The organism is Massilia niabensis (genome assembly GCF_042655085.1).
GTDB classification, from domain to species: Bacteria; Pseudomonadota; Gammaproteobacteria; order Burkholderiales; family Burkholderiaceae_D; genus Telluria; species Telluria niabensis.
The window spans coordinates 1-225,653 of sequence record NZ_JBHSMU010000004.1; the positions used below are offsets into that span (position 1 = coordinate 1).

Annotated in this window: 200 protein-coding genes, 4 tRNA genes and 1 pseudogene (1 of these 205 running past the window's edge); 81 read left to right on the top strand and 124 right to left on the bottom strand. The window is 66.1% G+C overall.

Features of this window, described 5'->3' with window-relative positions:
- Nucleotides 1-176: 176 nt before the first annotated feature.
- The 4 genes from ACFPN5_RS02615 (at nt 177) to ACFPN5_RS02630 (ending at nt 6,564) form a co-directional block, all read left to right on the top strand.
- Nucleotides 177-1,622 carry an aldehyde dehydrogenase gene (locus ACFPN5_RS02615; RefSeq protein ID WP_379779817.1) on the top strand — a complete coding sequence of 482 codons (1,446 nt, stop codon included), beginning with the start codon at nt 177-179 and terminating at the stop codon, nt 1,620-1,622.
- A 12-nt stretch (nt 1,623-1,634) separates the two neighbouring features.
- Nucleotides 1,635-3,497 carry a feruloyl-CoA synthase gene (locus ACFPN5_RS02620; protein ID WP_379779819.1) on the top strand — a complete coding sequence of 621 codons (1,863 nt, stop codon included), beginning with the start codon at nt 1,635-1,637 and terminating at the stop codon, nt 3,495-3,497.
- Between the two features lie 38 nt (nt 3,498-3,535).
- On the top strand, nt 3,536-4,702 hold the full coding sequence (locus ACFPN5_RS02625) for an ABC transporter substrate-binding protein (RefSeq protein WP_379779821.1): 1,167 nt from the start codon (nt 3,536-3,538) through the stop codon (nt 4,700-4,702).
- 122 nt (nt 4,703-4,824) lie between these two features.
- The gene (locus tag ACFPN5_RS02630) at nt 4,825-6,564 is read left to right on the top strand and encodes a tannase/feruloyl esterase family alpha/beta hydrolase (protein WP_379779823.1); all 1,740 of its coding nucleotides are present in this window, start codon (nt 4,825-4,827) and stop codon (nt 6,562-6,564) included.
- A gap of 95 nt (nt 6,565-6,659) precedes the next feature.
- On the opposite strand, the gene ACFPN5_RS02635 is transcribed toward ACFPN5_RS02630, so the two are convergent.
- Together ACFPN5_RS02635 and ACFPN5_RS02640 are read right to left on the bottom strand one after the other, a co-directional pair.
- The gene (locus ACFPN5_RS02635; protein WP_379779825.1) at nt 6,660-7,076 is read right to left on the bottom strand and encodes an FUSC family protein; all 417 of its coding nucleotides are present in this window, start codon (nt 7,074-7,076) and stop codon (nt 6,660-6,662) included.
- Nucleotides 7,077-7,544: a MarR family winged helix-turn-helix transcriptional regulator gene (locus tag ACFPN5_RS02640; RefSeq protein ID WP_379779827.1), complete on the bottom strand. Its 468-nt coding sequence runs from the start codon at nt 7,542-7,544 to the stop codon at nt 7,077-7,079.
- Nucleotides 7,545-7,579: 35 nt separating this feature from the next.
- On the opposite strand from ACFPN5_RS02640, the gene ACFPN5_RS02645 reads away from it, so the two are divergent.
- Nucleotides 7,580-8,311 carry a siderophore-interacting protein gene (locus ACFPN5_RS02645; RefSeq protein ID WP_379779829.1) on the top strand — a complete coding sequence of 244 codons (732 nt, stop codon included), beginning with the start codon at nt 7,580-7,582 and terminating at the stop codon, nt 8,309-8,311.
- A 327-nt stretch (nt 8,312-8,638) separates the two neighbouring features.
- Here ACFPN5_RS02645 and ACFPN5_RS02650 read toward each other — a convergent pair whose 3' ends face one another.
- The 12 genes from ACFPN5_RS02650 to ACFPN5_RS02705 all read right to left on the bottom strand — a co-directional run bounded on the left by ACFPN5_RS02650 (nt 8,639) and on the right by ACFPN5_RS02705 (nt 19,754).
- Nucleotides 8,639-9,277, bottom strand: coding sequence for a CoA transferase subunit B (locus ACFPN5_RS02650; protein WP_379779831.1), 639 nt, complete (start codon nt 9,275-9,277; stop codon nt 8,639-8,641).
- Nucleotides 9,274-9,939: a 3-oxoacid CoA-transferase subunit A gene (locus ACFPN5_RS02655; protein ID WP_379779833.1), complete on the bottom strand. Its 666-nt coding sequence runs from the start codon at nt 9,937-9,939 to the stop codon at nt 9,274-9,276. Before ACFPN5_RS02655 ends, ACFPN5_RS02650 begins: the two co-directional genes overlap by 4 nt.
- A gap of 100 nt (nt 9,940-10,039) precedes the next feature.
- The gene (locus ACFPN5_RS02660) at nt 10,040-11,389 is read right to left on the bottom strand and encodes an MFS transporter (RefSeq protein WP_379779835.1); all 1,350 of its coding nucleotides are present in this window, start codon (nt 11,387-11,389) and stop codon (nt 10,040-10,042) included.
- Between the two features lie 70 nt (nt 11,390-11,459).
- Nucleotides 11,460-12,746 (bottom strand): benzoate/H(+) symporter BenE family transporter, encoded by a 1,287-nt coding sequence (locus ACFPN5_RS02665; protein ID WP_379779837.1) that lies wholly within the window; start codon nt 12,744-12,746, stop codon nt 11,460-11,462.
- A gap of 24 nt (nt 12,747-12,770) precedes the next feature.
- Nucleotides 12,771-13,562 (bottom strand): 3-oxoadipate enol-lactonase, encoded by a 792-nt coding sequence (gene pcaD, locus ACFPN5_RS02670; protein ID WP_379779839.1) that lies wholly within the window; start codon nt 13,560-13,562, stop codon nt 12,771-12,773.
- Between the two features lie 2 nt (nt 13,563-13,564).
- On the bottom strand, nt 13,565-14,362 hold the full coding sequence (locus ACFPN5_RS02675; protein WP_379779841.1) for a 1,6-dihydroxycyclohexa-2,4-diene-1-carboxylate dehydrogenase: 798 nt from the start codon (nt 14,360-14,362) through the stop codon (nt 13,565-13,567).
- Nucleotides 14,359-15,396 carry a benzoate 1,2-dioxygenase electron transfer component BenC gene (gene benC / locus ACFPN5_RS02680; RefSeq protein ID WP_379779843.1) on the bottom strand — a complete coding sequence of 346 codons (1,038 nt, stop codon included), beginning with the start codon at nt 15,394-15,396 and terminating at the stop codon, nt 14,359-14,361. Before benC ends, ACFPN5_RS02675 begins: the two co-directional genes overlap by 4 nt.
- Nucleotides 15,397-15,436: 40 nt before the next feature.
- A complete protein-coding gene (gene benB / locus ACFPN5_RS02685) occupies nt 15,437-15,937 on the bottom strand; it encodes a benzoate 1,2-dioxygenase small subunit (protein ID WP_379779845.1) in 501 nt (166 codons plus the stop codon).
- Nucleotides 15,934-17,361: a benzoate 1,2-dioxygenase large subunit gene (gene benA, locus ACFPN5_RS02690; RefSeq protein WP_379779847.1), complete on the bottom strand. Its 1,428-nt coding sequence runs from the start codon at nt 17,359-17,361 to the stop codon at nt 15,934-15,936. Before benA ends, benB begins: the two co-directional genes overlap by 4 nt.
- A 22-nt stretch (nt 17,362-17,383) precedes the next feature.
- The gene (gene catA, locus ACFPN5_RS02695) at nt 17,384-18,304 is read right to left on the bottom strand and encodes a catechol 1,2-dioxygenase (protein ID WP_379779849.1); all 921 of its coding nucleotides are present in this window, start codon (nt 18,302-18,304) and stop codon (nt 17,384-17,386) included.
- Between the two features lie 30 nt (nt 18,305-18,334).
- Entirely contained in the window at nt 18,335-18,625 is a 291-nt protein-coding gene (gene catC, locus ACFPN5_RS02700) for a muconolactone Delta-isomerase (protein WP_379779851.1), read from the bottom strand.
- Nucleotides 18,626-18,644: 19 nt separating this feature from the next.
- Nucleotides 18,645-19,754, bottom strand: a complete 1,110-nt coding sequence (locus ACFPN5_RS02705; protein WP_379779853.1) for a muconate/chloromuconate family cycloisomerase — start codon at nt 19,752-19,754, stop codon at nt 18,645-18,647.
- A gap of 102 nt (nt 19,755-19,856) precedes the next feature.
- On the opposite strand from ACFPN5_RS02705, the gene ACFPN5_RS02710 reads away from it, so the two are divergent.
- Nucleotides 19,857-20,771 (top strand): LysR family transcriptional regulator, encoded by a 915-nt coding sequence (locus ACFPN5_RS02710; RefSeq protein WP_379779855.1) that lies wholly within the window; start codon nt 19,857-19,859, stop codon nt 20,769-20,771.
- Nucleotides 20,772-21,023: 252 nt separating this feature from the next.
- Here ACFPN5_RS02710 and ACFPN5_RS02715 read toward each other — a convergent pair whose 3' ends face one another.
- Together ACFPN5_RS02715 and ACFPN5_RS02720 are read right to left on the bottom strand one after the other, a co-directional pair.
- Nucleotides 21,024-22,523 carry a TonB-dependent receptor gene (locus ACFPN5_RS02715; protein ID WP_379779857.1) on the bottom strand — a complete coding sequence of 500 codons (1,500 nt, stop codon included), beginning with the start codon at nt 22,521-22,523 and terminating at the stop codon, nt 21,024-21,026.
- Nucleotides 22,520-23,332: a TonB-dependent receptor gene (locus ACFPN5_RS02720; protein ID WP_379779859.1), complete on the bottom strand. Its 813-nt coding sequence runs from the start codon at nt 23,330-23,332 to the stop codon at nt 22,520-22,522. The genes ACFPN5_RS02715 and ACFPN5_RS02720 overlap by 4 nt, the downstream gene beginning before the upstream one ends.
- A 238-nt stretch (nt 23,333-23,570) precedes the next feature.
- On the opposite strand from ACFPN5_RS02720, the gene ACFPN5_RS02725 reads away from it, so the two are divergent.
- Complete coding sequence (locus tag ACFPN5_RS02725; protein ID WP_379779861.1) at nt 23,571-23,996, top strand: substrate-binding domain-containing protein; 426 nt, start codon at nt 23,571-23,573, stop codon at nt 23,994-23,996.
- A 610-nt stretch (nt 23,997-24,606) separates the two neighbouring features.
- On the opposite strand, the gene ACFPN5_RS02730 is transcribed toward ACFPN5_RS02725, so the two are convergent.
- Nucleotides 24,607-25,797: a hypothetical protein gene (locus tag ACFPN5_RS02730; RefSeq protein WP_379779863.1), complete on the bottom strand. Its 1,191-nt coding sequence runs from the start codon at nt 25,795-25,797 to the stop codon at nt 24,607-24,609.
- Nucleotides 25,798-25,839: 42 nt separating this feature from the next.
- Between ACFPN5_RS02730 and ACFPN5_RS02735 the strand changes: the two genes are divergently transcribed.
- Complete coding sequence (locus ACFPN5_RS02735; RefSeq protein ID WP_379779865.1) at nt 25,840-26,271, top strand: MarR family winged helix-turn-helix transcriptional regulator; 432 nt, start codon at nt 25,840-25,842, stop codon at nt 26,269-26,271.
- A 3-nt stretch (nt 26,272-26,274) separates the two neighbouring features.
- Nucleotides 26,275-27,942 (top strand): MDR family MFS transporter, encoded by a 1,668-nt coding sequence (locus tag ACFPN5_RS02740; RefSeq protein ID WP_379779867.1) that lies wholly within the window; start codon nt 26,275-26,277, stop codon nt 27,940-27,942.
- Between the two features lie 88 nt (nt 27,943-28,030).
- On the opposite strand, the gene ACFPN5_RS02745 is transcribed toward ACFPN5_RS02740, so the two are convergent.
- Genes ACFPN5_RS02745 through ACFPN5_RS02755 form a run of 3 tightly spaced genes read right to left on the bottom strand, consistent with a single transcriptional unit; the run spans nt 28,031 to nt 30,745 of the window.
- A complete protein-coding gene (locus tag ACFPN5_RS02745; RefSeq protein WP_379779869.1) occupies nt 28,031-29,014 on the bottom strand; it encodes an LLM class flavin-dependent oxidoreductase in 984 nt (327 codons plus the stop codon).
- The gene (locus ACFPN5_RS02750) at nt 29,011-30,108 is read right to left on the bottom strand and encodes a Gfo/Idh/MocA family protein (protein ID WP_379779871.1); all 1,098 of its coding nucleotides are present in this window, start codon (nt 30,106-30,108) and stop codon (nt 29,011-29,013) included. Before ACFPN5_RS02750 ends, ACFPN5_RS02745 begins: the two co-directional genes overlap by 4 nt.
- Nucleotides 30,101-30,745, bottom strand: coding sequence for a TetR/AcrR family transcriptional regulator (locus ACFPN5_RS02755; protein WP_379779873.1), 645 nt, complete (start codon nt 30,743-30,745; stop codon nt 30,101-30,103). Before ACFPN5_RS02755 ends, ACFPN5_RS02750 begins: the two co-directional genes overlap by 8 nt.
- Nucleotides 30,746-30,982: 237 nt before the next feature.
- On the opposite strand from ACFPN5_RS02755, the gene ACFPN5_RS02760 reads away from it, so the two are divergent.
- Both ACFPN5_RS02760 and ACFPN5_RS02765 read left to right on the top strand, forming a co-directional pair.
- The gene (locus ACFPN5_RS02760) at nt 30,983-31,408 is read left to right on the top strand and encodes an organic hydroperoxide resistance protein (protein ID WP_379779875.1); all 426 of its coding nucleotides are present in this window, start codon (nt 30,983-30,985) and stop codon (nt 31,406-31,408) included.
- A gap of 11 nt (nt 31,409-31,419) precedes the next feature.
- Nucleotides 31,420-31,860, top strand: coding sequence for a MarR family winged helix-turn-helix transcriptional regulator (locus tag ACFPN5_RS02765; protein WP_379779877.1), 441 nt, complete (start codon nt 31,420-31,422; stop codon nt 31,858-31,860).
- Nucleotides 31,861-31,952: 92 nt separating this feature from the next.
- Here ACFPN5_RS02765 and ACFPN5_RS02770 read toward each other — a convergent pair whose 3' ends face one another.
- From ACFPN5_RS02770 to ACFPN5_RS02790, 5 genes are all read right to left on the bottom strand, one after another.
- Complete coding sequence (locus tag ACFPN5_RS02770) at nt 31,953-32,867, bottom strand: NmrA family NAD(P)-binding protein (protein ID WP_379779879.1); 915 nt, start codon at nt 32,865-32,867, stop codon at nt 31,953-31,955.
- A gap of 54 nt (nt 32,868-32,921) precedes the next feature.
- Nucleotides 32,922-34,250, bottom strand: coding sequence for an NtaA/DmoA family FMN-dependent monooxygenase (locus tag ACFPN5_RS02775; RefSeq protein WP_379779881.1), 1,329 nt, complete (start codon nt 34,248-34,250; stop codon nt 32,922-32,924).
- Nucleotides 34,251-34,275: 25 nt separating this feature from the next.
- Nucleotides 34,276-35,022, bottom strand: coding sequence for an NADPH-dependent F420 reductase (locus ACFPN5_RS02780; protein ID WP_379779883.1), 747 nt, complete (start codon nt 35,020-35,022; stop codon nt 34,276-34,278).
- 539 nt (nt 35,023-35,561) lie between these two features.
- Complete coding sequence (locus ACFPN5_RS02785) at nt 35,562-35,957, bottom strand: hypothetical protein (RefSeq protein WP_379780908.1); 396 nt, start codon at nt 35,955-35,957, stop codon at nt 35,562-35,564.
- 203 nt (nt 35,958-36,160) lie between these two features.
- On the bottom strand, nt 36,161-37,057 hold the full coding sequence (locus ACFPN5_RS02790; RefSeq protein WP_379779885.1) for a LysR family transcriptional regulator: 897 nt from the start codon (nt 37,055-37,057) through the stop codon (nt 36,161-36,163).
- A 110-nt stretch (nt 37,058-37,167) separates the two neighbouring features.
- Here ACFPN5_RS02790 and ACFPN5_RS02795 point away from each other — a divergent pair, with 110 nt between their 5' ends.
- Genes ACFPN5_RS02795 through maiA form a run of 4 tightly spaced genes read left to right on the top strand, consistent with a single transcriptional unit; the run spans nt 37,168 to nt 40,822 of the window.
- Nucleotides 37,168-38,373, top strand: coding sequence for a 3-hydroxybenzoate 6-monooxygenase (locus ACFPN5_RS02795; protein WP_379779887.1), 1,206 nt, complete (start codon nt 37,168-37,170; stop codon nt 38,371-38,373).
- 17 nt (nt 38,374-38,390) lie between these two features.
- The gene (gtdA, locus tag ACFPN5_RS02800; RefSeq protein WP_379779889.1) at nt 38,391-39,443 is read left to right on the top strand and encodes a gentisate 1,2-dioxygenase; all 1,053 of its coding nucleotides are present in this window, start codon (nt 38,391-38,393) and stop codon (nt 39,441-39,443) included.
- A gap of 21 nt (nt 39,444-39,464) precedes the next feature.
- Nucleotides 39,465-40,175, top strand: coding sequence for a fumarylacetoacetate hydrolase family protein (locus tag ACFPN5_RS02805; protein WP_379779891.1), 711 nt, complete (start codon nt 39,465-39,467; stop codon nt 40,173-40,175).
- Nucleotides 40,176-40,177: 2 nt separating this feature from the next.
- On the top strand, nt 40,178-40,822 hold the full coding sequence (gene maiA, locus ACFPN5_RS02810) for a maleylacetoacetate isomerase (protein WP_379779893.1): 645 nt from the start codon (nt 40,178-40,180) through the stop codon (nt 40,820-40,822).
- 9 nt (nt 40,823-40,831) lie between these two features.
- Here maiA and ACFPN5_RS02815 read toward each other — a convergent pair whose 3' ends face one another.
- The 6 genes from ACFPN5_RS02815 to ACFPN5_RS02840 all read right to left on the bottom strand — a co-directional run bounded on the left by ACFPN5_RS02815 (nt 40,832) and on the right by ACFPN5_RS02840 (nt 46,910).
- Nucleotides 40,832-41,962 (bottom strand): MFS transporter, encoded by a 1,131-nt coding sequence (locus ACFPN5_RS02815; RefSeq protein WP_379779895.1) that lies wholly within the window; start codon nt 41,960-41,962, stop codon nt 40,832-40,834.
- A 9-nt stretch (nt 41,963-41,971) separates the two neighbouring features.
- Entirely contained in the window at nt 41,972-42,856 is an 885-nt protein-coding gene (nadC, locus tag ACFPN5_RS02820) for a carboxylating nicotinate-nucleotide diphosphorylase (protein WP_379779897.1), read from the bottom strand.
- Between the two features lie 8 nt (nt 42,857-42,864).
- Nucleotides 42,865-44,028, bottom strand: coding sequence for an acyl-CoA dehydrogenase family protein (locus tag ACFPN5_RS02825; RefSeq protein WP_379779899.1), 1,164 nt, complete (start codon nt 44,026-44,028; stop codon nt 42,865-42,867).
- 60 nt (nt 44,029-44,088) lie between these two features.
- Nucleotides 44,089-45,003, bottom strand: coding sequence for a VOC family protein (locus ACFPN5_RS02830; protein ID WP_379779901.1), 915 nt, complete (start codon nt 45,001-45,003; stop codon nt 44,089-44,091).
- A gap of 86 nt (nt 45,004-45,089) precedes the next feature.
- Entirely contained in the window at nt 45,090-45,950 is an 861-nt protein-coding gene (locus ACFPN5_RS02835) for an alpha/beta fold hydrolase (RefSeq protein ID WP_379779903.1), read from the bottom strand.
- Between the two features lie 246 nt (nt 45,951-46,196).
- Nucleotides 46,197-46,910, bottom strand: coding sequence for a TetR/AcrR family transcriptional regulator (locus ACFPN5_RS02840; protein WP_379779905.1), 714 nt, complete (start codon nt 46,908-46,910; stop codon nt 46,197-46,199).
- A 262-nt stretch (nt 46,911-47,172) separates the two neighbouring features.
- Between ACFPN5_RS02840 and ACFPN5_RS02845 the strand changes: the two genes are divergently transcribed.
- From ACFPN5_RS02845 to ACFPN5_RS02860, 4 genes are read left to right on the top strand one after another with little or no spacing between them, the layout of a single operon-like run.
- Nucleotides 47,173-48,159 carry a substrate-binding domain-containing protein gene (locus tag ACFPN5_RS02845; RefSeq protein WP_379779907.1) on the top strand — a complete coding sequence of 329 codons (987 nt, stop codon included), beginning with the start codon at nt 47,173-47,175 and terminating at the stop codon, nt 48,157-48,159.
- A gap of 9 nt (nt 48,160-48,168) precedes the next feature.
- On the top strand, nt 48,169-49,179 hold the full coding sequence (locus tag ACFPN5_RS02850; RefSeq protein ID WP_379779909.1) for a cupin domain-containing protein: 1,011 nt from the start codon (nt 48,169-48,171) through the stop codon (nt 49,177-49,179).
- A gap of 13 nt (nt 49,180-49,192) precedes the next feature.
- The gene (locus ACFPN5_RS02855) at nt 49,193-50,065 is read left to right on the top strand and encodes a fumarylacetoacetate hydrolase family protein (RefSeq protein WP_379779911.1); all 873 of its coding nucleotides are present in this window, start codon (nt 49,193-49,195) and stop codon (nt 50,063-50,065) included.
- Nucleotides 50,062-51,003 carry a PDR/VanB family oxidoreductase gene (locus tag ACFPN5_RS02860; RefSeq protein ID WP_379779913.1) on the top strand — a complete coding sequence of 314 codons (942 nt, stop codon included), beginning with the start codon at nt 50,062-50,064 and terminating at the stop codon, nt 51,001-51,003. The genes ACFPN5_RS02855 and ACFPN5_RS02860 overlap by 4 nt, the downstream gene beginning before the upstream one ends.
- A gap of 300 nt (nt 51,004-51,303) precedes the next feature.
- Here ACFPN5_RS02860 and ACFPN5_RS02865 read toward each other — a convergent pair whose 3' ends face one another.
- From ACFPN5_RS02865 to ACFPN5_RS02935, 15 genes are all read right to left on the bottom strand, one after another.
- The gene (locus tag ACFPN5_RS02865; RefSeq protein ID WP_379779915.1) at nt 51,304-52,707 is read right to left on the bottom strand and encodes an MFS transporter; all 1,404 of its coding nucleotides are present in this window, start codon (nt 52,705-52,707) and stop codon (nt 51,304-51,306) included.
- Between the two features lie 55 nt (nt 52,708-52,762).
- A complete protein-coding gene (locus ACFPN5_RS02870; RefSeq protein WP_379779917.1) occupies nt 52,763-53,317 on the bottom strand; it encodes a DoxX family protein in 555 nt (184 codons plus the stop codon).
- Nucleotides 53,318-53,374: 57 nt separating this feature from the next.
- A complete protein-coding gene (locus ACFPN5_RS02875; RefSeq protein ID WP_379779919.1) occupies nt 53,375-53,866 on the bottom strand; it encodes a hypothetical protein in 492 nt (163 codons plus the stop codon).
- Nucleotides 53,867-54,002: 136 nt separating this feature from the next.
- Nucleotides 54,003-55,067, bottom strand: a complete 1,065-nt coding sequence (locus ACFPN5_RS02880) for a DctP family TRAP transporter solute-binding subunit (protein WP_379779921.1) — start codon at nt 55,065-55,067, stop codon at nt 54,003-54,005.
- Nucleotides 55,068-55,189: 122 nt separating this feature from the next.
- Entirely contained in the window at nt 55,190-56,704 is a 1,515-nt protein-coding gene (locus ACFPN5_RS02885) for an MmgE/PrpD family protein (RefSeq protein WP_379779923.1), read from the bottom strand.
- Between the two features lie 43 nt (nt 56,705-56,747).
- Nucleotides 56,748-56,927 (bottom strand): hypothetical protein, encoded by a 180-nt coding sequence (locus ACFPN5_RS02890; protein WP_379779925.1) that lies wholly within the window; start codon nt 56,925-56,927, stop codon nt 56,748-56,750.
- A complete protein-coding gene (locus ACFPN5_RS02895; RefSeq protein ID WP_379779927.1) occupies nt 56,927-57,433 on the bottom strand; it encodes a hypothetical protein in 507 nt (168 codons plus the stop codon). Before ACFPN5_RS02895 ends, ACFPN5_RS02890 begins: the two co-directional genes overlap by 1 nt.
- Nucleotides 57,434-57,508: 75 nt before the next feature.
- Nucleotides 57,509-58,648 (bottom strand): porin, encoded by a 1,140-nt coding sequence (locus tag ACFPN5_RS02900; protein ID WP_379779929.1) that lies wholly within the window; start codon nt 58,646-58,648, stop codon nt 57,509-57,511.
- A 231-nt stretch (nt 58,649-58,879) separates the two neighbouring features.
- Nucleotides 58,880-59,914, bottom strand: coding sequence for a 4-hydroxy-2-oxovalerate aldolase (gene dmpG, locus ACFPN5_RS02905; protein WP_379779931.1), 1,035 nt, complete (start codon nt 59,912-59,914; stop codon nt 58,880-58,882).
- A 19-nt stretch (nt 59,915-59,933) separates the two neighbouring features.
- Entirely contained in the window at nt 59,934-60,902 is a 969-nt protein-coding gene (locus ACFPN5_RS02910; RefSeq protein WP_379779933.1) for an acetaldehyde dehydrogenase (acetylating), read from the bottom strand.
- A 13-nt stretch (nt 60,903-60,915) separates the two neighbouring features.
- Nucleotides 60,916-61,716 carry a fumarylacetoacetate hydrolase family protein gene (locus ACFPN5_RS02915; RefSeq protein ID WP_379779935.1) on the bottom strand — a complete coding sequence of 267 codons (801 nt, stop codon included), beginning with the start codon at nt 61,714-61,716 and terminating at the stop codon, nt 60,916-60,918.
- 40 nt (nt 61,717-61,756) lie between these two features.
- On the bottom strand, nt 61,757-62,893 hold the full coding sequence (locus ACFPN5_RS02920) for a CaiB/BaiF CoA transferase family protein (RefSeq protein ID WP_379779937.1): 1,137 nt from the start codon (nt 62,891-62,893) through the stop codon (nt 61,757-61,759).
- A gap of 11 nt (nt 62,894-62,904) precedes the next feature.
- On the bottom strand, nt 62,905-64,077 hold the full coding sequence (locus ACFPN5_RS02925; RefSeq protein ID WP_379779939.1) for an acyl-CoA dehydrogenase family protein: 1,173 nt from the start codon (nt 64,075-64,077) through the stop codon (nt 62,905-62,907).
- 75 nt (nt 64,078-64,152) lie between these two features.
- Complete coding sequence (locus tag ACFPN5_RS02930) at nt 64,153-65,346, bottom strand: Rieske 2Fe-2S domain-containing protein (protein WP_379779941.1); 1,194 nt, start codon at nt 65,344-65,346, stop codon at nt 64,153-64,155.
- 17 nt (nt 65,347-65,363) lie between these two features.
- Complete coding sequence (locus ACFPN5_RS02935) at nt 65,364-66,290, bottom strand: SDR family NAD(P)-dependent oxidoreductase (RefSeq protein ID WP_379779943.1); 927 nt, start codon at nt 66,288-66,290, stop codon at nt 65,364-65,366.
- Between the two features lie 291 nt (nt 66,291-66,581).
- Between ACFPN5_RS02935 and ACFPN5_RS02940 the strand changes: the two genes are divergently transcribed.
- From ACFPN5_RS02940 to ACFPN5_RS02955, 4 genes are read left to right on the top strand one after another with little or no spacing between them, the layout of a single operon-like run.
- Nucleotides 66,582-67,793 carry a flavin reductase gene (locus ACFPN5_RS02940; protein WP_379779945.1) on the top strand — a complete coding sequence of 404 codons (1,212 nt, stop codon included), beginning with the start codon at nt 66,582-66,584 and terminating at the stop codon, nt 67,791-67,793.
- Between the two features lie 60 nt (nt 67,794-67,853).
- Nucleotides 67,854-68,747, top strand: a complete 894-nt coding sequence (locus tag ACFPN5_RS02945) for a LysR family transcriptional regulator (RefSeq protein ID WP_379779947.1) — start codon at nt 67,854-67,856, stop codon at nt 68,745-68,747.
- Between the two features lie 34 nt (nt 68,748-68,781).
- Nucleotides 68,782-69,531 (top strand): electron transfer flavoprotein subunit beta/FixA family protein, encoded by a 750-nt coding sequence (locus tag ACFPN5_RS02950; RefSeq protein ID WP_379779949.1) that lies wholly within the window; start codon nt 68,782-68,784, stop codon nt 69,529-69,531.
- A gap of 43 nt (nt 69,532-69,574) precedes the next feature.
- Nucleotides 69,575-70,522 (top strand): electron transfer flavoprotein subunit alpha/FixB family protein, encoded by a 948-nt coding sequence (locus ACFPN5_RS02955; RefSeq protein ID WP_379780910.1) that lies wholly within the window; start codon nt 69,575-69,577, stop codon nt 70,520-70,522.
- A 129-nt stretch (nt 70,523-70,651) separates the two neighbouring features.
- Here the strand turns inward: ACFPN5_RS02955 and ACFPN5_RS02960 are convergent, their stop codons facing one another.
- The 9 genes from ACFPN5_RS02960 to ACFPN5_RS03000 all read right to left on the bottom strand — a co-directional run bounded on the left by ACFPN5_RS02960 (nt 70,652) and on the right by ACFPN5_RS03000 (nt 83,437).
- Nucleotides 70,652-73,504 (bottom strand): TonB-dependent receptor, encoded by a 2,853-nt coding sequence (locus ACFPN5_RS02960; protein ID WP_379779951.1) that lies wholly within the window; start codon nt 73,502-73,504, stop codon nt 70,652-70,654.
- Between the two features lie 116 nt (nt 73,505-73,620).
- Nucleotides 73,621-74,583, bottom strand: a complete 963-nt coding sequence (locus ACFPN5_RS02965) for a carbohydrate kinase family protein (RefSeq protein ID WP_379779953.1) — start codon at nt 74,581-74,583, stop codon at nt 73,621-73,623.
- Nucleotides 74,580-75,695 (bottom strand): ABC transporter ATP-binding protein, encoded by a 1,116-nt coding sequence (locus ACFPN5_RS02970; RefSeq protein WP_379779955.1) that lies wholly within the window; start codon nt 75,693-75,695, stop codon nt 74,580-74,582. The genes ACFPN5_RS02965 and ACFPN5_RS02970 overlap by 4 nt, the downstream gene beginning before the upstream one ends.
- Nucleotide 75,696: 1 nt before the next feature.
- Nucleotides 75,697-78,129 (bottom strand): GH32 C-terminal domain-containing protein, encoded by a 2,433-nt coding sequence (locus ACFPN5_RS02975; protein WP_379779957.1) that lies wholly within the window; start codon nt 78,127-78,129, stop codon nt 75,697-75,699.
- Nucleotides 78,130-78,185: 56 nt separating this feature from the next.
- On the bottom strand, nt 78,186-79,160 hold the full coding sequence (locus ACFPN5_RS02980; RefSeq protein WP_379779959.1) for a family 43 glycosylhydrolase: 975 nt from the start codon (nt 79,158-79,160) through the stop codon (nt 78,186-78,188).
- A gap of 17 nt (nt 79,161-79,177) precedes the next feature.
- Nucleotides 79,178-80,074, bottom strand: coding sequence for a carbohydrate ABC transporter permease (locus ACFPN5_RS02985; protein ID WP_379779961.1), 897 nt, complete (start codon nt 80,072-80,074; stop codon nt 79,178-79,180).
- Nucleotides 80,071-81,141: a carbohydrate ABC transporter permease gene (locus tag ACFPN5_RS02990; protein ID WP_379779963.1), complete on the bottom strand. Its 1,071-nt coding sequence runs from the start codon at nt 81,139-81,141 to the stop codon at nt 80,071-80,073. The genes ACFPN5_RS02985 and ACFPN5_RS02990 overlap by 4 nt, the downstream gene beginning before the upstream one ends.
- On the bottom strand, nt 81,138-82,415 hold the full coding sequence (locus ACFPN5_RS02995) for an extracellular solute-binding protein (RefSeq protein ID WP_379779965.1): 1,278 nt from the start codon (nt 82,413-82,415) through the stop codon (nt 81,138-81,140). Before ACFPN5_RS02995 ends, ACFPN5_RS02990 begins: the two co-directional genes overlap by 4 nt.
- Nucleotides 82,412-83,437, bottom strand: coding sequence for a LacI family DNA-binding transcriptional regulator (locus tag ACFPN5_RS03000; protein WP_379779967.1), 1,026 nt, complete (start codon nt 83,435-83,437; stop codon nt 82,412-82,414). The genes ACFPN5_RS02995 and ACFPN5_RS03000 overlap by 4 nt, the downstream gene beginning before the upstream one ends.
- A gap of 437 nt (nt 83,438-83,874) precedes the next feature.
- Between ACFPN5_RS03000 and ACFPN5_RS03005 the strand changes: the two genes are divergently transcribed.
- On the top strand, nt 83,875-85,203 hold the full coding sequence (locus ACFPN5_RS03005) for an alpha-amylase family glycosyl hydrolase (RefSeq protein WP_379779969.1): 1,329 nt from the start codon (nt 83,875-83,877) through the stop codon (nt 85,201-85,203).
- A gap of 17 nt (nt 85,204-85,220) precedes the next feature.
- Here ACFPN5_RS03005 and ACFPN5_RS03010 read toward each other — a convergent pair whose 3' ends face one another.
- From ACFPN5_RS03010 to ACFPN5_RS03035, 6 genes are all read right to left on the bottom strand, one after another.
- Entirely contained in the window at nt 85,221-85,997 is a 777-nt protein-coding gene (locus tag ACFPN5_RS03010) for an ATP-binding cassette domain-containing protein (protein WP_379779971.1), read from the bottom strand.
- Nucleotides 85,998-86,007: 10 nt separating this feature from the next.
- The gene (gene ssuC / locus ACFPN5_RS03015; RefSeq protein ID WP_379779973.1) at nt 86,008-86,811 is read right to left on the bottom strand and encodes an aliphatic sulfonate ABC transporter permease SsuC; all 804 of its coding nucleotides are present in this window, start codon (nt 86,809-86,811) and stop codon (nt 86,008-86,010) included.
- Nucleotides 86,812-87,963 (bottom strand): FMNH2-dependent alkanesulfonate monooxygenase, encoded by a 1,152-nt coding sequence (gene ssuD / locus ACFPN5_RS03020; RefSeq protein WP_379779975.1) that lies wholly within the window; start codon nt 87,961-87,963, stop codon nt 86,812-86,814.
- Nucleotides 87,964-87,974: 11 nt separating this feature from the next.
- Nucleotides 87,975-88,958, bottom strand: a complete 984-nt coding sequence (locus tag ACFPN5_RS03025; RefSeq protein ID WP_379779977.1) for a sulfonate ABC transporter substrate-binding protein — start codon at nt 88,956-88,958, stop codon at nt 87,975-87,977.
- Between the two features lie 29 nt (nt 88,959-88,987).
- Nucleotides 88,988-89,566: an NADPH-dependent FMN reductase gene (ssuE, locus tag ACFPN5_RS03030; protein WP_379779979.1), complete on the bottom strand. Its 579-nt coding sequence runs from the start codon at nt 89,564-89,566 to the stop codon at nt 88,988-88,990.
- 176 nt (nt 89,567-89,742) lie between these two features.
- Nucleotides 89,743-89,958, bottom strand: a complete 216-nt coding sequence (locus tag ACFPN5_RS03035; protein WP_379779981.1) for a hypothetical protein — start codon at nt 89,956-89,958, stop codon at nt 89,743-89,745.
- Nucleotides 89,959-90,835: 877 nt separating this feature from the next.
- On the opposite strand from ACFPN5_RS03035, the gene ACFPN5_RS03040 reads away from it, so the two are divergent.
- Genes ACFPN5_RS03040 through ACFPN5_RS03050 form a run of 3 tightly spaced genes read left to right on the top strand, consistent with a single transcriptional unit; the run spans nt 90,836 to nt 93,484 of the window.
- Nucleotides 90,836-92,395: a pilus assembly protein TadE gene (locus ACFPN5_RS03040; protein ID WP_379779983.1), complete on the top strand. Its 1,560-nt coding sequence runs from the start codon at nt 90,836-90,838 to the stop codon at nt 92,393-92,395.
- Nucleotides 92,392-92,880 (top strand): TadE/TadG family type IV pilus assembly protein, encoded by a 489-nt coding sequence (locus tag ACFPN5_RS03045; protein WP_379779985.1) that lies wholly within the window; start codon nt 92,392-92,394, stop codon nt 92,878-92,880. Before ACFPN5_RS03040 ends, ACFPN5_RS03045 begins: the two co-directional genes overlap by 4 nt.
- The gene (locus ACFPN5_RS03050) at nt 92,867-93,484 is read left to right on the top strand and encodes a TadE family protein (RefSeq protein WP_379779987.1); all 618 of its coding nucleotides are present in this window, start codon (nt 92,867-92,869) and stop codon (nt 93,482-93,484) included. The genes ACFPN5_RS03045 and ACFPN5_RS03050 overlap by 14 nt, the downstream gene beginning before the upstream one ends.
- Before the next feature lie 134 nt (nt 93,485-93,618).
- Here ACFPN5_RS03050 and ACFPN5_RS03055 read toward each other — a convergent pair whose 3' ends face one another.
- A complete protein-coding gene (locus tag ACFPN5_RS03055; protein WP_379779989.1) occupies nt 93,619-94,236 on the bottom strand; it encodes a hypothetical protein in 618 nt (205 codons plus the stop codon).
- Between the two features lie 400 nt (nt 94,237-94,636).
- On the opposite strand from ACFPN5_RS03055, the gene ACFPN5_RS03060 reads away from it, so the two are divergent.
- Nucleotides 94,637-95,992, top strand: a complete 1,356-nt coding sequence (locus tag ACFPN5_RS03060) for a PepSY-associated TM helix domain-containing protein (protein ID WP_379779991.1) — start codon at nt 94,637-94,639, stop codon at nt 95,990-95,992.
- Nucleotides 95,993-96,022: 30 nt separating this feature from the next.
- Here the strand turns inward: ACFPN5_RS03060 and ACFPN5_RS03065 are convergent, their stop codons facing one another.
- From ACFPN5_RS03065 to ACFPN5_RS03080, 4 genes are all read right to left on the bottom strand, one after another.
- Complete coding sequence (locus ACFPN5_RS03065; protein ID WP_379779993.1) at nt 96,023-98,038, bottom strand: methyl-accepting chemotaxis protein; 2,016 nt, start codon at nt 98,036-98,038, stop codon at nt 96,023-96,025.
- A gap of 17 nt (nt 98,039-98,055) precedes the next feature.
- Nucleotides 98,056-98,856 carry a TorF family putative porin gene (locus ACFPN5_RS03070; RefSeq protein WP_379779995.1) on the bottom strand — a complete coding sequence of 267 codons (801 nt, stop codon included), beginning with the start codon at nt 98,854-98,856 and terminating at the stop codon, nt 98,056-98,058.
- Between the two features lie 352 nt (nt 98,857-99,208).
- Nucleotides 99,209-99,406, bottom strand: a complete 198-nt coding sequence (locus ACFPN5_RS03075; protein WP_379779997.1) for a hypothetical protein — start codon at nt 99,404-99,406, stop codon at nt 99,209-99,211.
- A 21-nt stretch (nt 99,407-99,427) separates the two neighbouring features.
- Nucleotides 99,428-99,832: a hypothetical protein gene (locus ACFPN5_RS03080; RefSeq protein WP_379779999.1), complete on the bottom strand. Its 405-nt coding sequence runs from the start codon at nt 99,830-99,832 to the stop codon at nt 99,428-99,430.
- 108 nt (nt 99,833-99,940) lie between these two features.
- Between ACFPN5_RS03080 and ACFPN5_RS03085 the strand changes: the two genes are divergently transcribed.
- Nucleotides 99,941-100,612 (top strand): SOS response-associated peptidase, encoded by a 672-nt coding sequence (locus ACFPN5_RS03085; RefSeq protein ID WP_379780912.1) that lies wholly within the window; start codon nt 99,941-99,943, stop codon nt 100,610-100,612.
- Between the two features lie 11 nt (nt 100,613-100,623).
- Here the strand turns inward: ACFPN5_RS03085 and ACFPN5_RS03090 are convergent, their stop codons facing one another.
- From ACFPN5_RS03090 to ACFPN5_RS03100, 3 genes are all read right to left on the bottom strand, one after another.
- Nucleotides 100,624-100,806 (bottom strand): hypothetical protein, encoded by a 183-nt coding sequence (locus ACFPN5_RS03090; protein WP_379780001.1) that lies wholly within the window; start codon nt 100,804-100,806, stop codon nt 100,624-100,626.
- Nucleotides 100,807-101,361: 555 nt separating this feature from the next.
- Nucleotides 101,362-102,606, bottom strand: coding sequence for a DUF1565 domain-containing protein (locus ACFPN5_RS03095; protein WP_379780003.1), 1,245 nt, complete (start codon nt 102,604-102,606; stop codon nt 101,362-101,364).
- A gap of 287 nt (nt 102,607-102,893) precedes the next feature.
- Nucleotides 102,894-103,967, bottom strand: coding sequence for a DUF1565 domain-containing protein (locus ACFPN5_RS03100; protein ID WP_379780914.1), 1,074 nt, complete (start codon nt 103,965-103,967; stop codon nt 102,894-102,896).
- A 2-nt stretch (nt 103,968-103,969) separates the two neighbouring features.
- On the opposite strand from ACFPN5_RS03100, the gene ACFPN5_RS03105 reads away from it, so the two are divergent.
- Nucleotides 103,970-104,161 carry a hypothetical protein gene (locus ACFPN5_RS03105; RefSeq protein WP_379780936.1) on the top strand — a complete coding sequence of 64 codons (192 nt, stop codon included), beginning with the start codon at nt 103,970-103,972 and terminating at the stop codon, nt 104,159-104,161.
- Between the two features lie 34 nt (nt 104,162-104,195).
- Here the strand turns inward: ACFPN5_RS03105 and ACFPN5_RS03110 are convergent.
- A pseudogene (locus ACFPN5_RS03110) lies at nt 104,196-104,492 on the bottom strand (DUF4214 domain-containing protein); the annotation flags it as partial.
- Nucleotides 104,493-104,736: 244 nt separating this feature from the next.
- The gene (locus ACFPN5_RS03115; RefSeq protein ID WP_379780005.1) at nt 104,737-105,969 is read right to left on the bottom strand and encodes a DUF1565 domain-containing protein; all 1,233 of its coding nucleotides are present in this window, start codon (nt 105,967-105,969) and stop codon (nt 104,737-104,739) included.
- 244 nt (nt 105,970-106,213) lie between these two features.
- On the opposite strand from ACFPN5_RS03115, the gene ACFPN5_RS03120 reads away from it, so the two are divergent.
- Entirely contained in the window at nt 106,214-106,573 is a 360-nt protein-coding gene (locus ACFPN5_RS03120; protein WP_379780007.1) for an Lcl C-terminal domain-containing protein, read from the top strand.
- Nucleotides 106,574-106,792: 219 nt separating this feature from the next.
- On the opposite strand, the gene ACFPN5_RS03125 is transcribed toward ACFPN5_RS03120, so the two are convergent.
- The 3 genes from ACFPN5_RS03125 to ACFPN5_RS03135 all read right to left on the bottom strand — a co-directional run bounded on the left by ACFPN5_RS03125 (nt 106,793) and on the right by ACFPN5_RS03135 (nt 110,393).
- Nucleotides 106,793-107,551, bottom strand: coding sequence for a type 1 glutamine amidotransferase domain-containing protein (locus ACFPN5_RS03125; protein WP_379780009.1), 759 nt, complete (start codon nt 107,549-107,551; stop codon nt 106,793-106,795).
- Between the two features lie 174 nt (nt 107,552-107,725).
- Entirely contained in the window at nt 107,726-109,168 is a 1,443-nt protein-coding gene (locus ACFPN5_RS03130) for a M20/M25/M40 family metallo-hydrolase (protein ID WP_379780011.1), read from the bottom strand.
- A 73-nt stretch (nt 109,169-109,241) separates the two neighbouring features.
- Nucleotides 109,242-110,393 (bottom strand): metallophosphoesterase, encoded by a 1,152-nt coding sequence (locus tag ACFPN5_RS03135; RefSeq protein ID WP_379780013.1) that lies wholly within the window; start codon nt 110,391-110,393, stop codon nt 109,242-109,244.
- A 232-nt stretch (nt 110,394-110,625) separates the two neighbouring features.
- On the opposite strand from ACFPN5_RS03135, the gene ACFPN5_RS03140 reads away from it, so the two are divergent.
- The 5 genes from ACFPN5_RS03140 (at nt 110,626) to ACFPN5_RS03160 (ending at nt 116,631) form a co-directional block, all read left to right on the top strand.
- Nucleotides 110,626-111,129: a glycine zipper domain-containing protein gene (locus tag ACFPN5_RS03140; RefSeq protein ID WP_379780018.1), complete on the top strand. Its 504-nt coding sequence runs from the start codon at nt 110,626-110,628 to the stop codon at nt 111,127-111,129.
- 140 nt (nt 111,130-111,269) lie between these two features.
- Nucleotides 111,270-112,265, top strand: a complete 996-nt coding sequence (locus tag ACFPN5_RS03145; protein ID WP_379780020.1) for a protein kinase domain-containing protein — start codon at nt 111,270-111,272, stop codon at nt 112,263-112,265.
- Nucleotides 112,265-114,601 carry an FtsW/RodA/SpoVE family cell cycle protein gene (locus ACFPN5_RS03150; RefSeq protein WP_379780022.1) on the top strand — a complete coding sequence of 779 codons (2,337 nt, stop codon included), beginning with the start codon at nt 112,265-112,267 and terminating at the stop codon, nt 114,599-114,601. The genes ACFPN5_RS03145 and ACFPN5_RS03150 overlap by 1 nt, the downstream gene beginning before the upstream one ends.
- A gap of 3 nt (nt 114,602-114,604) precedes the next feature.
- Complete coding sequence (locus ACFPN5_RS03155; RefSeq protein ID WP_379780024.1) at nt 114,605-116,167, top strand: hypothetical protein; 1,563 nt, start codon at nt 114,605-114,607, stop codon at nt 116,165-116,167.
- Between the two features lie 5 nt (nt 116,168-116,172).
- Entirely contained in the window at nt 116,173-116,631 is a 459-nt protein-coding gene (locus ACFPN5_RS03160) for an SH3 domain-containing protein (RefSeq protein WP_379780026.1), read from the top strand.
- Between the two features lie 2 nt (nt 116,632-116,633).
- Here ACFPN5_RS03160 and ACFPN5_RS03165 read toward each other — a convergent pair whose 3' ends face one another.
- Nucleotides 116,634-117,128, bottom strand: a complete 495-nt coding sequence (locus ACFPN5_RS03165; RefSeq protein ID WP_379780029.1) for a GNAT family N-acetyltransferase — start codon at nt 117,126-117,128, stop codon at nt 116,634-116,636.
- A 71-nt stretch (nt 117,129-117,199) separates the two neighbouring features.
- Between ACFPN5_RS03165 and ACFPN5_RS03170 the strand changes: the two genes are divergently transcribed.
- On the top strand, nt 117,200-118,153 hold the full coding sequence (locus ACFPN5_RS03170) for a PP2C family protein-serine/threonine phosphatase (protein WP_379780031.1): 954 nt from the start codon (nt 117,200-117,202) through the stop codon (nt 118,151-118,153).
- A gap of 97 nt (nt 118,154-118,250) precedes the next feature.
- Complete coding sequence (locus tag ACFPN5_RS03175; protein WP_379780033.1) at nt 118,251-119,747, top strand: FHA domain-containing protein; 1,497 nt, start codon at nt 118,251-118,253, stop codon at nt 119,745-119,747.
- 250 nt (nt 119,748-119,997) lie between these two features.
- Here ACFPN5_RS03175 and ACFPN5_RS03180 read toward each other — a convergent pair whose 3' ends face one another.
- From ACFPN5_RS03180 to ACFPN5_RS03215, 8 genes are all read right to left on the bottom strand, one after another.
- Nucleotides 119,998-121,587 carry a hypothetical protein gene (locus ACFPN5_RS03180; protein ID WP_379780035.1) on the bottom strand — a complete coding sequence of 530 codons (1,590 nt, stop codon included), beginning with the start codon at nt 121,585-121,587 and terminating at the stop codon, nt 119,998-120,000.
- Between the two features lie 238 nt (nt 121,588-121,825).
- On the bottom strand, nt 121,826-124,060 hold the full coding sequence (locus tag ACFPN5_RS03185; protein WP_379780037.1) for an SUMF1/EgtB/PvdO family nonheme iron enzyme: 2,235 nt from the start codon (nt 124,058-124,060) through the stop codon (nt 121,826-121,828).
- A 10-nt stretch (nt 124,061-124,070) separates the two neighbouring features.
- A complete protein-coding gene (locus ACFPN5_RS03190) occupies nt 124,071-126,206 on the bottom strand; it encodes a hypothetical protein (protein WP_379780039.1) in 2,136 nt (711 codons plus the stop codon).
- A 61-nt stretch (nt 126,207-126,267) separates the two neighbouring features.
- Entirely contained in the window at nt 126,268-127,299 is a 1,032-nt protein-coding gene (locus ACFPN5_RS03195; RefSeq protein ID WP_379780041.1) for a hypothetical protein, read from the bottom strand.
- Complete coding sequence (locus ACFPN5_RS03200; protein WP_379780043.1) at nt 127,296-128,363, bottom strand: hypothetical protein; 1,068 nt, start codon at nt 128,361-128,363, stop codon at nt 127,296-127,298. Before ACFPN5_RS03200 ends, ACFPN5_RS03195 begins: the two co-directional genes overlap by 4 nt.
- Nucleotides 128,360-128,950, bottom strand: a complete 591-nt coding sequence (locus tag ACFPN5_RS03205) for a hypothetical protein (protein ID WP_379780045.1) — start codon at nt 128,948-128,950, stop codon at nt 128,360-128,362. Before ACFPN5_RS03205 ends, ACFPN5_RS03200 begins: the two co-directional genes overlap by 4 nt.
- A complete protein-coding gene (locus tag ACFPN5_RS03210; protein ID WP_379780047.1) occupies nt 128,947-130,191 on the bottom strand; it encodes a hypothetical protein in 1,245 nt (414 codons plus the stop codon). Before ACFPN5_RS03210 ends, ACFPN5_RS03205 begins: the two co-directional genes overlap by 4 nt.
- Before the next feature lie 133 nt (nt 130,192-130,324).
- The gene (locus ACFPN5_RS03215) at nt 130,325-133,522 is read right to left on the bottom strand and encodes a penicillin-binding transpeptidase domain-containing protein (protein ID WP_379780049.1); all 3,198 of its coding nucleotides are present in this window, start codon (nt 133,520-133,522) and stop codon (nt 130,325-130,327) included.
- 243 nt (nt 133,523-133,765) lie between these two features.
- On the opposite strand from ACFPN5_RS03215, the gene ACFPN5_RS03220 reads away from it, so the two are divergent.
- From ACFPN5_RS03220 to pepA, 4 genes are all read left to right on the top strand, one after another.
- The gene (locus ACFPN5_RS03220) at nt 133,766-134,005 is read left to right on the top strand and encodes a hypothetical protein (RefSeq protein ID WP_379780050.1); all 240 of its coding nucleotides are present in this window, start codon (nt 133,766-133,768) and stop codon (nt 134,003-134,005) included.
- A 203-nt stretch (nt 134,006-134,208) separates the two neighbouring features.
- A complete protein-coding gene (locus ACFPN5_RS03225) occupies nt 134,209-134,829 on the top strand; it encodes a YXWGXW repeat-containing protein (RefSeq protein ID WP_379780052.1) in 621 nt (206 codons plus the stop codon).
- Between the two features lie 152 nt (nt 134,830-134,981).
- Complete coding sequence (locus tag ACFPN5_RS03230; RefSeq protein ID WP_379780053.1) at nt 134,982-135,668, top strand: ribonuclease HI family protein; 687 nt, start codon at nt 134,982-134,984, stop codon at nt 135,666-135,668.
- Nucleotides 135,669-135,840: 172 nt separating this feature from the next.
- Nucleotides 135,841-136,692: a flocculation-associated PEP-CTERM protein PepA gene (gene pepA, locus ACFPN5_RS03235; RefSeq protein ID WP_379780055.1), complete on the top strand. Its 852-nt coding sequence runs from the start codon at nt 135,841-135,843 to the stop codon at nt 136,690-136,692.
- 84 nt (nt 136,693-136,776) lie between these two features.
- Here the strand turns inward: pepA and ACFPN5_RS03240 are convergent, their stop codons facing one another.
- Nucleotides 136,777-138,978, bottom strand: a complete 2,202-nt coding sequence (locus tag ACFPN5_RS03240; protein ID WP_379780057.1) for a TonB-dependent receptor plug domain-containing protein — start codon at nt 138,976-138,978, stop codon at nt 136,777-136,779.
- Nucleotides 138,979-139,213: 235 nt separating this feature from the next.
- Between ACFPN5_RS03240 and asd the strand changes: the two genes are divergently transcribed.
- Nucleotides 139,214-140,074 (top strand): archaetidylserine decarboxylase, encoded by an 861-nt coding sequence (asd, locus tag ACFPN5_RS03245; RefSeq protein ID WP_379780059.1) that lies wholly within the window; start codon nt 139,214-139,216, stop codon nt 140,072-140,074.
- Nucleotides 140,075-140,087: 13 nt separating this feature from the next.
- Here the strand turns inward: asd and ACFPN5_RS03250 are convergent, their stop codons facing one another.
- Together ACFPN5_RS03250 and ACFPN5_RS03255 are read right to left on the bottom strand one after the other, a co-directional pair.
- Nucleotides 140,088-140,684: a class I SAM-dependent DNA methyltransferase gene (locus ACFPN5_RS03250; RefSeq protein ID WP_379780060.1), complete on the bottom strand. Its 597-nt coding sequence runs from the start codon at nt 140,682-140,684 to the stop codon at nt 140,088-140,090.
- Nucleotides 140,681-141,586: a LysR family transcriptional regulator gene (locus tag ACFPN5_RS03255; RefSeq protein WP_379780062.1), complete on the bottom strand. Its 906-nt coding sequence runs from the start codon at nt 141,584-141,586 to the stop codon at nt 140,681-140,683. The genes ACFPN5_RS03250 and ACFPN5_RS03255 overlap by 4 nt, the downstream gene beginning before the upstream one ends.
- A 124-nt stretch (nt 141,587-141,710) precedes the next feature.
- Between ACFPN5_RS03255 and ACFPN5_RS03260 the strand changes: the two genes are divergently transcribed.
- The 3 genes from ACFPN5_RS03260 (at nt 141,711) to ACFPN5_RS03270 (ending at nt 143,788) form a co-directional block, all read left to right on the top strand.
- On the top strand, nt 141,711-142,304 hold the full coding sequence (locus ACFPN5_RS03260) for an FMN-dependent NADH-azoreductase (RefSeq protein ID WP_379780063.1): 594 nt from the start codon (nt 141,711-141,713) through the stop codon (nt 142,302-142,304).
- A gap of 35 nt (nt 142,305-142,339) precedes the next feature.
- Entirely contained in the window at nt 142,340-143,212 is an 873-nt protein-coding gene (locus ACFPN5_RS03265) for a pirin family protein (protein WP_379780065.1), read from the top strand.
- A gap of 105 nt (nt 143,213-143,317) precedes the next feature.
- Nucleotides 143,318-143,788, top strand: a complete 471-nt coding sequence (locus ACFPN5_RS03270; RefSeq protein WP_379780067.1) for a hypothetical protein — start codon at nt 143,318-143,320, stop codon at nt 143,786-143,788.
- Here the strand turns inward: ACFPN5_RS03270 and ACFPN5_RS03275 are convergent.
- Entirely contained in the window at nt 143,781-144,926 is a 1,146-nt protein-coding gene (locus ACFPN5_RS03275; RefSeq protein WP_379780069.1) for an acyltransferase family protein, read from the bottom strand. The two genes, ACFPN5_RS03270 and ACFPN5_RS03275, sit on opposite strands and share 8 nt — an antisense overlap.
- A 105-nt stretch (nt 144,927-145,031) precedes the next feature.
- Between ACFPN5_RS03275 and ACFPN5_RS03280 the strand changes: the two genes are divergently transcribed.
- The 3 genes from ACFPN5_RS03280 (at nt 145,032) to ACFPN5_RS03290 (ending at nt 149,237) form a co-directional block, all read left to right on the top strand.
- Nucleotides 145,032-146,015 (top strand): succinylglutamate desuccinylase/aspartoacylase family protein, encoded by a 984-nt coding sequence (locus tag ACFPN5_RS03280; protein ID WP_379780071.1) that lies wholly within the window; start codon nt 145,032-145,034, stop codon nt 146,013-146,015.
- Nucleotides 146,016-146,078: 63 nt separating this feature from the next.
- Nucleotides 146,079-148,919: a PAS domain-containing hybrid sensor histidine kinase/response regulator gene (locus ACFPN5_RS03285; protein WP_379780073.1), complete on the top strand. Its 2,841-nt coding sequence runs from the start codon at nt 146,079-146,081 to the stop codon at nt 148,917-148,919.
- Between the two features lie 69 nt (nt 148,920-148,988).
- Nucleotides 148,989-149,237 (top strand): DUF3297 family protein, encoded by a 249-nt coding sequence (locus ACFPN5_RS03290; protein WP_056340210.1) that lies wholly within the window; start codon nt 148,989-148,991, stop codon nt 149,235-149,237.
- Nucleotides 149,238-149,324: 87 nt separating this feature from the next.
- Here the strand turns inward: ACFPN5_RS03290 and sugE are convergent, their stop codons facing one another.
- Nucleotides 149,325-149,645: a quaternary ammonium compound efflux SMR transporter SugE gene (gene sugE, locus ACFPN5_RS03295; RefSeq protein WP_379780076.1), complete on the bottom strand. Its 321-nt coding sequence runs from the start codon at nt 149,643-149,645 to the stop codon at nt 149,325-149,327.
- A 237-nt stretch (nt 149,646-149,882) separates the two neighbouring features.
- Here sugE and pepN point away from each other — a divergent pair, with 237 nt between their 5' ends.
- Nucleotides 149,883-152,537, top strand: a complete 2,655-nt coding sequence (pepN, locus tag ACFPN5_RS03300; RefSeq protein ID WP_379780079.1) for an aminopeptidase N — start codon at nt 149,883-149,885, stop codon at nt 152,535-152,537.
- A 7-nt stretch (nt 152,538-152,544) separates the two neighbouring features.
- Nucleotides 152,545-153,210, top strand: coding sequence for a hypothetical protein (locus ACFPN5_RS03305; RefSeq protein ID WP_379780081.1), 666 nt, complete (start codon nt 152,545-152,547; stop codon nt 153,208-153,210).
- Between the two features lie 16 nt (nt 153,211-153,226).
- On the opposite strand, the gene ACFPN5_RS03310 is transcribed toward ACFPN5_RS03305, so the two are convergent.
- Nucleotides 153,227-153,601, bottom strand: coding sequence for a hypothetical protein (locus ACFPN5_RS03310; RefSeq protein ID WP_379780083.1), 375 nt, complete (start codon nt 153,599-153,601; stop codon nt 153,227-153,229).
- A gap of 87 nt (nt 153,602-153,688) precedes the next feature.
- Here ACFPN5_RS03310 and ACFPN5_RS03315 point away from each other — a divergent pair, with 87 nt between their 5' ends.
- The 4 genes from ACFPN5_RS03315 to ACFPN5_RS03330 all read left to right on the top strand — a co-directional run bounded on the left by ACFPN5_RS03315 (nt 153,689) and on the right by ACFPN5_RS03330 (nt 157,234).
- A complete protein-coding gene (locus ACFPN5_RS03315; RefSeq protein WP_379780085.1) occupies nt 153,689-154,543 on the top strand; it encodes an endonuclease/exonuclease/phosphatase family protein in 855 nt (284 codons plus the stop codon).
- A gap of 87 nt (nt 154,544-154,630) precedes the next feature.
- Nucleotides 154,631-155,077, top strand: a complete 447-nt coding sequence (locus tag ACFPN5_RS03320; protein ID WP_379780087.1) for an acyl-CoA thioesterase — start codon at nt 154,631-154,633, stop codon at nt 155,075-155,077.
- 122 nt (nt 155,078-155,199) lie between these two features.
- Entirely contained in the window at nt 155,200-156,366 is a 1,167-nt protein-coding gene (locus ACFPN5_RS03325) for a DUF1565 domain-containing protein (RefSeq protein ID WP_379780089.1), read from the top strand.
- Between the two features lie 238 nt (nt 156,367-156,604).
- Nucleotides 156,605-157,234: a 1-acyl-sn-glycerol-3-phosphate acyltransferase gene (locus ACFPN5_RS03330; protein WP_379780091.1), complete on the top strand. Its 630-nt coding sequence runs from the start codon at nt 156,605-156,607 to the stop codon at nt 157,232-157,234.
- Nucleotides 157,235-157,366: 132 nt separating this feature from the next.
- Here the strand turns inward: ACFPN5_RS03330 and ACFPN5_RS03335 are convergent, their stop codons facing one another.
- The 3 genes from ACFPN5_RS03335 to ACFPN5_RS03345 form a co-directional block, all read right to left on the bottom strand.
- Nucleotides 157,367-157,912 (bottom strand): GNAT family N-acetyltransferase, encoded by a 546-nt coding sequence (locus ACFPN5_RS03335; RefSeq protein WP_379780093.1) that lies wholly within the window; start codon nt 157,910-157,912, stop codon nt 157,367-157,369.
- Between the two features lie 153 nt (nt 157,913-158,065).
- Nucleotides 158,066-159,700: a SulP family inorganic anion transporter gene (locus ACFPN5_RS03340; protein WP_379780095.1), complete on the bottom strand. Its 1,635-nt coding sequence runs from the start codon at nt 159,698-159,700 to the stop codon at nt 158,066-158,068.
- Nucleotides 159,701-159,777: 77 nt separating this feature from the next.
- Complete coding sequence (locus ACFPN5_RS03345) at nt 159,778-161,247, bottom strand: diguanylate cyclase (protein WP_379780097.1); 1,470 nt, start codon at nt 161,245-161,247, stop codon at nt 159,778-159,780.
- 178 nt (nt 161,248-161,425) lie between these two features.
- Between ACFPN5_RS03345 and ACFPN5_RS03350 the strand changes: the two genes are divergently transcribed.
- The 4 genes from ACFPN5_RS03350 (at nt 161,426) to ACFPN5_RS03365 (ending at nt 164,732) form a co-directional block, all read left to right on the top strand.
- Nucleotides 161,426-162,412 (top strand): SDR family oxidoreductase, encoded by a 987-nt coding sequence (locus tag ACFPN5_RS03350; protein WP_379780099.1) that lies wholly within the window; start codon nt 161,426-161,428, stop codon nt 162,410-162,412.
- 24 nt (nt 162,413-162,436) lie between these two features.
- On the top strand, nt 162,437-163,513 hold the full coding sequence (gene ku, locus ACFPN5_RS03355) for a non-homologous end joining protein Ku (RefSeq protein ID WP_379780101.1): 1,077 nt from the start codon (nt 162,437-162,439) through the stop codon (nt 163,511-163,513).
- Between the two features lie 3 nt (nt 163,514-163,516).
- The gene (locus ACFPN5_RS03360) at nt 163,517-163,750 is read left to right on the top strand and encodes a hypothetical protein (protein ID WP_379780103.1); all 234 of its coding nucleotides are present in this window, start codon (nt 163,517-163,519) and stop codon (nt 163,748-163,750) included.
- Between the two features lie 601 nt (nt 163,751-164,351).
- Complete coding sequence (locus ACFPN5_RS03365; protein WP_379780105.1) at nt 164,352-164,732, top strand: hypothetical protein; 381 nt, start codon at nt 164,352-164,354, stop codon at nt 164,730-164,732.
- A 31-nt stretch (nt 164,733-164,763) separates the two neighbouring features.
- Here the strand turns inward: ACFPN5_RS03365 and ligD are convergent, their stop codons facing one another.
- Nucleotides 164,764-167,469 (bottom strand): DNA ligase D, encoded by a 2,706-nt coding sequence (gene ligD, locus ACFPN5_RS03370; RefSeq protein WP_379780107.1) that lies wholly within the window; start codon nt 167,467-167,469, stop codon nt 164,764-164,766.
- Between the two features lie 296 nt (nt 167,470-167,765).
- Here ligD and ACFPN5_RS03375 point away from each other — a divergent pair, with 296 nt between their 5' ends.
- From ACFPN5_RS03375 to ACFPN5_RS03400, 6 genes are all read left to right on the top strand, one after another.
- Complete coding sequence (locus ACFPN5_RS03375; RefSeq protein WP_379780109.1) at nt 167,766-168,713, top strand: D-2-hydroxyacid dehydrogenase; 948 nt, start codon at nt 167,766-167,768, stop codon at nt 168,711-168,713.
- A 69-nt stretch (nt 168,714-168,782) separates the two neighbouring features.
- A tRNA-Arg gene (locus tag ACFPN5_RS03380) sits at nt 168,783-168,859 on the top strand.
- Between the two features lie 123 nt (nt 168,860-168,982).
- A tRNA-Arg gene (locus ACFPN5_RS03385) sits at nt 168,983-169,059 on the top strand.
- 135 nt (nt 169,060-169,194) lie between these two features.
- Nucleotides 169,195-169,271, top strand: a tRNA-Arg gene (locus ACFPN5_RS03390).
- A gap of 148 nt (nt 169,272-169,419) precedes the next feature.
- A tRNA-Arg gene (locus ACFPN5_RS03395) sits at nt 169,420-169,496 on the top strand.
- Nucleotides 169,497-169,926: 430 nt separating this feature from the next.
- Nucleotides 169,927-170,469 (top strand): FxDxF family PEP-CTERM protein, encoded by a 543-nt coding sequence (locus tag ACFPN5_RS03400; RefSeq protein WP_379780110.1) that lies wholly within the window; start codon nt 169,927-169,929, stop codon nt 170,467-170,469.
- Between the two features lie 85 nt (nt 170,470-170,554).
- Here the strand turns inward: ACFPN5_RS03400 and ACFPN5_RS03405 are convergent, their stop codons facing one another.
- Both ACFPN5_RS03405 and ACFPN5_RS03410 read right to left on the bottom strand, forming a co-directional pair.
- The gene (locus tag ACFPN5_RS03405; protein ID WP_379780112.1) at nt 170,555-172,447 is read right to left on the bottom strand and encodes a sensor histidine kinase, YfiR-like protein-associated; all 1,893 of its coding nucleotides are present in this window, start codon (nt 172,445-172,447) and stop codon (nt 170,555-170,557) included.
- Nucleotides 172,447-173,079 carry a TOL_0243 family YfiR-like periplasmic protein gene (locus tag ACFPN5_RS03410; RefSeq protein ID WP_379780114.1) on the bottom strand — a complete coding sequence of 211 codons (633 nt, stop codon included), beginning with the start codon at nt 173,077-173,079 and terminating at the stop codon, nt 172,447-172,449. Before ACFPN5_RS03410 ends, ACFPN5_RS03405 begins: the two co-directional genes overlap by 1 nt.
- 559 nt (nt 173,080-173,638) lie before the next feature.
- Here ACFPN5_RS03410 and ACFPN5_RS03415 point away from each other — a divergent pair.
- From ACFPN5_RS03415 to ACFPN5_RS03430, 4 genes are all read left to right on the top strand, one after another.
- Nucleotides 173,639-174,259, top strand: coding sequence for a 2-hydroxychromene-2-carboxylate isomerase (locus ACFPN5_RS03415; protein WP_379780116.1), 621 nt, complete (start codon nt 173,639-173,641; stop codon nt 174,257-174,259).
- 92 nt (nt 174,260-174,351) lie between these two features.
- The gene (locus ACFPN5_RS03420; protein ID WP_379780118.1) at nt 174,352-175,227 is read left to right on the top strand and encodes a response regulator; all 876 of its coding nucleotides are present in this window, start codon (nt 174,352-174,354) and stop codon (nt 175,225-175,227) included.
- A gap of 194 nt (nt 175,228-175,421) precedes the next feature.
- Nucleotides 175,422-178,445: an ATP-binding protein gene (locus ACFPN5_RS03425; RefSeq protein ID WP_379780121.1), complete on the top strand. Its 3,024-nt coding sequence runs from the start codon at nt 175,422-175,424 to the stop codon at nt 178,443-178,445.
- A 132-nt stretch (nt 178,446-178,577) separates the two neighbouring features.
- On the top strand, nt 178,578-179,567 hold the full coding sequence (locus tag ACFPN5_RS03430; RefSeq protein ID WP_379780123.1) for a GGDEF domain-containing response regulator: 990 nt from the start codon (nt 178,578-178,580) through the stop codon (nt 179,565-179,567).
- Between the two features lie 102 nt (nt 179,568-179,669).
- On the opposite strand, the gene ACFPN5_RS03435 is transcribed toward ACFPN5_RS03430, so the two are convergent.
- Nucleotides 179,670-180,119: a hypothetical protein gene (locus ACFPN5_RS03435; protein WP_379780125.1), complete on the bottom strand. Its 450-nt coding sequence runs from the start codon at nt 180,117-180,119 to the stop codon at nt 179,670-179,672.
- A 266-nt stretch (nt 180,120-180,385) separates the two neighbouring features.
- Between ACFPN5_RS03435 and ACFPN5_RS03440 the strand changes: the two genes are divergently transcribed.
- Nucleotides 180,386-182,011 carry a response regulator gene (locus ACFPN5_RS03440; RefSeq protein WP_379780127.1) on the top strand — a complete coding sequence of 542 codons (1,626 nt, stop codon included), beginning with the start codon at nt 180,386-180,388 and terminating at the stop codon, nt 182,009-182,011.
- A 75-nt stretch (nt 182,012-182,086) separates the two neighbouring features.
- Here ACFPN5_RS03440 and ACFPN5_RS03445 read toward each other — a convergent pair whose 3' ends face one another.
- Complete coding sequence (locus tag ACFPN5_RS03445) at nt 182,087-182,554, bottom strand: hemerythrin domain-containing protein (RefSeq protein WP_379780129.1); 468 nt, start codon at nt 182,552-182,554, stop codon at nt 182,087-182,089.
- Between the two features lie 182 nt (nt 182,555-182,736).
- On the opposite strand from ACFPN5_RS03445, the gene ACFPN5_RS03450 reads away from it, so the two are divergent.
- Nucleotides 182,737-183,456 carry a sensor histidine kinase gene (locus ACFPN5_RS03450; protein WP_379780131.1) on the top strand — a complete coding sequence of 240 codons (720 nt, stop codon included), beginning with the start codon at nt 182,737-182,739 and terminating at the stop codon, nt 183,454-183,456.
- Between the two features lie 95 nt (nt 183,457-183,551).
- On the opposite strand, the gene ACFPN5_RS03455 is transcribed toward ACFPN5_RS03450, so the two are convergent.
- Both ACFPN5_RS03455 and ACFPN5_RS03460 read right to left on the bottom strand, forming a co-directional pair.
- The gene (locus tag ACFPN5_RS03455) at nt 183,552-184,868 is read right to left on the bottom strand and encodes an NAD(P)/FAD-dependent oxidoreductase (RefSeq protein WP_379780133.1); all 1,317 of its coding nucleotides are present in this window, start codon (nt 184,866-184,868) and stop codon (nt 183,552-183,554) included.
- 84 nt (nt 184,869-184,952) lie between these two features.
- Nucleotides 184,953-185,489: a hypothetical protein gene (locus tag ACFPN5_RS03460; protein WP_379780135.1), complete on the bottom strand. Its 537-nt coding sequence runs from the start codon at nt 185,487-185,489 to the stop codon at nt 184,953-184,955.
- Between the two features lie 194 nt (nt 185,490-185,683).
- Here ACFPN5_RS03460 and ACFPN5_RS03465 point away from each other — a divergent pair, with 194 nt between their 5' ends.
- Both ACFPN5_RS03465 and ACFPN5_RS03470 read left to right on the top strand, forming a co-directional pair.
- On the top strand, nt 185,684-185,815 hold the full coding sequence (locus ACFPN5_RS03465) for a hypothetical protein (protein WP_379780137.1): 132 nt from the start codon (nt 185,684-185,686) through the stop codon (nt 185,813-185,815).
- 165 nt (nt 185,816-185,980) lie between these two features.
- Nucleotides 185,981-187,228 carry a DEAD/DEAH box helicase gene (locus tag ACFPN5_RS03470; RefSeq protein WP_379780139.1) on the top strand — a complete coding sequence of 416 codons (1,248 nt, stop codon included), beginning with the start codon at nt 185,981-185,983 and terminating at the stop codon, nt 187,226-187,228.
- 39 nt (nt 187,229-187,267) lie between these two features.
- Here ACFPN5_RS03470 and ACFPN5_RS03475 read toward each other — a convergent pair whose 3' ends face one another.
- Nucleotides 187,268-189,949, bottom strand: a complete 2,682-nt coding sequence (locus ACFPN5_RS03475; RefSeq protein WP_379780141.1) for a bifunctional acetate--CoA ligase family protein/GNAT family N-acetyltransferase — start codon at nt 189,947-189,949, stop codon at nt 187,268-187,270.
- A 238-nt stretch (nt 189,950-190,187) separates the two neighbouring features.
- Here ACFPN5_RS03475 and ACFPN5_RS03480 point away from each other — a divergent pair, with 238 nt between their 5' ends.
- From ACFPN5_RS03480 to ACFPN5_RS03495, 4 genes are all read left to right on the top strand, one after another.
- Nucleotides 190,188-190,619 (top strand): hypothetical protein, encoded by a 432-nt coding sequence (locus ACFPN5_RS03480; protein WP_379780143.1) that lies wholly within the window; start codon nt 190,188-190,190, stop codon nt 190,617-190,619.
- Nucleotides 190,620-190,691: 72 nt separating this feature from the next.
- Nucleotides 190,692-191,537, top strand: coding sequence for a hypothetical protein (locus ACFPN5_RS03485; RefSeq protein WP_379780145.1), 846 nt, complete (start codon nt 190,692-190,694; stop codon nt 191,535-191,537).
- Nucleotides 191,537-192,937 carry a TolC family protein gene (locus tag ACFPN5_RS03490; RefSeq protein WP_379780147.1) on the top strand — a complete coding sequence of 467 codons (1,401 nt, stop codon included), beginning with the start codon at nt 191,537-191,539 and terminating at the stop codon, nt 192,935-192,937. The genes ACFPN5_RS03485 and ACFPN5_RS03490 overlap by 1 nt, the downstream gene beginning before the upstream one ends.
- Nucleotides 192,934-194,319: a multicopper oxidase family protein gene (locus ACFPN5_RS03495; protein ID WP_379780149.1), complete on the top strand. Its 1,386-nt coding sequence runs from the start codon at nt 192,934-192,936 to the stop codon at nt 194,317-194,319. The genes ACFPN5_RS03490 and ACFPN5_RS03495 overlap by 4 nt, the downstream gene beginning before the upstream one ends.
- Before the next feature lie 18 nt (nt 194,320-194,337).
- Here the strand turns inward: ACFPN5_RS03495 and ACFPN5_RS03500 are convergent, their stop codons facing one another.
- The 3 genes from ACFPN5_RS03500 to tssF all read right to left on the bottom strand — a co-directional run bounded on the left by ACFPN5_RS03500 (nt 194,338) and on the right by tssF (nt 197,569).
- Nucleotides 194,338-194,544 carry a heavy-metal-associated domain-containing protein gene (locus tag ACFPN5_RS03500; RefSeq protein WP_379780151.1) on the bottom strand — a complete coding sequence of 69 codons (207 nt, stop codon included), beginning with the start codon at nt 194,542-194,544 and terminating at the stop codon, nt 194,338-194,340.
- A 68-nt stretch (nt 194,545-194,612) separates the two neighbouring features.
- On the bottom strand, nt 194,613-195,722 hold the full coding sequence (tssG, locus tag ACFPN5_RS03505) for a type VI secretion system baseplate subunit TssG (RefSeq protein ID WP_379780153.1): 1,110 nt from the start codon (nt 195,720-195,722) through the stop codon (nt 194,613-194,615).
- Nucleotides 195,671-197,569, bottom strand: a complete 1,899-nt coding sequence (tssF, locus tag ACFPN5_RS03510; protein WP_379780155.1) for a type VI secretion system baseplate subunit TssF — start codon at nt 197,567-197,569, stop codon at nt 195,671-195,673. The genes tssG and tssF overlap by 52 nt, the downstream gene beginning before the upstream one ends.
- Before the next feature lie 280 nt (nt 197,570-197,849).
- Here tssF and ACFPN5_RS03515 point away from each other — a divergent pair, with 280 nt between their 5' ends.
- Nucleotides 197,850-198,968 carry a glycoside hydrolase family 43 protein gene (locus ACFPN5_RS03515; RefSeq protein ID WP_379780157.1) on the top strand — a complete coding sequence of 373 codons (1,119 nt, stop codon included), beginning with the start codon at nt 197,850-197,852 and terminating at the stop codon, nt 198,966-198,968.
- A 263-nt stretch (nt 198,969-199,231) separates the two neighbouring features.
- Here ACFPN5_RS03515 and ACFPN5_RS03520 read toward each other — a convergent pair whose 3' ends face one another.
- The 9 genes from ACFPN5_RS03520 to ACFPN5_RS03560 form a co-directional block, all read right to left on the bottom strand.
- Nucleotides 199,232-200,161, bottom strand: coding sequence for an electron transfer flavoprotein subunit alpha/FixB family protein (locus tag ACFPN5_RS03520; RefSeq protein ID WP_379780916.1), 930 nt, complete (start codon nt 200,159-200,161; stop codon nt 199,232-199,234).
- 11 nt (nt 200,162-200,172) lie between these two features.
- Nucleotides 200,173-200,922, bottom strand: a complete 750-nt coding sequence (locus ACFPN5_RS03525; protein ID WP_379780159.1) for an electron transfer flavoprotein subunit beta/FixA family protein — start codon at nt 200,920-200,922, stop codon at nt 200,173-200,175.
- Nucleotides 200,923-200,957: 35 nt separating this feature from the next.
- The gene (locus ACFPN5_RS03530) at nt 200,958-201,734 is read right to left on the bottom strand and encodes an SDR family NAD(P)-dependent oxidoreductase (RefSeq protein ID WP_379780161.1); all 777 of its coding nucleotides are present in this window, start codon (nt 201,732-201,734) and stop codon (nt 200,958-200,960) included.
- A gap of 72 nt (nt 201,735-201,806) precedes the next feature.
- On the bottom strand, nt 201,807-202,697 hold the full coding sequence (gene mmsB, locus ACFPN5_RS03535) for a 3-hydroxyisobutyrate dehydrogenase (RefSeq protein WP_379780163.1): 891 nt from the start codon (nt 202,695-202,697) through the stop codon (nt 201,807-201,809).
- On the bottom strand, nt 202,694-203,833 hold the full coding sequence (locus tag ACFPN5_RS03540; RefSeq protein ID WP_379780918.1) for an enoyl-CoA hydratase/isomerase family protein: 1,140 nt from the start codon (nt 203,831-203,833) through the stop codon (nt 202,694-202,696). Before ACFPN5_RS03540 ends, mmsB begins: the two co-directional genes overlap by 4 nt.
- An 11-nt stretch (nt 203,834-203,844) precedes the next feature.
- The gene (locus ACFPN5_RS03545) at nt 203,845-204,627 is read right to left on the bottom strand and encodes an enoyl-CoA hydratase (protein WP_379780165.1); all 783 of its coding nucleotides are present in this window, start codon (nt 204,625-204,627) and stop codon (nt 203,845-203,847) included.
- Nucleotides 204,624-205,784, bottom strand: a complete 1,161-nt coding sequence (locus tag ACFPN5_RS03550; protein WP_379780167.1) for an acyl-CoA dehydrogenase family protein — start codon at nt 205,782-205,784, stop codon at nt 204,624-204,626. Before ACFPN5_RS03550 ends, ACFPN5_RS03545 begins: the two co-directional genes overlap by 4 nt.
- Before the next feature lie 13 nt (nt 205,785-205,797).
- Nucleotides 205,798-207,312, bottom strand: a complete 1,515-nt coding sequence (locus ACFPN5_RS03555; RefSeq protein ID WP_379780169.1) for a CoA-acylating methylmalonate-semialdehyde dehydrogenase — start codon at nt 207,310-207,312, stop codon at nt 205,798-205,800.
- A gap of 92 nt (nt 207,313-207,404) precedes the next feature.
- Complete coding sequence (locus ACFPN5_RS03560; RefSeq protein WP_379780171.1) at nt 207,405-207,587, bottom strand: hypothetical protein; 183 nt, start codon at nt 207,585-207,587, stop codon at nt 207,405-207,407.
- 438 nt (nt 207,588-208,025) lie between these two features.
- Between ACFPN5_RS03560 and ACFPN5_RS03565 the strand changes: the two genes are divergently transcribed.
- From ACFPN5_RS03565 to ACFPN5_RS03575, 3 genes are all read left to right on the top strand, one after another.
- Entirely contained in the window at nt 208,026-209,264 is a 1,239-nt protein-coding gene (locus ACFPN5_RS03565; protein WP_379780173.1) for an NAD(P)/FAD-dependent oxidoreductase, read from the top strand.
- A 34-nt stretch (nt 209,265-209,298) separates the two neighbouring features.
- Nucleotides 209,299-209,622, top strand: coding sequence for a 2Fe-2S iron-sulfur cluster-binding protein (locus ACFPN5_RS03570; RefSeq protein WP_379780175.1), 324 nt, complete (start codon nt 209,299-209,301; stop codon nt 209,620-209,622).
- Between the two features lie 94 nt (nt 209,623-209,716).
- Nucleotides 209,717-211,363: a class I adenylate-forming enzyme family protein gene (locus ACFPN5_RS03575; RefSeq protein ID WP_379780177.1), complete on the top strand. Its 1,647-nt coding sequence runs from the start codon at nt 209,717-209,719 to the stop codon at nt 211,361-211,363.
- Between the two features lie 118 nt (nt 211,364-211,481).
- Here ACFPN5_RS03575 and ACFPN5_RS03580 read toward each other — a convergent pair whose 3' ends face one another.
- The 12 genes from ACFPN5_RS03580 to ACFPN5_RS03635 all read right to left on the bottom strand — a co-directional run.
- Nucleotides 211,482-212,273 (bottom strand): riboflavin kinase, encoded by a 792-nt coding sequence (locus ACFPN5_RS03580; protein WP_379780179.1) that lies wholly within the window; start codon nt 212,271-212,273, stop codon nt 211,482-211,484.
- Nucleotides 212,270-212,887, bottom strand: coding sequence for a GTP cyclohydrolase II (ribA, locus tag ACFPN5_RS03585; protein ID WP_465263162.1), 618 nt, complete (start codon nt 212,885-212,887; stop codon nt 212,270-212,272). Before ribA ends, ACFPN5_RS03580 begins: the two co-directional genes overlap by 4 nt.
- A 17-nt stretch (nt 212,888-212,904) precedes the next feature.
- Nucleotides 212,905-214,017, bottom strand: coding sequence for a bifunctional 3,4-dihydroxy-2-butanone-4-phosphate synthase/GTP cyclohydrolase II (gene ribBA / locus ACFPN5_RS03590; protein WP_379780183.1), 1,113 nt, complete (start codon nt 214,015-214,017; stop codon nt 212,905-212,907).
- Between the two features lie 148 nt (nt 214,018-214,165).
- Nucleotides 214,166-215,014: a 3-hydroxybutyryl-CoA dehydrogenase gene (locus tag ACFPN5_RS03595; protein ID WP_379780186.1), complete on the bottom strand. Its 849-nt coding sequence runs from the start codon at nt 215,012-215,014 to the stop codon at nt 214,166-214,168.
- A gap of 61 nt (nt 215,015-215,075) precedes the next feature.
- Nucleotides 215,076-216,260: an acetyl-CoA C-acyltransferase family protein gene (locus ACFPN5_RS03600; protein ID WP_379780188.1), complete on the bottom strand. Its 1,185-nt coding sequence runs from the start codon at nt 216,258-216,260 to the stop codon at nt 215,076-215,078.
- 27 nt (nt 216,261-216,287) lie between these two features.
- On the bottom strand, nt 216,288-217,550 hold the full coding sequence (locus ACFPN5_RS03605; protein WP_379780190.1) for a cytochrome P450: 1,263 nt from the start codon (nt 217,548-217,550) through the stop codon (nt 216,288-216,290).
- Between the two features lie 17 nt (nt 217,551-217,567).
- On the bottom strand, nt 217,568-218,653 hold the full coding sequence (locus ACFPN5_RS03610) for a zinc-binding dehydrogenase (protein ID WP_379780192.1): 1,086 nt from the start codon (nt 218,651-218,653) through the stop codon (nt 217,568-217,570).
- Complete coding sequence (locus ACFPN5_RS03615; protein WP_379780194.1) at nt 218,650-219,132, bottom strand: NUDIX domain-containing protein; 483 nt, start codon at nt 219,130-219,132, stop codon at nt 218,650-218,652. The genes ACFPN5_RS03610 and ACFPN5_RS03615 overlap by 4 nt, the downstream gene beginning before the upstream one ends.
- A 10-nt stretch (nt 219,133-219,142) precedes the next feature.
- Nucleotides 219,143-221,560, bottom strand: a complete 2,418-nt coding sequence (locus ACFPN5_RS03620; RefSeq protein ID WP_379780197.1) for an efflux RND transporter permease subunit — start codon at nt 221,558-221,560, stop codon at nt 219,143-219,145.
- Between the two features lie 25 nt (nt 221,561-221,585).
- Nucleotides 221,586-222,668 carry a WD40/YVTN/BNR-like repeat-containing protein gene (locus tag ACFPN5_RS03625; protein WP_379780199.1) on the bottom strand — a complete coding sequence of 361 codons (1,083 nt, stop codon included), beginning with the start codon at nt 222,666-222,668 and terminating at the stop codon, nt 221,586-221,588.
- A gap of 81 nt (nt 222,669-222,749) precedes the next feature.
- On the bottom strand, nt 222,750-224,159 hold the full coding sequence (locus ACFPN5_RS03630; protein WP_379780201.1) for a DUF1329 domain-containing protein: 1,410 nt from the start codon (nt 224,157-224,159) through the stop codon (nt 222,750-222,752).
- A 23-nt stretch (nt 224,160-224,182) separates the two neighbouring features.
- On the bottom strand, nt 224,183-225,653 hold the 3' portion of the coding sequence (locus tag ACFPN5_RS03635; protein WP_379780203.1) for a DUF1302 domain-containing protein. 254 nt of this gene lie beyond the right edge of the window; only the last 1,471 of its 1,725 coding nucleotides appear in the window; its start codon lies off the right edge, out of view; it ends in the stop codon at nt 224,183-224,185.

The window sequence follows — 225,653 nt, forward strand, 5'->3', positions numbered from 1 at the left end:
TTCCTGGACGATAAGACCATCAAGCCGGGCCTGCAGACCTACAAGCGCCAGAAATAAGCGGCGCGCGGAGCACATCCGCAGTGAACCGCAGTTCACATCAATAAAGAATAATAAAGGCGGCGGCACCCGGCTTTCGGGTAGCCGCCTACCATCGACATTGACAGAGGAGACCTCTGATGTTCCAAGCAGACCTGCTGCTGGCCGGCCACGCCCGTCCAGCATCGAATGGCGCCACCTTCGAGCGCCGCAATCCCGCTACCGGTGAAGTCGCCACCCGCGCCGCCGCCGCCACGCTCGACGATGTCGATGCCGCGGTCGCCGCGGCGCGCGATGCCTTCCCCGCCTGGTCGACCATGGCGCCGGGCGCCCGGCGCACCTTGTTGTTGAAGGCAGCCGACAAAATGGAAGCGCTGCGCAGCCAGTTCGTCGAGGCTGCTGTCGACGAAGCCGGCGGCGCGCCGATGTGGTACCAGTTCAACGTGACCCTGGCCGCGAACATGCTGCGCGAAGCCGCAGCCATGACGACCCAGATCAGCGGCGAAGTCATCCCGTCGGACGTGCCCGGCTCCCTCGCCATGGGCGTGCGCCAGGCCTGCGGCGTCGTGGTCGGCATCGCGCCATGGAACGCGCCGATCATCCTCGGCACGCGTGCCGTTGCCATGCCGCTCGCTTGTGGCAACACGGTGATCCTGAAAGCATCCGAGATGTGCCCGGCCTTGCACCGCCTGATCGGCCAGGTGTTCGTCGATGCCGGTTTCCCGGGGGGCGTGGTCAACGTCATCACCAACGCGCCGGACGATGCTGCCCTGGTGGTCGAGCGCCTGATCGCGGCCCCTGCCGTACGCCGGATCAACTTCACCGGCTCGACCAAGGTCGGCCGCATCATCGCCCAGCAGGCTGCAAAGCACCTGAAACCCGTGCTGCTGGAGCTGGGCGGCAAGAACCCGGTCGTCGTGCTCGACGATGCCGACCTCGATGCCGCGGTGGAAGCGGCGGCGTTTTCCGCCTTCTTCAACCAGGGCCAGATCTGCATGTCGGCCGACCGCATCCTGGTCGACCGCAAAGTTGCCACGGCCTTTGTCGAGAAGCTCGCAGCAAAGACCGCAACCCTCAAGGCGGCACGCGCCGATGCGCCGCTGGCCGGCATGATCGACCCGAGCGCAGCGAGCCGCGTCGACGCCATGCTGCAGGACGCCCGTGCACGCGGCGCGACCGTGACCCAGTCGGGGACGAGTGTCGAAGGCAACATCATGCAGCCGGCGATCGTCGATGACGTCACGCCCGAAATGCTGGTCTACCAGGAAGAGTCGTTCGGCCCGATCGTCTCGGTACTGCGTTTCGATACCGACGAGGAAGCGATCGGCATGGCCAACGATAGCGAGTACGGCCTGTCCTCGGCGGTGTTCAGCCGCGACATCGGCCGTGCGATGGCGGTCGCCCAGCGCATCGAGTCGGGGATCTGCCACATTAACGGCCCGACGGTACACGACGAGGCACAGATGCCGTTCGGCGGCGTCAAGGGCAGTGGCTATGGACGCTTCGGCGGCAAGGCAGCGATTGCCGAGTTCACCGACCTGCGCTGGATCACGGTCCAGACCACGCCACGCCACTTCCCGATCTGAACGGAGCAGCTCATGACCCAATCCTCGATTGTGGACTGTGGCACCGGTTTGCGGCGGCGTCATGTCGACCTCGGCAATCCCGAGATCGCCGCTTACCAGGTGGACGGTACCTGGCATGTCGACGCCGTCACGCCGCTCGGTCCCGTTCCGGCGCGCTTTACCGACCGTCTCGTCCTGGGCGCACGTGCGCACCCGGAGCGCACGCTGGTTGCCCGCCGTGGCGCGGATGGCGAATGGATCCGCCTGTCCTACGCCGACGTACTGGAGAACGTCCGCCACATCGGCCAGGCGCTGCTGGACCGCGGTTTGTCGGAAGAACGCCCGCTCGTCATCCTGTCCGGGAACGACCTCGAGCACTTCCAGCTCGCGCTCGGCGCCATGTATGCGGGTATCCCGTATTCGCCACTCTCCCCGGCCTACTCGCTGGTGGCCACGGACCCGGCCAACCTGCTCGACCTGATCGAGCAACTCACGCCAGGCGCGGTGTTTGCCTGCGACGGCACGGCCTTTGCGCGCGCCATCGAGGCCGTGCTGCCGCCTGATACCGAGCTGATTTTGGCAAAGGGCGAGGTTCCGGGGCGCGCCGCCACCACCTTCGCCAGCCTGCTCGCGACCAGGCCGACGAGCATCGACGCCCGCAACGAACAAGTGGGCCCGTCGACGATCGCCAAATTCCTGTTTACTTCGGGCTCGACCAAAAAGCCGAAGGCGGTCATCACCACCCACGGCATGCTCAGCAGTAACCAGCAGATGCTGCTGCAGACCTTCCCCTTCTTCGAGAAGGAGCCGCCGGTGCTGCTCGACTGGCTGCCGTGGAACCACACCTTCGGGGGCAGCCACAACGTCGGCATCGTGCTCTACAACGGCGGCACGCTCTACCTCGACGATGGCCGGCCGACCCCGCGCGAATTCGTCACCACCTTGCGTAACCTGCGCGAGATCGCGCCCACGGTGTACTTCAACATTCCCGTGGCATGGGAGATGCTGGCCGAGGCCCTGGAAACGGACTACCAGCTTGCCGAGACCTTCTTCTCGCGCGTAAAGCTGTTCTTCTGCGCCGGGGCCGGGCTGTCGCAGGCCGCCTGGGAGCACCTGGACGACGTGGCGATGAGACGCTGCGGCGAGTCGATCCGGATCATGACCGGCCTCGGCATGACCGAGACCTCGCCGTCCTGCACCTTCGGCACCGGCCCGATCATCAAGGCAGGCTACGTCGGCGTGCCGGCGCCCGGCTGCAAGGTCAAGCTCGTGCCGGTCAACGGCAAGCTGGAAGCGCGCTTCCACGGGCCGCACGTGACGCCTGGCTACTGGCGGGCGCCGCACCTCACGGCGGAAGCGTTTGATGCCGACGGCTACTACTGCACCGGCGACGCCCTGCGCTTCGTGGACGAGGCGCACCCCGAACTGGGCTTCATGTTCGACGGACGCATCGCCGAGGACTTCAAGCTCAGCTCCGGCACCTTTGTCAGTGTCGGGCCGCTGCGCGCACGCGTCATCAGCCAGGGCGCGCCTTATGTGCAGGACGCGGTGGTCACGGGCCTGAACCGGCACGCGATTGGCCTGCTCGTCTTCCCGCGCATGGACAACTGCCTGCTGCTCTCGGAGCTGCCGCCGGGTACGGCCGCAAGCGAGGTGCTGGCCAGCGAGCCGGTGCGCGCTTTCTTCAAGCACCTGCTGGAGGCCTTGAATGTGGACGCCAGCGGCTCCTCGAAGCGGGTCGACCGCATGCTCCTGCTCAGCGAGCCGCCGTCGATCGACCACCGCGAGCAGACCGACAAGGGTTCGATCAACCAGGCCGCGGTACTGCAGCGCCGCGCCGCCCTGGTCGATGCGATGTATGACGGAACAGATTCAACAACGATCGTCGCGGCGTAACTGCGGCAGCATAAAACTTACAACGACACGGAGACAACATGAAACTGAAAGCCCTCGCCTGCCTCGGCCTCGCCATCCTGCCCTTCGCCAGCACCCCGGTCTTTGCACAGGACACGATCAAGATCGGCGTCATTGCCGCAATGACCGGACCGTTCGTACACATCGGCAAGCCGTTCGAGGAAGGCATCAAGACCTACATGAAGCTGCACGGCGACCAGGTCGCCGGCAAGAAGATCCAGATCATCTACCGCGACGACGGCGGCAGCAACGTCGAACTCTCGAAGCGCGCGGCGCAGGAGCTGATCGCGCGCGAGAAGGTCAACTTCCTGGTCGGCTTCTCGCTGACGCCAAGCGCGCTCGCCGTGGCGCCGGTGGCAACCCAAGCCAAGGTGCCGATGATCGTCATGAACGCGGTCACGACCGGCATCACCGCCAAATCGCCCTACATGCTGCGCACGTCGATGACGATGCAGCAGATGACCGAGCCATTCGGCACCTGGACCGCACAGAACAAGATCAACAGGGTCTATTCGCTGGTCTCCGACTACAGCACCGGGCACGACGCGGAAAAGCTCTTCGCCAAGGGCCTGACCGAGGCCGGTGGCAAGATCGTCGGTTCCTCGCGTACGCCGATGGCCAACCCGGATTATTCGCCGTTCGTCCAGCGCGTGAAGGATGAAAAGCCCGAAGCCCTGTTCTTCTTTGCGCCGGGCGTGGAAGACGGCACGGGCCTCCTCAAGGCCTTCAGCGACAAAGGGCTGGACAAGGCCGGCATCAGGTTCCTCGGCGTGGGCGACATGACGAGCGATTCGCCGACCCTGGAAGCCCTGGGCGACCGCGCACTCGGCGCCGTCACGGTGCTGAACTACTCGACAGCACTCGACAACGACGCCAACAGGACCTTCCTGAAGGCCTACGCCGCAGCGAACCCGGGCCGCCCGGCGCCTACTTTTGTGACCGTCGTCGCCTACGACACGATCGGCATGATCTACGAAACCGTCCGCCAGCTGGGCGGCAAGGTGACTGGCGACGCGGCGGTCAAAGTGCTGTCGAACATGAAGTGGAACAGCCCGCGCGGACCCATCAGCATCGATCCGAAGACCCGCGACATCGTGCAGAACATGTACATCCGCGAAGTCCGGAAGGTTAACGGCAAGCTGGTCAACCATCCCATCGGCGTCCTCAAGGACGTCCGGCCCGACTAAGCCCTTTCGCCTCATCCAGCAGGCAGTACGCAGCAACTGCGCGCCCTCACCAAGGGCAGCGCGGATGCCGTTCACCCCAACCTTATGTATTGATCTGTTTCCCAGCAGAGGAGTGCTTACGCATGAACACCCGACACATCGGCATCATCGCAGCCCTTTCGGCCGTCTCGGCGCTCGGCCTGGCCGGTTGCAGCGACAACGACAACCCCGTTACCCAACCGGTTCCACCGGCCCCACCCGCGCAGACGCTGCCGCAACTGCCGCAGTTGACGCCAGCCGTTGGGGCCACCCTCGGTGCCTGCGCTGACCTCGTTACCCGCATCAGCTACCCCGACACCACCATCACGGCGGCCAACCCGATTGCGGCAGGAACCCTTACCGTTGCCGGCAAGCCGGTCCCCGCCCACTGCCAGGTCACCGGCCAGATGCTGCGCCGGGTCAGCCCGGTCGATGGCCGCAACTACGCGATCGGCTTCGAGATGCGCCTGCCCCTGAACTGGAACGGCCGCTTCTTCTACCAGGCCAATGGCGGGATCGACGGCAGCGTTGTCACGGCGACCGGTCCGGCTGGCGCATCGCCGCTCGACAATGCGCTGAACCAGGGCTTTGCCGTGATCAGTTCTGACGCCGGCCACAGCGGGCCGACGCCGTTCTTCGGCATCGACCCGCAGGCCCGCTTCGACTATGGTTACGGAGCGATTGGCAAGCTCACGCCCATGGCCAAAAGCCTGATCCGGACCGCCTACGGCAAGGGGCCCGACCGCTCCTATATCGGCGGTTGCTCGAACGGTGGACGCCATGCCATGGTCGCGGCTGCCCGCTACGCCGACCAGTACGACGGCTTCCTGGTCGGTAACCCTGGCTATCGCTTGCCCCTGGCCGCGGTGGCCAACATCGCCGGCGCCAAGACCTACGCTTCGCTGGCCAGCACGCCGGGAGACCTCGCCACTGGCTTTACGCAGGCCGAACGCCTGCTGGTCTCGAACGCGGTGCTCGGCAAGTGCGACGCGCTCGACGGCGCGACAGACGGCATGGTCCAGGATGTCGGGGCCTGCCAGGCCGTGTTCGACCTGAACCGCGATGTGCCGACCTGCACCAGCACGCGCGACGGCACCTGCTTGAACCCGGCGCAAAAGACCGGCATTGCCGCCTTGTTCGCCGGCGCGAAGACCGAATCGGGCGCGACGATCTATACCAGCTTCCCGTACGACGCCGGGCTGGCGACGAACGGCTGGGCAAGCTGGAAGTTCAGCGCGCCGATCGACCGCGATTCGGGCGCCGTCGCCTTTATCTGGTCCGTGCCGCCTTCGGATCCAGCGACCTTCAATGGCCGCGACTTCGTTCTTAACGCTAACCTGGACGGGATACTGGCGCGGATCAACGCGACCAGCTCGACCTATCCGGAGAGCGCGATCTCGTTCATGCTGCCGCCGAACGCCACGAATCTCGCCACCCTGAAGAACCGGGGCGCCAAGATGATGGTCTACCACGGCACGAGCGACCCGATCTTCTCGAGCGACGACACGCGGGCGTGGTACCACGCGCTGCGTACGGCGAATGACTTCGACGCCTCGAACTTCGCGCGCTACTTCCCGGTGCCGGGCATGAACCACTGCTCCGGCGGACCCGCGACCGACCAGTTCGACATGTTGACGCCGCTGGTGAACTGGGTCGAAAAAGGCCAGGCCCCCGACAGCGTTATCGCCAGTGCGCGGGGTGCGGGCAATGCCGCGGGCGTGAATGCCGACCTGCCCGCAAACTGGTCCGCAACGCGTACCCGGCCGCTGTGCCCATTCCCGAAGGTGGCGCGCTACAAGGGTAGCGGCAGCATCGAGGATGCGGCCAGCTTCAGCTGCCAGTAGCGATCCGGCGAAACGCCAGCGCAGCGCTGGCAGGCAGATTGGAAACGCAAGGCAAGAAAGCCCGTCAGCAAAGGCTGACGGGCTTTCTTGCCTTTTCAGGGATTGCGGCCTGTCCGAAAGAACTCGAGGTGATTTGCGAGTAGTCTGTTCGCGGTGCCGAAGAATGCCGCCTCTGCCGGGACCTGGACGGACAGCAGCGCCTCCGCACGCCGCATGGTGTGCAGGGCCCGTTGCGGACGCTTGCCGACCCGCGCCAACCTGTTGAGGAGCAGCCCCAGGCAACGCCTGACGCGCGGGTCGACGGATGGCTCGTGGAGCAAATCCTGCGATCGGAAGATGGCCGAACCTATCGTCAGGACTGCCACACCACCTTCGATCGTGGCGTCGCCTGCGCCGTCAAGCCTGTTGGCCAACGCAGCCAACCGCATCAACCGGTGATGCAGGCGAGCCCGCCATACGCCGCGATGTGCATTTCCAGCAGGTCGGGAAGCCATGTCTTGCAGCTCATGCACTCAAGGCTTGGCCAGGTTCGCATGCACCCGCTCCAGCAACGCCAGCAACTGCCGCCGTTCGGCCTCGCCCAGCCCTTCCAGTGCCTGCTCGGCCGCAATCGCGCCGTAACTGTGCAGCTGTGCATGGACCGCTTCGCCCGCTGCGCTCAAGCGCAGGCGCGTGCTGCGCCGGTCAAGCGCGTCAGGCTGCGTGTCCAGCAGTCCACGCTCGCGCAGGGAGCGAATCAAGCGTGTCAGCTGCGCTTTGTCGCGTCCGGAGTGGGCCACGAGGTCGCTCAGCGTTGCATCCGGATGACGCCCGAAAAAGCCGAGCACCTTGCCCTCCATATGCGTCAGCTCGGCCTCGCCTTCGCACGGTGCGCGGAACTGGCGCGAACGATGGAGGTGCATGATCGAATGGATGGCGTCGAAAACATCGTGCGCCAGCTTCGCCTCATTTTGGTTGACTTTATCAACGTGTTTTTTCATAATAGGAGACATTATCAACTAATTCAAGACTCATAATGGCGTACGCGAACCAAAAAACAATTCAACGAGTCCGCCACGAGCTGCGCTTGCGCGAAGTGGTGGTGTCCGAAGTTGCTCCGCTCGGCGAACACTTCGTGGCAATCACTTTCCGCGACGAGTCGCTGGCTGGGTTCCTGTCGATGTCGTTCGACGACCACGTGAAATTCATGTTCGACGGTCCCGACGGTGAGCAGGTGCGCCGCGACTATACGCCGCGGCGCTTCGACGCGCAATCGGGGGAACTGACGATCGAATTCGCGCTGCACGGCACTGGTGCCGCGTCCAACTGGGCACGCGAGGCGCAGCCGGGCCAGCGAGCCACCATCGGCGGCCCACGTGGCTCGATGATCGTCCCGCTGGATCTCGACTGGCACCTGCTGGCAGGGGACGCTTCGGCCTTGCCGGCGATCCGGCGCCGCCTTGCCGAGCTGCCGGCGGGCGCCCGCGTGCTCGTCCTGGCGTCCGTCGGCGCAGGCGACCGGCTCCTTCCGACTACCGAGGCGAATGTCGAGGTGCATTGGGTAGACGACGAGGCTGCACTGCTGGAGGCCGTGCGCGCCCTACCGCTGCCGCCCGGCGACGGGTTCGCCTGGGCAGCCGGAGAGGCAGGCGCGATGCGGCGCCTGCGCGAGGTGCTGGTGCTTGAAAAATCCCTGACGAAGGAGGCAATGCGTGTCTCCGCTTACTGGAAACGCGGCGTCGCGGATCACCACGAAAACCTCGATTAAGGGGCAACTGCGGACGTGGCAGCCGGCGCGCTCAGGTCGGACACGGCCTGGATGGCCTCATCAAACGGAGCACAGCAGACATTCACGGCGCACATGTCGGCAATGCGAAAATAGAATTAGACCTTCATGTTGTAGTGCAGCATACTGGATCTGTCTCCTCCAGCTCTTCTCAAAAAGAATTGGATTTCAGACCCGCCCGCAACGGCGGGTCTTTTTTTTGTACGTCTTGCCGCATCCGTGCCTGGGCGCACGTGGTGGCAGCGGCAATCCGCGTCCTGCGCCTTGTAGCTCTCGGCGCTGGCGCCCGTTCATGGTGATCTGCTCCGTTCAGCGCGCCAATAAGGGCGCGTCGGTGAGGGCTTGGAGCTCGTCGAAAGTGAGTCCCGGCGCCATCTCGCACACCAGCAGTCCGTCCGCGGTCACGTCGAGCACGGCCAGGTCGGTGTAGATGCGGTTCACGCAGGCCACGCCGGTCAGCGGGTAGCTGCATTCGCGTACGATCTTGCTCTCGCCAGCCCTGGTCTGGTGGTCCGTCATCACGAACACTTTTTTTGCGCCGAGCGCCAGGTCCATCGCACCGCCCACGGCAGGGATCGCATCCCGGGCTCCGGTATGCCAGTTGGCCAGGTCTCCCTTTTCCGAGACCTGGAAGGCGCCGAGCACGCAGATGTCGAGGTGGCCGCCCCGCATCATCGCGAACGAGTCGGCATGGTGGAAGTAAGCGCCGCCAGTCAACAAGGTGACTGGCTGCTTGCCGGCGTTGATCAGGTCGTCGTCTTCCTCGCCTTGCGCCGGAGCCGGGCCCATGCCGAGCAGGCCGTTCTCGCTGTGCAGGAAGACCTCGCGGTCGGCTGGCAAAAAGTTGGCGACCATGGTCGGCAGGCCGATCCCGAGATTCACGTAGGCGCCCTCGAAAATGTCCTGTGCGACGCGCTGGGCGATCTGGTCGCGCGTATATCGATTCATGCTGCCTCCTTGACGACGCGCTGGACGAAAATTCCCGGGGTGACGATGACCTCCGGGTCGAGTTCCCCGAGCGGGACGATGCCGGCCACCTGGGCGATGGTGGTTTTCGCCGCCATCGCCATGATCGGGCCGAAGTTGCGCGCGGTCTTGCGGTACACGAGGTTGCCCCAGCGGTCGCCGCGCAGGGCCTTGATCAATGCGAAGTCGGCATGGATCGGCGACTCGAGCACGTAGTGGCGGCCGTCGATCAGGCGCGTCTCCTTGCCTTCGGCCAGCTGCGTGCCGTAGCCCGTCGGCGTGAAGAAACCGCCGATGCCGGCGCCGGCCGCGCGGATGCGCTCGGCCAGGTTGCCCTGCGGGGCCAGCTCTAGTTCGATCTCGCCGGCCCGGTACAGGGCATCGAAATGGTGCGAGTCTGCCTGGCGCGGGAACGAGCAGATGATCTTGCGCACCCGCCTGGCTTTCAGGAGCGCGGCCAGGCCAGTGTCGCCATTGCCGGCGTTGTTGTTGACGATCGTCAGCTCGCGCGCCCCCTGTTCGATCAGGGCGTCGATCAGGCTCGAGGGCATGCCGGCGTTGCCGAAGCCGCCGATCATGACCGTCGCGCCGTCGTGCACGTCCGCGACGGCCTGTGCGAGCGTTTCATAGGTCTTGTCTATCATCTTGTCGCCTTTCCTTGCGCGGCCGGGCCGCGCATCCTTGACATCATCGTGACGCCAAAACGCGTCATCAGTGCAGTGCGTTCCGTTTGTTCCTGTTCGATCAAGCCGCGTCGGCCACGCGCTGCACCGCGATGTCGTTCGCTGCCGTTGCCGAGCGCTCGTGCCTGATGAGCGACACGGCGATGGTGGCAATCACTGCAGGGATGGCAATCGCAATGAAGTTGTGCTGCAGCGGCAGCGCCATGCCGACCAGCGTGCCGATCACGATCGGCGCGAGGATCGCCCCGCTGCGTCCGACGCCCGAGGCCCAGCCGATGCCCGTGGAACGTACGGCGCTCGGATAGAACTGACCCGCATAGGCATAGGTGACGATCTGGGTGCCGATGGTCGAGGCGCCCGCCAGGCCAACCAGGAGGAACAGGACCGGGGTCGACACCGGGTAACCAAGGAGCGAGATGGATACCGCGGCCAGCGCATACATGCCCACGAGCACATATTTAATGTGGAAGCGGTCCGCCAGCCATCCGCCGCCGACCGCGCCAATCACGGCGCCGAAGTTCAGCACCAGCACAAAGGTCAGTGCCGAGCCGAGACTGTAGCCGGCACCGGCCATCAGCTTGGTCAGCCACGAACTCAAGGCGTACACCATGAACAGGCACATGAAGAAGGCGACCCAGAACATCACCGTGCTGAACGCCCTGCCTTCCTGGAACAGCTTGCCCACCGGTGCGCCGGATGCGCGGTCGACGGCCGGCAACTCGTAGCTGTCCCCGGCCTGGGCACGGTACGCCGGGTCCAGACGCTGCAGCGTGGCCTTCAACTCGTCGAGACGGCCTTTTTTGACAAGGAAGGGCATCGACTCAGGCATCGACTTCAGGACGAACGGAATCAGGAGCACCGGCACGCCGGCCGCCAGGAACACGGACTGCCAGCCGTACTGCTCGATCAGGCCCTTGCCGAGAATGGCGGCCAGCATGCCGCCGACGGCGTAGCCGCTGAACATCAGCGTCACCATCGTGGCGCGGATCTTGCGCGGCGAGTATTCGGTCATTTGCGCGACGACGTTCGGCATGACGCCGCCAATTCCCAGACCCGCCAGGAAGCGCATCACGCTGAACGTGTATGGGTCGTCGGCGAGACCGGCGGCAGCCGTGAACACGCTGAACAGCGCGATGCAGATGGCGATCGCCCAGCGCCGGCCGATGCGGTCGGCCAGGGTGCCAAGGCTGATCGCCCCGAACATCATGCCAAACAGCGCGGAGCTGACCATGAAGCCCGCGTTCTGGGCAGTGACGCCCATGTCCTTCATGATCGAAGGGACGGCGATACCGGCCACGGCGAGGTCGTAGCCATCGCAGATGATGATGATGGCGCACCACAGCAGTAGTGAACCGTGGAAGCGGTTGAATGTCGCCCCGTCGGCGATTTTGTGGATGTCGATGTGTCGCATGATACGTGTCTCCGTTATCGTTAAAGTTATGGTGCGAACCTTGGGCTTACTACCTGCGTTACTGCATGATTTACTTCTGTTTTTCCTGCCCTCCCGCTGCGCTTGCGTGCAGAATCCACCAGGCGGCCATCCCGATCACGATGCCCCAGAAGGCCGAACCGAGTCCGAAGAAGCTCATGCCCGATGCCGTGGCGAGGAAGGTGATGACGGACGCTTCGCGGTGGTCCTCCGCGACGATGATCCCGGCCAGGTTGGACAGGATCGGCCCGAGCAGCGCCAGGCCGGCCAGCGTTACGACCAGCTCCTTGGGCAGCGCGGCGAACAGCATCACGATCGACCCCCCGCACAGGCCCGCCAGCAGGTAGAAGACGCCGTTGGCGATGCCGGCCACGTAGCGCCGGCGGGGGTCCTCGTGCGCATCGGGGCCGGTACACATGGCGGCCGTAATGGCGGCAATGGCAATCGTGATGCCGCCGGTGAACGCCACCGCCAGGGACACCACGCTGTTGACGGTCATGATGGGACGCACGTTGGCCGCGTAGCCGGATGTGTGGAGCACCGCCATGCCCGGCAGGTACTGGCCGGTCAACGTGACCAGCACCAGCGGCAGCGCCAGGCTGAAGGTGGACGACCAGGACCATGCCGGGACGATGAATTGCGGTGCGACCAGCTGCAGGCTGACACCGGAGAAATGGGTGGAACCGGACGCGAGCGCCAGCAGTACACCGGCGACCAGCAGCAGCATGACGCTGTAGCGCGGGACCCAGCGCCGGAACACCAGGTAGGCGGCAATCATGCCGAAAGCGAGCAGCGGCAGCGAACCGGTGGAGCGGAAGGCGTTGAGGCCGAACGGCAGCAGGATCCCGGCCATCATGCCGCTGGCGACCCCCTTGGGCACATGGGCCATGATGCGGTCGAAGCGGCCGGACAGGCCGATAACGAGCAGGATCGCGGCGGCGGTGAGGTAGGCGCCGACGGCTTCGCTCAACGACAGGTCCGGAAACAGCGTAATCAGCAAGGCGGTGCCGGGCGCTGACCAGGCCGTAATGACTGGTGCCCGCAGTATCCAGCTCAGCGCAATGCCCGAGACGGCAGCACCAATCGAGATGCCCCAGACCCAGGAGGCGAAGGTGGCGCTGTCGACCTGCGCGGCTTGCGCCGCCTGATAGAAAATCGCCAGCGGCCCGGTGAAGGAAACCAGCACTGCGAGGAAGCCCGCCGTGACGCTGGAGGCGGACCAGTCGGACCACCTGGGACCGGGCGCGGAGCCCGCGTCCGCGGGAGCCGCAATCGTGGCGTCGGGGTGCTGCGCCTTTAACGCCGCATCCCCTTGCCTGTCATGTCGAGACTGTTGCATGCGTGTCTCCGCTGATGATCTGCTTTACGCCACCAGGAACGTCATGACCGCGTCGGTGAACCGGTCCGGCGCTTCGATGTTCGACAGGTGCGACGCGGGCAGCGCCGCCAGGCTGGCGCCCTTGATCACGCGGGCAAGCCCCTCCGCATCAACGACAGTCGTCACCGGATCATGGGTTCCTGCAATCACGAGCGTCGGCGCGCCGATGCGCTCAATGTCCGTGCTCAGGTCCGCAATGGCCAGGGCCTCGCAGCAGGCCGCATAGCCGCCCGGGTCGAGGCTGCGCAGGGTTTTCTGCATCGTCCCGACGATGACTGGCTGGCGGGCGACGAACTCCGGCGTGAACCAGCGCCCCGGGGAGCCGGCGGCAATGTCATTCATGCCCTGGGCGCGCACGGCCGCAGCCCGCGCAACCCAAGCGTCCGCCGTGCCGATACGTGAAGCGGTATTGGCCAGCACCAGCTTGTCCAGGCGTTCCGGTGCATGCACGCCCAGCCACTGGCCAATGACGCCGCCCATGGACAGGCCGACGAAATGCGCGCGTTTGATGTCAAGCTGGTCCAGCAGCGCCAGCACGTCTGCACCAAGCAGGTCCATCGTGTACGGGCCTGGGGGCGCGCCGGACTTGCCAACTGAGCCGCCGTGCCCGCGCGTGTCGTAGCGGACCACGTGAAAGCGCGTCGCCAGGACCGCAGCCTGCGCGTCCCACATCGACAGGTCGGTGCCCAGGGAATTCGACAGCACGACGGTAGGCCGCGTACGGTCCCCATCGCAACGATAGTGCAGTACGGCGCCGTTGAGAGGAATGGTCGCCATGTTCACCCCTGGTCGCCGCCACCGACCGGCAGCACGGTGCCGGTGATGTAGGAGGCTTCATCGGAGGCAAGGAACAGGATGGCGCGGACCTGTTCGTCGATCGTGCCGTAGCGATGCATGGGGCTCGAGGCGATCGTCTGGTCGACGATGCCCTGGTACCAGACCTGTTCCTTGTCGCTGAGCGGATTCGGATTGCGCGGTACGATGCGGGGCGGCGCTTCGGTGCCGCCGGTGGCGACCGCATTGACGCGAATGCCATCCTGCGCATGTTCGAAGGCCAGGCTCGCCGTCAGGGCATTCACCCCGCCCTTGGCCGCCGAATACGGAATGCGGTGGATGCCACGCGTCGCGACCGACGAGACGTTGACGATCGATCCGCTGCGCTGTTCGATCATGCTTGGAAGCACGGCGCGGCAGCACCACAGTGTCGGGAACAGCGAGCGGCGGATCTCGGCTTCGATCTGCGCTTCCTCGTATTCCTGGAAGGGCTTGGCCCAGATCGTGCCGCCGACGTTATTCACCAGTACGTCGATGCGGCCGAACTCGCCCAACGCGGTATCGACCAGCGTGCGGGCGCCGGCATACGTTTCCAGATCCACGTTCACCAGGGTGACGAGCGCTCCCAGCCCCTGGGCCTCGGCACCCACCTCCTCGAGGATACGGGCACGGTCGGCCAGCACCAGCCTGGCCCCTTCGCGCGCCGCCGCCAGTGCCACGCCACGCCCGATTCCCTGGGCGGCGCCGGTCACGACGACGACTTTGTCTGCAAAACGTCCACGGTCGGCCACGGTTGTGCTCATGCTGATGCTCCTGCTGATGTTCCAACATTTGGCGAGAATTTCTCGTAGTGGAAGCTGGCGGGAGTGACGCCCGTATCAAGCAGCCAGCCACGTACCGCATCGACCATCGGTGGCGGGCCGCAAAGGTAGACGTCGACCTCGCCGTCGTTCATCCACGTCGGCTCGACATGCGCGGTGGCGTATCCCTTGCGCGGGTGCGCGCTCTCGGGCGCAGCCACGCAGGTGACGTAAGTGAAGTTCGGGTTGGCTCCTGCAATGCGCTCGAGCTCATCGAGGCCCACCAGGTCGTAGTCGTTCGTGACCGCGTACACCAGCCGCACCGGATGCGGGAAGCCACTCCTCGAAAGGCTCCCCAACATCGACAGGAAGGGAGCGATGCCGGTGCCGCCGGCCAGGAACAGCACCGGCCGCGTCACCGGGCGCAGATAGAAACTGCCGAACGGGCCGAGGAAGGTAATGGCGTCGCCCTCGCCGGCCCCGTTCATCAGGTAGTCGCTCATGCGTCCGTTCGGGACGTTACGCACGACGAATTCAACACGGCCCCCGCCAGGAGGCGAACTGAAGGAATACGAGCGGGTCAGCTCGGTGCCCGGAATCGCGACGTTGACGTACTGGCCGGGGAGGAAGCCCGGAGCCGCCCCCTCTTCAACGTCGATGGCGAATCGGATCGTCGATGGAGAGAACTTCTCGACTGCGGCGATCTTTCCCTTGTAGCTGTGGGCGCCCGACTTGCATGCTTCCGAGGTGGCCAGTATCTTGACGACGCAGTTCGACTTCGGCCGCATCTGGCAAGCCAGCACGAAACCCTGGGCCGCCTCGTCGGGTTCAAGCGCGTCGTCGATGTAGCTGGACGCCGGCATGTCGTAGCTGCCGGACTCGCAATGCGCGCGGCAGGTGCCGCAGGCCCCGTCGCGGCAGTCGAGCGGGATGTTGATACGCTGGCGATAGGCGGCATCGGACAGCGTTTCGTTGTCGTTGCACGCGATGAAGCGGGTGATCCCGTCTTCGAACTGCAGGGCGATGTGATGGCTCATCGTCTGTCTCCTTGGCCGGTGAGGGCCGTCGTTTGTTGCTTTAGATGTGGTACACGTCGATAACCTGGTGGATGTAGTCGTTCTTGAGTACGACGTACTTGTCCAGGATGCGAGGCGCCTCATTGTCTGACCCTGCGCCGAAGTCGATCGTGTAGCGCGACATGCCGAAATAGGAAAAATCGGTCTTGTAGCGGTGGCTCAGCGTGTGCCAGTTGAAGCGCACGGTGACGACGGTCCCTTCCTGCTTTTCGATCTCGATGTTGGCGATATTGTGGCTGGTGCGCGTGTCGGGTACCGTAGCGCTCGATCGTTCCGTCTTGATCCGGAAGACGCGGTCTTCCAGGCCCTGGCGGGTCGGGTAGTAGATCAGCGAGATCTCGCGCTGCGGGTCGTTCACGAGCTGGCCGTCGTCGTCCCAGGAGGGCATCCAGAACTGCGCGTCCGGATCGTAGCAATCGAGCCATTCGTCCCAGGCTTCGTCGTCCAGCAGGCGCGACTCGCGGTACAGGAAAGCGGCGACGTCGTTGATGGTGATGCTCATGATGGCTCTCCATGGCTGCATGCGGCCGGTTCAAAGGATGGCGTGGACGGTGCGGCCTGCGACGCTTTCGCACGTTGCATGACATCGAGCCAGTAGCGGTGTTGCACCGTGTACAGGCCCTCGTCCTCGGTACGCACGCCGCTCAGCACGGGTGCGAGCCCGATTTCCTTCGCTGCCTCGTCCGGCCCCTGGATCCAGTGCGTCGAACCGCGGCACATGTCGTTCCACGGCATGGCGCTGCCGGCGTAGCCCGTCTGGCAGGCGCGGAATTCTTCCAGGTCGTCAGGCGTGGCCATGCCGCTCACATTGAAGAAGTCTTCGTACTGGCGGATGCGGCGCGCGCGCGCTTCGTCGGACTCGCCTTTCGGGGCGATGCAGTAGATCGTCACTTCGGTCTTGTCGACCGAGATCGGGCGCAGCAGGCGGATCTGTGAACCGAACTGGTCCATCAGGTAGACGTTCGGATACACGCACAGGTTGCGCGAACGCTCGACCATCCAGTCGGCGGTCGGCTTGCCGTACTGTGCTGCATACTCCGCGTGACGCGGGTAGTTGGGCCGGTCTTCGGGATTGGCCCACTTCGTCCAGAGCAGCATGTGGCCATGGTCGAACGCGTAGAAGCCGCCGCCCTGGCGTCCCCACTTGCCGGCATCCATGGCGCGGATCTTGTCCTCGCGCTCCGCCGGCTGTTCCTTCCTGCGGTTGGTCGTGGCGGCATAGTTCCAGTGCACGGCCGAAACGTGGTAGCCATCGGCGCCGTTTTCGGCCTGCAGCTTCCAGTTGCCCTCGAAAGTATAGGTCGAGGCGCCACGGAGCACTTCCAGGCCGCTTGGTGACTGGTTGACGATCATGTCGATGATCGTCGCTGCGCCGCCGAGGAACTCCTCGATCGAGGGGACGTCCGGGTTCAGGCTGCCGAACAGGAAGCCCTTGTAGTTGGCGAAGCGCGCCACCTTTTTCAGGTCGTGCGAGCCCTCCTTGTTGAAGGACTCCGGATAGCCCGCGTCTTCCGGGTCCTTCACCTTCAGCAGCTTGCCGCTGTTGTTGAAGGTCCAGCCGTGGAACGGACAGGTATAGGTCGCCTTGTTGCCCCGTTTCAGGCGGCAGAGCTGGGCGCCGCGGTGGCTGCAGGCGTTGATGAACGCGTTCAGCTCACCCTGGCGGTTACGCGCGATGAACACCGGCTGGCGACCCATCGTGGTCGTGTAATAGTCGTTGTTGTTCGGGATCTGGCTTTCGTGTGCCAAGTAGATCCAGTTCCCCTCGAAGATGTGCTTCATCTCGAGTTCGAACAAGCGCTCGTCGGTAAAGGCGCTGCGGTGCAGGCGGTAATCACCGGTCTCGTGGTTTTCGATCAGCAGAGAATCGAGGTCGAGCTCCGCCACTGCCGCCGGTTTGGCGGACACAGGATGAATCGGAATCATGAAAGTCTCCTTGTAGCCTGGCTCAGGCGGCGGCGCGCTGGCGCTCGACTTGTGCGGGTGGCGCTTCGGCGACTTCGCGGTGCAGGCGGAAGTCGAAATCGATCGATGCGAATGGCTTGTCCTGGCCGCGTGCCGCGATCGCGGCAGGATCGTCGACACGGGTCACCGGCGGCACCAGGCCCTCGCGGCTGGCAAAGGCGAAGTCGTCCCACAGGTATTCGTCGCCGTCGATGTTGATCTGGGTGGTCAGCTTGCGCTGGCCCGGGGCACTGACGAAGAAGTGAATGTGCGCAGGACGCTGGCCGTGGCGGCCGAGATGGTCAAGCAACGTGGCGGTGCTGCCGCCAGGCGGACAGCCGTAACCCTTCGGCATGATGGTCTGGAAGCCGTATCCCCCCCGGGCATCGGTGATGATGGTGCGGCGCAGGTTGAAATGAGACTGGGACGAGTCGAAGAACGAGTAGTTCCCGAGCAGGTTCGCGTGCCAGACTTCGACTTTGGCGCCCGGCAGCGGCTTGCCGTCGGCATCGAAGACAGTGCCCTGCATGAAGAGCACCTCGGCCTGGTCGCTCTCGCTGCCATCGTCGAGGCGCGCAAAGCCCTGGCTTTCCGGCGCGCCGGCTACATACAGCGGGCCTTCGATCGTGCGCGGCGTGCCGCCCTCGATCCCGGCGCGTGCTTCGGCTTCGTCGGCGCGAATGTCCATGAAACGCTCGAGGCCCAGGCCCGGCGTGAGCAGCCCAAGTTCATTGTTCTTGCCGGCGTTGGTAAGGAACTCGACGCCCTTCCAGAATTCGCTCGGCTGGATATCCAGGTCTTCCATGGCCTTGCACAGGTCGGCGACCAGACGCAAAACGATGGCCTGCACACGTGGATTGGCGGGGCGGTCGGCCGCGTCGACGATCCATGCCTTGGCTAGTTGGTCGATTTCTTGGTGGTTCATTTTTGTCTCCCAGTTGGTCTCAGTTTTCGTTCAAAGATCGCCGGCACGGCTTGATGACGGATGTCGGCACAGGGGTGTTACCTCGATGCGCATGTACGGGAACAGCGGCAGCGACATCAGCAGCGCGTGCAGCTCTTCGTTGCCGGGCACGTCGAAGATACTGACGTTGGCGTACTTCCCGGCGACGCGCCACAGGTGGCGCCAGCTGCCCTCTTCCTGCAGGCGCTGCGCGAGCGCCTTTTCTTCCGCCTTCAGGGCGTCGGCCTGGTCCTTCGGCATGGTTGGGGGCAGCTGGACTTCCATCGTTACGTGAAACAGCATGGTGGTCTCCTCCTTGGTATTACTTGCGGCGCATGCGGCGCAGTTTGTCGGTGTCGATCCGCACGCCCAGGCCCGGCTCCGTCGGTACCTGCAGTGCGAAATCCCGGTAGACGAGCGGCTCCTCGAGCACTTCCTCGGTCAGAAGCAGCGGGCCGAACAGTTCGGTGTCCCAGGACAGGTCGGCGAAGGTGGCGCAAAGATGGGCGGTAGCGGCTGTGCCTATACCGCCCTCCAACATCGTGCCGCCGTAAAGGCCGATGCCGGCCAGCTGGGCGACGGTGGCGACCTGCTGCGCGGGGATGAGGCCGCCCGACTGCGCGATCTTGACGGCGAAGACGTCGGCACCGCCGTTGCGCGCGATATCGAACGCGTCGACTGGACCATGCAGCGCTTCATCAGCCATCAAAGCAACGTCGAAGCGCATGGCCAGGCGCCGCATGGCGCCCCGGTTCTCGGCGCGCACCGGCTGCTCGATCAGGTCGATGCCGCCGGCTTCCAGTGCCGCCATGCCGCGAACTGCCTCGAGCTCGCTCCAGGCCTGGTTGACGTCGACCCGAACGCTTGCGCGGTCGCCAAGTGCGCGCTTGATCGCAAGCACATGCTTGACGTCGTCCTGCACGCTGCGCGCACCAATCTTGAGCTTGAAGATGCGGTGGCGGCGCTTTTCCAGCATGGTTTCTGCTTCCGCGATGTCCTTGGCAGTGTCGCCGCTGGCGAGCGTCCAGGCTACCGGCAAGGTGTCGCGCACCCGCCCGCCAAGCAGTTCACTTACTGCGACCCCAAGGCGCTGGCCCTGGGCATCCAGCAGCGCAGTCTCGATCGCACACTTGGCGAAGCGGTTGCCCTGGATGGTCTTACGCAGCTTTGCCATGACGAGTGCGACGCGGCTTGCGTCCATTCCGATGACCAGCGGTGCGATGTGGGCATCGATGTTCGCCTTGATGCTCTCCGGGCTTTCTTCGCCATAGTTCAAGCCGCCGATGGTGGTGGCTTCGCCCCAGCCTTCGATCCCGTCTTCAGAAAGGATCCGGACCAAAACCAGCGTCTGCGTGTTCATGGTCGCGACGGACAGCTTGTGCGGCCGGATCGTCGGGACATCGACAAGCGTCGTTTCTATTTCGCGGATCATAGTCGGTTCGTATAATGTGTGAAGGTGACTACACGATATTCCCGAAAATATTGGTCGTCCAACACTGATTTAGTATCGCTTCGATACCTTGGAGGTATGAATATGGAGTTGCGCCACCTGCGCTATTTCGTCACCGTTGCAGACGAGAAGAATTTCACGCGCGCGGCTGAGCGGCTGCATATGGCGCAGCCGCCGCTCTCCCGGCAGATCCAGCAGCTCGAGGAAGAACTGGGCGTAGTACTGATCGAAAAAGGCCCGCGGCCCTTGCGCCTGACCGAGGCGGGCAAGTTCTTCCATGCGCACGCCCAGGAGCTGCTGGACAAAGCGGCCGACCTGAAAGCGATGACCCAGCGGGTCGGCAAGATCGACCGCAAGTTCGCCATTGGATTCGTCGCGTCGACCCTCTATGGCTTGCTGCCCGAAATCGTGCGCCGCTTTCGCAATCGCTACCAGTCGCTGGACATCAGCTTTCACGAGCTGACCACGATGGAGCAGCTGCAGGCCCTCAAGGAGGGCCGGATCGACGTCGGGTTTGGCCGTTTGAAGAGCGAAGATCCGGCGATCCGGCGGATCATGCTGCGCGAGGAAGCGCTGATTGTGGCGCTCCCGGCCGGACACCGCCTGGCTGCGGGGGAAAATCCCTTGAAGCTGTCCGAATTGACGCAGGAGGCGCTGCTGGTGTACCCGAAAAGCCCCCGCCCGAGTTTCGCCGACCAGGTGCTGGCAACGTTCAAGGAACGCAACTTGGTCCCGCAAAAAGTACTGGAGGTGCGCGAGCTGCAGATTGCCATCGGCCTCGTAGGGGCCGGCCAAGGCGTAGCCATCGTCCCGCAAAGCCTCCAGGGGATGATCCGCACGGACGTGGTTTATCGGCCTCTGGATGACCGTCAGGCCGTATCTCCGATCATCTTCAGCGCGCGCCACATGGACCGCTCTCCCGAGCTAACGAACATGCTGGAAGTGATCTACGAACTTTATGACGAACTCGGGATTACACACGTGAAGCAGACGTTGTAACGATCAGGCACTTCGTTCGAGGAAGTTTATCAATTTCGTCGATGAGCCAGCTTCGCGCGATGCCAAGGCAAGTCCCGGAGACGACCATCCCGACTGGTGTAGACGAGCCGCAATGGGCGCGAGGCTCACGCGCCACCTGCCGTCTGCACCAGCCGTTGCACCTTGTGTTACCCCGTCAATCCGGGCGCTCACTTTTTCCTCGGGATCCGCCCATCCCAAATCGATGTTGTTTGTGCTGCCTGGAGCCAGGCATCAGAAGTGATACTTGATCCGCACGCCGAAATAGCGGTCCGAGTTGCGCGGCAGCGTCTGGGTCAGCACCGGCACATTGCCGAAGACATTGTAGTTGTCGCCCACGAAGCTGGCATAGCTCTTGTCGAACAGGTTATTGACGTAGAAGGTCACCTTCAGGTTTTGCGCCGGATTCAGGAAGGCCACGCTGCCGTTGACGATGCCATATCCTTCCTGGTCCGCCAGCGGGTTGGCGGCCAGATCGTAGTTCACGCTCGACTGGTACTGGCCGTTCACATTGGCGATGCCGTTGTAACCCGTTTCGCCGATCGGGAAGTTGTAGGTCGCCCCCAGATTGAGCTTGGTGCGGGGTGCGTTTGACAGGCGTTTGCCGGACAAGTCCTGGAGCGGCACGTTGTTGATCAGCCGGCACCCTTGGGCCACCGTCTGGCCCGGGTAGCAGTTCGTGTTCGGGAACTTCTTGATGACCGCATCGACGAAGGCCAGCGAGGCTTCGAGCAACAGCTTGTTGACTGGCTTGGCCTGGATTTCAAGCTCGACGCCGCGAGTGCGCAATTCGCCGACGTTGGTTACCACGTTCTCGTACGCCTGGGTAAGCGGGTCCAGCCGGCGCGACTGGGCCTGGAAATCCTCGTAGTCGGTGTGGAACGCAGTGGCGTTGACCTGCAGGCGGTTGCGCAGGAAGCGGCTCTTCATGCCGATCTCCCACGCCTTGGACGTTTCGGGTGCCACGGGCAGGCGCACGCGGGCGGCATTGAAACCGGTGGACACGTCGTAGCCGGCGCCCTTGTAGCCGGTGGCGAACGAGCCGTACACCATGACATCCTTGGCCAAGTCGTGCTGCAGGGCGAGTTTGCCAGTGGTGGCGTCGTCGCGGCTGCGCCCATCGAAACTGGCCGGCACCGCCGGCAGACGGTTGGTAAAGTCGACTTCGATCGTCTCGCGGTTGAAACGCAGCCCGGCGCTCACGCGCGTGCTCGGCGTGAGCCGGTACTCTGCCTGGGTGAACGCGGCCGCTGTCTGGTTGCCCGAGCGCGCGTCCCAGTTGGCCAGGTTCGAGATCGGCCCACGCACGAAGCTACGCTCGGTGCGCGAGTCGGCATAGTACAAGCCGCCGAGATAGGTGAGCGCGCCGTCGCCATTGGAGGTCAGGCGCAGCTCCTGCGTTGACATGCGCGAGCGATACGGGCCGCCGGCGGTGACTCCGCCGTGGAACGCGCCATTCGTCTGCGCGCCTAGCTGGTCCAGGTTGGTGCCGTCGAAGTCGGCGAGAAAATCGAACCGCCAGTCTTGCCAGGTGGTGACCGAGGTCAGGGTATGGTTCTCGAGTTTCCAGTTCACGCTGCCGGAGAGGCTGCGCGACTCGTGCTCGGCAAAGCCGGGAGCGTCCATGCGCACGGCGCGGTTGTCCAGGCCCGGGGTGATGCCGACCAGGGACGGGCCGATCGGCGCCACGCCGCGCAGGCGCGCGCCGGCCGGAACATCGCGGAAGGTGGTCACCGGGCCTTCGATGCGCGCTTGTTGTAATCAGCGATCAGGCGGCCATCGAGGCTTGTCGTCGGCTTGAAGTCGAGGCGCAGTCGCGCCCCCCTGCTCCGCTCGCCGTTCAGGTCAGCGCCCGTGTCCAGGTTGGTGATCTCGCCCTCGCGGTTGCCTGTGTAGGCATTGAGGCGATACCCCAGCTTGTCGCCGATCGGCCCCGAGATGCCCGTTTCGAGGCGGCGTTCGCCGTCGCTGGTCACGGTGACCTGGGCATGCCCCTCCTGCTCCTCGCTTGATTCCTTGGTGACGATGTTAATCACGCCGGCCGACGAGTTCTTGCCGAACAGCGTGCCTTGCGGGCCGCGCAGCACTTCGACACGGGCGATGTCGCTCAGGTTAGAGAACGCCTGCAATTGCTGGATCACGGGCACGTCGTCGATGATCACCGACACAGCCGATTCAATGCCGATGCTGAAGGCGAAAGTGCCGATGCCGCGCAGGGCGATATTGTTGTTGTTTGGGTTTTCATTGATGGTCAGGGCCGGCGCAACGCGAGTCAGGTCCGAGAAGCCGACGATCTGCTGGTTCTCGATGGCGCGCTCGTCCACCGTGCTGACCGCGACCGGCACGTCCTGCATCGCCTGCGGGCGCTTTTGCGCGGTAACGGTCACTACCTGCAGGCCTTCGGCCTGCTGCGCGGCGTTGTTCCCCGCCTGGTCCTGGGACTGCGCGAGAACGGGTGCGGCAAACGCGCCGGCGGCCAGGAGGGCGGCTGCGTGGGCGATGGCGGTTCGGGCCGAACGACAGCGCGTGGATGGCAAACTCATTGTGTCTCCTTGAATAGTGATTGGGTGCGTACTCGCGGTGCCGTGATCTACTAATATTTCAGCGCGCCGGGTGCCTTAGTGCCGCTATCGCCTGCCCTTATTCCCGGGTGAGGGCAACCGTATTTGTGCCGCAACTCTGCGTTCTCCGTTAGCAAAGGGGCGCTGATATATTAGTATTCGTACCTGCGGCGCACAACGGCTGAGCGTGTTTAGTCATCGAGATGAGCAAACGAATGCCGTGAACGTTTTCAGGCCGGTTACGGTCGACCGCGCCTTTCTTGACCGCCATCCGGACATCGTGCGCCGTTACCTCGGTGTGCTGGTGCGCGCCGCGTCCTGGGCACGTGCGAATCCGGAAGAGGTCCCGGCCCTGATCGCGCTCGAGAATCCCGGCTACTCCGCCGATGAGGTTGCCGCCGCACACGGCCCGGCCCTGAGCCGCAGCCTGATGCCCCTGCTTGGTTTCGCGCAGGTCGCCGGCCTGGCCGCCCAGAAGGACTTCCTGCTGGACTGGGGTTACATTCGCCGCGACTTCAGCGTCAACGACTGGATCGACCCGGCGCCCCTGTCCGAGGCCATGAAAACGGCAGCCCATTCATCTCCCCGCCCCGCGCCGGCAACAGCACACCGTCGGCAGTTCGAAGAAGGCGCGCATTTCCACTGAATGTGGCGCGCGGCCCTCCATGCGATCCCTGCATGGCAGGTACTACCGAAAGCATGGCGCAGGGGTGCACCAGCCCTCTTACTTTGCAGCCTGTATACGAAGGCAGGTCCCGGCAGCACCCCGTTGGCGCCGAGCGCCGGCATGCGGAAGGATCTGTTCGGCGACGGCAAGCGGGCGGCGCGCACCGCCCCGGCCGTGAAGTACAGGAGCCGCCGAAACAGGTGAGGCCCTCGCCCGAGCACACCGGAATCGGGACGATCCCATGCCAGCCCGTTTATGCGGGGTGGTACCAACCCCTGTCTTGCTGGCTGCGCGTCAGCGCACCGGTGCATGCATCACCCGGAGCGAAGATTTTCGGGGCTTGGCAATGTTGGTTAGTTACCTTTTTCGCGGCATCCGTCTGTGCGGGACCCGGCCGTAATCGTTGCGACTGAGTTCTGGCATTCGCTCTTCCACGCCATGCACGTGAGGAAACCGGCGCCGTCGCGAGCAACGGCGCCGGCCGGCGGCGGTCATCGATATCGGTGGGCTCAAGCGCAATGGAAACGCCCATGCATCGCCTGGTTTAACCCAGGCCGCGCAGTTGCTTCCAGAGTGGGCAAGCCGTGAATCACGGCGCCCGCGGGCTTTCCGGCGGTCCGAGATAGGTCGGTTTCAGGCCGCCCAGGTTGACCACCATCTTCTGCACCACCAGGCCCGGATCGATCGCCCATACCTTGAGCGTTTTCGCACCCGGCTTGTCGATCGTGTGCGTGGTCGTGAACACCGCCGCCCCATCGCTCACGATCTTCGACCAGTGCTGCTCGGATTCGTCGGCATGCACGTTGACGATTTGCGGCGTCTCGTCGTCGATCGACACGGCAAAGCGGAAGCCCTTCCCTGGCTGGAACTTGAGCGTCGGCGCGAGGATCGTCTGCACCTGCACCTTGCCGGCGGTAGCCAGCTGCATGCGGTACTCCAGGCGCATGCCGTCCCGGCCCGGCGCCAGCGCCGGCGCGTCGACCGGCAGCGTCGTCATGCCCGAGCCGGTGCGGCCGTGATCCGGCACCAGCAGCCACCGGCGGCCTGTCGGCGCCACTGCGCGCGCATGGCTGGCCGCTTCGATCGACACCATCCCGTCGGTCTCCACGAAGGCGCCCTTCTCCGCCGAGCGCAGTTTCGCCAGCGGCACCTTGACCTGCGCTTTCGCGCCTTTCGGACCCGTCACGGTCAAGGTCGCCGACTCGGCGCCGGCCGGAACCTCGGCCCAGCGCACGTTGACCATGACACGCTGGTCGCGCTTGACCGTGCCGCTCGGGTGGCTGATCGTCACCCACGGCTGGTCGGCACTGACCTTGTAGTCGAACGGCGTTTCGCCGCGGTTGAACACCTCGACGAAGCGCGGCTGTCGGTCGAACGGATTCAGGGCCGGCAGCGTCAAACCCGGTTGCCCCCAGCGCGGCCACGCATGTTCGGCGCCTTCGGCAGCCACACCCATTTCCGCTTCTTTCGTGGTCTGGATTTGACTCACTGGCGGCATCACGTTGCGCGGCGGCTGGTTCCAGAAGGTGTATCCCAGGTGCGGCTGCGACATCATGTGGTTCCATTTGCCGCCGGCCAGGTCCTCGTGGTACCGGCGAGTCAATTCCGCATCGTCACGGAACAATGTGCGCACGCGCTCGGCCGCATCGTTGGCGGAAGCCCGCCCCTGCACCGCGTACAGGCGGTTGAACGCAGACGCGGCATACATTTCGTTGATGATCGCGCCGGCCCTGGCGGGATGCAGCACCAGCTGGAAGAACGCAGGAAATATGAACACCATAAAAATATATCTAGCGCGCTAGATTCTAGTAGAATAGACGATATGAATACGAAAAAACATCGTCATGGTGCCCAGCTTTCCTTTGCGCTGTATAGCGCAGCTAATCGCATGGTGCGCCTACACAAACCGTTTCTGGAACCTCTGGGCCTGACATTTCCACAATACCTCGTGATTCTCGAGTTGCTCGATGGCGCGCCGGTTTCCGTTGGTGTGCTGGGAAACCGACTCGGAATGGACACGGGCACGATCACGCCGCTGGTCAAGCGTCTCGAGCTAGCCGGTTTCGTGACCAGGACGCGGGACCCGGGCGACGAACGTCGTGTGGTGGTGGACCTGACGCCGGCCGGACGTACACTGGAATCGGACCTCCGTAGCATTCCGGACAAGATCAAGACGCTCTGCCAGCTCACCGAGGCGGACTTCGAGGACCTGCGCGTGACCCTCGATGGGCTTGGGCATCCGGCAATCGACTAATCAATGATCCACCTCCGGGTGGACGACAGTACGACCAATCCCGACATGGATGACAGCGTGGGCGCGCAGCGCCCGGCCGCTGCATTGGTGACGCGCTACGCCCGTCGCACGCTTCGCCACGACCTGGATTATTCCCGATCTTTTCCAGCTTTATCCTCCTCAACCATCAGAGTGACTGCAATGCCCGACGACGCCATCCATCCCACACCGCTGCAAGTAAATGAAACGCATGAAAAAGGAAGTGGCGACAAACTGAGCCGCGAAGCCACCGTGACCATCGCGGTCCTGGTCATTTCCACTTTCACCGTCATCCTGAACGAAATGCTGATGGCTGTCGCCCTGCCGCGGGTGATGGCCGATCTCGCCATCACGGCTTCGACGGCCCAATGGCTCACCACCGGCTACATGCTGACCATGGCAATCGTGATCCCGGCAACCGGCTTCCTGACAGAGCGGTTTCAAATGCGCACGGTATTTACACTGGCCATGTCGCTGTTTGTCGTGGGAACGATCATTGCCATTCTGGCGCCAGGTTTCTCCATGTTGCTCGTCGGGCGCATCATCCAGGCCGTCGGTACCGCGATCGTGACACCGCTTGCCTATACGGCGGTGAGCTCCCTGGTCGCGGTGTCGCGTCGCGGCAGTGTGATGGCGCTGGTCACCGTGGCGACCTCGCTTGCGCCTTCGGTAGGCCCGCTCATCTCGGGCCTGATCCTGTCACGCATGGGCTGGCACTGGATCTTCATTGCGATCCTGCCGTTTGCAGTCGGGTCACTGATCATCGGTAACCTGATGATCCGCGTGCCGAGCATTCCGCGCAAGGTCTCGCTGGACGCGGTCTCCGTGGCGCTCTCCGCAGTCGGATTCGCCAGCCTTGTGTACGGGCTGGCCTCCTTTGGTGAAGGCGCGGAACATGCCGTGGTGTCGCCATGGATCTCATTGATCACCGGAGTGATCGTGGTCGCCGCCTTCGTCGCCCGCCAGTTACAACTGCAGAAGTCGGACCGCGCCCAGCTCGACATGCGCCCGTTTTCGATGAAAACGTTCAGCGCTTCGGCAGTGGCGATGGCGTGCTTCGTGACCGCCGGCTACGGCACCATGACCCTGATGCCGGTCGTGCTGCAGACTTCCTATGGCTTGACGGCCGTGCAGGCCGGCCTGTTCATGGCGCCGGGCGGCATCACGATCGCCATCGTGTCAGCCATCGTCGGGCGCCTGTACGACCGCATCGGACCACGCCAGCTGGTGATGACCGGTGCACTGGTCGACGCCGCCGGGCACTGGTACCTGTCGACGCTCGGACCTGGTACGCCGGTCTGGCTGCTGCTGGTGCCGTATCTCGTTCTGATCGTGGGGCAGGCATTGATGTGGACGCCCTTGTTCGCAGCATCGCTCGGCGCGTTGAAACCACATCTGGTTCCACACGGTAGTGCCATCCTCAACACGCTACTGCAGCTGTCCGGCGCCGCCGGCATTGCGATCATGTTCTCGATCATGGGCGCTGCCAGCGCGAGCTATATCGAGGGTGGCGAGGCAGTGAACGCCGCGATGGCACACGGGGCGCAACGGGCTTACCTGATCGGTTGCGGTCTCGCACTGGCTGCCTTTGTCGGTGCCCTGTTCTTGCCCAAGAAGGTTGTTTCGAATGGGCTCCCGGCCGCGGTCCATTAATCATACGGCAGACAAGTGGATGTCTCGGCGCCCTGCTTGAAGTCAAGCCAACGCACTGCCATCTCGGCTGCTGCGTGCATTCCGACGTCTATGACTTCAGCGCCTCGGCAATCAGTTCGACGGAACGCAGTCGCGCCTGATGGTCGTAGACATCGGAAACGATCATCAACTCGTCGACACCCGTTTCGGCAATGAACGCTTGCAGTCCTGTGCGCACGGTATCTGCGGAACCGACAACCGAACGCGCCAGCATGCGCATGGCCTGCGCCTTTTCCTGTGGCGACCAGTAGGTGTCGATATCGTCGATGGGCGGCTTGCTGAGCCCCTGCCGTGCCCGGAACATGTCGGCAAACGACATCTGCTGGGTGGTCGCGAGCCGCTTTGCCTCATGGTCGGTATCGGCGGCGATGACGTTGATGCCGGCCATTGCATAGGGCCCGTCAAGTTGCTCGCTGGGCTTGAAGCGGCTGCGGTAGATGTCGAGGGCAGGCAGCAGCATGTCCGGCGCAAAATGCGAAGCGAAGGCGTAAGGCAGGCCGAGTTCGGCCGCCAGCGTCGCCCCGAAATTGCTCGAACCCAGTATCCACAGCGGCACGTTGGTTCCGGCCGCCGGCACGGCAACAATGCGCTGATCCGGAGCGGCAGGCGCAAAAAACGCCTGGAGTTCCTGCACATCCTGCGGAAATTGCTCGGAGGCGCTGGCAGAGCGCCGCATCGCGCGCACTGCTATCTGATCGGTGCCCGGCGCGCGGCCCAGCCCGAGATCGATGCGTCCAGGGTAGAGCCGCTCCAGCGTGCCGAACTGTTCGGCGATGATGTAGGGCGCATGGTTCGGCAGCATGATGCCGCCGGCGCCGACCCGGATCGTCCTGGTGCCGCCGGCGATGTGGGCGAGGACGATCGAGGTGGCGGCGCTGGCAATCCCCGCCATGTTATGGTGCTCGGCCACCCAGATGCGCTTGTAGCCCCATCCCTCCGCATGAGATGCAAGGTCCCGCGCGTTGTCGAGCGCCATCCTGGCGTCCGCGTCCTGCGTGACCCGGACAAGTTCCAGCAGCGAGAGCGCGGTCATTTCGGCTCCTTCGCTGCAGCGGAACGCTCGATCGCGTCGACCGTCTCATGCAGCGCGACGGCGTCGCGGAAGCTGGGCGCCGAGCGTGTGCCCGAACGGATATCCTGCCCGATCAAGGCATAGACGCGGGCGACATTGCGGGCGACCGAGTTGTCTGGCCAGCCCTCATAGGCCGAGGCGGGCGGCGTCAATGGAGCAAGCGCGCTCGTATCGCCGTTGGCTCCGCGGATGGACAACTGGACGATCTGTCCGTGGCCGTGAGCGCCGGTTACCTGGATGTCGCCTTCCGTGCCGTTGATCTCCCAGAGCAGGTTGGTGCCGCGAGAGATGCCTCCGCGATAATGGATCGAGAATGCGGCCCCGCTCTCAAGCGCGCCATGTACGAGGATCTGGTCATGAGCGGTCGAGGGGATCGTCTCTCCGGTATCGGTGACGTACATGGTATTGCGGCGGTTGATCATGCGTGCGGACAGGTCGCCGAAGCCACCCAGTACGTCGCGCATACCGGCAAGCGTGTGTCCCACGGGGATGGTGAGCAGTGTTGCCCCATTGCTCTTGTCATAAAGATAGGCATGGGCTGCGTCGGTCTCGCCGCCACCCCATGGGCCACCGCTGGCCACAAGCGTCGTCGAGAGCACCTCGCCAACATAACCGTCGGCGATGAGCTGGCGAAGATACTCAAGCTCCGGGGCGACGCGCATCTGTGTACCGATTGCCGCGACAACGCCCTTCGCTTCGGCGAGATCGGCCAACTCCCGCGCCTCGGCGAGGCCGTTGCCGAGCGGCCATTCACAATAAACGTGCTTGCCCGCGTTCAACGCCGCGGCCACCAGTTCGCGGTGATGTGGCACCTTGACGGTGACGACGACCAGGTCGACTTCGGGCGAATTGACGAGCGCTTGCGCATTCTCAAATGCATGCGGTAGGCCGAATGCTTCGGCGGCTTTCGTGGCGCTCGCAAGGCTGGTGTTCGCGACGCCGACCACCACAAACTCGTCTGGTAGTGCCTTCAGCGCGGGAATATGCGCCGTGGCGGCCCAGTGAATGCCCGGATTAAGGCCGATGAATCCAACGCGGATTGGCTTGTCAGTCATGAGGTGCTCCAGTTTTGCTGATTGAGTTGGGCGGATCGGCCGCTTCCCGGGCCGGGCCGCCAGTGAGATAACCGAAGGCGAGGATCTCCTCGATCCGCTCCGGGGTTGTGCCATATTTTCCCGCCTTGTCGTGGACGAGGGCCGAGCCCACTGCGCTCAGAAACAGCGCGGGTGCGGAAACCGACTGCCTGGCTGCGCCTTCGGCCTGGGCGCGTGAGAGAAACTCGCCCGTTATCGAGACGAGTGCGCTACAGGTGACCGCCAAAGGCGACGCCTGGGCTTCGAAGGCGTCCAGGAACGGTTGGGGCAGACCGTTGAAGGCACTGAGATAGTCCTTGAGCGCTATCATCCAGGCGCGAAGCGCAGTCTGCGCGCACGGCTTCGCTGAGGCTTCATCACGGCGGGACAGGAGCACCTCCTGCCGTTCATGCAGCACCTCGCACAACAGGTGTTCGCGCGTCGGAAAATGCCGATACAGCGTGCCGGGTCCAACCTTCGCCTCCCGCGCAATCTCGTCGAGCGACGTGTTCACGCCATACGCAGCAAAGTGCCGCGCCGCAATCCCGAGAATACTGTCGCGATTTCGCCGCGCATCCGCGCGCAGTGCGCCCTTCTCTTCCGACGGATTCTTGATCATAGGTAGTTCCCTTTCGACACTCCTGCAGGTTAATGGAGGCTGCCTCGATGTAGGACGTTGACGATGTGGAGATAGTCTCCGCATAGTAAACGGAGACCGCCTCCGGGTCAATCCGGTACTACTACTGGGAGTCCTGGAAAGAACTTGACGAGGCAAAAATTTAAGTATAAATTGTGCCCAATTGAGTTGCGCACAACTCACTTGAACACAATTTACCTCACTTTGAAAGAGTCTCATATGAGCGCTTTATACAGCACGAAAGTAACTGCCATCGGTGGCCGTAGTGGATCAGTTCGCAGCGACGACGGCCTCCTTGACCTGCCTCTTGCACTGCCCAAGGCGCTTGGTGGTAAAGGCGGCGCGACTAATCCGGAACAGCTGTTTGCCGCAGGGTATGCAGCCTGTTTCGAAAACGCGGTGATTCATGTAACGCGCGCCAGGAAGGACAAGGTAAAGGATGAGGATATCAAGGTCGTGGCTGATGTTGGCTTGATGCCTAACGGAAAAGGCGGCTTCGTGCTGACCGTTGCGCTTGATGTCGAGATCACAGGCATGGATCAGGCAGCTGCCGAAGCGATCGTTGCCGAAGCACATGCAGTGTGCCCGTACTCGAACGCTGTTCACGGTAATATTGATGTTCAGCTGAAAGTGACAGCACAATAACAGGAGGTGTGATGAGAAAAACGAACGATGTACTTTTGCTTGAAGAGCAACTATGCTTTCCGCTGTACGCTGCTTCAAATCTCATCACACGTCTTTACCGGCCCCTGCTGGCAAAGCTTGGACTCACTTATCCGCAGTACCTTGTGATGATGCTTTTATGGGAAGCTGCGCCGCAGTCAGTCAGCGATCTGGGAAAAGCATTGCACCTGGACAGTGGAACGCTAACCCCCCTTCTCAAGCGACTTGAAATATCTGGATTAGTACTGAGAAGACGGGACGATGAAGATGAGCGCCGGGTTTTCATTTTGCTTACGGAGAAAGGTAGCTTGCTTCGTGCGTCGGCAGAGAGTATTCCCAAGGAATTGCAAAGTGCCATACAGTGTTCGCCCAAAGAGATTAGTGAACTACGAGACCGTGTCAACGCATTGATCAGCAGATTGCAATCTGCCTAGACTCAGCCATTTGCAATGATTGATGCGACTTCAATCATCGTAAATATGATGATTTCCCAACGCTGCACCGCCGTCCCCAAGGCAGCCGCAGGTCAGCCCGCGGGCTGATCGGCCAGCTTCTGCAATTCGCCCTTGTGCGTCGTCGCCCATTCCCTGAAGCCCGTTGCGGGCCGCCCGAGCAGATACGACACGTCGTCGCGCACGGTGCCGAAATAGCCCAGCCGTCCGTCGGCCAGTTGTGTGCAGAATTCGACCGCGCTTCTGGCGTACCAGTCCTCGACCTTCAATCCACCCGCCTTGAACAAGGCTTCCATGTCCGCTGGATGGCGCACCTCGCAAGTGATTGTGCGGTCCAGGACCTCGCTCAACATGGTTGCCAGCTCGGGCCCCGTCATCGTCTCGGTGCTGAGATAATAGTTCTTCGATGCGTGGCGCTCGGGCCCGTCGCGCAAGACCTTCGCGGTGACCGCAGCGATATCGGTCACGGCGATGTAGCCGACCCGCTGCTCTCCCCAGAATACCGGGAACGATCCGCCCGTCGGCGGTGACACATTCAACATGCCATCCATGAACATGTTGGGGTGCAGATGCGTCCAGGCGATGCCACTGGCCTCGATATAGCACTCGACCAGCGCGAACCAGGAAAACTTCGAGTCGGTGCAGTCGTCGTTGGCAAAGACGCCCTGATTGACGATGTGCTTCACCCCTGCCTTCCTGGCCGCATCGACCAGCCACTTTGTCTGATGCGTCATGGCGATCGTATAGCCGGTCAGGATATTGAGCCGATCGACACCGCAGAGCGCGGGCCCGAGTGTGCGCGGATCGTCGAGGTCGAACAGCACCGCGTCGCGGCCTTCAGCGCGAAAGCGCTCCAGGTCCTCCTGCTTGCGCACCCCGATGCGAATGCGCACGTCGCCAGGGTTCTTGTCGAATTCCTCCAGAATGTAACGGCCGGTCTGGCCGGTGACGCCCATGAGGAAGATGAGTGGGCTGTTGTTGGTCGCCATGGTGGCTCTCCGGTTGTTTGTGTGGATGTCGAATGGGACGATGCGCGGAGCGGCTCACCGCATGATGCGATGATCGAGTCCGTATTGAGCAGGTGCGCCGAGATGGTCGCGCAGCGTTGTGCCCGCGTAATCGAGATGGAACAGGCCGCGCCCCTGCAGGATCGGCACGACGTGGTCGACGAAGTCGTCGAGGCCATCGTGGTAGACGTCCGGCGCCACCCAGAAGCCGTCGGCGGCTTCGGCCTCGAACCAGCGCTGCATGTGGTCGGCGACCTCGATCGGCGGCCCGGCGACAACGGGCTGGTAATCGATGACGCCATGGGCAAGCACGTCGCGCAGGCTCCAGCCCTCGCGGGCGATTTTCAAGGCATGGCCGGAGCGCGGATCGCCCGGGGACGGACGCGCCGCGGCGAGCTGCTGCGGCGACAGCGGCTCGTCGAGCCGTGCCGGGTCGATCCGCACGCCCAGCATCTGCTGCAGATAGGCGGCGCGCTGGGGAAAGGCGCGTTCGGTCAGGATGATGCGACGATCGAGCGCGGCGCGCTTGTCGCCGGCGATCGTCGTCATCAGGCCGGCGATGAACTTGATCTCGTCCGGGTCGCGTCCGGCACGTTCGGCCGCGTTGCGGAAGGCGGCGCGCTGCGCACGGGCGTCCTCGATGCTGAATGCCGCGCCGATGACGGCGCTGGCATAGCGGCCGGCGAGGTCCAGCGCATTGGCGCTGGCGCCGCCCGCGTGGAAGATGACCGGCTGACCTTGCTCCGATGGCGGAATATAGAGCGGCCCGCGCGAAGCGACGTACTTGCCGCCCAGGTTGATCGGCGCCACCTCGGCCGACCTGGCGAACTGCCCGCTGGCTTGGTCATGCACCCAGGCATCCTTGCCCCAGCTGCCCCACAGCGCCTGGACGAGCTGCACCACTTCGTGCGCCCGCCCGTAGCGGTCGGCGCTGGACGGGATGCGCACGCCGTAGTTCGCGGCGACATCGTCACCCGCCGAGGTGATCGCGTTCCAACCCGCGCGGCCGTGGCTCATGATGTCGAGCGCCTTGAACTGGCGCGCGAGATTGAACGGCTCATTGAAGGTCGTGGAGCCTGTTGCCACCATCCCGATCCGTTCGGTGCCACGGGCAACCGCGGCGAGCGTCATCATCACGTCGAGGTTGAAGCCGGGCGCCTCATGTTCGATGTCGGCGGCGACGGAACTGGGGCCGTCAGGCAGGAACAGGAACTGTAGCTTGCCACGTTCGGCCGCCTGGGCCTGCCGGACCTTGGCGTCGAAGCTCGTATAGCTGGTGGGGTCGACGCCGGGCATCCGCCAGGCGCCGGCCAGCGCCCCGTAACCGTTGCCCAGATGCATACCGATGATCATTTGGCGGGTCATGTGACACTCCGGACCACGACCGCCATCACATGAACAGCGCGCGGGTCAGGCGCACGGCATAGTCGGAATCGGGGTTGGTCGTGCCATCACCCACCCGCTCCATGATCGCCTGGATCGCCAGCTCGCGGCGCCTGGGCAAACGATCGAGCTCGGCCGAGGCGAGCGCTTTCGGCATCTCGTTGAGGCTCAGGTCGGTACAGTAGCAGGGCGCGCCCGGCTGCTGGCGCCAGGAATCTGCCAATGTGCCCGAATAGAAGGCGTCCAGTCCGGTCTCTTCGACCAGCGCCAGCGCCACTTCCCGCTCCCGGTCGCCATCGGCAGCGACGGGAATGGCGATCCGGCCAGCTGTTCCTGCGGGCATGCCCTTCTCGGCAAAGGAAGCCGAGGTGATCGCGTTCCATGCCTTGGCGATCGGCCGGCCCAGCTGGCCCGCAACCCACACGCTCTCGGCCATGCCGGCTTCGATGGCGTCGACCTTGCCGTCGCGCGCCGGATAATAGTTGGAGGTGTCGATCACGACCACGTGCGCCGGCAGGCCCGCGATTAGGGGTGCGATTTTGGGGATGGCGCCGAGCGGCGTGGACATGATCACCACGTCGACATCGGTGACCGCCTCCGCGGATGTGACCGCACGGGCACCGTTCCGCAGGATCGCCGTGTCGACGGTTTCCGGGCCGCGCGAATTGGCGACCTTCACGTCGTGTCCGGCCAGGCTCAGTTTCGTGACCAATGTCGTACCGATATGGCCGGTGCCGAGTATGCCTATTTTCATGAAGATGTTCCTTTGTTGGCGGGGGAGCGCATCGAAGTGGCAGCGCATCGCCCGGTCTGGAGTGACGACCACTCCGGGGAGGATGGGAATCGCGGCTATCGACGCGATCGTGATGGGAGCCGAACGACGGCATGAACACACAGTGCGAAAAACAGCTGCGTGGCAACACTGCCTTTCGGTTTCAGATTCCCTACTATGCAAGAATCTAGTGTGCAAGGTAAATGAAACGGGGATGGCTGTCAAGCGGCTTCAAGGAGGCGACGCTCGCCCGGCCGACAGGCCGGCGTTCTTCACGCGTCGCCCACTTGAAGGTTGCCGCTACGAAGAGCGCCTGTCGTTCATCATGACGAGTAAAGTCAGGATGCACGCGAAAACAGGCGGCCCCCAATCGTATATCCTGAGGGGGCGCGAACCCATGGTCGTGGAAAAAGCAATGACGACAAGCGTCCAGATAACGGCTGTCGACACGACGACGGCAAAATCCCCGCGAGTTACTTTATTATTCATGGACTGCATCCTTTATTGGTAAACGCCGGCATTCATTTGGACCAGAGAAAATGAGGCTTTGCCCTGACGCGCAGGAGTCCGGCGTAGCTCTTCCCGTACGCCAAGATGAGCAGGCCACACAGCAGGAGTTCCTGCGTCCCCGTAAACAGTTGCCTTGGGTGGGGCGAAATGAAGAGATTCAGGTAGGCGATTTGAAAGGCAATGCCGGCCATGACAGCCAGGGCCAAGGGCACCAGGATATTAAATAGCAGCATGGATCCCAGGATAATTTCCAGATATTTGATGAACGGATAAAATCCAATACTGTTCATCTCTGCGAGATAAGGGCCGACAGCCCCAGCCTTGCTGAAATCCGGTATGACGCCAAACACCGCGTAGTTTAGGCCGGATTTTAAAAAGTGGATGGCATAATAAAATCGCAGCCACATGATCAGATACTTCCAGGGTCCCTTTTCGGCGTCGATCACTTTGTCTCCTTTGTAATAATTCAGAGTGAAAGATCCAATGTAGATTGGTCATATCAAGCGATCAACGACCATTTTGGCAACTCTGCTATGCAGATGGCGACCGGATCATGCCGGCCGTTCTTTGCAAGAAATGCAAGGCTGGGCCTTCAGGCGTCCCGACAATCTCAAGCTTGTCCAAACAGGTTTGCAAACACTTGCCTCAGCCATCGGTTCGACGCATCGGCGTGGTAGCGCTCGTGCCAGTGCTGCTTGACCTGGAAACTCGGCAGCTCGACCGGTACCGGCAGCAGCCGGATGTCTTCGCTTGCCGCCACGGCGGCGCCATAGCGGTAGGGAACGATGGCCAGCAATTCGGTCTGCGCCACGATGCGGGCCACGCCAAGGAAGCTGGGCAACTGCAGGACGACGCGGCGCTTGATGCCTTCGCGCGCGAGGATCTTGTCGACGATGGCGTGGCCGGTGCCGGAAGTGCGCACCAGCACGTGTTCCTCGCGCTGCAGCGCCTCCAGATTCAACGCTTCACGCACGCGCGGGTGCTTGTTCGATACCAGGCAGACGAAATGCTGGTCGAACAGCTTCTGCTGATAGAAGCCTGCCTCGAGGTGGGGCATGAAGCCGACTGCCAGGTCGACCCTGCCGTCGGCCAGTTCAAGCGGACTGTCGGGAGAAATCTTCGATATCTCGACCTGGATGCCCGGCCCGTGCTGGCGCAGGTAATTGAGCAGGTGCGGCAGCAAGACGATCTCGCTGATGTCGGTCATGCAGATGCGGAACTCGCGCGTACTGCCGCCCGGGTCGAACACCGGCTCATCGAGGAGTGCGTGCTGCAAGGCCTGCAGCGCGCGGCGCACGTCGGCAATCGCGTTCTCGGCGCGCGGCGTCGGCTCCATGCCCTTCGCCGTGCGGCTGAACAGGCGGTCATTGAAATGTTCGCGCAGCTTGCCCAGCCCCAGGCTGACGGTGGACTGCGGCAGCGCGAGGTTCTCTGCCGCGCGCGTCACGTTCCGGGTCTTGTAAATCTCGTCGAAGATGAGCAGCAGCTCGACATCGAAGCGTTTCATCGTGCCCACCACTATTTAAAAAGCTGATTATAGCAATCAGGCGCGATCAGTTTCCGACATAAACGGATGTGGGCACACTGGGTCCATTCACGAGACGTATGGAGACCATCATGACATCGCCCACCACCCACAAACCCACGGTGATCATCGCCGGCGCCGGCATCGGCGGCATTGCCACTGCGCTGGCGCTCGCCCGCCTCGGCATGTCCGTCACGGTGCTGGAACAAGCGCCGACGCTGGGCGAAATCGGCGCCGGGCTGCAGCTGGCGCCAAATGCCTTTGCCGCGCTCGACGCGCTCGGCGTCGGCGCCGCCGTGCGTGACCGCGCCGTATTCACGGAGCGCCTCGTCATGATGGATGCGGTCGACTGCAGCGAAGTCGGCGCTTTCGAAGTCGGCGCGCCGTTCCGCGAGCGCTTCGGCAATCCCTATGCCGTGATCCACCGCGCCGACATCCATACCGCCATCCTCGAGCATGTGCAGGGCACGCCGCACATCGAGCTCGTCACCTCGTGCCATATCGGCGCCATCGAACAGGATGGCACGGGCGTCACGGTGCTTGCCAGCGACGGCCGGCGCTTCCGCGCCGAATACCTGATCGGCTGCGACGGCATCAAGTCGATCGCGCGCGAGGTGGTGGTGGGCGACGCGGTGCGCGTTTCGGGCCACGTGGTGTACCGCGCCGTGGTGCCGGCCGCCGAGATGCCCGAGGAGCTGCGCTGGAATGCGCCCGTGCTCTGGGCCGGCCCGAACTGCCACCTGGTGCACTACCCGCTGCGCAGCGGCGACCAGTACAACCTGGTGGTGACCTTCCACAGCCGCGAACAGGAAACCTGGGACGTGCGCGACGGCAGCAAGGACGAAGTGCTGTCCTACTTCACCGGCATCGCCGACCTGCCGAGGAAGCTCCTGCACTGCCCGTCGAGCTGGCGCCGCTGGAGCACCGCCGACCGCAACCCGGTCGAGAACTGGACCAAGGGGCGCATCACCCTGCTCGGTGACGCCGCCCACCCCACCCTGCAATACCTGGCCCAGGGCGCCTGCATGGCGCTGGAAGACGCGGTCACCCTCGGCGAAGCGGTGCGCCATTGCGACTTCGATATGCGGGCCGCTTTTGCGCTGTACCAGAAGTCGCGCATTGCCCGCACCGCGCGCGTGGTCCTGTCGGCGCGCGAGATGGGCCGCCTCTACCACGCCCACGGCGTCGAGCGCCTGGTGCGCAACGACCTGTGGAAGGGCCGCGACCAGGCCGGCTTCTACAACGCGCTGGAATGGCTGTACGGCTGGACCGCCGCCGGCTGCCTGGCCACCGATTGATCCCCTACCAGGAAACGATGATGCAAAACGATATTGCAAGCGCACGCCGCGCCCTCTACGACGACATGCTGGACCTGCACCTGACTCCCCTGTGGGAGTCGCTTCATTCGCTGGTGCCAAAGCACCCGTCTCCCGGCTACGACGCCGCCCTATGGCGCTTCGAGGACATCGCGCCGCTCCTGGCGCGCGCCGGAACCCTGATCTCCGCCGAAGAAGCCGTGCGCCGCGTGCTGGTGCTGGAAAACCCTGCCCTGCCCGGCAGCTCCTCGATCACCCATTCGCTGTACGCGGGGCTGCAGCTGATCCTGCCCGACGAGGTGGCGCCGGCCCACCGCCACACCCAGTCGGCGCTGCGCTTCATCGTCCAGGGCAAGGGGGCCTACACGGCGGTCGACGGCGAACGCACCACGATGCATCCGGGCGACTTCATCCTCACCCCGTCCTGGGCCTGGCATGACCACGGCAACCCCGGGGTCGACGGCCTGGCCGAACCGGTGGTCTGGCTCGACGGCCTGGACATCCCGATGACGCGTTTCCTCAGCGGCGGCTTTGCCGAGAACGGCGAAGCCGCCAGCCAAGGCGTCGCCCGGCCGGAAGGACGCAGCCTTGCCGCCTACGGCTTCAACATGGCGCCGGTGCGCCAGCTGCATTCGCGCGCCAGTTCGCCCATCTTCAACTACCCGTATGTCCGGTCGCGCGAGGCGCTCGAGACGCTGCGGCGCCAGGAAGAAGTCGATGCCTGGGTCGGCGTCAAGCTGCGCTACATCAACCCGCTGACCGGCGGCGCCCCGATGCCGACCATCGGCGCGTGCATGCAGCTGCTGCCTGCAGGGTTTGCCGGCCTGCCGCACCGCAGCACCGACGGCACAGTCTACAGCGTCGTCGAAGGCAGCGGCAGCGCCACCATCGGCGGCAAGCGATTCGCGTTCGCGCCGCGCGACACCTTCGTGGTGCCGTCCTGGGCCACGCTGGTGCTGGAAGCGCCGCAGGACGTGGTGCTGTTCAGCTTCTCCGACCGCCCGGTGCTCGAAGCGCTCGGCATGCTGCGCGAAGAATTCCTCCTCAAATAACGTTTTAAGAAAGAGAACACCATGAACCAAGCTTTCATCTTCCCGCCAGGCGCCACCGTCGGCCTGCCGATCAACGGCATCGACGCCGCCTTCCCGGTGCGCCGCGTCTACTGCGTTGGCCGCAACTACGCCGCCCATGCGCGCGAAATGGGTTTCGATCCCGACCGCGAACCGCCCTTCTTCTTCTGCAAACCAAACGATGCCGCCTCGATCGTGCCGGTGCCCGCCGGCGTCACCGTCGAGCTGCCCTACCCTTCGCTGACCGAGAACTACCACTATGAAATCGAACTGGTGGTAGCGATCGGCAAGGCCGGGCGCGACATCGCCGTGGAAGACGCCGCGCAGCACATCTTCGGCTACGCCGTCGGCCTGGACATGACCCGGCGCGACCTGCAGATGCGCATGCGCGAAGCGGGCCGCCCGTGGGAAATCGGCAAGGCCTTCGACTACTCGGCGCCGATCGGCCCGATCACGCCGCTGGCGGAATGCGGCGCCATCGACGCCGGCGCCATCGCCCTGGACGTCGACGGCAAGACAGTGCAGAGCAGCGACGTCACCCACCTGATCTGGAACGTGCGCGAAACCATCGCCCAGCTCTCGACCCTGTTCGAACTCCAGCCCGGCGACCTGATCATGACCGGCACGCCCGAAGGCGTCGGCGCCGTGGTGCGCGGTCAGGCAATGACGGGCAGCGTCGCCGGCCTCACGCCGATCAGCGTCAAGGTTGTGTGAGCATGAAGCTGCATACCTATTACCGCAGCTCGGCCTCGTACCGGGTGCGCATCGCGCTGAACCTGAAGGGCCTGGTGGCGGAGGAAGCCTACGTCCACCTGTCGAAGAACGGCGGCGAGCAGTTCGGCGCCGCCTTCGACGCCCTCAATCCGCAGCACCTGTTGCCGGTGCTCGAGGTCGATGATCTGGTGCTGCCGCAGTCGCTGGCCATCATCGAATACCTCGACGAAACCCGGCCGGCGCTGCCGCTGCTACCAGGAGACCCTGCCGGCCGCGCACGCGTGCGCGCGCTGAGCCAGATGATCGCGGCCGACATCCACCCGATCGACAACCTGCGCGTGCTGAAGTACCTGGGACAGGAGCTCGGGGCCACCCAGGAGCAGAAGAATGCGTGGTATCGCCACTGGGTCGCGCTCGGGCTGGCGGCGCTCGAGCGCCAGCTGGCCGGCAACCCGGCGACAGGCCTGTTCTGCCACGGCGACACGCCCACCATGGCCGACTGCTGCCTCGTGCCGCAGCTCTACAACGCGCGCCGCTTCGAGTGCGACCTGGCCGCCTACCCGACGATCACCGCCATTGAGGCGCGCTGCCTGGCACTGCCGGCTTTTAACGGTGCGCAGCCGGACCTGCAGCCGGACGCCGAGTAATACCTGGCGCTAGCGGTGCTGGCGGGCGGCGAACACCACGCCGCAGCCGAGCACCGCCGCCAGCGCCCAGAACACGAAACCAGTCCCCCCGGCCGAACCGATCGCGCCGAAACTCACCGGCAGCACGGTCTGGCTGGCATTGACCAGCATGGTGCGCACGCCGATCGCTTCCCCGCTGCGTCCCGGCGGCGAGGCTTCCTGGAGGGCGGTCATGATCATCGGCAGCGCCGAACCGAGTCCCAGCCCCAGCAGGAAGGCCAGGGCCAGCAGTGGCGCGACGGCGTCGAACAGGGGCAGCATCACGTAGACCAGGGCGGTGAGGGCCAGGGCGCCGGCCAGCACTTGCCAGGGCGCGAACGCGCGTGCCAGCGCCGGCATGAACATCCGCACGACAAAGGTTCCCACGCCGAATGCGCCCATGACCAGGCCGATCGACGAGGCCGACAGCCCGATCCGGGCGCCATGCGTCGGCATCATGAAGGTGAACAGGTCCCAGCCCATGGCCAGCAGCGTGCTGGCGACGAACACGGCGCGCAGCGGCGCGTGGCGCAGGAGGTCGGCCATGCGCGCCCTGGCCGCCGGCGCAGGCTGTGCCGGCGCCGGGGCGGCGCTGCGGCGCTGCCACCGGAGCAAGGCCAGCGCCAGCAGCGGCAGCACTGCCAGCACCAGGAAAGTGTTGGCGGCGCCGGCCAGGTCGACCAGGAAGCCGGCCAGCACGGGACCGGCGATGGTGGACGTCGAAATACCGAGCGCGAGCATCGAGAAACCATGGGTCCGCTCCTCCGGGGCACTGCCGTTGCCGACCGCATTGTTGATCGCCAGGTGCACCAGCATGAAGCCGCAGCCGAGCAGCACTGCCGCCGCGCCGAGGCCCGCCAGGGTCGGCACCAGCGCCAGCAGCAGGGCCGCCTCGAGCAGCAACAGGGCCAGCAGGAGCGGCCTGCCCTGGCCGCTGCGGTCGGTCCAGCGGCCGGCGTGCACCGACAGCAGCATTGGCAGCACCGCCAGCATGCTGACCACGATCCCTACTTCGAACGGGGTCGCGCCGAGCCGGAGCGCCGCCAGGGTGAGCGCTACCCGCCCCCCGGTAAACGCGGTGTGCGCCAGCACCATCAGGGCGATCTGGACGGGCAGCTTCATTCGCAGGCCTCAGGAAACGACTGCCGGGCCGGGTGCGTGTTCGACCGGCGCAGCGTTGAAACGCATCGAGAAGTCGATCGCCTGCACGTCCTTGACCAGGGTCCCGGCCGAAATGCGGTCGACGCCGGTCTCGGCCAGCTCGCGCAGCCGCTCGAAGGTGACGCCGCCGGAGACTTCAAGGCTGCAGCGGCCCGCCGCCATGCGTACGGCCTCACGGATCTGGTCGATCGTCATGTTGTCGAGCAGGACCATCGGCACCCCGGCCGCCAGCGCCTCCGCGAGCTGGCCGAGCGTTTCGACTTCGACCTGGATGAAGGTGGCGGCACTGCCGCTGCGCAGGGCGGCCGCATAGGCCGCGGCCAGGCCGCCGCACGCGGCAATATGGTTTTCCTTGATCAGGATGGCGTCGTGCAGGCCCATCCGGTGGTTGCGTCCGCCGCCACAGCGCACCGCATATTTTTGCGCGGCGCGCAGGCCGGGAATGGTCTTGCGCGTGTCGAGGATGGCGGCACCGGTGCCGGCCACGGCATCGACGTAGCGCGCCGTCCTGGTCGCCACCCCGCTGAGCGTCTGTAGGAAGTTCAGGCAGGTACGCTCGGCCGTCAGCAGGCCGCGCGCGCTGCCGCTGATCTCGACGATGGTGGCGCCCGGCGCGCAGCGCTCGCCATCGAGCACCATCCAGCGCGCCTCGGCTGCGGGCACGACCTGGCGCAGGGTCTCCATCACCCACGGCTGGCCGCAGATCACGGCCGCCTCGCGGCAGACGATGCGGGCGCGCGCCGTCTGCCCGGCCGGCACCAGGGCGGCGGTCAGGTCGCCGCCGCTGCCGCCGACATCTTCGCGCAGGGCGCGCCACACGTCGTCGCCGACCTGGATCGCCAGCTGCGGGTCCACGGCCGCGCTCAGATGACCACGCCGCGCGGGACCGGCACGCCGTAGAGCGAGCCGGCATAGGCCGCATACACCGGGTCGTCCACGTTGCAGGCATGACCCATGGCCACCGACAGGTCGCGCCAGGTGCGCTGGATCGGGTTGGTGACGCGGCTGGCGTTGCCGCCGGCGTGCTTGAAGACTTCGGCCGCCGCGTTCGCGGCGCGCCGCACGGCGCGCACCTGGTTGACGCGCGCCTTGTACTTCATCTCTTTCGTCACTTTGCCGCCGCCCTGGACGAACTTGTAGATCTCGCCGATTTCGCCCAGCACGTGCTGGCGCGAGGCGTCGATGTCGGCCAGCGCCGCGCCGAGCGTGGCCATGTGGTAGGGATTCTGGGTCTGGCTGGCGCCCATGCGGGTGACGCGGCTGCCCGTGTACTCGGCGAAATGGTTGACCACACCGGCCGCGATGGCCATCGTGGCGGCGGAGATCGCGCCCGGGAAGAACAGGTCGAATGGAATCTGGTAAAGCGCGGTGCCCGGACGGTTGCGGGTCGCATACACGCAGTCGTTCAGGTCCTGCACGTTATAGGTGCGGTACCCGGGCACGAAGACTTCCTTGACCAGCACGTCCTTGCTGCCGGTGCCCTGCAGGCCCATCACGTTCCACGAGTCCTGCAGGATCTCGTAGTCGGCGCGCGGCAGCACGAAGTGGGTCAGGACGTTGCAGACGCCATCGTCGCCTTCCGCGAAGCCGCCCAGCACGGCCCAGGTGCAGTGGTCGGTGCCCGAGGAGAACGGCCACTGGCCGCTCAGGATATAGCCGCCGTCGACGCGGCGCGCCTTGCCGATCGGGGCGTAGGGCGAGGCGGTCCAGGTGTCGTGGTCCTGGCCCCATACTTCTTCCTGCATGCGCGGGTCGCCCTGGCCGAACTGGAACGGATGCACGCCCACCACCGAGCCGACCCAGCCCAGCGACGAGGCTTTCGAACCGAGGTCCATGACCGTCTGGTAGAACTCGCGCGGGTCGGCCTCGAAGCCGCCGTATTCCTTCGGTTGCAGCATGCGCACCAGGCCGCTGTCGCGGATCAGGCGCGCGCCTTCGTCGGTCACGCGGCCCAGCGCGTTGCTGGGCAATTCTTCGTTGACGAAGCTGTCGATATTGCCAAGGATGGTTTCTCGTACCGGATGCATGATGCACTCCTCTTTATGCGATTGTGTGGTTGGGTTCCGGCGGCGCCGGTGACTGCCTGTTCAGCGCGTTGGTGCCGGTTCCAGCGCCGGTTCCATCATCAGGGCGGTCAGTTCCTTGTGCTGCCGGTGGTGGCCCCAGCTGCTCGGTTTGTCGTAGGTGCGCGGCACCCACAGGTCATGGTCGACATCCAGGCCGCCCCAGCCGTATTCGAGGCGGAATCCCGACGGCGTGTACATGTAGAACGAGATCATGTGGTCGTTGCTGTGCCGGCCCAGCGTGGTGGTGATCGGGATCCCGCGCTGCGCGCAGATGTCGTGCGCGGTGCCGACGTCGTCGAGCGAGTTCACTTCGATCATCAGGTGCAGGAAGGCCACTTCGCGCGTCGGCAGGCTGCTGATGGCCAGCGAATGATGGCGCCCGTTGATGTGGTAGAAGTGGGCCTCGAGCGGGCCGTCGCGGACGGTGTCGGACTGGTGGAAGCCGAGCACATCGCGGTAGAAGCGGTCGCCTTCGGCCAGGTCGGCCACGGCCAGCACCACGTGGCCCAGGCCCTGCTCGGCGGTGCGAAAGCCCCCAAGCGGGCGCCCCGGGTGGAAAGGCGCGACCGTGTGGTACTGGCCCCAGGCCAGCTCATGGCGGAAACCCGACGGATCCTTGAACCAGTAGAAGCCTTCGACCTTGCGCTCGGCGTTTTCATCGCTGCGCGAACGGGTCACTTCGAGGCCATGGGCATTGACGCGCCCGGCGATGGCTTTCGCGTCGGCCTCGTCCTTGACGCTCCAGCCGATGTAGGCGATCGCATTGCGCTCGCCCGGGTGGATGGTGATGCGGTGGGCCGCTTCGTCGATCCGGAAGCGGACCGCGCCGTCGGCGCCATGGCCGGCATGCTGGAGGCCCAGCACTTCCGGGCCGAAGCGTTCCCATTGTGTATGCTCGGGCGATTCCACCCCGAGATAGGCTAGCGACTTGATCATTCGCTGTCTCCTGTTGTTGTAGATTTCAAATTCTGGAATATAGATTCATCCGACGCCAAAAAAAATGGGGGTCGGATGATGTCGGTTCAGGCTGCCTGCTTGACGGAGGCCGCAACCGGATTGCCTTCGATGAAGGAATCGATGACGCGGTTGAACTCGTCGGTATGCTCGAGCTGGACCCAGTGGCCGCAGCGGTTCACGATGTACACGCGCGAGTTGGCAATCGCGCGGCCCAGCGTCAGGGCGGAATTGAAGTGGACGGTACGGTCGTCGCGGCCGTGCATCAACAGGGTCGGCGCCGCGATCGAGGCCACGCGCAGCGGGTCGAGCTTGACCATCGGCTTGCCGTGGCCGCTCTTCCAGCCTTCGATGTGGTCGGGGCGCGCCAGGGTGGCCTTGACGCGCTCGGCCAGCAGCTCGTCGGTGACATGGCGCGTATCGAAGGCCATGCCCTCGACGAACTTGCGCATGGTCTCGATCGACGGGTTGAAATAGGCCGCTTCGAGCGCCTTGACGCCTTCGGAAAGGCCCGCCGGGTCGAAGATGCCGGGCACGCCCGCCGAGGAACCCATCGTGATCAGGTGCGATACCAGTTCGGGACGCTCGTAGGCCAGGCGGATGCAGGACGAGCCGCCCATCGAATTGCCCACGAAAGCAGCGCGCTCGATCCCGAGCGCTTCCAGGAACTCGGCCAGGACGCCGCTGTTGTCGCGCTTGTCGTAGGTGACCGCCTGCGACTTGCCCCAGCCGGGCAGGTCGATCGCCAGCACGCGGTACTTGCGCGCCAGGGCCGCGATGTTCGGGTTGTAGTTGCTCCAGGACGATGCGCCCGGTCCGCCGCCATGCACCAGCACCAGCGGGTGGCCTGCGCCCGCTTCGTGATAGTGGATGTCCCAGTTCCTGGTCTTGATGCGCTTGCTGGTGTTTTCTTCAGTTACGTTCGCCACGTCTTCCTCCATTAAACAAGATTTCAGTCGCCTGCCCGTATATCCGGGCCGCCTGCGCCATGCTTTTTTCGCCCCCGGCACCCTCTGTGCCGCAGCCGTCGATTTATATTAACTGAATCTTCGTTCTAGAATCAATGTTTTATTTTTGGCGAAGTTCGGCTGTTGCGCTTTCGTGCAGCGGCACGATCGAAGATCAGTCAGGAAGGTAGAGACGGCCACCCGCCGCACGGCGGGGGCCCGGGGAAATCAGGACTTGAGCGCTGCGGCCCGGGGTGGACGGGAAGCCGTGGCCGCCTTGGCCGCGGGCGCGGCGGCAAGGCCGGCCGATGCCTCGGCCACCAGGTGTATCAGGCTCGACGCCAGCATCGGGCGGAAGGCGCGGATCGACTCGCCCGAAGCGCCGGCAATCGCATTGCCGTCCTGGAGGGCTAACGTAAAGCCGCTGAGACGATCGGGCAGCTCGGGGTCGTGCGCGATCAGCGCCGGCGGGATGGTGTTGCGCCACCATGCGGCCAGTTCGGCGCGCTGGCGCTGCCGGATCTTCAGGAAGCTCTCGCGGGCGACCTGCTCGCGCACCGATTCCTCGACGCTCAGGATCACGCCGAGGCGCCAGAAATCGGCGGCGTCGTACTGGCGGCCCGCCTCGGCACTGCCGAAAATACGCTCGATATGCTGCGCGAAAGGCTCGTCCGGCAGCGGCTGCAGGGTCGCCACGATCTGGTTGTGCCAGCGCTCGAAACTGGTCTCGATCATCGCGGCCAGCAGCAGGTCCTTGTTTTCGAAATGCCAGTAGACGCTCCCGACCGGCAGTTCAGCCTTCTTTGCGACCTTCGCCATCGTGGCGCCACTGTAGCCGTCATCGCGGATGACCTCGAAGGCGGCATCGAGGATGCGCTCGCGCGAGGCGGCGCTGGTGCGGTGTTCTCCGGAACGGCGGGGGCGATTGGTAGTTAAGGACATGGGCTCGAGCATTCTCCTGAAAGGGAAAAAAAATGGTAACACGCGCGATGGCAATTCAACCACTGGCCGGCGCCTGCCGCGCCGCGCCGGCCGGGCCGGGAAATCGCGGTTTCATGGGGCGCGCAGCCGATTCATGCCGGCGCAGCATAACTGAAATGAAGCTTTTCGCATTGCATCACTCCCTTCGATCACAAAAAATAGCGCCATCCATCAGTGCCGCGCAGGCCTGCATGCCGCTCACGCGTTATTCCTCAAGGAACACATGAACAAACTCAATCTCTCCGTGGCCATCGGTAACTATGACCGTTGCCGCCCCCTGATCGATGGCGCCGTCCAGATCGACGGCGTCAATCCGATTTTCATGACCCTGTCCCCGGAGGAGATCTTCTTTCGCGCCTTCCGCGGCGAGGAATTCGATATCTGCGAGCTGTCGCTCTCCAGCTCCACCGTCAAGACCGCAGCCGGCACCCTGCCCTATGTCGGCGTGCCGGTGTTCCTGTCGCGGGCCTTCCGCCACACCGCCATCTACGTGCGCACCGACCGCATCAGGAAGCCGGAAGACCTGCGCGGCTGCCGCATCGGCCTGCCCGAATACCAGCTCACCGCGAACGTCTGGGTGCGCTCCTTCCTGGAGGATGACCACGGCGTCAAGCCCTCGGATGTGACCTGGGTGCGGGGCGGGATCTCGCACGCCGGCCGTCCCGAGAAGATCAGGCTCGACCTGCCGCCCAACGTGAAACTGGAAGACGCGCCCGAAGGCGAGACCATTTCCAGCCTGCTGGCCAAGGGCGAGATCGACGCCTATGTCGCCCCACGGGCGCCGGACGTCGCGCCCGGCACGCCCAACGTCGGCTGGCTCTACCCGGACCCGGTGGCTGCCGCCCAGGACTACTTCCGCCGCACCTGCATTTTCCCGATCATGCACATCCTCGGGGTGCGGCGCGAACTGGCGGAGCAGCACCCATGGCTGCCTGGCGCCGTCTACAAGGCCTTCAACGAGTCGAAGAGCGTGGCCCTGGCACACCTGGGCGAAACCTCGGCCACCAAGATCACCCTGCCGTTTGCCGAAGAGCGCCTGAAGGAGGCGCGCGAGCTGATGGGCGAGGACTTCTGGTCCTACGGCGTCGACGGCAACCGCCACGTGCTCGACAAATTCTTCGACCACCACCATCGGCAGGGGCTGTCGTCGCGCCTGGTCACGCCGGAGGACCTGTTCCATCCGGGCACGTTCGAATCCTTCAAACTGTAAGGACCGGCCATGAGCGAATTCAGTTCTCCCTCCTACGCACGCTGGCACGACGCCCACCTGGCGCCGCTGTGGGCCAGCCCGAACGCGCACAAGGCGCCGCCCGGTCCCGCCGCCGCCCACATCTGGCGCTGGGCCGACACGCGCCCGCTGGTCGACCTGGCTTTCCAGGAAACCTCGCCGGCGGCCGTGCAGCGCCGCGTGCTGCAGATGCTCAGCCCGCATTCGAGCTCGCTGGCCGACGAATACACCTGCGGCAGCGTGCTCGCCGCGCTGCAATGCCTGCTGCCCGGCGAGACGGCACGCCCGCACCGCCATACCATGAACGCGCTGCGCTTCCTGCTTGAAGGGTCGGGCGCGGTCACCCTGGTCGACGGCAAGGCCTGCCCAATGGAGTTCGGCGACCTGGTGCTCACCCCGGCGATGTGCTGGCACGAACACCGCCACGACGGCGACCAGCCCGTGGTCTGGCTCGACGTGCTCGACGTCCCGCTGCACCAGCATTTCGGCACCGTTGTCTTCCAGCCGGGCCCGATCGGGGAAGCCCCCGTGACGATGCCCGACGCCGCATTCGCGGTGCCGAACATCGTGCCGGAAATGATCACGGGACGGCGCGACCATTCGCCGGTGTTCCGCTATCCCTACCAGGACGCGCTGCGCGCGCTGGCGCATGCGCCGGCCTCGCCCGACGGCGCGCGCCGGGTGCGCTACGTCAACCCGCTCACGGGCGCAGGCGCCCTGCCCCTGCTCGACACCACGATGATGCAGCTTGACGCCGGGGTGCATACGCTGCCGGCCCGCACCAATGCCAACCTGGTCTGTACCGTGGCAGAGGGCCATGGCGAAACCCGCATCGGCGACCAGGTGTTGACCTGGGGTCCACGCGACACGTTCACCGTTCCGCAGCACAACTGGGTCTCGCACCACGCCAGCGACGGCGCCGCGCGCCTGTTCATCGTGTCCGACGCGGACCTGCTGCGCCGCCTCGGCCTGCTGTCCGAAGAAACCGAAACCGCCACTTGAAAGACGCAACATCATGAAAATCTGCTGGTACGACCAACAACAGCTGGGCGTCGTCGTTGACGGCCGCGTCTTTGCCGTCAGCGGCGCGCTCGCCGCCCTGCCGGCCGCGCGCTACCCTGCCGCACCGGGCGACCTCCTGGTTGCGCACCTGGACGCGCTACGCGCCGCGATCGGGCGCCTGCTGCCCGGCGCGCCGTCGAAACCGGTGGAGGAAGTGCGCTTCCTGAGCCCGGTGGCCAACCCGGGCAAGATCATCGGCGTGCCGGTGAATTACGCGGATCACGTGGCCGAGGCCGAGGCCGACCAGGCCACCTTCACCGATCGCTACAAGGGCGAAGTGCGCGAACAGGGCCTGTTCCTGAAGGCGGCCAGCAGCCTGGTCGGCCAGGGCGAAGGCGTGGCCCTGCGCTTTCCCGAGCGCCTCTCGCACCACGAGATGGAACTGGGGGTCGTGATCGGCAAGACCGCCGCCAATGTATCGGAAGCGGACGCCTTGTCTTACGTGGCCGGCTACGCGATCGCGCTCGACATGACGGTGCGTGGTCCCGAGGACCGTTCGCTGCGCAAATCGGTCGACAGCTATGCGGTGCTGGGTCCCTGGCTGGTGACCGCCGACGAGATCGCGGACCCGCAGGCCATCGACATCCGGCTGAGCGTCAACGGCGAACCGCGCCAGCACGCCAACACCTCGGCGATGATCATCGGGATCGCCGAGCAGATCGCCTGGGCCTCGCGTTACTACACGCTGTATCCCGGCGACATCATCATGAGCGGCACCTGCGCCGGCGTCGGCAAGGTACTGCCGGGCGACGTCATGGATTGCGCAATCGACGGCATCGGCGGCATGCGCGTGGCCGTGCGCGCGGCCTGGGAGCCAGGGTCATGAGACTCAGTGTCCGCCTCGAGTCGATCGCCTACGCCACCCCGGACATCCGGGAGTACACCTTCGTGCGGCCCGACGGCGCGGCGCTGCCGGCCGTGTCGGCCGGTTCCCACGTCGACCTCCACCTGCCGAACGGGATCACCCGTTCGTATTCGCTACTGCACGCGGACGACGCGCCGAAGCGCTACGTGGTCGGCGTCAAGCGCGACCCAAACAGCCGCGGCGGCTCGCAGTTCATGCACGAGCAGCTGCGGGTGGGCACCCTGCTCGAGCTGTCGACGCCGCGCAACCACTTCCCGCTGGTGGAAAGCGCGCCGCACAGCGTGCTCTTCGCCGGCGGTATCGGCATCACCCCGATCCTGTGCATGGCCGAGCGCCTGACGCTCCTGGGCGCCTCCTGGGAGCTGTGGTACGCCGTGCGCTCGCGCACCGACCTGGCCTTCCTGCCGCAACTGGTCCGCTTCGGCGAGCGCGTGCACCTGCACGTCGACGAGGAAGCCAGGGCCGTGCTCGACATGGCGGCGATCGCGCTGCAGGCGCCGCTTGGTGCCCACTTCTATTGCTGCGGCCCGGGCCCGATGCTGGCCGCCTACGAGGCTGCCTGCGCCGGGCGCGACCCGGCCACCGTGCACCTCGAGCGCTTCGGCGCCAGCGCCCCGGTCGCCACCGGCGGCGACGGCTTCGTGGTGCAGCTGGCGCGCAGCGGCATCGAACTGCGCGTGCCGACCGGCGCGACCCTGCTCCAGGTGCTGGTCGAGAACGGCGTCGCCGTCGACTCCTCCTGCGAGGCCGGCATCTGCGGCTGCTGCGAGATCGCCGTCCTCGAAGGCGAGATCGACCACCGCGACGAAGTGCTCACGCCGTCCCAGCGCGCCGCCAACAAGTCGATGATGGTCTGCTGTTCGCGCGCGAAAAGCGAGCGCCTGGTGCTCGACCTGTAACTCTTGCTTCATCCTCCTTTGCCGCGCACCGGTCCCCGCCGGCGCGCGGTTTTTTTTTGTTCGCAACGATAAGGCCCGCCGGGATGGCGCAGTTCGTAGGGTGGGCTCCGCCCACGCGGTAAAACGGCTGCGCAGACGCAGCGCCACCGCAAGGCCGGCGCAAGGGATTCCAGGACGCTTTGCTTCATGCACGGGTACGACCGCGTGGGCCGAGCCCACCCTACGAACGGCTGAACGTAATCGTCCGGCCATAAAAAAACGGACCCTCGCGGGTCCGATTCGTCATGCAACGCCGCCAGGTCAGCCGGCGCGCGCCTTGTCCGCCTGCAGCCCGCGCAGGGCTTCGGCCTCGGCGGCGGCCTCGATCGCCTCGTCCGTCCCCGCCGTATGCACCGGCAGTTCCTGGTCGAAGCGCTCGGCGCTGAACCAGTAGGCGACGGCGGACACCAGGCACAGGCTGCCGAAGAACACGGCCACCAGCACCGGGTCGGTGCCGCCGCGCATGGCCAGCAGGCCCGAGGCGATCAGGGGCGCGGTGCCCGAGCCGATGGTCGAGGCCAGCTGGAAGGTGACGGCGATACCGCTGTAGCGCACGTCGGCGGCGAACTTCTCGCCCATCCAGGTGTTGACCGGGCCGCCCATCATCGCCTGCACCAGCGGCAGGGCCAGGATCAGGGCCAGGATCAGGCCGCCCAGGCTGCCCTCGTTTACCAACAGGAAGATCGGCCAGGTCAGTGCGGCGCCGAGCAGCGCGCCGGTGATCAGGAGCGGGCGGCGGCCATAGCGGTCCGACAGCGCGCCGAAGCACGGCATCGTGAAGATGTGCAGCAGGTTTGCCACCGTCATCGCCAGCAGTGCATCGGTGCGGGTGTGGCCGACCGTGACTGCGTAGTTGAGCAGGAAGGCGGCGGCGAAGGTCGCGAAAGCGAGCGGGGCCAGGCCGCCGATCACGCCGGAGAGCACCTCGGCGCGGTTGTGGCGGAACACCGTCACCACGGGCAGCACGCTGACCTTCTTGCCCGAGGCCAGGCGTTTTTTGCGCGCCTCCTCGAATTCCGGCGTCTCTTCGAGCTTCATGCGGATGACCACGCCCAGCACCACCAGCAAGGCGCTGAGCAGGAAGGGAACGCGCCAGCCCCAGTCGAGGAACTGCTCGTTCGGGAGTTTCGAGAACAGCATCATGATCATGGTACCGAGCACGGCGCCGCTGGGGCCGCCCGAAGCGACGATCGACACCGCCAGGCCGCGTCCACCGGGCTTGGCGTGTTCCATCGACATCAGGGTAGCGCCGCCCCATTCGCCGCCGATGGCGAAGCCCTGCACCAGGCGCAGCACGACCAGGGCGATCGGTGCCAGGATGCCGATTTGCTGGTAGGTCGGCAGCAGGCCGATCAGCACGCTGGCGCCGCCCATCAGCATCAGGGTGATCATCAGGATCTTCTTGCGGCCGAGCCGGTCGCCGAAGTGGCCGAAGATCACGGCGCCGACGGGACGGGCGAAATAGCCGGCCGCCAGGGTGGCGAAGGCGGACAGGGTCGCCGCCGTCGGGTCCATGTTGACGAAGAAGATGTGGGGGAAGACGATCGCCGCGGCCACGCCGTACAGCAGGAAATCGTAGTATTCGAGCGTCGTGCCAAGGTAGCTGGCGAGGACGGCCCGGCGCCGGTTCTTGATTTGCGCCTCGAGGGTTGGATGGTCAGCCATGATAATTCCGTCGGTTAGTCAGTCGGTTCGGTTCGGGGGGGCGGGTGCGGCAGGCTCAGGCCCGGCCGCCGTCTTGTTCCGGCTTGTCCAGGATCGTCGGCAACTGCTTGAAGTCCGCCAGCCTGCCCATCGGGGCACGCATCCGGAGCATCGGCAGGTAGTAGCGAATATAGGCCAGGATCAGGATCAGGTTCATGTACAGGCACCAGACCGACATGAAGGTGCTGAAGATCCGGTCGTAGCGCAGGTTGAGCACGATCGAGTTATGGAAGACCATGTAGGACACCGGCAGCGCCGCGGCCAGCGCCAGCGGCACGAAGACGTTGAACACGAGGCACAGGCCGACGACCAGCTCGAGCGTCTTGACCACGTCGAACATGCCGACCTCGAGCAGCGACACCAGCATCACGTTCGACGGGTGCAGGGTGCCCAGCGGCTGCGGGAAAATGGGCGGGAAGCCGAACAGCGACAGCAGGTGGCTGGCGCCGCTGACAATCATCCAGGCGCCGAGCATGATCCGGAAGAAGATCAATACCAGTTTGCCGATGAACCAGATGTCGAGCTTGTTGGTGGTGGTGGTGCGCAGCGCCGCCGGGGTAGAAATTGCCATGATTCTTGTCTCCAATGATGCGATGTTATTTTGATGAAGCGTGCCGGAGGCCGCCGCTTACGGCGCCTTCTCCAGTCCCAGGTCGACCTTCTTGCCGAGCGCGCTGCCGGCGCAGCTGCCGGCGTCCAGCGGCTGGGCGATGGTCTTGCGCCACACGATGCGTCCGTTCCCGGTGCGGAACATGTCGACCAGCTCGTGCGCGCCCTGCCCGTTGCCGGCTTCGACGCAGTGGTGCACGGCCACGTTCAGGCCCTCGGCCACGACCTGGCGTACGGTCGAGTTCAGGGGCGCGCCCGCCTTGCGATAGACCGCGTCCGGGGTCAGGTCGGCCGTCTTCGGCGTGTAATACAGCTTCGCGGCCTGGGCCGGATCGCCCTGGCCGTAGGCGATGCCCATGTAGCCGGCGACGACCTCGCGCGGCATCTTTCCCACGCCGGGGCCATTGTCGCCATACCAGCGCGGATTGAAATGGAGGTCTTGCGCGACGTAGCCCGTCAAAAGCACACCGAGTGCAATCGAGAGGACGTTGAGTTTTTTATCGGTAATCACTGGGTTTGTCTCCTGTATGCCAGCCCTGCTTGTGTCGTTGTTATCGGTCCCATCGGGATGTCTCCTGTATGCGCTGTGCATTGTTTCGGTCGCCAGCCGGCGCGGCATGCGCGCTCCGGCTGCGCGCCCCGGCCGCTCAGCGGGCCTGGCCGGTCGCCGCCTGGTAGAGCGGCCGCAGCGCCTTCCCGTACTGGTCGAAATAGCGCTCGCGCAGCGGTGCGCTCACGGCCCGCAGCCGCGCCAGTTCCGCCGCTGGCGGCGTACTGACGGCAAGGCCACGCCGGGCCAGTTCGTTGCGTGCTGCCTGCGCTTCGGCGCGGGCAGCGGCGCGCTGCAGGCGCCCCGCTTCCAGGGCGGCCGCGCGTACCACCTGCTGCTGCGCCGCACTGAGGCTGCGCCAGGCGTCGGCATTGGCGACCACCACCAGCGGACTATAGGAGTGATTGGTGAGGCTGAGCGAGGACTGCACTTCGTACAGTCGCCCGGCCAGGATCTGGGAGATGAAATTGTCCTGGGCATCGACGCGTCCGGCGCGCAGCGCTGCGTGCAGCTCGCCGAAAGGCAGCGGCACCGGCCTGGCCCCGAAGGCCCGGAAGGTGTCGAGGAATACCGGCTCGCCGATGACGCGCAAGTGCAGGCCCGCCAGGTCTTGCTGGCCGCGCACCGGGCCCCTGGAGGAAGTGATCTGGCGGAAGCCGTTTTCCCACCAGGCCAGGCCGACCAGGCCGGCCGGCGCCAGGCGCCCCAGCAAGGCGGTACCAAAAGCGCCGTCCAGCAAGCCATCTGCTTGCGCTTCATCCTGCACGAGGAAAGGCAGGTCGAGCAGGGTGAACTCGGGGACCAGCGGCGCCAGGCCGGTGCCGGCAACGAGCATGAAGGCCGGTGCGGCGCTGCTGCCGGCCCGCAGCGCGGCAAGCTGCTGCGCCGGCGAACCGGGCAAGGCATCGGTCCGCACCCGTACCTGCAGGGCGCCGCCGCTGGCGGCCGCGACCTCGTCGGCGAACTTGCGCATGCCCTGGCGCACCGGGTGGTCGTCGGCCAGGTAGGCGCGGTAGTCGGCGATGTCGAGCTGGCGCGGGGCCGTTTGCTGCACCGGCGCCGCCGCATTCGCGACCTGCGCGGCCTGCACCGCCACCAGCCCCACCAGGGGAAACATGCGTCGCGCCAGGCTGGCCGCGCGGTTGTAGAGGGTCTCCAGCATTGCTCCGAACTTTCTATTGCGTCTGAAGATTATCATAGTTGCCCACTCTGCTTTCTTCCAATGCCGCCTCCGCCATGTCTGTTATGTGGCTGGCGCATACCGGACATATCGAACGGCCCGGGTCAGGCAATGGCCAGCGCCCGGTTCAGGGCGGCCACGTCGCGCTCCGCTTCCAGGTTGAGGATGCGTGCCATCAGCGCGTTCGCCTGGGCGCGCTTCATCCCGGCCGCATCGGTACACTCGAGCACCTTGTTGCGGTACTCGCCCGGGGTCATCGGGTTCTTCGGATCGCCCTTGGCGAACTGCACCTGCTTGGTCAAGACCTTGCCACTCCGGGTCTTGAGTTCGAGGCGCACGAAACCGGGGCCGCCGTCGGGGCGCACCAGGCTCTTGTCCTCGACGGTGAGGACGCGCCGCGCCAGCGCGCGCAGGTCGTCGCGCCGCAGCGCAGCGTCGGAGAAATGGCGCAGGCCGACCTCGCGGTCCTGGATCGCCACCGCCGCCATCCAGGGATTGCTGAACTGGGCTTCGACGATGGTTTTCGGATTCTGCTTCTTGTCCAGCGGCGCGCCCAGCAGCATCATTTCGGCGGGCGGGCTCCAGACCGTCACCGAGTCGACGTCCGCCGGCTTGATGTCGTTGGCCTTGACCAGTTCCAGGATGCCGTCGATGGCGACATGCCCTCCCCGGCAGCTCGGATAGGGTTTCGGGGCGATGTCGAGGCCGGCGAAACGGGTGCCGAGGGCGCCCAGCAGCGCTTCTTCCGAATACTTGCCGCCATGGTATTGCTTGAACAAGCCCTTGACGCCCTGCAGCACGCGGTCGGAACCGACCACGCCATGCTTCGCCAGGCGCGCCGACATGATGCCGCCGTAGGCGGCGAAGCCGGCGCCGAGGCGCTTGGCGTGGGTGCCGTCGACGCTGGCCTGGGCATTGCCCGAGAGCTGGTGGTAGGCCAGGCCGACTGCCGCCGCCAGCTGCGCCCGGTCCAAGCGCATCAGGCGTCCGGCCACCAGGGTCGCGGCCAGGAAGCCGTACATCGGGGTCGGGTCCCAGCCGACGATGAAGGGCGAAACGCCGGGCGAACCGGCGCGCGACAGGCGGCAGGCGGCGTCGGTGCCGGTGGCCACCGCGGCAATCAGTTCCTTGCCGCTGACCCGGCCGGCAAGGTCCGCCACCGCCAGCGCGACGGGAACCGTGACGCAGGACGCATGGATCAGCGAGGGCTCGTAGGTATCGTCGTATTCGAGGGCTGCGGCCATGGCCGCGTTCAGGCGCGCCGCCTTTTCCGCCGGCAGGCGCAGGCTGGTGCCCAGGACCAGGCTTTCTCCCTTGCCGCCGGTCTCGCGGCTCCAGGCCTCCAGCTGGCGGATGCCATCGGCGCCGCGCGCCGGCAGCGCCACCGCCACCGTGTCGAGGATCTGGGTCTTGGTAGCGGTGACTACCTCCGCCGGCAGGTCCTCGTAGCGGGTGCCAAGGCAAAAATCGATCAGCGCGTAGATGGCGTCCGGCACCTGAGCGGGCGCGGCGCCTGGCCTGGCAGCGCCAGCTTCCATGAAGGCCCAGGCCGGGGCGGCGCCCAGGCCTGATGCCAGCAGCGCCGACAGTTGTACGAACTTCCTGCGACTCGTTTCCATGCTTGTCTCCTGGTTATGATGGGTGTCACGGCAGCGGCGGCGTTCAGCCCCGGCGGTCGCGCACCAGCATGAAGATGAGGCCCACCCAGGAAGTGGCGAAGGCGACCAGGTCGTAGTTGCGGATCGGGCGGAAGTTCGTATAGAACAGGCCGGTGGAACCGATATACGCGCCTGCCGTCAGCAGCAGGCACACCACGACTGCAATCCATTTGCTCTTGTTCATCAGTTCACCTCGCTTGTGTAGTTGGCATTGCGTGCGCCCTTGGGCTCGACGATGCGGCCGCCGACGATCGGCTTGTAGGCGCGCTCGCCGTCCCACAGCCACAGGGGCTCGAGCTTCGGTTTCAGGACCGCGACCATCCAGCCGCTGTAGGCCAGCAGCAGCACGCCGTTCAGGAACAGTTCCTGGGGCCCGGTGAACAGCTGGCGCGGGGTGGCGACGATAAAGGTGTTGAGCCAGAAGATGTTCACGGTGGCGGGGAATTCCAGGATCAGCCCGAGCAGCGTGAAGCGGTTGGTCAGGATCATGGCCCCGGTGATGATTTCCAGGTACTTGATGGCCTGGTACAGGTAGATGTTGGCATTGGCCTGCACCCATTCGCCGCCGACCCCGGGAATTTCGGGCACATAACCGGTGACGGCATAGCGGATGCCGGAAAAGAGCAGGTGCGCGCCGAAGTACAGGCGCACCCAGTGGACGATGTAATACCAGGCTGAGTTCTTGGACATGTTTTACCCCTCTGTTGGACGACTCGAGACGGGCGCCCTGCGGCGCCCGCGATTACACTGCAAAAGCGGTGGCCGTCAGAAGCGCCAGGTCAGGCCGGTCGTGATGGCGTCGACCGACTCGCCGGCGCGCGGGCGCGGGCTCTGGAACACGCCGTAGCGCGCCGCGCCGTCCTGCGACAGGTGGGTAAAGGCGGCCATCAGCATCAGGCGCGGGCTCACCGCGTAGGTGTAGGCGGCGCCGTAGTTGGTGGCGTCGCTGTTGGCCGTGCCGCTCGAATAGCGGCCGTAGGTCATGCGCACCGTGCCGCGCTGCGAGACGGGAATCGCGACGCCGAACAGGCGTGCGGTTTCGTCGTTGCCGTTGAGGATGCCGCCGCCAGGGGCGTGCGTCGGGTCGGTCGACTTGCGCCGGATATAGGTGAAATACGGGTGGACCGGGCCGGCCTCGTATTTGGCGCCAAAGGCGATCTCGGAATTGGTGTCGGTGGCGCGGATTGCGCCGGCGCCGTCCGTGGCACCCGCCCGCACGAACAGCACGCCCACCTGCAGCGGGCCGGCCACGTAGTCGGCCCCCGCTTCGAGCAGTGCCGGCTGGGTCGCTGAACCTTCATCGGGGCTGTAGGAGAGCGTGGCCTGGACGCCGGCCACGCGCGGCGAGATGTAGGCGAGCGTGTTTTCGGTGCGCCCGGTCGGATTGATCAGGAAGCCGGTCGAGGTCCCGTTGCCGGAAGCGACGCCGGGCGCCGGGAAGGCCAGCGTCGTGACGACGCCCCAGGCATCCATCGCCGGCAGCAGCATCGGGTCGTAGGTCGGGAAGAAGTTGTAGGTCGGGCCTTGCTGGCGGCCCAGGCGCAGGGCGCCCAAGGCCTTGTTCTCCAGCTCGACATAGGCCTGGCGGCCGAACACGCGGCTCGGGTTGCCGTTGGTCGAGCTCGAGGTACCGGTGTCGAGGTTGATGCCGGCCTCGAGGCGGGCGCCGACGTTCCAGCCCCCGCCCAGGCTTTCGCTGGCCAGGAAGCCCAGGCGCGAGCCGGAGCCGCCGGCATGCATCGCGGTCTTCGATTCACCCGGGGTGCGGTAGCGGGCGATCGCGATGTCGGCCACGCCATAGATCTTGATGCTGCTCGCGGGTGCTTCAGGCACTTTCGCCGGAGCCTGGGCCATCGTTGCGGCCGATGCGCATAGGGCGCCCATACCGGCTAAAAACTTCTTCATGCTGTCTCCATTCTTGTCATGTGCAGGGCGGGACCGCCCTCCTGCCAGCCTGCGCTGGTACTGCTCGAATGCCGCGCCCCATCTGGAGTGGGTTTAAAACACGACCAACTGTTGAAACTTGTGCTCTGGAAGTTATGTTCTAGAATTCTCCACATGAACGCGCGTTGCTGCAACTCGAAACCTGGCATTGCTGCTATACGCTTTTTGCATTGCGGCGATCACGCCACGAAATCAGGCCCCCGCAGTGTCGCGCCCTTTCAGCATGTCGAGCGCGACGTCGACGATCATGTCTTCCTGGCCGCCCACCATGCGGCGCTTGCCCAGCTCGACCAGGATGTCGAACGCGGGGATGCCATACCGGGCCGATGCCGCCTCGGCGTGGCGCAGGAAGCTCGAATACACGCCCGCATAGCCGAGTGCCAGCGTTTCGCGGTCGACCCGCACCGGCCGCTCCTGCATCGGCCGCACGATATCCTCGGCGGCATCGATCAGGCGCTTGACGTCGCAGCCATGCTTCAGGCCCATGCGGTCGGCGGCGGCGATGAACACCTCCAGCGGCGCATTGCCCGCGCCCGCCCCCATGCCGGTCAGGCTGGCATCGATCCGGTCGCAACCGTGCTCGAGCGCCACGATCGAATTGGCCACGCCCAGGCTCAAGTTGTGGTGGGCGTGCATGCCGGTCTGGGTTTCGGGTTTCAGGACGTCCTTGAATGCCTTGAAGCGCGCCGCGATGTCGTACATGTTCATGGCGCCGCCGGAATCGACGACATACACGCACTGCGCGCCGTAGCTCTCCATCAGCCTGGCCTGCTGGGCCAGCCCCTCCGGCGTGTTCATGTGGCTCATCATCAGGAAGCCCACCGTGTCCATACCCAGCTCGCGCGCATACTCGATGTGCTGGCGCGAGATGTCGGCTTCGGTGCAGTGGGTCGCCACGCGCACGATGCGCGCTCCGGCGTCGTAGGCATTCTTCAGGTCGTGGATGGTGCCGATGCCCGGCAGCAGCAGGGTCGCCACCCTGGCGTGCGTGATGCTGGCGGCCACCGCTTCGATCCATTCGAGGTCGGTGTGCGCGCCGAAGCCGTAGTTGAAGCTCGAACCGCGCAGGCCGTCGCCGTGGGCCACTTCGATCGAGTCGACCCCGGCCGCGTCGAGTTCGCGCGCGATGGCGACTGCCTGTTCGATCGAATACTGGTGGCGCACCGCATGCATGCCGTCGCGCAGGGTGACGTCCGAGACGTAGATTTTCTTGTCGTTGTTGAACATGGTGGTCTCCGTCAGGTACTTATGCGGCCAGCGGCGCATTGGGCATGTTCGTCATGCCGGCGGCGATGCGTTCGGCCGTCGCGAGCGCGGCGCTGGTCATGATGTCGAGATTGCCCGCATACGCAGGCAGGTAATGGGCGGCGCCTTCGACTTCGAGGAACACCGACACCTTGAGGCCGGCCTGGCGCCCGATGCCGGGCACGTTCGGCGCGTTCTGCGAATCGAAGCGCTCGAACTGCACGTCCTGCTTCAGGCGGTAACCGGGAACATAGGCCGACACCTGCGCGGCCATGTCGCGTACCGAAGCGCGGATCGCGTCCTGGTCGGCATCGAGCGCGGCCAGGCAGTAGACGGTGTCGCGCATCATCAACGGCGGCTCGGCCGGATTGAGCACGATGATGGCCTTGCCATGCCGCGCACCGCCGACCTCGACGATGGCCCTGGAGGTGGTTTCGGTGAATTCGTCGATGTTGGCACGGGTGCCGGGGCCGGCCGACTTGCTGGCGATCGACGCGATGATTTCGGCGTAGTAGACCTCGGCAACGCGCGACACCGCGGCGACCATCGGGATCGTGGCCTGGCCGCCGCAGGTGACCATGTTGACATTCGGTGCGTCGGCGTGCGTGTCGCCGTTGACGACCGGGATGCAATAAGGCCCGATCGCCGCCGGGGTCAGGTCGATCATCCGCAGCGACGGCTTCAGGCCGCGCAGGAAAGCGTCGTTCTTCACATGCGCCGAAGCCGAGGTGGCGTCGAACACGATGTCGATCGCGTCGAAGCCAGGCATCCGCGTCAGGCCCTCCACCCCTTCGTGGGTGGTGGGCACGCCCATGCGCGAGGCGCGCGCCAGGCCGTCGGATGCCGCGTCGATGCCGACCATGGCGCCCATCTCGAGGTGGCGGCCGTTCCTGAGGATCTTGATCATCAGGTCGGTACCGATATTCCCGGAGCCGATAATGGCGACCCGTTTTTTCGTCTGTTGGTTCATATGAGACCTCTCGTTAATTGCCGAAGACTGCGCGCACGTCGCCCAGTCCCTCGATGCGGGCGGTGAACTGGTCGCCCGGCGCTACCGCTGCCATTGGGCCCAGCGCCCCGCTCAGGAGCACGTCGCCGGCGCGCAGCGGTGTGCCGACCAGGACCATCATGTCGGCCAGCCACACCGCGGCATTGAGCGGGTTGGCCAGGCAGGCCGCGCCGCTGCCGCCCGATACCTGTTCGCCGCGCCGCTCCATCGTCATCGCGCAGTTGACCAGGTCGAGCCGGCCCAGTTTTACCGGCCGAGAGCCGAGCACGAACACGCCGGACGAGGCGTTGTCGGCCACCGTATCGAGCAGCTTGATATCCCAGTTCCCGATGCGGCTGCCGACCACTTCGATCGCCGGCAGTGCGTAGGCGGTGGCCGAAATGAGGTCGGCAAAGGTATGGCGTTCGTGGGTCAGGTCGCGTTCGAGCACCAGCGCGATCTCGGCCTCCACTTTTGGCTGCAGGGTGCGCTCCACGGGGATCGGTTCGCCGTCGCCGAAGGCCATGTCGGCAAACAGCACGCCGAAGTCGGGAGAGTCGACGCCGAGCTGCGCCTGGACCGCGGCCGAGGTCAGGCCGATCTTGCGCCCGACCACGCGCGCGCCGGCCTCGATGCGGCGGCGCACGTTGTGCTGCTGCACCGCGTAGGCCGCGGCCACCGGGTCGGCGCCTGCGGCCGCCGCCAGGATGCGTTCGCGCAGCGGCGCGCACGGGACCCGTCCCCCCTCCGCCGCCCACAGCACGTCGGCAATGTCGCTGATCTGTTGTTGGTTCATGGTGTGCCCTTCAAAAGGTAAAGTGGATCGGCTCGCCGGCTCAGGCCAGGCCGAACTCTGTGCGGATGGCCGCGCCGTGCTCGCCCAGCAGGGGTGCGGGGCGCGTCGTCGGCCCGCGTGCGCCGTCGATGGTGACGGGCCGGTGGATGCCCACCATCTTTCCGTGTTCGGGATGGTCGATCTCGTAGAAAGTCCGCGCCTGCCGCACCTGGGGGTCGTCCATCACCTCCGGCACGCTGTAGACGGGAGAGAACGGCACATCGCTCTGCGCCAGCCGCTCGCACCATTCGTCGCGCGTACGGCTGAGGAATGTATGCGCGGCCTCCCGGTTCAGCAGCGCATAGTTGCGGGTTCGCAGCTCGGGGCTCAGGAAGCGCGTGTCCTCCAGCAGGTCCGGGCGCTCGATCACGGCCACGAAGGCCTGCCAGAATTTCTCGACCGAAGACAGGTGCACCGCGACCAGGCGCCCATCGGCGCAGGGGAAGGCGTGCGATTGCGAAATCGCCACCCGGGTCTGCGGTCCCGGCACGGCGCCGAGCCGGGTGTACTGGGCAAAGCCTTCGGGAGAAAAGGCGATCGACGCTTCCAGCATGTTGACTTCGACCCGGGCGCCATTGCCGGTGCGCGCGCGCCCCATCAGTGCGCCGAGGATGCCGTAGCAGGCGTACATGCCGGTCACGTTGTCGGAAATCGTGGGGCCGGTCATCGCCGGCTGCGCTGGGTCGAGCATGATGCTGGCCAGGCCCGACAGTCCCAGGGCGACCGCGTCGTAGCAGGGGCGGTCGCGGTAGGGTCCCTCAGCGCCGAAGCCGGTGATCGAGCACCACACCAGGCGCGGGTTGATCTCCTTGAGCGCCTCTTCGGTCAGCCCGAGGCGCGCCATCACGCCCGGGCGGTAGTTTTCCAGCAGGACGTCGGCGCGTGCCAGCAGGGCCAGCAGGTCGGCCTTGCCGGCTTCTCCCTGCAGGTCGAGCTGGATGCTTTCCTTGTTGCGGTTGAAGGAGGCGAAATGCGGGCTGTAGAGCTTGCCGGCGTGGCGGCGGAACGGGTCACCCCCGCTTGGGTGTTCGACCTTGATGACGCGCGCGCCGAGGTCGGCCAGCATCATGCCGGCCAGGGGCGCGGTCAGCACGGTGCCGAGTTCGATGACGAGAATCCCTTCGAGGGCGTGGTTCATGCCTGGCTCCATCAGCTGTAGTGTTTCAGGATCTGGCGCGCGAGCGTGGTGCGCAGCACCTCGGTCGGGCCTTCGGTAATGCGGTAGCTGCGCAGGTCGCGCCAGAAGCGCTCGATCGGCGTGTCCTGTGTCAGGCCCATGCCGCCGTGCAGCTGCATGCAGGTGTCGGTGATCCGGAATCCGGCCTCGACGCCGAAGGTCTTGATCATGAAGGTTTCCATCTTTGCATCGACACCGGCGTCGTTCTTGCGCGCCGCGTCGTAGACCAGCAGCCGGGTGCAGTACAGCTCGGTGAAGGCATCGGCGATCATCCATTGCACGCCCTGGCGGTTGGACAGGGTGTCGCCGAAGGTGCTGCGCTGGTGGGCGTATTCGGCGGTCAGGTCCAGGCAGCGCCCGGCGGCGCCCAGCACGTGCGCGCCCTGGCGTACGCGGCCGTAATTGATATAACCCTGGGCCAGGGCGAAGCCGCGCCCTTCCTCGCCAACCAGGTTCGCCAGCGGCACCTCGACATCCTCGAAACTGATTTCGCAGGGGGCGTCGCCCATCAGTGTCTTTTCCGAGGTGGCCAGCTGCACACCCGGCGCGTCCATGTCGACGAGGAAGCAGGACACGCCGCCGCGGGTGCCCTTGTCCGGATCGGTGATCGCCATCACGACGACGAAGTCGGCCACCGCGGCGCGGGTGATGTAGCGCTTCACGCCGGTGAGGCGGTAGCCGCTGTCGGTGCGCACGGCGCGCATGCGCATCATCGACGGATCGGAACCGGCATCGGGCTCGGTCTGGGCAAAGCAGGAGCGCTTGGTCCCGTCGAGCACGGGCTGGAGATAGCGCGCGCGCTGCTCTTCGTTCAGGCCGAGCAGGATCGGGCCGACCATCGGACCGAACAGGCCGTGGTCGCGCACCCAGGAAGCGACGGTGCTGCGCCCGACTTCTTCCCAGAAGACGGCCAGTGCCAGCAGCGGCAGGCCCTGGCCGCCGAATTCTTCCGGCACGTCCATCAGCCAGAAGCCGGCCTTCTGGGCGCGCTCGCGCAGGGTGGCCGCCGTCTCGGGCGGCAGCATGCCGTTCGGGCCGAGCGCGTGTTCGAGTGGAATCAGTTCGCGTTCGACGAAGCGGCGGATCGAGTCGCGAAACTGCAGCAGCTCCTCGGGGAGCGAATCATGGGGGATCAGATCGAGCATAGGAATAAGTAGGCGAATGGGGGAAACAGGGCGGCGCACAGCCTCGGCCGGCGCCCTCCCCGCATGCTGGACGGATCAGGCCGCGGCTTCCTGGCCCGGCTGCTTGGGCAGGGCCGCGGCGTCGCCGACCGAGCGCCAGGCCTTGGTCGGCTGGCCGGCTTCGAGTAGCTCCAGTTCGCGGAAGAACAATTTGCGCAGGGTGACGATGCCCAGGTCCGAGCGGCCGAGGATCTCGTCCTCGCGCGCCGTGATGCGGGCCTGGCCGCGGATCGACAGGTAGTCCTGGGCGGCGGTCAGGCCGACAAACGTGTCTTCGGGATTGGCCCATTCGCGCGAGGCGAACAGTTCGTCGTGGTGCTCGGCCGGATCGTACTTGCCGTACTTTGCGAAGTAGTCGGTAAAGCGCGCGCGTGCCTCCTCGCTGGCCCCCGGCTGCTGGCCGTAGATCATGAAGCGGGTCGTGTTCTGCTCGTCGTTCGGGATCATCCACACGAACACGTCGATCCACGGGTCGTCCGGAGTCAGGCCGGGCACGGTGACGTGGTTATTGTTCGGGAAGGTCCAGTCGCTCACGCGCACGTTGCTCTCCGAGCGCTTCGCTGTCTGGCGGATGCCGGCCGAGGTTTCCTCGTACGACAGCTCGGGAATCGCGCCGGTCACGGCCGCGCCGAAGGGACCGACCGTCAGCGCCATGTGGACAAAACTCACATGCACGGCGTCGAGCGAATTTTCCACCTGCTGGAACCAGTTGTTGTCCCAGCGCTCGCGGCCGTTGGCGACCAGGGTGCCCTCGCGTTCCAGGTGGAGCTTGCGCGGCAGGTCGAATTCAGGCGCCTCGCCCTCGCCCATCCAGGCAAATACCAGCCCCATGTACTCCTTCACCGGATAGGCCGGAATCTGGGTGCGCGGCATGCCGGTGTTCGCTTCGGCCGGACGGTTGACGCAGGCGCCCTTGCCGTCGAACTGCCAGCCGTGGTAGATGCAGCGGATCTCTTCGCCGACCACCCAGCCGGTATGCAGCAGCGTGCGGCGGTGGGCGCAGCGTCCGCCAACCAGGTGCAGGGCGCCGCTGTCGCCGCGGTACAGGGTCAGCTCCTCGCCCATGATCAGGAGCGGGATCGCGCCACCCGCCTTGACGCTGTCGGCCAGCGCGACCGGCTGCCAGAATTGGCGCAGCAGGCGCCCCATCGGCTTGCAGCGGCTGCACTCGGTGAGCTGTTTGAACTGCTGGGCGCGCTCTTCGCGCCGCTGGTCCTGGATAGTGATCATGCTTGTCTCCGTGTTGTTCAGTTACGTTCGATCGGCTCGCCGAGCAGGTCGGTGAGGAGCTCCTGCTCCTCGCCGTAGCGGGTGACCCTGGTGGCGCGCGCGTAATCGTTGATGGCGCGCGGGTCGTGCTTGCCAGGGGTCCAGGTCGGGTATTTGTGGCGCAGGCCGGCATCGACCGGCAGGTCGGCGCCGGTCATGCAGGACGATTCGTCGGAAGCGAGGAAGACCGTGGCCCAGGCCATGTCGGCGGCGCGCGGAAAGCGGCGCAGCGGCAGCTGGTCGAGGTATTCCTGGCGCGAGTAGAAGCCGCGCCGTTCCGGCTGCACCCAATCGGGATCGAACATCTCGTCGCGCATCGTGGTCCAGAGCTGGTGCTCCATCGAGCATGGCGTGACGGTGTTGACGCGGATGCCGTGGTGGGCCAGGTCCATCGCCGCCGAGCGTGCAAAGTTGAGCAGGCCCGCCTTGGCCGCGCAGTAGGAGGCGCCGTCGGCCTCGCCGAAATGGGCGGCGGTCGAGAGCAGGTGGATGATGCTGCCGCGCGCCCCGCAGGCGAGCATGGCGCGGGCGCCATGCTGGGTCGTCAGCAGGCCCGCGGTGGCGAAGCTGGCGACCGAGTCGTTCCAGTCGTCGTGCTGCATGCCGAGCACGTCGTCCCAGTGCACGCGGCCGGCCATGTTCACCACGATGTCGAGACGGCCATAGCGTTCGACCGTGCTGGCGACGATGCGCCCGACGTCGGCGTCGCTGCGCGCGTCGCCCACCTGGGCCATCGCTTCCCAGCCACGTTCGCGGATGAAGGCGACGGTCTGGCCGGCCGCCGCTTCGTTCAGGTCGCTGACGCAGACGCTGGCTCCCTCCCGTGCCAGGAAATGGGCGATGGTGCCGCCAATGTTCGGTCCCGCGCCGAATACGATCGCTACTTTGTTCTTCAGTCTGTCCATGGTGTCACTCGGTCTCCGGTTCTTCGGCCAGCAGTTCCCCGCTGTCAACGTAGAGCATTGTTAGCGCTCGCCCGTGCCGGAACAAGCCGGATACCTTCAAGGCTACTATGCAAAAACCGCATGAATGCCCTTGCGCCGGCCTTGCCGCACAGAGCCGGCAGGAATCTCGCTAAAGCTCTTGAATTATCGTTCTAGAGCGTTTAATCTAAGACGAAACCGGCCCGCCGCCTCGGCTGCGGCGCGAAGAGACCATCCATGACGAGACAGTGAGCCCTTATGCAAGCCACCCCCATGCAAGCCCTTACCCCAGCAAGGCAAATCGACGCCACCCGCTTCCGCGAGGTGCTCGGCAGCTACCCGACCGGCGTCGCCATCGTGACCTGCATCGACGAGGATGGCCGGCCTGCGGCCATGGTCATCGGGTCGTTCACCTCGGTCTCGCTCGACCCTCCGCTGATCGCCTACCTGCCGATGAAGACCTCGCGCACCTTTGCCCGCATGCGCGGCGCGCCGTCGTTCTGCGTGAATATCCTGGCGGCCGACCAGGAGGCCGTGTGCCAGCATTTCGCTTCCCCGGCCGAAGACAAGTTCGCCGGCCTTGCCTGGCACCCGAGCCCGGCCGGCAACCCGGTCCTCGACGGCGTCGTGGCCTGGATCGACTGCGATTACGCGAGCGTGACCGAAGCGGGCGACCACTACATCGTGCTGGGCGGCGTGCTCGACATGCAGCTGGAAAGGGATACCGCGCCCCTGCTGTTCTTCCAGCGCGGCTACGGGCGCTTCTCCCCGGGCTCGCTGGTTGCCGCAGCCGAGCGCGAGACCATCGAAGCGGTGCGCCTGGCCGAGATCGGGCGTGACGAGATGGAGGCCGTGGCGGCCGAACTGAACGCCGAGTGCAGCATCATCGCCGCCGTCGGTGGCGACGTGGTCTACGTCGCGGTGGAGAACCGCTCGCCCCATTGGCGCCTGCGCAGCCGGCTGGGCTTCCGCGTCCCGTGCGCGCCCCCGCTCGGTCCCCTTTTCGTGGGCAATCCGGGGGCACCTGCCGACGCCGAGTGGCTCAAGCGCCTGGGCAGGCCTGACCAGGAGACCATCGACCGCTCGCTCGCCCAGCTCGAACGCGTGCGCAGCCGCGGCTGGTCGATCTCGTTACGGGGCCCCGACGATGGAGAAGACCTGGACGAGGTGGTCGAGCTGTATTCGAATCCGCACCGCACGCCCGGCCAGGAGCGCCGCCTGCTGGCGGCAGCCAAGGAGCGCGCCGGCCTGCACGAGCCGGACGCGCTGCACGAGGACCAGGCCTACGACGTCCTGCATTTGTCGGTGCCGGTGCGCGATGCGGCCGGACACGTCGTGCTCGTCCTCAGGCTCAGTGCCCTGCCACGCGGGGCGGTCCTCGCCGAGGTCAAGCGATGGCTGGCGCGCCTGCAGCAGGCCGCCGCCGGTCTCGAGCGGACGATTGCCCGCAAGGCGGGGACGTCCGGCCTGGACCAGGCCGCCTGATTGCGCAGCCCTTGCACCATCGCGTTTTGCCGTGCCACCGACCAGGATTGCTGATTCAGTATGGAAATTACTCAGATACGCCACTTCGTGCGCATCGCCGAAACCGGCAGTTATATCAAGGCCGCCGACCTGCTCGACATCGGCCAGTCCACGTTGAGCCGCCAGGTGCGTGCGCTCGAAGTGGAGCTGCGCGCCAGCCTGTTCTACCGCCACGGTCGCGGCGTCCTGCTGACCGAGGCCGGCAAGAAATTCCTCGAATACGCCCGCGGGGTGCTGCACTTGATGGATGCGGCGGCGATCGCCGTGCGCGACTCGGAATCGGCCTATGCCGGTCAACTGGTGATCGGCATGGCGCCCAGCATCGGGCGCGCCTGCATCCCGGTACTGTTGCCGCAGTTGACGCAACTCTTCCCGCGCGCGTCGATCAGCGTCGTCGAAGGCCTGTCGGGCGCGCTGTATGACGCGGTCCTGCTGGGCCAGCTGGATTTCGCGCTCGTGTACAACCCGGCGGCATCGCCGAACATCAAGATCACGCCGATCGTCTCGGAGCCCCTGTACCTGATCGGCCCGCACCCGGTCGGCGCCGACGCAGCCTGCGTCACGCTGGCCGAGGTCGCAGCCCTGCCGCTCATCCTGCCACACGGGAACCACTCGGTCCGGGTGGCCGTCGAGTCGGCCGCGGCGCGCCTGGGACTGGGCGTCAATGTCAGGCTGCAGGTCGATGCGGCGCACCCGACCATGGAACTGGTCGCACAGGGCATGGGCTACTCGATCATGCCGCGGCTGGTGGAGCGGGAATCCCACCTGCCGGCGCTGTCGTGGCAAAAAATTGGCGCCCCTGTGCTGGAAACGACGCTCAGCATGGTGCTGCCGACGCAGCAGCCGAGCAATCCCCTGGTCGCTGCGGCGGCCGAGGTCGCCCGTACCGCCTTGGGCACCTTGTTGGCCGACTAGCCCCGATATCACTTATTACGAGGAAGGCAACACAATGAAAGTCCTGGTTCCAGTCAAACGCGTCGTCGACTACAACGTCAAGGTCCGCGTCAAATCCGACGGCACGGGCATGGATATCGCCAACGCGAAGATGTCGATGAACCCTTTCGATGAAATCGCGGTGGAAGAAGCCGTCCGCTTGAAGGAGGCCGGCGCGGTCAGCGAGATCGTGGCCGTCTCGTGTGGCGTCGCCCAGTGCCAGGAGACCTTGCGCACCGCGCTGGCGATCGGGGCGGACCGCGCCATCCTGGTCGAAACTGCCGAAGCGCTCGAGCCGCTGGCCGTGGCCAAGCTGCTGGAGGCGCTGGCCGAGCGCGAGCAGCCGCAGCTGGTCATCCTCGGCAAGCAGGCGATCGACGACGATTGCAACCAGACGGGCCAGATGCTTGCCGCCCTGCTGGGCTGGGGGCAGGCCACCTTTGCGTCCGGGGTGACGCTCGCCAATGGCAAGGCCACCGTCACGCGCGAAGTCGACGGGGGCCTGGAGACCCTGGCTGTGGCGCTGCCTGCGGTGGTCACGACCGACCTGCGCCTGAACGAGCCGCGCTACGTCACGCTGCCCAACATCATGAAGGCCAAAAAGAAGCCGCTCGAGACGTTCCGTCCGGATGATCTCGGGGTGAACGTCGCACCGCGGCTGGTGACGCTGCGCGTCGCCGAACCGCCACGCCGCTCCGCCGGCACGATGGTCAAGGATGTGGCCGAACTGGTCGACCGGCTGCGCAACGAAGCCAAAGTCATCTGACCCACCAACGATACCGAAAAAGGAAGAGGACACCATGGCAGCACTGGTAGCACTGGTTATAGCGGAGCATGACAATGCCCAGCTCAAGAGCAGCACCCTCAACACGGTCACGGCGGCGGCGCGCTGCAGCGGCGAAGTCCACGTGCTGGTGGCGGGACACGGCGCCGCGGCTGTTGCGACAGCCGCGGCCGGGATCGCGGGCGTGACGCGCGTGCTGCTCGCCGAGGCGCCGCACCTGGCCGACGGCCTGGCGGAAAACGTCGCCGAACAGGTGCGCCTGCTGGCATGGGACTACAGCCACATCCTCGCGCCAGCGACCGCCTACGGCAAGAACATCCTGCCGCGCGTGGCCGCCCTGCTCGATGTGGCGCAGGTCTCGGAGATCACCGGCGTGATCTCCCCGGATACGTTCGAGCGCCCGATCTACGCCGGCAACGCGATCGCGACGGTGCAGTCGTCGGACCGCATCAAGGTCCTGACCGTGCGCAGCACGGGCTTCGACGCGGCGCCTGTCGGCGAGAGCCTCGCTCCCATCGACAGCATTCCCGCAGCAGCCGACGCCGGCACTTCGGCGTTCGTGACGCGCGAGCTGGCCACGTCCAGCCGCCCGGAACTGACGGCCGCCAGGGTCATCGTGTCGGGCGGCCGGGGCCTGGGATCGGCCGAGAATTTCAAGCTCCTGGAACCCTTGGCCGACAGGCTCGGCGCCGCCATGGGCGCTTCTCGCGCCGCGGTGGACGCCGGCTACGTGCCGAACGACTGGCAGGTCGGGCAGACCGGCAAGGTGGTCGCACCGACGCTCTATATCGCAGTCGGTATTTCCGGCGCGATCCAGCACCTGGCCGGCATGAAGGACTCGAAGACCATCGTCGCCATCAACAAGGACCCGGAGGCGCCGATCTTCGCGGTGGCCGACTACGGCATCGTCGGCGACCTGTTCGAGATCGTGCCGCAGCTGGCCGCGGCACTCGATGGGGTGCAAGGCGGATGATCACGCTCCAGCATTGCATGAGCGCGCTCCTTTCGCCCATGCGGCTGCCGGCCTGGCGGCCGGGAACTCCCGCTACGACTCACTGCGCGGGCCGATTGCGAGCGGCCCGCGGCAACGAACCACGCCTGACTAGAACCGATAAGTCAGGCTCGCGCGGATCGTGCGGCCGAACAGCGGCCGGGCCACCCCGCGGTTACGCGTCCCATCCGGCGACAACAGGTCGGCGAACAGCGGATCGCCTTCCGTGAACGTCAGATCATTGCCCACGTTCGCTACATGCACCTGTGCCGTGAGGCGCGAGGACACTTCGTACTGCGCACCGAGATTGATGACGTGATAGGACGGCAGCAGCGTCACGTTGGTGTCGCTCGCTTCGGAGAAGCGCGATCCGGTGTACTGATATTGGCCATAGATCGTCAGCGGCACGCCGGTGGCAGCGCGCAGGTCATACGAGGGCGTGAAGTTGGCCATGAACTTGGCCAGGCGCCGCGGCCGGCGTCCGTCTTCGCTCACCTGGACGTAATGGTAGCCCGTGATCACACCCTGCGCTGTCTTGTCTTCCTGCGTGATGGTGTAGTCCGCTCCGTGGACCTTTGGCTGCTGGGCCAGGAAGCTGCCCTTCAGTTCCAGCCCCTCGATGGCACCCGGCCGATAGCTCAGTTCCACTTCGGCGCCGAAGTTCTCGACGCCGCGCTTGTACAGCTGCGCCACCTCCGGGCACGAGTTGATCTGGATGACGCCGCCGAGCGCACCACACTGCGTCGACTCGATGTCCCTGTACACATTCACGGCGCTGCGGGGCGAGAACTTGTTGTAGAACACCGCCACCGATGCCCCGACACCTCGGGCCTGGTAGCGCATCCCGCCTTCGTACTGGCGGATGCGTTCGACTGCATCGATCTCGACCGGCTGGCCGCCCACGACTTGCGTACCGGCCGAGGCCAGGTCGATCAGGTCGCCCACGCCCGGCATGCGGAAGGCACTCGATGCCAGCGCGTACACGGCCAGCGGCTTGCTGATGGCGTAGTTGGCGCCGATCGACCAGCCAAGGGCATGAAATTTCTTGTTCAAGGGGCGCGCCTGGGCGGGGAAAAAGATTTCGTTATCCGCCGTCGTATCCTGGCTTGATCCCACGACCACGTTGGCCGGGGTCAGGTCCGTCGCGGTGTCGCGGTTGCGGCGTACGACGTTCGCATCGAGGTGCTGCCAGCGTACGCCGGCATCGATCCGAAGGCGCTTTTGCAGCGTTTCCCAGTGGTCAAGCAGGTAGACCGCCTTGCCTTCGCCCCTGAAGCGGCTGTCATGGCCGCCCCAGCCCGGCAGGATGGCGCCGTCATAGGTCAGCGAGGGGCCTACCTGCCTGCCCGCGGCATCGACGGCGGTCAGGTCGGCGAGGCGCCCCCGGTTCGCGCTTTCCCCGACCAGCAGCGAATTCTGCAGGTTGAGGTCAAAGCGGTAGCGGCTGCCGTAGACGCCGAAAGTCAGGTCGTGCTTGCCGGCGGCCATGAAGCTTTTCTGCGCCTGCAGGTCGAGGATGTCGCTGCGGGCATCCATCCGGGCGATGAAAGGAATCAGGAAGTTCATGTAGGCGCCGGGGGCCACGGCCGAGCCATCATTGCGCCAGTGCCCGGCCACCCCGGTTGCCTTCGCATAATTTTTGACGAAATCCTTACGGCTGATGTTGGCGAAGGCGGAGCAGGCGCCGCTGGCGGGAACATTGAAATAGCCGATCAGCTTCGCGTTGCCGAGGTTGCAGCCCAGCGCTGCGCCATGCGCGGGCGAGATCACGTCGTTCTGGTAGCGCGCATTCAGGAAGTTCGCTGCCGTGGCCGTATCGTTCCCGGTGAAGACGGAATTGAATCCGTTGGTGCCCCCGGTATGGCGCAGGCCGGCCGACAGGCGCAGGCCGGAGTTGAATTCATGGCTGACCTTCGCCGTCAGCATCCTGAAGTTGGGGTGCAGGCCGTCGGCCTGGTCGATCTCGCGGCTGCCGTATTCGCCGAGCATGGTGAAACGGCGGTTGTAGGGCGAGGCGACCGAACCATGCGCGAAATCGATCCCGAGCGGCTCGATCGTGTCCTGGTTCAAAACCGTCGGGTTCGATGGCGTGCCGCTGCCCGAGATCCGGGGCACCGAAATCGGCAGGTTCTGGTAGAACGCAGTCCGGTCGTTGAGGTAGTGTCCATCGATGCGGGCCGTGGTGCGCCGGTCGTCGCTGGTGAACACCAGGTTGCCGCGCAGCTGGCCGCCACGGTCGGCCGTATAGCCGGTGTCGCGGATACCGTCGCTGCGGCGGTAGAAACCGCCAATGGCGCCGGTCAGGTTCGCATTGATCGGACCGGAGACGAACGCGTCGTGGCGCCAGAAACCATAATCCGCGTACTCGATCTTGTAGCCGCCTGCGAGTTCCTTGCCGCCGGTGCGCGTGATGTGGTTGACGGTGGCGCCCAGGCCGTTCGAATACAGGATCCCGCCTGGCCCGCCCTTGACTGCTTCCACGGTCTCGGTCATCAGGTCGTCGCGTACCAGCACGTCGTTGTTCATGAACGGCGTATCCGGCTCTTCGAAGGCCGGCAGGCCGTCGATCAGCTGCGGCGAATAACGGAAGCCGCCGGCCACCGGCAGGCCGCGCACCGTGATGTTGTTGCCCGCTTCCCCCGCTGTGCTGCCCTCGGCATAGATGCCCGGCAGGTTCCCCAGCAGGTCGGCGGTGCTCATCGGCGCCAGGCGCGCAATCTCCTCCGAGCTCAGGGTATTGATCGAGAACGTGGCGTTCTTCTTGCTCGTCGTCTGGGTGACGCCGGTAACGATGACGACCGCCGTGCCGTCCTCGGCGGTCTGGTCCGCAGTGACGGCCGGGGCCGGGGCCTGCGCCAGCCGGGGTGCGGCTGCAGCCTGTTGCTGCGCGAAGGCGAGCGCCGGCACCAGGCCGATGACGAGGGCGGCCGAACAGCCGATGTAACGTGAGATTGCGTATGGCATCAGATTAGTCTCCAGTGTGGATATCGTTGATTCACTCATTTCACTACCGGTCTTGCCCCGATGACTATCGTTGTCATTCCAGGGCAGAGGCCGCTTTGCAGCAAGGTCCAGGTTCTTTATTTCGTGCTATTCGGCGCCGGATGCAGCGCGGCCGTCACTTCGTCCAGATAAGGCAGGTCGGCGCCTGTGCGCGAGCAGGTAATGGCGGCGGCGCGCGCGGCGAACCGCAAGGCTTCCTCCAGCGCGCCGCACCCGATCCCCTCGACCGCCCCGCGGGTCAGGTAGCCGCCGCGCTGCAGCCAGGCCAGCAAGCCGGCCTGGAAGGTGTCGCCGGCACCGACCGTATCGACCACCGCAACCGCTATGGCCGGCAGCTCCAGCGCCGGCAGGGCCCGGGTGGCCGCAACGACGCCCTGTTCGCCGCGCGTCACGACCACCAGTGCCACGCCCGCCCCCAGGGCCCGCTCGATGAAAGCGGCGACGGACAGCGACGGATAGAGGGCGTGGATGTCCTCTTCGCTCACCTTCAGCACATCGCTGCGTTCGAGCATCCACTGCAGCGTGTCGCGCCAGAGCCCGACGCGCGGCTCGATGGTCAGCCGCACGTTCGGGTCGTACACGACCAGGCTGCGTCCGCGCTGGCGTTCGACGAGCGCGCGCAGGGTGGATGCGACTGGCTCGACCACCATGCAATAGGAGCCGACATGAACCGCCTGCACGTCGGCCGGCACCTGCCGGAGGTCGGCTTCGTCCACCCTGCGTTCCGCGGTGCCGCTGCCATAGAAGGTGTACCGGGGCACGCCGCGGTCATCGACGCTGACCAGGACCAGCGCTGTGGGTGCCTCTGGCCGCGGGGCCACCGACATGTCGACGCCTTCGGCCTGCAGCGCCGCATGCAGTTTGCGGCCGAACACATCGTGCGACAGTCCGCCGAAGAACTGCACTTTCCCACCCAGGCGCGCCAGCCCGATCGCCAGGTTGAAGGGCGAACCGCCCTGGCGCGCCGACAGCTCGACTCCCGCTGCCGCCTCCGCACCCGGGAACACATCGAATAAAGCTTCACCACAGACGACGATCATGCAACCTCCGAGATGCCATTGCGTTGAATGCCGGTCGCGGCCGGCGGCTGGGGATCGATACGGGCTCCGTCCGGCCCGAATACGTGCAGCATTCCTTCGACCGGATTGACCGCCCACAGACTTCCGTCCGCAGGCGGCTCGGCCTTGATCGAGACCACGAGCGGCCTGGACAGGCCTTCCACCTCGAGGTGCACGTGCGACTCGGCGCCGAGCCGTTCGACCAGTGCAACGGTGCCGTGGATCGCGCCGTCCGGATCCGGAACCAGGTGCTCCGGGCGGATCCCGACCGTTACCGCCTGGCCGCACGCCGCCGCGTTGTTCCAGTCGAGCGCGACTCCTCCCAGCGACAGGGCGCCGCGCCCGTCAATGCTGCCGTCGGCCAGGTTCATTTTCGGCATGCCGATGAAACCGGCCACGAACACGTTCGCCGGCCGCTCATACAGCGCCATCGGCGCGCCGATTTGCTGCACACCGGACGGTCCGAGCACCACGATGCGGTCGGCCAGCGTCATGGCTTCGACCTGGTCATGGGTCACATAGACCATCGTCGCACCAAGCTGCTTGTGCAGGCGGGCGATCTCGACCCGCATGTCGGCGCGCAAGGCGGCGTCCAGGTTCGACAGCGGCTCGTCGAACAGGAAAGCGCGGGGTTTGCGAACGATGGCGCGGCCGATGGCGACACGCTGGCGCTGTCCGCCCGAGAGCTGCGGCGGGCGGCGTTCCAGCAGATGCTCGAGCTGGAGCATTTTGGCGACCGACTGCACGGCCGGACGGATGTCGGCCTTGGGCACGCGCGCGAGGCGCAGGCTGAAGGCGATGTTCTCGAACACGCTCATGTGCGCATACAGGGCATAGTTCTGGAACACCATCGACAGTCCCCGCTTCGCGGGTGGAGTCTCGTTGACGCGTTCGCCATCGATGCGGATCTCGCCGGAGCTGATCTCTTCCAGTCCCGCGATCATGCGCAGCACGGTCGACTTTCCGCAGCCCGACGGCCCGACCAGCACGACGAATTCGCCATCGCCGATCGAGAACTCGATATCCTTCAGGATGTGGGTGGCGCTCTTGCCGGGGTAGGTTTTGCCGACACCGGTCAGCGTAATGGATGCCATATCAAAGTCCTTTTGCAGCAGCGCTGGTCGAAGCGGAGGGTGCGCCGGCGCTCTGCGCCGGCACTACCGGCTTGCCGTTCGACGCCCCCATGCGCCACACCTTGAGCCTGACCACACGATCGGCTGGCGCAGCAATGAGCGCCAGGCCGGTCGCGTCGAGCCGCGTCGGGAAAACCCGGCTGGTCAGGCTCTTGCGTTCGTTGAGATAAGCCTCGACCATCGAGCGGTCCAGGAACAGGCGCAGGCGCAGGTTCTCGCTACCGAGGTCAAAGTTCCCGCCCTGTATGCCCCGCGAGCGCTGGTCCGGGTCCAGGGTCGTATGTTCGCGGTCGATCTCGAAGCGCTTGCGCGCCGGGTCGATCACCAGGTCGGTGTGCTCGGCATTGTCCGGCGTCCTGCGCACAACCAGCCCGCGCCGGCGCTTGTCGCCCCCCGCCGGCGCCAGTTCGAGCTCGACCTCCAGCAGGTCGCCGCCGATGCCGCGCAGGCGCTGCGCCGCAAGCGCCGGGGTGACGTTATTCAGGTCAAGCAGCAACTCCTGGCGCAGGCTCTTGAGCTCGTCGATCGGCGCCAGGCGCAGGCCCCCGTCGGCGCCCAGTTTCAGCTCGATCGGCAGGCCGGCATTGTGCGCCCATCCGCTGTCCCATTCGCCCTGCGCGGTGCGTTCGCCCTGGGCGATGGAAAAGACAACCGTGCGTCCCGTCTTCGGGTCCACGAACCCGCTCGGCCCCGAGAAATGGCCTTCGCCCAGGTCGAAGGTGCGCGGCGCTTCGCTGTCGGGAACGAAGCGCGCGCTCGCAGGGTCGAACACGCCGGTCCAGTACCAGGCCTGCGCCTTGACGTCGACGAGGAACACGTGGCGCGGACGGCCATCCCTGCCCTTCCCGATCGGCAGCAGCACCGGCAGCTCGAAGGTACGATCGAAGCCCGGATAGTTGGCGGCGTCGATCGTAAACAAGGGGCCGCGGTAGCGCCAGTGGAGCAGGTCGGCGGACTCGTAGACCAGGGCCGTTCCGCTGCGGCCCGGCACCTGGGAGGCAACCAGCTGGAACCAGCGATCACCCTTCTCGTCGCGGAACACGAACGGGTCGCGGAAGTCGCCAGTCTTCCCGGCGCCGGGCTGCTGCACGGTCACCGGAACAGGGTGCTTTTCCCATTTCAGCATATCTTGGTCGCCGGGGTCCTTCGGCAGTGCGAGGCCGGTACGCTCACGGATAGTGGCGGAATCGTTCCCGGCAGTGAAGAACAGGACCGGGGTACCGTCTTTCTTGTAGGCCGCGCTGCCGGACCAGATACCGTCCGGCGCCAGGTTATCGTCCTCCGGCGCCAGCGCCATCGGCACTTCGCGCCAGCGTACCATGTCCGGGCTGACCCAGTGACCCCAGTGGATCTGGTGCCAGAACGGACCAAACGGGTTCTTCTGGAAGAACAGGTGGTACTGGCCCTTGTGGAAGTAAGGAGCATGCGGCTCGTTCATCCAGCCGGAATCGGGCATCGCGTGATATTGCGGGCGATGGCGGTCGCCGTCGAACACGGATGGATCGATGGTGATGTCGGCCCGGGTCAGTTGCGGCGGCGCGCCGCCGCGCGCGGCCAGGTCTTCGCGCATGCGGCGCGCAACAGCGGCTGCGTCGGCGGCGCCGGCGCCGATGCGGACCTCGTCCATCAGGCCGAGGAAGGTATTGAGCTTGAACACGCCCGCTACCAGGCGCGGCTGCGAATGGCGGCCGATCGTCAGTGCACCTTGCGGCAGCGCGAACGTGCCGGTGGCAGGGCCGGCGCCCTGCGCGACCTGTACGCCGTTGAGGAACAGCCGCACCTGCCGGCTGCGCGGCTCATAGCTCGCGGCTACGTGCGACCAGGTGTCCTTCGGCAGCTTGCGGTCCTTGACGCGCAGGTCGAATTCCGCGCCGCCAAAGCCGAGCTTGATGCCCCAGGTACCGAATCGGTACATGCCGAACGAGAAGCCGGCCTTGCTCGCTTCGTCGTACTGGCTCACGAAGCCGGAATACTGGCCGCCGTCACCCCATTCGAAGGCATGCGGCGCTACCCAGGCGGTGACAGTCCAGCCGGAGGCGGCCTGCGCTGCGTTCAGGCCCGGCGCCGTGATGTCGGTCGAGTAGCCGTCGAACAGCAGGCAGCCGCCCTTGATGCACGGAGCCGCCGAACGCCACAGTGGATCGGAGTTCGGCTTGTAGCGTGCGCGATTGAAGACGAAATTGACGGGATCGCGCCGGCCCGAGACGGCCTCGCGCGCCTGGCTGCCGCGTCCCTCGTCAAGCGCCCAGGCCGCGATATCCGCGCCAGCTGGCGCGGCGCCGGCCGATTGGGGCGCCAGCAAGGCCGCGACGGCCAGCGCCGTCGACGACAGCGCGGCGACCGCTCCGCGGCCTTGATGCTGCGCCCGGCGGCTCCTCTGCTCGATGGTATTCATGGTGTCTCCTCGTTATCCCGCTCGATGTGGCGGCTAGATGTTGTCTAACGTTGTCATTACTGGCCTGACGACGCGTCCAACCGGTAGCGGCCGTCCTCCAGGTGCAGCGGGATCGGGTCGCTGATCTGGCCGACGAACTGGCCGTCCTTCCCGGTATCGAGGAAAGCCATCAAACAGTCCTTGCCGGTTTGCGGGTCGTGCAGGATTTTTCCGGCATAGCGGCGGCATGGCACCGAACCGTCGAGGAAGCCTTCGGCCGGCTGCCACGGACCCAGCGGATGGTCCGCCACCAGGTAATGCGTGCCCGAAACGCCGCCTTCATGGCTGGCGCGCTGCGCTTCCGACCAGTGCTCGCGGATATTGCAGAATGTGCAGAACCACTGCCCGTCGCGTTCGAACACCTGCGGTACTTCGAGCTGGCCGTAGTGGCCGCCTTCATAGACAGGCGCGGCCGCTTCCCAGTGCACCAGGTCGGGCGAGGTGGCGTGGCCGATGACGCCGCGCTCGTACTTTGGACCATCCTTGCGGCGCGCGGTGAAGAACATGTGGTACACGCCGTCGATCTTTTCCGGCAGCACCCATGGGTCGCGCAGTGCGCGGTCATGCCAGCGTCCTTCGGCATGCTCCTCGTAGAAACGCTCGTCGAGGTCGAGCGCCAGGCCATCGCCGACGCGGGTCCAGGGTCCGTCGATGCTGTTCGAGGTCGCGTGGCCGATGCGCTGGCGCATGCCGTTCTCGACGCGGCTGGTGCCCGTATAAAACAGGTGGTAGCTGCCCTCGGCCTTGATCACCGAACCGGTCCAGGTCGTGAAATCGTCCCACGCCGGTTCCTGTGCCGGCTGGAACACGGTGCCGCGGTAGTCCCAGTTGCGCAGGTCGCGCGAGACGGCATGGCCGACCGACACGTTCCAGTGGCGCAGGTCCGGGTTGCCGATCGCCCGGTCGGCCTGCAGCACGAACAGGTGCTGTTCTTCCCCTTCCGCGTAATGCCAGAAGTCCCAGATGTATTTGTCGTCGAGTTTAAGTGTCATGGTTGAGAACGCAAGAGTTAGCCTTTGATGCCGGAACCCGCGACCGAGGCAACGAATTGCCGCTGGAAAGCGAGGAACACCGCAAGCACGGGAAGGGTGACCACCGAGGCATACGCCATGATCTGACCCCAGGAATTGGAACGGCCGAAGAATTGCTGGATGCCTGGCTGCACCGGGCGCGCCGCCTCGCCCTGCACCACCATGATCGGCCACAGGTACTGGTTCCACGCGGCGATGAACAGCACGATCGCGGCAGTCGCGATCACCGGACGGCTGTTGGGCAGGATGATGCGGAAGAACAGCGCCCAGGGCCCTGCACCGTCCATCTTCGCCGCCTCGTCCAGCTCCGGCGGGATATCGCGGAAGAACTGGTAGAACAGGAAGACGCAGAAGGCGTTTGCAAGAAACGGAATGACCTGGACGTGCAGGCTGTTGAACCAGCCGATGTGCCAAGCGAAGTGCCAAGTGCCTGCGCCCTGCTCGATGCCCGGCCACGGCAGCCTCGCCACCAGCGTCAGCAGGGGGATGGCGATCACTTCGAACGGGATGACCATCATCGCCACCACCACCGACAGCACCGCTCCCCGGCCGCGCCAGCGCATGCGGCTCAACGAAAAGGCGAGCATGCTGTTGACCAGCACGCCGCCGACCACCACCAGCAGCGCGATGATGGTCGAGTTAAGCAGGAACAGCGGCAGGTTGCTGCGCTCGAAAATGGACGCGTAGTTCGCCACCGACCACGTCGCATCCGGGACGTAGGCCGACAAGCTGGTGAGGTTGGCGAAGATCGCATCGTCGTGCTTGAAGGACGACGCGAACATGAAGAGCAGCGGCGTCGCGAACACCAGGCCGAGCACGCACATGACGATGAACAGCGGCGCGCGCAGGAGCGCCTTGCGGAAGAACGGATTCATTTGTCTGCGCCTTTCGATGCAAGGAAGCGCTGCAGTGCCGACACCAGCAGCACGATGCCGAAGAAGACCAGCGTGATGGTCGAGCCATAACCGATGTCCTGCTGCTTGAAGCCGCTGCGTACCGCGTGGTACACCACCGTGGATGTCGAGTCGAGAGGACCGCCTGCAGTCATCACGTCGACCTGGGTGAACAATCCGAACGCCATCAGCATGGTCGACACCATCACGAAAACGATGGTGTTGCGCAGGCCCGGCAGGGTAACGTGCACGAAACGCTGCCAGGCATTCGCGCCCATCAATGTCGCCGCCTCGTATTGCTCGGACGAGATCGACTGCAGCCCGGCCAGGAACACCAGCATCTGGAAGCCCGCCCCCTGCCAGGCCGACATGATCGCAATCGCCGGCAGCGCGTAGCTGCTCTCGCCCAGCCAGTCCGGCCCCGTGTTCGGGTCGCCGGTCAGGGTGCGCAGCAGCTCGTTGATCATGCCGCGGTCGGTGTTGAGCATGAATGACCAGACAATCGAGGCCACGACCATCGAGGTCACGACCGGCGCGAAGTAGACAGTGCGGAAGAAGATGCGTCCCGCCATGCGCTGGTTGACCAGCAGCGCCAGCCCAAGCGCCACGCCGCATTGCAGCGGCAGCACGAGCAGCGCGAACAGGAAGGTGTTGATGAGCGAGCGGTAGAACAGTGGATCGGTCCCCGCCAGTACGACCCGGCGCTCGCCAAACTGGAATTGCCAGGCCGGCCGGAAGCCCGCCAGTTCGGGCCTGTCCAGGCGTGTCTGGCGCCAGGTGGGAAAGCGCATGCCGTCCTCGTCGCGCAGGACGGCACCGGCCGCATCACGCAGCGGTTCGACGGTCACCACCTGGAGCGTCAGCAGGCGTTTGTAGTTGTCCAGCCCGACGTAGCGGGTCGGTTCGGGCGAGACCAGCCGGTGATTGGTCAGCGTGGCTGCCGCCGCCAACAACAGCGGCAGCACGATGAAGGTCGCGAACAGCAGGAGCGCCGGGCCGGCGAAACCGCCGACGGCAAACGGGCTGTCCCGGCCAAGTAGGGTTTTCATTTGCTTGCCACCGCTTTTGGTTTGGTGAATCCATAGCCGTTATTGCGCGCGATGTCGTACTCGATCGCCTCGACCGCCTCGTCCATTGCCTCCGCCGGCTCTTTACCTGCGCGCAGGTCCCCCATCGCTTTCTCGAACGCCGCCGAGATTGCCGGATAGGCCGGCGTCGCCGGACGCGGCTGCGCGTAGCGGGCGGCGAAGTCGAAGTAGATGCGTCCCTTGCCGCCCGGGCGGTAGTAGTCGGTCAGGGCCGCCGCCGCCGCGCTGACCGGGACCAGGCCGGTCAGGCGCGACATCTCCGCCATTTCCCTGTCTGACAGCAGGTGCGAGAGGAAAGCGGCGGCGCCGGCTGGATGCCGGCAACTGCGCGAGACCGCCCACTGCCAGGAAGCCGCCCCAGCCTGCGGTCCATGGCCGAAGTCGGGCGGCGGCATCACCACGAGATCGTCGCCGAAGCGCTCGGCATATTCGCGTGCCTTCCACGACCCGGTGTACTGGATGAGCGAGCGGCCCTGCTCGAAGCCCTTCTCGTCGGCCGGATTGCGCTCGGCCAGCCTGTCCTTGAACAGGCGCGCGTAATAGCGCGCCACGCCCAGCGCCTCGGCGCTATTGAGCACGCCGTCGACGCGCAGGTAGTCGCCGCGGTCAATCAGGTCCGCCCCGGCACTCTGCAGCCAGGGAGAGAAGGCATAGCTGACCCATTCGCCCTTGGCCTTGCCGTTCAGGTCGAGCGGATAGCGATAGCGGCCCGTGCGCTTCACGGTGAGGAGGATGTCGTGCAGTTCCCGGGCCGAATACGGCTGTTCGACGGTGGCGGCGCGCACGCCCGCGGCCGCCAGCGCCGAGCGCCTTGCGAACAGGGCGAGCACGACATCGAACTGGCCGACGCTGTAGAGCCGTCCGCGATAGGTGCCGCGCCCACCGGGCAGCAGCGGTTTCACAACCGACGCCGGCAGCAGGTCGTCGAGCGGACGGATGTTCCCGGCCCAGGCGAAGTTCGGCACAGCCGGCTGGTCGATCGTCATGATGCAGGGGAGCTGGCCGACCAGGGAGGCAGCCGTGATCGATTCGGTGTAGGAACCTTGCGGAATCGCCTCGACCACAATCCGCCACTTGTCCTGGGCGCGGTTGAAACGCTCCACCATGTTGCGGCTCGCCGCCATCTCGGCGTCGCCCGTATCGTGGCGCCAGGCCTTGATCTCGACCGGCGCGGCCACGCCTGGTCCGGCCAGCATGGCCAGCATGGCCAGCGCAGGGAGGGTTGCGCGCTTCATCGCCTGGCGCCCTTCCCTGTTCGCGGCGCGGTCACGGTACCGCGCATCACAGCCCGGCATGGCACCCGCAGGATGCCCGGCTCCTGGATGGCGCCGAATGCCTGGCGCGCCGCGAGTTCGCCGATCTCGCGATATGGCAGGGCGACGGTCGTGAGACCCGGATCCAGCGCTTCCGAAATGAGGCGAAAATCGTCGAAGCCGACCACGGAAACGTCCTCGGGCACGCGCAGTCCGCGTCGCTGGAGGATGAAGATGACGCGCATGGCCATTTTGTCGTTGCCGCACAGGATGGCGGTCGGACAATCGGCAGTCGCGAACAGGCGCTCGATCGTGTCCTTCAGTTGCGAGAATTCGTCGTCCGCTGGCGTCGCCCCGTACAGCATCCAGGCTTCGTCAGGCCGGACACCATGTTCCGCCATGGCGCGCCGAAACCCGCGCATGCGCTGCCCGGTGGCGACCATGTCTTCGATCAGTTGCAGAAAGGCGATTTTGCTGTGCCCGGCCTGCAGTACTGCCTGCGCGGCCTCGTAGCCTCCGCCCTCGTCGTCCGGCACCACCTGGGTGAAACGCGGCGACGCCTCGAAACAGTTGGCCAGCACGGCGGGTGTCTGCCCGAGCATCCCGTTCAGGGTCACTTCGCGGTGGAACGGGGTAGCGAAGATGATCGCCTCGACCCGCCGGGTGCGCATGTCGCTGACCAGCCGGTTGGCAATGCTGGCCTGCCCGCCGGTTTCGCCAATGATCAGCATCTTGCCCATCGATTCGCAGACGGACTGGATACCCTTGATGATTTCCGACGAATCCGGCGTCGTGGTCAGCTTTTCCGCGATCACTGCCACCAGGTCGGTCGGGCGTCCGCGCAGCATCTGGGCCGCAGCGGACGGCGCGAAGTCGAGTACCTGCATCGCCTGCTCGATGCGCAGGCGCGTTTTCTCGGACACGCTGTTGGCGTCGTTGAGCACGCGTGAAACGGTCTTGATCGATACGCCTGCCTTTTCGGCGACGTCGTGAATTGTGGACACCTTGTCTCCTCTGGCCATACGGCCACACGCACTGATCAATCCAGTCACGACCCAAGCCGCGCACCAAATTGTCCATCGTTGTCATTTTGGATGATGCTATCCACTTTTCAGGCCGTGGTCAACCGGGAAATAGACAAAAAGCGAGCAACTTCAGTCACATTCGGCCATCGGTCCTGGTACGAAACCTTTATCAGGAGCGATCGCGGTGGTCGCTGTCGAGGACGCCTGCCGGTGCCGCCGAGCGCGACTGCGGTAGCGGTACTACCTCCACTGAGGCACATCATCCCGATAAATTACCCGTGTCACCGGATGGATGTACCTAAACTACACAAAGATCTTGTCAGCCCGTCAAAAACTTTAGTAAGCTGGATCGACAAGCATCGCCGGGCCCATTCACGGCCGGCCCTCTTTACATCAGTCAGACAACAAGGATATCCATGAGACACGCCGCCCGCTCCCTGTCGATTCTGGGCTTCGCCCTGTGCGCTGCTTTGGCCCCGCTGCACGCTTCCGCTCAACAAGCGCAAGCTGCCGCGGCCGAACACGTTGCCTGGTCACGCAATGCGAACATCTACGAAGTCAACATTCGGCAGTACACGAAAGAAGGCACGATCAATGCCTTCGCGGCCCACCTGCCGCGCCTGCGCAAGATGGGAGTGGACATCCTCTGGCTGATGCCGGTACAGCCGATCGGGGAAAAGAACCGCAAGGGCCCGCTCGGCAGCTACTACGCGGTGCGCGACTACACGGCGGTCAATCCCGAGTTCGGCACGATGGACGATTTCAAGCGCCTGGTGAAACAGGCGCATGGCCTGGGCATGTACGTCATCCTCGACTGGGTCGCCAACCACACCGCCTTCGACAACCCGTGGACAGTCGAGCACAAGGACTGGTACCTGAAGAACGACAAGGGCGAGATCTATCCGGTTACGTATACCGAAGGCGCCGAGCCCGAGTACTGGACCGACGTGACCGGCCTGGACTGGAAGCAGCCCGGCCTGTGGAAGGGGATGAGCGAGGCGATGGCGTTCTGGGTGCGCGAGACCGGCATCGACGGCTTCCGCGCCGACGTGGCGGCCAAGGTACCGACCGCGTTCTGGGAACAGACCCGCGCGGCACTCGACAAGATCAAGCCGGTCTTCATGCTGGCCGAGGCCTGGCAACCGGAACTGCACAGCGCCTTCGACATGAGCTATGGCTGGGACACCCTCGGCATCTTCAAGGACATCGCCAAGGGCAAAAGCGATGCGCGCGCACTGCGCGCTTTCCTCGAGCAGCCGCCGGTGGCCTATCCGGCGCACGCCTACCGCATGCGCTTTACCAGCAACCACGACGAAAACTCCTGGCACGGCAGCGACGCCGAGCACTATGGGCCGGCATTCAAGGCCATGGCGGTGCTGGCGGCCACGCTGCCGGGCATGCCCCTGATCTACGGCGGCCAGGAAGGCGGTTTCGACAAGCGGCTGGAATTCTTCAAGAAGGACCCGATCGAGTGGAAGAATTATCCTTACGCTTCCTTCTATGCGGGCCTGCTCAAGCTCAAGCACGACAACCGGGCACTGTGGAATGGCCAGTACGGCGGACCGGTGACGGTGCTCGAGACCGGCAACGACAAGGTATTCGCTTTCCGGCGCGAGAAGGAAGGCAATGTGGTGGCGGTCGCCGTCAACCTGACCGGGGCGCCCCAGCAGTACACGCTGCCGGGCAGCACTGCCAAGCGCAGCCTGAAGGCCTGGGATTACCGGATCGACGCGCCGAAGAAGTGAGCGATGCCGGACGCGGCCTACAGGTCGCCCTGCCCCCCGTCGCTTGACGTATGGAGCACGCTTGCCAGCAGCTTGCCCTCCAGTGCGGCAAAGGCCGCACTGCCGCGCTGGCGCGGGCGGGGGAGGTTGACACTGAGGTCGCAAGCGATCCGCCCTTCCTCGATCACGAGAACCCGGTCCGCCAGGATCAGCGCCTCCTGGACATCGTGGGTAACCAGCACGGCGCTGAAGCCCTGGCGCTGCCACAGCGATTCGATCAGTTGCTGCATGCCGATGCGGGTCAGCGCGTCCAGCGCGCCCAGGGGTTCGTCGAGCAGCAGCAGGCCGGGCGCATGGACCAGGGCGCGCGCCAGGGCCACCCGCTGGCGCTGGCCGCCGGACAGGACCGATGGCCACTCCCCGGCGCGCTCGGCCAGGCCGACCTGCCCGAGCGCCGCCAGCGCGGCCTCGCGCCCGACCCCGCCGAGTGCGACATTCTCGAGCACGCTCTTCCAGGGCAGCAGGCGTGCTTCCTGGAACATCAGCCGCAACGCGTCGGCGCGCCCTGCCCCGTCGATCGCCACGCTGCCGCCATCGGCCCGTTCCAGCCCGGCGATCAGGCGCAGGAGGGTACTCTTGCCGCAGCCGCTGCGCCCGACGAGGGCGACGAATTCGCCCGGCGCGATGGAGAGGTCGATGCCGGCCAGGACCGTGCGTGGCCCGTAGGCCTTGGTCAGCGCGCGCAGCTCGACGGCGGCGACTTGCGCGCTGGTTGCGGCTGCGACGCGCCGTGTTTCTTCGGTATTGATATGCATGGTGTCCTCGTCAGCGGTAGGCCGGGTTCCAGCGCAGGAAACGGCGCTCGAGCAGGCGCGCGGCCAGGTCGGCCGCCTTGCCCAGCAGGGCGTACAGCAGGATGCCGACCAGTACGACGTCGGTCTGCAGGAATTCGCGCGCATTCATGGTCATGTAGCCGATGCCCGATTGCGCCGAAATGGTTTCGGCCACGATCAGCAGCACCCAGACCAGGCCGAGCGAAAACCGGATCCCGACCAGGATCGAGGGCAAGGCCGCCGGCAGGATGACATCGCGGTGCAGCGCCCAGCCGGACAGCCCATAGCTGCGCGCCATTTCGATCAGGCCCTGGTCGGCCGAGCGGATGCCGTGGAAGGTATTCAGGTAGACCGGGAAGAACACGCCGACAGCCAGCAGGAACAGCTTGGCGGTCTCGTCGATGCCGAACCACAGGATCACCAGCGGGATCAGGGCCAGCGCCGGGATGTTGCGGATCATCTGCAGGGTCGTGTCCAGCAGGGTCTCGGCGCGGCGCGAACTGCCGTTCAGCAAGCCGAGCAGCAGCCCTGCCCCCGCGCCGATCGCAAAGCCGGCCCCGGCACGCCACAGGCTGGTGCACAGGTGCGACCAGAGTTCGCCCGATACCGCCAGCGACCAGAATGCGCTCAAGACCGCCGCCGGCTCCGGCAGGATGCGGCTGGACAGCCAGCCGCTTTGCGCCGCCACCTGCCACCCCAGCACCAGCAGGGCCGGCAGGGCCCAGGGCGCCAGCAGTGTCCGGGTCTGGCGCCGCGCGGGCCGTGCAGGCCCCTCCAGGAGTGCGCCGGCCGCCATTCAGGCCGCCTTCTTCGGCACGATGTCGCTGGCCATCATTTCACCGAACGGCCCGGTCAGCGATTGCTCGCCCTTCTCTTTTCCCTTGCCAAGCAGGGGAAATACGAGCTCGGCGAAGCGGTAGGACTCTTCCAGGTGCGGATAGCCGGACAGGATGAAGGTGTCGATACCCAGGTCGCTGTATTCGCGCATGCGCGCGGCCACCGTTTCCGGATCGCCCACCAGGGCCGTGCCGGCGCCGCCGCGCACCAGGCCGACGCCGGCCCACAGGTTCGGCGACACCTCGAGCTTGTCGCGCCGCCCCCCATGCAAGGCCGCCATGCGCTGCTGGCCGACCGAATCCATCTTCGCAAATGCGGCCTGGGCCTTGGCGATGACATCGTCGTCCAGGTGGCTGATGAGTTCATCGGCGGCGCGCCAGGCCTCCTCGTTTGTTTCGCGCACGATGACGTGCAGGCGGATGCCGAAGCGCAGCGTGCGTCCGTGTTTGGCCGCGCGCGCGCGGATGTCGGCCAGCTTCTCGGCCACCGCGGCCGGCGGCTCGCCCCAGGTGAGATACACATCCATCTGCTCGGCCGCCAGTTCGTGCGCCGGCTCGGACGAGCCGCCGAAGTACAGCGGCGGATGGGGCTTCTGCAGCGGTGGGTACAGGGTCTTTGCCCCCTTCACCTGGATGTGCTTGCCGTCGAAATCGTAGCCTGCCGCCCCGCCCTCGCCAGCCAGGCTGGCACGCCAGACACGGATGAACTCATCCGAGATCTCGTAGCGCGCCGCATGGTCCGCAAACAGGCCATCGGCTTCGAGTTCGCCCTGGTCGCCGCCGGTCACGACATTGATCAGCAGGCGGCCGTTCGACAGGCGGTCGAAGGTGGCGGCCTGGCGCACCGCCAGGCCCGGCGTCGACAGGCCGGGACGAATCGCGACCAGGAATTTCAGATTGCGCGTGGCGCCAATCAGCGAGGCGGCGGCGATCCAGGGATCTTCGCAGGAGCGGCCGGTGGGCAGCAGCACGCCCTCGTAACCGAGCGTGTCGGCGGCGACGGCGACCTGGCGCAGGTAGTCGGCGTCGACCGTGCGCGCACCTTTCGTGGTGCCGAGATAGCGGCTGTCGCCATGGGTGGGGAGGAACCAGAAGACCTTGGGAGTGGACATGGTGTTTTCCATCAGAGCGAGGCGGCCAGGGATACGGCCGGCAGGGCCTCGGCCACGACGATCGGTTTCGGGATCAGTTTCAGGCCGTGGAAGGCATCGGCGATGCGCTGCTGCTCGCGCACGACTTCCGGCGAGATCTTCTTCACGCCATAGGTATAGCGGCGCGCCGCCAGCTCGACGACATTGCGCGGCAGGCCGGTCTGCACCGAGAGGATCTGTATGACTTCCGTCAGGTTGGCGCGGCCCCAGTCGTCGACCCTGGCGATCTCCTCGAGCAGGATGCGGGTCATGCCCGGCTGCCCTTCGGCGAAGCTGCGCGCGGCGAGATAGAACTGGTGGTTCGATACCAGGCCGCGCCCATCGGCCAGCACGCGCGCGCCCAGCTGCTGTTCGGCGGCGGCCAGGAAGGGATCCCAGATCACCCAGGCGTCGACGCTGCCGCGCTCGAACGCGGCCCTGGCGTCCGCCGGCGGCAGGTAGATCGGCTGGATCTGGCTCCAGGAAATACCGGCCTTTTCCAGCGCCCGGACCAGCAGGAAGTGCACGTTCGAGCCCTTGTTCAGCGCGATCTTCTTGCCGCGCAGGTCCGCCAGGGATCGCAGGGTCGAGCCTTTCGGCACCACGATCGCTTCGCTCGACGGCGAGGCAGGCTCGTGGCCGACATACACCAGGCGCGCCCCGGCGGCCTGGGCGAAGATCGGCGGCGCCTCGCCGACGGTGCCGAAATCGATGCTGCCGACGTTCAGGCCTTCGAGCAGCACGGGTCCCGCCGGGAACTCGGTCCACTTGACGGCGATGTTTTGCGCAGCCAGGCGCTTTTCCAGCGTGCCACGCCCCTTGAGCAGGGTCAGGGTGCCATATTTCTGGTAGCCGATCCGGATCTCCGCTGGCGGCTGGGCGGGTGCGATGCCGGGCAGGCCGGCAGCGACTCCGGCGGCGAGCAGGCCGAGGGTCCGGCGGCGGCCGGGGCGCGATGGGTGATGGTCAACTTGCATGGGGCTCTCTTTTTAGAATTGGATTGTGTTCAGGCGGCCAGCGCTGCGGCTTCAGCCCGCGGTGCGGTGGCGCGCAGCTCGATGGCATGCAACTCGAAGGCAAGTTGCTCGACGCCCTGGGCCACGCGCGCGGCAATCGCCGGCGCCAGCGCCAGGCTGCCGTCGGCCTGGCGCTCGAGCTGGCCGGAGGTGGCGTAGATGCTCGGCAGGATCGAGCGCGGCGTCATTGAAGCGAGCACCGGACGCAGCGCGTAGTCGAGCGACAGCATGTGCGACTGGCTGCCTCCGGTGGCCAGCGGCAGCACCAGCTTGCCGGCCAGGCCATCCTGCGGCAGCAGGTCGAGCACGGCTTTCAGAAGGCCGCTGTAGGCGGCCTTGTAGACGGGCGTCGCCACCACCAGGGCATCGGCCGCTGCGATCTGTGCAAGCACGCGTGCGATGCCGGGTTCGCCGCAGTCGGCGGAAAGCAAGGCATGCGGATCGAGTTCGCGCGCCTCGATGCGCGTGACGCGGCGGCCATGGCGCGCCAGTTTCTCGCCCACATGCTGCAGCAGGCGCGAAGTCGACGAGTGCGGCGAGGGGCTTCCGCCAAGCAATACGATGCTCATAATATTGTCCGTTCGATAAAAGATGAGTACAGCCTAGAGCATGCCGCTCCGAAACGACACGAATCGTTTTGCACATCCATATGCGGCTGGCGTTTTAAGGTTTCGCGCATATCGATGTCCGGATTCCTTCGTTCACGCTGGCCGATCGGCGATGCACACTGCTTGCTATTTACTGATCAAGGCCAGTCCCCGACGCCCCTGCATCCCCCGATCCGCTGGACATCGCCATGCAGTTGGCCGGGCGTTTGGCCGCCAGCGCCGTCGAGCGTGATCGCGTTGGCGGCGGGAATGAATGCCGCAGGATGCGCCCGGCAGGCAAGGACACGGCTTCGAATATTATTCACACAAGCAATGAGGACGATCAAACCGGCAACGATCTTTAATTGCAGCAACTCACCTCCGCTGACAGACTCTGCACATCGAGATTCCCGGTGTTCTCGATAAATCCAGCAGCGCTAGGCTATCGCGAGGAGGAGCTCCATGAAAGCAGGTCCAGCCAGCCCGACAAATGCCGGTTTCGACTACGGATTCACTGCTTGCGTGTGTACTTTGCTGGGCTGGACTCTTCTCGAGTCCTGGTTATGGAACGTAGGCGCGAGCTTCGGGACGCACGTCGTATTCGCACTGCCGGGGCTTTCCCTGGGCGGACTGTCTGCCTATTACTACCGGCGGTGGCAGCGGAATATTCGGCGAGACGCCTTTCAAGACCACTTGGCACCCGGCGAGGGAACGCCTGGCTTCACGACGCGTGATACAGGGTGGGCCCTGTTGCTTTTCGGCGCAGGGGGTATCTTAGGAATGTTCATCCTCGCCGCGTCGACCTTTTTCCTCGGTGTGGTCGCCGCCTGCATGCTGTTCGTTCCATGGTCGCGTGTATCCTTCTACAGGCGTAGGATGGCCACGTCCTGTGTCATCCCTTGCCTCGGCGCCGCAGCAATCCTGGCAGTCGGGAACCATGCGATCGTCCCGATATTCCTGCCGCTTTCTTCGTGGGTCCTCTGGTCCTGTGCATGTGCGGCAGTCCTTCTCCAGGCAAACCAGACGCGGCAAGGAAAACAAGCGACTGTCGCCAACGCTCCAGAGACCACGCCGAAATGAGGCGCTGGCCGGCTGCTGCCAATGCAGCTCATCCCGGCCAGATGCGCAAACACGCTGTCATTTTCGGCGTTGAGCAACTACTCCATCCTTGCTTGCCAAATCGCAATTTCGGGAGCGCTTGTCTCGATAGAATCGTCTTGATCATGACCTGCCGGAACGATGAGGAAATCTATGGCACTGAAGCGTAATCTGTTACGCACGCAACGACACGCTCCCCAGGATGCGCGTACTGGCCGATCTCATTGCACAGTGCCGGGACGCGGCCGGGAACGGGGCGCTTTTGCGATCATGTTTGTACCTCTACTGCTTCTGATATTCGCAGTCTGTGGAATGGCTCTCGATGCAAGCCAGATGTACAACCGCAAAGCTGAACTGAGCGGACTTGCGAAAGCAGTCGCCCTGGCCGCTGCCCAGGAATTAAACGGGACGAGTGAGGGAATAACTAAAGCCAGGGACGAAGCCCGGAAAACCGCAGCAAACTACACTTATCAGTACGGTCTTTCGATTGTGTGGGATGAAACCGCGCTGCAGTTCAGCACTACCCCTGCCCGCACCGGCGATTGGCGGTCTGGGTCCGGGATCTCTGATGCATCGGAGTTCTATTTTGCCAAAGTCGACACTTCCGCCCTGGAGTCGGCGGTGGGGACAGTGCGCACATTCATCATGCCCATGTTTTCGAGCGATTTCACGGAAATGAAAGTTAACGACATTGCGATCGCGGGACGGGCAAGTATCAACGCACTGCCGATTGCAATCTGCGCGATGTCGGAGGATCCAGGCACTGAGAGGACAAACACGGGCCTTGCCGACACCGAGCTGGTGGAGTATGGCTTTCGTCGCGGTGTCAGCTATGACCTCATGCAACTCAACCCGAAGGCCACGACTCCTGCACGTTTCCTGATCAACCCGGCGATCGCGCCCGGTATGTCCAGCGTGTCGTTCGACAGCAGCACGATCGGTGACTTCGTATGCCCCGGGGTGATGTGGACACCGCGCGTGCAAGGCGGAACGATCCGCGTTACCGAGCTGCCGACAACGTCACCACTTAAATTACTCCACGCGCAACTGAACTCCCGTCTTGATGACTATACCGGCGTTTGCAGCCCTGCGAGCGCTCCACCTGACGCCAACACCATGCCATACCCATACGACAAACCGGCCGGGGCGCCGTGGATGTCGCCCGCCATGGGGGAGCAGGCTGCCAAAACGACCACGGAGCGCGGCTTCCTCGAAACGGTGGCCGACATTCCACCGCCTGGAAGCATACTCCCCGGCTTGAGCGCCGGATCGTATGGTCCCCTCTGGTCATTCGCGAAGGCGGTGAAATTCAGCTCGTACACGGCCTCCGGCAAGTCCGAACCGAAGTCAGGCTACGCAACTTTTTCCACTGCTAATTGGGAACAGCTGTACCGGGCAGGTTTATCCGCGAACAGCACTTACCCGACAGCAGCCGGAAGCACGCCTTATAGTCCCATTGGCAGCAGCAACCCCAAGACGATCAAGTCGCCGGATACGTCGCGAAAAGAGTTTAGCGTCGCGCTCAGGCGTGTGCTCAACATCCCCCTGCTTTCCTGTACCAGCGTCCCGTCCGGTGGCAACGCGACGGCGACGGTGCGGGGAATCGGCAAGTTCTTCATGACTGTTGCGGCGACGGAGGACAAGCTGATTGCCGAATTTGCCGGAACAACTCCTGAAAAGTCCCTCACCGGCACAGTGGAGCTTTATCCATGACTTTCTCGATCCGCAGGCCCGTCTCCGACTCGCGCCGGCACCAGCGCCAGGGCGGGGTCGCAGCGATAGAACTGGCGATTTTGCTGCCCCTCCTGCTCCTCACCCTGGCGCCACTCATCTTGTGCGCGCGCTACATGTGGCATTACACAGTCGCGCAAAAGGCGGCACAAGATGCCGCGCGTTATATGTCCACGGTGTCGATAGCCGAGATGAAGTCAAAAACAATGGCCGTTCACGCCAAGAATATCGCTGTCGAAATTGCAAAACGAGAGGTCGCTGAGCTGGCCCCGGGGGAGGACATCGGCTCCCCTGACGTGTTCTGCGGCGTGAACACCTGCGGCTTTCTGGGCGGACAGGCAGCGGTGCCAAAAACGGTTACTGTATTTGTCGCCTTCCCCGTCACTGACACCTTTTTCGGTACCTATCTCGGTCCAGATGGGTGGCTTATTAACGTAAAGGCGACAGTACCGTATGTCGGCAAATAACTCCTTCCCGCGCACCGGTCGCTGCCCTTGTTTACGACAAAAGGGCACCGCGGCCGTCGAGTTCGCGCTGCTTGCGGCAATCTTTTTCACGCTCGTATTCGGCATCATTGAAACTGCCCGGCTAATGTATGTCTATAACACGCTACAGGAAGTGACGAGGCGTGCCGCGGCAGCTGCTGCCAATGTGTATCCAGGTAATACGACCAGGATCCAGCAAGTGAAACAGGATGCAGTATTCCGGAATTCGCCAGGCGAACTCGTCCTGGCGTCGCCGGTCACGGACAAAAACATCCGCATAGACTACCTGGCGCTGACGCGAGAAACCCCGACCGGCGCGATGACCCTGACCAAGGTGGACGAAAGCGCATTACCCAAATGCCCAGCACAGAATCGGCAGACATGCATGCGCGATCCACATGCGAATAATTGCATTCGTTTCGTCCAGGTACAAGTCTGTGACACCGCGCACACCGACAGCTGCCGTCCGGTGACCTCACAGATGCTTCTGTCCTTCGTTGATATGCGCGTTCCACTCCATAGGGCGACGACAATCACACCAGTGGAATCGCTCGGTTATGAATTGGGCATGCTGCCATGTCCCTGAATGTAGCGCTAACGTGAACATACAATTTATTCGCCCTGGGGCGCGATGTGCACCGTTGCTGGCCCGCGGTCGTCTGCCATGCGTGTACCTGAGCTCTCCCACTCGGCCGGTTCGCCGGCCGAGCAGCAAAGATGCTATTGCACCTGCGCAGCGAGCGCCGGCGGCGCCTGCGTCACCGCCGCCACCTCGGGCCGTTCCGCATCGAGCGGCAGCGGCAGCTTTTGCTGGCGCGCCGCAATTTCACGATCTGCCTGCTGGTATACCCGGTTGCTGTGGCGCCACCAGAGCACCCCGGCCACCACGCCCGCGGCAACCGCTACCGGCGAGGGCGCCGACATCAGCACCATCAGGTTGTTGACAGCGGCGCCGCCCCATACTGCGCTCGAGGCCTTGATGACCAGCCGCTTCTGCGGTTCGGGCAGGCGGCCGGCGAATTTGACCAGTCCGATCTTGGCGCCGGTCAGCGCGACGAGTCCGATCGGCGAGGTCGAGATCAGCGGATTCATTTCCATTGCGCCGGCCGACAGGGCCAGGCTGGTGCTGATGCCGTCTGCGACGGCGGCGTGCACGGCGTTCTTGTCGAGCCGCTCGATCCGCTTTTCCGGGGAAGGCGCCGCCTCGCTGGCCATGTCCTCCGGCGCCTGGGATGGCAGACTGACGGTTGCGCATCCGGTGAGGGTGGAAACGACAAGCAGGACGGTGGCGGCGGTCCTGGCCAGGTGGTGTTCAAGTGTGGCGCGCAGATTGGGCATGATCCAGCTCCTTGCGATGACAGTTCGGTCGGAACTCGCTGCCAGGGAGAACGGTCAACCAGGCAAGCTTAACAATCAGTAAATACCTTCTTGACAAGCTTGGAATGCGTTACCGCAGCGTAGGAATTGACGAAAGTCACGGTTGAGGAATGCCTGCACAACCACTTTGGAGACGAAGCAAGGAATCTGCTTTTACGGGGCGCCGCGCAGGGCAATGCGCATGAGCTGCGTGTGCGCAAACCTCCCCGCCTGTCTGATGACGATACTGCCTCTCCTGACCCGCGCAGACGTGGGTGCCGCGTCCTGGCCGTCCATCGCGCTCCGTAAGCGCGCACAGCTATACGGTGACGTAGCGCCCGGCGGGTCGGCGGTTGGCTAGCTTGAATGGAGCGGGAATGTCATGAACGAACGGATGAGCGAACCGTCCCTGCTGGCCGCCCTGCCGGCGCGGCGCCGCAGCCTGCTGCTGCGCGTCCACTTCTGGGCCGCCCTGATCGCGTCGCCCTTCATCCTGGTGGCGACACTGACCGGCCTCGTCTACATCTTCACGCCCCAGGTCGAAGCGCGCCTGTATGCGCACCTCGACCGTGTGACGCCGGCAGGCGCCATGCTGCCGCTCGACCGGTCGGTGGCGGCCGCGCGGATGGCGGCGCCAGGCAACCTCGAATTGCGCTCGGTGGCGCCTGCCTTCGGGCCAGGCGACGCCGTCAGGGTCAGCTTCGAGCCGGCGCGCGCGCACGCGGCCGGGGCGCACCATCATGCCGCGCCCGCCCCGCAAGGAGCCACACCCCTCACAGTATTCGTCAATCCCTACGACGCGCGGGTGCTGGGCGCGCAGGCCCCGGGCGAGCGCTTCAGCGAATGGGCGCGCACGCTGCATTCGCGCCTGCTGCAGGGCGAGGGATGGCGCTGGATGATCGAACTGGCGGCCAGCTGGCTGTTCGTGATGCTGCTGACCGGCCTGGTCCTGTGGTGGCCGGGGCGAGGGCAGCCGATCCTGCCGCGTCGCGGCAAGAAGGGGCGTGCCGCCTGGCGCCAGTGGCATGCCTTTGGCGGCGTCGCCCTCGGCATCCTGAGCCTGGTGATGGTTGCCACCGGCATTACCTGGAGCCGCTATGCCGGCGAGCAGGTGCGCGCACTGCGCGACGCCGCGGGCCAGGCCTCGCCCCAGGCGCCGCGCCATCTGCACTCGGCGCCGCCAGCGGGGGCTGCGGGGGCCGTGCTCCTCGGCTGGCAGCAGGCCTGGATGCGCGCGCGCGAGTTGGCGCCGCCCATCGCCATGCAGCTCACGCCGCCACAGGGTGCGCATGGCGTATGGCGCGCGACCGGCATCGACCGTACCCGGCCGACCCTGCGCTTCGACCTGATGCTTGATGCCTACACGGGCCAGACCCTGTACCGCTCGGGATGGGAACAGCAAACCGCATTCGGCAAGGCAACGGCGCTCGGTATCCCCTTCCACCGCGGCGAGTTCGGGATCTGGAACCAGGTCGTGTTGTTCCTGTTTGGCGCCGGGGTGTTGTTTTCGCTGGCGTCGGGCTGGGTGATGTTCTTCAAGCGCAGGGGCAGCAGCCGTGCCGGACGGGCGCCGCTGCTGCCGCCGCTGCTGCCGGGGGCGTGGCGGGCGGCGTCGCCGCTGGCGCTGGCTGGCACGGCAGCGCTCTGCCTGCTCATGCCGCTGCTGGCCCTGTCAGGCGGCGTGCTGCTGGCAGTCGAGTGGGTGGCGTCGATGGACACCCGCCGCAGCGCGGCTTGAAGCGCCGGCGGTGCTCCGCAGGTGGGGCGCTCAGCGCGGCGCAGCCAGCGCCGGCACGCGTGAACGCGACGGCAGCGTCGCCTTGCCTTGCGCTTCCAGCCTGAATTCGCCTACCAGCGCGACCAGCGTCGCGGCCTGTTCCTGCAGGCTTTCGGTGGCCGCTGCCGCCTGTTCAACAAGGGCGGCGTTCTGCTGGGTCGCGTCGTCCATCTGGACGATCGCCTGGTTCACCTGCCCGATGCCGGTGCTCTGCTCGGCGCTTGCTGCGCTGATCTCGCTGACGATGTCGGTCACGCGGCGCACGCTGTCGACCACCTGCTGCATGGTCTGCCCGGCTTCGGCGACCAGCATCGAGCCCATCCCGACCTTGTCGACCGAGTCATTGATCAGCGTTTTGATCTCCTTCGCCGCCGCCGCGCTGCGCTGCGCCAGATTGCGTACTTCGGTCGCAACCACTGCGAACCCGCGGCCCTGCTCGCCCGCCCGTGCCGCCTCTACCGCGGCGTTCAGGGCCAGGATGTTGGTCTGGAAGGCGATGCCATCGATGACAGCGATGATGTCCACCACCTTGCGCGAAGACGCCTCGATCGAGGACATGGTGCCGACTACCTGGGCCACGACTTCGCCGCCGCGCAAGGCGATGCCGGACGCCGACACGGCCATCTGGTTCGCCTGGCGCGCATTGTCGGCATTCTGGCGCACGGTCGAGGTCAATTCTTCCATCGACGCTGCGGTCTCTTCCAGTGCGCTGGCCTGCTGTTCAGTGCGGGCCGACAGGTTGGCGTTGCCCTGGCGGATCTCGGAACTGGCGCCGGCGACGCTGTCAGAACTGTCACGCACGCGCGCCAGCACGTCCTGGATCTTGGCCACGAAGGTGTTGAAACCGGTTGCAATGGTTGCCAGTTCGTCCTTGCCGCGCACTTCGAGCCGCGCGCTCAGGTCCGCGTTGCCGCCGGCCAGGTCGCTCATCGCGGCGGCGAGCGTGCGCACCGGGCGCATCAGGCGGTACAGCACCGTCACCATGACCAGCGTGGCCAGCAGCGCGCAGATCGCCGACACCACGAGCGAATAGGCCATCAGTTCGCGCGCGGGAGCAGTGGCCACGGCCTGCGGGAAGCTCAGCTGCACGGCCCACGGCGCCATGTCCGGATGCGGCTGCAGCGGCTGCAGCAGCCTGACCATTGCCTGGCCATCGGTGAATTCGTAGGCCTTGCCCTGGCGGATGCTCTCCAGGCCGGCCGCCGGGATGTCGTCCGCCTTCTTGCCGTTGCGGGCCGCGTCCGGATGGCTCGCATACAGGCCGCCGTTCGACACCAGCGTCAGCACGCCCCCTTCGATTGGCTTCATGCCAGCCAGGATCGCCGCCAGCTTGAGCAACATGATGTCGCCGGTGGCCACACCCTTGAACTGGCCGCCGACAACGATCGGCGCCACCAGCGACGCGATCAGCGTCTCCTTGCCGTTCACCGGATAGCTGTACGGCTCCGACAGATAGCGTTTTCCGGTCGATTTGGGGACGTCGTACCAGTCGTTGCCGCCCGGCGTGCTGACAAAGACGCTCGGTTCCACCCGTGCGCCACCATCGGCCGTGCGCGTCCAGTACGGCATGTAGCGGCCGGTGTCATCGAATTCCGGCTTCTGGCCCGCATACTCCGCATCCTTGCCGTCGAGCGCATCCGGCTCCATCGCGACCAGGGTACCGACGAGGTCTTCGGCGCCGAACAATACCGACTTCGTGATTTCGCGCAGCTGCGGTCGCGCCAGGGGGCCGCTGGCGGCGCCGGTGGCCCCGACGGCGCCCGACAGCACGTCGATCGCCTTCATGTTGGCACCGATGCGCCCTTGCAGGACAGCGGCCGTTTCGCGCGCGGCGGTCTGGGCCAGGCGCATGGCGGCGTCCTCGGAGGCGTCGCGGCCCTTGATGCCGATGACGGCGGACGTGATGCCAAGGCTCAGCAGCACCAGCGCGGTTGCGGTAGTGCAGATGCGCGCGTTCAGGGACAGCGAAAACCGCGGTACGCGGCGGGCAGGTCGGGAGGTGTTCATCAATGGACTCGTTCAGGTCAGAAGGTGCGGGTCAGCGTGAGGACGAATGTCCCCTCGGCCGGATTCGAATACGCGGTGTGGCCGGCGGCATTCGGTACGCCGGTCGTGTAGCGGTCGTAGGCATCGGTGGCGCCAAAGGCGCGCGTCCAGGCACCGGCAACGCTCCAGCCCCCGGGCAGTGCGCGGGTCATGCCCAGCTTGATGTCGCGCCAGTCCCAGTAATCGTTCCCGGGACCGGCTACCCGGCCCTCCCCCGCGTGCAGGTTGAGCACGTAACCGTCGCCAATGGCCAGGTTGGCGCCGGCGTCGACGTAACCAGTACCGCGCGCGCCCGTGATGCCGAAGAAATCGCGCGTGACGGTGTGGTTGTACCTGGCATACAAGGACTTGTAGGTAATGCCCCCCGACAACTCCGCGTAGTCGAACTTCGTTCCGCTTGCCTCCATCACCGCGCCCGGGTACCGATACACGAGCGCCATGAGGCTGTAGCCGACCGGGCCTGCAGCTCCGGTGTAGCCGCCATACAGGTCCCACTCAAGCTTGCCGTTTTCGATATAGCGGTCGCTGACGCTCGACATCCAGGTGCCGGCAGACCAGCCACTCGGGTGTGCGACATCGAACCCGCCCTGCAGCGCAGGCTTGCCCCAGGTCTGGCGGAAACCGCGCGAAACATACTGCGAAACGGTGCTGGCGTTCGAACTCCAGGCCAGGCCGCGGGCGGCGGGCTGGCCGGTCGCATCGTCGGCATAAGCGCGCGACGAGCCGAGCAGGACAAGACAGGCGAGCGACAGCAGCCGCGGGAGAATAGTGGTTTTCATTATGAATTGGGCTGCGGCAAGGTGTACGCGCCGCTCGGTCAGATGCGAAAAGATTCCGCAAGGCAAAAGTCTGAACGATTTTAACCGCCCACCTTCCCCAGGACACGCTTTTGGTGACAGGATGAAAACGCTATTTAATTTCCTTGCGGCATCTACGCAACAGAAGGCGCGCCGGATGCCCTGCGACATCCGGAACATGCGAACGCTTGGGCAGTAGAGAAGGGAGATGGAGAGACATACGCGCTGACGTGCCGGACGCAGGCTGGGATCGCTGTGCGAAATCGGGGCCGCGCGCCGCCCCCGGTAGTGAAAGCCCTGGAACGGCCGCCGTGCGTGCGGTCAGCCGCCGTGCTCAGCTACCTTGATAGATCAGCACTGCGCAGACCGCGGCGCCAACTGCCAGCAAGCCATACAAAAAATAGCGCATCGCCGTCGCCAAGCCGGTGACCGCCTTGTTGGCGTCCTCGTTGAGCATGCCGCGCTTGCGGCTGTTATTCATCAGCATGGCGATGAAGATAAAGGTGCTGAACAGGACCAGGACAAATTTCATGCTCGGTTTATCCTCGGTGACTCAGGTACGGGCCAGCACGATCGCCAGCGAAATCACCGATAGCAGGGCCGATCCGGCTGCTACCAGGGTGACCGTGCTGAGGCGCTCGCGCGCTGCCTGCATGCGCGCGACCAGCTGCGCGTTCTGGTCGGCCAGTTCGGTGATCACCTTCGTTGCTTCGCGCACCTGTCCGTGCAACTGGGCGATGGTTGCGTCCTGCTGCTCGATCCGCGCGGCAAGTATCGCCACGTCCTCGTCGATGGGCGCGTGCGCCATCGCTTCGCCCAGGTCGATCCCGGGCTCGGGCGCGCCACGGCGCCCAACCGTTTCCCAAAGCCTGCGTGCGCTGCCCGCCACCTGCGGCGCAGCCGCGATGACCTCGCTCCACGGAACCGCCTTTAACATCCTGAGCCAGCTTGCCGCCATGTCGAATCCTCCAGTTTTGCCAGTTAGCAGGATAACATCGGACTCCCGCGCCGGCCTGCCCGGCCCAGTCTATCGTGCGGCCGGGGGTTTTGCAGTACCATGCTTCCCATGTGTGGACGATTTGATCAAAGCCAAACGGCACGGTATTACGCGAGCGTCTTCGGCTGGGCCGATGCCACGTTCGACAGCGAGTCCGTGCCTGCTTTTAACGTGTCGCCAGGCACGTATCGTCCCGTCATGCACATCCAGGACGGCGAGCGGCGCATCGACGACGTGTTCTGGAGCTACCGCGCGAAATGGGCGGAAGGCAAGGTACCGATCACCATCAACGCCCGCCTCGACAAGCTGACCAACCGCTACTGGAGCCGGCTGCTGAAAAACGGGCGCGCGATCGTCCCGGCCGAAGGCTGGTACGAGTGGACCGGCGAAAAAGGCAAGAAGCAGCCCTGGCACATCCACCGCAAGGACCGCGCGACGCTGTTCATGCTGGCGCTGGCGAACTTCGGCAGCTTCACCGAAAACCGCGCCGAAGCGGGCTTCGTGATCGTCACCGACGACGCCGGCGAAGGCATGCTCGACATCCACGACCGGCGCCCCGTCGTGCTCGACGCCGCCGACGCCGCGCTCTGGCTCGACCCCGCCCTGCCGCCCGAGGGCGCGCTCGAACTGGCGCGCCGCGCCGCCCTGCCGCCGGACGCCTTCGAGTGGTTCAAGGTCACGCCCGAAGTCAACCGCGCCGGTGCCAACAGCCCGCAGATGGCGCTGCCAATACCGGACTAGGCCTCTTCGCTTTACTCCATGGCGACCAGCAGCGCCACCAGGCCCATCGATACACCGATCAGCACCCCCGCGCGGTTGCGCAGGCGCCGCCCTCGCTCGAGGACGTCCTTGGCGATGCGGCGGCGCGGCTGACGTGCGCCGTCGTTGGTTTGCGGTTGGACCGTCTGTTTCCGGGTTGTCTCTACACTGTCCATCGTACGCTTTCTATAACACTGACGAAATTGAAAATGGCTGGCGCGCCGCTGCGCGGCATCAGGTCGTTCGGGAGGGTGCGGCCGCGTGTTGCGGCTCAACAGGACCAGGCCTATGGGGCCGGCAAGCCGGTCCCGTCCTGCTGCGGGCGAACGGGACTGTCCGTGCGCGCGCTAAAGAAAACGGCGCGGACCGGGGCCGCGCCGAGAAAAGACGTGAAACTGAACGACTTCTGTTGCTGAGTGCGTGACATGCCAGTTACCGTGTTCGATCGGGTGCGGGGCCGGCATGCACCAGCGGCCGGGACGCCCGCCCCGGTTCACACCCTGAAAGATTTGATTCTACACGAAGCCCTTGACACATCAACACGCATTTGGGCGCTGCATTTGCGCCGCCTCAACACGACATGATTTGCACCGCTAAACCGGATCGGCCTGCAACACCTTGCCAGCGACTGTGCGGGTCAACGAGCGAAAAAAACCCGCGCAGCTTGTCGCTGCGCGGGTCGGCCCGAGCGCACCAGTGGCGGTGCGATCAGGGCTGCTCAGTGCTGCGGCTTAGTGCTGGTAAGCACCCATGTCGAAGCCGACCGTCGCGTTGCGTGCACGACCGTCGATATCGGTCGCCGGTGCGTAGGTCGCGATGCCGCGGCCGATGACAGGCGAGCTGGTGCTCGGCTTGAAGTTGGGGAAGGCGGCGGTACGCGAGTAGCCGGCCAGCAGCGGGTCCGACGTGATCGTGCCGGTGTGCGTCAGGCCGTTGCGCAGCTGCCAGTTGTAGGTCGTATTCTTGAACACCAGGTTGTTCTTGTACGTATTCGCGGTGCCGGTCTTGCCCTGCTCCGAGATGCCGTACTTGTTGTCGTACACGATGTTGTTGTGGACGTGGACATTGTTCGCGCCGGCCGAGGTGAAGTAGTAGTCGCCGCCACCGACGATGATGCCGAAGTTCGAGGCGCTCACCGTGTTGTTGATGATCTTCAGGTTCGTTGCATCGTGCCACAGGTGGATCGCGGCCGAACCGACGCGGTAGACGACGTTGTTCTTGATCGTGCCCGAGGTGCTGTGATAAATGCCCTGGACATAGCTGCAGCCGGCAGGGCCGATGTCGTGTACGACGTTGCCGATGACGTCGCCCATCACGCCCTTGTAATAGCTGTCCACGCCAATGGCCGAACCGCCCGCGCTGCTGCAGGCGATGGTGTTGGCCGTGTGGTGCACGCGGTTGCCTTCGATGACGTTATACGAACCGCCGGTGTAGATGCCGAGGGTCCACTTGGTGCCGCCGGCGAGCTTGCTGCCATCGACTTCGAAGCCGATGATGCTCACGTAGTGGCCGCGGTTGTCCCAGGCGGTCTTGTTGGTCGAATTTGCAGGGGGAACGATCTTGGCGCCCCACTTCGTTGTCGAGACCCAGTAGATGCGGCTGGCGGCGGTGCCGCTGGCGGTTGTCTTGAAGCCGCCGGCATAGGTGCCTGGCGCAACGAAGACGGTGGTGCCGGCGCGGGTGACGGCGCGGGCGGCGCGGGCCAGGGTCTTGAACGGGGCAGCGCGGGTGCCGGCGGCGGTATCCGAGCCGGTTGGCGAGACGTAGTAATTGGTAGCGGTGGCAGGCAGGGTGGCGCTGCTCGACACGCTTGGGGTGGCGCTCAGGTTGTCATAGCCCGACAGCGTGACCGAGGTTTGGGCGCTGGCGGTTCCGCTATAGACAGCACAGGCTGCGAGCAGAACAGTAGCGGCTGGGCGAACAACTGCGCGAACGATGGCGTTGGTACGAACTGCGAAGGCGACTTGCTTTTGCATGTGGAAAATTTCCTGAGATAAAAGTGAATACGTAAGCTTTGAGGGATGGAAACTGCTTAAGTTCAACTTTTTCCAAAACAAATTTCCTATAAGTATAATTTTTACAAACTTTATTCGAACGTGAAACAATTGTCGCTGCCCTCTTTTGGCCGGTGGGCGCGGCGCAAAAGGCCGTGGCACCGGGGCTCGCACCTGCACTGCGGACACAAAAAAACCCGCGCGCCTTGCGGCTGCGCGGGTTTGCTCGATCGGACCTGAACGGTTTGATCAGTGCTATTCAGTGCTGCTTAGTGTTGATAAGCGCCGATGTCGAAGCCGACCGTCGCGTTGCGTGCACGACCGTCGATATCGGTCGCCGGTGCGTAGGTCGCGATGCCGCGGCCGATCACTGGCGAGCTGGTGCTCGGCTTGAAGTTGGGGAAGGCGGCGGTACGCGAGTAGCCGGCCAGCAGCGGGTCCGACGTGATCGTGCCGGTGTGCGTCAGGCCGTTGCGCAGCTGCCAGTTGTAGGTCGTATTCTTGAACACCAGGTTGTTCTTGTACGTATTCGCGGTGCCGGTCTTGCCCTGCTCCGAGATGCCGTACTTGTTGTCGTACACGATGTTGTTGTGGACGTGGACATTGTTCGCGCCGGCCGAGGTGAAGTAATAGTCGCCGCCACCGACGATGATGCCGAAGTTCGAGGCGCTCACCGTGTTGTTGATGATCTTCAGGTTGGTCGCATCGTGCCACAGGTGGATCGCGGCCGAACCGACGCGGTAGACGACGTTGTTCTTGATCGTGCCCGAGGTGCTGTGATAAATGCCCTGGACATAGCTGCAGCCGGCAGGGCCGATGTCGTGCACGACGTTGCCGATGACGTCGCCCATCACGCCCTTGTAATAGCTGTCCACGCCGATGGCCGAACCGCCCGCGCTGCTGCAGGCGATGGTGTTGGCCGTGTGGTGCACGCGGTTGCCTTCGATGACGTTATACGAGCCGCCGGTGTAGATGCCTAGCGTCCACTTGGTGCCGCTGCGAATCTTGCTGCCGTCGACTTCGAAGCCGATGATGCTCACGTAGTGGCCGCGGTTGTCCCAGGCGGTCTTGTTGGTCGAATTTGCAGGGGGGACGATCTTGGCGCCCCACTGTGTGGTCGAGACCCAATAGATGCGACTGTTCGCCGTACCGCTGGCGGTCGTCTTGAAGCCACCGTCGTAGGTGCCTGGTGCAACAAATACAGTCGTGCCCGGCTTGACGGCGGCTTTTGCGGCGCGTGCCAGCGTCTTGAACGGGGCGGCCTTGGTGCCGGCGGCCGTATCCGAACCACTTGGCGATACGTAGAAGTTGTTCGGGGTCGCTGGCGTAGCGGCCGGCGGCACAGGTGCAGGCGCAGGTGCAGGTGCAGGTGCAGGTGCAGGTGCAGGCGCTGGTGCGGGCGCGGGTGCTGGTGCTGGTGCGGGCTCAGGAGCCGGTGCCGGCGCAGGAGCGGGTGCCGGCGCAGGAGCTGGGGCTGGGGCTGGGGCCGGCGCAGGAGCTGGTGCAGTACGGTTGCGGTATTCTCTGGTCTGTTTGAGCTCCGCTTCGATCTGCCCAATCGTCGTTCCTCGCGACATCCTATACACCCAGTACGCCAGGCCCTCGCGGTCCGGCTCACGGTTCAGCAGGGTGCGGTACAAGGCGGTCACCTGGCGGGTCGCGATGGCGTCCCTGTAAGAGGTGGAGCCCGTACGAGCAGCGTCGTACCCGGATACCGTGTAACGATCTGCGGCTTGCGCAGTGGATACGGCGCAGAGAATAAATAGCGCGGACGTGGTGGCGCGCGTCATTGCGTTGAGACGATTCGAGCTTGCTGAAACCAATTGCTTTTTCATGCAGAAATTCCCTGACGTTAAAAGTGAATGCATAACTTTGAGCGTAGGAAACTGCTTAGGTTCAATGTTTGAGGGACATTATTTCTGTGGAATAGCATTGTCACCAATGTTGTTTTCTTATAGAAACAGTTGTTTACTGCAGAAATAATTTCCATATGGCCGCAACCTCAGCCGGAATGAAGACTCCGCACTGCGCCCGACAGACGTAAAAAACCCCGCGCGCCTTGCGGCTGCGCGGGTTGGCATAACCGAACCCGAAGGGTGCGATCAGCCCTGCTTAACGTTGATACGCGCCGACGTCGACACCGGCGCTCGCGCTGCGCGCGCGGCCATCGATATCGGTCGCCGGTGCATAGGTCGCGACGCCGCGGCCGATCACAGGCGAGCTGGTGCCTGGCTTGAAGTTGGGGAAGGCCGCGGTACGCGAGTAGCCGGCCAGCAGTGGATCCGAGGTGATCGTGCCAGTATGGCTCAGGCCGTTACGAAGCTGCCAGTTGTAGGTCGTGTTCTTGAACACGAGATTGTTCTGGTAGGTGTTGGCGCTGCCGGTCTTGCCCTGCTCCGAAATGCCGTACTTGTTGTCGTAGACGATGTTGTTGTGTACGTGCACGTTGTTGGCGCCGGCGCTGGTGAAGTAGAAGTCGCCGCCGCCGACGATGATGCCGAAGTTCGAGGCGCTCACCGTGTTGTTGACGATCTTCACATCCGTGGCGTCGTGCCACAGGTGAATCGCTGCCGAACCGACGCGGTAGACGACGTTGTTCTTGATCGTGCCCGAGGTGCTGACATAGATGCCTTGCACGTAGCTGCAGCCGGCAGGGCCGATGTCGTGCACGACGTTGCCGATGACGTCAGTCATCACGCCATTGAAATAGCTGTCCACGCCGATGGCCGAACCGCCCGCGCTGCTGCACGAAATGGTGTTGGCGGTGTGGTGCACGCGGTTGCCTTCGATGACGTTATACGAGCCGCCGGTGTAGATGCCGAGCGTCCACTTGGTGCCGCCGGCGAGCTTGCTGCCGTCGACGTCGAAACCGATGATGCTGACGTAGTTGCCGCGGTTATCCCAGGCGGTCTTGTTGGTCGAATTGGTTGGCGGAACGATTTTGGCGCCCCATTTGGTGGTCGAGACCCAGTAGATACGGCTGGCGGCGGTGCCGTTGGCGGTCGTCTTGAAGCCGCCGGCATAGGTGCCTGGCGCAACAAAGACGGTCGTACCGGCACGGGTTGCGGCTTTCGCGGCGCGGGCCAGCGTCTTGAACGGCGCTGCCTGGGTGCCGGCGGCGCTGTCGGAGCCGGTGGGCGATACGTAGTAGTTGTAGGCGGTGGCCGGCAGGGTGGCACTGGCTTGTACGCCAGCGGCGCTGCTAAGGCTGTCATAGCCGCTGAGGGTGCCTGCGGCATGGGCACTGCCCATGGCTCCATGAACAGCACAGGCTGCGAGCAAAACGGTAGCGGAGTGACGGACGATGGCGTTGGTGCGAAGGGCGAAAATAGCTTGATTCGTCATGTAAAAGTTTCCTGGCCAAAAAAGTGAATATGTACCTTTGAGAGCAGGAAACATCCTTGGTTCAACCTTTTTCAATTAAAATTTTCTATGAGTAATAAAGAATTAAGAAAGACCATTCCTCCCAAAATCAGCCAGCGTTCTGATCTATATCGTGTTTGAAGTGGCAACTAAGGTGCCGAGGCCGGTGTCTTACCGTGTGACTAAATAACGCAATCTCTGCGCGGAGACCCCGATGGGCATTTATATGCAACTACGAGAAACACTGAAAGAAGGCGAGCACTACGCCGGCATCATCCTCGGCAAGGACGGCGCGCCCGACCACCACCTGATCCTGCTGCCAGGCGACGCTGCCGACGCCAGCTGGCCCGGCGCGCTCGACTGGGCCATCACCCAGGGCGGCGAGCTGCCGAACCGGCGCGAGCTGTCACTGCTGTTCGCGAACCTGCGCGAGCAGTTCGCGCGCGAATGGTACTGGTCGTCCGAGCCGCACGAAACCCGGGCCCAGCTGGTGTGGGGCGAGAATTTCGCCAGCGGTATCCAGACGGTGTACGGTCGGCCGTTCCGCGGCCATGCGCGGGCGGTCCGGCGGGTACCGATCGAATGATCTGAGGTGCGTTGACCGGCGCGCGCGGCGCGGCTTGGTCCGGCCAGGCTGCGCCAGGCGGATTGGCGGATTGGCGGATTGGCGTATCGGGCAAGGCACGCGGGGACTGTTCCTGCACTGTTCCTGCGCGGCCCTGCCCGGATTCTGCGCACCCTTTTGCGCTTGACCTTTGCGCAGGTGCAGCTTGAGGCCCCGGGCTGTACCGGGGCCAATACCCTCTTACACCGACCCCGCGCGCGCTTCCGCAGCCGTCATGCGCGCACCGTCCTTGGTACGCTTGGCGGCGGCCACGCCCACGCCCAGCAGCGCCAGGCCCAGCACGGTGCCGATCGATGAGCGCGGCATCCCGCGCATGGCGGCGCTCGTAATAGCAGTCGGGCTTTCGCGTTGCGGGTCCGAATGGCGGCGGCCGTGCGCGCTGCGGCTGCCCGCTTCGCCCGCAAACAGCGCGATCATCTCGCGCACGAAGGGCATGATGTCCTGCGGGCCGCGGCTCGTCACGAGGTTACCGTCGCGTACGGTTTCCTGGTCGAGCCAGATGGCGCCGGCGTGCACCATGTCGTCGCGCACGCCGGGCCAGGATGTCAGCGTACGGCCGGAGAGCAGTCCGCAGGATGCCAGCACCCACGGGCCGTGGCACAGGGTCGCGATCGGCTTGCCGGCCAGGTCGAAGGCGCGCACGAGGTCGCGCGCCGACGAGGACTGGCGCAGCGTGTCGGGGTTCATGAAACCGCCCGGAATCAGGAGGCCGTCGTAGTCGCGCGCGCTGACGTCGTCGACCTTGAAGTCGACCGCGATCAGCTCGGCCGGCATGTGCAGGTTCATCGCGCGAATCTTGCCAGAGTGCAGGGAGATGATGTCCACGGCGGCGCCGGCCCCGCGCAGGGCCGCGACCGGCGCCGTCAGCTCCACTTTCTCGAAGCCGTCCGCCACCAGCACGGCAATGCGTTGTCCCATCAGTTTCCGTCGTCCATTCATGGTGTCCTCCACTCGCGATGTGTGTGGGGAGTCTACCGAAACGGTCCACGAGGGCGCGTACGGTTCACGGCGGTAACCGGGTGAAACGACCGCAATGGCGGCAACGAAAACCGGGCGGAAACAGTCAGTGCGGGCGCGGCCGCAGGGCGGGCGCCCTGCGCGGCCATCCGGCATTTACCGTGGCGGCACGCTGGCGCGGCCGATCGGCTCCTCGACGTTGGCCAGGAACCACGCCGTGGCCGCCATCACAGCAACATGGCGGCGCAGGTGGTCCGGATCGACCTTGTCGAGCGTGTCGGCAGCGGTATGGTGGTAGTCGAAATAGGTCGACGTATCGAGCAGCGGCGCGAAGCTCGGCACGCCCGCGCGTTCAAGGCCCGACAGGTCCCCGGTCGACAGGGCATCCTCGCGCCGGAACAGGCCGGCGCCGATCGGCTGCAGCGCCGCCTGCAAGGGCGCGAACAGGCGGCTGGACGTTGCCGGCACGCTGGCGCGCAGGCCGAACGGGCGCCCGGCGCCATTGTCGCTTTCGATCGCGCCGATGTGGCTGGCCGCGTTGGCCTCGTTCGCCGCCAGGTAGGTGCGCGCGCCGCGGGTGCCGTTCTCCTCGTTCATCCAGGCGATCATACGGATCGTGCGGCGTGGGCGGTAGTCGAGTTTTTTCAGGGTGTCGAACACGGCCATGGCGCTGGCCACGCCGGAGGCGTCGTCGTGGGCGCCGGTGGACAAGTCCCAGGAGTCGAGGTGGCCGGAGACGATCACGACTTCGCCCGCCTTGTCGGTTCCGGGCCAGTCGGCGATCACGTTGTAGCTGTCGGTGTCCGGCAGGTTTTGCGGCGTGAGCACCAGGCGCATGGTGATCGGGCCGCGTTTGGCCAGGCGCCGCATCAGCATCGCGTCTTCGACCGTGACGGCCGCCGCCGGAATGCGCGCGCCGTCCTGCAGGCCGGTGTTGCCGGTGTGCGGCAGGCGGTAGTTGGCGCCGCCGACCGAGCGCACCAGCGCCGCCGCCGCGCCCATTTCGGCAGCGATGCGCGGCCCGTTGGTGCGGTAGTTCGAGCCCTGGCCATAGGCCTGGCCCGCCAGGCCGCGATCGGCCATGCCCTGGTCGAACGGTACGTCGAACAGCACGATGCGCCCTTTCACTTCACCCGCGCGCGCCTTGAGTTCGTCGAAGCTCGAGACCACGATCACCTGCGCGACCAGGCCCTCAGCCGGAGTCGCGCCCGAGCCGCCCAGGGCGGTCAGTACCACGCGCTGGCTGATGCCCTCCGGGCGGCCGCGGTACTCGACCAGCTCGCCGGTTTCCACGCCGCGCACCCAGTGCGGCACCTTGACCGGTTGCAGCGTCACCTTCGCGCCGAGTTTGCGCATCGCATCGGCCACCTGGGTCACCGCCGCGGCCGCCCCTCGCGAACCAGACAGGCGCGGGCCGATCAGGTCGGTCATGTCCGCCATGCGCTCCCAGGCATAGTCGCTCGCCATGGCCGTGTCGCGGATCTTCGCGAGCGCGGCCGGATCGTTGCCGGGGCTGGCCGCCCCTGCTGCGCCGACGAAGAGCGTGGAGATTGCGAGGCCGAGGGCGTGCGCGTGGGCGAATGAGCGGAGGCGATTCATGCGTGCAGTCTTTCGATGGTTTCGAGAAAGAGCACGATAGCGCATTTGGCAAGGTTTGGCTGTCTTTACATCCTCAACCTGGTACCAGCCGCACCAAGGTGATTTCGGACGGCGCGCCAAAACGTTTCGGCGGCCCCCAGTAGCCGGTGCCGCGACTGGTGTACACCCACAAGCGCCCTGTGCGGTGCAGCCCGGCCACGAAAGGCTGCTGCAGGGGCACGAACAGGTTCCACGGGAAGAACTGCCCGCCGTGCGTATGCCCCGACAGTTGCAGGTCGAACCCGGCGCCAGCCGCGGCCGGCGCGCTGCGCGGCTGGTGCGCCAGCAGGATTTTCACCGCCACCTCCGGCGGCGCGCCGGCGATCGCGGCTGTCGGGTCGCTGCGGTGCGCGGGGTTGAAATGGTGGGCCGAGTAATCCGTCACCCCGGCAATCATCAGGGTCGCCCCGCCGCGCCAGCGCAGCACGTGCCCGTTGAGCAGCACGGTGAGGCCGAGGCGGCGCACTTCGGCGATCCACTCCTCGGCGCCCGAATAGTATTCGTGGTTGCCGGTGACGAAGAAGACGCCGTCCGGCGCACGCAAGCGCCCCAGCGGCTCGGTATGCGCGGCCAGACGCTGCACGCTGCCGTCGACCAGGTCGCCGGTCACGGCAATCGCATCGGCCCCCAAGGCATTGACGCGGTTGACGATGGCCTCCAGGTAGGGGCGCTTGATGGTCGGGCCGACGTGGATGTCGGACACCTGGGCAATCGAATAGCCGTGCAGGGCCTCGGGCAGGCCGGCGATCGGCACGTCCACCTTCACCACACGCGCCACGCGGCGGGCGTTGACGAAACCGATGAAGGTCACCGCCAGCGCCAGCAGCGGCACCGCGATCGCGGACCAGTGGGTGAGCCCGGCACTGCCGAGGCCGATACTGAGGCCGGTGAGCCAAGCGGCTAGCAGGACAAGGTCGCGCAGGAAGGTGAGCACGAAAAAGGAGGAAAACAGGCCCATTGCCAGGAGGCCCAACCAGCCCAGTTGCTCGGACCAGCGGCGGCGGCGGAGTGACGACGACATCAGCCCGACCGGCGCCAGCAGCAGCGTCGCCAGCAGCAGGAGCGCAGTCAGAACCAGCAGGCCGGGCCGTCCCGTGCCGATATCGGGCATCAGGCGCACGGCGATATAGACGTGCAGCAGGAAGTGCAGGGAAAAGACGACGACAAGATTACGGCGCGCTGACATGGAGGCCTGGATGTGAAGGGTGACCGGAACCAGATGGGGCGGCCACGGCGGTCTGCAAGGCTTGCAACAGAGATGTACCGGCGATTGTTGCGGGAGAATGTTACGGCGCCTGAACCACTTGTAATAATCTGTATTAGATGGTGAACGACTCCCGGGCCTTCGATATAGTTCACTCATGCCGCGGCGTGACAGTGATCATCCCGATCCTCGTTGAGGCAAAAAAGGAACAGCCATGTTGAACAAAAAATGCTTTGGTGCGGTGATCCTGGCCGCCGTTGCCGTCTCGCCCTCGGCATTCGCTGGCGACCGCGGCGTCAATACGGCGGTCGGCGCGGTGCTCGGCGCAGCAATCGGCCACAGCGCGGGTGGTAGCGGCGGCGCCGTTGTCGGCGGCGTGCTCGGCGCGGCAGTCGGCAACTCGATCGGCGGCCGTCACCACGACGACCGTGGTTACTACGACAACCGTGGTTACGACCGCGGTTACGACCGCGGTCACGGATATTCGACCCAGGTGTACGTCCAGCCGCGTCCGGTGTATGTCCAGCCACGCCCGGTGTACTACGAAGCGCCGCGTTACTACCGCCAGCCGGATGTCGTGTATGTCGCACCGCGTCACCACGGCCACCGTCGTGGTCATGGCCATGGTTACCGCGATTATGACCGTGGCTACCGCGACTATGACCGCGGCTACCGCGATCACCACCGTGATGGCTACCGCGACGGCTACCGCCGCTGATCCAAGCCTGTGCTACCCCGAAAGCCGCGTCCCCGACGCGGCTTTGTTTATTCCCGCTGTCCATCCCCTTCGCCTGAACCTTTCCCCGGCCCTCCGCTAAGGCCCGGCAGCGGCGACTTGCCGCGTCGATCGGGGGAAGCATGGTGCAAAGCGGCGACATCGTGACACTGGCGGCCGGCCACTACCGGCTGCGCGGGCAACTGGCCGCGTCCAGCTACGGCGTGGTCTGGCGCGCCGAATGTATTGGATTCGGTGTCGGCGAAGTCGCCCTCAAGCTGGTCAACCGCGAGCAGATGGCGCGCGCCGAGCCATCCCTGCGCGAGCGCTGGCGCGCCTGCGCCGAGCGCGAAATCGCCTTCCTCTCGCAGCTCACGCCGTGGGACGCGCGCCACATCGTGCGCCTGCTCGACCACGGCGTCCACGACGGCCTGCCGGCCATGGCGCTCGAACTGCTCGACGGCGACCTCTCCACCCACATGGCGGCGCAGGCGGGCGATGGGCGCCGTATCGGGCTCGGCCAGTCGCTGGCCTGGCTCGCCCAGGTCAATGCGGCGCTCGCCAAAGTCCACCAGCACGGCTGGCGCTACCTCGACCTCAAGCCCGCCAACCTGCTGCTGGACAAAGCCAGCCGCACCTTGAAACTGGCCGATTTCGGTACCAACCGCAGCCTCCTCGACGCCGCCGCGCATTCGTATGCCGGCACCGCCAGCTGGCAGGCGCCCGAGCAGTTCTTCCCCAGCGCGCCCCAAGCTTACCTGACCGACGCGCGCACCGATTATTTCGCGCTGGGCGCGGTGTTCTTCTACATGGTGACGAACGGCGCCACGCTGCGCTATTCGGGTGCCTGTGCCGACGCCTGGCGCGCCCACGGCCTGGACGGCGCCGCGCGCCTGCGCGAGGCCTGCGGCGGCGCCCTGCCCCCGGTCCTGTGCGAGGACGAAGCGGCGCACTTCCTGCGGTGCGCGGGTAGTGGTGACGGCAGTGGCGATGGCAACCCCGGCGCCGCCCTGGCGCTGCTGCGCGCACTCCTGGCCGGCCAGCGCGAACACCGGCCGCGCCATGCGCTCGAGATCAGCCGCATGATCGCGGCCGCGCAGGGTGGACTGGGCTTCCATGACCTGCGGAGGGCCGCCTGATGCGCGCCGCGCGTCTTGTCGCGGGCGCGATCCTGCTGGTGCTGTGCGCCTTGCAAGGCCTGGCCCTGCTGCGCAGCCCGCCGATGCACATGCCGGCGCGGATCGACATCCAGCTCGCGCCCGGCGCCGCTGCCGAACTGGGACGCGACGCGCTGGCGGTGCCCGGATCCGGCGCCGGGCTGCGCCTGCGCCGCGACGAGCACGGCCGCTGGTGGGCCGCCAGCGCGGACGGCGCCCTGCGCCTCGAGCGCGCCGGCCGCCAAACGCGCAGTAGTTCCATGGTCCTGGCGCCGGGCGCGCGTTTCCATCTCGGCGCCCAGCATTACACGGTCGATGCCGTCGATGGCCAGGCCGTGCGCTTCAGCGATGGCAGGCAGGCGTGGCGGTACGACGGCGCATCGGTATGGCGCGACGGCGAACTGCTGGCCGCCTGTCCGGGTGCAGGGCCGGGCGCGCGCCTGGCGGGCGCCTGGAACCGCTGGCTGCCGCGCCTGGTTCCCGTGCTCGCCATCGAGCGCCCGCTCGGCTTTGGCGGCAACCTCAGCTGTGGAACCCAGGTCGGCAACGCGCATGCGGAACCAGGCAGCGCCGTCTTGCGCATCGTCGACGGCGCGCCGCTGCTCACGGCGGCTACAGGCAGCAGGCGTACGCCGCTCCTCGTCGAGCGCGGCGGCCTGCCCTTCGAACTCGCGCTGGCGGAACAGGCGCTCGATGGTGTCAGCGCGATCACCATCGGCCGCACGCGCATGGCAACGGATTTGCGCGACGGCGCCCTGCAGCTCCATCCGACCAGCCGCGTGGCAGTGCGCAGCGAAGCCCGGGCAGCGCTGCCCGAAGGCGTGCGCTGGCAATGGGAGCGGCGCGACCCGTGGGCCTGGCCGGCCTGGGCCACGCCATTTGCGATCGCCGCAGTGGCAGCGGGCGCGCTGGCCTTCGCCATGGCATTGCGCACGCGCGTTCGCGGCAAGCTGCCGGACGCTGCCCGGCTCGGCGCCGGCATCGCGCTCGCCGTGGCCGGCCTGGCGATGCTGCTGGCCCAGCGCGCGGGCGCCGCGCCCGGCGTCGCCTGGTCGCTGCTGCTGTGCTGGGGAGCGCTGTGGTACGGGCTCGCCTGGCGTGGCGCCGGTGCGGTGGTCGCCTGTGGCGTGCTGCTGCTGGCGGCCGGCCTGCTGCTTCAGCTGGAACTGGGGCTGGGCGCCCCGGATACGTCCTGGCTGCGCCACTTCCAGAAGACGGCGGCAGTGATTGCGCTCGGCATGGGGAGCGCGGGCGCCTTTGCGTCGCGGCGCCGCGTCCCGGGTGGCATTCCCATGATCCAGGCGCGGGCCGAGTCGCTGCTGCTCCTGCTGGCCGCATGCGCCCTGGCGGCGCTGCTGCTGCAGGTCGGCTGGGGCAACGAGACCGGCGTGTTTGACCTGCAGCCGGTGGAATTCGCCAAGCTGGCACTGACGGCGCTGGCCGCGCATTGCATCGCGCTCGGCCTGGGAGGCCGCACAGGTACCGGCTCTGCCGGCGCCCTGCTGCGCTGGCTGCGCCTGGCCGCGCCGGCGCTGCTGTTCGTCGTCCTGCTGGGCGTGGCGCTGGTGCAGGTCGACGATTATTCGCCCCTGATCCTGTTGCTGGTATGGGGCGCGGCCATGCTGCTGGCCTGGTCGTTCGCCGCGCGCCGCCCCGGCGCCGCGCTTGCGGTGGCGGCGATGGCCTGGGCCTGCCTCGCCATGTTGATGGTACTGCGCGGCGCCGCCGTGGACGGAGCCAGCGGCTGGAGCTTCTACGGCGAGCGCTTCGGCGTCTGGCTCGACCCCGCGGCCCACCCGCACACCGGCCAGCAACTGCTGCTCGGCGCGGCGGCGATCACGGGCGGCGGCTGGTTTGGGGCCGACGGCATTTTCGGCCTGACGGCGCTGGGACAAGGCGCATTCGAGGCACTGGCGATTCCGGCGGTGCAGGACGATTTTGCGCCCTCGTTTTTGCTGCAGCGGCACGGCCTGATTGCCGGCCTGGCGCTGTGGACGCTGCAGGCCGCGTTCCTGTGCGCGCTGCTGCATGCCGCGCTGCGCGCCTGGCAGGGGGCCGTGCTGGCGCGCGACTTCCGCCATGCCTGGGCCGGGCGCTTTCGCTGCTTCGTGCTGTGCGGGGGTGCCGCTTTCCTGTTTGGCCACTTCCTGCTGTCCTGGGGAACCAACCTCGCGTTCTTCCCGATCATGGGGCAGCCGATGAGCTTCCTGTCCGCGGGCGGCTCGCACCTCCTGTTTTTCATCTTCCCCCTGCTAGCGTTTGCTGCCGCGGGCGCCCCCGTGGACGGAGGCGCCCGCCCCATCATCGAGGAGAATTGAATCATGCCGGTCTACGTCCAACACGAAACCTTGAACCGCGTCAGCGACGTCTTCAATGCCGAAGCGATCTGGCAGGCCCCCGGCCTGGCGCTGTTCAACCGCCGCCCGCTGCTGCGCGACCTGTTAGAGAGGGCTCCCCGCGAGCAGCGCGGACGCGCCGCCACCCGCTGCTTTTCGCACGTGACGCTAGTCCTGCCCCAGGACGAGGTCGACGACGACCGCCACCTGACCCGCGGCGCGCGCGTGCGCGACCTGGCGCAGACACTGCAGGCCCTGCACCAGAAGGATTTCGGCGACCTGCTCGGCAGCGACGAGGTGCGCTACCACGTGCTCGGCGCCGAGCACCTCGAACCGGGCCACGTCGAAGTCAAATTCGGCCACGCCGTCTACCTGCCGGCGCCCGGCGAACAGGTGCACTATACGGTGAGCGTCTCGCGCGACAGCGCCATCTGGCAGCCGGTCTGCCCGGTCTACCCGAACCAGCGCCTGACGGTGCTCGGGCGGGATGCGGCCAGCGCCACCCATGCGGTGCCGGGCTGGCCCTTTGAAGCACACGGCGCCATCCTCCTGATCAACGACGGGCCGGATGCGCCGCTCGAGCTGCAGGTGCGCCCGAAGGACGCCTTCGAGTGCAGCTTCGATGCCGCCGCCGGGTATTACACGATCCGCGCGAAACAGGACGAAGCGACCGGCACGCAGCCCCGGCTGCTCCTGAAAATCGCGCAGAATCCGGCCGTCGCCCTCCCCCGGGCGCCCTTAGCGCCGGCCGTCACCCCGGCGCTAAGGGCGCCGGCGGTCTGGAAGTCGCGCGATCGCACCCTCGACGACGCCGAGCTCACCGCCGTGCCGGCCGTGCACCGCGCCCGCGGCAAGGCCGAGGCCGCGCTGCCTTTGGACGCCACTTACGCCCCGGTGGCGCGCCAGCGCGTGGCGCTCGCCGCGATCGCCCTGCCGCGCCTCTCGCGCTACCGCGATACAGGCGCCGCGGCCGTCGAATTCGGCATCGACCGCCAGCTCGCCGCCGGCGCCCTGGAAAACGATTGCCTGATCGGCTTTGCGGTCGACGAGGCCGACGAGGTGCACGTCATCACGAAGGATGGCCGCCAGCGCATCGCGGTGCCGAACCGCTTCGCCCCGCTCGACGGCGTCGACCTGCGCGTGCTGGCGCCGGCGCCGGCGATGGCGGATCGCTGCAGCGCGATCGTCTGCCTGCCGGACGCCCCCGGCCTGCCTGTGCCCGCCGGCGCACCCATCGCCTTTGGCCGCGGGGCTCCGGCGCTGGCCGGCCTGCGCGTGCTCGATGCCGCCACCTGCCTGCGCGGCGCCGACGGGGTCCACCTGGGTGGCGCGGACCGCCTCGGGCTGTCGAGGAATGCCTTGAGCCTGGAGGCGACGCCCGAAGGCTACCGCGTCACCCGCTTGGCGCCGACCCAGGCCCTGTACCACCTCGACGAGCAGCTTGGCTTGGTCGCGGCGATCGAGGCTGCGACGCCGGAGGCGCCTTACCTGGTGCCGAACGGGCACCATGTCGTTGCCGGGCATTACGTGCTGCGCGTGGAAGCGTAACGGCCATGCCGGCGACGCTCCTGCCCTTCGCCTGCATCGGCGCCGCGCTGCTGGCGACGCTGGCGCTGGCTGCGCGCTTCACGCCCGGCGCGTGGTGGCGCCGCCCGAACACGCGCGCGCTCGCGGTGCTGGTGCTGGGGACCTGCCTGATCGGCGGCGCGCTGTGGTGGATCGCCGGGCCGCCCGGCACTCTACCGGCGGGCGCAGCGCCGGCAGCACATCCCGACGCGCCGCTGCCGGGCCGCAGCTACCGGGTCGCCGACGCGCTGAACCTGCGCGCCGCGAACGGGGTCGGCGCCCGGCGCATGGCCGTGCTGCCCGCCGGTTCCGTGGTGACGGCCACCGGCGTGGTCGACGGCGACTGGTGGCAGGTGCGCACGACAGTCGATGGCCTGCCGTTCGAAGGCTGGGCCAGCAGCCTGTGGCTGCGCAGGGTGGACGAAGAGCGGGACGAACGGAGGTGAGCTCAGTCCGGCGTGGAGGTCGACGTGGGGTTCGGTGCGAGCTTCGGCGTAAAGCGCATCGGGTTGCAGTTGAGCCCCTTGACGCATTGCAGGGGCCCGGTACGCTCGAAGCCGAATGCCTCGTACACCGGCACCGCGAAGGTCGATGCGTTGACCGTGAAGCTGCCGCTGCCGCCGCGGGCCAGCGCCTCGCTGCGCGCCACGTCCCACAGACGGCGCGCCAGTCCCTGGCGGTGCCAGCGGCGGTCGACGAACAGGTGGTACAGGTGGTCGTTATTGCGGATGGCGATAAAGCCTGCGAGTTCCTTGCCGTCGACCGCGACGTGATACACATGGCCGCTGCGGACAAACCCGCGCAAGCCTTCCTCGTCGTTCTCGCGCAGGAAAGTGCAGGCGCTTTCGCGCGGCGACTCGTGCACGATGTACTCGAGCGCGCTGGCACGGAACAGCCGCGCCATGGCGGCCAGGTCAGGGTCTTCACACGGGCGGATCAGCATGGGCCAGGGGTGCTTTGCCAAAACGTCAAGCTACCATATGATGGATGCTCCCATCAAGACCCCTGGATGCCATGTTCGAACACCTGAATTTCGGCGCGCGGCTGGACGTGGCGGCGCGCAGCGCGGTCGGCGTCGGCCCCGTCATGCGTGGCGAGAACCAGGATAACTGCGTGCTGGTCGACGCGGCAGGCAAGGCCGCGTTCCTGCTCGACGGCGTCGCGCAAACGGCAGCCGTCCCCGGCTGGCCGCCGGGCCACGCGCGTCTCGCCGTCCTCGACGGCATGGGCGGGCATGGCCACGGGCGCGAAGCGGCGGAGGCGGTGGCCGCCGGCCTGCTGGCCATCCCCGCCTGCGTCGACGTCGATGCCCTCTCGGCCCAGCTGGAACGCCTGCACGGCGAACTGCAGCGGCGCTTCGACGCCCTCGGCGAGGACGCGCCCCGGCCCGGCACGACGCTGACTCTGCTGGAACTTCCCGCACACGGCGACGCCCTGCTCTGGCATGTCGGCGACTCCCGGCTGTACGAAGTCACGGCGACCGGCGCCGCGCCGCTGACGGTGGACCACGTGCCCGCCACGGTGCTGGCAACGGCCGGGCTGATCGGGGAAGACGCCTGGTGGCGCCAGGTGCACGGGCGCCATGGCCCGCAGATCGCGCAAGCCTTCATTCTCGGGAACACCTTCACCGACCCGACGCAGCTGGACGATTCCCTGTTCGCGCTCACACCCGGCATCCTCCCGCCCTGGCTGCGCGCCCTGCCCGACCGCCGCGCGGTCAAGCTCCACAGCGACGCGCTCTACCTGCTGGCGACCGACGGCTTCTGGTCGTGCACGGACCCCGCCGAATTCGTCGGCCGCTGGCCGCGCCTGCTGGCGCAGGAAGGCGCAGCCGGCGCCATCGCCGCCCTGTTCAGCGAGATGGAAACGCGCCCACCCGCCGGCCTGCAACCGGACAACCTGACGGCGATCGCCCTGCGCGTGCGCAGCCCTGGACGGGACGAGACCGCACTGCCGCAAGGTGGTTGATTTACAACAGGAAATTGTGTGCTGGATTAACAACTCGCGCGCGCCATGGCTGGGCGAATACGGCTAAGCTGTCCTCGTCCACGAAGCCAGCCCATCCATGAAGCGTTGCAGCCATCCCGAGCATCCGCATTGCACCGTCTGGGTGATGCCAGGGGAATCCGCCTGCGCGCACGGCCACGCCCAGCCCGTGGTGCAGGAACAAGGTCCTGACGTTAACCTGCTCATCCCTGCTGCCGGCCCGATCGTCGCCGGCGCCACGCCCCTGCAGCGCCCGCACTTGCACGTCAGCGGCTTCGACCCGCGCGCCGCCGGCGGGCGCCAGGTGCTCAAGCTGGAGTTGCGCGGCATGCCAGCCGGCTGCGCGCCGCAGGTGTCGATGCTGGCCAGTTCGCGCCTGCGTCTGGACTCCGGCGAGCGCCATGGTTTTGCGCGCACCGGGCGCGGCGAATGGCTGCCGGTCTTCCTCGAATTTTCCTCGCGCGGGCTCGAGCACGGCCAGTACCGCATCGAGCTCGAACTGCACAGCCGTCCCGAAGACGCCCTCGCCCCTGCGCGGGTCTGGATCGCCACGCTGCTGATCCTGGCGCCACGGCTGGACGCCAGCCTGCACGACATCCACCAGACCTTCCTCGCCACGCACAAGAACGTGCGCGTCAGCGCCGACGACGCCTCGATCGCGCGGGTCAAAGCGGGCTTCTGCGGCGGCAGTGTCGACATTGATGTGAGCGCAAGGAATGCGGGCATTGCCCACCTCGACCTCGACGCGGCGGGCGGCAAGATCGACCTCGGCTTCTCCAGCATCGCCTGGGATGAAGACCTGATCGAGATCGACCAGCCGCTCAGGCAGCCGCAGATCCATCCCGCGCCGGCGCGGCACCCCTGCCCGGCCAGCACGGCCTGCCTCGTGTTCGAGGCGCCGGAGCGCGTGCGCCACCTGCGTCTGTTCGCCCTCGACGAATGCGTGCTCGGCCGCTTCGAACACGGCGCGCCGGAGGCCGACCTGCTGCTCGCGCACCACGGCCAGGCTGAGCCCGCCGGACCATGCGTCGAAGGCCTGACGCGCCGCATCTCGGCGCGGCATGCCCTCATCCGGCGCGGGCGCGATGGCTATGAAATCGAAGACGTGTCGCGCTACGGGCTGCTGCTCGACGGCGCCTGGCCCGGCAAGCACCTGCCTGTGCCCCTGCGCCCGGGCATGCGCATCGAACTGACGGCGAGCATTCCCGGCGTGGCCGTACTCGAAGTGGCCGCCGTTCTACCAAACGGCGTCATCCTGCGCCGGCTCGACGCGGGCATGGCGCATGAGGCGTTTTACCTGCTCGATCCCGAACGCGATCCCGAGACCCTGCGCGGCACGGCCAGGGGGGCGCATGCATCGGGCATGCCGCTGCTGTTCCATCGCGACGGCGGCTTCTGGCAGCGCGACCCAGCCGGCGGCGAGGCGACACCGCTCGCGCCGGCGAGCGCCGCCGAACGGCTCGCGGGCTGGCAGCGCGGACCGCAATTCGCCCTCCGGGCCTATCCGGAATTGCAGGGCGGGACGGCGGCGCCGTCCTTCGCACCAGCCCGGCGCGCGCTGGCGCAGCCGGCCTGACTGCGCCTGGCGGCGCCCGGCCAGGTCTTAGTGCCGCATCAGGAAGAAAATCAGCGAGCATCCCGCAAGCAGCGCGGCTTGCAGTCCGAAAACGATTGCGGGAATGCGCAGGTCTTCAGGGATTTTCATGGCGTGTCCTTCAAGCCGGTCATCAACCATTTGACAGGGTTTACCCTGCTTCGGTTGCATCGGGCTTGCGCACCCCAGTTGGCGCAACGACTGAGTGCATACTTTCTCGATCGACGCAGGGCTAGAGGGTCAGACACGCGCGATCGAGCCGTGGGATTGGGCTGGTGTCGAACATAATGTCCCCACTACGGTTTGAGAAATAGACCTCCCGCGCCTGTATCTGCACAAGCGGACCGATGCGATTCACCGGTGGCCACGAGGGGCTCGCTTGTTGATACAACAGTTGCGCGGACGCCGCCCGGATCATCAATTCCGTCAGTGCGCGATCAAAGTAGTCATGCGTGAATACGAACCGGCAACCCCATTGAAAGCTCAGTTCTCGTGCCAGTACAGCCTTATTGCAGCGATATTGGAGTTCGGCTAGCTCCTCTGGACTGATGCGCATCTCGATTTCAAATGGCTCAGGATGTATCCATCTGACGTCGTTACAATCGTTGCTGCGTTGGCTGACAAAACCGATCGGCTCCCACCCCTCTGCGAGCCGGCTGATCACCCGGGCGTAAGCGCAAAACTGCGACCACTCGTGATCGTCGCGAATATCTTGGGGCGCAATCGCGCCATGGGTTTTCAAAACGCTTTCAGCTCGGTAGTCATCGTTGAGTATCGATATATTTAATTGCCAGTCGAGATCGCTCACGCGTTTTCTTGAGCTACTTACGCGAATCGTGAGCTGTTTGTTGTTGGCGACTGATACCCTGCGGACAGATGCGTATGTGGCCTTCGTCCAGATAAAAGCGTCGTCTATTTCACCTGTGCCTGGGTTGCGTGCGGCCAGTTTCACATAGCAGGAGCTGACGAGATGCAGATCGTCATTTCGGGTTGCGCGCGGCATTAGCTGAGCCCAGCCATCGACTATCTGAAACGCTCGATTGCGTTCGTGCAGCGACAAATCAATACGCGCGACTTCGGCCGCCTCTGGCAGAGGAGCGTCTTCGGCAACCTTCTTGACCACCCTTGCGACAGGGGTCAATATGAAATGGCTCGGCGGGTCGGGCATAGTCCTACCCAGGAGCGCGTCGGACCCCGGAAAGTACGGATAGCAGGCATTAATCATCGCCTGGCGAACCACACCGACATCGAGCGCCGGCAGGTGCTCCCACACCACCTCGTCCAAAACCATGGCTGGCACGTATGGCGCGAAGCTATGGAGAAACGAATCGGTTACGATCCGCTGCTGCGCAAATTCGCGGACCCGCTTCATGTCTGTCAGCTCTTCTGCAGTATGCTCAATCTCCGCTCGGTCGATTTGCCTGGCGTGGTGGCAGCACATCCATACCCCGTTCTCCACGTCCGAGAGTTTACTGACATCGTAGCCGGGGGGAAGCTCTCGACGAGGGCCGTTTGCGCTGGCGCCGTAGATATGAGCAGCGTCGCCGATTCTTGCACTCCCGCTCGTTGTATCTTTCTTCATAATAGGTAGAAGCGTAGCCCGCAAGCACTTTCGATAACTGCACAGTGATCCGGCGCGCTCGCGCATGACTCTTTTTGTGGTGTTGAGGAAATTGACACGCATCTCATCGGGTGTATGCGGGGCATTACCTGTTGAGACTGTCTTGAAACTATCATTGCACTCCATGCTTACGCCCTTCTCTTTCACATCAGATTTCGCTTGTGCAGGAAATGCCTCAAGCAACTTCGCTTTCAAAGCCATGACCGTGCAAATGCGATAGTTGCGCGCCTGGTTGATTGCGTCCTGCGCTTCTTGCCGAACTGGTCGACCTCGCTAGCTTAGGTCGATGACTTGCCCTGTAGCCAGGCCGCCAGCCGGGTAAATGTAGCGTTTGACTACGCGGACGACTTTCAATACGTCTTCACCGTCGGACCTGAATGCAGTGGTGGCGACATCAAGGAAATGGGGACTATTCGGGCTAGCCTTTAAGGAATCGACTCTAGGAAATATTCCCGTTACCCTCGCCGTCGGCCAAGTCCCGCGCGACGCGGAAACCGACGATGTCATTCGACATGACCGCCGAAAAGGCATTGCGCAGGGCTGAGCGCAGGTAGCGCGGGTTGTACAGCCAACAGCCGCCGCGCAGGATGCGGCGCGCGCGGTCGCCGCCGCGCTCGCCATCTGCTTCCCAGGCGCTGCCGTCGAGCGGCGCGCCTTCGTAATTGTCGTGCATCACATCCTGCACCCATTCCCAGACGTTGCCGTGCATGTCGTGCAGGCCCCAGGGATTGGCGGCGAATTGCGTGACCGGCGTCGTGCCGCGCCGGTAGTCGCCGTGCGCGCCGCCGTTCCAGCTGAAGTTGCCGTCGTAGTTCGCCAGGCTGGTGTCGATGGCGTCGCCGAAGCTGAACGCCGTCCTGGTGCCGGCGCGGCAGGCATATTCCCACTCGGCCTCGCTCGGCAGGCGGTAGCGCGCGCCGGTACGCTCGGACAGCCAGGCCAGGTACAGCTGGGCGTCGCCCCAGGACACCCCGACCACAGGGTGCGACTCAAGCTGGGCGAAGCCGGGCGCGGCCCAGTTGACATCGCCGTCCGGCTGCCAGCCCGTCGCCTCCACAAAAACGCGCCATTCGCCCACTGTGACCGGATAGCGGCCCAGCGCGAATGGCCGCTCGATGCCGACCCAGTGCTGGGGCGTTTCGCGCGCCAGCCAGTTTTTCTGGGCGCCGGCTGCCATCGCGATGCTGCGTTCGTGCTCGGGTGAGCCCATCTGGAAACGGCCGGCCTTGATCACGACCAGTTCGGGGCCTGCGCCGCTGCCGTCCTGGAAGCGGTCGCGCAGCAGGATCAGTCCTGGCGCCGCCGTGGCATCCAGAGCAGCGGGCTCGGCGGGCGCAGGGGGATGCGCGCGTGCCCGCTCCTGCTCGGCGAGATAGGCCGCCGCCGCCCTAGCCTGCAACGCTTTGCGCTGCGCTTCCTCCTGGGCCTGGCGCGCTTTCGCGACTTCCTCGGCGCGCCGCGCAGCAAGCTGCTCGCGCAAGGCTTCGCGGCGCACGCGCCGGGCGGCATCGGTGTGCACGCGCTCGCGCTTTTCCTGCTCGCGGCGCAGGCGCACGGCGGCGGCCCGCGCTTCTGCCGCCGCCTGGACGCGTGCTTGTTCGTCCGATTCGTCCGCAGGCGGGCGCTCCGCGTTTGCGATGGGCAGATCCTCGGCCGGCGCCGGACCGGCCGCGGGCGCCGCCACGTCGAGCGGAACCGGCCCAGCCGCCAGCCGGGACAACAGCTCCAGCACGCTGTGCGGCCTCTCCGCAGGATCGTGTGCGAGGCCGCCGCGCAGCACCGCCCACTTGCCCTCGTCCAGTCCATCCGGCCTGTCGAATGCGCCCCCCGCGGCAGGCGCCCGGCCGGACAGCATCTGGTGGATCATCGCCGCGACCGAATACACGTCAAGGCCTGGCGCCGGCACGCTGTCGGGTGCGCCCGCTTCCGGCGCCCGGTAACCCGGCGTGCCGGAGCGCGGCGGCGCCTCGAGAGATGACCATGTGCCCCCTTGCGCCCGCGCCCTTGCCGCGATGCCGAAATCGAGCAGCTTGACCTCGCCGCGCTTGGTCACAAACACATTGGCCGGCTTGATGTCGCGGTGGACCAGGCGGTGCTTGTCCCAGGCATAGTCGAGCGCCTCGCCGATGGGCACCAGCAGCGCCAGCACGCGCGCCAGCGGCAAGGCCCGCTCGCGCGCCAGCAGGCTGCCCAGGTCTTCGCCCTCCAGGCATTCCATGATGAGGAAGAAGCTGGAGGTCGCCGGGTCCTGGGCCCAGTCGTAGACCCGCACGATGTTTTCGTGGGCCAGGCGGCGCGCGCGCGTGGCTTCCTGCACCAGCAGCCTGGCGTGGCCGCTGCTTTGCGTCAGCTCGGGCGACAGGATCTTGAGCGCTACCTGCGCGCTGTGGCCCAGCTCCGCATACGTCGCCAGGTCCGTCGCCTGCCAGACCTGGCCCATGCCGCCGGGAGCGATCAGGCGCTCGAGCCGGTAGCGGCGGTTGGCGGGGCCGACCTGCTGGCCCTGCATCAGCCCGAGCTCGGTGCCGGGCAAGGATGAAGCATTCGCCACCGGCGGCGATGCGTGCGCGGCGTCCAGGATCGCGTTCTTGCGCTGCTCGAACTCCTGGCCGCTCAGCAGGCCGTCGTCGTGCAGGGCGCGCAGCTCGCGGATCTTGTCGAGGGCTGTCTGCATCGCTGCCGGCTCAAGCCTGCAGCGCCGCGCCGCAGGCGCCGCAGAAGCGGTCGCTGGCGCCTGCCGCGTGGCCGTGGAGGCAGGAGCGGGCCGTGGCCACCGCCCCCACCGCCTGTGCCTGCGCGGCGAGCGCCGCCTTGTTCACGTCGTTCTGCAAGGCCAGCAGGTCGAGCTGGTGGCGCCGGTCCTTGTCAACCTCGAGATCGCGGCGTAGGCGTTCGCGCTCGGCCGCATCGTGAGCAGCATTCGCGCCCAGGCGGGCTGCATCGAGCGCCATGATGTCGCCGCCGGCCGCCACCACGCCGGCCAGCGCGCCCAGCTGGCCGGCGTCCATCGTCGCGTGCACCCGGGTTTTCAGGTAGTCGGACAGGATCGCCGCGTTCGGCGCGGGAGCGAGCGCCAGTTTTGTGGTGTCATCAAAAGTGTCCATCGATGCGGCACGCTCGCTCTCGATCTTGGCCAGGGCCAGCTGGTGCTGCCACGCCGCCTCCTGCTCGGCGCGACGCTGGGCGGCGCGACTTTCCTCGGCCATCAGCTCGACCTCCTTCGCCTGGCGTGCCTGCCGGTGCTCGGCGTCGAGGGTGCGCAGCAGCTTTTCGTGCTGGGCGATGGCGTCCTGCTGCCCGCCCTCGCGGCGCAGCGCGTCGATCTTCTGCTGGACGCCTTCGCTCTCCAGGTCAGCCCCCCGCAGCGCGGCGCGCAGCCGTGCCTGCGCCTGCTGCTCGTCCCATTCCGCCTCGCGCTCAGTCGCGCGGCGCCGTGCGGCATTGGCCAGCACGACGAGGGCAAACTGCGCCTGGTGTTCTTCGTCGTCGAGTTCCCGGGCACGGCGCGCCGCGGCGGTTTCGGCCGCGCGCAGGCGTGCCAGCTCCTCGCGCTGGCGCGACGCGTCTTCGATCTCCCTGGCCTGCTCGACCTTGTTGCGGATCTGCTGGACCAGCAACTGCTGCGAGAACCGCTGCTGCGCCAGCCGGCGCGCCTGCAATGCCTCCTGCTGGGCCACTTCGAGCGCGCCGCGCATGCGGATCTGCGCCATGGCCTGCAGTTGCGCCCACTCGGCCTGCTCGCCAGCGCGCTGCGCGCGTTTTTTTCCGAGCTCGTGTTCGAGCTGGGCCAGTATCTCGCCCGCACCGCGCCCGATCGCCTCGCGCCGCGATTTGGATTCCGTCACGCGCGCATACAAATCGATCTCGCGCGCGCGCAGCGCCTGCGCGCGCCCGGCATTGGCCAGGGTCAGCTCGGCGCGGTCGATGGTTTCGGCCTGGCGCAGTTCCAGCCGGCGCAGGCGCAGGCGCGAAGCCTGTTCTTCGCGTTCGATGCGGCGCCACTCGTCTTCGTCGTACAGCTCGCCCAACTGGCGCGCGTGCTCCATCTGCACGCGGCGCTCGTCGGCGGCCAGCCACAGCGTGCCGATGCGGGCACGGTTGGCATCGAACTTGTCGTGGCGCAGGGCCAGCGTATCGACCTGCACCACGCCCAGGCCATAGCCGGCCAGCAGCAGGCGCAGCGCGCCCTGCAGGCGTTCGTCGAATTCAAAGCGCAGGTCGCGGTTGCCTGCCATCTCGCGCAGCGACCTGCTGCCGGCAAATTCCGCCGCCAGCTGGCGCACGGCAGGCGCCAGCAGTTCGCGCAACTGCGCGCTCGTGACGGTGCCAGGCATGGTCATGAAATGGCGCGCAAAGGCGGGCACGTTCTCGATCCGCAGGCTGACGGTGAAGCGGCTTGATACGGCCAGGTGCTCGCTGGTTTCCAGGTCGTCGAACGCGAATTCGACCGGCAGCGCGCCGGTTCGCGTGACCAGGATTTCGGCGTGGCCGTCGCGCAGCAGGTGGTTCAGGCGGGTGAAGAAGCCTTCGATCTCGTATTCGCCCTGCGGCACTTCAGTCGCCTGGCCGCCTTGCAGGATATAGGCGCGGGCGGTGGCGGGCACCCGCAAGGTCTTGACGAACAGGCCCGACAGCGCGCGCACGCCGAAGAACACGGCCAGCTCGTCCGGCCCGGCGACCCAGCGGTTATCGACCAGTAGCGGCGCATTGCGTGGCGCGCCGAGGGTGATGCCGCAGGCCGCGCAATAGCCCGCGCCATCGGCATTCTTGCGCTCACAGCGCGGGCACGGGGCGCCGCCAAAACCGAACATCTGGAACATGATCCGACTCCATCCTGTGGTAACTCTGGTTACGGCTGCTCAGCCGATTTTATCAGGCGCTCTAAATGATACCGATGCGCTCGACGCAAGCCAGGCTCGCGCCCTTGCGCCGCAAGGCCTCGCGCAAGCCCGGCGGCAGCCCGGCTTCCCAGGCGCGCGGCAGCAGCACGCGGTCGCCCGCCTGCGCCTCCCGCTCGATCAGCGCGCACTTCGGCGCCAGTCCTTCGACCGGCTCGACCTGGCCGGCATGCCAGGCGCCCGAACACCCGCTGGCGATGATGCGGCCCCGGGGGATGAATTCGCGCCCGCGCGCGATCCGGTCGGCCAGCACCAGCGCCAGCTCGTACGAATTGCCGTGGAAGCTGTCGGCGCCGAAGCGCACCGTCGTGCGCCAGCGGGCGGCGGCCTGGCCGTCGAAGTGGCGCGCTCCCGCAAGGACCTGGCGCACGGCAGCCTGGCGGGCGCCGTCCAGGCCGGGCGCGGCAACCGCGTCCTCGTCGTCGCTGCCAGCGAGCGGAGCCAATGGATAAACGCTCACCTCGACCCAGCACAATGCGTCGTTGATGCCGCCGCTGTGCAGCGGGAACCAGGCGCGCGCGCTCGACACCGAGGCCGCCACGTCCGGCTGGCCCGACAATGCGCCGAGATGGTGCAGGGAGCCCTCGCCGCCGAGCAGGGTTCCGCGCGGCGCGCCGCGCAGGTCGTGTCCCCGCAGGTCGTGTCCCTCCACCCGCCCCCGTTCCCAGTCGCCGGACCAGCCATTGGCAACCAGTCCTTCGCGCGCCGGCACCAGGCCGCGCACCATGCGGTCGGCCAGCACCACGGCCAGTTCCCAGTCGCGTTCCTGCGGGCCGGGCGCGCGGTCGATGCTGATGACGACCTGGTCGCGGCTGTCGTAGCGCGCTTCGGTATGGCGCGCCAGGCGCGCGACCTGTCCCATGCGTGCCGCCAGTGCGGGCGCGCTAGGGGCGCTGCACTTGACTTCGGCGCGCCCGCCGCGCGGCCGGCGCGTGGCCGTCACCGTGGCCAGCGTGCCGTCGGCCAGGACGCTGGCAACCTGGGCGCTGTCCGGGCGTTCTGTGTGGGTGCTCATGCGTCCTCCTCGGGGGCCAGCGCCTTGCGCCCGTCCATGTCGTGCTCGAGGTTGGCGACGATGCGGTCCGCTTCGTCGAGCAGACCCGCCAGCGCGTCGTCGTCCGCGCGCTCGAGGCGGGCGAGCAGCGCCCAGGCTTCGTCGAGCGCCGCTGCCGCGCGCAGGCTGTGGCGCGCGCGCCGCAGTTGCTGATCCATTGCCAGGGGCTGGCCGGGCGCCGCCAGCGCCAGGGCCGGCATCGTGCCGGCCGCAAGGCTGACCAGGTCGAGCCGTCCCAGCAAGGCCTGCTGCTGGCGGAACAGCCCCTGCCCCTGCGGCAGCGCCGCCATGCGCACGCGGCACATCAGGCAAGGCAGCTCGAGGAAGAGGCGGCGCAGCGCGCGGGCGTCGGCTGCGGCCGGATCAAAGGCCGCCGGTGAGGCCGTGGCAGCGGGCGCCGCCCCGCCCGGCAGGTCCGGCGCCGTGGCCGGGTCTACCCGCGCCTGCAACTCGCGCGCGTAGTCACGGCTGCCGGCCAGGTCGACCGGGACGCAGTCGTCGATGCTGACGCCGAAGCGCGTGTACATCAGCTGGTTGAAGCCGCCGCGGAAGGCGTTCCACTCGTCGAGCGTCGTGCATGGCGGCAGTTCCAGGTTGCCCTGCGCCAGTTCGCGCTGCAGCACAGCCTCGGCCTGCGCGGCGAAGCCGGCGACGGTGAGCGGTTCGCCCATGTCCGCGGCCTCGCTTGCCAGGTAGAGGTCAAACCGCTGCTGGGTGACGCGCGGGTCGGGGCTGTCCACCGCAAAGCTCATACGCAGGCCGATCTCGGGCGCGGCGGCAAAGGGCACCAGGTCGCAGCCATAGGGGCCCGGATGGAAGCACCACGCGCGGTCGCCAGCGGCGAGATTGACCCGCCCGCCCGCGCTAACGCGGCGCGTGTGGCCGGCGGCATCGAACACGACGCCGATGCCGCCCGGCGGCAGCTGGCAGCCGGAGGCGATCGGGCGCGCGATCACCTGCGTGCCGAGCCCGGCGGTTTCGAAAGCCGGGCTGCCTGCAAAGCGGCGCAGCAACTGGAACATCATGGCGCCGGCTGCACGCGGGGATGCACACTGAAGCGCGCCCCGCGCCGCTGGAAGTGCTCGAACGGCGCATCGGCGAAGGGCCAGGCGGCTTCGCATTCGCCGTCCAGGTCCAGCCGTCCGGCCAGCACTTCGGCGCCGCTGCCATCGAGCACCCGTACGGGGGCCGACTCGCGCAGCAGGCGCGCGGCAAACGGAGCTTCCGGCACCAGTTGCAGGATCACGCGCCTGGCGCCGGCAGCGCCCACGAAATGCAGGTGCCAGTAGCCGTCGTCGGTGGCCAGCAGCTCGAGCGCGGCGCCGGTGTCGGCCGCGCGCAGCATGCCGTGGCTGCCGGACCATGCATCCTCATTGGCGGCCCCGGTCATGGCGGCACGCCGCTCGAGCGCCAGCGTGCGCAGGCGGCGCGTCGTCAGGGGCGAGGTCTGCAGCGCCGCGCGCTCGCCCGCCGTCAGCGGACGACTGCCGTCCAGTGCCGCCAGCAACACCTCATCGGCGAGCCGCAGGCGGTCGCCCTCCACCCGTGGCGCCAGCAGCAGGCGCTCGCGCAGTTTGCGGTCGATGTCGCCCCGTGTGCTTCCTGTATTCATTCATCCTCCCGTTCGTGTGCGGCGTACAAGCTGGCAATCGCCGCGTCGCGCCGCTTGCGCAAGGTCGGCAGCGAGACGTCGTCCAGGGCGGCCAGCTGCGCCATCGTCGGCAGCGCGCCCGTGGCCGGGTCGCGCCATGCGTCCGGATAGCTGTCGTCCATGCTCCCCATCAGCTTCAGGTAGACCGCCAGGCGCACCGGCAGCGATTCACCTGCCAACAGACGCGCGCTCCAGCTGCCCGCATCCTCGGCCGCGCGTGCCATCCGAACAAAGCCGGGGGGAAGTGAAACCGAATGCGCCCGCGCTGCGTCCAGCGGTTCATCCTCACTCGGCGCTTCGTCGGGCTGGGCTGGTGAAAAAGCATCGAGTTCCTCCTCTCCAGCCTCCAGGATCAAGTCCGGCCCCGGCGCGCTGCCCTGCTCCGACTCGCCCAACACACGCCAGTAGTCTTCCAGCCAGGCGCCGGCGCTTTCCTGGTCGTGCAGCCAGTCGCCGTCGCGGTTGCCCGACAAGGCTTCGTACTCGCCGATCTCGGCCAGCATCTCACCGATTTTCACCGGGTTGTTCTTCAGGCTGTCGAAGCGCTTCGAGCGCGTGTGCAGCGGGCCGGCCGAACCGGTGAAGCGCTCCAGGGTTTCGCTCCAGCGCATGATCCACTCGGGGCGACAGGCGGCGATCGATTGCAGCTGCCGGACCTCGATCGGCACGCTGGCCTCGACGGGGCGCCCGAGGATCGCCCCGACCTGCGCGCCGTGCTCGCGCCAGCCGGAAAACAGGCGGGCGATCTCGCCATACGCAGTGTCGAGCATGCGGTAGGCATAGATGCGGTTCGGGCTGCAGGGGCGCCCGCAGGCGGCCTGGTAGTTGTCGGCATCGACCTTGTCGCGCAGGACGGCGAACATGTCGTTGACCTTCTTGCGCAGCAGCGCTTCGCCGCCCGGCTGGCGCCAGAAAGCAGGGGCACGCGCGTGTTCGCTCGCGATCGCATTGCGGAAGGCTTCCCAGTCGGCCGGCCGTGCCGCCAGCTCGCAGGCCAGCAGCCAGGCCAGCTCGGCGTTGGAGTCGCCATAGCTGTTGCCCGCCGCCTGGGCGCGTGGGCTCGAGCGCATCGCGTGCAGCGCCTCGGTCAGCACATCGACATACAGCGCCAGCGACATGTCGCCCGGCACCGGGTCGAGCAGATCGAGCGGGTCGCAGCGCGCGAAGGCCGCGAGCGAAGCGGCGCCCAGGAGTTTACGCACTCCTTCCCATCCAGGCTCCTGATACCGGGTTCCCGGCAAGCGCATACCTTCCTCTTCAATAACTATTGTGTCGTGATAACTGACTTTGTAAATCATGCCACACAAACACAGGAGCAAGGCGCGCAGGAGACGCTCAGTTTTCCTTCAATTCCCCCTTTCGGACGAGCATGGAACGCAGCAGCGCGGCGACGACCGGCGCCGCATGCTCGCCGCCGGTCGCTTCCGACCGGCTGACGAAGGCCGCAAACGCCAGGCGCCGGGTCTGGCCGGGAATACTGCCAGGCTCCAGCCAGCCGGTGAACCAGACCGTCGCCTCGCCGTTCGGCCCGCTGGGTGCGGTACCGGTCTTCCCGTACAACCCCGTGCGCAAGCCGTCGAATTCGGGCGCGCGGAAGGCGCCCGCCGCCGTGCCCTGCGCCACGACGCCGTGCAGGCCGGCGCGCACGCGGTCGAGGCGCACGCCGAGCGGCGCGCCCGGCCGGGCCTGGGCAGCGCGCCCGTCGAGATTGATGAGCAGGCGCGGCGCAATCGCGCGGCCTTCGCCGACGGCGCCCGCCACCATCGCCATGTGCAGCGGCGTTGCCTGCATGCGCAGGCCGATCGCCATTTGCCGCAATTCGTGGCGCGAACCGATCGGGTCGATTCCGGCGGCGCTGGCCTGCAGCGCGTCCCAGCGCCGCCAGTCATGGCCGGCCGGTAGCAGGCCGCCGTCGAGCGCCAGGGCCCGGCCGAAGCCGAGGCGCTGCGCCATGTCGGCGATCGGGCGCACCCCTAGCATCGCATCGGGTTCATTATCCAGATGGAGCGCGCGCAGGCTCGGCGCGCCGCCGCTGCTCTTGCCGAACAGGCTGGCGTCGCCCAATTCGGCGGTCCAGGCGAACCAGGTGTTCAGGCTCCAGGTCAGCGCTTGCGCCAGTCCCAGCTTGCCGTCCTGCGCGCGCCGCTCGAGGGTGCCGTTGCGGAAGTTGGTGATGTGGGTTAGCCCGCCGCTGGCTGGATAGGTCGCGGCGCCGCTGCGGAAGGCAAAGCCGCGCTCCCGCGCCAGGGTGTCGATCGCCGCCAGCGGCATGCCCTGCAACAGCGCGTCCAGGCGCGGGTCGCGCTGCGCGGCGAGCTCCAGGCCGAGTGCGCTGACGATCTTGAAGGTCGAGCCGGGGCTGCGCTCGGCGCCGCCGTCGTGCTGCAGCGCCGCCTGGCGCAGGGGGCTGCGCGCCGGATCGACGCGATCGAAGTCGCGCAGCTCGGCCCAGGGAGTGGACGGCGCCACGCCCCCGCCCGCGCTGGCGGCCGCAAGGATGTCGCCATTGCCGGCATCGAGCAGCACCAGGCCGGCCTGGCGTCCACTCGGGGGTGCAGCGCCGCCACGGCAGTGCGCGCCGTCCCAGCTGCCGCGACGCAGGCCGACGCAGGCCAGCGCGTCCTGGCTGGCGCGCTGCAGATCGAGGTCGAGGCTCAGGGTCGCGGCGTGCGCACGGCCCTCCGGCGCGGGCAGCCGCGCCAGCATGCCGGCAATGCTGCTCGCATGCTCTTCGTGCAGGCCAAGCAGCGATGCGAGGCCCGCCGCCTGCGCGGGCTGCGTCGCGCTGCCGGACTGCCAGAGCGGCCTGCCCTTGCGGTCGGCCAGCAGGACCGGGGTCGTCGCGATGGCAGGCGTGGCGCGCGGCGGCTGCACCAGCGGTTTCCAGGCCAGGCGACCGTTCTCGACCCGCAGGTGGCGCCATGCCGCGTCGCCCTGGCCCGCCATGCCGGCCAGGTCGAGCGGCGCGGCGTCGATGACGATGCGGCGGCTCCCCGCCACCGGCGCCAGCACCAGCTCGCTGACATCGTCGGAACGCACGCACGCCCGTCCGCCGCAGGCCGGGCGCGCAGTCTCCAGCCGCGCACCCTCGACGCCGCGCACGCGGCCGGCCAGCAGCACGTTGACGCGTTCGGCGCCGCTCGCCGGCTGCGCCAGCGTCAGGGCGAGCCGTGCACCGGTGGCGCCGGCGGGCCAGTCCGCCACCCGCTGCCACGGCGCCCATCCTTCGGGCAGGCGCTCGAACAGGCGCGAGGCCGCCAGCGGCAGTGGCGCGTCCAGCGAGACAGCCACGCCGCCGGCCGCCGCCTGCCATGCTCCCGGCGCACCGGGGCGCACGCGCCAGGCCAGCAGGCGCCGCTCGGCATTGAAGATCCTGATCTGCTCGCGCACATAGGCGCCATCGGCGCGGCCATACAGGCGCTCGAGCAGCCGGCGCCCGGCCTCGTCCAGCAGCACGCCGTCCCAGGCGCCCAGGTCGGCCGTGCGCTGGGCCGGTGCCGCGGCGCGCCAGCCGGCGAGGTCGCGCGGCGCCGCCTCGATCATGCCCCCTTGCCCGAGACGCACCAGCCCGTGCGCCAGCAGGCTGTCGAACAGCGCGCCGTCCTCGAGACGCGCCGGCGCGGCAGCCGGCACCCGGTATGCTCCGGGCGCCAGCGTCGCGCTGCGTACGGCCCCGGTTTCCGGAAACGCGGCCACCAGCGCAGTCGCCGCCAGCCCAGGCGCGGCGCGGTAAGGCGTCAGCACCAGCTCGCCGGCCTGGGGGCAGGCGGCGCTGGCGCGGCGCGTGAGCCTCAGCGCCCCTTCTTCCCCCCAGACCAGCCAGCCGTCGCGCCCGAGGGCCGCCTGGCCGCGCCCACCGCTCACGATTCCCCCATGCGTCGCGTCGCCCACCCAGCGCGCCGATTCTCCATGCCAGGCCAACTGCAGCGCCGCTCCGGCAACCCCGGTGATATCGACCCTTGGCATGCTCGAGCCCGACAGCACAACGTTCCTGATCGTGACGGGGCTGGCCGCGCCCTCGTTGCGCGCCACCCAGCGCGCCACGTCGGCGAAGCGGTAGCCGATCCGTACCGGCGCGAGGCGCCCGCCCGTCCCCTCCAGGGTCTGGCTGCACAGGTCGATGACGGTCGGCTGCCCGGCGCGCATGCCGGCCAGGATCAGCAGCGCCCCGCCGGGCTGGGCGCCGAGCACGACGCCGGGCTGGGCCGGCACGCTGAAGGCCAGGCCCGGCAGGGCCGGCTGGAAGCTGGCGAGCGGACGCCCGTTGCCGCCCGCCTGCCCGCCGCTTGCCACGGCAGCGCCGAGCCCGCGCGCGTGGCTGGCGATGACGATGGCGCCGGCAGCGACGAGCACACAGGCAGCGGCGCCCAGCCAGACGCCGGGGCCGGCATGGAGCCGGGCGCTGCGCCGCAGCGGGCTCGCCTGCGCGCCCCGCTGTGCGCCATTCCCTGCGCGCGCCGCGGCACGCAGGTTGCGCGCACGCCGCCATGCCCTGCGGTGCGCGCCCCAGCCTTCGAATAACGTGGCGATCATTCCCCCATCCCTTCCTCCTGCCGGCCCCGGCCGTCCGAGCCGTCCTAGCGGGGGGACGGGAAAAGCATGCAAGGTACAAGCATGCAGATACGGCCGGGTTGACCGGAGTTGGAAGCAGCACGCCGGCCCGCGTTTTGTGCAGGCCATCCCGCTTTTCATGCGGCTTGTCGCAATCCGATGGCCGGCGTGACCGCCCGGGACTACAGTGCACACATCCCAACCACCGCCGCAAGGAGAAGCACCGTGAACATCGCCAAGCACATGGAAGCCGTTTTCGTCGTTGCCCTGGCAGCAGCCGGGTCGGCCAGCTACTTTACCGACGCCGTGCCCCACGCCCACGCCAGCCCGGCCGTCATCCAGGATTCGAGCATCGCCACCGAAACCAGGATGGCCGTCGTGGTGGTCAAGGCCAAGCGCCTGAGTCCCGCCGAAGGGGGGCCGACAGTGCTGGCCGAGCGCCGCGCCGGCGGGAGCCGTATTTGATCGCCCGCGCGTCCCGGGCCGCGTCCGTGCTGGCTGCGGCCTGATCGTTTTTCACCCCTTCCCCGTCCCCTCCCGCCCCGCCTCCCCCGCCTTGCAACACAGTCGCTGCAATCTGTTTCAGATGTAAGCACATGCGTCAAATGCCCCATTGCGTCCGAGCGATTGATACTATGAATCATCCAATTCGGATCATGGAGAACAAAATGAAACGCAGCCTCCCTCTCGTTACCCTGATCGCCCTCGGCGCCGCGGCGTACGCACCGCTGCCATCGATGGCGCAAACCGATGTCCAACTGTATATCGGCACCGCTCCCCCGGCACCGCTGTACGAACGCATGCCGAGCGCGCGTCGCGGCCACGTGTGGGTGCCTGGCTACTGGGCCTGGAACGGCCGCCGCCATCACTGGATGCCCGGGACCTATATCGTCGAGCGTCCAGGCTATGTGTATGCGCCGCCGGCCTGGCAGCAACGCGGTGGCCGCTGGTACATGCAGCAAGGAGGCTGGGCTCCGCACCGCGGCGACCGCCACTATGCGTACCGCGATGGCGACCGCCAGTATGGGAACCGCGGCGGCTACCAGCGCGAGGTGTACTACGACCGTAATGGGCGCCCGCAGGAATACCGTGGCCGCGACCGCGACCGTGACGGCATCCCGGACCGTATCGAACGCCACGGCGGCGACACCGACCGCGACGGCATCCCGAATGCCCGCGACCGCGACCGCGACAACGACGGCGTCGAGAACCGGTACGACCATGACCGCGATGGCGACGGTCGCCGCAACAGCCGCGACAGCAGCCCGGACAATCCATACCGCCGTTAATTCGCATGACGCGGAATAACCAGGCAGGATGAAGAAAGCGCTTCGAAAGAGGCGCTTTTTTTTCGCCTGCCGGGATGCGGCGACGACGGGCAAGACGTTTGTTGCGGACTCACAAGCGGCGCGAACCCATCGAAATGCTTTATGCTGGCGAGATGACCGATCTCGACCGCCTGCAAAGCGCCGCCAACCGTACCGAACTCGCCGCCAGCCGCAAGCGCGCATTGCGCGAGGGCTTGCCGTTCGAAAGCGCGCTGCGCCTGGTGCTTGCGGAGAGCGCGGGCGAGGCCGGCCTTGCCGCGCTGCTGGCGCAACGCGCGGCCCTGCGCGGCGCCGAAGCCGCGCGCCTGGCGCAGCGCAAGGCAGCGCGCGAGGCGGCGCACGCCCTGCGTGGCGCCAGGCACCTGGGCGCGCCCTGCGCCTGGCGCGCCTGGTTCGACGGATCGGCGCGGCCCAACCCGGGACGCTGCGGCATCGGCGGCCTGCTGCGCGGACCTGCGGGCGAACTGGTCGAACTGTCGCGCGCGGCCGGCTACGGCAACAGCAGCGAGGCCGAATACCTGGCGCTGATCGCGGTGCTGGAAGCCGCTCTGGCCCATGGCGCAGGCGAGTTGGCCGTCTACGGCGACAGCCAGGTCGTCATCGACGACGTCAACGGGCCACTCGAGGACAGCGCTCCGGTGCTGCGGCCCTACCGCGCGCGCGTGCATGCCCTGCTCGGCCGGCTGCAGGGGGTTACCCTGCGCTGGGTGCCGCGCCACCGCAACCTGGAAGCGGACCGCTTGTCCCAGCGCGCCGGCGAGCTGCTGGCGATCGATGCGGATGCCCTTGCATTCCGGTGAGCTTCCCGGCCCCGGCCTGCGCCCGCGCCGCGCCGGCTGTCGGAAATCTTTACAGCCCACACCAGCTACTGAAGTTGACATTCGCCAACTTGTTGATTACTAAAGATACTTTCCTGTTGGCATGTTACTTGCTTGTAAGTACGCATACTAACAATGTCCTGAAAAGTCCAACATGAAATATCTGAAACAGATCGGTTGCGCCGCGGTGCTCGCCTTGTCCACGCAGGCCCAGGCTTCGATCCTGATGAGCGACTGGGTGTTCAACCCGACCGGCGGCGGCTTTGCCGGCGGCCAGGCGGTTAACGAATACCTGGACGTGAACGGTAACGCCTTCATCGAGCTGGCCCCAGCCGGCGCGACCTCGTTCACGTTCAAGGAGCACGCCGTGTTCAACCTGGTCCAGGCTGACAGCAACGGCACCCTGTTCCCGATGGCATTCCCGGGCGGCAACATCACGGCAACGCTTGAGGCGGTGGGGAAAGGCGACTTCGGGGGCGCCTTCCGGTTCGAGAGCGGCACGCTGCGCATGTACCACAATCCGACCAATGGGCAGTATGGTTCGAGGGCCGGCTATTTCGGTGCCAACCTGGGGATCCAGATTGCGGAATTCAATATCCTGCTCGGTGGCGGCGGCAAGGTCAACGCGAACGGCAGCCCGCTGAACAATGGTCAGGTATCCGTCCACGCACAGGCGGCCGCCGGCTCGCTCAAGGCCGGCTACTTCTTCAACGGGCACGGGGTCGACCTGTCGACCCAGCCGATGTTCGCGTTCGCCTTCACCAATGCCAATACCCTGGGCAGCCCACGCAGCACCCTGGTCAAGGAAGTTGCCTGCGAATTCGGCGGCTTCACCGGCCGCGGCTGCAACGGCAAGACCTACAAGAACGTCGATCGCCAGCACTTCTTCATCAGCGGCAACGGCCAGTTCAAGCTGGCCGAAGTGCCTGAGCCGGGTTCGGTCGCGCTGTTCGGCATCGCCCTGGCCGGCATCGGCGCCCTGCGCCGCCGCGTACAGGCAGCGTAAGCCTTAGGGCCAAAGAAAAAAGGCCCGGGCCGGAAGTGATTCCGGTCCGGGCCTTTTTGCTTGTATTTTTAAATCTTCAGGACCTCAGAACTTCAGCTCCAGCGTCGCGCGCACCGACGGGCCTGCCGGGAAGCGCAGGTTGCGCACCACCAGGCGGTCCTGCTCGAGGAAGATCTGGCGGTTGACGAAGTCCTCGCCCAGGATGTTCGACAGCGCCACGCGCAACTGCTGTTTTGGCGTGAACTTGTAGAGCGCATAGGCTTCCAGATCGCGCCGGCCCTTCAGGAAGGCGACCTGGCGTTCGGACACCTGGATGGTCGCGTCCTGGCGCCACGCCAGGCTGGCGCCGGTGGTCAGGTCGCCCTTCTTGTAGTCGATGCCGAAGTTGCCCGAGAGCGGAGTCTGGTTGTCGAGGCGGTTGTCCGGGCCCGGCACGCCGTCCACCTCCGACCAGTTGGCGCTGACGCTGGCACGCAGGTCGATCGCCGGCGCATCCTTCATCAGCGCTTTGAGCGGGAACTTGGTTTCCAGCTCCAGCCCGCGCGTGATTGCCTGCCCTGCGTTCATCGGCATCGCCACCCAGCGCGCGCCGTCGAAGGTGACCTGGCTGCGCGTGTAGCCATCGATGCGGCGCATCGAGCCGCTGATCGATACCAGCGCGCCTTCGGCCCAGTAATGCTCGTACGAGGCGTCCAGGCCCAGTGCCAGCTCGGGCTTCAGGTCCGGGTTGCCGGAGAAATCGGGATCGGTCGAGCGGTTGTCGATCGAGGTCTGGCGGCGCGGCATCAGCTGCGGCAGGCCCGGCGCCTTGTAGGTGCGGGTGACGGCGAAGCGCACCTGGTCGCCCTTGGTTTCCGGGATCTTCCACAGGGTTTGGATCACCGGGCTCCAGACGTTCGAGCTCGAACGGGAGGCGGCGAAGGTATTGCCGGTCGCGCGGGTACGGATGCCTTCCCAGCGCGCGCCGAGGTACACCGACCAGCGCGGGGTGAGGTTCCATTCGTCCTGCGCGTAGGCGGCAAAGCGCGAGACTTCGGCCTTGAACTGTTCGCCCCCGTTCAGCAGCGCCGGGAACACCAGGCGCCCGGCCTCGGTCTCGGTGCGGATGTCCTCGCGCACGCCCCAGCCGCCGTCCCAGCCCATGGCCAGCGCGTGGCCGTCGAACAGGGTCTTGCTGAACTTGCCGGTGGTGGTGGCGCCCAGCTCTTCCGCTTCGTTCAGGATGGCGGTGTCGAGCCGGCGCGGCGCGCCGGCCGGTGTCCAGCGCCGCTGCGTGGTGGTGTTCTGGCCGCCCACCACGCCGGCCTTGACGTCGAGCTTGGCGCCGTCGGCCATCTTGTGCACCCAGTTCAGTTCCGTGCGCAGGACATCGTTGTCCGAGCGGGTAGCCGAATCGGCGACCGGGTAGCGCGCCTGCGCGCCCAGCGTGGTGTCCGTGGTTTCGTGGTTCTGGTTGCGGAAGCGCGCGACGTTCACGAAGGTCTGCCAGGTCAGGGTGTCGCCGTTCGCCAGCGCCCAGTTCAGGCGCGGCGCCAGGTTGAACAGGTTCAGGCGCCCTTTTTCGTCGCCCCGTGTGGCGCGCGCGAGCACCTGCGTGCCGGCCGCGTCGAACGCCTGCTCGTCGCTGGGGATGACGCGCGCGAAATCCTCGTACATGGCGCTGCCGGCGATCGCATACGACATCTTGCCCAGCTTGTCCGAGAGCTGGAAGTTCGCGGTCGGGCCGTCGAAACCGCCACCGGTGCGCGCGCCGATCTTGAATTCGCGCTGGCCGGTGCGGATCGCCTTTTTCAGCACGATGTTGATGGTGCCGGCCACCGACTGGGTCGAGTATTCGGCGCTCGCGGCGCGTAGCACTTCGATGCGCTCGATGACGTCGGGCGAGAGCGAGTCGATCGAAAAGCCGGCCGGCGCGCGTTCGCCATTGAGCAGGATCTGCGTGTAGCCGGCGCCCAGGCCGCGCATGCGGATTTCGCCGCCGCGCCCGTTGGGACTGCTGACCGTGATGCCGGGTACGCGCTTGAGCACGTCGGCGACGCTGGTGTCGCCGTATTTGGCGATTTCTTCCTGGCCGACGACGATCTTGGTGGCGGTGTCGTCGCGGCGCGGGTCATAGCCCTCGGCGGTGCCGCGCACTTCGACCTTCTGCATCGCTGGTTCAGGCTGGGACTTGTCCTGTGCCACGGCGCCGGCGGGTTTTTTCGGGGCCTCCTGGGCATGCAGGGGGAAGGCGCTGGCCAGCAGGGCGGCCAGCAAGGTCAGACGGATCGGAGATGAGATATACATATCAGACAGGCAATTTTATGAGATCGTATTGTCCGTGAGATTTCTCCATTTGGGTTGCCAAGTGGCATATTTTTTCGATATGCATGCCGGAGTGTGGTATGAACCTGCCCTATTCTCATCTGGCGATGCGCTACACTGCGCAAGTGACCCTGTGCACGATGTGCAAACAAAGATATGCACGGGAACACTGATTATTTATAATCCGCCATCATCACAAGTAATAAGGGCTGCCATCGTGTCCGACCGCTTCAAAGTACTGCCGCAATATGTCCTGCCCAAGCAGGCGCTGACTTCGTTTGCCGGCCGCGTTGCCGGCCACCGGGGCGGCCGGATGACGACCCGGCTGATCCGCTGGTTCGTCGCCAAGTACGGGGTCAACATGGACGAGGCGGCCAATCCGGACATCGCCAGCTACCCGAGCTTTAACGAATTTTTCACGCGAGCGCTGAGGGATGGCGTCCGTCCGCTTGCCCAAGCGGACTTTGTCTGCCCGGTGGACGGCGCGATCAGCCAGTTCGGCGCCATCGACGACCACCACATCCTGCAGGCCAAGGGGCACAAGTTCACCACGACCCAACTGGTCGGCGGCGATGCGAGCCTGGCCGCCCACTTCCGGCACGGCAGCTTCGCCAACCTCTACCTCAGCCCGAAGGACTACCACCGCCTGCACATGCCCTGCGACGGCCGCCTGACGCGCATGATCTACGTGCCGGGCGCGCTGTTCTCGGTGAACCCGACCACGGCGCGCGGCGTGCCGGGCCTGTTCGCGCGCAACGAACGCGTGGTCTGCGTGTTCGAGTCCGAGGAGTTCGGCACCTTCGTCATGGTGCTCGTCGGTGCGACCATCGTCGGCAGCATGGCCACGCCATGGCACGGCGTCGTCAATCCCCAGCGCAACGGACGCATTTCGGAATGGACCTATGAGTCGACCCCGGTGGTGCTGAAAAAAGGCGAGGAGATGGGCCGCTTCCTGCTGGGCTCGACCGTCGTGATGCTGTTCAAGGAAAAAACGATCGAGTTCAATCCCGCCTGGGCGCCGGAGGGCAAGGTACGGCTGGGCGAAATGATGGGCAATCGCCCGGTCAGCGCGCGCTGACGCGGTCCGATCCTTACACCGCGCGATAGCGCGCGATCCACACGGTCGCTCCGCCGCAAGCCGCATCCTCCGCGGCATGGCGCAGGACCTCGAAACGGTGTGCCGCCAGCAGGCGGCGATACTCTTCCAGGCCGAGCGATGCGTGGTACAGCAGCTCGCCGCCGTTATCGCTCCATACTTCGCCGTGGTCGCTGCCCGAGGTGAACATCAACAGGCCGCCGGGGTCGAGCAGCCGGGCGAAGCGCGCGAACATGGCGCGCTGATCGTCGTGCGGTAGATGAAAGAGGCTGTGCCAGGCAATCACGGCGCCGAAGGTTTCGTTCACGGCCAGGCTGCGCATGTCGCCGACCAGCAGGCGGGTCTGCGGAAAGCGCGTCCGGGCGATCTCGATCATCGCGGCGCTGGCATCGACGCCGGTCATCGCGAACCGCCGCTCGGCCAGGAAGCGCAGGATCGGCTCGCCCGTGCCGCAGCCAAGGTCGAGGATGGCGGCGCCCGGCGGCAAGGCCTGCGCCAGGTATTCCAGCCAGGGCCGTTCGATCAGGGCGCTGGTGCGGGTGCGGTCGAACCAGGCTGCGATCCTGTCGTAGGCACGGATGATGTCGTTCATGGTGCCGCCTCGGCGCAGAACATCTCGTCCATCATGTCAAGGAAGGCCCGTGTCTTGGCCGGCATCAGGCGCCGCCCGGGGAACACGGCCCACCCGGTGGCCGCCGGCAGGTCCCACTCCGGCAGCACCCGCACCAGCTCCCCCTTCTTCACCAGCGGCAGCGCGAACAGTTCCGAGCTGGCCGCGATCCCCGCGCCGCTGCAGGCGATGCGCGCCAACAGATCAGGCGAATTGGCGGTCAGGCGCGCCGGCAGCGCGCGCTCCCAGCGCAGCTTGCCGCGCGTGAGCACCCAGGGTACCGCGCCGCCGTTGCGGTTCAGGAGGCACAGCACGTCGTGGGCCAGTAAATCGTCGGGATGCTCGGGCAGTCCGCGCACGGCCGTATAACAGGGCGAGGCGTACAGGCCGAAACGCTGCAGGGTAACGGGACGCGCATTCAGGGAACTGTCGTCCGGCAGGTCGCCCATTCGGATCGCGATGTCGAAGCTTTCCGCCACCAGGTCGACCCGGCGCGGCGACAGGTCGAGTTCCACCGTCACCGCCGGATAGCGTTCCAGGAAGCGCCCGATCATCGTGCTCATGCCGAGGTTGGCGAAATCGGCGGGCAGCGAAATGCGCAGGCGCCCGCTGGGCGCGCCCTGGCGGTGCTGGGCCAGCGCACCGGCCGCTTCCGATTCCTCCAGCACCCGGCGCGCATGTTCCAGCAGGCTGGCGCCGAATTCGGTGACGACGAGTTTGCGGGTCGTGCGTTGCAGCAGCCGTTCGCCCAGCCGGCTTTCGAGCAGCGAGATGCGCCGCGAGACGGTCGATTTCGGCTGGTTGACCCGCTCGGCAGCGCGGCTGAAACTGCCCGCCTCGACGATACGGGCGAACAGCAGCAGGTCATTTGGTTCCACTTCCATCGGATAGCTCCTGCAATTGTTCCACTGGCTGAATAATGTTATCCATTCTAACGTCTTCCGCATTGTTTTTGGAATGGATAAACTGGCTTCATTGCATACACAACCATTCACCAAAGGAACCCACATGAACATCCTGCAAATCACCTCCAGCCTGCGCGGCGCCGAATCCGAGTCGACCCGTGTCGCGGCCAGCATCGTCGCCAAACTGGTCGCCGCCAACCCGGGCGCGCTTGTGAGCACCCGCGACCTGGCGCGCGACCCGCACCCGGTGCTGGACGAAGCGGCGCTCGGCGCCCTGTTCACCCCGGCGGACAGCCGTACTCCCGAGCAGGCCGCACGCGTGGCGCTCGACGACGCCCTGATCGCCCAGGTGCAGGCGGCCGACGTGGTCGTGATCGGCGCGCCGATGTACAACTTCGGCATTCCGGTGCAGCTCAAAAGCTGGTTCGACGCGATTGCCCGCGCCGGCGTGACCTTCCGCTACACCGAGACCGGTCCGGAAGGCCTGCTGAAGAACAAGAAGGTGTTCGTGGCGACCGCCCGCGGCGGCATCTACCCGGTCGAAGCCGACCCGCAAGTGCCCTTCGTGCGCATGCTGCTCAACTTCTTGGGCATGACGGACCACACTTTCGTGTATTCGGCTGCCCAGGCCATGGGTCCTGAAGCATCCGCCAACGGCCGTGCCGAGGCTGACGCTACCGTCGCCGCCCTGGCATAACAAACGCGGCGGCGCCCAGCGACAAGGAGAAGACGATGACTGAAGCAATCACTCATGCAAGCGTGACAAAAGCGCGCGGGGTCGAGCGGCTGATCGCCGGCCAGGCCGTCATGGACGGCGCGGGCGTGAAAATCAACCGCGTCCTCACGCAGGCGCTGCAGCGCCGCCTCGACCCCTTCCTGATGCTCGATGCCTTCGGCAGCGACAAGGCGGGCGACTACATCGCCGGCTTTCCCGAGCACCCGCACCGCGGATTCGAGACGGTCACCTACATGCTGGCCGGGAGCATGCGCCACCGCGACAGCGCCGGCAACGAGGGGCTGGTGACCGATGGCGGCGTCCAGTGGATGACGGCCGGGCGTGGCGTGATCCACTCCGAGATGCCCGAGCAGACCGAGGGACTGATGGAAGGCTTCCAGCTGTGGCTCAACCTGCCAGCCCGGGACAAGATGAGCGCGCCCTGGTACCGCGACATCCCGAACGCCGAAGTGCCGCGCTTCACACTGGACAATGGGGTCGTCGTGCAGGTGATCGCCGGCGCCAGCCATGGGGTAACGGGCGCCGTGCAGCGCGACGGCACCGAGCCGCTCTACCTCGACATCGAGCTGCCGGCGGGCGCCAGCTTCGAGCAGCCGCTGCCGGAAGGGCACAACGCCTTCATCTACGTGTTCCGCGGCGAGGCCGTCGTGGCCGGGCGCGGCGTGGCGCAGTCGCGCATGGCGATCTTCGACAACGCGCCGGGCGCCGACGGCGTCGTCATCAAGGCGGCGGCGCCGACGCGGCTGCTGCTGCTCGCCGGCCGTCCTTTGCGCGAGCCGATCGCGCAGTACGGCCCCTTCGTGATGAACAGCCAGGCCGAGCTGCAGCAGGCAGTCGAAGACTTCCGCGCCGGGCGCTTCGGCGAGTAAGCGCTGTTTCCCCGCGGCTGGGCGCTCGATGGATCGCCCTCTCCGCGCTTGCGCGCGCGCTTGCGTTACACTTCCGGGAATGCGCCCCTCCTGCCCCCCTCTTCCATGCCTTTGACTCCGATCCTGCTCGATTGGCTGTCGCGTGCCAGCCATGCGCTCGGCTTCGAGACCATCGACCGTTTCCCGGCCGGCCACCCGTATGCGCGCACGCGCTGGGACCGGGCGTATTTCGACATCGCCTCCGACCTGAAGCCCGATGCCATCGAACGCAGCCTGTGCGAATCGATCGCCAACACGCCTTCGGTGTTCGTCCACATCCTCAACCCGACTCCGAGCATGCAGCGCACCCTCCTGGGCGTGATCGACACGCGCCTGCGCCGCACTTGCGGGGCGCCATCGGACCTGGTGGCGCTGTTGATCGAGGCTTACCGCAGCCCGCACACGATCGAGGCGCGGCCCGGCCTGCGCGCGGCCATCGAAGCGACGAAAGGGCAGGACATGCGCGAGCGCGTGCATGCGACCCTCGCTTTCCTCGGCGCGATGCCGGCCGCTTTCGACGTCATCGACGTCAACTAAGCCGAGGGCTGAATTCCGGGCGACGCGCCAGGTTGCTCGGAAAGCGGCGCTCGCGCAGCAGCATGAAGGGCGTCTCGACCAGCCGGTACAGCAGCCAGCCGGACAGCACGCTCGCCGCCAGCAAGGCCAGGATCGCCGTCAGGCTCTGCGGTCCATAACCCAGTTCCCAGAGCAGCCCCGCGCCGATAGCGCACACGCCCCGGTGCGCCAGGTAGATCGCATACGACCAGAGCGCGAGGGGCCCTGCCCCCGGCACGCGCAGGTCGCGCAGCAGCGAGCCGTTCGACAGGGCCGCGAGGATCAGCAGGCCGAAGCCGAGCGCCAGCAGCGGGTAGCCGAACACGGTCGACGCAAAGCTGTAGCGGTCGCCCAGCAGCAGCCAGAAGGCCGGGACAGTCACCGCGATACCGGCCACCAGCCAGCGGTTGCCGTGCTCCGTCAATCGGGACCACAGGGCGGCATGGTGGTTCTTCAGCAGCGCCAGCGCCACGCCGGCCACCAGCTCGTCGAGCCGGCACAGGCTCGAGTAATAGATGAGCTTGTAATAGAACCAGGTCCCATACTGTTTTCCATCGACGTGTTCGAACCAGAGATGCGCGCGCAGCAGCATGCCACCCGTGAGCACGAGCGCAATCACGATCCAGGCGGCCGATACCCGCAGCCGCAGCGTAACCCCGAACAGGGCCAGTGCCGGCAACAGCAAATAAAACTGCTCCTCGATCGCCAGCGACCAGCTGTGCGAGAAGGCCGTGCCCGGCGCCAGCCCGAGGTTCTGGGTGAAAGTCAGGTAGCGCCACAGCGGCGCCAGCGGGGCCCCTTCGCGCCACGCCGGCCACAGGAAATAGATGGCGAGGATGACGAAGTAGTTAGGCAAGGTGCGCAGCAGGCGCCTTGCGTAGAAGTTTTTCAAGGACAGGCCGGGCTCAAGCTTCATCGCCGCGAAAATCTGGTTGCCGATCAGGTAGCCCGACAGGGCAAAGAACAGGTCCACCCCGACCCAGCCGATCCGGCTGACCCAGCCGAAGGTGTGATCGTCGTTCGAGACGAACAGCGTGTAATGGTGCAGCACCACGAGCGTGACGGCGAGCGCACGCAAGGTGTCGAGGCCGTGCAGGCGACGGCTGGGCGATGTGGTCATGGAATACACAGGCAAAGAACGTGGCGGATGATGCCATGCAGCGCCCACATCGGCCAAGGTTTCCCGATAAAATGGCGGCACCGAAATTTCCTTGGATCACGACGCATGAGCTCCGCACCCAACCTGCAATTCAAATTCGTCAACTATACCGGGATGAAGGAAGGTCCGAGCGTGATCATCATGGGCGCCACCCATGGCAACGAAATCTGCGGCACGGAAGCCATCCGGCGCATCATGGCCGAACTCGACAGCGGCACGCTGCGCATCGATGCCGGCAGCGTCACCTTCGTACCGATCGTCAATCCCCTCGCCTATGCCAAGAACGAGCGCAATGGCGACCGCAACCTGAACCGCAACCTGTTCCCGAAGGATGATCCGCAAGACTTCGAGGACCGCATCGCCAACTGGCTGTGTCCGCTGCTGGCCCAGCACGACGTGCTGCTCGACCTGCACTCGTTCAACGCCGCGCATGGCGAGCCCTTCGTGATGGTCGGCCCGGCCAACAACGATGGCCCGCTGGAACCATTCCGGCATGCGGACAAGGAACGCGCCCTGGCGCGCCGCCTCGGTGTGCGCCGTTTCGTGACCGGCTGGATGGCGGCCTACGGCGGGGGCGTGCAGCGCCGCACACGCAACACCGGCGGCAACGCCGCGGAACTCGAAACCGTGCTGCGCTACGGCGTCGGCACCACCGAATTCATGCGCACGACCGGCGGCTACGCCCTCACCCTGGAGTGCGGCCAGCATACGGACCCGAAAGCGCCGGAAGTGGCCTACCGCGCCATCATGAACACGCTGGCCCACCTCGGGCTGATCGACGCGCCGCAGCCGGAACCGGTGCCGTTCGAGGAGATGGAAGCGCTGCAGATGGTCGTGGTGCACGACAAGCAGGACGCGCTCGATGCCTTTATCAAGCCCTGGGCCAGTTTCGACGCGGTGGCTGAAGGCGAACAGATCGGCACCCGCGCCGACGGCACGCCGGTCGTGGCCGAATTTTCAGGCCGGATCCTGTTCCCGGACGCGAAAGCCGGCGCCAACTCGGAGTGGTATTACCTGACGCGTCCGAATCCAGGATTCGGACGCGACTGACCGAGAACGCCACTGCGCCCGAGAAGCTGCTGCAAGGCGAATACAAACAATAGGGGTCCGCACGTGCATCACAGTTTTCCTGACGTATCGCCCTTCCATGCGCTGTTGAACGGCATCGACTGGACCACCTCGCCACTGGGGCCGGTGGCGCTCTGGCCGCTGTCGCTGCGCGCCAATACCGACCTGATGCTCGGCGCTGGGGTGCCGATGTCGATCGTCTGGGGCCCGCGCCGCCTTCTGCTCTACAACGAGGCCTACACCCGGTTCCTCGGCGAAAAGCACCCCGGGGCGCTGGGCCGTCCGCTGGACGAGGTCTGGCCCGAGGTCTGGGACCAGATCGGCCCGCTGGTCGACCGCGCGCGTGCGGGCGAAGCCTTCCATCTCGAAGACCTGCCGCTGCCCATCGAGCGCAGCGGCAAGCTGGAACCGGCCTGGTTCACCTTCTTCTATTCCCCGCTGCGCGACGATACCGGCGAGCTGGCCGGCATGTGCAGCACCGTGGTCGAGACCACCAGCCGCGTGCTTGCCGAACAGCGCGTGCACCAGCTGAATCGCACCCTGGAAGAGCGCATTGCCACGGCGACCGCCGACCTGGGGCGCAGCCAGTCGCACCTGCAGTCGCTGTTCGAGCAGACCGCGGCCGGCATCGCCGAAACCGACCTGCATGGGCGCATCCTGCGCGCGAACCGGACCTTCTGCCAGGTCGTCGGCCGCAGCGCCGACGAGACCATCGGCCAGACGCTCGAGACCCTGATCCACGCGGACGACCTGGCGGAAAACCTGGAACTGTTCCGGCGCATGCTCGCGACCGGCGAGCCGTTCGAGATCGAAAACCGCTACGTCCGGCCCGACGGCAGCGCGGTCTGGGTGGCCAAGGTGGTGACGCCGATCGTCGAACCGGGCGCGAATGCACCGACCAGCATCATGGCCAATGTGGTCGACATCACCCGCCGCAAGGAAGCGGAGATGCTGCTGCGGGCGAATGCCGAGCGCCTGCACCTGGCGCTCGATGCCGCCAGCCTCGGCATCTGGAGCTGGGACGTGGCCGACGAATATCCGCGCTGGGAAAACGACCGCCTGTACGAGATGGTGGGCGTGCCGCGGACGGACGCGCCGGTCGATGCCGTGCGCCTGCTCGCCGAATTGATCCATCCGGACGACATCGCCCCTTACCAGGCGGCGATGGCGTGCACGCTCGAGACGGGCGAACCCTTCCATTTCGAAGGCCGCTTCCATCGCGCCTCGGACCGGGCGCTGCGCTGGTTCGAGTTTACCGGCGCCCTGCACCGCGACGAGGACGGCCGCCCGCTGCGCATGGTCGGCACCACGGCCGACGTCACCGAGCGCCGACTCGTGCAGGACCGGCTGACGCTGCGCGAGGAGCGCTACCGCACACTGCTCACATCGATCGACGAGGCGTTCTGCGTCGTCGAACTGCTCTTCGACAGCCATGGCGTGGCGGTCGACCACCGCGTCCTGGAGGCCAATCCCGCTTTCGAGCGGCATACTGGCCTGGTCGACGTCGTCGGCAAGACCGCGCGCGAACTGATGCCCGGTATCGAGCCGAACTGGCACGAGGTCTATGCGCGCGTTGCCGGCAGTGGCGAACCGGTGCGCATGGTCCAGTATGAAGAGGCGATCGGGCGCTGGCTCGATGTGTTCATTGCAAGGGCCGACGCCGCGCCCGGCAACCGGGTCGCCGTCGTATTCCGCGACATCACCGAGCAGCGGCGCGCCGACGAGGACTTGCGCGCGCTGGCGGCCGACCTGGCCCAGGCCAACGCGCGCCAGAACGAATTCCTGGCCACCCTCGCGCATGAACTGCGCAATCCGCTGGCGCCGATCAAGACCGGCCTGGACCTGATGCGCATCAGCCCCGGAAATGCCGCCGCCGTGGCCAAGGTGCGCGACATGATGGAACGCCAGATCAACCACCTGATCCACCTGGTGAATGATTTGCTGGACCTGGCCCGCGTGCAAAGCGGCAAGGTCGAGCTCAAGAAGGCGCGCGTGGCCCTGCAGGAAATCGTCGGCAACGCGGTCGAGACGGCGCTGCCGCTGGTGGAGGGCAAGCAGCACACGCTGCAGGTGCGGCTTCCCGAGCACCCACTTGTCCTCGACGCCGACGCCAACCGGCTGGCGCAGGTCATCGGCAACCTGTTGACGAATGCGGCGAAATACACGCCGCCGCGCGGCACCATCACGCTGTCAGGGTGGCAGGAGGGCGATACGGTGCTGGTCGAGGTGGCCGACAACGGCATCGGCCTGCCGCCGGAGGCATTGCCTTCCCTGTTCGAGATGTTCAACCAGGACCGCCACGGGATGGACTATGCGCAGGGAGGGCTGGGCATCGGCCTGCACCTGGTGCGGCGCCTGACCGAGGCGCACGGCGGCAGCGTCGGCGCCAGCAGCGCGGGCCTGGACCGGGGCAGCACCTTTACGCTGCGCCTGCCGCTGGCGGAGGGTCAGGAAACCGGCCCGGCAACCGCAGCGTCGGCGGGCGTGCCCGCAGGCGGCCGGCGCGCCTTGCGCATCCTGGTGGCGGACGACAACCAGGATGCCGCCGAGCTGCTGGCCCAGCTGCTGCAGTCGCAGGGCCACGAGGTACGGGTCGTCCACGACGGCGACGCCGCGCTGCGGGCCGCGCAGCTGCAGGCGCCCGACCTGGCCCTGCTCGACATCGGCATGCCGGGCATGACCGGCTATGAAGTGGCAATCGCGATGCGCCGCCTGCCCGCCCTGCGCCACACGGTACTGGCGGCGGTCACGGGCTGGGGTGCGCAGCACGACCGCGCGCTCGCGCGCGAGGCCGGCTTCGACCATCATATGACCAAGCCAGTGGGTTTCCAGAGCCTGGACCGGCTGCTGGCGGGAATCAGGGTGGGGAACCAGGCGGCGGGCTGAGGGGAACGCCGAGGCGGCGCAACAGCGCGGGCGTTGTACGAGTGGCGGTTCTGGTGGATAATTCGCTCCATGAACGATACCGCAACCCTCCCCCCGCTCCCAGACCGGCTCTCGATCGACCCGAGCAGCCCTTTCCACAACCGTGACGTGTTCCAGCACGACGTCGGCATCCGCTTCAACGACAAGGACCGCCACGACGTCGAAGAGTACTGCCTCAGCGAAGGCTGGATCAAGGTCGCCGCCGGCAAGACGCTCGACCGCAAGGGCAAGCCGATGCTGATCAAGCTCAAGGGCAAGGTCGAGGCCTTCTACCGATAAGCATTCGGCGGCGCGGCCACGCGAACCGGTTTTTTCGAAAAATGCAGACGGCGCTGTGAGGCGCCGTTTTTGCGTGTACAGCCCGCTTTATGCCGGCGTCAGCAGCTTCAGTCCCGCGATCCCGAGCGCAATCAGGCCGATCGAGCCGATCCGCATGGCGCCGGCGGGCTCCCCCAACATCACCATCCCGAACGCGGCCGTGCCGATGGTGCCGATGCCGGTCCAGACCGCATAGGCCGTGCCCAGCGGCAGGTGGCGCAAGGCCAGGCCCAGCATGCCGACGCTGAGCAGCATCGCCAGCAGCGTAAATGCCGTCGGGATCGGCCGCGTGAAGCCCTCCGTATATTTCAGACCGACCGCCCACGCCACTTCCAGCAGCCCCGCCACCACCAGGTAAATCCAGCTCATCTCGACCTTTCGCGGATTGCTCGCTTTGAAAAATGGCGGCGAGTATAGCACTGCGCATTCAGCCGTGTCCCGCGCACCATATATCACGGGTATGCAAGCGCTGCGTCCTGGCGCACCCACGGGGCGTCAATCCATTTTTGGCCTGCGTTTTCCTGCTGGAGCAAGCGTTGCACTCATGCTATTCTTGCGCGATTCGCATCCTGCCCTCTGCCGGCGGCGCCCCTCTGAGGAACTACCTTGAATACATTCGCACCTCGCGTCATGGCCCTGGCCATTGCTTCCGCCCTTGCCTTCGGCGCCACCGCCCAGGCCGCTACTCCTGTCCGGGCCGAGAACGCCTACCTGTCGCAACAGGACGCAGCAAGCCGTTCGGCGCGTGTCTCGAACGTCGATTACGCGCTCGAATTCACGCTGACCGGCAAGCCAAGCTTCAGCGGCGTCACCACCGCAACCTTCGACCTGGCGGACAACGCCTCGCCGCTGACGATCGACCTCGACAAGGCAACCGTGAAATCGGTGACCGTCAACGGCAAAAAGGTGGACGCGAAGTACAACAACTGGTTCATCACGATTGCCGCCGCCGACCTGGCCAAGGGCCGCAACACCGTCGTCATCGCCTACGAGCGCCTGCACAGCACCAACGGCGAAGGCCTGCACCGCATGGTCGACCCGGCCGACGGCCGCGTCTACACCTACTCGCACTTCGAGCCGGCCGCTGCGCACCAGATGTTCGCCGTCTTCGACCAGCCCGACCTGAAGGCCACCTACCAGGTTACCGCGACCGCCCCCGCCGACTGGCATGTGGTCTCGACCACGCGCGAAACGGCCGTCGAAAACGCCGCGGTCGGAACCACTGCGATGCGCCGCTGGGTGTTCCCGAAGTCGAAAAAACTCAGCCCGTACAACTTCTCGCTGCACGCCGGCCCCTACAAGGTATGGGAAGACAAGACAGGCAAGTACCCGATGCGCCTGTTCGCGCGCCAGTCGGTGGCGGCGCAGGTCACGCCCGAAGACTGGTTCCGCTACACGAAGCAGGGCCTGGCCTTCTTCGACAACTACTTCGGCATCCCTTACCCGTTCGAGAAATACGACCAGCTGCTGGTGCCGGACTTCCTCTACGGGGCCATGGAAAACGCCGGCGCGATCACCTTCGCCGAGGCGCGATTCCTGCACAAGGCGAAGATGACCGACGCCCAGCGCCACTCGCTGGCGTCCGTCATCATGCACGAGATGGCGCACCAGTGGTTCGGCGACCTGGTCACCATGCAGTGGTGGAACGGACTGTGGCTGAACGAAAGCTTCGCCTCCTTCATGGGCACGCTCGCGACCGCTGAATCGACCGAATTCAAGGGCGCCTGGCAGAACTTCTACTCGACCGGCAAGCAGGCCGCCTACGTACAGGACCAGAAGGTCACCACGCACCCGATCGAGGTGCCCGTGCCGTCGACCCTGAACGCTTTCGACAACATCGACGCCATCACCTATTCGAAAGGCGCATCGACCCTGGTCCAGCTGCGCCACCTGCTGGGCCCCGACACCTTCCGCAAGGGTGTCCATAACTACCTGACCAAGTATTCGTACAAGAACGCGAAACTGGAAGACTTCATCGGCAGCCTGGGCGAGGCGGCGGGACGCGACCTGTCGGGCTGGACGCGCGAGTGGCTGTACGAGGCGGGCGTGAACACCATCGCCGCGAATTTCACCTGCACCAACGGCAAGATCAGCGCCTTCACGCTGCAGCAGAGCGCGCCGAGCCGTGCGCTGCCGACGCTGCGCGAACAGCGCGTGCAGGTGGCGACCTTCAAGCTCGACGGTGGCTTGACCTCGCTGCAAACGGTGCCGGTGACCTACAAGGGCGCCACGACCCGCGTCCCTGCCCTGGTCGGCACACCCTGCCCGGACCTCGTGTATCCGAACTACCAGGACTGGGGCTTCGTGAAGGTGCAGCTCGACAAGCGCTCTTTCGGCACCGCGCGCGACAACCTGGCGAAGGTCGACGACGCCCTCCTGCGCACGATGCTGTGGCAGAGCCTGTGGGACGGCGTACGCGACGGCAAGTTGCCGCTGAACGAATTCATCAAGACCGCGCTCGTCAACGCACCACTGGAAAAGGACTACACCCTGCTGGGCGACGTGCTCGGCAAGGTCGCCCTCGCCCGCGAATATCTCGACCTGATGGGACTGAAGTCGGCCTGGGCCAGGCAAACCCGTGCTGCGCTCGAAGACATGGCGTGGAAGGGCGTACTCGCGTACAAGGGCAACGACAACTTCCAGCGCCGCTGGTTCAGCAGTGTCGTGAGCCTGGCCAGTACCCCGGCCGCGCTCGACCGGCTGGCCGGCATCCTCGACGGCAATGCCACGGTCGAGGGCCTGGCGATCAACCAGGACCTGCGCTGGGCGATCATCCGCCAGCTGAACCGCTACGACCATGCGGGCAGCGCGGCGCGTATCGACGCGGAACTGAAGCGCGACAACTCGGACGCCGGCCAGGCCGCGGCGCTCGCCGCTACCGTCAGCCGTCCGGATCCGACAGTCAAGGCCCAGTGGCTCGGCACGGTGGAAGACCTGAAGACGGAGCTGCCGTTCTCGAAGGTGCGTACGGCGATGGGCAACCTGTACCCGGCCGGGCAGAACGGGCTGGGCGAAGAGACCGCGGCCAAGCGCCTGGCGCAGTTGCCAAGCCTGGACAAAGCGGCCGGCCCGGTCTACATGCGCGCGTATGCCAATTCCCTGATCCCGGCCAGCTGCACGCCGGCCAGCGTCAAGCGCCTGGACGCGGCCGTCGCCCGGATGAAGGAGCTCTCGGCCGGCACCCGCCGCGCCCTGCTCGACGCGCAGCAGGAAGACCAGCGCTGCGTGAGCATCAAGCAGGCGATGACGGCAGCGAAATAAGCTGCGCATGAGGGGCAGCGCCGCGCATTCCTTCCCCAGGCGCCCTCTGGCGCCGCTCGCGCTCACCCTGGGCCTGCACCTGCTGCTGGTGCTGGCCTGGATGAATGGCGCGTCGCCCGGCCTGCAGCGCGAGCTGGCCGAACGGGTTTCGACCTTCGTGCTGGTGCAGCCACTTCCTGCCTCCAGGCCGAAGCCGTCAACGAGCGCCGCTGTCCCGCGGCCGCGCGCACGCCTGCCTGTGCCTGTTCCGGTGCCGGTGCAGGCATCCGCGCCCGTTGCTCCTGCGGCGTCCGAAGCGGTCGACGCGGCACCGCTGCCCGATGCGCCGCCTGCCCCGTCGCCGGCGCTGCCGGGTGACTTGCTCGCCTCGTCCAGGCGCATGGCCGGAGGCGTTGACCGCGCACTGCGCAATGGCAGCAGCCCCATCACGGCCGAGCCGGACCGCAAATGGGAACGCTTCGCGACCGCCTTCGCGGCCGCGCGCACCAGTGTCTACCGGGACACGATCCTTGAAAGCTATACCGCGGGGGATGGGGTCACGATCTACCGCAAGACCGTCGGCGACCGGGCGGCCTGCTACCGCAGCGGCAGCGCCGGCGGGCTGGGGCCGGCGGACGGCCATTCGGCCGGGAATATCCGCTGCCCGACCGGGGCGAGCTGGACGCGGCTCTGAGGGACGGGGACGCCGGTTACGGCTTTCGTTCCCGCCCCTGCCCTACCGTACGCCCGGCAGCGGGCACGCACAGCTCCGCCACCCTCCGCCACGCTCCCTCCGCAGCGCAACCTTCGGGCGGCGACTGCCGGAACAGTGCGCCAAGCCCGAGCGGCGCCACGTCGTTCACGCGCACATCGCGGCCGATCGGCAGGCACACGGCGTCATGCCATGCCGCGGCGTAGCCGCGCGGAGTCGGCAAGGGTCCACGCAACTGTACGGCGGCCTCCTCGCACTCGGCCCGCGTACGGTAGACGCCGCGCAGGCTGCTGCCCTCGAGCGTGACCTCGAGGTGCAGTTGCAGGTACAGCAGCAACACGATCGTGAACATGCCTGTTTGACGCGGCCGCACGCCTCCCGGTTCGGCGCGCACGCCTGAGGTGGATCAGGCCCGGCGCCGTTGTGGCGCTTAGGCTGGGCCAACCATGAAAGGACAGCCATGCCCAAGCTGATTACCTGGAACATCCAGTCCGCCCGCAGCCCCGATGGGAGCGCCGACCTCGGCCATGTCGTCGGCACGCTCGACCGCTTTTCCGAGTTCGACGTGCTCTGTTTGCAGGAGGTGGCCTGCGGCTTCCAGGCGCGCGACGGTACGCGTATCGAAGACCAGTTCGCCGGCCTGGCCGCGCGCCTCCCGGGCTACAGCGCCAGCTGGGCTACCCCGCTCGATACGCTCGCGCTTGATGGCGCCCGCTGCCGCCTGGGAACGGTCGTGTTCTCGCGCTATCCCGTGCTGCAGGTGCTGCGCCACTCGCTGCCGTGGCCGGCGGACCCCGGGGTGATGAGCATGCCGCGCGGTGCCCTCGAACTCACGCTCGGCACCCCAAGCGGGCTGCTGCGCGTGGTTTCGGTCCACCTCGAATATTTTTCGGCGCTCCAGCGCAGCGCCCAGGTCGACCGCCTGCGCGAACTGCACCGCGAAGCCGTCATGCACGCGCACACCCCGCGGCCGGGACCGGCGGACCGCAGCGCGTTCGCGGCTGTTCCACGCGCGGCGCCTGCCGTCCTGATGGGGGACTTCAACATGCTGCCCGATTCGCTCGAGTACGCCCGCCTGCTGGCGCCCTTTACGGACGGCACGCCGGCCCTGCGCGACGCCTGGCACCTGGCCCATCCGGGGCGGCCGCATGCACCGACCGTCGGGCTGCATGATGCCGCGCCCGACGCCGGTCCGCCCTTCGCTTTCGATTTCGCCTTCGTCAGCACCGACCTCGCTGGCCGGGTGCTGCGTTTGCAGGTCGACGGCGCCGCGGCCGGGTCCGACCACCAGCCATTGCTGCTCGAACTCGGCTAGGCATACGGCCGGGCGGGCACCGGCGAGCAGCCTCAAGCGGCTAGAATGGCGCTTTCGGCGTGCGCCGCCTGTTTGGAAGGAACCGATTTGACCTGGGATTATCCGCAACCGTTTACGCTGCCGCTGGCGCCCGGCCCGGACGACATCGACGGACTGAACCACACGAACAATGCCGTCTACGTGCGCTGGTGCGAGCAGGTCGGCTGGGCCCATTCCGAGGCGCTCGGCCTGGGCATCGACGACTACCGCCGCCTCGACCGCGCGATGGCGATCCGGCGCGGCGAATACGACTACATCCTGCCCACGTCGCTGGGCGAACCGCTGCTGCTGGCGACCTGGCTGGTGGGCGGCGACGGCAAGTTGTCGATGGAGCGCCGCTTCCAGCTGGTGCGCGCGGGCGATGGCGCGACCGTGCTGCGCGGCCGCTGGGAACTGGTCTGCATCGACATCAGCGGCGGCCGCCCGCGCCGCATGCCGCCGGAATTCGTCGCCGCTTATATGTCCCAACTCGTGCGGCAAGTCGTGCCGGGCTGAGGCATGCATGGGCTCGTGCGATGCACCTTGCGTCCCCTCAAAGGCAAACTTGAGTGAACCGGGCCGGGCGACATTCGCGCCGGGAGACACTTGAATGGTGTCCGCCGTCCACAAGGAACGCCATGTCCCGCCCAGCCGTTCGCCCTGCAAACCCCATTTTCGCAGTGCTGTTCTGTGCCTTCCTGCTCGCGCCGGGCGGCTGCCGCATGCGCGACGGCTCGTCCGAGCAACTGGTGATTCCCGAGGTCGTGCGCACCAACCTGTACGTCGCGCCGGGCGGTTCCGACGCCAACCCGGGCACCCAGGCCGAACCCTTCCGCACCATCAAACGCGCGGCGCAGGTCGTCACCCCCGGCACCACGGTCTATGTCGCCCCCGGCCAGTACACCGGGGGCTTTCGCACCACCGTCAGCGGCACCCTGGAAGCGCGCATCATTTTCCAGTCGATGGAGCGCTGGGGCGCCAAAATCGTCCCGCCGCTCGATTCGAGCACCACCAGCGCCTGGGACAACCGCGGCAGCTTCGTGGACATCGTCGGATTCGAGGTCGACGGCACCCACTACCAGAGCGGCAACAAATGGCTCAGCGGCATCTATAACGGCGGGTCGCACAACAGCATCCGCCAGAACCACGTGCACCACGTCGGGCTCGACGTGCCCTGCGAGAGCAATGGCGGCTCCGGCATCGGCGTGGACAGCTACTACAAGGGCAAGCACGCCGAGGTCATCGGCAACAACGTGCACGACATCGGCCCGGCCGACTGCCGCTACCATCACGGCATCTACGTCAGCACCCAGGCCCGGGTGCGCAACAATGTCGTCTACCGGGTATCGGGCGCGGGCATCCACCTCTGGCACGATGCGCACCGGGTCGACATCACCGGCAACACGGTGTCGACCTCCGGCCTGGGCATCGTCGTGGGCGGCGGCGACTTCTACTATTCGAAAGGGCCGAACGACCATACCGTGGTGGCGAACAACATCGTGTTCGACAACAAGCACGGCATCCTCGAGCAAGGTGCGACGGGCGACAACAACCGCTACGAACACAACCTCGTGTTCCAGAACGCCATCAACGACTGGCGCCTGTCGCCCGGGCGCCAGCACGTCGGCACCATCACGGAGGCGCCGGCCTTTGTCGAGTACAGCCGTACCGGCACCCCGGACTTTCGCCTGACGGCCAAATCCCCCGCCATCGGCAAGGGCGCCGCGCTCGATCCCGAGCAGGACTTCCAGGGCAAGCCGCGCACCAAGGCTACCGGCTACGACATCGGCGCCTTCCAGCACTGAGAGCACTGAGGCCCTCGCCCGGGTTCCCGGCCCGGGCGAGGGCTGTCCACAACGCGCCAACCCACCCCGCGCCAGCGCTTCCGCCTTACAACAGATCAGCGCTTTTTCCTTGTCGCTGTTGCCGTGCCGCTATAAAATCCTCGGCTTTGTTTTGTGTCCGCCAAGTTTATTTTCTTGTGCGAAAGACAAACGGCGAACGAGACCCACCGCGGCCCGCGGCAGGCGAGACGGAGAAAACATGAGTGACCACCTGCTGCGCGCTGCGGCTTTGCCCACCCGCGGCCAACGCACTGCCCTGCGCCTGCTCAACCTGTTCGGCTGGAACCTGCGTTACAAGCCGCTACCGGGCCCGCACGGCATTGCCGTCGTCTATCCGCATACCTCGAACTGGGACTTCCCCATCGGCCTGCTCGCCAAGTGGGCGCTCGGCCTGCCGTTCCGCTGGCTGGCCAAGGATTCCCTGTTCCGCGGCCCGATGGGCGCGGTCATGCGCTACTGGGGCGGCGTGGCCGTCGACCGGCGCGCGCCGATGGGCGCCACGCGCATGCTGGCCGACCGCATGCTGGGCGAAAAGTGGTTCTGGGTGGCGATCACGCCGGAAGGCACGCGCGGCTATCGCCCGCACTGGAAAAGCGGCTTCTACCACCTCGCAACGGTCGCCAAGGTGCCACTGCTGCTGATCTCCCTCGACTATGCCGCCAAGGAGCTGAGCCTGGTCGACGTCGTCCACCTGAGCGGCGACCAGGACGCCGACATGGCGGCGATCGCCGCCGTCTACCGGGGCAAACAGGCACTCTACCCGGAGCACGCTGCCCCGATCCGGCTTGCGCCTCCGCATTCCGGCCCCGAGCGCCGCAAGCGCGCCTGAGCGCCTGACAAGGCCCTTATGGCTGCGTTGCTTTCGTCTCGCCGTACTGTCCTACTGGCTTCGCGATGTCGCCTCCCGTCAGCGCCTTGCCCTGAGGGCCTTGTCAGGCGCTCCGAGCGTTCTCAGGTGCAATCACGCGCGCAGCGCTCCCTGGCGCTCGCGTACGAACAGTGTTTTGTAATAAATCGCCGTGGCGCGCCAGGCGCCGCCCGGCGTCGCGCAGTATTCCGGCAGTTCGCCTACCTTCGTATAGCCGAGCCGCGCGTACAGGGCTTCGGCGTTTGACCCGGCTTCGGTGTCGAGGAACAGCAGGCCGCGCCGCAGCGCCAGCGCCTGCATTTCCGCCGCTGCCATCAGGGCCGTGGCGACCCCGAGCCGACGCGCGCCGCTATGCACCAGCAGCTTCTGCACCTCAGCCCGGTTGAGGCCGTTCGGCTTGGTGCACAGGTCGAGCTGCACCGTGCCCACCATGACATGGTCGCGCCAGCCCACCAGCAGGATGCGCGTGCCGGCCGCCACGGCATCCTGTACGTCGCGCCAGTAGGCATCGGCCGCATCCTCGCCGAGCGGCATCACGAAACCGACCGACGCGCCGTGCGCGACGGCGTCCAGCAACAGCCCGCGCAACTGCGCCCCGTGCGCAGCCACGCCAGGGGCGTCGAGCATTCGAACCTGCATGTCCTGTTCTCCCGGATTGTCCTGGCTGGAGAGTTTGCAGGAATCGTGCCCGCTTTCCAAGCCAGCAGCTGGCGAAAGACGCACCAGCCTGGTGCAGGTTTTGGTGGAAGCGAGCGCCCGTGCACCAGAAGTGAGCGCCAATGCACCGCGCCCTCACGTGCCGGCCAGGTCATCCCAGGCCATTGCCGTACTCAGGTACAACTTGCCGCCCAGCGCACCGAGCAGGTCGCTGTGCTTCAGCCGGTCCATGACCGGTCCCTTGACCTCGGCCAGGTGCAGCTTGATCCCGCGCGCCGCCAGCATTGCGTTCAGCTCGCCCAGGGCAAACAGCGCCGAGGTATCGATCGCGTTCACCGCCGACAGCACCAGCACCAGGTGGCGCGTGTCGGGGCGTGCCGCCAGCTCGTCCTCGATGCGCTCGTTGACCGCCTCCACATTGCCGAAGAACAGCCCGGCATCGACACGCAGCAGCAAGAGGCCCGGCGCAGTGTCGGCCGAATAGCGTTCGACATTGCGGAAATGCTCGGTGCCGGGAATGCGCCCGAGCACCGCGATATGGGGCCGACTGGCGCGCCAGATCAGGGCGCCCATCGACAGCGCGACGCCGATCACGACCCCGGCCTCGACACCGAGCGCCAGCACCCCGCACGCAGTGGCCGCCAGCGCCGCCGCGTCGGCGCGGTCGTAACGCCAGCTGGTCTTCAGGGTGCTGGTATCTAACATGCCGATGACGGCGACGATGATAGTGGCCGCCAGCGCCGGCAGCGGCAGCAAGGCCAGCCAGCCGGTGGGCAGGAGCAGCGCCAGCGCCAGCAGCGCGGCCGCGAGCAGGCTGGCGAGCTGGGAATTCGCGCCCGCCGCGAAGTTCACGGCCGAGCGCGACATGCTGCCGGTAACGGGAAAGCCGCCGGTCAGCGCGCTGCCGATGTTGGCGGCGCCCAGGCCGATCAGTTCGTAATTGCTCTGCAGCTTTTCGGCACGCTTGAGGGCGAGCGCCTGTGCGCCGGACATGCTGATCAAAAATACCATGAAGCCGATCAGCAAGGCCGGCTGCACCAGCGCCTGCCAGTGACCGTGTGAAGCGGCCAGGTTCAGCCCCGGCAGCCCGGCCGGCACCGTCCCGACCGTCCTCACGCCCAGCGCGTCGAGCCCGAGCACCGGCACCAGGGCGGTCGCGCCCAGCACCACGACCATCGGCGCCAGCTTCGATCCGATGTCGGCGGCGTCGGGCGACAGGCCGGCAGTGCGCAGCACCGGCGCCAGGGCGCGGCGCGCCAGCAGCAGCAAGGCAAGCGACGCCAGCCCGAGGACGGCACTCGGCACGTGGAGCGTGAACCAAGGCGCGCCCAGCAGGGTCGGCACCTGGCCGAGCGCGATGACGACTGCCGAACCGATGGTGAAGCCGCTCATTACCGGGCGCGAGAAGAAGTTGGCGATGAAGCCGATGCGCAGCAGGCCGCAGGCCAGCAGCACCAGGCCCGACAGCAGCGCCAGCTGCGCGGCCAGCACCGTGTAGAGCGTGCTCCCCTGGCTTGCGAGCGGCGCCAGGCTCGACGCCGTCATCAGGGAGATGATCGCCATCGGCCCCACCGATTGCGTGCTGCTTGTGCCGAACAGGGCGTAGAGCACGGGCGGCAGGATGCTGGCGTACAGGCCGACCACCGGCGGCAAGCCGGCCACGATGGCGTAGGCCATGCCCTGCGGGATCATCATCATCGCCACCACCACCCCGGCGCTGATGTCGCCAGGCAGCATGGCGCGCCGGTAGTGCCTCAACCAGTGCAGCATTGCTCGTCCGTTTCAAAAGCGCAAGGGTAGCACGGGCGGGCGAGCCGATACCCAGCGGGCCGGACGGACGGCACTCGTTACAGCATCGCCAATTCGACGCAGTTGCGCCCTGCCCGCTTGGCGCGGGCCAGCGCCGCGTTTGCGCGCACGGTCAGGGAGTCAGCGCTTTCCTGGTCGCCGAGCTGGGCCACGCCCAGGCTGATGGTGACCTGGTCGACGCCCGGCATCTCGGTCTGCTCGATGGCGGCACGCAGCTTCTCGGCCATCTTGAGGCCGTCGATCGCGCTCGTGTGCGATGCGATCACCTGGAATTCCTCGCCGCCCGAGCGCACCAGCACGTCGCTGGCGCGCACCAGTTTCTGTGCGACCTCGGCAACCGTGCGCAGCACCATGTCGCCGACCGGATGGCCGTAGCGGTCGTTGACCGTCTTGAAGCGGTCGATATCGAAGGCGATCAGCGCCAGCGGCAGCCGGTAGCGGCGCGCGCGCTTGATTTCCGTTTCCAGCAGCGCCTCGCCGTGGCGGCGGTTGGCGACCGAAGTCAGCGCGTCGCTGGTGGCCAGGCGCGTCACCTGCGCCAGCATTTCCTCGCTTTCGCGGTTCAGGTCGGCCAGGCGCAGGCCGCCGGCCGCCAGGTCGGCCACCTCGGCCAGTGCGTCGAGTTCGATGCGCGAGAAGGTGCGCGCGGCGCGGAACGACAGGCACAGCGAACCGCGCGGCGTGCCCGGACCATCCGACGGAATCGGCAAGCCCAGTACCATCCCGATGCCGTGCTCGCGCAGCGCTTCGGCAAGCAGGGGTTCGCCCGATTTTTCCGGCGCATCCAGGAGCGCGACCGTGTTCGCGCTGGCCGCCAGCAGGCCCGGGAAGGCATGGCGCAGGGGCGACTGCAGCAAGCGGTCGCCGCGGCCGAGCAGGCGCGCCAGGTTCAGGCCGCGCTCGCCGTACTGCGCCTGCAGGCGCAGGTCGCCGCCCGGCTGCAGGTGGAACAGCGCAGCATGCGCCACGCCCGGCCAGCCGCACAGCGCGCGGCACAGGCGCTCGGACATGGCGCCGAGCTCCTCGCCGTCGCCGATCGCCTCGCGCACCTGCCGGCGCAGGTCCTGCAGGCCCTGCTGCTCGCGTTCACGCGGAGTGAGCTCGGGGACCGGGGTGCAGCCCGCGCGCAGGCGCGCCGCGACCGTTTCCTGCAAGACCTCATCGGGCAGGGGCGCGATCGCGTACTCGACCGGGCCGCAGGCCATCAGCGCCGCCAGCCAGCGGGCGTTCTCGAACGGGCACAACACCAGGGTCGGCGCCCCTCCCCGCGCGGCGACCAGCGCGGCCAGGCCGTCATGGTCGAGCCCGGGGTCGAAGCGGTCGAGGTCGATGACAAGGAGGTCGGTCTGCTCCGTGGCCAGCACCTCGAGCGCGGCGTCGGCGCCATCGGCCAGGCGCAGGCGCCCGAACTGCGCGCCGCACAGGGCCTCGAATTCGGCGCGGCGCCCGGCTGCCGGGTTGACGAACAGCCCGGTCGGGGCGTCTCGCTGATGGGCCTGCTGGGGCATGGTGCTCTCCTTGAGATGCAATTGGTTAAAAAACGATGCCAATTTTGACACAATTACCCCTGTCCGAACAGGCGAAATGGCATTACGCCGCGACAAGGCCGCGACGAAGTGCCGCGCTGTGTGTGGAACCGCACCGTCGCCAGGCGAGCCGCGGCCGATACTGGGCCGGACCCGAACTATGCAACGTAAAGGAAGCGTGATGGCCAACCAGGACGATGTAGCGAAGCACCAGCAGGCAATCCAGAACCGCCAGGACCAGCTCGACGCCAGCGCGGGCGCGCAGGAAAGCGACGAGCCGGTCCAGATCGGCGCCGAGCAGCCGGTGCCGCCCATGCCGGCCCAGCACCTCGCCAAGCCCGGCCTGGAAGCGCAGATGGACGTCAAACCGCGCTTCATGGCGGAAAGCTACAAGGGCAGCGGCAAGCTCGAAGGCCTGGCCGCGATCGTCACCGGGGGCGACTCCGGCATCGGCCGCGCCGTCGCGGTGCTGTTCGCGCGCGAGGGCGCCGATGTCGCCGTCCTCTACCTGAACGAACACGAAGACGCCGCCGAGACCCAGCGCTGCATCGAAGCCGAAGGCCGCCGCTGCGTGACCATTGCCGGCGACGTCAAGGACATGGACTTCTGCCAGCAGGCGGTCGATACGGTCGTGGCGCAATGGGGGCGCCTGGACGTGCTGGTGAATAACGCCGCCTTCCAGATGCACGCCAACTCGCTGCTCGAGATCACCGAAGAGCGCCTGGACGAAACCTTCCGCACGAATATCCACGGCTACTTCCACATGGCCAAGGCCGCCCTGCCTTACCTGAAGCGCGGCGCGGCCATCATCAACACCGGCTCCGTCACCGGCATCAAGGGCTCGAAAATGCTGCTCGACTATTCGTCGACCAAGGGCGCGATCCACGCCTTTACCATGTCGCTGGCGGCGAACCTGCTGGACCAGGGCATCCGCGTCAACTGCGTGGCCCCGGGCCCGGTCTGGACCCCGCTCAACCCGGCCGACCAGTCGCCGGAAAAGATCGTCCACTTCGGCGAGAGCACGACCTACGGCCGCGCGGCGCAGCCGGAAGAACTGTCGCCGGCCTATGTGTTCCTGGCCTCGAACGCCTGTTCGAGCTACATCACGGGCATCGTCCTGCCGGTGACCGGCAGCGTCGGCGAGTAAAAAATAAAACAAGGAGGATCGGCCATGGCACGCAGCATGTGGAAGGGAGCGATCAGCTTCGGGCTGGTGCACATCCCGGTCGAGATGTACCCGGCGGTGAGCAACAATGGGCTCGACCTGCATATGCTCGACCGCCGCGACTTCTCCCCGATCGGCTTCAAACGCTACAACAAGAACACCCAGAAGGAAGTCTCCTGGGACGACATCATCAAGGGCTACGAATACACCGACGGCGAATACGTCGTGCTGTCGGACGAAGACCTGCGCCGCGCCAACCCGGAGGCGACGCAGACGATCGACATCCTCGCTTTCGTGGACGCCGAAGACGTGCCGCTCATTTACTACGACCAGCCCTACTACCTCGCCCCCGGCAAGGGCGGCGACAAGGTGTACGCGCTGCTGCGCGACGTGCTCAAGCGGGTTGGCAAGATCGGCATCGCCCACGTGGTCATCCGCGTCAAGCAGCACCTGGCGGCCCTGGTCTGCGTCGGCGACACGATCGTGATGAACACCTTGCGCTATGCCGACGAGATCCGCGATCCCGGCGAACTGAAGATCCCCGCCAAGGACGCGAAGAACGCGGCGATCACGGACAAGGAGCTCAAGATGGCGATGGCCCTGGTGCAGGGCATGAGCGAGGACTGGGCCCCGGAACAGTACCACGACAGCTACCGCGAAGACGTGATGGCCCTGATCGAAAAGAAGATCAAGGCCAAGGAAACCAAGACCATCACCATGCCGGACCCGGACGAGAAACCGGCCAAGGCCACGAACGTGATCGACCTGGTGGCGCTGCTGCAGGCCAGCCTCGGCAAGAAGCCGGGCGCCGCACTCGACGACGACGAGGACGAAGACGACGACGAACCGCCGCCGCCGAAACGCGCGCCGAAGCCGGCCGCGAAAGACGCCGACGACGACACGCCGGCGCCGCGCGCCCGCAAGGTGGCCGAGCGTGATGTCGAGGAGCGCGAGGAAGTGGCTGCCAGCGCCAGCAAGCCGAAGCGCGCGGCGGCCAAGCCGGCAGCAAAAGCCGCGGCGAAATCGGCCAAAGCCGCGCCGGCCGCCAAGGCAGCGCCCGTGCGCCGCAAGAAGGCGGCATAAGGGATGGACGAATTCCTCGATTTTTTGCAGTGGCCTGCGATGGCCGTCAGCCTGTACGCCGCCTTCCTGATCGGCTCGAAAAAATCCGGCAAGCGCATCCTTGGCTTCTGGACCTTCATCCTCAGCAATGTGCTGTGGATTATCTGGGGCCTGCACGACGAAGCCTGGGCCCTGATTTCGCTGCAGGTGGCGCTGATGGCAATGAACGTGCGTGGTATCTTCAAGAACGAATCTTGAGAAGCGAGAGCCTGCGTCGCGCCCGCCAGGACGGTAGGCGCGGCGCAGGGTCATTTGAAACAGCAGCGTTTGGCTGCTCACCAACGGAGGTAGGTATGCGTAAGATGATCATGATGGCAATTGCCGGCTTTATCTGGAAAAAAATCCAGGCCCGTATGTTCACCAGCGGCCACGTGCAGAAGACGACGCGCCGTTTTTGATGTGAGGATGTGATGCGTGTTCGGGCGCGACGTGCTGCGGCACCTCCCGCCCATTTCCATTGGCACGCACAAACCCGTAGGGGTCATTGAGGCCAATGGCCTCAATGACGGGTTCACCGGGCGGCTCCACCCGGCAGTCGGCATGCACGCTGCTTAAGTGCCGCCCACGCGTTCAACCATCCGTTGATCGGTCGCGAGGCTTCACAAGCTGGTTGAACGCGTGGGCGGCAGTCGGGCCGCAGTCACTCGTCCTCCCGGGTGTAGCCGCACACCCTACGGGTCCGGGCACCCTTATCGATCGGTGTCTGGTCCAATGGCAGACGGCGGCAGTTCTTGCCGCGTAAGCCAAGGCGAGCCATGCTACGCAGACTAGCTTCTAGATTCCGGAAGAAAGGATAGTCATGTTTCAGCCACCGGAAGGGATCCGCATCCTCTCAAGTCGCGATTCCTGGCCGGGCGTCCGATATGACTTCATCGTCAATAACGCCGATCTACAGCACGTGTCGGAGTCGCTAATCGGATTGCTCGACAAAGGGATTGCACTTTTTGTGAACGATCATCGACGAAATGATTCCGAAGGCGGGTTAATCCTGGAAAAAACCAGCGGACAGCTCCGGCGCATGACAGGAGGACACGGATACAGCTCGGATTGGAGTACCGTCAGTGAAGCTGCCGCCATTGCAGAAGTGGCCGCGACGCTCGCTGCAACAATACGCGGCGCCAACCTGGGAGGTGGTCACTTCACAACCTCCTATCGGCCGAAGCCGCAAAATCACGGATAGGTCCTCCCTGCAGGGCTGGCGCTCCGTCGCCTTACCCCTTGTAGCCTAGCTGCTTCATCGCCGCCGTCAGGGTCTTGGCCGCCTTGGCATACCCCGCCCACGGATCGTTGCCGACGTCCAGCCGGGTAGCGATGTTCTGGACGTTCCACTGGTCGCTCGAGGTCATGCCGGGCAGTTCGTCCCAAGTGATCGGCACCGAGACGCCCAGGCCCGGCCGCGCCCGCACCGACCAAGCGCAGACGGTGGTCGCGCCCTGGCCGTTGCGCAGGTAGTCCACAAAAATCTTGCCGACGCGGTTCTTCGCGCCGCTCTTGAAGGCGATGCGGTCCGGCAGCGTGGTGGCCAGGTGCTTCACGATGGCCTGCGAGAAGCCCTTCACCGTGTCCCAATCCTTGCCGCCCTTGATCGGCACCACCACGTGCAGGCCCTTGCCGCCGCTCGTCTTGAGGAAGGCCGGCAGGCCGAGTTCGGTCAGGAAGGCGCGCATGACCTGGGCCGCTTCCTGCATCGCCGGCCATTCCACGCCCTCGCCCGGGTCGAGGTCGAACACCATGCGGTCCGGCTTGTCGTAGGACTTCGCGACCGCGTTCTGGGTATGGAGCTCGATCACGTTCCACTGTGCCGAGGACAGGATGCCGGCGATGTTGCCGACTTCGAGCATCGGCGGATGGTCCGGGTCGAGCTTTGTATCCATCTGCTTCATGCCGGGCAGCTTCTTGATGTCGGCGTGCTTCTGGAACACCAGGTCGCCTTTCAGCCCGGCCGGGGCGCGTACCAGCGACACCGGGCGCCCCTTCAGGTGCTCCATCATCAGGTCGCCGACCTGCGCATAAAAGCGCACCAGGTCCATTTTCGTGGCGCCGCTCGACGGGTCGACGACCCGGTCGCCGTTCGTGATCTTGAGCGTTGCCGGCAGTTCAGGCAGCTCGGCCGCGGGCGCGGCCGGCTGCCCCGCTGGCGCCTGCCCCGCGGTCCCTGCCTTGGCTGTCGATTTTTTGGGAGCGGCCTTCTTCCCGGCCTTCGGCGCGCTTTGTGCGTCTGCTTGCATGTCGATGTCCTCCACGGGTTGCGCTATTTCGCGCGTGATGCCTTGCGCCGGCTTGTCGCTGCGCAGGCCCTGGAATACCGGATGGCGCACCGCCCCGGCACTCGTCCATTCCGAAAAACTCACCTCGGCGATCAGCTCGGGCTTCACCCAGTGGTGCTTGCGCCCGGGGACCGAGCGCGGCGGGAACGGGCTGGTGTCGGTATCGAGCGCCTTCAACTTGGCCGTGATGTCGCGCAGGCTCTCGGCATTGAAGCCGCTGCCCACATTGCCGGCGTAACGCAGCACGCCCTCCTTGTCATAGGTGCCCAGCAGCAGCGAGCCGACGCCCTTGCGCGAACCCTTGGGGTCGGTGTAGCCGGCGATGACGAATTCCTGGCGCTGGCCGCATTTCAGCTTGATCCATTCGGGCGAGCGGCGCGACACGTAACGCGAGTCGCGCCGCTTGCCGATCACGCCTTCCAGCCCGATCTTGCAGGCGGCCGCGACCAGCCCTTCCGGATCGGTGCCGAACTCGCTCGAGAAGCGCACCTTTTCCGAGGGCTGCGCCCCGTTCAAGGCCGCTTCGAGCAGCGCGCGCCGCTCGACCAGCGCCACGTTGCGCAGGTCGTAGCCGCCCAGGTAAGGGGCGTCGAAGATGAAGTACATGATGCTCGCGCCCCCTGTACCGTCGAAAGCGAGCTGCAGCATGCCGAAATTCGGCCGGCCGTTGGCATCGTGGACGACGATTTCGCCGTCATACCAGCCGTCCGGCAGCCCCATGCGCTCGAGCTCCTGCTGGAGCGGGCGCAGCTTGTCGGTCCAGTCGTTGTTGTTGCGGGTGATCAGGCGCACGGCACCGTTCTCGATGCGGGTGAGCATGCGGTAGCCGTCGAACTTGACCTCGAACACCCATTCCTCGGGATTCGGCGGCGGGCCGTCGACGAGGGTCGCCAGCTCGGGGGCGAATTCCTCGGGCGGCGACGCCTCGACCGCGCCTTCGGGCAGGCCGCCGGTTGTCTCGGCCGCGCGCGCCTTCTTCGCTCCCTCCACGGCGGCGGCATCCGCCTTGGCCCTGGTGATGCGGGTTTTGGCCTTCGCCGGGGGCTTCGAATGCGCCTCGGCCTTGACCTTGGCCGGCACCTTCTCGCTCGTACCCGGCATCGGCAAGGCCTTCACGCTGTCGGGCAGCTCGTCGACTACGGAAAATTCCTCGGCCGGACGGGCGTAGTCGTCCTTTTCCTTGATGAGCAGCCACGGCTCCTGCTTCTCGTCGCCGCGCCCCTTCATCCGTACCAGCACCCAATTGCCGTGCATCTTGTGCCCATGCAGGCGGAATTTCAGGTTGCCCTTGCGGTAGCCCTCTTCCGGATCACCCACGGGCTCCCAGGTTCCCTTGTCCCAGATGATGACCTTGCCGGCGCCATACTGCTTCTCGGGGATGGTACCTTCGAAATCGGAGTACGAGATTGGGTGGTCCTCGACATGCACGGCCATGCGCTTGTCGTGGGTGTCGTAGCTGGGGCCTTTCGGGACGGCCCAGCTTTTCATGGTGCCGTCGAGTTCGAGCCGGAAGTCGTAATGCAGGCGGCTCGCCCAGTGCTTCTGGATCACGAAGGTGAGCGCGTCTTCGGCGGGCTGGCCGCCTTCCGCGGGCTCGGAGGTAATCGAAAAATCGCGCTTGGATTTATAAACTTCGAGTGCGTCGGGCATGGCGGGCTCCTGCGTATTTCCGATGGGACCAGTCTAGGCCGCGCAAGCCAGCGCGACTGTACGGCAGCTAACGGTGCTGTCGCCTGCGTCGATCCCTGCGATTGTAACGGGATGTAAATACCGTCAACGACGGGAAACGGGGTCGCGTTATCCCCGTGCAGCACAAACCTATAAAGCATCGCATAACACCACGACGCTCAAGCCCCGCCATATCCTGAAAGACAGGGTCCGCCCTGTCTTTTTTTCGCCCCAAGGCACATGCTCTACAATGTGCCCTCCACTTTCCGGAGCGCGCCATGCAAAGAATCGTCTTCCTCGACCGCGACAGCCTGATCGCCACGGTGCGCCGTCCAGCGTTTGCCCACGAGTGGATCGACCATCCTGCCACCGCGCCCGACCAGGTGGTCGAGCGCCTGCGCGGCGCCACGATTGCGATTACCAACAAGGTGCCGCTGCGGGCGCAGGCGCTGGCCCAGCTGCCGGAGCTGCGCATGGTGGCCGTGGCGGCGACCGGCACGGACAACGTCGACCTGGCGGCCTGCCGCGAACGCGGCATCGTAGTCAGCAACATCCGCAACTACTCGCACGTATCCGTGCCCGAGCACTGCTTCACCCTGATCCTGGCGCTGCGGCGCAACCTGCGTGCCTACGTCACCGACGTCGAAGCGGGCCGCTGGGAGCATTCGACCCGCTTCTGCCTGCTCGACCACCCGATCGGCGACCTGGCCGGCAGCCGGCTCGGCATCGTCGGCCTCGGCGCGCTCGGGCGGCGCGTGGCCCAGATCGGCCGCGCCTTCGGGATGGAAGTGTGCACGACCTCGCGCTCACCGGTCACGGAGCCGGGCGTGACCCAGCTGGAACTCGACGAACTGCTGGCCACCAGCGACGTGATCAGCCTGCACCTGCCCCTGAACGAGCAGACCCGCCACATGATCGGAGCGCGCGAACTGGGCCTGATGAAACCTACCGGTCTGCTCATCAACACCGCACGCGGCGGGCTGGTCGACGAAGCGGCGCTGGCTGAAGCGCTGATGCGGCGCACGATCGGCGGCGCCGGCTTCGACGTATTGAGCAAGGAACCGCCCTCGCAGGACAATCCGTTGCTGGGCCTGCGCCTGCCGAATTTCATCCTCACGCCACACGTGGCCTGGGCCAGCGCCGGCGCGATGCAGACGCTGGCGGACATGCTGGTCGAGAATATCGAGGCCTGGGAAGCGGGACTGCCGATCAACGTGGTCGGATAGGCCCGAGAGTGTTGAAACGAATTAAGCCTTCCGCAAATAACATGGCACTGCTATAATTCGCCTCACGGGGCGGCTGTAGCTCAGCTGGATAGAGTACTTGGCTACGAACCAAGGGGTCGTGGGTTCGATTCCTGCCAGCCGCACCAACCAATACAAAGGGCCAGATCGCAAGATCTGGCCCTTTTCATTTGTAGCCTGCCCTGGCGGGACTGGGAACAGCAGACCCAGCTTCCCAATTCGCCGTTGTGCCGCTATAATGCGTGCCTCGGGCGGCTGTAGCTCAGCTGGATAGAGTACTTGGCTACGAACCAAGGGGTCGTGGGTTCGATTCCTGCCAGCCGCACCATCAGTTTCAAAGAAAATGGCTCAGAAGCGATTCTGGGCCATTTTTCTTTTATCGGCCCTGCTCCGGCCCCCTTCCGGAGTGGTAGCGTAGGTCACTTGGCAATCTGCCCATGCTCGGCTATAATGCGTGCCTCGGGCGGCTGTAGCTCAGCTGGATAGAGTACTTGGCTACGAACCAAGGGGTCGTGGGTTCGATTCCTGCCAGCCGCACCATCAGTTTCAAAGAAATGGCTCAGAAGCGATTCTGGGCCATTTTCTTTTTTCGCTCGCGCTTCTCTCTTCCCTGCTGGCACCGATCCTGCCAGGATGGCAATTGAAGGCTTCCCAATTCGCGGCCGGCTCGCTATAATGCGTGCTTCGGGCGGCTGTAGCTCAGCTGGATAGAGTACTTGGCTACGAACCAAGGGGTCGTGGGTTCGATTCCTGCCAGCCGCACCATCAGTTTCAAAAAAATGGCTCAGAAGCGATTCTGGGCCATTTTTCTTTTTTGCCGATCCATTCTTCCAAGCCTGCAAGGCTTGCCCCCCTCCTTCCCTGCGCATGCTCCAACACAGGCCAGTCTTAAATGGGGCTTAGCCCGCGGCTGGCTCGGCAGAGGACTCCTACTTCTCTTCACGTAGGAAGGCGCCGACATTAGCAAGGCAATACCCAGCAGTTTGCCACTCAACAATTGCTTTTCCTACGCTCTCCTATGAAGCGTCGGCGGTTTGGCCACCCTTTCTGTATTTTTGCAGGTAGGAATCGAGTGTGGCCTTGCGATCACACCTCTTGCATAACACGCACGCTCGCCCTCCCCTTTGCTAGCATGAAGTCCCCGATTGCCATAACCCGGCCGCAGGACGCGGCTGATTTCTTGCGAGAGGTAGCTATGAAAAAATCGTTAATCGCTGCAATGGTGTTGGCAAGTGCGAGCTTCGGATCCTCGGCGCTGGCGCAAACCGACGTCAGCAGCCCGCCACAGGCACTCAACCTCGTCGACAATACGGCATTCTTCGGAGACAGCTTTACTGACGACAACAGTGGCAACACCTTCGCCGACCGCTTCACGTTTACGGTCGGCGGCACCGTGCCGCTGAACCTGGATGCGATCGTGGCCTCGGTCAGCCGCAGTGCAGACGTCGGGCTCGACATCACCGGCATCTCGCTGTTCGACGATGCCAATGCCCTGGTCGCCTCGGGCACGTCGATTCGCACCGGCGCCACCGATGTATGGAGCATCCGGGGCAACGCGCTCGATGCGGGTTCCTATTACCTGCGGGTGAACGGCAACATCGTTTCCGACGATGGCGCCTCGTTCGGGGGTGCGGTGATGCTCATGCCGGTGCCGGAACCGGAAGCCTACGGCATGATGCTGGGCGGCTTGGGCATACTGGGCTTCCTGGCGCGCCGCCGCAAGGCCAAGCGCGACTGAAAGGAGAAGGTGCAACGCAAGCGCGCAAGCGCTTGAAGGCGGACGACGGGGACGCCCAGGCGCCTCCGTCGTCCATTCATGCAGCTTACGTGCGCAGTTTCTTGATGATGCTGCGGTTGCCCAGGATTTCCTCGATCTGCTCGAAGCGCACGGGCTTGACCATGTGGTGGTCGAAACCGGCCTCGAAGGCGAGCTGGCGGTCCTTTTCCTGGCCCCAGCCGGTCACGGCGATCAGGGTCGTCATCGCTCCGCACGAGAGTCTGCGGATGCCGCGCGCCAGGTCGTAGCCGGACATTTGCGGCAGGCCGATGTCGAGGAAGGCGTAGTCCGGGCAGAAGCGCGCGGCGGCGGCCAGCGCGTCCTTGCCGTTGTGGGTGATGACCACGCTGTGCCCCATGGCGGTCAGCAAGGCGCCGATGCTGTTGACGAAGTCGACGTTGTCGTCGGCCAGCAGGATGCGGTAGGTTTCGGTGCTGATGAACGCGGCCGGCGTCGGCTTGGCCGGCATTTCCGGCTCGACCACGATCGGCAGGCGCACCGTGAAGCGGCTGCCGCGCCCCAGGCCTTCGCTGTGAGCGGCGATCGTGCCGCCGTGCAGCTCGACGAGTTTGCGCGCCAGCGACAGGCCCACGCCCAGTCCGGCATTCGTGCGCTCCAGTGTCGAATCGACCTGGACGAACATGTCGAATACCGAGTCCAGCATCTCGGGCGCCAGGCCGATGCCGGTGTCGGCCACTTCCAGCACCAGGGTCTTGTCTTCCACGCGGCCAGACAGGGTCACGCGCCCGCCGCGGTTGGTGTACTTGGCGGCGTTGTTGAGCAGGTTCGACAGGATCTGCGCCAGGCGCGTCGCGTCGCCGTGCAGGAACACGGGACGGTCCGGCAGGTCGAGCGCCAGCTCGTGGCCATGCAGCTCGATATACGAACGCACCACCTCGAGCGCATCGTTGACGACCGCCTTCAGTTCCACCCGGCCCATCTTGATGGCGAACTTGCCGGTGTTGATGCGCGAGACATCCAGTAAATCGTCGACCAGGCGCACCATCTGGCGCAGCTGGCGTTCCATGATGTCGGTGGCGCGCTGGGTGGCCTGGGCGTCGCCGCTACGGATGCGCAGGATGTCGAGGCCGGTGCGGATCGGCGCCAGCGGATTACGCAGTTCGTGGGCCAGGGTGGCGAGGAACTCATCCTTGCGGCGGTCGGCCACGATCAGCGCATCCTCCGCCTTCTGGCGCACGTCCATCTCGTGCTCGAGCGTGCGGTTGGCCGCCTGCAGCGCCTCGGCCCGGCGCCCGATCTCGGCCAGCATGTCATTGAAGGCTTCGACCAGCACGCCAATTTCGCCACTGTTATTGCCCGGCACGCGCAGCGTGAAGTCGCGCCGCTGCATCACCTGGCGCGCCACGTTCGTGACTGCTTCCAGCGGACGCGTGATCGCCGCCTGCAGGCGCGATGCGACCAGCGCCGCAATGACGAGCGCGCCCAGCATCACGCCGCCCAGGATCAGGCCATAGTTGAGCAGCCGGTCGAGCAGGCCGTAGCGCGAGCGCAGGTACACGGTACCGATGTGCTCGCCGTTCTCGACGATCTTGTGCCAGACCTCGAGCTCGCCGCGCGCGATGCGGTACCCCGGCGCCTGCGGCCCCGGGGGCAGCCGTCCTTCGGTCCCGCTCCTGGCATAGGTGGCGAAAGGCACGCCGGCGCTGCTGTACACGGCGCCGGCCAGGATCTGCGGGCGCGCGCGCAACACTGCCAGCTGCTGCTGGGCAGTATCGACGTCGTTGAACGACAGGGCCGGCGCGGTGACGCTGGCCATGATGTCGGCCTGGGTAGTAAGGTCGTCGACCCAGTAGCGCTGGAAGGTGCGCAGGTCGAGCAGCAGCATGGCGATCGAGGCCGACAGCAGCGCCGCCAGCGTGGTGAACACCGCCATCTTGATCAGTTTGCTACGGACGGAGCCGGCGTCGCGGGCACTCATCAGCTTGTTCCTTTTACTACCCGGTTGGCGACCGTCAGCAGCCGCGAACTGAGTTTTACGTTGTTCTTTTCCGCCGAGTCGAGCGAGACGTCGAAACGCACGCGGTCCTCGATGATCCTGAAATTGATGACGCTGCCGTAATGCAGGCCGAGCTCGCACTCGGTCACCGTCATCAGGGCCGTCGGCGCGCCGCGCAGGATGCGTGCGGCGCGGGCATTGTCGGTGCCGGCCACGAACAGCAGGTGCACGGGTGCGCCGGGCTCGCCTTCGCGCAGGCTGCGCACCTGGATCGGGCGCCCGAGCGCCTGGCGGCCGGCCACGACCCGCGCCAGCTCCGCCGCCATCTCGTCGGAACCGACCACGCCGATCGTTACCGGGGCGGCGCTGTCGCCGAAGGCGCTGGCCGGAAACTCGGCATACGCGAGGAATTTATAGAGGAAAGCGGCCTTGACCCGGCGCTCCAGCGCCTGGGTGCTGCCGGCCTGGGCGAGCGCGGGAACCGGCAGCACCGCGCTGGACGCGAGCAGCGCGAGGGGCGCTGCAGCGCTTGCCAGCGCCCAGCCGGCAAGGCGACCCTGGAAGGGCCGGCGGGCAAACCGGGTCAGCAATCGGGAAAAGCAGTGTCGAATCATTGGCCGGGGTTAAATTGGGATGTCGCACCGTCAGTGCGCGCTCGAACGCCAGGCGCACACCCGGTTCGCCCGACTCGAGATATTCGTCGCCTGGCGCTCATGGTTTCAATTCGGCAGCCGGCCCGTTCCGGCATCGGCCGCGCGGGCGCAGGCGAGCGCTGGAGCATGATAGCCCGGCAGGGTCGATTGTGACAGCTTTGCATGCGCAAAAGAAAACCATTGGCAGGGCAAGCATGTTCTCACAACGAAGTAAGCGCCGGGGCATGACATGATATGTTTGCCATAGTAAAACATTTTCGTGCGCTCACCAAGCAAGTGCGCCTCTGCGTGCGCCCTTGCAACAGCTATTCGCCAAACGCATGACTGTCATTCCTAATAAAAATTGGCACCTTTTATTTCCATGGAGCATAATTCTTCCTGTCTCCTCTATTGTCCTCCTCGGAATATAGATTCAGCCCGCTCTTCGTGAGCGGGCTTTTTTTTTGCAATTCGCCACGCGCAGCGCCGCCCTTGTTACCATGCTGCCAACCGCGCCTTCCGGCGCTCGACTGGAGACTGCATGCACCCACCCGGCACCGCGGACCGGCCCACCATCGAATTCTGGTTCGAGTTCGGCAGCACTTACAGCTACCTGACGGCGATGCGCATCGAAGACTGTGCGCGCGCCGCCGGCGTTACAGTGGTCTGGCGCCCTTTCCTGCTCGGCCCCATCTTCCGCAGCTTCGGCTGGGACAGTTCTCCTTTTGTGCTGCAGGGGGCAAAGGGACGGTATATGTGGCGCGACATGGAACGCGAGGCGGCCCGGCTCGGCCTGGCATTCCAGCGCCCCTCGGCCTTCCCCCGGATCGCCTTGCTGCCGATGCGGGTTGCCACTCTCGGGGCCGCCGAGCCGTGGATCGGGGAATTCTGCCGCCGCGTCATGCGCCAGAACTGGGTGGAGGACCGCGAGATCGATAACGACGGGGCGGTACGGGACGCGCTCGACGGCCTGGTGCCGGATGCCGGCCAGGTCATTGCCGCCGCGCTGAACCCTGCCAACAAACTGCGCCTGCGCGCCAATACCGAGGAAGCGCAGGCGCGCGGACTCTTCGGTGCGCCCAGCTTTTTTGTCGGCGACGAACTGTTTTGGGGTAACGACCGGCTCTCTGCCGCCATCGCGTTCGCCCTTGGGCGCTCCTGACGCCGCAATGGCCGCGCTCCAGCGCGCCGCCAGCGGTCCGCCATTTAGTGTACGATTCGGCCATATTTTTGAATATACAACAGGCCGTTTTCATGCTCCCTTCCAGCAAGTCCGCACTGACCACTTCCACCTACGACTGGAGCACCAGTGCACTGGGCGATCCCGCTGGCTGGCCGCAGCCGCTGCGCCTGGCGGCCGACCTGATGTTCAACATGCCCCTGCCGATGCTGTTGCAGTGGGGCCCGGCCCGGCCAGGCGGACAGCCGGGCGTGCAGCCGGGGGAGCAGCGCGGCGCGCAGGCCGTCGTACTCTGCAATGAGGCCTATGGCCAGCTGGCCGGCCCCGGCTTTGCCCGCGTGCCCGGCGGCAGCGCTCCGGCGGTGCTGCCGCCGCCCATCGCGGCGGCCGGGGAAGCGGTCGCACGGGCGTGGCGCGGCGAGGCGGCCTGCGTTCCCGCGGCCGCCGTGCACTTCGGCGGCGGCAGCCAGGAGCGTTACGACCTGCACCTGACCCCGATCCCGTTCGAAGGCGCGGTCGGCGGCGTGCTGTACGCACTGGCGCCGGCCAGCGCCAGCGCCCCCCAGGACACTTTTGAGCCGGGCACGCTCAGCATCCTCGTCGTCGAAGACAATCTCGACTCCCAGTACCTGGTCTGCGAAATGCTCAAGGCCTTCGGTTACGAGGCCGACGGCGTGGCCCACCCGGAAGATGCGCTGGCACACCTGGCGGCCAACCGTTACCACATCCTGTTCACCGATGTCAGCCTGCCGGGCATGTCGGGGGTCGACCTGGCGCGCCAGGCGATCTCGACCTACCCGCACCTGAAGGTGATCTTCGCGTCGGGTTACGGCGACACGCTGCTGCGCCACCTCGACTTCCCTTACCAGTCGCTGCAAAAGCCGTATGAACTCGACCAGCTGCAACACGCACTGGGCCAGGCCGCGGACCAGTTGCGGGTGCAGGCCTGAGTGCGGCCCGTGTCCCTGCGCGTGCGTGTGTGCGACCAGGCGGATGGGCTGGGCTATCATGGCTCCAGACTTCCCGGCCCGGCCCCACGTGCCGCCCCTCCGACCATGATGGTTACCAGAACCATGTGCAACCTGTTTAGTTCGCTTTCGTGCGCCGCGCCTTCCTGCGCTGCGCCTTCATCGAGGGGGGTGCCGTGAGCCACGAGCAAGACGACCTCGAGCTGATGCGTTCGGCCGCGCTGCGCAATGCCAGCAACGTGATGGCGGCCCGCCAGCGCGCCGAGGCCGAGCTGGAAGCGGCCAAGGAGGCGCTGCGCCGGGCCCATGAGCGCATGGAAAACATGCTCGAGAGCCTGACCGAGGCCTTCTGCGCGGTCGACTTCGAGTGGCGCATCACCTATGTCAACAGCCGCGCGCTCGAGCTGCTCGCGCCGCTGGGCAAGACGCGCGAAGGACTGCTCGGCCAGAACCTGTGGGAAGAGTTCGAGGAACTCGACGGCAGCAACCTGGCCGTCGAACTGCGCCGCGCGATGGCCTCGCGCCAGACCGGCAGCCGCGAATTCTTCTATCCGCGCCTGGCCAGCTGGATCGAGGCGCGCATGTATCCGTCTCCCGACGGACTGACCCTGTATATCCACGACATCACGCAGCGCCGCATCGACCAGCAGGCGCTGATCGACGGTAACAACCGGCTGCAGGTGGCACTGGCCGCCGGGCGCCTCGGCGACTGGTCCTGGGATGCAGCCAGTGACCGCGTCAACCTGGGTGAGCGCGCCGCCGCCATCCTCGGACTGGAAGCGGAAACGCCGCATGCCTGGGCCGTGCTGCGCGCCCGCCTGGAAGAATCGGACCGGGAAGCTGTGCGCCGCGCGGTGCTGCACGCCTTTGCCACCCAGACCGACCTGGCCATCGAATGCCGGCTGCTGCCCGACGGCGGCCAGGCGCGCTGGATCGCCCTCGTGGGGCGCCCCGATTACGCCAACCCGGCCGAGCGCGACAGCGTCGTCGGCATGACAGGCGTCGTCCAGGACGTTTCGAACCGCAAGAATGTCGAGGACAGCCTGCGCCAGAGCGAGGAAACCCTGCGCGCGCTGGCCAACACCATCCCGCAGCTGGCCTGGATGGCCAGGGCCGACGGCGCCATCGTCTGGTTCAACGAGCGCTGGTACGACTACACCGGCACCACGCCTGACTCCGCCGCCGGCTGGGGCTGGCAAAGCACGGTCGAGCCCGACGCGCTGCCCGCCATGCTCGAGCATTGGGGCAACTCGATCCGCACGGGCGAACCGTTCGAGATGGAATACCCGATCCGCGGCGTGGACGGCCAGTACCGCTGGTTCCTGACCCGCGTCAACGCCGTGCGCGACCGCCACGGCGTCGTGGTGCGCTGGTTCGGCACGAATACCGACGTCGACCAGGTCAAGCGCGCCGAACAGGCGCTGCGCGAAGAATCGAAGGTACTAGAACTGCTCAACAGCACCGGCAGCGCGCTCGCCTCCACGCGCGACCTGCGCTCGCTGCTGCAGGTTGCCACCGACGCGGCCAGCGGCATCGCCGGCGCGCGCTTCGGCGCCTTCTTCTACCACGGCAAGGAAAGCGACGGGCCGAAGTTCTCGCTGTATACCCTCTCGGGCGGCACCGCCAACGAATTCCAGAGCTTCGGCGAACCGCAAGCCACCGCCCTGTTCGGGGCCAGTTTCCGAGGCGCCGGCCTGGTGCGGTCACACGACCTGCTGGACGATCCGCGCTATGGGCAGTCGCCGACGCGGTTCAGTATGCTGTCGGGCCAGCCGACGGTGCGCAGCTACCTGTCGGTGCCGGTCACGGCCGGTACCGGCGAAGTACTGGGCACCATGTTCTTCGGCCACCCGGAGCCGGGCGTGTTCACCGAACGGACCGAGCGCATCGTGCGCGGCATCGCCGCCCAGGCTGCGGTGGCGCTCGACAACACGCGCCTGTACGAAGCGGCCCAGCAGGCGGCCGAAGAGCGCAAGGTGCTGCTCGAGAGCGAGCGCGAGGCGCGCGCCGAGGCAGAGCGCTCGAGCCAGATGAAGGACGAATTCCTGGCCACCCTGTCGCACGAACTGCGCACGCCGCTCTCCGCCATCCTCGGCTGGGCCCAGGTGCTGCGCCGCGGCGGCAAGGATGAGGCCGACCTGCAGCGCGGCCTGCAGACGATCGAGCGCAATGCGCGCGCCCAGGCCCAGCTGATCGAAGACCTGCTCGACATGAGCCGCATCACCTCGGGCAAGGTCTTGCTCGACATGCAGACCCTGAGCCCGCAGGGCTTCGTCGACGCCGCCATCGATACGGTGCGCCCGGCGGCCGACGCCAAGAACATCCGCATCGAGAAACGCTACGACCCGGCCCCCGGCATGATCGCCGGCGACCCGGCGCGCCTGCAGCAGGTGGTGTGGAACCTGCTCTCGAACGCGATCAAGTTCACCCCGCGCGGCGGCCAGGTCACGGTGGAAGTGGGCGCGGGCCAGGGCTCGGTCGCCGTCACCGTACGCGACACGGGCGCCGGCATCGGCCCGGAATTCATCACGCACGTGTTCGAGCGCTTCCGCCAGGCCGACGCCTCGATGACGCGCCGCCACGGCGGCCTGGGCCTGGGGCTGGCGATCGTCAAGCACCTGGTCGAGCAGCATGGCGGCACGGTGCGCGCCGACAGCCCCGGCGAAGGGCTGGGTTCGAGCTTCACGATCGAGCTGCCGCTGGCCAAGGAAATGCCGAAGTCCACGGCGCGCAGCCGCATGATCCTGAGCTCGCCGCCACCGGCGGCGCCCGAACTCACGCTGCGCGACCTGACCGGCGTGTCGGTGCTGGTGGTCGACGACGACCGCGATGCGCGCGAACTGATCCTGCGCATCCTCACCGACTGCCACGCGCGGGTGCGCATCGCCGCCAGCGCGCGCGAAGCCTTCGCGGCCCTGCAGGCCGACTTGCCGGACCTCCTGATCAGCGACCTCGGCATGCCCGAGGTGGACGGCTTCGAATTGCTGTCCTGGGTGCGCGCCCTGCCTCGCGACCGCGGCGGCCTGCTGCCCGCCGTGGCCCTGACCGCCTTTGCCCGTTCCGAGGACCGGCTGCGTGCCCTTGAGGCGGGCTTCAGCTCCCACATTTCCAAGCCGGTCGAGCCGAGCGAACTGATCGCTGCGGTAGGCTCGCTGGTCCTTTCCCCTGCTGGCGGCTCAACTGGTCGCAAGCGATTGTGATCTTCCTACTATCGGACGCGGCGCTGTCCTACAAGAAATTTTTGGGCCTTTGCTAGACTACGTGAAGTGGGAAAGTTGGATTGCTTGAATGTAATTTGTTTCCATCCAGTACCTATTTCGACGAGAAGAAGCATGCCGAGCAGACAAGAAATTTTGAACGCAAAAATCCTGGTTGTGGACGATTCGCCAGACAATATCGAATTGATGGAAGAGATATTGCGCGAAGAAGGCTACGCCAACGTCAGCTCGACCATGGAGCCGGAGCAGGTCTGCCCGCTGCATCGCGAGCACAACTACGACCTGATCCTGCTCGATCTGCAAATGCCGGGCTTGAATGGCTTCCAGGTCATGAAGAGCCTGAAGGAAATCGAAAAAGGCGGTTACCTGCCCGTGCTGGCGCTGACCGCCCAGCCCAGTTTCAAGATCGCGGCGCTCGAAGCCGGTGCGCGCGACTTCATCAGCAAGCCGTTCGACTTATTGGAGGTCCACAAGCGCATCCATAACATGCTGGAAGTGCGCCTGCTCTATAAAGAACTCGCGCAGTACAGCCGCGCACAGCAGGAACTGGCCCTGCACGACGCCCTCACCGGCCTGCCGAACCGGCGCCTGCTGGAAGACCGCATCGAAACGGCCCTGCAGCACGCCAACCGCAGCCACGCCAAGGCGGCGATCATGTATCTCGACCTCGACGGTTTCAAGGCGATCAACGACACCTATGGCCACGCCTACGGCGACGAGATCCTGAAGATGGTGTCGCAGCGCCTGCTGGCCTCGTCGAGGAAAGAAGATACGGTGGCGCGCCTGGGCGGCGACGAATTCATGGTCGTGCTGGGCGACATCCACAGCCTGGCCGACGCCCAGGGGCCGGCCGCAAAACTGGTCGAAGCGCTGTCCGAGCCCTTCTTCATCAACGACCTGACCCTGCGCCTGTCGACCTCGATCGGCATCAGCATTTATCCGGACGACGCCGAATCGGTCGACGCCCTGATCAGCATTGCCGACTACGCGCTCTACGAAGCCAAGCGCGCGGGCAAGAACCGCTTCTGCTCGACCGCGGGCTCGCTCGCCGTGGCGGTCAAGCCGGTACCGAAGCAGGCGGCGGAGCTGGCGCCGCACCGCTAGTCAAGTCAGCAAAGACAACGGCCCCATGGCTCGCATTCGATGCGAGCCATGGGGCCGTTCTGTTTTACCCGCAAAGCGGCCGAGGCCGCCCTGCCATCAGACTCACGCCGTCCCGATATCCTTCGGCTCGGTTTCCCTGGTGCCGACATTCGTCTGGCCGCAGGCTTCCTGGTTGTGGGCCGCAATGGCGCCCGCACTCTGGTGGTCGCGGCTGGCGTCGACCTTGTCCGGCGCCACTTCGATGCGGGTGATGCCGGAATCGACCGAAATCGGGTCGCTTGCCGGGAAGGTCATCTCCACCGCTTCATCGAGCAGCGTCTCCTTCGGGCCCGTGCTTGGCGAATGCTCGACGCTGGCCATCATCTCGATCGCCACCGCATGGGTGATGAACTTGAGCTGGGAAAGCTGGCGAATGGTGGTCACGCCAAACCCTTCCTGCAACGCCTTCGCCTCTTTCTCGCCGATGCCTTTCAGGGCGGTCAGCGGACTGTCCACCAGCTCGCGCAGCGACTTCCCGTGGAACTGTTCATTCACAATTTCATTGATATTCATTTTTTATCCTCTTAAGTGAGCGGCCTGTCCTCCATTACTGACACGATGGAACCGGACACAGTTCCACTATCGCATAGGACGTTTTGCACGTATGTGCGCTGTCGAACACGTAAACAACACCCCGTACGTTTGCCCGGAGGCATCGCAAATTGCCGTGGTATCATTTGTGGCGCCAAAGTACGTCTTTACTTTGGAAAACAAGGGCCTCTCTGCTATCCTTTTGATCCGGCAGAATTGCAGCCCATCCCGACGAACGCAGGAACGACGTGTCCACTACCGACAAACCTAAGATTCTGGTCGTCAATGACGATGCCGCCAGCCTACTGGCCCTCTCCAGCCTGCTCGACCAATGGGCGGCAGAGACCGGCTACGAAGTGCTGGCCGCGCGCTCGGGCCAGGAAGCGCTGCGCCAGGTCCTGCTGCACGATTTCGCAGTCATCATCCTTGACGTCAACATGCCCGGCATGGACGGCTTCGAGACGGCCGAGGCAATCCACCAGCGCGCCCGCTCCGCCGACATCCCGATCATCTTCGTCACGGCCTTCCTGGCCGACGAGATCGACCGCCTGAAGGCTTACCAGCGCGGCGCCGCCGACTTCCTGTTCACCCCGGTCATCCCGCAGATCCTGCACGCCAAGGTGTCCGTGTTCGTGGCCCTGGCCAACAAGAACGAGCAACTGCGCCGCCAGGCCGACAAGCTGTCGCAGCGCACGCTGGAACTGACGGCGACCAACGAGCGCCTGATGAGCGAGATCGAGGAGCGCCTGGCCGCCGAGCGCAAGAGCCACGCGAAGGACGAATTCCTGGCGATGCTGGGCCACGAGCTGCGCAATCCGCTGTCGGCCATTTCCAGCGCCGCCGCGCTGATCGACATGCCGGGTGCGCCTGCCGAGATGGGCTCCAGGGCCCGCCAGATCATCCAGCGCCAAAGCCAGCACCTGTCGCGCATCGTCGACGACTTGCTCGACCTGTCGCGCGCGATGTCGGGCAAGATTCTGCTGGGGCGTAAACCGGTCGACCTGGCCAGCCTGGTCGGCGCCTGCCTCGACACCTTCCGCGCCACCGGCCGCACCGGCGGCTACCGTATCAATGTGGACCTCGAGCAGAACTGGGTCGATGGCGACCCGACGCGCCTGGAACAGGTCGCGACCAACCTGATCGACAATGCGCTGAAATACACACCGGCAGGTGGCACGATCGACATCACGATCGCGGCCGAGGGCGACGACGTGCTGCTCAGCGTGCGCGACACCGGCGTGGGCATTGCCCCCGACCTGTTGCCGCATGTGTTCGACGTATTCGTGCAGGGCACGATCAGCCTCGACCGCGCGCAGGGCGGACTGGGCATCGGCCTGTCGCTGGTGCGCCGTCTGGTGGAACTGCATGGCGGCAGCGTCAAGGCCACCAGCGGCGGCGCCAGCGACGGCAGCGCCTTCACCATCCGCCTGCCGCGCGCACAAGCGCCCCAAGTGGCGGCGCCGGGCCTCCAGGCGCCGGAAGAATCGAATGCAAGGCCAGCCGTGCTGCTGATCGAGGACAACGAGGATGGACGCGAAATGATGGCAACCATGCTCGAGGTCTACGGCTACCCGGTGCTGCAGTCGGGCGACGGCCTGGACGGCGTCGCGCTGGCCACGGCCCACCTGCCGAACGTGGCGCTGGTCGACATCGGCCTGCCCGGCATCGACGGCTATGAAGTGGCGCGCCGCCTGCGGGCGAATGCCGCCACCAGCGCGATGCGCCTCATCGCGCTGACCGGTTACGGCCTGGCCGAAGACCAGCGCCGCGTGCTGGAAGCCGGCTTCGACATGCACCTGGTGAAGCCGGTGGACATTACCCAATTATTGGGCGCGCTGGGCGAGCCGGCGGCCCTGCCAACCGCCGCAGGCTGAACGGCAGCGCCGAATAAAAAGGCCGCACCGGCCAATTGCACGGTGCGGCCTTTCTGTTTGCAGCCGAATGCGTGATTACTGCGAGGCTTCGATTTCTTTCTGGCGCATCTGCATTTCCTCGCCCAGCGCAGCCAGGTCGAGTTTCAGTTCGCGCGCTTTCGGGAACATTTCCTCTTCTTCTTCCTCGACGTGGTGCTCGACCAGTTCCGACAGCACTTTCACCTTGGCGTCGTACAGGTCGTCGCCCGGATCCATTTCCATGATCTGCGCGATCAGGTCCTTGGCCGAGGCGTGCTCGACGACGGCTTCGTCGACCATGTCGCCGGTTTCCTCGCTTGCTTCGCGGGTGGCCGGGTAGAAAATCTCTTCCTCGATCGTGGCGTGCATGATCAGCGCGTTGCAGATCTCGTCGGCCAGCTTTTTCTTGCTGACGGTGGCACGGTCGGTCATTTTCTCGAAGCGCTCGAACATCGCTTCGACTTCGCGGTGTTGCTTCTCCAACAGTTCAACGGCGTCGACTTTTGCGCTGGCATTGTTTGGCATGGGAATCCCCTAAAAGGTTTACAGTTTTAATAAGACAGGACTCCAGCATCGTCCGAAACGCGCCCCGCTACCGTTCGGCAGCGCACGCATACCGCACGCGCCGGCGCCGATGTCCGCACCGCCGTGCGCACTTCCGCCGCGAAGCTGTTGTATGATTTGGGAAACATTCAACCGAGCCCACAATGACCGCACCGGAACCGCATCACCCTGACCCGGAACTGGAACGGCTGGTTGCCGAACGCACCGCCGAGCTGACCGAGCTCGTTACCCACCTGATGCGCTGCTGGGACGACGACCGGCGCCTGCTCGCACGCAAGCTCCACGACAGCCTGGGCTCGTCGATGACGGCGCTCACGATGCACCTGGGCCTGCTGTCGAAGGGGCTCAGCGACGGCAAGGCGCTCGACCGTGCGGCCCAGATGAAGAGCCTGCTGAACGGCATCATCGAGACCAACCGCAAGGTGCAGTTGACGCTGTGGAACGACAAGCTCGAATTCCTGGGCATCAAGGCCGCGCTGGCGGAACTGGTGGCCGAATTCGGCCAGGAGCACGGCCTGGAGGCCAGCGCCAGCCTGCCGGACGACGACGACGCCTATTCGCGCGCCCAGAACGTGGCCCTGCTGCGCTGCGCCGAGGAAGGCCTGCGCAACGCACGCGACCATGCGCGGGCCAGCCGGGTTGAAGTGATCCTCGACGACGACGGCGAGCAGTTGATGCTGACCGTGCGCGACAACGGCGTCGGCCTGCCGCGTCCGCCCGCATCCGAAGCGCTGCATTGCCACGGCCTGCGCCTGCTGCGCGAGCGCGCCCGCGCCCTGGGCGGCTCGGTGCGCCTGGCGGCGGGCGCCGAGGGCGGTACTGCCCTCACGATGACGCTGCCGCGCCATCCGAAGAGCGCCTGATAACACCCCCATGGCGGCGTTGCATCGTCTCGCCGTACTCGCGTACTATCTTCGACGATGCGCCTTGCCCTGTGGGTGTTCTCAGGCGCTCCCTTTCAATGTAGTTTGACGAGCGGCGTCGTGCGCCGGATCAGGAAGCGCGCCAATGCCAGCAGGCCGGTACGCACCGAGCCGAGCACGGCCTGGTGGTGCATCAGGTGCAGGCTGGTGTACATCAGGCGCGCCATCATTCCCTCGACGAACCAGCTCGACCCGCGTAGCGAACCCATCAGGTTGCCGACGCTGGTCGTCTTGCCCAGCGAAACGAGCGAACCGTAGTCCTTGTAGGCATACGGCTTCTCGAACGCCGCCTTGCCGGCGGCACGGCGCACGAAGCCCTTGAGCAGGTAGTCCGCCTGCTGGTGCGCCGCCTGCGCGCGCGGCGGCACCGGTTTGCCGGAGCCGTCGATGCAGGCCGCGCAGTCGCCCAGCGCATACACGTCGGGCACGCCCGGCACTGCTAGGCGCGCATCGACTTCGATCTGGCCGCCCTTGTTGGTCGGCAGCCCCAGCGTGCCGAGGAATTCGGGCGCGCGGATGCCGGCTGCCCACACGCACAGGTTGGCCGGGTACACGTTGCCCTCGTTGTCGGTGACCGCATGCGGCTCGATTTTGGTGACGCGGCAATCGGTGACGACAGCGATGCCGCGCTCGTTGAGGAGCTTGAGCGCGGCGCTGGAAACCCGTTCGGGCAAGGGAGCGAGCACCCGGGGGGCGCCTTCGAGCAGGGTGATGCGCACGTCGCGCTCAACCTGCAGGCGCGAAAAGCCATAGGTGGCGTACACGCCGGAAGCTTCGCGCAGCTCGGCCGCGAGTTCGACGCCGGTGGCGCCGCCGCCGATGATGACCACGTCGAGCGGGGCGGTGACGTCAGTGGCATCACTGCGGCGTTCCTCGCGCGCCTGCTCGGCGATTGCCATCAGGCGCAAGAGGCGCAGGCGGAAGCGCTCGGCGTCTTCGGTGACGTTCAGGGAAATGGTGTGTTCGCGGGCGCCGGGCACGCCGAAGTAGTTGGCGGTGCTGCCGACCGCGATGACGAGCGAGGAATAGCTGATCTTTCGCTCATGCAGCACGTCTTCGCCGTCGGATGCGCGCACCGCGCCCACCGTCAGCCGGTGCTGCGCCGCGTCGAGCGCCGTCATGGGTCCGTAGACGAAGGTGAAGCCGTTATCGTGGGCCAGCATCTGGTAGGACAGGCCCTCCTGGTGGATGTCGAGCGTGCCGGCCGCCACTTCGTGCAGCGAGGGTTTCCAGATATGGTAAAGCCGGGAGTCCACCAGCATCACCTTCGAGGGACCGAGCTTGCGCCCGAGTTTGCAGGCCAGTTCCAGCCCCCCTGCACCGCCACCGACGATCACGATTTCGCTCTGCAAGCCATCCTCCGTCCGTTACGCCAGGTTTACTGGCGACAGGTCAAGTATACACCCGGAGGAAATTACGCGTTCGCCGCCGGCCGGTCAGTGACCGCGGCCGTGGCCGTTTCCATGACCGTTGCCGTGGCCGCGGCCATGCTTGTCGTGCTTGTCATGCTTGTCGTGCTTGTCGTGTTTTTTGTGCTTGTCGTGGCGGTCATCGCGGTCATCGCGGTCGTAACGGTCGCGGCGGTCATAGTCCCGGTACACGACCTGCTGACGCTCGGCGCGGTAGCCGTGGTGACGCTCGCGGTAACGCGGCGCATAGGTATTCGTGTACCAGTCGTCGCGCACGAACATGACCGGGCGGGCGCAGGCGTCGTAACGGCCGCAGTAGCGCTTCCAGTTCTTGCGGTGGCCCGACGGCACGCGCAGGTAGACCGGCTCGGCGCGGTAGCGCACTTCGCGCACCACGATCGGCTGGGCGTAGACCACCGGCGGCGGGCCGAAGTCGCCGATATTGATGCGGCCGTAGAAGCCGGGCTGGCCGACGCTGATGCTCACGTTCGTCTGCGCCATGGCGGGAAGGCTTGCCGCCAGCAAGGCGGCCGATACCGCGACGGATCCGATCAGGGATTTCATGGAGGGTCCTCTCATTGTGATGTTGTACGAACTCTATCAGTGACTGAGTGAAAACTTTGTTCGCTGCAACACACAATTACAACTTAGCCTACCGCCTTGGCGAGCGCCTCCACGAATCAGCCTGGCAAGTCGCTGCGAACGGTGCGCACCTGGCGTGCCAGCTTCGCTATCATGAACGCCAAGGAGGTATTGCCATGATGCGTACCCTGCGCTGGAGCGCCGTCGCCCTTGCCTGCCTGTTAGCAAGCGGCTGCAAGCGCAATGAACCAGTGAAGCCGATTGCCACACCGCCATCCGCGACATTCGTGATTTTCATCGATTATTGAGGACGGAACGCGGCACGCAGCGCGCGCCTGCCAGGCTTGCGCGTTCCCTGTGCCTGCGCTGCCGTCGCGCCGGTGCCTCCCTCCGGTCTTTCCCCCTGTCTTTTTTCCTGTAACACGCCCCGCACGTTAAACTGTCGGCTTTTCCCATTTGCCCCAAGGTATGCCATGTCGTTCCACTCGCTCGGTCTCATCGACCAGCTCACGCGCACCCTCGAGACCCTCGCCTACAAGAATCCGACGGCGGTCCAGTCGCAGGCGATTCCCGCCGTGCTGGCCGGGCGCGACGTCATGGCTGCGGCCCAGACCGGCACCGGCAAGACCGCCGGCTTCGCCCTGCCCCTGCTGCAACGGCTGACGATGGAAGGTGGGGGCCTGGTGCCGAACTCGGCGCGCGCCCTGGTGCTGGTGCCCACGCGCGAGCTGGCCGAGCAGGTGCACACGAGTTTCCAGGCCTACGGCGCCGGCCTGCCGCTGCGCACGATGGTCGCTTACGGCGGCGTCAGCATCAACCCGCAGATGATGCGCCTGCGCAAGGGCGTCGACCTGCTGGTGGCCACGCCGGGACGCCTGCTCGACCTGCAGCGCCAGAACGCCCTGAAACTGAACGGCGTGCAGATGCTGGTGCTGGACGAGGCCGACCGCATGCTCGACCTGGGCTTTTCGCGCGAACTCGACCAGGTCTTCGCGGCACTGCCGAAGCTGCGCCAGACGCTGCTGTTCTCGGCCACGTTTTCCGAGCCGATCCGAGCGCTGGCCGGCAAGCTGCTGGTCGACCCGGTCAGCATCGAGACGGCGCCGCGCAACACGACGGTCAAGGCAATCCGCCAGTGGGCGGTCCCGGTCGACAAGAAGCGCAAACCCGAACTCTTCCTGCACCTGCTGAAAAAGCACGACTGGGGCCAGGTGCTGGCCTTCGTGAAAACACGCCGCGGCGTCGACGAGCTGGTCGAACTGCTGCTGGCCAAGCGCATCAACGCCGATTCGATCCACGGCGACAAGCCGCAGCCGGCCCGCCTGCGCGCGCTCGACCGTTTCAAGGCGGGCGAAGTGAAGGTACTGGTGGCAACCGACGTCGCCGCGCGCGGCCTCGACATCGACGACCTGCCGGTGGTGGTGAACGTCGACCTGCCGATCGTGGCCGAGGATTACGTGCACCGCACCGGCCGCACCGGCCGCGCGGGCGCTTCCGGGGAGGCGGTGTCGCTGGTCTGCGCGGACGAAGTGCAGCAACTGGCGGCCATCGAACTGCTCACGGGGCAGGTGCTCAAGCGCGTCGACGAAGCCGGGTTCGAGCCGGATCACCGGGTGCCGGAAACGGGTGCGGGCGGGCAGATCGTCAAGAAGCCGAAGAAGCCGAAGAAACCGAAGGGCGAGGCGAAGGTAGTGACGGAGGATGTGCGCTTCAGGCGGTGAACGAATATTTCATACAACGCTCGACAGTGAAATATTGTTTCATTGCAAGGTCAGCCGGAACTTGCGCACGCCCTCTTCCCCCGTCGGCGTCACCTCGAAACCCAGCTTGCGCACCAGGCCGATGATGCGGTTGTTCTGCGGCAGCGCTTCGCCGACGATCTCGCGCGTGCCGCGCATGCGGCAGTAGGCGATCAGCTTCTCCATCAGGATCCGGCCCAGCCCGAGGCCCTTGAGGTCGGAGCGCACGGTCACCGCGAACTCGGCGCTGACGTTGTCGGGATCGGCCACCACCCGCCCTACTCCGAGCGTCTCGGGCAAGCCGTCGGCCCCGGGGCGGGTGGCGATGAAGGCCATCTCGCGGTCGTAGTCGATCTGCGTGAAGCGCGCCAGCTGCGAGGGCTGCAGTTCGCGAATGCGCACGAACATGCGGTAGCGCACGTCGTCGGGCGTGAGCGCGTCGAAGAACCTCAGGTGCGCCGGCCCGTCTTCCGGCCGCACCGGGCGCAGCAGCAGCCGCCCGCCGTTCCAGTCGATGGTGTCTTCCAGCTCGCGCGGGTAGGGCCGGATCGCCAGCCGGTCGAGCGTGCTGCCCGAGCGGTCGGCCAGGGCCAGGCGCATGCGCGCGTCCAGCACCACGGCGCCACTCGCGTCGGCCAGCAGCGGGTTGATGTCGAGCTCGACGATTTCCGGAATGTCGCACACCAGCCGCGACACCTGCACCAGGGTCGCCAGGATCGCATCCATGTCCGCCGGCGGACGGTTGCGGTAACCCGCCAGCAGGCGCGCGACGCGGGTGCGGCTCACCATGTCGCGCGCCAGCACCACGTTCAATGGCGGCAGCGCCACCGCGTGGTCGTTCGCGACCTGCGCCGCGATGCCGCCCTGGCCGAACAGGATGACCGGCCCGAACACCGGGTCGGTGGCGGCGCCCAGGATCAGTTCGTGGCCTTCGGGGCGGCGCGCCATCGCCTGCACCGAAAAGCCCTCGAAGCGGGCGTCCGGGCGCAGTTCGCCGAAGCGCTTGTGCACCCGCTGGGCGGCCGAGCGCACCGCCTGCTCCGAGTCGAGGTCGAGCGCCACGCCGCCGACGTCCGACTTGTGCATCACGTCGGGCGAGACGATTTTTACTGCCACCGGGAATCCGATATGGCGGGCGGCGTGCACCGCTTCCTCGACGGTGGCGGCGCCCCGGGTTTCGACGATTGCCATGCCGTAGGCGCGCAGGATCGCCTTCGTCTCCGGGTCGGTGAGCAGGTAGCGCCCGTTGGCCAGGGCTTCGCGCACCAGCGCGCGCGCCGTGCCGCGCTCGCTCGCCCCGATGCTCGACACCGACGGCGGCACCTGCATCAGGAGGTGCTGGTTTTCGCGATACTGGACGATCTGCAGGAAGCCCGCGACCGCGTCCTCGGGCGTATCGAAGGTCGGCATGCCGGCCTGCGAGGCAATGTCGCGCGCCGCCGCCACCGAGTCCCCGCCCAGCCAGCACGAGAGCACGTTGCGCGAGGCGCCGCGCGCGAGGGGCGCAATGGCCTCGGCGATGTCGGCGCTCGCCACGGTGGCCGTTGGCGAATGGACGACGAGGATGGCGTCCGTCTCCGGGTCCTGCAGCAGGATCTCGAGCGCCTGCCGGTAACGCTCGGGCGCGGCGCCGCCGAACAGGTTGAGCGGGTTGGCCGGCGGGCTGCCTGCGGGGAGGAGGCTTGCCAGGCGCTCCATCGTCTGCGGCGCCAGGGTCGCCAGGACGCCGCCGCCGCAGACCAGCGCATCATGCGCCAGCACGCCGGGGCCGGCGCCGTTGGCGACGATCGCCAGGCGCTTGCCGTGCAGCGCCCTGGCGTGCGCCAGCGTCTCGACCGCCGCGAACAGCTGCTCGGTGGTGGTCACGCGCAGCATGCCGGCGCGCCGGATGGCGGCGTCGAATACTTCGTCCATGCTCGCCAGCGCCCCACTTTCGCTGGCGGCGGCGCGCACCCCGCTGTCGGCCCGGCCCGCCTTCAGCACCAGGGTCGGCTTGCTGCGCGCCGCAGCCCGCGCGGCCGACATGAACTTGCGGGCGTAGCGCAGATTCTCGACATACAGGAGGATCGAGCCGGTGGCGCCGTCGCTGGCCAGGTAGTCGAGCACGTCGCCGAGGTCGACGTCGGCCGAGTCGCCCAGCGCAATGAAATGCGAGAAGCCGATGCCGCGCGAGCGCGCCCGGTCGAGCACGCCTGTCATGAGCGCGCCCGATTGCGATACGAAAGCGATGCGCCCGCCCAGCGCGCCGCTGTGCGCCACGCTGGCGTTGAGTCCGATAGCGGGCGACAGCAGCCCGGCGCTGTTGGGCCCGAGGATGCGCAGCAGGTAGGGATGGGCGGCGTCGAGCATCGCCTGCTTCAGCGACCGGCCACGCTCGTCGCGCGCCTGGCCCAGGCCGCTACTCAGCACGACGGCGGCGCGCGTGCCCTTCTCGCCGAGCTGGCGGATGATCGACGGCACCGTTTCGGGCGGGGTGCAGATCACGGCCAGGTCGGGCGCCGCCGCCAGGTCGGCCACGCTGGCGACGGCCGGCAAACCACCTAGCTCGGTGTACTTCGGGTTGACGGGGTGGACGGTGCCGCGAAAGCCGCCCGCCGTGAGGTTGCGCAGCAGCGTTGCCCCGAGGCTGCCGGGACGCTCGGACGCGCCGATCAGTGCTACCGAGCGCGGCGCGAACAGGCGTTCGAGGTTGCGGATGCTCACGCCCGCCTCCGGGACGGCGGCGCCGTACGAGACCTCGATACCACTGGACCTGGTTTCAACCGAACCTCCACGTCTGGTACCTGCGAACAAGGAAACGCCGGACAGCCCGTACGGGCCCCATGCAACAGGCGTTGTCGAAGGATACCGCCGGAACGCATCCCGGCGCGCACTGAACAGGCAGCGACGGCCACGCGCCCCGCACTGTCGCAGCGCGGGGCGGGCGTGCTAGAATATTTTCGTGAACACCATCCTGCGCTCGCTGATCGTCTGGATCGTCCTGCTGGCAGTGCCCTTCCAGGGCTTTGCCTCGGCAGCCATGCTCGCTTGCGGGCCGGGTCATGCCGCGCCGGCAACGGTCCCCGTCCCGGATGCCGGCCAGATGCATGACGGGGCGGCCCACGGCGCAGCGCACGGCATGTCGCACGACATGTCCGGCCACGACCATGCGGCAATGGCGCAAGCCGTCCAGGACGACGCGCCGGAGCACGACAGCGCGCACGCATGCAGCGCCTGCTCGGCCTGCAGCATCGGCGCGGCGATCGCGCCCGCCGTACCGCCGGCCCTGCCCGTCCACGCCGCGCCGCTCCTGTCCATTCCTTTCGCCGACGGGCATGTGCCGTCGGTCGACCTTGCCCTGCCCGAACGACCTCCGCGCCCCTTCTGCGCCTGATCTGCCCGATGCCGCGCCACGCGCGGCCTTTCGACCGCCTGGTCGTCTCTACGCATTCATTCGAGGAATTCCATGACATTCGCCATCGCTTTTTGCCGCGCGGCCGCGCTATGCCTGCTGGCCGGCGCCGCGCACGCAGCCCCGGCTGCTCCGGCCACCCCTGTCCCCGCTGCCGAGGCCACCGCCCCGGTCCCGGCCACCCGCTACCAGCCCACCGCCTATCCTGTGCCCGCCCCGCCGGCGGCGACGCCCGACCAGGCCTGGCGCGAACAGAACCGCATCGTCGCCGCGTATGACTCGATGGCGCTGACCATGCCCGGACACGCCACGCATGCCGCGCACGGCGCTCATGCGGGCGCCGGCGCCGACGCACATGCAGCACACCGCCAGCCTGCGCCCGCCGCCGGGACGCATGCACAACATGGCGCCGCCGATCCGCACGCCGGGCACGCCATGCACACGACTGCGGCGGCGGCCGCGAGCCCTGTTGCCCGCTTCGTCGCCGCCTCGAACGCCACCGAATCGAAGGCCGGCTGCGCCTGCTGCAAGGGCAAGGACGGCGCGACCGGCGCCGCAAGCTGCATGGCGCCTGCCGCTGGCGCTGCTACCGCGCACGGCGCGCATGGCGCCCACGCAGGCATGACGCATGGCGCAGCTGCCAAGGCCGGAGGCTGCTGCAATGGCAAGGACGACGCGTCCGGCGCCGGATCCTGCATGGCGGCCGGTGCCGCAGCAGGCCAGGACGCGCATGCCGGCATGACGATGGCACCTATGGCGCCACAGGGCGGGCACGGCATGGCCCACCGCGAGAAGGGCATGGCCTGCTGCAAGGATAGCTGCTGCAAGAATGGATGCTGCAAGGACGCCGGCAAGATGGCCGGCTCCCCTGCCCCGCACCCGCATGGAGGGCAGCACTGATGGCCTTCCCACACCTGTCGCGCGCAGCGGCCATGGGCGCGGCCGGCTTCACGGCCTTGCTGATGGCCGGCTGCGCGAGCGTCACGCCTGACGGCGGCTTCGACGCCGTCGCCCGCAGCGCGCAGGCGCGCGGCCAGCCCGTGCCGAAGCTCGTGCGTAACGAAGCCGACGAGCAGGCGGTGCGCGCTACCGTCCGCGAGCTGCTGGCCAGGCCGCTCGGGATGGACGAGGCCGTGCGCATCGCCCTGATCAACCATCCCGGTTTGCAGGCGAGCTACTGGAACGTCGGCATTGCCCAGGCCGACCTGGCGCAAGCGGCGCGCCTGCAGAATCCGTCGTTCGGGTTCAAGCGCATCGCCGGCGGCGGCGCGGTCGAGATCGAGCGCTCGCTGACCTTCAGCCTGGTCAATGCGCTGACGCTGCCGCTCGCGAAACGCGTCGAGAGCGCGCGCTACGAGAGCGCCAGGCTGGCGGTCGGGCGCGAGATCGAGCGCCATGCGCTGGAAACCCGGCGCGCCTGGGTCGAGGCCGTGGCCGCGCGCCAGGCCCTGGAATACGCCCGGCGCGTGAACGCCGCTGCGGACGCCAGCGCCGACCTGATGGGACGCATGTCCCGTTCCGGCAACGCCAGCAAGCTCGACCTCGCGCGCGAGCAGGCCTTTTACGCCGAAGCCAATGCCGGCGTCGCCCGCGCCGACACCCAGGCGACGGGCAGCCGCGAGCGCCTGACGCGCCTGCTCGGGCTGTGGGGTGCGGACGCCGGCTACACCCTGCCCGAGCGCCTGCCCGAGCTGCCGGCAGCGGCGGCCGACATCCCGGACCTGGAACGCCTCGCCATCGAACGCCGCTTCGACGTCCAGGCGGCGCGCCAAGATGCGGCCGCGCTTGCGCAGAACCTGGGCCTGAGCCGCACCACGCGTTTCGTGAACGTGCTTGAACTGGGATTCGAGCGCAAGAGCGAAACGGACGCGCCGCGCGCGCGCGGCTACGAGATCTCGCTCGAGCTGCCGCTGTTCGACTGGGGCACGGCGCGCGTCGCCCGTGCCGAAGCAAGCTACATGCAGTCGCTGCGCCGGGTTGCCGAGACCGCCGTCAATGCGCGCAGCGAGGCGCGCGAACGCTATCTCGCCTACCGCGCCGCCTGGGACCTGGCGCGCCACTACCGCGACAACGTCCTCCCGCTGCGCAAGCAGATCTCGAGCGAGGTCCTGCTGCGCTACAACGGCATGCTGGCCAGTACCTTCGAACTGCTGACGGACGCGCGCGAACAGGCCGCCGCCGTCAACGCCACCATCGAAGCGCAGAAGGAATTCTGGAGCGCCCACGCCGCCCTCGAGGAAGCCCTCGGCGGCCCGGTCGCCCACGCCACGCCCGCAACAAACAAGGAACACGCACAATGACATCCCGTCGCACATTCTTGAGCGGCGCCGGCGGCGCCCTGGTCGGCGCCTCGCTCGTCAGCAAGGCCGGCGCGGCTTCGCTGCCCGAAGCCCCGGTCCAGTCGTCCAGCGCCACCGCGGCGCCCCTGGTGCCGCCCAACGGCCGTCCCTACAACCCGGTCGTCACCCTCAACGGCTGGACCCTGCCCTGGCGCATGAAGGACGGGATCAAGGAATTCCACCTGGTGGCCGAACCGGTGGTGCGCGAGCTTGCGCCCGGCATGCAGGCCAACCTGTGGGGCTACAACGGGCAGAGCCCGGGCCCGACCATCGAAGTGGTCGAGGGCGACCGGGTGCGCATTTTCGTGACCAACAAGCTGCCCGAGCACACCAGCATCCACTGGCACGGCCAGATCCTGCCCTGCGGGATGGACGGCGTGACGGGCCTGACCCAGCCCGGCATTGCGCCCGGCAAAACCTTCGTCTACGAATTCGTCGCGCGCCACGCCGGCACCTTCATGTACCACCCGCACGCCGACGAGATGCAGCAAATGGCTATGGGCATGATGGGCTTCTGGGTGACTCACCCGAAAGATCCGCGCCAGCACCGGGTCGACCGCGATTACGTGATGCTGCTCGGCGCCTACGACATCGAACCGGGCAGCTACACGCCGAAGACGAACACGATGCTCGACTTTAACCTGTGGACCTTCAACAGCCGCGTCTTCCCCGGCATCGACCCGATGGTCGCCCGGTTAGGGGACCGGGTGCGCATCCGGGTCGGCAACCTGACGATGACGAACCACCCGATCCACCTGCACGGGCACCGCTTCGAAGTGGCCGGCACCGATGGCGGCTGGGTGCGCCCCGAGGCGCGCTGGCCGGAGGTCAGCGTCGACGTGGCAGTCGGGCAGATGCGGGCGATCGAATTCGTGGCCGACAATCCCGGCGACTGGGCCTTCCACTGCCACAAGTCGCACCACACCATGAACGCGATGGGGCACGAGGTGCCAAACCTGATCGGCGTCGACCACCGGGGCGTCGCGAAAAAGATCAACGACCTGATTCCGGGCTACATGGTGATGGGCGACAAGGGCGGCTCGATGGGCGACATGCAGATGCCGCTACCGGAAAACACGCTGCCGATGATGACCGGGCGCGGCCCCTTCGGCAACCTCGAGATGGGCGGGATGTTCACCACAATCAAGATCCGCGAGGGGCTGGGGCGCGGCGACTACCGCGACCCGGGCTGGTACCGGCATCCGGCCGGCACCGTGGCGCGCGAGTGGACCGGCGAACTGCCGGCGGCGCCCCAGGCGCCGGGCGCGGCAAGCACCGGCGGCACCGGCGGCACGGGAGGCAAGGGCCTTACTGTGCGTAAACCAACTACGCACAAGCATTGATGGCAGGGTTCGGTGGCATTACGCCACCGACCGCGCCGTCACCGGATACCCGGCCTCGTCGATCGCCGCGGCGATCTGTTCGAGGCCGGCGCGGCTCTCGATCCGCACCTTCTTGGTCCCCAGATCGATCTCGACCTTCGCGCCCTCGTCCAGTTCCTGCACGGTCTTCGTGACGCGGCCCACGCAGTGGCCGCAGCTCATGCCTTCAACAGTCAGTTCATACATCGGGTGTTCTCCTTGTGGCTGTGGTGACGCTTCGACCCGCCAGCATAACCCTTCCCACCGTGGGAAGGTCAAGGGCCGCGCGTCTGGCGCTTTTTCGCCGGCAGCGCAGGTAGCGGCCGCAGCGGCGCCATCGGCATGACCAGGTAACGCATGTCGGTGCGGTCGGCGCATTCGCCTCCCGCATCGGTGCCGACCAGGAAGCTGTCGCGCCCGAGCCGGGCCGCGGCAGGCTGCGCGCCGGCCAGCCGGCTCGGCGACACGTCGAGTCCGCGCAGGACCAGCTGCACCTCGAAGCCGACGGTCGGCTCGGCCACGGCCTGCAAGATGGCGTGCAATGCGGCCGCGGCGGACCCGCCCGGCAGGAAACGCGCGAAGGCCTCGCCCCCGAGCGGGCCGATGCGCAGCCGGGCGCGCAGGTCGGGCCGCCAGCTGCGTTCGCCCAGCAAGGTGTTTTCGCCGAGATGGGCGTTCACGCCCAGCGCCGGCTGTTCGCCGGCAGCGAGCACGTCCCAGTGGCCCACCGCTTCCTCGAGCCGCACGGTTTCGCGAAAAAAGCTTGCCAGCAGGCGCTCGAGCACGGCGGCCGACACCGGCCGTTGCTGCAGCATGCCGGCGAAGTGGGCAAACAAGGCATCGGGCAGCGCCGCGCCGTCGCCGCGACGCGCGCGGGGCACGCGCGCCAGGGCCGCCAGCCGCGGCAGCAAAGCGTCGGCCTGGCCGGTCCCGGCCTGTTCGCTGCAGTGCTCGATTCGGTGCTTGTGCCAGGCGCGGTAGTACAGCGCCAGCATGCGCCCGGACAGCAGGTCGAGGAAGGCGCGCGGAGCGTGGTCGTCGCGCTCGAGCTGCCAGGCGGCGATCCGCTCCGTGACATGCAGGGGCAGCGCGCCATGGCCGCCAAGCAGGCCCATGAAGCTCGGCGTGATCGTGAACCCGGCAACGTCCGAATCACCCACGGCTATGGGCGTGCGCGACAAGGCTTCGATTTCGGCGGCGGGAAAGCCCAGGCGCAGGCTGTTGTCGAAGCGCAGGCGGGTCTGCAGTGCCTGGGCGGGCGCCACGCCCTGCCCGGCCAGCCACGCCAGCAGGATGCGCACGGCCTGGATGAATTCGAATTCCTGGGGCGCCGCTAGCAGCCGGTCGATGAGGCGCGTAGTAGCTCGGCGGTGCGTGGAGCGCATGCGAGGATCTCCTCTCCGGTCTGGCTTGATACGATCTCGAGCCGGGTAAAGCAGTTGAGCTGGCTGTTCAGGGCGAAGTAATGGTCCATCACCTGCGCGAACGCGTACAGGCCGCTGCCCGCAAACGCTTCTTCGTCGACGGTCATGCGGATGCCGACGCCAGGCATCAGTGACGACACCGGCCGTGTCTTGAGCCAGGCACGCACCGTGCCGTGCTCCAGCCCCACGATGCCGGCGATCTGGCGCCGCGAGACCGGCGAGCATGGCAGGTCGTACAGGGCGAGCATCTTCTGCAGGTCTGCCAGCCCCGCCGTCGTCAAGCCGGCGTAGTTGAGGGCCAGGTGCGACACCAGGCGCCAGTGCGCGCCGCGCCCACCCTCGAACCGGAAAGCGGCGCTCGGCCGGCGCAGCAGGCGAAACGGTGCGGTCCCGGCCCGGGATTCGGCCACCAGGTCGCCCTCGGGATGGCCGTAGCGCAGCCGGGACGGCAGGTCGCGGTTGGTGCAGGTGAGCTCGGTCGAGATGGTGGCGCCGGCGGCATCGAGCGGGTTGAAATCGGGGTCCAGCAGGGCCAGGCGCACTTCGTGCCCGGGACTGGCCTGGGCCAGTATCTCGTCGCGCCGCGCCGCCCAGTAATGGCCAGTCCCGGCGGCGCTTCCACCCGACTGGTCCACTGCCGCATGGCCGACCGCATACAGCGGCTCGAACTCGGTCACGGTACGCGCGCCGCGCGCTTCGCGCACGACGCATACCCGGTCGATGCTGTGGATCTCGAACGCCGCCGCATGCGCCGAATCGGCAGCCAGCGGATACTCGGCACGGGTATGCGACAGCGGGATCGGGTCGCCTCCCTTGCGAAACAGGTTCACCACGGGCGTACATCCGAGCAGCAGGTTCCGGTGCGACAGAGGCGCCAGCGACCGCGCCACGTCCGAGTCCGCCGCCACCCGGACCAGTCCCAGGTGCAGCGTGAAGCGCTCGCATCCCGGCGGCAAGACCCGCGCTGCGGCTTCCAGGTCGATGTCGATGAAGCCGAACTTTTCGGGATAGGTGAAATATTCGGTCAGCAGGCGAAACGCGGGGTGCGAACGGGCGGGCAGAGGCAAGACCGCTTCGTCCTCGCCCAAGCCGGCCAGCGCGAGGGGCGAGGCCCCAAGCGCCAGCCAGGGCCCGGCGCTTTCCGCCTGGACGCAGGCCGCCGGGGGGCGCATGAACAGCGTGTCGATGAGTGCGGCGCGCAGCGACGGGTCGCCGTCCACGAACACGCGCACGCGCCCGGCGCCGCGCCGGCACAGCGCGGCGACCGAGCCCCTGGCTTCGAAGCCGATCGCAATCCCGGCCGTGACACCGCGCACGCTGTGCACCGCGCGCGGCATGGCGCTACCGGACGTGAAGCCCGCCTGCGTGATGCGCAGCGGCCCGACCAGGACCGGGTACACGGTACGGAACTGGCAAACGGTGCCCTCCACCGGCGCGCTGCGCAGCGGCGTGCCGCGCGGGATGATCGCGTAATTAGTCGCACTCGCCCCGGCACCTGCGGCAGCGGCACCCTGCCCCGTATCGGCCACCTGGGCGATGGAATAGGACGGCATTGGCCGCAGGTAATGGGGATACAGGCTCTCGAGGAGCGACTCCGTGAACTTCGGATAATCGTCGTCGAGCCGCTTGTGGATGCGCGCGCTGAGCAAGGCGACCGACTGGATCAGGCGCGCGACGCTCGGGTCCTCGTAGCTGTCGCCGGCAATGTGCAGGTCGCTTGCCGGCTTGGGGAAGCGGTGGCGAAACTCGCGCGCGTATTGCCCGAACAGGGCCAGCTCCTCCTCGAAATAGCGCAGCATCTCATCCATACGTTCTCCGAAACATTGCTGAAGACCAAGATGCATGCTCCCATGCTATTTGCGCGCGGCATTGACGGAGGCTAAGAAAAGGGGGCGAGCGCAGGTCTTGCTGCCGTACCGCCACAGGAAAGAAAAATCCAGCTTGCCGTGGCTTTTTCGTTAATTCCGAGCGATTCCCCAGGCTGCGATAACCTTTTTGTGGCCATCGATGAAATATCGCTTTGCTGCACATGCACGCAAATCCTGCATGCTATCGTCCCCCGTTCAGAAAAATCAAAGCGGAGACAGCATGCAATTCAAATCCATCACGCTCGCCGCGTTCATGGCGGCCGCCACCATGAACGCCAATGCAGACTCCAATAAGCAAATCAGGATCGTCAAACATGTCTCGCCACAGCCCGGCGCCAAGGCACCCGCCGAAAAGGACATGGCCGCCTATTTGTTCGTCTACTTCAAGGACGAAACGCACTCGATCCACTTCGCCACCTCGACCGACGGCTACACCTTCACTGACATCAATGGCGCCGATCCAATCCTGCTTGGCAAGGATGTCTTGGAACAGAAAGGCGTGCGCGACCCGCACATCATGCGCGGACCCGACGGCGCCTTCTACATGTCCATGACGGACCTTCACATCTTTGCCCAGCGCGAAGGCTTACGCGGTACCGAATGGGAACGCCCGGGCGGCGAATACGGCTGGGGCAACAATCGCGCCCTGATCCTGATGAAATCGTTTGACCTGATTAACTGGACCCATGCGTTGGTGCACGTCGGGGGCGCCTTCCCTGCCAAGTACGGGGACATCGGTGCGGCCTGGGCGCCGCAGACCATTTTCGACAAGGACAAAAACAAGCTGATGGTGTATTTCACCACCCGCCATAGGACGACCCCCGACTACATGGTCTACTCCTATGTCGACAGTGCCTATAACAAGCTTGAAACGGAGCCGCAGCGCCTGTTCACCTACCCCAAGGCCGACAAGAGCACCATCGATGGCGACATCATCCAGGTAGGCGACAAGTATCACCTGCACTACGTTGCGCACGATAAACCTGGCGGCCTGCGCCACGCTGTATCGGACAAAATCAACGAGGGCTTCGTCTTTGATCCGGCCAAGGTGGACCCGGAAACCGTGGCCTGCGAAGCGCCCATGGTTTGGCGCCGCATCGGCACTGACAAATATGTGCTGATGTATGACGTGTTTGGTGCCAAGCCGAATAACATGGGCTTTTCCGAAACAACCGACTTCAAGAATTACCGGAACCTGGGCCGCTTCAACGAGCAGGGCTCGCCAATGAAGGCCACTAATTTCTCGGGTCCCAAGCACGGCACCATCATGCACATCACTGCAGAGGAACTTGAGCGCCTGCGGGCCTACTTTGGCGCCAAGGGACAGCGGGCTTCTTGATTTTCTGCCGCAGGAAAGAAAAAGCCACCTTGCGGTGGCTTTTTCTTTGAATCTTTGGCGGAGACGGTGGGGATTCATATCATTCTATGGAAATACAAGCCCGCAATCCGATTCTGCCCCCAAAGATGCCCCAAAAAAGGCTGGCTTATCTCATCAGGGGGCGCAGCAGCATCTCATCACGATGCAAGCCACGGGCGCTGAGGACAGCCACGTGATATTCCATGTCTTCGCGCCGGCCCTATGCTTCCAGCAAAGTCATGCGCTCAGCTTAGTGCCGCATCGAGGGCCGGCACGATCTCGAACAAGTCGCCCACGATGGCATAGTCCGCCACCGAGAAAATCGGCGCCTCCGGATCCTTGTTGATGGCAACAATGGTTTTTGAATCCTTCATGCCGGCCAGATGCTGGATTGCCCCGGAAATCCCGATCGCGATGTACAGGGACGGCGCCACAATCTTGCCGGTCTGACCAACCTGCCAGTCATTGGGCACGAAACCCGCGTCGACCGCGGCGCGCGATGCCCCCATGGCGGCACCCAGCTGGTCCGCCAGCGGTTCCAGGATCTTGAAGGCGTCGGCGGAACCTAGGCCGCGGCCACCGGCAACGATGATTTTCGCCGCGGTGAGTTCCGGCCGGTCGGACCGGGCCAGTTCGCGGCGCACGAATGCAGACTTGCCGCTGTCCCCGACTGCAGCGATATGTTCGATGGCAGCCGAACCGCCGCCCGCGGCGGCATCAAACCCCGTGCTGCGCACGGTGATGACCTTGACCCGATCGGTCGATTGCACGGTTGCGATCGCATTGCCGGCGTAGATCGGACGCCGAAAGGTGTCGGGGGTGTCCACCTGGGTGATCTCGGAGATCTGCGCGACGTCTAGTCTGGCGGCCACGCGCGGCAATATGTTCTTGCCGTAGGCGGTGGCTGGCGCCAGGATGTGCGAGTAGCCAGCTGCGATCGCCAGCACCTGCTCGGCCACGTTTTCCGCCAGGCCATCGGTGAACTGTGCGCCGTCGGCCACCAGTACTGTCGAGACGCCGGCAATCTGGGCCGCTGCTGCGACCGCGGATGCCGCATTGCTCCCGGCAACCAGCACGTGAATCTCGCCGGCGCACTGCGAGGCTGCAGTCACGGTGTGGTGGGTACTCGCCTTCAGGCTTGCGTTGTCGTGTTCTGCAATAACCAGTGCAATCATCATTGTCCTCATCAAATAACCTCGGCTTCGGTGCGCAACCTCGTGACCAGGGTGGCTACGTCCGGCACTGTGATGCCGGCGCCACGCTTGGCGGGCTCGGCCACATTAAGCGTCTTCAGGCGCGGGCTCACGTCCACCCCCAACTGGTCCGGCGTGATCGTCGCGAGCGGCTTTTTCTTTGCCTTCATAATGTTCGGCAAGGTGACATAACGCGGCTCGTTGAGCCGCAGGTCGGTCGTGATTACGGCTGGCAGCGACACCGAGAGTGTCTCCAGGCCGCCGTCGACTTCGCGCGTCACCATGGCACGGCCATCGGCGATAATAACCTTCGAAGCGAACGTGGCTTGCGGCCAGCCCAGCAGCGCAGCGAGCATCTGCCCGGTCTGGTTGGCATCGTCGTCGATTGCCTGCTTGCCCACGATAATGAGCTGCGGATGCTCCCGGTCGGCCAGCGCTTTGAGCAGCTTGGCCACCGCCAGCGGCTCGGGTCGGGCGCTGGTTTCCACCAGAATGCCCCGGTCGGCGCCGATGGCCATGGCGCTGCGCAGGGTTTCCTGGCACTGGGCCACGCCCACGGAAACGGCCACCACTTCGTCGGCCTTGCCCGCTTCTTTCAGACGGGTCGCCTCTTCCAGGGCGATCTCATCGAAAGGATTCATCGACATCTTGACGTTGGCGATATCCACGCCAGTGCCGTCGGATTTGACGCGCACCTTGACGTTATAGTCCACCACGCGTTTCACGGGTACCAGAACCTTCATACGTTTTGCCTTTTGGTAACTTGAGCTAACTTGAATTAACGAACCGAGACCAGCCCCCCGTCGACCGGGAACATCTGCCCCGTGATGAAGCGGGAGTCGTCACTGGCAAGAAACACCAGGACCGGCGCCAGGTCCTGCGCGCAGTCGCCGAACCGGCCGCCCAGCGGAATGGCCACCTTGGTATCGGCGTCATGCGCCGCCAGGTCTTGCGCAGAAAGGGCATTGCGGAAGTTTTCGTACATGGGGGTGACCACATAAGGCAGCACCGCGTTGACGCGGATGCCATCCGGCCCCCACTGGCGTGCCACCGTGCGCGTCCAGGTGTGCACCGCAGCCTTGGTGGCGGCATACAGCGCGTTGTTCAGTTCACCGGTCAATCCTGATTCCGAGCCAAAGTTGATGATGTTTCCGGCACCGTTTTTCAGCATCAGAGCGCGCGCCACGCCGTTGGTATGCATGGTGCCGCGCACATTAATGTCAAACAGCAGGTCATACAGCGCATCGTCGATCTGGTCCGGCGGACAGTGGCGATGCACCCCCGCGACATTGATCAGCACATCGAGCCCGCCCATGGCCTCGCTGGCATGGGCAAAGGCCGACTCCACCTCTGCCCGGCTGCTGACATCGCAATGGCGATAGCCGGCGTGGCCAGCGCCGCCGCTGTTGGCATCGGCCGCTACCGCCTCGCCCAACGCATCGTTGACGTCCATGGAAGTCACGCTCGCGCCTTGCGCGACGCAGGCGCGCACGAGCGCGGCGCCAATCCCCTGCGCCCCACCTGTAATGATGATTTTTTTCCCTGCGAGCTTCATGTTCGGTCTCCGTTTTTGTCTTGATGCATGGCTGGCGCCGCAATGAGGAAGCACCAGTTTCCCGGCTAGACGCTAGGGTTTTGCCTGCAGCAGCTGCACGATGCTGGAGAAATCCAGTGCCCCGGCGCCTCCCGCGCTGTGCAGCGCATACAGGTTGCGCGCCAGTTCACCCAGGGGAATTGGGGCTTTGACGCCCATCGCCGCTTCGGCCGCCAGCCCCAGGTCCTTGAGCATCAGGTCGACCCCGAAGCCGCCGCTGTAACCACGCGACGACGGTACGTTATCCATCACGCCGGGAACCGGGTTGTATCCGTCCAGCGCCCAGTTGCGGCCTGAACTCTTGGCCATGATGTCCGACAGCACGCGCGGATCGAGGCCGTTGGCCATGCCCAGCGCCAGCGCTTCGGCCGTGCCGGCCATCAGTATGCCCAGCAGCATGTTGTTGCAGATCTTGGCACTCTGTCCGGCGCCATGCGCGCCGGCGTGGAAGATGTTCTTCCCCATCGCCAGCAACACCGGCCAGGCCCGTTCCAGCACATCCGCCGGGCCACCCACCATGAAGGTCAGGGTACCGGCGGCCGCGCCGCTGGTACCGCCGGACACCGGGGCGTCAAGCATCGCCACGCCGGCCGCATCGGCCGCCCTGGCCACCGCTACGGCGGACTGGGTGGCGATGGTGCTGCATTCGAGAATCAGGGCGCCGCGCCGAATCCGCCCGATGACGCCGTCCGCGCCCAGATACAGGCCCTCCACATGGCGGCTGGCAGGCAGCATCGAAACAATCACATCGGCGTCGGTCACCGCCGCGTTGGCCGAGGCGGCGACCGCGGCCCCGGCGTCGGCCAGCGTCTTCAGCGCGGCCGGCGACAAATCGAAGACGCTTAGCGTGTGGCCGGCCTTGAGCAGGTTCAGGGCCATCGGCCCGCCCATGTTGCCCAGCCCGATAAATGCAATATGGCTCATCGTGTGTTCCCGTGTGGATGCCCCAGGTCGGCCAGCGGATGTTGTTGCGCTACCCAGGGGCTGTTCAAGAAATGGTCGGTGGTGCTGGCGTCCTGCCAGGCCGGCTGCTGGTCCTTGTCGATCAATAGCGCGCGGATGCCTTCAGCAAAATCGCCCTGGGCGGCGCAGTGCAACGCCACCCCGTATTCCAGGCGAAACACGTCGGCCAGCGACAGATGCGGCGCAGCCTGCAGCAGGCGCCAGGCCAGCGCCAGCGAACCCGGCGCGCCGCGCGCGGCCGCTCCCACCGCCTTTTGTAGCCACGCATCGGCGCTGTGGCATTCGGCCATGGCCTGCAGCACCTGCTCCAGGCTTTCGCGCGTACAAAGGTGGTCGATCAGGTCCTGGTGCTGGCGTAAGGGGCCGGGCGCCGGTACCCCATGCATCTCCTCGGCGCAGCGCAGAACCGCGCCCAGCAGACGGTGGTTGCCAGCATGGTCGGCGTCCCAAGGCTGGCAGAGCAAGGCCTCCATTACCCCGCATTTGTCGGCCTCCTCCAGCACCCGGTCCGCCAGCCCGATGTAGCGCGCATCGGCCGCGTTGATGGAGGCGCCGGTCAGTGCCAGAAACAGGCCCAGGCGCCCGGGCATGCGGCTCAGGAACCAGGAGCCGCCCACATCCGGAAACAGCCCGATGCCGATTTCCGGCATGGCCAGCCGGATCTTTTCGGTGGCGACCCGGTGGCGCGCGCCCGCCATCAGTCCGATCCCGCCACCCATGACAATACCGTGTCCCCAGCACAGGATCGGCTTGGAATAGGTATGGATCTGGTAGTCCAGGCGGTACTCGCGGGCGAAAAACTCTTTCGCATACCAGTTGGCGAGCACATCGTCCCGCTGCCCGGCAAGGCGTTGGCTGAGCATGCTGCTGTAGAGATTCTGCAAGTCGCCGCCGGCACAGAAGGCCTTCTCGCCGGCGCCTTGCAGCAGCACCATGGCGACCCGTTCGTCCTCGGCCCAGGCCGATAGCTGGGCCGACAACAGATCGATCATGTCCAGCGATAGCGCATTCAGGGTCTTTTCGGCGTTCAGCGTGAGCACGCCGATCAGGCGGCCGTTTTCGGCCTGCAGCGTGTCGACCAGCACCGGCTGGCTCAGGGCCACAGCGCTCATTGGTTTTTCCATTGCGCCGCGCGCTTGGAAAGGAAGGCGTTGACGCCTTCCCGCTGATCCTCGGTGTCGAACAGGTCGATGAACAATTCCCGCTCGACCGGCAGCCAGTTGGCCGGCGGCTGCAGGCGTGCGCCCTGGATCAGCCGCTTGCAGGCGGCCACGCTGGACGGACTCTGGCGGTCCACCTTCGCCGCCAGAGCCAGGGCGGCGGCTTTCGCTGCGCCTTTGGCCACCACTTCCTCGACCAGACCGATGCGCAGCGCGGTGGCCGCGTCGACTCTCTCGCCGCACAGGATCATGCGCTTGGCCCAGCCTTCACCAACCAGCCAAGGCAGGTTCTGGGTTCCGCCCGCGCACGGCAGCAAGCCGACCGCCGCTTCAGGCAGGGCCAGTTGCGCCTGCTCCTCGGCGATCCGAATGTCGCACGCCAGCGCGCACTCCAGGCCGCCGCCCATGGCATAGCCATTGAGCGCGGCGATCGACACGCCGCGAAACCGCGACAAGGCTTCCATCGCTTCGCCAAAACGGCGCGCCATTTCCCGCGCCAGTACCTTGTCGCCGTCGGCGAAGACGTTCAGGTCGGCGCCGGCCGAGAAGAATTTTTCGCCCTGTCCGGTGATCACCAGGCTGTACACGTCACGGTTGGCGTTCAACTCCTCGATCAGGCGGGTCAGTGCCGCCAGGCTGGCGCAGGTCCAGGTGTTGGCAGGTGGATTGGCCAGTGTGACGACCGCGGTATGGCCGACGATTTCAAGTTCCAGGTTGGTAAATCCGCTCATCTGATTTCCTCTGTATTCGATTGTTCAAGCAGGTGGCGCGCAACGATCACGCGCATGATTTCATTGGTGCCTTCCAGGATCTGGTGCACCCGGGCGTCGCGCAGGTAGCGCTCCAGCGGGTACTCGCGGATGTAGCCGTTGCCGCCATGGATCTGCAAGGCCTGGTCGCAGACCTTGAAGCCGATGTCGGTGGCGATCCGCTTGGCCATTGCGCAATACACCGTGGCATTGGCGGCGCCCGCGTCGAGCCTGGAGGCGGCCAGGCGCACCATCTGGCGCGCCGCCACCAGCTCGGTCTGCATGTCGGCCAGTTCGAACTGCAGGTGCTGGAACGCCGACAGGTGGCTGCCGAACTGGCGCCGCTCGCCCATGTAGCGGCATGCAGCATCCAGGGCGGCCTGGGCCGCGCCGACCGAGCAGCTTGCAATATTGATGCGTCCGCCATCGAGTCCCTTCATGGCGATGCGAAAGCCGCCGCCCTCGCTCCCGAGCAGATGATCGGCGGGCACGCGCACATTGTCGAAACTCACCACCCGGGTAGGCTGGCTGTTCCAGCCCATCTTGACTTCCTTGCGGCCGTACGTGATGCCGTCCGTGTCGGCCGGCACCGCAAAAGCGCTGATGCCTTTTGGCCCGGCGGCGCCGGTACGCGCCATCACGATCAGCAGATCGGTCGCCCCGGCGCCCGAAATGAAGGCCTTGGCGCCATCGAGGTGGTAGTAGCCGTCCTTGAGCACTGCGCGCATGCTCAGCGAGCCCGCGTCCGAGCCGGCGCCAGGTTCGGTCAGGCAGTAGGAGCCGAGCTTTTCGCCGCTGGCCAGCAACGGCGCCCAGCGTTCGCGCACCGCCGGACCGGCCCAGGTGGCCAGCATCCAGCTGACCATGTTATGGATCGTGATATACGCCGTGGTCGATGGGCAGGCGGAAGCCAGTTCCTCGAAGACAATCGCTGCATCGAGCCGGGCCAGGCCCAGGCCGCCCACGTCCTCAGGCGTATACATGCCGCAGAAACCCAGCTCGCCGGCCTTGCGGATGACGTCGACCGGGAAGATGCACTCCGCATCCCAATGCGCCGCAAGCGGCGCCATCTCGCCGGCGGCAAATTCCCGCGCCGCCTGCTGGAAGGCGCGCTGCTCTTCCGAAAGTTCGAAGTCCATGGGGGCCTCCGCCTTACTTCAACGAGATGGTGGTGTTGACCGGACCGGCCACGCTGCTGTCGTCGAACCAGCGCGCGGTGATGGTCTTGGTCTGGGTGTAGAACAGGATCACCTGCTTGCCATACGGGCCCAGGTCGCCCAGCTTGGAGGCGCCCGAGCCGGTGAACGAGAACAGCGGGACCGGCACCGGGATCGGCACGTTGATGCCGATCTGGCCCGCCTCTACCTCCTCCTGGAACTTGCGCGCGGCGGCACCGGACTGGGTGAAGATGGCGGTGCCGTTTCCGTTCGGGTTGGCGTTGATGAAGGCAATCGCTTCGTCCAGCGTGCCCGCCTGCACCAGGCACAGCACCGGCCCGAAGATTTCCTGGTCGTAGATCGCCATGCCTGGCTTGACGCCGGAAAAAATCGTCGGCCCGACGAAGTTTCCGTTGTCATAGCCCGGTACGTTGGGCCGGCGTCCGTCCAGTTCCAGGGTGGCGCCGCTGGCGATGCCCTTGGCGATAAATCCCTCCACCCGATCCTTGGCGGCGCAAGAAATCAGCGGTCCGACATCGGTGCCGGGCTCGCTGCCGCCACTGATCTTGAGGGTGCGCGCCTTTTCCACCAGGTCGGCGATCCACTCGTTGGCCTCGCCGACCAGGATCGTCACCGGCAGCGCCATGCAGCGCTGCCCCGCCGCGCCGAAAGCCGCGCCCAACAGGTTGTTCAAGGTCTGCTGCTTGTTCGCGTCCGGCAGCACGATAGCGTGGTTCTTGGCGCCCATCATGCACTGCACCCGCTTGCCCGCCTGCGAGGCGCGGTGGTAGACGTGGGTGCCGACCTTGGTCGAGCCGACAAAGGAGACCGCCTTGATGTCCGGGTGGTCGCAAATGGCGTTGACCACTGCCTCGCCGCCGTGCACCACATTGAGCACGCCCGGCGGAACGCCTGCCTCGAGCGCCAGTTCGACCAGGCGCATGGTGACCATTGGATCCTGCTCGGACGGCTTGAGCACGAACGTATTGCCGCAAGCGATAGCCATCGGGAACATCCACAGCGGGATCATCGCGGGGAAGTTGAAGGGCGTGATTCCGGCGCACACGCCGATCGGCTGTTGCAGCGTGTAGGTGTCAACGCCATTGGCAACATTGTTGGCGATTTCGCCCATCTGCAGCGTGCCGATATTGGCGGCGTGTTCCACGACTTCGAGGCCGCGGAAAATGTCGCCTTCCGCGTCGGCCAGGGTCTTGCCCTGCTCGGCCGTCAGCAGCGCCGCCAGCTCTTTCATGTTCTCGCGGATCAGCTGCTGATACTTGAGAAAAATGCGGGCGCGGGTCCCGATCGGGGTCCTGCGCCAGGTCTTGAAGGCCTGCTTGGCCGCACCGACCGCTGCATCGATCTCGGCAGCGGTGGCCAGCGGAACTCGTCCCAGCACTTCCTGCGTCGCCGGATTGATCACATCCTGCCATTGCGTGCTGGACGACTCGACGAATTCGCCATTGATCAGCAGTTTTACACGGTGGAGTTCTTTACTGGTGGTAGTCATCGGTACAAATCCTTGAAATTGTCGGTGCCAGGCACGATGGAAGTTGGGCATTGACTGCCCATGCTCGAATTACATCAATTCACTGCGAATAATCAGGTCAATCCTGGCCGCCTGGACGGCGGCGTGGAGCGATCGGTGTCCCACCTGGGATCGCGCCGCTCCTGCAACACCTGCTGGCGCAATGTGGCAGCGTCCGGCAACGGAGCCCACTCCTCCCAGCGTTTGCGCATCCAGCTCCTGATCTGCTCCTTGCTGGGGCGATCGAAGTCATCCATGATTTTCTCCATATCAGAAGCACCTGAGGGGGTGCGGCAATGCGCTCTGCAACCGGTACGGCGGACGCAGCGTCATGGCCGCCTCATTTATCAACGATAATGTTGACTACAACTTCGAAGCTCCCGGGCGGTGATCATGTTCGCGGGCTTCAAAAGGTGTCTCCTCCAGTCCTGATGATGGTGCGCCATCTCCATCTGCTTGTCAACAACCATGTTGACTAAAAACTTAAAATCAAACGCGCTGATGAAAACTGCGGCCACAGCGCACTACGGTGTGGCTCACCCATGCAGACCGCAAATGCATCAGTGCCAGAGGCATGTCAACACGTTTGTGGACTCCTACTGCCAGTCAACAATGAAGTTGACTACATAAATTTTCTGTGCAAGACTGGTCTGACAATATGCAACGTCCACCTCTTCGCTGGAGTTCACGAGATCATGAATGACGCTTTACTAATCCTCGGAAACGGCTGTGGCGGCACCGAAGTGGCATTTGCCGCCCGCGCTGCAGGATGGAACGGCCCGATTACGCTGGTCGGCGACGAGGCTGCGATGCCGTACCACCGGCCTCCACTGTCGAAGGCCTACCTGAGCGGTGAGGCCAGCGCGGCCTCGCTCGACATCAAGACCCCGCAGTTGTACGAAAAATTCAATATCGGGCTGGTTACCGGGACGGCGGCGACGACCATCGCGCGACGCGAGCGCCACGTCACGCTGGCCGACGGCCGCACGCTGCCCTACGATCGGCTGGTGCTCGCTACTGGCGGGCGTGCGCGCCCTCTTCCAGCTGCTGTCAGCGCAGCGGGCGCTGCCAATTTTCACTATCTGCGCACCCGTGCCGATGCCGAGGCGATACGCACCGGCTTTGTACCGGGCCGGGCGCTGGTGATCGTAGGCGGCGGCTACGTCGGCCTGGAGGTGGCCGCGGCGGCGCGCAAAGCCGGCATGGCGGTGACCCTGCTGGAGGCGGCGCCGCGCCTGCTGGCCAGGGTGACGGCGCCAAGCCTGTCCCAGTTCTACCTCGACGTGCACCGTGCCGCCGGAGTCGACGTGCGTCTCGACGCCCAAGTCGAACGCTTCGAGCTGTCCGACGATAGCAGCCGCATCACCGCAGTGCTGTGCGCCGATGGCACACGCCTTGCCGCCGATCTCGTCATCGCCGGCATCGGCCTGCTGCCGAACACCGAACTGGCCAGCGCCGCTGGCCTGGCCGTCGACGACGGCATCATCGTCGACGACCAGCTGTGCACCAGCGACAGCACGATCTTCGCGATCGGCGACTGCGCCAGGGCCCGCAGTGCGCTGTACGGGCGGTCGGTGCGCATCGAATCGGTACCAAATGCTCTGGAGCAGGCGCGCAAGCTTGCGGCGCTGTTGTGCGGTCGCCAGCCGCGTCCCGACAGCGCACCCTGGTTCTGGTCCGATCAATATGATCTGGCGCTCAAGATGGTGGGACTGTCGCACGGCTACGATCAGCTGGTGCTGCGCGGCGCAATCGACCAGCACAGCTTCAGTGCCTTCTACTTGCTGGAAGGGCGCGTGCTGGCCGCCGACAGCGTCAATCGCCCACACGAATTCATCCAGGCCAAGCGCCTGGTCAACCAGCGCGCAGTGGTCGATGCAGCGCTGCTGGCGGACGATTCAATCGGCCTTGAGCAGATGATGCCGCCGCAATAAGCGCCCTATCCATTCACACCAACCGGAGATTTACATGGCAAACGTCACATTCATTACCGCGCAAGGCGTCACGACGGAACTCGATGTTGAACCCGGCATCAACCTGATGCATGCGGCGGTCTCGAACGGCATCTACGAAATCGTCGGCGATTGCGGTGGCAGCGCCAGTTGCGCCACATGCCACGTCTACCTCGCCCCCGGCGTCGAGGACAAACTGCCGCCGCCGGGCGAACGCGAGCTGCAGATGCTGGCCAGCGTTTCATCCGAGCGTAGGCCGAACAGCCGCCTCAGCTGCCAGATCGTTATGGAAGACCGTCTGGACGGCATCCGCTTGCATATAGCGGAGACCCAGTGGTAAACCGGCTTTGGACCTCAGCTGAACAACTTCGGCCACCCTTGATATAATTGCCTACGGGATTTATAAAATATAAACAACCGCAGGAGACACCCCCATGGACAGACATGACTGGTGCGAAGTGTCGCCCATTGGTGACCTACTGGTAAAGGGCGCGGTATTTCACCCCGAACGCGACGCCATTGTATTTCCCGACACGCGTAGCACTTATGGCGCGCTGCTGGACGGCGCGGTCGCGGTGGCACGTGCATTGCTGGCGCTGGACGTCAAACCGGGCGAACACGTGGGCCTGATGGCGGCGAACGGCCTGGCTTTCGTGGAAGCGTTCTTCGGCATCGCCATGCTTGGCTGCGTGGCGGTCCCGCTGCATGCGCGACACAAGGCCGGCGAGCTGGCGTACATCATCGAAAACGCCGACTTAGTAGCCGTGCTGACCACCGCCGAGGCAAGCGACCATGTTGAGTTCATGGCCCTGTTCCGCGCCGCGCTGCCGTCGCTGGCGATGGCAGCCGACCCTGCCCGCCTGGCGCTACCGGAAGCGCCGCGCCTGCGCAATATTCTGCTACTGCGAGGCGACGCCGCGCCCGGCTGCATCGGCCACCTGGATCTCCAACGCCACGCCAGCGCGACCGATGCGGCCCGGGTACACGCCGCCAGGCAGCAGGTACGGATACGCGACACCGGCGCCATCCTGTACACATCGGGTACCACCAACCATCCCAAGGGTTGCCTGCTGTCGCACGAAGCGCTGGTGCGCGGCGCCGTGCAACGCGCCCGGCGCCGGTTCCGGCACGCCGGCCATGGAGTTACCTGGGGGGCCGGTCCGCTGTTTCACATTGGTTCGCTCGCCCCAATGCTGGGCGCCATCGGCAGCGGCGGCACCTATGTGACCGATACCATTTTCGATGCCGGCCGCGCGCTCGCACTGATTCAGCGCGAACGGGCCGACACTGTTTTCCCCTGGTTCCCGGCCATCGTGCGCGCCCTGCTCGACCATCCCGACTTCAATCCCGCACGCCTGCCCGCACTGCGCTCGTTCGTCACGATCGGGCCGGCGGCGCTGATCGAACGCATCCAGTGCCTGTTGCCGCAGGCGGAATTAATCCAGGCGTGCGGCATGACCGAAACCGCGGGCATCTATGCGATCACCGGGGCCAGCGACACGGCGCGCGAGCGCACCCACAGCAACGGCAAGCCGGCGCCTGGCATCGAGGTAAGCATCCGCGACCTCGACACGGGCGCGCCGGCGGCGCCAGGAACCGTCGGTGAAATCCTGGTACGCGGCTACTGCGTCACAGAAGGCTATTACCGCGATCCGGTCAAGACCACGCAAGCCATAGATGGCGCGCGCTGGCTGCATACGGGCGACCTGTATCTGCAGGATTCCGACGGCAACCTGGTATTTCACGGCCGCCTGAAGGACATGCTCAAGGTGGGCGGCGAGAATGTGGCGGCGATCGAAGTGGAGTCGCTGCTGTGCGCCCATCCCGCGGTCAAGGCCGCGGAAGTGGTGGGCATGCCTGACGAACGCCTCGACGAAGTGGCGGCAGCGTTTATTGAAGTTAAGCAGGGGGCGACACTGACCGCAGAACAGCTGATCGCCTTCTGCAAGGGCCGCATTGCCAGCTTCAAGATTCCGCGCGCGGTGTTGTTCATCAGCGCCGAGCAGTGGCCGATGTCGGCGACCAAGGTGGACAAGCGCGTTCTGCGCACACGCCTGGCTGCGGCGCTGGCTGAAAAATAAGGTCTGGCCGCCAATTCGAAGTCAGTCGATGCGGGTAGCCGGCGGCTTAAGTCGACATCATTGTTAGCACTGGAATTATCGGTCACAGGCCAGCTTTTCGCGGTCGGAACAGGCAGGATCAAGCAGCACTCGCCATGAAATAGCGGCGCGCAGCGGTCACGTCGACTTCGATCGCCGCCTTCAGCGCATCGATGCCGTCGAAACGCAGCTCGGCGCGCAGCTTTTTGAGGAACTCGACGCTGACGATTTTTCCGTAGCACGACGCCACCGTCTCCATTACATGAACTTCGAGCAGCGGCTCGCCGTCGCGTTCAACCGTCGGACGCACCCCCACGCTCGCCACCGCCGGCAAGGGATGCGGCGCCAGCCCGTGAACCTGTACCACGTAGATGCCGCTCAGGCCGGCGGGTCCATGCTTCATCTTCAGGTTCAGTGTCGGAAATCCCATCATGCGACCCAGCTTGCGGCCGTGAACCACATGCCCGGACACGCTGAAGGGGTGTCCACGCAGCGCGCGCAAAGCAGGGAAATCTGCGCGCGCCACGGCACCGGTCAGTTGCGCCGACGCGTCCAGCCATGCCTGACCCTCGGTCGCCGTGACAACCTGGCGCACATTCGGCAAGGCGACCAACGCGGTCGCAGCGTCGTGTGTGCTGCGACTGATGAGCACATGGTCCACCCCGGCGACACGCAAGCCCGCCAGCGTATCGCGCAAGCTGCCGTGAGCCCTTGAAGTCTGCCTGGCCGGCGCCAGCACCAGGGCGGCGAGGGCAATCCCCCGGGCGCGCGCCTGCGCGCCGGCATCGGCCAGGATGCGCCGGTGCTCCCCATGCATTCCGTCAAAGTCGGCAACCGCCAGTACGCACGGCGGCAGCGCGGCACCAGCCCTGACCCCGAATAACACCTTCATGGCAGCACCTCGTCATCGGCCAGGACGCAGCTCGTATCGAACAAATGCCCCATGCGGGCCGCCTTGACGGCAAGGTAGCCTTGATTATGGTGATTGTGCCCGCTGACCAGCGCGATGCGTTCCACAATCGGTACGCCGGCTTCGGCCAGCGCGGCTACCTTGCGCGGGTTATTCGTCAGCAGCCGCAGCGATGCGACGCCGAGGTGCCCGAGCATGCCGGCGCACATGGCGTAGCCCCGCGCGTCGGCCGGGAAACCCAGGCGCACATTGGCATCGACCGTATCGACGCCCCCGTCCTGCAGCTGATAGGCGCGGATCTTGTTGAGCAAGCCAATGCCGCGGCCCTCCTGCCGCAGATACAGCAGCACGCCACGGCCTTCGGCTGCGATGCGTTCCATGGCGGCGGCGAGCTGGGCGCCGCAATCGCAGCGCTGGCTAAAGAGCGCATCGCCGGTCATGCATTCGGAATGTACGCGGCAGAGAACCGGCGCGCCGTCATTGATGGCGCCCAGCGTCAGGGCCAGGTGCTCGGCGCCGGTGTCGGCGTCCTGGAAGCCATGCAGTTCAAACTGCGCCGAGACCGTCGGCAAGCGGCACGAGGCGATATGCTGGATGGACACGCTGCACTCCGCTAGTCGGGTTTAACGTATTCGACCACTTTCAGGTCAAAGCCGGATATGGCGTGGTATTTGACGGGGGCGCTCATCAGGCGCAGCTTGCGCAAGCCCAGCGCGCGCAGGATCTGCGAACCCACGCCGACATTCAGGTAGGTCTGGCGCCCGCGCCGCGGGCGCGGCTCGAAGCCGATGTCGCGCCGCACGGTGTCGATGCTATCGAGCAGGTCATCGGCCGACTCGTGTTCCGCCAGCAGGACCACCGCACCGACGCCTTCGGCGGCGATGCGCGCCAGGCAGCGCCGGATATCCCAGCCGCTGCTGCCGGGCGCGTGGATGGCGAACATGTCCCGCACCGTGACGGCCAGCTGCACCCGCGCCAGCACCGGCTGCTCGGAATCGATCTGCCCGCGCACCATGGCCAGGTGCACATTGCCGTTAATGCTGTCGCGGTAAGTGTGCAGCATGAACGCGCCTTCGTCGGTCACCACAGGCGCCTCACTGACTTTTTCGATCGTGCTTTCGTAGACTACCCGATAGTGGATCAGGTCGGCGATAGTGCCGATCTTCAGACCGTGCTGCTGCGCGAACACTTCGAGGTCCGGCCGGCGCGCCATGGTGCCGTCCTCGTTCATGATTTCGCAAATGACGCCGGTTTCGTCGAATCCCGCCAGCCTGGCCAGGTCGCAGGCCGCTTCGGTATGGCCGGCGCGCACCATCACACCGCCTGGCCGCGCTACCAGCGGAAAGACATGGCCCGGCTGGACCAGGTCGCTGACAGTGGCGCCGCGCCCTGCCGCCACCTGGACTGTGCGCGCGCGGTCTGCCGCCGAGATGCCGGTTGTCACCCCGGTGGCGGCTTCGATTGAAATGGTGAAATTGGTCCCGAAGCCAGAACCGTTGCCATCAACCATCGCGCGCAGCCCCAGCCGTTCGCTGCGAGCCTGGCTCATCGGCATGCAGATGAGGCCGCGCGCGTGGCGCGCCATGAAATTGATGTGTTCGGCCGTTACGCATTCGGCGGCCATGACGATGTCGCCCTCGTTTTCGCGGTCTTCGTCATCCATCAGCACAACCATCTTGCCGTTGCGGATATCCTGGATGATCTCTTCTGTCGAATGTAATTGCATATGGATTCCTGCCCTGGGGCGACCCTGCGGTCAAACCTGCATCGCCACTGCGCCGGGGAGCTTCCCGGCGCCGCCGTGTGCAGCGCATGAAACGATTATGTGACCGCCCCCGGCCTTTGTCAACGCTTATGTTGACTCGAAACAGGACCTAGTAGGCGTAAAAGCCCTGCCCCGATTTGCGTCCCAGCCTGCCCGCATCGACCATTTCGCGCAGCAGCAGCGCCGGCCGGTATTTTGAATCGTTGAAGTCGTGATAAAACACGTCCATCACAGCCAGCAGGGTATCGAGGCCGATCAGGTCGGCCAGCGCGAGCGGCCCAATCGGATGGTTGGCACCCAGCTTCATGCCTGCATCGATGTCCTCGGCGCTGGCCAGGCCCTCCTGCAGCACGAAGATGGCTTCATTGATCATCGGCACCAGGATGCGGTTGACCACGAAACCGGGCGCATTCCTGACCCCGACCGCTGTTTTGCCGATGCGCTGCGCCAGCGCCAGCGTTGCCGCAAACGCCGCATCACTGGTTTGAATGCCGCGAATGACTTCCACCAGGCCCATGACCGGTACCGGGTTGAAAAAGTGCATACCCACCAGTCGCGCGGGTTGGGCCAGCGAGGCGGCCAGTTTGGTGATCGACACCGACGAGGTATTGGTGGCGATCAGGCTGTCCGGCCTGGCGACAGCGTCCAGCGATTGCAGGATGCCTTGCTTGATGGCCAGGTTTTCCGTCGCGGCCTCGATCAGGAAGTCGCACTCGCCCAAGTCGTCCAGGGCGGCAGCCCGCTGGATACGCTCCAGCACGGCGGCACGCTCCTGCGCGCTGATTTTCTGTTTGGCGGCCAGGCGCTCCAAGCTGGTGTCAATCCGGGTGATTCCGGCCTGCACCGCACTCTCGCTGATGTCGTACAGCCGCACTGTCAAGCCGGCGCTGGCGCACACCTGGGCAATACCCGCGCCCATCAGGCCGGCGCCGACAATACCGACAGTCTTAATTTCCATGATTTTCCTTGCAAAGTAAGGGATTGGCAGGTGCGCGCACCGGGCCCGTTCGCATGACCGCTTACATGCGTTCGAAAATGGCGGCGATGCCCTGGCCACCACCGATACACATGGTGACCAGCGCATACCGGCCGCCCGTGCGATGCAGTTCGCTGATCGCCTTGATGGTGATGATGGCGCCGGTGGCGCCGACCGGATGGCCCAGTGAAATGCCCGAGCCGTTCGGATTGACCCGCGCCGGATCGAGGCCGAGCTCGCGCGTGACCGCGCAGGCTTGCGCGGCAAACGCTTCATTCGACTCGATCACGTCCATGTCGTCGGTGCGCAGGCCGGTGCGCTCGAGCACCAGGCGCGACGCCGGCACTGGCCCGATACCCATGTAGGCAGGCTCCACCCCGGCATGGGCGTAGCCAACCAGGCGTGCCAGCGGCCTCAAGCCGAGCGAAGCGGCATGGGTGCCATCGGCCATGACGATGGCGGCGGCGCCGTCATTGAGGCCCGAGGCATTACCGACAGTGACCATGCCATCTTTCTTGAAGACCGATTTCATCGCCGCCAGCGACTCGGCGCTGACGTCCGCCCGCACATGCTCGTCGGTGTCGAACAGGACCACGCCCTTGCGCGAGTTCAGCGCCACGGGAACGATCTGGTCCTTGAAATAGCCTGCCGCAATGGCGTGCGCGGCGCGGCGCTGGCTTTCCAGCGCCAGCTCATCCTGCATCTGGCGCGTGATCCCGTAGCGCTCCGCCACATTTTCCGCCGTGATCCCCATGTGCATGGCCTCGAAGGGGTCATGCAGGATGCCGGTCACATAGTCCAGCGCCTGGGTGTCCCCCATGCGTGCGCCCCAGCGCGCGGACGGCAGCACGTAGGGGCCCCGGCTCATCGACTCGGCGCCGCCGCCGATGGCCAGGAGGGCGTCGCCCAGCATGATGGTCTGGGCCGCCGAGACGATCGCCTGCAGGCCCGAGCCGCACAGGCGGTTGACATTGAAAGCCGGGGTTTCCTTGGGAATCCCGGCCTCCATGGCCGCCACCCGGCTCAGGTAAGCGTCGCGCGGCAGGGTGGGCACCACGTTGCCCATCACCACGTGGCCGATCGCGGCGGCCTCGGCGCCTGAGCGCTCCAGCGCCGCCTTCACCACCGTGGTGGCCAGGTCGCACAGCGGTACATCCTTGAGCGCGCCTCCAAAACTGCCGATGGCGGTGCGCGCCATCCCGACTACAACAACTTCTGCTTGTTTCACATTGCCTCCTCTGCTGTTACTCTGCTGTTAAAGACCGCTCGCGGCAATGCTCTTGGTGGTCGCCACATCCCATACCAGCGGCAGGTTGCGCACCGAACTGACGATGCCGCCCTGATGCCCGATGGTGGCGCCCGGTGCGATTGAAAACTGCGGAATGCGCGCCAGCCATTCGGTCAGGGTGGCGATGATTTCGCGCCGCGCCAGGTGCTGCCCCAGGCACAGATGCACACCGTGGCCGAAAATAGTGTGCGATACCTTCTTGCGCGAAAAGTCGACGTGCATCGGGCAGGCGTTTTCGCGCTCGTCCAGGCCGGTCAGCAGCTGCGGCAACAGGATCTGGTCGCCCTTTTTCATCTGCACGCCCTGGAACTCGAAGTCCGAGGTCAGGATGCGTCCGTCGGCCACCAGGCCGAAGCGGCGCAGCAATTCCTCGGTGGCGGCGGGAATGCGCTCCGGGTGATCGATCAGTTCCTGCCGGTGTTCCGGGCTTTGCGCGAGAAACTGCATGCAAAAGGCCAGGAAATTGATCACGGTGTCCACGCCGCCCACCAGCAGCAGGCCAGTCATGCGCAGCGCCTCGTACTTGCTGACCGGGCGCCCGTCGACCTTACCGCTGGCGATCTTGCTGATGGCGTCGTCGCCCGGGGCCAGCATGCGCGCGTCGACGATCGGTCCCAGGTATTCATACAAGGCATCGCGCGCCTCAGCGAACGTCATCGAACCGTCCGGACGGGTCATCTGGTCGGCCAGGTTTTTCAGGTACGGAATGTCCTTGTCGGGCAAGTCGGCCAACATGAAGAAAATCCCGATCGGAAACGGCTCGGCAAAGTCTTTTGTGAAGCTGCACTGGCCGAGCGGGCGCAGGCGCTCGATCAGCTCGACCGCCAGAGCCTGGATGCGCGGCTCCATCTTGTCGACCACGGGCATGCCTACCGTCACGCTGACCAGCGCCCGGAATTTGCGCTGATCGGGCGGGTCCATTGAGGTAGGAATGAAATCGTAGGCTTCGCCCACCTCGCGCGGAATGAACGGGCACTCGCTGGAAAAATGCTTGGTGTCCTCCAGCGCGCCGCGGATCAGCTGGCCGCGGGTGGCGATCCAGTGGCCGCCGTTATGGCGCGTCCACACCACGTCCGGCACGCCGGGCGCCTGCAGCCGCGCGTAGGCTTCGTGCACGCCGTCGGCAACGCCTTCCGGGTTGTACATATCAAAATCAAACACCAGTTCCTGGGGAACGTGGGGCGGCAATGGGGCCAGGCTGGAAGCCGGAGTGATCTCTGTCGTCGTCATGGTTAGCTCTCCTAGGGTTACAGGGTGGGATCGATGACTGGCTTGATGGCTTCGCCGGACTTGACCAGCGCCAGCGCCTTGTTCGCGTCGGCAATGCCGACCCGGTGGCTGACCAGGCCAGCCAGCGGATAGCGCTCCTGCAGGCGCGTTGCCAGATGCAGCGCCTCGTAATAGTGCTTGGGCTTGGCGAAGGTGGCGCCGGTAACCTTCATGTTCTTGATGGTCAGGTCGCGCGGGGCGATGGGCTGGGTGCCGATCGCGCCCCACAGGCCCAGCACGATATAGCGGCCATGGGTGCCGGTCAGGTCCACGCCCTCCGGGAAAGCGGGCAAGGCGCCGGCTGCTTCCACCACCACGCTGGCGCCGCGCGGGCCCAGCAGATCGGCCACCTGGCGCTTGCGCTCGTCGGCGCTGCTGCCCTTGAGGGAGATGGCCGCCGTTGCGCCCAGCGACATGGCCACTTCCAGTCGCTTGTCCGAATGATCGAGCACGATGATCTTTTGCGCCCCCGACACGGCCGCCACCAGCACCGCCGCCAGGCCCACCGGGCCGGCGCCCTGCACCACGACGGTGTCGCCCAGTCCGACCGGACCGCCCTGTTCGAAGCCGCGCAACACCGTCGGCAGCGCGCAGCCGAGCGCGGCGATCGCATCGGGATCGGCATGATCGGGAAGTCGGTAGAACGCCATGCCGTTGGGCAGCCACGCGTAATCGGCATAGCTGCCCCAGTTCGGTTTTTCTGCGTGCTGGAAGAAGGTGGAGTTGTCGCAGGGCGTCTGGTCGAGCACGGTGCACGAATGGCAGCGATGGCACAGCGCGATCGGCGCCCAGTACACCAGGTCGCCCGCTTTGACCGGCGTGCCGGCGTAGTCGGCGCTGACGCCGGCGCCCAGTTGCTCGATCCGCCCGATGCCCTCGTGACCCAGGATGATCGGGAACGGCATGCTTCCCGCTTCACCGGAAACGATGTGCACGTCGCTGCCGCACACGCCGCCCAGCACCACGCGCACCAGCGCCCCGCCCGGCTCAGGCGCCACTACCGGCACGTCCCATGTTTCGACCCGGTTCGTCTCGACCATTACCGCTGCTCTACCGTATTTCATGTTGTCTCCGTGGTTGTCGTTGTCATTTCGTTCACTACGTGGCGCGCATGCGCCGCAGGCAGCACGGCTGCGCACACCTGCGCCAACCAGCTCACCGTGACCAGTCCGGCAAATTCGCCAGGCGCAAGCCAGCAGCAAGCGTCATGCTCCCAGTTCAGCATCACCGTGTCGGTCGCGCTTTCAAAATGAAAAGCGTGTACCAGCCAGGTGCTGCCATCTTTCCCCGCCAGCGCCAGCACCCTGCGCTGCCTGAGCTGCAGCTGTGTGGACGCGATGCCGGCTTCCTCGTCGATTTCCGCCAGCGCCTGGACCAGGGCGTCGCCGCCGGGTGGCAGGAAACCGGTGATGCAGTGCCAGCAGCCGGCGTCGCCGCTGACGCAGGCGCTGCGCCGGAACAGGCCGACCGCCCCGCCGTGGGTCAGCAGCGCGGCAACTACCTCGCGCGGCTGTCTGCCGGATGCCAGTGGTTTGCTTGCCATGGCGCTGTGCTCAGGCGGCGCGGCGCGCCGGTTCGGCGGGGCGCACCGCCGCCTTGACGGTGGCGCCGGGCAGCAGAAAGGTGGCCAGCGCAGGCATCAGGATCAGGGCGCCCAGCATGTTCCAGACAAACATGAAGGCCAGCAAAATTCCCATGTCGGCCTGGAACTTGATCGGCGACCAGAACCAGGTGATCACCGCCGCCGCCAGCGTGATGCCGATCAGTGCCACCACCTTGCCGGTGAAGACGAGCGCTTTGGCATATGCTTCCGCCACCGACAGGCCCAGGCGCTGCTGGCCCAGTTGCACGGTCAGCAGGTACAGCGAATAGTCGACCCCGATGCCGACCCCGAGCGCCGTGACGGGCAAGGTGGCCACCTTGACGCCCATGCCGAGCATGACCATCAGCGCCTCGCACAACACGGAGGTGACCACCAGCGGGAGGACGGCGACCACCACGGCGCGCCAGCTGCGGAAGGTGATGTAGCACAGCACGATCACGGCCAGGTACACATACAGCAACATGGTGCGGTTGGCACGGCTGACGGCGATATTGGTGGCCGCCTCGATGCCGGCATTGCCGGCCGCCAGCAGGAACTTGCGCTCGGCGGTGTTGTGTTCGGCCGCGAATCGTTCGACCGCGCCCACCACCCGCTCCAGCGTCTCGGCCTTGTGGTCCTTCAAATAGGCAATTACCGGGGACACCGACCTGGCCTCGTTGAGCATTTCCGGATTCGAATCGAACACGTAGTTGAGCGCGTCGGCGATCACGGCCGGATCGCGGTTGAGCGTGATCCACTTGTCCGACCCCTCGAAACCGGCCGAGGTATAGGCACGCGCCAGGCTGGCGGCCCCCACGGTGGTTTGCACACCCGGCAAGCCGCGCAGGGTTTCCTCCAGTCGGTCCATTTCCAGCATCGTTTCAAAACTGATCAGCCCCCCCTCCGGCGTGGCGACGATCACCGCAAACTGGTCGCTCGACAGTTGATAGTGGGAGGTGATGTAAGCGTTGTCGCGGTTGTAGCGCGAATCGGCGCGCAGTTCCGGCGCGCCCGGATCAAGGTCGCCAATCTTCAGGTTGGTAGAGACCACAAAGCCGGCAACGGTCAGCAGCGTGGTGGCGGCGATTACGCCAATGGCCCGGCGGCGCTCGGTAAAGCGGCCCAGGAAGCGCATCACAGGGTGGTCGCTTTCGGCGCTTTTCAGGCTGCGCGCCGCTGAAGCCGCACTGACGCCGGTGTACGACAGCAGGATCGGCAACAGGATCAGGTTGGTAAAGATCAGGACCGCGACCCCGATGCTGGCCGAGATCGCCAGGCTATGGATGACCGGAATGTCGATCACCGACAGCACGATAAAACCGACCGCATCGGCCAGCAGCGCGGTCAGGCCGGCCAGGAACAGGCGCCGGAAGGTATAGCGCGCGGCCACGTAGCGGTGAGTGCCGCGGCCCACATCCTGCATGATGCCGTTCATCTTCTGAGCGCCGTGCGAGACGCCGATAGCGAAGATGAGAAACGGCACCAGTACCGAATACGGGTCGAGCACGAAGCCGAGCAGTTGCATCAGCCCGAGCTGCCACAGCACGGCCACGAACGAACACACCACCACCAGCAGCGTGCTGCGCGCGCAGCGGGTGTACATATAAATGATCGCCGTGGCGATGGCCGCCGCCGCCACGAAATAGACGAACACCTCCAGCATGCCATTGATCAGGTCGCCGACCAGCTGGGCAAAGCCGATGACATGGATGCGCACGCCGTCGCCGTGCTCGGTGCGGATTTTGTCGAGTTCGTCGCGGAACGCCCGGTAGTCGAGCTTTTTGCCGGTAGCGGCGTCGATTTCCACCAGCGGCACGAAAATCGTGCTCGACTTCTGGTCGTTGGCGACCAGCGAACCGATGATCCCGGCGCGGTTGACGTTAAAGCGCAGCTGCGCGATGCTCTCGGCCGAGCCGTCGTAGGTGTCTGGCATCACCGAGCCGCCCTTGTAGCCGGCTTCGGTGATCTCGGTCCAGCGCACCACCGACATCCACAGCGACTTCATGAAGGAACGGTCGACGCCGGGAATCAGGTAGACCTGGTCGCTGATCTTGCGCAGTTTCGCCAGGTAGGCGGCATCGTAGATATCGCCGCTGGGGTTTTCCACCACGATCCGCACTGAATTGCCAAGGCCGCCGAGCGAACTGGCGTGCGCGCGGTAATTCTGCACGAAGGGGTGCGAGGACGGCATCATGCTCTCGAAGCTGGCATTGATTTCGAGTGCGAGTCCGCGGTAGCCCAGGAACAGTGTCGTGAGCAGGCAGATCACCAGCAGCACCACTCGGTTGTTGAAGATCAGCCGCTCGAGCAGGTGTCCCGATGTTCTGTCGAACAGCGCGGGCGAGGCCACCACGGGCATCGCGTCAAGTTCGTTGGTAGGTGCATGCATGATGAGCTTTTGTAGGAACGGTAAATTAACGGACCGCGGTGGGGCGTGCTTCGACCTGTACCCCGGTAAGTCCAGTGAGCACCAGCGCCACATTGCCAACGGCGGCCACGCCGGTGTAGCGCATGAAGCGCGGAGGCTGCACGCTGGAGAATCGGCGCGCAGCGGCGTCGCCGACCAGCACATGGCCGGCACTGTTGACTAGTACAAAGCCGCCCTGTCCCGGATAGGCGGCGCCGCCCATCAGGGTCGCGTCGGACGGCATCCTGACCGCTTCCCAGCTTGCACCCTGGTCGGCGCTGCGGTAGGCATTGCCGCGCAACCCGAACGCCAGCAAGGTGGTGTCATTGCCGGCGATGCCAAAGAAACTGCCGGCATAACCGGTAGTTCCCCGGCTAAAGCGCGTTCCCTGCGCATCGAGCGTGAACACTGTACCGCGCTCGCCGACGATATACACCTTCGCGCCAATGCCGCGAATCGCGTTCAAGTTCAGGCCGTCGGGATTGTCGATGCGATCGAGCCAGGGCTGCCAGGTGGCGCCGCCGTCCTCGGTAGCAGCGATCATGCCAAAGGCGCCCACGGCGAAACCCCGGCGCGTATCGGCGAACCACACGTCGAGGTAGGGCAGCGCAGGGCCGGCCTTGAAGTTCAGGTCCAGTTGCGCCAGTGCGTGCTTCACCGGCGGTGCCGCCGGGTCGCCCGAGAGGCGGTAGAAATCCTTGAACAGTTGGCCTGCGCGGCGGCCGTCCAGCTGCTTGCGCCAGGTGCGGCCGCCATCGGTGCTGTTGAGGATGACGCCGTCGTGGCCCACCGCCCAGCCATGCGAAGGGGTCGGAAAATGCACGGCCAGCAAATCACTTTGAACCGGCACGCTCGCTTGGGCCCAGCTGGCGCCCTGGTCGTCCGATGTGACGACCAGCCCGCGCGAACCGACTGCGACGAGACGGGCGCCAGCCTGGGCTACCGCCATCATCGGCCGTTTATCGGCTGCCGGTACCGGCAGCGCCGGATGATCGAGCGGATCCTGGAAGAATGGCGCCGCCAGCGCGGCGCTGGTGCCGGCAAGTGCTGCAAAGCACGCGCAGGCGCCCAGAAAAGCGGATACAGTCATGGGGTTCTCCGGTCTGTCAATTCGGTAGGGATGGAGGGCGATCCGGCCAGCGGACGCCCTCCCCGGCTGGTGTCAGCCCGGTTAGCGCACGCTGCTGCCGACCACCGATTGCGGCGACAGGCTCATGGACAGTCCCTCGTGGCTGTCGTAGCTGCGCACGAACCTGCCCGGATCCTTGCGTCCGACGTTGATCAGGGTGTAATTGCCCTTGATCAGGTCATTGAAGCCCCAGCTATCGTTGTTGACGCCGCCGACGTCATAGGTAGGAAAGGTGTACAGGCTCAGGTTTTTCCACAGCTTGCCGCCGTTGTCATACGACTCGGAGGCCACGATGCACCAGCAGTCCTCCTCCACATAGAAGGTGCGGCGGCTGTAGACGTGACGCGCGTTCTGCTTGCGGGTGGCGTCGACCACCCAGACGCGGCGTTTTTCGAAACGCACGGCGTCAGGATCGACGTGTTTTGGCCCGATGAAATCCTTGGACGCGACCTGGTTGGTGATGCCGTAGACGTTATACGGCACCAGCATTTCTTTCTTCCCGACCAGCTTGAAGTCGAAACGGTCCATGCGCCCCGTGAAGCCGTGGATTTCGTCCCACATCACCACGCCGCCATAGCTGGCGATGGGAATGTCGTACGCGAACTCGGGCGCAGCGCGCACGCGCCGCTGGCCAGGCGTGTAGAACCACACTTTCTGACCGCTGTCGGCGGCGTTGTGCATGTAGTAATTCAGGAACACGATGCCGGCCGAAGAAGGCGGATCCTGCAACAGTGACGTGAGGCCATGGACCGCGTTGTAGGTCTCCTTGCGCAGCTTGCCGGACTGTTCATACCATGGGTGCAAGAAATACTCGTTCGGGGTCGGCAGACTCGACGCGCGCCCACCGGTGTCGATCAGCCACGCAGACGCCGTGGTATGGGTTACGGCCGGGGCGAGGTGGAAGTTGTAGTTCCACATCACTTCGACACCGCTTTTCGGAATCGGGAAGGGAATCCCTGGAAATGGCGCATTGTCGGCGTCGGCACCGGTCACGGCATCGCCTTCGACCTTGCCGGTCACCTTGGCGGTGGTCGCGTTCTTGAGCGTATTTTTCAACACCCAGGCCGGATAGGCCACGCTGCGGCGGGTCGGGTAGACATCCAGGCGGTAACTATCGGCGTAGCGGGTCAGCATCGCCTTGTTGCCTTCGGTAAGAACGGCCGCGTATTGCCCCATATTTTTGGCGGTGACGGAATACAGCGGCTTGTCGCTGGCATACGGATCGACATAGCGGTCGGCACCCTTGGCCCAGCCGGCCGGCGGCTTGCTCAGGCCACCAGTGTAAGCGGGAATCGAGCCGTCGGCATTGGCCCCCTTTTCGGCGCCGAATTCGGTCAGTTTGGCGCCCAGCTGGCGCGCCTCGTCGGCGCTGGCCTGCGCCAGCGCCGGCTGGGCAAGCAGGGCGATCGCGGTGCCGACCACGGCGCTCAGCAGTTGATGGTTCTTTTGCATAATGGTTGTCTCCGTAAATGTTCTTAGAAAGAGGTCTTGAGTGTCAGCGACACCCAATTGCGGTTATTCAGGGCGTGCGCGCCGGTGCCAGTGCCATACATCGGGCCAACCGGGCCCTCGACCACCTGGCCCGGACGCCAGTTCAAGCCGTTATACGACAAGGTCAGCGAATGTTTGCCGTCGAGTACTGCCTTGATGCCGAGGTTGTAAATACCCGTCCCCTGCGCATAGAACGCCCCCCCGCCATACGCCGGCAAGCCCTTGGCACCGATCGCGTACGAGGACGGCATGCTCAGGTCGACGCCGGGAAACACCTGCAGCCACTGGGGTTCGAACGATACCCACAGCGCGGTGGCGTTCTTGGTCGAACATCCGCTCCACTTGGTGCCGCCCGCGCAGCCGGGGTGGCCGACGCCGTTGTACATGCCTTGATTGCCAGTCACCTTGACCAGATGGGTGTGGGACAATTCAGCAATGAACAGGCCGGTGTCGTAAAACGCCGTTGAGCCGAGCTGGATGAAGGCGTTCGCGATGACATTGACCAAGTCGCCGGTGGCGCCGTGCGAGGCCACCCCGGGCTGGAACGTGCCTAATACGCTGTTCAGGCCGGTCCCCTTGCGATACGAGACTTCAAAGCCCGTGCTGACGGAGCCGAAGGTGCGTTCGTAACTGGCGCCGTACAGCTTGACCTTGGGGGCGTAATCGAGGTGCACGCTGCCGCCGTTGGCTGCCGCGTTGATGTCGAACAGCGCCCACGGATGCGGGTCGTCCAGCACCCGGTAGTAGACGCCGATATCGCCCTGGGCCCAGGCCGGTGACCATGCGACCTTGATGCCATAGTTGTCATTGCGGTCCTTCGGTGCATTCTCCGTGCCCGCGGTGACCCGTCCGCCCGCGAAGCCGGCCAGCGCCGGGACTTCGACCGGGCCTTTGTAGGTGAAGTCACCGGCGCTGAAATACGTCCCTGCTTCGGGATAGCGGTTCGGGCCGAATTCGGCGAAGTACTGCACCGCCACCGACAGCTCCGGCGAGATATCGGCGGACAGCAGGATCTGCTTGCGAGGCAAGAACAGTTCCTTGAGTTCCGAGCCTGGCTGTGAAAAGCCCTTGATGTTATCCACCCCGGCCTGGCCATAGGCGATATTGGAGAATCCAAAATAGAAGGCGTTGCCCCAGAACTGGGTCAGGCGTCCGACCTTGCCGTGCACGGTGACGTCGCCCAGCTTGGCGCTGCCGAACACGAAGGCGTCAAGCAGTTCGCCGCCCGCATAGTGATAGCGCTTGGTGTAGTCGGTGACGCCGCGCGGGTAGTTATTCAAGCCCAGCGCAAGCAAGGCAGGGTTGCCCGGAACCCGGTCCTTGTAGGCCCAGTCTTTCCAGGCCGAGCCGGTCACGCGCACACCGAACTTGTCCTTGTAGATCGCCTGGATTTCGAGCAAATCCTGGACCCGGTTCGTGACCATGTCGCCTTGCTTAAAACGGGTTTCCCCCTGG

Bases quoted from the DNA above. Each gene is read 5' to 3' on its own strand.
- ACFPN5_RS02615 (WP_379779817.1), top strand. From the start codon at position 177: ATGTTCCAAGCAGACCTGCTGCTGGCCGGCCACGCCCGTCCAGCATCG.
- ACFPN5_RS02620 (WP_379779819.1), top strand. From the start codon at position 1,635: ATGACCCAATCCTCGATTGTGGACTGTGGCACCGGTTTGCGGCGGCGT.
- ACFPN5_RS02625 (WP_379779821.1), top strand. From the start codon at position 3,536: ATGAAACTGAAAGCCCTCGCCTGCCTCGGCCTCGCCATCCTGCCCTTC.
- ACFPN5_RS02630 (WP_379779823.1), top strand. From the start codon at position 4,825: ATGAACACCCGACACATCGGCATCATCGCAGCCCTTTCGGCCGTCTCG.
- ACFPN5_RS02640 (WP_379779827.1), bottom strand. From the start codon at position 7,544: ATGAAAAAACACGTTGATAAAGTCAACCAAAATGAGGCGAAGCTGGCG.
- ACFPN5_RS02645 (WP_379779829.1), top strand. From the start codon at position 7,580: ATGGCGTACGCGAACCAAAAAACAATTCAACGAGTCCGCCACGAGCTG.
- ACFPN5_RS02650 (WP_379779831.1), bottom strand. From the start codon at position 9,277: ATGAATCGATATACGCGCGACCAGATCGCCCAGCGCGTCGCACAGGAC.
- ACFPN5_RS02655 (WP_379779833.1), bottom strand. From the start codon at position 9,939: ATGATAGACAAGACCTATGAAACGCTCGCACAGGCCGTCGCGGACGTG.
- ACFPN5_RS02660 (WP_379779835.1), bottom strand. From the start codon at position 11,389: ATGCGACACATCGACATCCACAAAATCGCCGACGGGGCGACATTCAAC.
- ACFPN5_RS02665 (WP_379779837.1), bottom strand. From the start codon at position 12,746: ATGCAACAGTCTCGACATGACAGGCAAGGGGATGCGGCGTTAAAGGCG.
- pcaD (WP_379779839.1), bottom strand. From the start codon at position 13,562: ATGGCGACCATTCCTCTCAACGGCGCCGTACTGCACTATCGTTGCGAT.
- ACFPN5_RS02675 (WP_379779841.1), bottom strand. From the start codon at position 14,362: ATGAGCACAACCGTGGCCGACCGTGGACGTTTTGCAGACAAAGTCGTC.
- benC (WP_379779843.1), bottom strand. From the start codon at position 15,396: ATGAGCCATCACATCGCCCTGCAGTTCGAAGACGGGATCACCCGCTTC.
- benB (WP_379779845.1), bottom strand. From the start codon at position 15,937: ATGAGCATCACCATCAACGACGTCGCCGCTTTCCTGTACCGCGAGTCG.
- benA (WP_379779847.1), bottom strand. From the start codon at position 17,361: ATGATTCCGATTCATCCTGTGTCCGCCAAACCGGCGGCAGTGGCGGAG.
- catA (WP_379779849.1), bottom strand. From the start codon at position 18,304: ATGAACCACCAAGAAATCGACCAACTAGCCAAGGCATGGATCGTCGAC.
- catC (WP_379779851.1), bottom strand. From the start codon at position 18,625: ATGCTGTTTCACGTAACGATGGAAGTCCAGCTGCCCCCAACCATGCCG.
- ACFPN5_RS02705 (WP_379779853.1), bottom strand. From the start codon at position 19,754: ATGATCCGCGAAATAGAAACGACGCTTGTCGATGTCCCGACGATCCGG.
- ACFPN5_RS02710 (WP_379779855.1), top strand. From the start codon at position 19,857: ATGGAGTTGCGCCACCTGCGCTATTTCGTCACCGTTGCAGACGAGAAG.
- ACFPN5_RS02720 (WP_379779859.1), bottom strand. From the start codon at position 23,332: ATGAGTTTGCCATCCACGCGCTGTCGTTCGGCCCGAACCGCCATCGCC.
- ACFPN5_RS02730 (WP_379779863.1), bottom strand. From the start codon at position 25,797: ATGGTGTTCATATTTCCTGCGTTCTTCCAGCTGGTGCTGCATCCCGCC.
- ACFPN5_RS02735 (WP_379779865.1), top strand. From the start codon at position 25,840: ATGAATACGAAAAAACATCGTCATGGTGCCCAGCTTTCCTTTGCGCTG.
- ACFPN5_RS02740 (WP_379779867.1), top strand. From the start codon at position 26,275: ATGATCCACCTCCGGGTGGACGACAGTACGACCAATCCCGACATGGAT.
- ACFPN5_RS02745 (WP_379779869.1), bottom strand. From the start codon at position 29,014: ATGACCGCGCTCTCGCTGCTGGAACTTGTCCGGGTCACGCAGGACGCG.
- ACFPN5_RS02750 (WP_379779871.1), bottom strand. From the start codon at position 30,108: ATGACTGACAAGCCAATCCGCGTTGGATTCATCGGCCTTAATCCGGGC.
- ACFPN5_RS02755 (WP_379779873.1), bottom strand. From the start codon at position 30,745: ATGATCAAGAATCCGTCGGAAGAGAAGGGCGCACTGCGCGCGGATGCG.
- ACFPN5_RS02760 (WP_379779875.1), top strand. From the start codon at position 30,983: ATGAGCGCTTTATACAGCACGAAAGTAACTGCCATCGGTGGCCGTAGT.
- ACFPN5_RS02765 (WP_379779877.1), top strand. From the start codon at position 31,420: ATGAGAAAAACGAACGATGTACTTTTGCTTGAAGAGCAACTATGCTTT.
- ACFPN5_RS02770 (WP_379779879.1), bottom strand. From the start codon at position 32,867: ATGGCGACCAACAACAGCCCACTCATCTTCCTCATGGGCGTCACCGGC.
- ACFPN5_RS02775 (WP_379779881.1), bottom strand. From the start codon at position 34,250: ATGACCCGCCAAATGATCATCGGTATGCATCTGGGCAACGGTTACGGG.
- ACFPN5_RS02780 (WP_379779883.1), bottom strand. From the start codon at position 35,022: ATGAAAATAGGCATACTCGGCACCGGCCATATCGGTACGACATTGGTC.
- ACFPN5_RS02785 (WP_379780908.1), bottom strand. From the start codon at position 35,957: ATGTGGCTGCGATTTTATTATGCCATCCACTTTTTAAAATCCGGCCTA.
- ACFPN5_RS02790 (WP_379779885.1), bottom strand. From the start codon at position 37,057: ATGAAACGCTTCGATGTCGAGCTGCTGCTCATCTTCGACGAGATTTAC.
- ACFPN5_RS02795 (WP_379779887.1), top strand. From the start codon at position 37,168: ATGACATCGCCCACCACCCACAAACCCACGGTGATCATCGCCGGCGCC.
- gtdA (WP_379779889.1), top strand. From the start codon at position 38,391: ATGATGCAAAACGATATTGCAAGCGCACGCCGCGCCCTCTACGACGAC.
- ACFPN5_RS02805 (WP_379779891.1), top strand. From the start codon at position 39,465: ATGAACCAAGCTTTCATCTTCCCGCCAGGCGCCACCGTCGGCCTGCCG.
- maiA (WP_379779893.1), top strand. From the start codon at position 40,178: ATGAAGCTGCATACCTATTACCGCAGCTCGGCCTCGTACCGGGTGCGC.
- ACFPN5_RS02815 (WP_379779895.1), bottom strand. From the start codon at position 41,962: ATGAAGCTGCCCGTCCAGATCGCCCTGATGGTGCTGGCGCACACCGCG.
- ACFPN5_RS02825 (WP_379779899.1), bottom strand. From the start codon at position 44,028: ATGCATCCGGTACGAGAAACCATCCTTGGCAATATCGACAGCTTCGTC.
- ACFPN5_RS02830 (WP_379779901.1), bottom strand. From the start codon at position 45,003: ATGATCAAGTCGCTAGCCTATCTCGGGGTGGAATCGCCCGAGCATACA.
- ACFPN5_RS02840 (WP_379779905.1), bottom strand. From the start codon at position 46,910: ATGTCCTTAACTACCAATCGCCCCCGCCGTTCCGGAGAACACCGCACC.
- ACFPN5_RS02845 (WP_379779907.1), top strand. From the start codon at position 47,173: ATGAACAAACTCAATCTCTCCGTGGCCATCGGTAACTATGACCGTTGC.
- ACFPN5_RS02850 (WP_379779909.1), top strand. From the start codon at position 48,169: ATGAGCGAATTCAGTTCTCCCTCCTACGCACGCTGGCACGACGCCCAC.
- ACFPN5_RS02855 (WP_379779911.1), top strand. From the start codon at position 49,193: ATGAAAATCTGCTGGTACGACCAACAACAGCTGGGCGTCGTCGTTGAC.
- ACFPN5_RS02860 (WP_379779913.1), top strand. From the start codon at position 50,062: ATGAGACTCAGTGTCCGCCTCGAGTCGATCGCCTACGCCACCCCGGAC.
- ACFPN5_RS02865 (WP_379779915.1), bottom strand. From the start codon at position 52,707: ATGGCTGACCATCCAACCCTCGAGGCGCAAATCAAGAACCGGCGCCGG.
- ACFPN5_RS02870 (WP_379779917.1), bottom strand. From the start codon at position 53,317: ATGGCAATTTCTACCCCGGCGGCGCTGCGCACCACCACCACCAACAAG.
- ACFPN5_RS02880 (WP_379779921.1), bottom strand. From the start codon at position 55,067: ATGCTGGAGACCCTCTACAACCGCGCGGCCAGCCTGGCGCGACGCATG.
- ACFPN5_RS02885 (WP_379779923.1), bottom strand. From the start codon at position 56,704: ATGGAAACGAGTCGCAGGAAGTTCGTACAACTGTCGGCGCTGCTGGCA.
- ACFPN5_RS02890 (WP_379779925.1), bottom strand. From the start codon at position 56,927: ATGAACAAGAGCAAATGGATTGCAGTCGTGGTGTGCCTGCTGCTGACG.
- ACFPN5_RS02895 (WP_379779927.1), bottom strand. From the start codon at position 57,433: ATGTCCAAGAACTCAGCCTGGTATTACATCGTCCACTGGGTGCGCCTG.
- ACFPN5_RS02900 (WP_379779929.1), bottom strand. From the start codon at position 58,648: ATGAAGAAGTTTTTAGCCGGTATGGGCGCCCTATGCGCATCGGCCGCA.
- dmpG (WP_379779931.1), bottom strand. From the start codon at position 59,914: ATGTTCAACAACGACAAGAAAATCTACGTCTCGGACGTCACCCTGCGC.
- ACFPN5_RS02910 (WP_379779933.1), bottom strand. From the start codon at position 60,902: ATGAACCAACAGACGAAAAAACGGGTCGCCATTATCGGCTCCGGGAAT.
- ACFPN5_RS02915 (WP_379779935.1), bottom strand. From the start codon at position 61,716: ATGAACCAACAACAGATCAGCGACATTGCCGACGTGCTGTGGGCGGCG.
- ACFPN5_RS02920 (WP_379779937.1), bottom strand. From the start codon at position 62,893: ATGAACCACGCCCTCGAAGGGATTCTCGTCATCGAACTCGGCACCGTG.
- ACFPN5_RS02925 (WP_379779939.1), bottom strand. From the start codon at position 64,077: ATGCTCGATCTGATCCCCCATGATTCGCTCCCCGAGGAGCTGCTGCAG.
- ACFPN5_RS02930 (WP_379779941.1), bottom strand. From the start codon at position 65,346: ATGATCACTATCCAGGACCAGCGGCGCGAAGAGCGCGCCCAGCAGTTC.
- ACFPN5_RS02935 (WP_379779943.1), bottom strand. From the start codon at position 66,290: ATGGACAGACTGAAGAACAAAGTAGCGATCGTATTCGGCGCGGGACCG.
- ACFPN5_RS02940 (WP_379779945.1), top strand. From the start codon at position 66,582: ATGCAAGCCCTTACCCCAGCAAGGCAAATCGACGCCACCCGCTTCCGC.
- ACFPN5_RS02945 (WP_379779947.1), top strand. From the start codon at position 67,854: ATGGAAATTACTCAGATACGCCACTTCGTGCGCATCGCCGAAACCGGC.
- ACFPN5_RS02950 (WP_379779949.1), top strand. From the start codon at position 68,782: ATGAAAGTCCTGGTTCCAGTCAAACGCGTCGTCGACTACAACGTCAAG.
- ACFPN5_RS02960 (WP_379779951.1), bottom strand. From the start codon at position 73,504: ATGCCATACGCAATCTCACGTTACATCGGCTGTTCGGCCGCCCTCGTC.
- ACFPN5_RS02965 (WP_379779953.1), bottom strand. From the start codon at position 74,583: ATGATCGTCGTCTGTGGTGAAGCTTTATTCGATGTGTTCCCGGGTGCG.
- ACFPN5_RS02970 (WP_379779955.1), bottom strand. From the start codon at position 75,695: ATGGCATCCATTACGCTGACCGGTGTCGGCAAAACCTACCCCGGCAAG.
- ACFPN5_RS02975 (WP_379779957.1), bottom strand. From the start codon at position 78,129: ATGAATACCATCGAGCAGAGGAGCCGCCGGGCGCAGCATCAAGGCCGC.
- ACFPN5_RS02980 (WP_379779959.1), bottom strand. From the start codon at position 79,160: ATGACACTTAAACTCGACGACAAATACATCTGGGACTTCTGGCATTAC.
- ACFPN5_RS02985 (WP_379779961.1), bottom strand. From the start codon at position 80,074: ATGAATCCGTTCTTCCGCAAGGCGCTCCTGCGCGCGCCGCTGTTCATC.
- ACFPN5_RS02990 (WP_379779963.1), bottom strand. From the start codon at position 81,141: ATGAAAACCCTACTTGGCCGGGACAGCCCGTTTGCCGTCGGCGGTTTC.
- ACFPN5_RS02995 (WP_379779965.1), bottom strand. From the start codon at position 82,415: ATGAAGCGCGCAACCCTCCCTGCGCTGGCCATGCTGGCCATGCTGGCC.
- ACFPN5_RS03005 (WP_379779969.1), top strand. From the start codon at position 83,875: ATGAGACACGCCGCCCGCTCCCTGTCGATTCTGGGCTTCGCCCTGTGC.
- ACFPN5_RS03010 (WP_379779971.1), bottom strand. From the start codon at position 85,997: ATGCATATCAATACCGAAGAAACACGGCGCGTCGCAGCCGCAACCAGC.
- ssuC (WP_379779973.1), bottom strand. From the start codon at position 86,811: ATGGCGGCCGGCGCACTCCTGGAGGGGCCTGCACGGCCCGCGCGGCGC.
- ssuD (WP_379779975.1), bottom strand. From the start codon at position 87,963: ATGTCCACTCCCAAGGTCTTCTGGTTCCTCCCCACCCATGGCGACAGC.
- ACFPN5_RS03025 (WP_379779977.1), bottom strand. From the start codon at position 88,958: ATGCAAGTTGACCATCACCCATCGCGCCCCGGCCGCCGCCGGACCCTC.
- ssuE (WP_379779979.1), bottom strand. From the start codon at position 89,566: ATGAGCATCGTATTGCTTGGCGGAAGCCCCTCGCCGCACTCGTCGACT.
- ACFPN5_RS03040 (WP_379779983.1), top strand. From the start codon at position 90,836: ATGGCACTGAAGCGTAATCTGTTACGCACGCAACGACACGCTCCCCAG.
- ACFPN5_RS03045 (WP_379779985.1), top strand. From the start codon at position 92,392: ATGACTTTCTCGATCCGCAGGCCCGTCTCCGACTCGCGCCGGCACCAG.
- ACFPN5_RS03050 (WP_379779987.1), top strand. From the start codon at position 92,867: ATGTCGGCAAATAACTCCTTCCCGCGCACCGGTCGCTGCCCTTGTTTA.
- ACFPN5_RS03055 (WP_379779989.1), bottom strand. From the start codon at position 94,236: ATGCCCAATCTGCGCGCCACACTTGAACACCACCTGGCCAGGACCGCC.
- ACFPN5_RS03060 (WP_379779991.1), top strand. From the start codon at position 94,637: ATGAACGAACGGATGAGCGAACCGTCCCTGCTGGCCGCCCTGCCGGCG.
- ACFPN5_RS03065 (WP_379779993.1), bottom strand. From the start codon at position 98,038: ATGAACACCTCCCGACCTGCCCGCCGCGTACCGCGGTTTTCGCTGTCC.
- ACFPN5_RS03070 (WP_379779995.1), bottom strand. From the start codon at position 98,856: ATGAAAACCACTATTCTCCCGCGGCTGCTGTCGCTCGCCTGTCTTGTC.
- ACFPN5_RS03075 (WP_379779997.1), bottom strand. From the start codon at position 99,406: ATGAAATTTGTCCTGGTCCTGTTCAGCACCTTTATCTTCATCGCCATG.
- ACFPN5_RS03080 (WP_379779999.1), bottom strand. From the start codon at position 99,832: ATGGCGGCAAGCTGGCTCAGGATGTTAAAGGCGGTTCCGTGGAGCGAG.
- ACFPN5_RS03085 (WP_379780912.1), top strand. From the start codon at position 99,941: ATGTGTGGACGATTTGATCAAAGCCAAACGGCACGGTATTACGCGAGC.
- ACFPN5_RS03090 (WP_379780001.1), bottom strand. From the start codon at position 100,806: ATGGACAGTGTAGAGACAACCCGGAAACAGACGGTCCAACCGCAAACC.
- ACFPN5_RS03095 (WP_379780003.1), bottom strand. From the start codon at position 102,606: ATGCAAAAGCAAGTCGCCTTCGCAGTTCGTACCAACGCCATCGTTCGC.
- ACFPN5_RS03115 (WP_379780005.1), bottom strand. From the start codon at position 105,969: ATGACGAATCAAGCTATTTTCGCCCTTCGCACCAACGCCATCGTCCGT.
- ACFPN5_RS03120 (WP_379780007.1), top strand. From the start codon at position 106,214: ATGCAACTACGAGAAACACTGAAAGAAGGCGAGCACTACGCCGGCATC.
- ACFPN5_RS03125 (WP_379780009.1), bottom strand. From the start codon at position 107,551: ATGAATGGACGACGGAAACTGATGGGACAACGCATTGCCGTGCTGGTG.
- ACFPN5_RS03130 (WP_379780011.1), bottom strand. From the start codon at position 109,168: ATGAATCGCCTCCGCTCATTCGCCCACGCGCACGCCCTCGGCCTCGCA.
- ACFPN5_RS03135 (WP_379780013.1), bottom strand. From the start codon at position 110,393: ATGTCAGCGCGCCGTAATCTTGTCGTCGTCTTTTCCCTGCACTTCCTG.
- ACFPN5_RS03140 (WP_379780018.1), top strand. From the start codon at position 110,626: ATGTTGAACAAAAAATGCTTTGGTGCGGTGATCCTGGCCGCCGTTGCC.
- ACFPN5_RS03145 (WP_379780020.1), top strand. From the start codon at position 111,270: ATGGTGCAAAGCGGCGACATCGTGACACTGGCGGCCGGCCACTACCGG.
- ACFPN5_RS03150 (WP_379780022.1), top strand. From the start codon at position 112,265: ATGCGCGCCGCGCGTCTTGTCGCGGGCGCGATCCTGCTGGTGCTGTGC.
- ACFPN5_RS03155 (WP_379780024.1), top strand. From the start codon at position 114,605: ATGCCGGTCTACGTCCAACACGAAACCTTGAACCGCGTCAGCGACGTC.
- ACFPN5_RS03160 (WP_379780026.1), top strand. From the start codon at position 116,173: ATGCCGGCGACGCTCCTGCCCTTCGCCTGCATCGGCGCCGCGCTGCTG.
- ACFPN5_RS03165 (WP_379780029.1), bottom strand. From the start codon at position 117,128: ATGCTGATCCGCCCGTGTGAAGACCCTGACCTGGCCGCCATGGCGCGG.
- ACFPN5_RS03170 (WP_379780031.1), top strand. From the start codon at position 117,200: ATGTTCGAACACCTGAATTTCGGCGCGCGGCTGGACGTGGCGGCGCGC.
- ACFPN5_RS03175 (WP_379780033.1), top strand. From the start codon at position 118,251: ATGAAGCGTTGCAGCCATCCCGAGCATCCGCATTGCACCGTCTGGGTG.
- ACFPN5_RS03180 (WP_379780035.1), bottom strand. From the start codon at position 121,587: ATGGCTTTGAAAGCGAAGTTGCTTGAGGCATTTCCTGCACAAGCGAAA.
- ACFPN5_RS03185 (WP_379780037.1), bottom strand. From the start codon at position 124,060: ATGCAGACAGCCCTCGACAAGATCCGCGAGCTGCGCGCCCTGCACGAC.
- ACFPN5_RS03190 (WP_379780039.1), bottom strand. From the start codon at position 126,206: ATGTTCCAGATGTTCGGTTTTGGCGGCGCCCCGTGCCCGCGCTGTGAG.
- ACFPN5_RS03195 (WP_379780041.1), bottom strand. From the start codon at position 127,299: ATGAGCACCCACACAGAACGCCCGGACAGCGCCCAGGTTGCCAGCGTC.
- ACFPN5_RS03200 (WP_379780043.1), bottom strand. From the start codon at position 128,363: ATGATGTTCCAGTTGCTGCGCCGCTTTGCAGGCAGCCCGGCTTTCGAA.
- ACFPN5_RS03205 (WP_379780045.1), bottom strand. From the start codon at position 128,950: ATGAATACAGGAAGCACACGGGGCGACATCGACCGCAAACTGCGCGAG.
- ACFPN5_RS03215 (WP_379780049.1), bottom strand. From the start codon at position 133,522: ATGATCGCCACGTTATTCGAAGGCTGGGGCGCGCACCGCAGGGCATGG.
- ACFPN5_RS03225 (WP_379780052.1), top strand. From the start codon at position 134,209: ATGAAACGCAGCCTCCCTCTCGTTACCCTGATCGCCCTCGGCGCCGCG.
- ACFPN5_RS03230 (WP_379780053.1), top strand. From the start codon at position 134,982: ATGACCGATCTCGACCGCCTGCAAAGCGCCGCCAACCGTACCGAACTC.
- pepA (WP_379780055.1), top strand. From the start codon at position 135,841: ATGAAATATCTGAAACAGATCGGTTGCGCCGCGGTGCTCGCCTTGTCC.
- ACFPN5_RS03240 (WP_379780057.1), bottom strand. From the start codon at position 138,978: ATGTATATCTCATCTCCGATCCGTCTGACCTTGCTGGCCGCCCTGCTG.
- ACFPN5_RS03250 (WP_379780060.1), bottom strand. From the start codon at position 140,684: ATGAACGACATCATCCGTGCCTACGACAGGATCGCAGCCTGGTTCGAC.
- ACFPN5_RS03255 (WP_379780062.1), bottom strand. From the start codon at position 141,586: ATGGAAGTGGAACCAAATGACCTGCTGCTGTTCGCCCGTATCGTCGAG.
- ACFPN5_RS03260 (WP_379780063.1), top strand. From the start codon at position 141,711: ATGAACATCCTGCAAATCACCTCCAGCCTGCGCGGCGCCGAATCCGAG.
- ACFPN5_RS03265 (WP_379780065.1), top strand. From the start codon at position 142,340: ATGACTGAAGCAATCACTCATGCAAGCGTGACAAAAGCGCGCGGGGTC.
- ACFPN5_RS03270 (WP_379780067.1), top strand. From the start codon at position 143,318: ATGCCTTTGACTCCGATCCTGCTCGATTGGCTGTCGCGTGCCAGCCAT.
- ACFPN5_RS03275 (WP_379780069.1), bottom strand. From the start codon at position 144,926: ATGACCACATCGCCCAGCCGTCGCCTGCACGGCCTCGACACCTTGCGT.
- ACFPN5_RS03280 (WP_379780071.1), top strand. From the start codon at position 145,032: ATGAGCTCCGCACCCAACCTGCAATTCAAATTCGTCAACTATACCGGG.
- ACFPN5_RS03290 (WP_056340210.1), top strand. From the start codon at position 148,989: ATGAACGATACCGCAACCCTCCCCCCGCTCCCAGACCGGCTCTCGATC.
- sugE (WP_379780076.1), bottom strand. From the start codon at position 149,645: ATGAGCTGGATTTACCTGGTGGTGGCGGGGCTGCTGGAAGTGGCGTGG.
- ACFPN5_RS03305 (WP_379780081.1), top strand. From the start codon at position 152,545: ATGAGGGGCAGCGCCGCGCATTCCTTCCCCAGGCGCCCTCTGGCGCCG.
- ACFPN5_RS03315 (WP_379780085.1), top strand. From the start codon at position 153,689: ATGCCCAAGCTGATTACCTGGAACATCCAGTCCGCCCGCAGCCCCGAT.
- ACFPN5_RS03325 (WP_379780089.1), top strand. From the start codon at position 155,200: ATGTCCCGCCCAGCCGTTCGCCCTGCAAACCCCATTTTCGCAGTGCTG.
- ACFPN5_RS03330 (WP_379780091.1), top strand. From the start codon at position 156,605: ATGAGTGACCACCTGCTGCGCGCTGCGGCTTTGCCCACCCGCGGCCAA.
- ACFPN5_RS03335 (WP_379780093.1), bottom strand. From the start codon at position 157,912: ATGCAGGTTCGAATGCTCGACGCCCCTGGCGTGGCTGCGCACGGGGCG.
- ACFPN5_RS03340 (WP_379780095.1), bottom strand. From the start codon at position 159,700: ATGCTGCACTGGTTGAGGCACTACCGGCGCGCCATGCTGCCTGGCGAC.
- ACFPN5_RS03345 (WP_379780097.1), bottom strand. From the start codon at position 161,247: ATGCCCCAGCAGGCCCATCAGCGAGACGCCCCGACCGGGCTGTTCGTC.
- ACFPN5_RS03350 (WP_379780099.1), top strand. From the start codon at position 161,426: ATGCAACGTAAAGGAAGCGTGATGGCCAACCAGGACGATGTAGCGAAG.
- ku (WP_379780101.1), top strand. From the start codon at position 162,437: ATGGCACGCAGCATGTGGAAGGGAGCGATCAGCTTCGGGCTGGTGCAC.
- ACFPN5_RS03360 (WP_379780103.1), top strand. From the start codon at position 163,517: ATGGACGAATTCCTCGATTTTTTGCAGTGGCCTGCGATGGCCGTCAGC.
- ACFPN5_RS03365 (WP_379780105.1), top strand. From the start codon at position 164,352: ATGTTTCAGCCACCGGAAGGGATCCGCATCCTCTCAAGTCGCGATTCC.
- ligD (WP_379780107.1), bottom strand. From the start codon at position 167,469: ATGCCCGACGCACTCGAAGTTTATAAATCCAAGCGCGATTTTTCGATT.
- ACFPN5_RS03375 (WP_379780109.1), top strand. From the start codon at position 167,766: ATGCAAAGAATCGTCTTCCTCGACCGCGACAGCCTGATCGCCACGGTG.
- ACFPN5_RS03400 (WP_379780110.1), top strand. From the start codon at position 169,927: ATGAAAAAATCGTTAATCGCTGCAATGGTGTTGGCAAGTGCGAGCTTC.
- ACFPN5_RS03405 (WP_379780112.1), bottom strand. From the start codon at position 172,447: ATGAGTGCCCGCGACGCCGGCTCCGTCCGTAGCAAACTGATCAAGATG.
- ACFPN5_RS03410 (WP_379780114.1), bottom strand. From the start codon at position 173,079: ATGATTCGACACTGCTTTTCCCGATTGCTGACCCGGTTTGCCCGCCGG.
- ACFPN5_RS03415 (WP_379780116.1), top strand. From the start codon at position 173,639: ATGCACCCACCCGGCACCGCGGACCGGCCCACCATCGAATTCTGGTTC.
- ACFPN5_RS03420 (WP_379780118.1), top strand. From the start codon at position 174,352: ATGCTCCCTTCCAGCAAGTCCGCACTGACCACTTCCACCTACGACTGG.
- ACFPN5_RS03430 (WP_379780123.1), top strand. From the start codon at position 178,578: ATGCCGAGCAGACAAGAAATTTTGAACGCAAAAATCCTGGTTGTGGAC.
- ACFPN5_RS03435 (WP_379780125.1), bottom strand. From the start codon at position 180,119: ATGAATATCAATGAAATTGTGAATGAACAGTTCCACGGGAAGTCGCTG.
- ACFPN5_RS03445 (WP_379780129.1), bottom strand. From the start codon at position 182,554: ATGCCAAACAATGCCAGCGCAAAAGTCGACGCCGTTGAACTGTTGGAG.
- ACFPN5_RS03450 (WP_379780131.1), top strand. From the start codon at position 182,737: ATGACCGCACCGGAACCGCATCACCCTGACCCGGAACTGGAACGGCTG.
- ACFPN5_RS03460 (WP_379780135.1), bottom strand. From the start codon at position 185,489: ATGAAATCCCTGATCGGATCCGTCGCGGTATCGGCCGCCTTGCTGGCG.
- ACFPN5_RS03465 (WP_379780137.1), top strand. From the start codon at position 185,684: ATGATGCGTACCCTGCGCTGGAGCGCCGTCGCCCTTGCCTGCCTGTTA.
- ACFPN5_RS03470 (WP_379780139.1), top strand. From the start codon at position 185,981: ATGTCGTTCCACTCGCTCGGTCTCATCGACCAGCTCACGCGCACCCTC.
- ACFPN5_RS03485 (WP_379780145.1), top strand. From the start codon at position 190,692: ATGACATTCGCCATCGCTTTTTGCCGCGCGGCCGCGCTATGCCTGCTG.
- ACFPN5_RS03490 (WP_379780147.1), top strand. From the start codon at position 191,537: ATGGCCTTCCCACACCTGTCGCGCGCAGCGGCCATGGGCGCGGCCGGC.
- ACFPN5_RS03495 (WP_379780149.1), top strand. From the start codon at position 192,934: ATGACATCCCGTCGCACATTCTTGAGCGGCGCCGGCGGCGCCCTGGTC.
- ACFPN5_RS03500 (WP_379780151.1), bottom strand. From the start codon at position 194,544: ATGTATGAACTGACTGTTGAAGGCATGAGCTGCGGCCACTGCGTGGGC.
- tssG (WP_379780153.1), bottom strand. From the start codon at position 195,722: ATGCGCTCCACGCACCGCCGAGCTACTACGCGCCTCATCGACCGGCTG.
- tssF (WP_379780155.1), bottom strand. From the start codon at position 197,569: ATGGATGAGATGCTGCGCTATTTCGAGGAGGAGCTGGCCCTGTTCGGG.
- ACFPN5_RS03515 (WP_379780157.1), top strand. From the start codon at position 197,850: ATGCAATTCAAATCCATCACGCTCGCCGCGTTCATGGCGGCCGCCACC.
- ACFPN5_RS03520 (WP_379780916.1), bottom strand. From the start codon at position 200,161: ATGATTGCACTGGTTATTGCAGAACACGACAACGCAAGCCTGAAGGCG.
- ACFPN5_RS03525 (WP_379780159.1), bottom strand. From the start codon at position 200,922: ATGAAGGTTCTGGTACCCGTGAAACGCGTGGTGGACTATAACGTCAAG.
- ACFPN5_RS03530 (WP_379780161.1), bottom strand. From the start codon at position 201,734: ATGAAGCTCGCAGGGAAAAAAATCATCATTACAGGTGGGGCGCAGGGG.
- mmsB (WP_379780163.1), bottom strand. From the start codon at position 202,697: ATGAGCCATATTGCATTTATCGGGCTGGGCAACATGGGCGGGCCGATG.
- ACFPN5_RS03545 (WP_379780165.1), bottom strand. From the start codon at position 204,627: ATGAGCGGATTTACCAACCTGGAACTTGAAATCGTCGGCCATACCGCG.
- ACFPN5_RS03550 (WP_379780167.1), bottom strand. From the start codon at position 205,784: ATGGACTTCGAACTTTCGGAAGAGCAGCGCGCCTTCCAGCAGGCGGCG.
- ACFPN5_RS03555 (WP_379780169.1), bottom strand. From the start codon at position 207,312: ATGACTACCACCAGTAAAGAACTCCACCGTGTAAAACTGCTGATCAAT.
- ACFPN5_RS03560 (WP_379780171.1), bottom strand. From the start codon at position 207,587: ATGGATGACTTCGATCGCCCCAGCAAGGAGCAGATCAGGAGCTGGATG.
- ACFPN5_RS03565 (WP_379780173.1), top strand. From the start codon at position 208,026: ATGAATGACGCTTTACTAATCCTCGGAAACGGCTGTGGCGGCACCGAA.
- ACFPN5_RS03570 (WP_379780175.1), top strand. From the start codon at position 209,299: ATGGCAAACGTCACATTCATTACCGCGCAAGGCGTCACGACGGAACTC.
- ACFPN5_RS03575 (WP_379780177.1), top strand. From the start codon at position 209,717: ATGGACAGACATGACTGGTGCGAAGTGTCGCCCATTGGTGACCTACTG.
- ACFPN5_RS03580 (WP_379780179.1), bottom strand. From the start codon at position 212,273: ATGAAGGTGTTATTCGGGGTCAGGGCTGGTGCCGCGCTGCCGCCGTGC.
- ribBA (WP_379780183.1), bottom strand. From the start codon at position 214,017: ATGCAATTACATTCGACAGAAGAGATCATCCAGGATATCCGCAACGGC.
- ACFPN5_RS03595 (WP_379780186.1), bottom strand. From the start codon at position 215,014: ATGGAAATTAAGACTGTCGGTATTGTCGGCGCCGGCCTGATGGGCGCG.
- ACFPN5_RS03605 (WP_379780190.1), bottom strand. From the start codon at position 217,550: ATGACGACGACAGAGATCACTCCGGCTTCCAGCCTGGCCCCATTGCCG.
- ACFPN5_RS03610 (WP_379780192.1), bottom strand. From the start codon at position 218,653: ATGAAATACGGTAGAGCAGCGGTAATGGTCGAGACGAACCGGGTCGAA.
- ACFPN5_RS03615 (WP_379780194.1), bottom strand. From the start codon at position 219,132: ATGGCAAGCAAACCACTGGCATCCGGCAGACAGCCGCGCGAGGTAGTT.
- ACFPN5_RS03620 (WP_379780197.1), bottom strand. From the start codon at position 221,560: ATGCATGCACCTACCAACGAACTTGACGCGATGCCCGTGGTGGCCTCG.
- ACFPN5_RS03625 (WP_379780199.1), bottom strand. From the start codon at position 222,668: ATGACTGTATCCGCTTTTCTGGGCGCCTGCGCGTGCTTTGCAGCACTT.
- ACFPN5_RS03630 (WP_379780201.1), bottom strand. From the start codon at position 224,159: ATGCAAAAGAACCATCAACTGCTGAGCGCCGTGGTCGGCACCGCGATC.